This window comes from Acinetobacter sp. BD54 (genome assembly GCF_044778325.1).
Lineage (GTDB): Bacteria > Pseudomonadota > Gammaproteobacteria > Pseudomonadales > Moraxellaceae > Acinetobacter > Acinetobacter baumannii.
Map to the genome: position 1 here is coordinate 115,344 of NZ_JANJEP010000004.1, position 230,686 is coordinate 346,029.

Genomic DNA, 230,686 nt, shown 5'->3' on the forward strand with positions numbered 1-230,686 from the left:
GAACCAAAACCTGCTTTGTAGACATACAATTTATCTTCAAGAATATTGTATACACCAGCAAAGTCACGACCCATACCAAGTGGCCATGTAATTGGTACACAGCGAATGTTTAAGACATTTTCAATTTCATCTAACAACTCAAGTGGCTCACGAATTTCACGGTCCATTTTGTTGACGAATGAAATAATTGGTGTGTCACGCATACGACACACTTCCATCAATTTGATGGTACGTTCTTCGACACCTTTTGCACCGTCAATCACCATCAGTGCAGAATCAACAGCAGTAAGGGTACGATAAGTATCTTCCGAAAAGTCTTCGTGCCCCGGTGTATCGAGTAAGTTAATCGTGTGACCTTTATATGGGAACTGCATAACAGACGTGGTGATCGAAATACCACGTTCTTTTTCCATTTCCATCCAGTCAGATGTAGCTGCACGATCAGATTTACGGCTTTTTACCATCCCTGCAACCTGAATCGCTTTACCCCATAACAACAGTTTTTCTGTCATGGTGGTTTTACCGGCATCGGGGTGGGAAATAATAGCAAAGGTTCTACGAGCCTTTACCTCTCTAGCTAATTGATCTTTAAACATGAGAAAAATCTACAATATGTACACAGTTATGTACACATTTCTAAATATGTACTAAAACTGAAAAAGTGGGGATTCAAAATTGGCGTAATTGTAGCAGATTTGAATAGGATTTTACTGATTGCGGATATGTCTTGATTTATCCACAATTCAAATTATTGAATAGATTCACCAACACTCATTTCACAAAGTCTTGGTAATCTAACTCAAACAAATCAAGCATCTTTTTCTCGTGATCTAGGATTTGTTCTTTTTTCCAAACTTTTTCTTCTTCAAGCGTTTGAATCATCAAATACAATTTAAGGGTATCAATTTTACCCTTCCTTATCTCAGGCATAAAATAATCACGTTTAGCACTTGGCAAGCGATTCCCTATGCTTGAATTTTTACTTGAACTAATGAGACACAAGTTCCCAAAGCGATGTAAATTTTCATGATCTAATTTATCACGCTCTCCCTCTATCTGTTGTGCATAAAAATGCTCAACCGAACTCCGTTGCGTAAATTTAAAGTTTTTGATTACCTTATCATTGCTATTTTCTGCATCACAATAAATCAAGAAATCCAAATAGTTAAAGACAAAATTATTTTCAATATTGCCAAAGCTTAGTTTGGATTGATCAATTTTAAAATCATCAATTGTCTGATTGCCATAAATCAAATCAAAATAATCAATCTGTTTTTCATTTAGATACCGCTGAAAAATAAACTTTCTCGCTAAATGTTGTAATGCATTAAAATAGTCAGACTCAGATTTATCTGTATTTTGATAAAGCCAATACAGCACACCATTTAACCAATACTTATAAGACAAGGTAGGCGTGGAAACATGAAATGCTGTCATCAATAATAGAATTTTTTGGGTAATTTCAGAACTATCTCCATCCAATGTATTCACATACGAACTACTATCTTTATATCGTTTAAGCCGCTTTATACTCCAATCATCATGATCCGTAGAATAATCCCGCTTAACTATGTATTGATCAAATATAAATTTGCACTTCAGCAGGGTAAACATAAAACCTTTTACATTCTCAATAACCCTTTCATGCTCTTGGTTTCCCTGTCCTTTTAACAGAATATATTTTTCAAATTGATCAATCAGTTGCTTATCATCCAATGCCACTTTTTCATTACGGTTCGTTTGACTTAGCCAAATTTGTAAAACCTGTAACAAGAAATTCGGAAAATTGATAATACTGTTGAATCGTTCAGGCTTTTCTTCTTTTGTATCTTTATTTTTAATACGCTCAGGCACTCGTTTTAACATTTCAGAAATAGATTTAAAATTGCTTTTCGAACTTGTTTGTTCTTTTGATTCTACATTTCTGCTAAAAATTTCGAGCAAGCTAGAAGCATTTTCAGGAACAAAATCACCCCAATCCTTTCCAAAAATCACATCACGATATATTGTAGAAAAACCATATTGAACGTAACGCTCCATATTGGCAGTCGCGTTCCAAATACTCGTAAATAGTGTCATGCTTGATGTTTTATCTGCTTCATCTTTGATTTGATTCAATACGCTCATCAATCTCGCTTTTAAAATTTCATGCTTTTCTAATTGTTCACCACGGTTATTCATAACCTCAAAATAATGATTGAGATCAGTATCTTTCGGAACTAAAACTTGTGTGATGACTACATTTTCAAATAAATATTTGCAAAAAACACTCAAACCGCCTTGATTGATGATTTTTTCGATTGCTCGTTGTAGCAACACAAACCCCTGAACTAAATCGGCGTTATATTCGGATGATTTTAAATGTTGTAGATGATCGCCTCTAAGTAAAGCCTGAAACGTTAAAGAAGACTTTGGACGACTTTCAAAATCAAGATTGAATTGATTAAACCAAGACATATCAAGAACAACTTTTTCTTCTTTGGATAATCGTTTCAGGCAAATCGCTAACAAGGTTAAAGTGGTAAATCGTTGCTGACCATCGATAATTTCATAAGTGCCATCGCTACGCTCAAAAACAACCAATGTTCCAATATAATATTTTTTACTTCCTTGAGTCTGCCCTTGATTTAACTGTTCAGGTTGCTTTTGATAATCTTGAATATCTAAAATTAACTGATCAATTTCTTTCTCACCCCAAGCATAATTACGCTGATACATCGGGATAATATAAGTCTGTTTACTCTCGAACAGGGCCTGAACCTTAAGCGCTTGGATTGACTCATTTGTCATTCTGATCTTCCTGTTTGAGATAATTTAGTTCTTTAAATAAAGTGATCAAAGGCTCAACTTTAGTGCCTTCTTGTTTATCGACTATCGGAAGCGACCATCCCATTAACTCACTGGGTGATTGAGCATATTTCAGTAAACTGAATATGTTCTTTTCTAGGACATAATTATCTATCGTTGCCAATTGCACCGAATATTGACTAATACGACAGCGATATGCCCAAATAAAAATCTTTTCAATCGCTTCTGATAACCGATCAGTAGCAAATTTATCGATATAAAAAATCAATGCAGAATCAAACAAGGTTCGCACATAACGATCCCCATCCCTATTTCTTGCATCATATGAATTCAATATTTTGATAATTCTATTCGCTCGATCCTGTAGTGTCGCACCAAATATAGAAATCTTCTCAGACTGATCTTGATGATCCACCACTTTACTGATCTGTTTTTCATAGTGCTCAACCATTTCAAAAAATCGACGACCGTTTATGATCATTTGATCAAGCTGAAACGGAAAATTCATTTCTTGTCGATCTATTTGCCGTTGATACTGTGCGTTATAGTCATCAATAAAATAATGCGCTATGCGTAATGGTTCTAAATATGGATGATGGTCTGATTGCCCAAGATGAATACCTTTAAAAAGATGCACATGATCTTTATTGAAAAATCTTGCGGACTTTCCTCTTGACCAAAGACGGATACGGAATAGATAGTTCGAAAATAACTTTGCCAAATGAGCCGAGTCTAAACTTTCCCAATGAGCAACAGTTTGGGCTTTTAAATATTGCTCCTGTGCAGAAAATTCTCGTAGATGATAAGCTTTTAAAAGATCATGCGGTTCTAAATCACGACCACGTGCATTTTGTGAATCAAAAAACTGAAATGCCTCTGAAACATCATCTAAAATAAAAACCGCAACCTGACAATTATTTAATAAAAAATCAATATCTTGTTCCGAAAAGTTTACTGAAACGATCCGTTTAGCGGCATTAAAGTTCTGATAAATATTGTAATGGCTAATATCACTATTAAATTCTTGCACACCCATAAAGACATTAATTTGATTCGATATTTCATTCAAAGCTGTTTTCAGATCCTCTCGTTCTAAATCTAATTCTGGCTTCTGAATAATCGCCCAAACAAGCAGCATTAAAGTTAAAGTTCGTTGTTGTCCATCCACAATATTTATATTTTTAAGGCTCGTATTATTTTTATCGTGGTGTAATACGATAGTACCCAATCGATATGCAGATTTATCTTTATGTTCTTGTATATCATTGACGAGAGCATTTAAATTTTTTTCAGTCCACTTGTACGGACGTTGGTAATCAGGAATACTCAGTTGATCTAAACTTAATAGCAATTTTTTTACTGACCAAATCCCTGTCTTAAATTGATCAACTTGATGCTGAGTCATAAAAAATTATCCTAAAAATAAAATTTTTTTAACTGTTAAAATTGTTATTTCATACCTTGATGCAATTTATAGCCATACCCATAATCTAGAACAAAAGTTTTTGTAGCTTCACAAATACTTTCTTCAATTAACTGATTAAGTAGTTGTTCAGCCTGAGAATACCCAATTAAAAAATGGTGTTGTAAACTCGATACAGAAACGACACCCACTTCCTCTGTGAATAATTTGGCACGTTCAAAAATATCATCTGATTGCATAATTTCCCCATTCTCAATGAATTAAATTTTTGCTCGTACTAAGACCATGCTGACATTGTCATACGCCTGTTTTGAATCTAATGACGCTTTTATATTGAGTAACCATGTTCGAAGCTCCATATCTGCTTTTAAAGGAAGCCATTCCCCACACTCCATCACATCATGCACACCATCTGTACAAACCAATAAGGCATCATTCTCAGTCAAATATTCTTCTGTTGTTGTAAAATCCATCACTTCATGCAAAGGATCAGCACAAAAGTATTGTAATAATGCACCATAAATACTGGCATAGTTTTCCCCTTCTTTTATCTCGCCATTTCCTCTTAACTGTTCAAGATAATTATGATCTCTCGTCAGGCAGTGCCACTTTTGATCATGCTGGCTAAACAAATATACTCGACTATCCCCAATATGTTGAATTGTCACAAAACCTTGTTCGCCATTATTTTGAATGAGTGCAAGTGTTGAACTGGCTCCAAAACTATTTTTCTGAAGTGCTAATTGATCGACAAGATACTGCTGAATGGTAAATGCTTGACAAGTTTCTATCTTTTTATTTTGCATTAAAGCATTTAAAACTGTATAGGCTGCTTGCTCAGCTACTGGACTATTGCTAATCCCATCCGCTACAGCAACACACCACTGTTCTTTTTCAGAATGGCTATATAGTTTAGTGATGAGTCCATCATGTTGAATAACTTTATTTTCAATCAAAATGGCATCTTGTTGATACTTTGACCTCGCCTTCCATGTCAGACCTTGCATTTCAAAAGTACTCATCACATTGATCTCAAACTTAATAGTACTTTTTTTACCAAAACCCGATAACACAATCAAGAAAAATTTTGTATAAGTTACTGATTAATAATCAATTATTTAATTTAAAACTTACTTTACGCTTTTTAATTCTCATTCATGTTTAACTGTTTAAGTAAAAATGTAACTAAATATTTTTTCAAGCTAAATCATGATTTAAGACGATACCTTTGCTTAGGGCTTTTCGGCTTATCTGGAATAGTACGCTCAATCAAATCTGCTTCTATTGCTGGATTCAAATAATTCTTTTGGAATGTTGCCCGATGGTTTAAACCAACCAATTGCATCAACTCAGCCAAAGTGTAGTCTTCTAGCTTCATTGCTGAAATTAAACGCTGAACTTGATCGCTCACTTGTACGTAAGCTTGAGCGGTAACATGACCGCTATCTTGAGCGGTATCAGTTGAACTAAGAATTGCATCTAAAATCATCTGCAAAATAAATTCTATAAAAGGTGCTGAATCTGTTCGATCCGTACTTGCTTGTAATGCTTCATAATAGGCTTTTTGATTTTGATAGATCAAACTCTCAACAGGAATATTAGCAAAGATTGGATTCCATCTGCTTAATATTAAAGTTTGCCATAGCCTTCCCATGCGCCCATTGCCATCCGCAAATGGATGAATGAATTCAAACTCATAGTGAAATACTGAACTTTGGATAAGAGGATGCACTTCGCTATCATTTAACCAATCAAGTAAGTCAACCATCAGTCGATTAATTTGATTTGCAGGCGGAGCCATATGCACCACTCGATCACCTGACATTACACCGACACCACCATGACGATACTGACCAACTTCATCAATCAAGCCTGTCATTAAAATTTGATGAGCTTGTAGTAAGTCCGACTCTTGACTTGGTTGCCACTGCTGAAAGGCTTCATAGGCTTTAATCGCATTACGCACTTCCTGAACTTCTTTTGGAGGTGCAATTACGGTCTTACCATTTAGAATCGCCGTGATCTGTTTCGTACTTAAAGTGTTCCCTTCAATTGCAAGTGAACCTTGAATAGTACGTATACGATTGGCTTTTCGCAGTTTTAATCTATCCTGAATTTCCTCTAAAACAGTCAAACGCCCTATATTTTCACTGATCTGAGCAATCAGGTAAATGATTTTAGATGTGATGGTATAAGGCGGTTGGTATTTCATTTTTGGCTAACTCCACTAAATTGTGCATTAGAATAAGATGCACTACTTTCCCCCCAAGAAATCAACCGCCCCTCAAACTCTGGCACTAAAAACTCAATAAATTGATTTAAATCATGCTTGTATATCTTAGTGCTTTCAGGCTGTTGGGTATATTTTTTATAGCGTTCTTGCCATTTACCCGAACTATCTCTCTCATTCAATAAGTTAGGTTTTTCAGTTACTTTCAAAGTAAGCATAAAATGCTTTATGTAAGCTGGATGATGTTCCATCAAGTTATGAGCCACACTAATCATATCGTTAATATTATTACCTACAGCATAGCCAAATTTTGCACTTAAAATTGAGTTAACCACTGTTTTATAGGGCGCATGTAAAAGATATTTAGGAGTACTAATTCCCATTAGCTCAAGCTCTTTACGAATAGAAAACCACTCATAGTTGAATTGATTGTCGGTAAGGTAATGAGTTTTTATCCATAGTTTAGTAAACTCGACCAATAATTCAGATTTAGTTTTTGATGGAACTTTTGTATCAAGATCAACCCGTTCTAGTGATTCGATATATTTCTGAACTTTTAGTTTATCTTTTTGATTCTTACTCTCTTGTAAATAACTATGTCGTAAGCCTAATTTTTGCTTTAGCTTTTGATATTCAGCTTCATAATCAAAAAAGTATATTTGCTTTGTAGCTTCGTTCTGGACTAAGTTTTGGAATTCGACGAACTCAGTATTCCACTGATTAATGATTTGATTATTCTTTATTTCAGGCTTTAAATAATGACACTCTAAAGTAAAAACTTTTGTTTTAATTGATTGAGCGACTGTAGAATCATTCACTACAAAGGCATTTGCATTATTGTTGTAGTAAATATCTTGCATTGACTGCTTCTTCGCTTTTTCTGTTGGTTCAAAATGATTAAAAATCCACAGTAAGCAAGCATTGTTATCTTGATAAAAAATCTTACGATCAATAATCACATTCAAAAAAGTTGTAGAAAGTTGTCCTTCAAAAACAACTAATTGCTTTTTATATAATGAAGATACATCTGGTCTACGCCATTGCTTTAGGTCAATGCTTTTACGAACTTGTTCAATATGAATATCACTAAAAGATTCATCCACTTGCAGACTCTTATATATATTCTCTTTTAGCAATTTATGTTGTTGGGTTTCTTTCGCAATCTGATACTTTAAAGCAGTTTTTTCTTGCTCCGATAGCTGTTTAATATGCTTTACAGGACACTTGAAGTTTGGGTTATTTTCCAACTCAGGAATATGTCTGAAAAAGAATGTTGCCGAAGTGTTGATCTGCATGTGATCTGTACGTCTAGCGAGGGTTACAGGTGATTGACACCAAGCACATGTAAAATGAGGCTTGGTTTTATTCCTTTTATATTGCTCTCTTATTTTACTACGCCATTGTGTAAGTTCCATTTCAGATTGTTGAAAGAATACATCAACATCAATCCAAATATTTTGATCGGTATCAATGATATGAATTAACTTCATGTACTCTCCCAACTATTACTTAAATTAGCTTAACAAGCTCTCAATCAGATCGAAGCGCTTATCTTTAATCATAATAAATTTACATTGTCCTTCTGATAAATTAGCCCATAGCTCCCCAATTTGGCGATCATCCTTAGCAGCTTCCCACTTATCAGCCCCTTTATATTCAACCACTAAAATTTTTCCATTAGGTAGTTTACATATAAAATCTGGATAGAAGCGACCATTTCCCTTTTGCAAGTAAAAAGAACAGCCTTCTTTACGAACTAAGTTTCTCACCCAAAACTCAATATTTCCTTTAACTGCTTGCTGATCCAACCAACATGCACAAGCAAACTCTTCACCACTATCAAAAGCCCCAATACGGCCATAGTAATGTTTGTTAAATGCATAATATCCGTATTCACCATTATCATCGCGAGAAGGTGCATAAACATTTGGATGGAAATTAAACTGATATTCTTGTTCGTTTGAGACTGTTATTTGATGAAGCTCATCATTGCCAAATAAGAAATTTTGGTAAGCATCATTAACAGCTTCCTTTCGTAAAATATTAATTCTTTTTTCAATCAACTGACGAATTATATATTTCTGAGTATTTGTTCGAGCCAAATCAAAATCATCTTTACTTAACAAATCATTTAGCCACGCAAGAACAAAATTTCGTTTAGCCTCATGAGTTAACGATTCTTCTAAGATATTCTTACAGAACCAAGTTGCTAATTTGACTTCATCCCAATTTTCAGGTTTATACACCAAACCTAAATCTCTCTGAAGTTTTGGAAGAAAAGTAACTTTTACCTTACCTTTAGTCTCATCAATATCTAAAGTTCCAAAATCATTTGAAGCATAAGCTGAATTTAAAATTGAAATATCATCATGCAAAACTTTTGCATCTACTGTTGTTAAATTCCAAGGATATTCAAGAACTTCTGGATCATCAAATAATTGAAGCTCGCCCTGAACCGATAATGCTAATAGTGGGACTTTAAACTCTTTACCCAATTCCGCAGGTGTCTGAAAATATTCGATAGATTGACGGCTAACCTCGGCCCCTTTCTCAATCTGCTGCACTGACTCTAGTTGTGAAACAGTTTTCGTTAGTTCCACAGTCTCTTCTTTAGTCAACGGGGTAATAATCGTCAATTCATTGGTTTTATTATTCCATTCTACTTTCTTTTTTACCGTAGGTGTAACAGACTTTAAATCTGGCTTTTCAGGTAACGGAATTGTTATTGGTTTCACAATAATTTTAGAATTTCCAAAGTCCAAACGAGCTTGCTCACCCGTACCTGCTTTAACAAATTCAGCCGCTTCTTTAGTATCAAAACCAGCCCCTTCAACTAGGCTATCTCTCAAAGTTTCAGCTGTATCAGAAAAACTTTTTGATACAACATAAGCATAAGATTGATTTAACTGTTCACTCTGTCTATGTGATGCATTTGGCTGTCTAAGAATACGCCCTAATAATTGCTCAACTGCTGTACTTGATTGCACAGAAGCCATACTCACTAAAATATAAGCAAATGGGCAATCCCAACCCTCAGCTAAAGCTTTTTGAGTAATTACATACTTAATTTTACAAGCCTTATCTAAAATTCCTTTAGGATATTTTGCTGTAATTTCTTCAAGTTCTTTCTCATCTCCTGTGGCAAGAGCGATTTGCTCTCTTGGAATATTCTGATTATTTTCTAGTTCATTAAGTACAGCATAAATATCCAATGTTTCACGAACTTTACTTTTTGCTTCGGCTTGAATAAGTACTATCGGTCTCAGATATTCAAAACCTTGTCTCTGTTCTTCTAACGCTATATGTTCTAAAGACTCTCTTTTATGAATCGCATATGCTAAGCATTGTTGCCAATTTGATTCTGTTTCTAAAACAATCGGCAATTTAATCATTTGTTCTGCTTTTAATTCAGCAGCAGAGACGCTATGTAAAACATTGGTTGGAGTTCTCACTGTATCTGGTGTTGCTGTAAGCTCCATAATACCACTTGGCTTAAAACGAGCTAACATATCAAAAGCAAGTTCAGTACGACTATTATGTGCTTCATCTACAATAATAAAGGGCCGATGTAATCTAAGAACGTTAGCTAAAGAATTTGGAACTATTAGATCACTCCCTTCACCCTCTGTTAACAACTCTGACTTTTGTTCTGCTGTTAGATGCTCAAAATGATGCATTAGCGCACCATTGTTCTGGTAAACCTTTCTACTTTCTTCTTCTTCTACTTGAAAGGCTTGGCGTGTAGCAACAATAACAACTGTTGAAGTTAAAAGCGTTGAACGAGTAATGCTTTTTGCCTCTTCAATATCCATAACTGTAACTTCACCTACTTCACGTAAAGCTGCTGAATATGGATGTTGTTTATTTTTTAAAGCAGTAATAGTTTGTTCACGTATCGTCTTGCTTGGCACCAACCATAAAACGACACTTTGAGAAACTCTTAAAAAATGCTTATTAACTAATGTGACACTTTTGCTTGCCAACCATGTCTTCCCTCCACCTGTAGGTACACGTAAGCAAAAATACGGCATATCTAAGGCAAAACCATTCAAAGCATTATAAGTTTGCCCTTTTCCCCATAATCTTTCAGCAGTTGCATAAAATGCGGTCGAAGCATTCTCAAATTCATGACATGCTTGAAAATATGTTTGTACACTCTCTAATACTTGATCTTGATATTCTTTAGCAATATACGCAGTCATGGATTAAACCTCTAAAGCATAAGGTGTTTGTTTAAATACAATATTTTTGCGTTTAGCTTTAATACCTAAACGATTGGCAGCTGCATAAATCACTTTAGCCCCATCAAATTTTGGAAGAACATCAAATACCTGCTTAGTAAGGATATTTCCACCTTCATCTGTAATATCTTTTAAAATTCCATTATAAAGTAGATAAATGGCACGACCTTCAAATACCCCTAGTAAAGGAGAATCAGCTTTTCCCGTATAACCAGTTCCTGTTTCAGAAAACCATACAAATTCAGCTAATTGAGAGAACGAGACATCGGCACGTATATGGCCACTTGCATCAAACAAAGGTTCTTGTGAAAGCTTAAAAAATTGGAAATTACCGGGACTGTTCTAAATTTTGTGTAAGTACTTAATTTTCATTTATCCTTCAGAGGATAATTACAAAAGGTACTTCACATGGATGAAGCAACAATCAAAAGTATGGCTGCCGAATTGGCTAAAGGTCTAAAAACACCAGAAGACTTAAACCAAATGACAGCAGTCTTTAAAAAATTCATGATTGAAACTGCACTCAATACTGAACTTTCAGACCATCTCGGTTATGAAAAGCATCAGCCCAAGAAAGGCTCAAATAGCCGTAATGGGTTTAGTTCTAAAACCATTACAACTCAAGATGGACAACTGGCTTTAGATATTCCCCGTGATCGAGAAGGTTCATTTGAGCCACAAATTATAAAAAAGCACCAAACACGCATCACCAGTATGGATGACCAAATCCTCTCACTGTATGCAAAAGGAATGACTAATAGGGAAATTGTAGCCTTCTTCAAAGAAATGTACGATGCCGATGTGTCAGCATCTCTCATCAGCAAAGTTACCGATGCTGTGATTGAGCAAGTGACTGAGTGGCAAAATAGAGCCTTAGATAGCCTTTATCCTGTTGTCTATCTTGACTGTATTGTTGTCAAAGTCCGTCAGCACTCCAATGTGATTAACAAGTCCGTATACCTTGCTTTAGGCATCAATATGGATGGGCAAAAAGAATTACTGGGTATGTGGATTGCTCAGACAGAAGGTGCCAAATTCTGGCTGTCAGTCATGACAGAGCTAAAAAATCGAGGAGTACAGGACATTCTTGTTGCCTGTGTAGATGGATTAAAAGGCTTTCCTGACGCGATAGCCTCTGTTTACCCTCATACTGATATTCAACTGTGTATCGTGCATGTTGTACGCAATAGCCTGAGATTTGTAAGCTGGAAAGACTACAAAGCTGTTACGTCGGGTCTGAAAGCGATTTATCAGGCAAGTACAGAGGAAAATGCTTTAAAATCCCTAGACATCTTCTGTGATCAATGGAATCACCAGTATCCCAAAATTGGAGAATCCTGGCGGGCCAATTGGGAAAATATCCGAACGATCTTTAGCTATCCAGCCGAAATACGTCATGCAATTTATACAACAAATGCGATTGAGTCGTTGAATAGCGTAATACGCCATTCAACGAAGAAAAGGAAAATCTTTTCATCTGATGACTCAGTAAAGAAGGTCATTTACTTAGCAACATCAAATGCTGCGAAGAAATGGACGATGCCAATTCAAAATTGGCGTTTAGCAATGAATTGGTTTACGATTCAGTTCGATGATCGATTAAAAGATCATTTATAAAAAATGGAACTTACACAAAATAATTTACAGGCTCCAATGACTTCTTTAATCCTAATGATTTGGTTTATGTGAAATATCTAATCATCTGATAAATACGTTTTATTTCTCCAACAATTATCAAAACTAAATTTAGAAAATGGACTAATTCACAGCCCTTACACTCCCCTGCAACCCCTGCTGAATGTCCTGCACAAAAGCCTTCTCCTGATTAAATTTAGACTTCACCTTGGCTTTTGTGTCAGGCTGTACTTGCTCAGATTCAACAACATTATCCGTATAATACTCCTCTACTAAATCGAATCCTTCCTCAGAATTCACCTCAAATCGTGCAATGGCAAAGCATTGTCTCGCCATTTGATCTAATGCAATTTGATTAAAACCCATCGCTTTGCTTTGTTGATCAATCTCTTTAGCTGTCTGAATCGCTTGTTGCAGGCTGACTCCCTCCTTGAGTGTCAAATCTACGTAATACACAGGAGTTCGATAACTTTGCATGGTGGACTTACCTCTTAGGGTCAGTTGTAACGGTAGACATGACAGCAATCCATTCGATGCTGCATGGTAATAATTTAGCCGTGCTGCCAAGGTGCGGATACTGTTAAAACCTGTGGTTCTAAAAATGAATGTACCGAGTTCATCACTTTCATCCAAATTGACATGTAAACGTCCATAGGGCTTGCAGTTTCCTCCTTGTGCCAATGAGCATAAATCAGGGGATGGACAAGGATGTTGCTCTACGCCTTGATTAGTTAAACGTTGGCAAGTTTCACCATTACCGACACAGATAGGTCGCCCAGTCTGTCGGTCAAACAAAGTGTACTCAGCTCTAAGATTCAAATCAGGATCATTGAAGATCATCCGTACTGGAATGGTACGGAGTTTTTGATTCGGTGCTTTACTGCGTAATTGCTCATCAAGCGGATGCTTGATCCACCCCTCCTTGCTTTGAATCTGGCTGGTAATGGTAAATTGGTCGTCCTTTTCAGGCAGTCGCTTACCGTTCTTTTCAACGACTTTACCAATACTGATACGTCCAAGGATCGGTGGTGTGATCGCTAGACCTTTAATCATGATAATTTTCCTCTAAATAAAATTTTACTATTGACCCTTTGTTATGTAAGCAAATACAAAACCGTTTAAAGATCAGATGAAATGCAAAGACCGCCATTGTTGGCCTACCGCTCCTTCGGGAGTCGGTAGGTCGGGGGTGGTTTTTTGCGCTTTTTTGAAGACTGGAAATATTGATGTGATGGATTCAGTCATCGGTATAGATCTGAAAACGTCGTGTCCCTGCTTTGTTTTGCGGAAACTGCTCAAGCATTTCTGGGTGAAGTTTGAGTAAGGCTTTGCTGTCTAAACCGATTGAGTCTTTGGATTTCTTCCACGTCACTGAACCAGTGGCAAAGGTTGCTCGTTCAGCATCCTTCATCAACATCTGGATTTGATGCTTAGTTTCATCAAAGTTATTTTGATGCTGCTCAATGTGATGCTTTTCTTGAATCAGTTGAGCAAACAATTGATTGGCTTGTTCGTTATGACTCAAGTCTTCAACAGTCAACGGAATATGTTGTGGATAGAGCTGCTGTATGGCTTTGGCTGCGGACTCACTGGCATCTGCATCAGGTGGCATATCTTTTTCCACACAATCCCAGAAGTAACGTTCCGCATTGATGATATGTTTGATCACGGATTCGGAGCGCGTCACTTTGAAGATTTTGGTTTCATGACCACAAATCAGCACACAAACATGTGCTGCTCGTTTGCCTGTCACTGCCAATTGATGTTGTACCTGACACAAGACATATAAAGGCACACCCTCTCGCCAAAGTTTTGCGCCGTACTCTCCTGCTGTTTTGCATTCCAGAATTTGAACTTCATCACTACCCACAACGGAGTAATCCAGATTGGCAAGCATAAAATGCTTATCAGGATCTGGATGCTGAAGCACTGCATTGATTCTGCGTACCTTGTTATTGGTATGCATGCTGTAGTACTCAGCCACCAATGGTTCTAGCCGCTTACCCCAATAGAGTGGAGCGATACCTGAACTTTCATCTTCAATCGATTGTTTGACTCGCCCTGTCTTGATCATCCAAAGTTCGAGCATCGACATATAGGGATTCAATCCACAGGCTGCTGCACAATCACTACTGCCAATACCTTGGCGACGAACTTCAAGCCAGTCAGATTGAGTCATATTTTTAGTATTGACCAAGCGTTTTGCTGTAAACAGTTTTGGGGCATTAAAGGGTTTGCTGGCTTGTTGAATGGATGGGTTTAATATTGCTGTATTCATAGCTTGCTTCCTCATTTTATATGGATGGTGGCAAATAAAGGGCATAAAAAAACCACACCCGAAGATGTGGTTTAATTATTTTTAAAATGTAAATTTATCTTTAGAATCGAAAGGATAGGTCTAACTTTCTATTGCAAAAACTTAACCTTCTACGCTATGACACCATGCGTAAAGCCTGTTCTAGTCCACGCTGCTTGATCGCTGCTCCTGCACCAAACCAAGCTGAATCGAGTCGATGATCTGTACTCATGGCACGACGCTCGTGATCGATAAACTCCGTAATCGAACAGAGTAATCCGTAAGCGGTATCCTTAGACGATGAAAGTGTTGCACCACGCCCCTGACCATTAAACATCTCCATTGCTTTAGTCATCGCCTTGGCATTTGGCTCAGCTTTTTCCTTGGCATTTGCCTTTGCTGCCTGAGTTGCAACATCACGGTAGAACTGAATAATATTTTCTTCCTGATCTGCAATACTCATTGTGGTGTTATTAAATACCGCATCAAAATAGGCTGCGGCTTCAGACTGGGTGACTTTACGCTGACTGAGCTGCTTCATCTCATACATGTGTTCATCCCATGCACGAACTGAAATACCCAATTGCTGTTTGACCTTATCTGCATCAAACTTGGTGCTATGCGGAACTTTCACTACACCTGCGCTACTGTTCTGACCACGTAAAGCAATCGCCAAGGTGTTGTTGCAGACAACACGAATGGAAGTGAATTGTGCCGTAGTTGCCAAGGTGCCATCACAAGCGGTTGCAAGAAGAATGTAGCCATTACTGACATCCTTGCCTTTAAGTGCAGTAGATTGACCTGTACGTGCCAGCGCCCAGAACTTCTTACCACCTTTAAGCACGCCTGCGGTTTCCAATTCAAAGCCTGATTGTTCAGTTAGATCACGATAGAACTCTAAGATCTCACGAGGTTGGACTTCTTGAAAACGTTGACTGACCACTGACAAGGGTGCATGAGTATCAGAACGATACAGTACACGCTGGTCTGCATACGGCATGATGATGCTTTGTCCACGTTCATTCTGTGCCATATAACTGACATTAGATGACTCTATACGCCAGTCCATGCCTGCCTGCTGTGCCCAGACCTCAATCGGTTGGTTTTGACTTAGTTGATTTCCTAGTCCATGCCAAGGGGTTTCACCGACATAAGCCATTTGTTCAAGTTGATGTGCCATGGTTGTATTCCTTTTAATTTGAAATTTGATTCTGTGTTAATACCAACGATCTTTAGTGCAGAAGATGCGTTGGAAATTTTTGGTAGCAGTTATGACAGAAGCACAAACTTTGCTGTGGAGGTGTGCTTTGTTCTGTAAAAGAATTAAACAAACCACCAAGTACAGTTCCTGCAATTCCTCCAACGATGGGAGGTAAATTCAAAGACTTCGCAACGGTTGTGCCTAAGGCCCCTAAAGCTGCGGGTGATGCAAGATTTGATAATGTTGAATTTGCTTGTTGCGCATTCGCTTCAACAATCATGATATCGGTTGAATGACAAAAGGGACAATTCAAGCTCATGACTTGACTCCTAAATTTTGGGCATAAAAAAGCCTGCACGATGGCAGGCTTAATATTCATTTTTCATGTGTACTCTAAAGAGCTTCATGATTCTCATTAGGATGTTATATATCTGAAATAATTTAGAATAAGATAATTATCAGATAATTTTTATATGTCTAATTTATAATAAAAGACATTATCAGATAATTACTTCATCGCAATCAATTGGGAATTCTTAAGCTCATGACCAACATTCGTATTACTGACTTCTGTGATAAATATGGTTATACCCAAGCACAAATTACATACGCAAAGAAAACAGGGATGCTAATACCAATAAAAAGAGGAATTATTGATGAAGAGCTTTCTCTTCAGGCACTTAAAAATACTAAACCGATCAAAGCTCCAATAGAGTTAGGTCAGGATGCAATTATTTCTAATTTGCAAAATGAAATTAAAGCACTCAAGGAACAACTACAAAGCACACTAGACCTTAAAAATCATTATGAGGCTGAACTAAATAAACTGGGGATATTCCCAGCAAAGGTGGCTAAAGTTCCATTCCACCCTGAAGCCTCTATGAAAAAATTAAGTAATCATCCCGTTATGTCTCAAGAGTGGATGAAAGATCAAATGCAACAAATACCTGAATCTGAAAGAATATTTAAATCACGTAAGATACCGATTCCTCAAGAGGCATTTACTTCTAGCCTTCCAGATAAAAAATAATAGTTTTTGATTCAATCATAATGCCCAATACAATTGGGCATTTACCACAAATAGCATATCTACCTTTGATTTTACTTGTTTTTTTAATATTGCTTGATTGACTAACTTCAACCTTAATTTTATCATTCAACTGCTGACCTACATCGTCAGTCGGTTTTAGCAGACCGTTTAGCCATACACTAAAAAGTTTAACTTTTTGGTGGGAATCCCTGCGTGCCCCCTCTGCGGCGGAACGGGAGGGGGACACCTTCGGGTGTGCTGATCCATTGGCTATCAGTCTGCTAACCCTCTTTCGTTTCGCCACCATTATTTAGCAGTAATGCGGTGAAACTTCTTTCATAGCCAAAGGAGTCATACCCATGACTAAGCATTTTCTATCTTTATTGTTTTCCTTAAAACGATTTTCCATCCCCTTTTTGCCTTAGCAACACACATCAACTTTTGCTCATTCGACTGATCTAAATGCGATTTAGCTTTGGAAAGCTTTGTCTCGCCTGAGTTTCAGTACATCAGCAAAATTTATTACACACCAAATAACACAATAAAAATTAAGGGGAATGATGAAAATTCTTATTTCACTTGCATTCATCACACTTGCACTTATGGCATCAGGCTGTGCTAGTAAAACTGAACGTCAATTTATCAGTGGTTGTAAAACAGGCGGGATTGATGGCAGTACCTGCTCATGTATTTATGACAAACTCGAAAGTAAATATGGAGAGGATGGACTCAAAAACAATCTATACACCTTACAGCAATCTGAATCTTTCCAAATGGATATGGTCAATTCTTCCTATCAGTGCATGAAGGAATAGCCATGAGAACACTTGCAGGCATTATCTGCATTATTGCAGTGATTTGCTTTTTAGGATTGCCATTTATTGGCTTCATGATCCTAATGGGAATTTTTATAGCATTGGCAAAATTTGCCGCTGGGGGAAAGTAAATGAGTTCAAATATTAAATCATGGGTGATCAGTGGCTACTTAGTGATTGGTTTTTTCTTTGCCGTCTATCAACACTTTTGGGGACAGTATAACTATAAGCCATTTACCTACAATTTAGGACAAGGCTTAGTTTGGCCTGCGGTAATGTTTCCAACAGTAGGGAAAATCATCGGTGGTATTTTGATTCTATTATTCATTTGGTTCGTTGTTATTAGACCTAAGTTATAAAGGAGTGCATTCATGAAAAAAATACTTTCCATTGTAGCACTTTCAACTTTACTGATCGCATGTAGTCAAAACAATCAGCAAGCTCAACAAAGTGCTACAGATCAAGCTGAACGCAGCTCATCTAATACTGCTACACAGCAGGAGCAATCTAAATATGCACCATATAGCAAGGAAGAGGTTGAAGCCAAAGTACAAGCTTTAACTCAGATTGTAGAAAATGATACCGAATATCTCCCTGCTGCGGTCAAACAAGCTCAATCATTTCTTGAGAGTTGGGATAAATATCCTGAAGCACTCAAATCCATGATGGAGTCTGATCTTGATCCCAACAATCCTGAATATAGCAATAATATTCCGATGGAGATGGAGCAACCAGAGATATCTGTTCGTGCCCAAATTTCCAGTCGGGAATCTCAATCAGCGTTTAATGTGCCTGGTGCAATTGAATATATTTTGGAAATTCAGTCCACTTCTGAACAACCCTTCACTTTAGAGGGATTAAATATTAACCGTGGTCGCTGTGGTTTTTATACAGGAGATTTCTATAGCAAAATTCCTGTGCAAATGAACTATAGTTCTACGGTATCCTATTTACTGAAATGCCGTGGTGATCAGGTCATTGAAGCTGAAATGATTACAGATCAGGGCAATGTAAATTTATCATTTTAATCTCAAACCCGACCCTATAGAGAACACTGCTGATAGTTGTGTTCTCTATTGAAAATTCAATATTTATAAACCTCTTCGATTTTTTGAATCAACCACTCCTCTGCCAAAGCTACGCATATAGGCTGAATCTTTCACTCGGAGATGCTGCTGTTCTTTTTCGCCATTCACCAAATAAGGGACAATATAATTAAGAAAGTTATAGACTTCACTGGCATTGTTACGATGAATCATACCAATCCCTAAAGTCCCCATCGCTTCATAGATCGCCATATAGTCGGAATGGTTACAGTTAAAAATATAACCATATCCGTGTGTAATCTGCTTCCAGCACTCACCTATCCACTGCCCCATTTCAAAACCACATTGATGCATATTTCCATCGTACATAAGCAAAAGATGGCAATGGTAGCCCTTACTAACCCCATGCTCTAATGCCCATGCATAACCATATAACCCACTAAAACAAGTATCTTGATCGGCTATACGCCGTAGCAATGTTTCTAGCGCTTTATTGAACACTTGGATGTTGTATAAGGCTTGATATTCTTTCTTGATAGATAAATCCACTCGAACCACCAGTGTTCTCGCATAATGATGAATGAGTGTGGATGTATAATCAAAAAGGCTATGCTGATTCTCTAATTCACGTTGTTGAAAATCAATCAGTTGCTGTTTTACACAGCCTGATAATGATTGGATATAAGTCAGAATATGCCAGACTGTCATATCATCAAAACAGACTATACAATCATGGTCTGCCTGCGGCATTAGACGGAGTGTGTGATCAACGATGTTCACCACCTCAATGAATATCTGCACTGTATTGCAATAGAAAAAATTAGCGTTATAGATTGGCTTAAATGACTGAACTAATTTTTGTAGGTCTATCATCAGGTTTTGATGATATAAATCATAACTACCTAAGCAAACTTCTTGAATGAAATGGTCTACTGCTGCCAATACTTCTGCTTCATGGTAAAGCTGATCATATTGAATATTCTGGTACATTTAGGTTCTCACTGAAACATAAGGTTCATATGTAAGTGAGGAATATATTTTTTTACTGATCTTGATTCTAAAGCAGGATGTTGTGATCATCCTGCTTAGCTGAATATGCTCATAGACTTTGGAACATACTATAGGGTTAGTTCTGAATATTTTAATACTGTGTTATTGATACATAGTCTATAGCCCATTTGAGTATGGGCTATACTGTGCTAAGTGTCTCAATCAACTAGATAAGATATTGTTTATGTTTAATATATTATTTATATATTACTTATAGTTAATAATATATATTACCTGTTAAGCACTCTACACTGTAGTTTCGATAAGTTCGTTCATCTACATAACGCTAATCGCCAATCTATCGGATTTTGCTTAGGCTAAAGTTACACTAATTTTTATTTTTTGGCAGGCTTCCTCTGAACACCCTGTACATTCTTTTCCCCTCAAGACGTAACACTTGATCCACTTCAGACTGTTCCTCAGAAATCATCTTAATGGATTTCAGGTATAGCTGAAGCTCGAATGGGCAGTAAAAAAATTCAGATAGTACGATGTAAGCAACAGCATGTTCACAAATCAACCTTTTCATATTCTGATTATTCTTGCCGACTGCTAAAAAATGGGAGATAAGTTTTTTATGTGACCATGCAACAGGCAGCTCAACCGCTTCAAATCTTATCGCATCTGTGCCTGTAAATTGATATATTTCCTCCTCTCTAATTTTATTAAAATAGATGTTTTCCCAATAGTAACTGATATCTTCAATCCATTCTTCTGCTTCAATGCCAATATCAGGCACAATGAACATCATCCTGAAGCACAATTTATTGTTTTCTGCCAGATCCCAGAACCCCATATACCCTGAAATCTGAGCAAGTTGCCTGTAGCCCCTGATTGCGTTCATAAAGTCTTTTTTTAGATTGATGAGGGTATGATCGTATAATTTCTGTAGACCATGTATAAGAAATTCAAGGGTAAAAATAAAACTTTTGGCATTTAGACTCATTACATCATTAAAATAATGACAATATTCGTGAAATTTTTTGATAGCTTTATTTTCGTCATTTTTTCGCTTTATAAATTCCTCATGGTTTCTGAACTTTTCAAGAAATTCATCCATATAAGCAATATTTTCGACACTCATATCACTAAACACATCAGGGAAGAAATTCGCAGGCAAAACGTTAAATTGTGTAGGCTTGCTTCTTTCATTCAGAGTGGGACGTAATTGTTCATTCAACCTCACTAACTTCTCATTTTTAATATGTAAATCGAGAACCTCGTAATACAGCTCCACCCGTGATGTCGACTCAAATAAATTGACTTTATATTCCACATTATCAATATGCATCCTACGGGTATTCTTCAGACCAAGATCATTACTAAGAAATTTAAAAGGATAAAACTTATAAGCAGAAACCGGAAAATAGAACTTATTCCATGTGATTAAAAAATAATGTCCTTTCATCTTATCTAGTGATCTTATAAACAGTATCAATTCCAATAAAACTCCTAGATTCAACTCATCCCTGTGTTTCAGAAAACCGCTGCGATTCAGGTCGATGCCAAGGTTGTGAAAAATATTTTTAATTATTTTGTCACTGAAATAAACTAAAGACATTACCACACCTGCATTTCAACTATTTTTAGAGATCAAATTTGTAGATCATATTACCAAAATTATTAGCTTATTATCCAATCTTTGTAAGGTTTGTGATTCATATAATTCAGCCAAATTTTCATTATAGTTAAATTTCGGCTGAGGGCCACGGTTTCACCAAGGTGAACTTTAGCCCAGTGAAATTTGCCCTGTTCCAGCCGCCGGGCTGAGTAGATATCCAGATTTCATTAATACGGATCATGTTGCAAGCGCCTTGAGTAATTCTGCTAAAGCAGATATTTCTGATACTTGCTATTTCAAGCCAATTTCTGCTTTTGAGTGGGGTAAAGTAATTTGAACCGTTAATATGTCAGTAGGAGTAGGATCTAATGGTCCAGAACAGGATAAGGCAATAAATGCAGGTTTATTCGGTAGTGGGGGAACGATCATCCCCTGGCTTAGCATCAATTAAGCGAATCCATTTGGATACAAGATTTGTATTCAATCCATGTTGCAAAGCGACTGAAGCAATTGAAACGTCCGGCGCTTTACAAGCCTGAACGATCTGCTGTTTAAATTGAGCACTGTATGTTCTTCGTTTTTTCGTAAGAGATGCGATGGATGTCTGGTTATTTGTAGTCATAAATTTAAGTCCCCACTTGTTTCTAAGTGGGGACTAAATTAAGGCTTATAGGATGAATTCAGAAGGTGTGTTCAGCGGACGCTTACAAATAAACCAGGTTCACCTCATTTGAATGGCAAGGTAGAGCGTTCTCAAAAGACTGATAAATCTGAGTTCTACGCTACTGTCGATATTAATTCTGAAGATATCCAAGACAAGCTAGCCGAATGGCAGCATGACTATAACTGGATGAGACCACATTCAGCTTTGAAAGGTAAAACACCGATGGAAAGGTACTTTGAATTATGTGAAGAAACCCCTTTCTCTGATGAGGTCCAGAAGCAATACAACCCATCCAATGAACGGATTCAACACGCCAATTACAAGATGGATTTAGAGATCGCTAAATTGAAACGATCTCTATGAATCACACAAGCGTTGGGGAGACGTCCGCATCGTACATTTCCTTGAATGTGGCAACAATATCTCGTGTCGTCATGCCTTTGGTGTATAGGGATAGGATTTGGCTATCCATTTGTGTGATACGGGTTTTCATTTTTAATCAGCTGGGTCTTACCTTTTGCCTCTGTCGCAATACGATTTAGGGCAACACCTTGCTGAGTTAGATATTGAGATACTGCCTGCGCACGACGCAAGGACAATTTTAAATTATATTGTTCATTTGCCTGCTGATTGGTAAATCCATACAGTGTCAAGGTGTAAGCTGGATGTGCTGTTAGGAAGTTCACGATCTGATTGAGCACATTGATGGAATCTTGCGATAAAACTGCCTGATCCAAAGCAAAATGTACAACATCCGGCACAGGTTGATCAGCAACCTGGCTATTTTCAGAGATGACTGTTTTTTGTTGTGGCGACCAAATCGGCCATGTTCCGACCACACCATGACATCCCTGCTCACTGCCATTCAGTTCCTGTAAAGATGGATAACTAATTTTCGGAAGCTGTTGAGGAACATCTGCACTGCAACTAAACGCCCGACTATTTGCCTGATCAATTAAGCGCTGTGCTGATAAAAACAGCTCCCGTGAATGTCGCCAGCCCAACTCACAATGTTCAGCGGCTGCCCAGACCAGCATCACCTCTGCCTGTGCAATCTGAGACTGGGCACAGGAAAAACCTGCATGCTGTTTCAATAATTCAGTATTTGCCCATAAATCCCGACGCATTACACTTGAGGTAGACAGAATCGGTGTGGTTAAACTTAACTGCTTAGCCTGACCTTGCTCTAATGCCACTATAATCATTTCCGCCTGGGCAAGGGCCTCCTTTCGCGCAACCGTTGCACTTTTTTCACTTCCCTCATGGGCTGCATAAGTCAACCATGCGGCTGCTTTGACAGCATGATAACGTTCAATTCCCTGTTCATTCAAAAAAGGAACGAGACGTGTTTGCAAGGCAGCAACCTGTTGATCTTTTGAATTATAAATACCTGACTGGGCTGTAGTATCTGGAGAATCTTGCGCCATAACAGGTGCAGCCAAATGATCAGGATTTTTTGCCCAAACCATCACGCTCCAGCAAACCACAACAGTTGCAGCACCACGATAAAATTGACGCAAGGCAGGTGTGACATATTTCATCTTTATGGTTCTCTTGAAGCGTTCACGGTAGAATTGTTGCGAGAAAACAGGTTCTCATCAAACTTGAATCTAAAGCGTACATATGCGCCCTGAAGAGTTGTGTCACTATCCACCAGATCATCATCTTTATAGCCAGAGAAGTTATAACCACCTGATAACCAGAGGTTTGCAGCCAGCAAATAGCCCACTTCCCCCCCAACCAAAACACGGCGGCCCGAACTCATGTTCGACCATAACACGCCTGTATGAATACCCGCATCCCAACGTTCATTGATGTCATACATTGCCCGACCACTGAGCATATGTGTCATACCACTTGACTCCAAACCAGAGAACGTTGTGTCCACATTTTTAACTGCATATTGGCCTGAAAGGGTAATATCGCGACTTGGATGATAATTCAAGTGATTTGAAAAAATATAGACATGCTTTAAGTATGGATTATTTAAATCTGACTTGTTACTGTCATAGCGGTATTCCACCTTGGTCAGCGCATCAAAACGATTGTGCTCAGTGTCACGGTAGGCAGCCCCCACCTGGAAACGATCAACCAGGCGATCACCACTGTTTTCATTCTTACTATCAGTCAGGCTAACTACATTTTTCGCCAATAAAGTCACGTCATTGGAATATTTGTAGGCAATCCCCAGATTATTCAGGATGGTGTCAGACTGGTCAGCCCAACGTGCTTCAATTCTCGCAACAGCTTTCCAGTTTGGATTGGCCAGATATTCCACACCTAAAGATGCAGCAGTGTTATCGGAATTTTGGTTATCGGTATCTGCTTTTGACAATGACTTCACCTGTTCAAAACTGGTGGTTGCATAGAAGCCTTTTTCCAGTTCCCAACGGTTACGTAAACCGATTGCAGCTTCAGCTTCGCGCGCACTGATGCCATCGCGAACACGATATTCACTAAATGCCGTACCGTTATTGTTATATTTACTGTCCAGACCAAACACTGTGACATTACGACGCTGATTGTTATTTAGGTCATACAGTCCCTGAATACTGGACACCAACTCATGGCGACCATAGGCACGTAGTTTTGAATTAATCTGGTAATTCGCACCCAAGGCAAAATTACGACGCTCAGCTTCGGAAACATCCTGCTCATATTCAGCAAAAACATTTGAACCCTGCCAAGGAAGCTGTGTGGTGATTTTTGTACGTGCGGTTAAACCATGATACGGCGCTGTTTGTGAAGCCCCCAACAGTGCTGGATTCTCAGACTCATCATAATATTTCAGGCCCAGCTCAACTGCCACAATACGGCTGATCGCACGTTCAATACTGGCAGAAACACCCTGATTGACACCACTTTGCAAATCTTCAGTACGGATGGCCTCCAGTTTTGCCAAACCGATCTTACCCAGTTGCGCACGCCCTTTTATACCACTTTCCTTACGTCCAGCGGTGATTGGTGCCGCTGTATTATAAAATTCTCTATCAGCTTGGTTATGATAAACTTTCATTTCCAAGTCTTTATAAGAATAGTTTAATTCAACTCGTGCAGCATTACCCGATAATTTACCAGTTGCATCTGGTGTGGTGTTAATCTGTGTTAAAGAGTTTAAACCGTCATTGATATTTTCAGAACGGGCAAACTCAGCAATCAATTTACCCTTGTCGGCAAATTTCACCACGGTATTGACACTGGCCAACTGGTCCTGCGTTAGTGGATTATTACTCTTCACATAAGAACCACCTACTTTGGCTTTATCTGTGACTTTTACAGAACCAGACACACCACCAACCGTGTATTCATCCCCACCCTGCTCAGATTCCACTGTAATACGTAGATAGACTGGATTCAGGTCAGCATCGACACTTGGTACAGGATCTTTTAAGTAAATGCTGTTGCTAAAGGTATCCACTTCATAATCAGTAAAACGTGCCAAAGTACTACGCGAAATGATCAGGCCTGGATTATCGCGGTCACGGGTCACCACCTCAACTTTTTCACTGTTGGCAAGCACATCATCGGTATTGACATTACCCATGCTATACGGACCTGAAATCCCCATAGCACGCTGTTCATTGGTCACCTGTTGCGTATTGGTCTGCGCAGCAAAGGCCGTGACTTTATAGCGATCTGTTTCGACAGCCCCACGAACACCTGTTAATGAACGGCTATATTGACCTAAAGCCAGGCCCTCATCATTTTCAGTACGTGTGACATAATCACCATACATGGCATAAGAACGGCCTTTATCCACACGCACGTAGAGCTTACTGGTTGTTTGTGCATCAAAACCTTTCGCCGCCGAGTCACCATAAACTGGATAATATTCATCTGGACGAATATCACGGAACAAGCGCTGGTTTTTATCCTTGTCAGAATCATAGGCAAGGGTCAGTAAATATTCACCCTTGACTTTCCCTTTCAGGAACATGGCTGCACGCCCTGTGACATTGCTTTTGCCATTGTCCGATGATGAAATCTCTTGCAGTTCTTCCTCAAACCCATCCTGCGAACCGACATTGCTTAACTGTTTCGGGTCAAATTTCTTAAAGTTAATTGATCCTTCTACCAAACCAACTGCAATGATCGGACGTAAATCAGGTAAGAAACGTATTGGTGTACTGCTATGAAAAATACCACTTTCAACCGACAGCGTTCCTTCACCCGCCTCAATTGGCGCCTTTATTGGCACAACAAGTGTACCGCCCTCAACAAACACCTGAATACCAGGTTGTTTCGGGTCCAGGTCAGTCAACTCAATTTTACCAATCGAGCTGTCGAGCGTAACTGGAGTTCTGGTAGAAACCAATGTGCCATTACGGTCAACAATTTTCATGGTTACATTGAAATAATCACGACCGTTGGCTTGCGGTTGTACTTTGGCTGACTCAAGTAACAGCTTATCCATTTGGTCAGGCACAACCACATTAACCTGTTTGGTATCGCGAATATTGCCCATCATGTCGACTTGACGAACTTCTATACTGTTCTTACCCACAGCAAGATCGACACCGATAAAATCCAGACCTGCAACCTGCAAGTCAGGCAATATTGCACGTTTACCAATGCGTTTCTCAGAAACCTGTGTGCCATTTACCCACAGTTGTAGTTCTGTGCCAGCAGCACCCTTAACCTGAACCGCTGTTTGGGCATAACCAAGAAGTTGCCCATCTTTTAAGTTGATAATTTCGAGCTGATTATTGGCAGCATTTTCCAGCACTGTTTCCAGACTAAGCATTTTCGCCGCTTGCGTGGATTCGGCTGGCACACTCTCAGTTGCTGCCAATGTTTCAGTCAGTGGCAAGGCAACTGAAGAAGCAACGCCAGATTTTTCTGGTTCAAAAGTAACCTCTTTCAGTTCCTTAGCCTGTTCCTTGGAAAAATCAAGGTTACAATTGGCCCTGATTCCCTGTGCCGAGATACAACCACTTGCTGGCTGACCTTTAACATCGGTAATCTTGGAAAAAACTGGATCAATGGTAAGGTCTGAACGTAACACCTGTTCTAAATTGGTGTTGTCCTGTTCAATGCGTTTTTTACGTTCTGCGATTTGTTGCAATAAGGCTTGCGAACATTGTCCTGTACCATTGGCAATTGCAAAATCGGCACGATGTAGTTCACCACGTTTTAAATCCACAAAACGGCTATTTGGATCACCTGCCTGACGATTGCCAATTAACACCAACTCAGAATCAACTGGCAAACTGGTACGGTCAACCTTTAGAACGTGGGTTTTGGCACTGATCCCATAAAAATCATATTTACCTTCACTGTCAGTCACCACATAGCTACCATCTTCAAGGTAAATACGCACACCTGGCACACCGACTTCACCTGCATCCTGTACCCCATTACGGTTACAGTCAGTAAAAATCTTACCAACAATAAAGCCATCAGAGATCATTGCGCCAGGAGTTACTTCTACTTTTGCAGATGCTTCGTTTGATTCGATTCCCTGACCATCTTTTGCCCGAACACGGTTAATGCCATCACCATTCAAGGCATTTGGACCAATATAGACGCGATACTGAACCTTAACTTCCTTACTTGGAGTCAGTGTACCTAAACCAAGTTTCAAATAAGGACCTTTTCCACCTAATGGGTCAGCAACCTTGGTGCCATCGATACGCATAGAACCCTGAACATAGATAAAGCCTCTAGGCAAGGTATCAGTAATCGAAACATCTTTGGAATCCACCGTGCCACGATTGGCAACCGTCACGGTATATTCTTCAAACTCACCGATTTCCGAGTTTTTATTGGTCGCAACCTTTTGTACAAATAACGGCGAGGTTGGTACAGTCAAATCAGGATCAATTGGAATATCAATATTGAGTGCTGGATCACCATTATTTAAGGTGAATTTGCCAGCATAAGACCATTCCAGATCAACAGCCTTATCCGCAGGGAAACTTGGATAAACAGATTTATCACTGACAAAGCTATAACGTGTATTTCCAGGAATTGTGGTTGTATCCACAACAAAACTGTAGGTTCCTGCTTTAACAAGGGGATAAATAAATTTACCCTCGCTATTGGTGATCTGCTTGGCTGGAATTGTAACCAGCTCTCCAGTCTGCTCATCAAGTTTGTATGCAATATTGTCCGCAATTGGCTGACCATTCTGGTCTAATAAAGTGACCGTTGCTCCCGCCACAGGTAAACCTGTCTTGGCATCAAACACTGTGCCATATGGGTCAATAAGCACCTGAGTACTAATATTGGTAAATGTCTGGGTTGAATTACCCTGTGCATCCAGACAGTCCGTCAGGCTAACTTGTACTTGATCGCGTTTGACAGTTTGTAATAATGAATCATAAGCAATACCTTCATCTGCAAATGCGGTTGGTAGCGTGTAATGGAATACGCCTGTATTCGGCCCAGTTTCTACCCCAATGACTTCTTCAAGATCACCTGTCTTGGCTGATTTAATCTTAATTTTCACCTTGTCGGCAGTATAACGGTCTGCATTACAGCTGGCATTTTGCGCTTCAAGATAAAGTGGTTTATTCACACTGCCTGTAGTCAAGACATTTTGGAAATCACCAGATTTATTATTAATCACTGCAAGACCACCTACCACGGTGAAAGCAGGATTAGACAATACCTCTTTTTGGCTATTTGTGGTTGCATACGAAACTTTATAGGTATTTTTAACCGTTGTTTTGGCAATATTACGATTCATTGTAACCGTAAGATCGACTTGTTCAGTTGTATTAGCCTCAATTTGTGGAAAGCCAACCACCAATTGATCAACCTTGCTTAAATCACTTGGCAAGATCGTTGTATAGTTATTGCCTGTTTGCTTATACAAAACCTTGGCCTGCGTATTTTTTAACTGTGCAGACTTGAATATTGTGTTGGCAGGCAGATCATCAACTAAAAGCACCATTTTCTGTGCCTGACCATCGATCATCACATCCACTGGTCTTGCCGCTTTTTCCCCTTGATTGGTGATGGCCAAGGTATAGTTAAGATCATAGTTGGCATTCGCTGATGGCTCAAAAGTTTTCTGGACAACCTCTTTGGTTGCAACCAGTTGTGGTCCATAGCTGATGGCACTATCTATAGCCGTTGCTATTACACTATTATCCTCAACAAGTGTTGCTTTTAACGGTAAATTTAACTGCTGACTTTCAGTCAATGTGGCACTTGCTGTTGCAACTACCCACAAATGAACGCTCTGGCCTACCGCCAAGGCAACATTGGTTGTCAGTTGTTGATCATCGGTGTCGAATTGACCGTTTTTATTGGTATCTACATAAATTTTAACGTTGCTTAGTTCATTTATTGTTAACGCTTCTAGTTGTACATTGACAGGCGCATTACTATTGTTGACTAAGGTATTTGCCCAAATAACACGGGTACTTGGTTCAATTTCCTGAACTGGTGGAGTAGTTAAAGCAATTGCGTAAAGAGCAGAAACATTGATTTCTACGGTATTTGAAACTGATTGTTGGGATTTACCATCGGGTGCAACATAAGTTGCATAGGCGATATTTTGGATAGAGCTACCCACTTCAGGCATATTCGCTGCATAACCGTACTGCGCTGACAATATTGATACTGTCAACGTTGATAACATGAATGTCATGTTATGGAATGCGTTAGATTGCTTCTGTTGTAGCACAGCGCTTACCCTTCAACTAAATAGTCTAAAAAATTCAAAAATTTATTTGAGATGAACACCTGCCTAGGCAAATGTTCACATCTCTAATTATTTGTTTTCATTTCAAGTGAATGAATAAAGCTTATGGTGTAAGTGGATTCACTTTAATCACAAACTCTAATGTCGCACTTGCATTTGGTGCTAAAGGCGACTGTTCTGCTGAAACAGTACCTGTATAGCCATCAACATAGTTTCCTGTGTTCTGCAATGTTGCACTTGTTGCAAGTGGAGACACACCAGAGATTGCTTTCAAGGTAGTGTATGACGGCGTATTATCGCTAATCACGACATTGGTTACGGTTGCATTACCTTCGTTAGTCGCGACAATACGGTATTTCACACATTCGCCTGGTTTTGCACTAACAGTATTCTGTGTATAAGTTGCACCTGTACCCGTTGTACAATCAACCAGAGCCTGATCCTTAACCAGACGCACCTGACCTTCAGTCACTGTGGTTAAGTCAGTATTAGAAATACTTGCGTGTGTAATAGTACCTACAGTTGCTGGGTTAATGGTGAAGATAACTGAACTTGGTGTTCCAGGGGTTGCATTGCTTGGCGCTTGAACCTTGATGAGGAAATTCACAGAAGCATTACGTGCAATCGACCCTGTTAGCGCTGCTAAATCATTACCTGTAACCAAGGTATCGGCTGCATCAATGTTACCGTCGTTATTCACATCGATAAACAAGCTTGTTACCCATCCATTACCAGACTGATCGTTGGTCAAGGTAAATGGCAAGCTACCTGTTGTTGCACCTTCATCAATGTTACCTGTATTGGTTAAGGTATGTTTATAAACAACGGTACCACCTGGTGCAACCTGACCAATACGGTCATTTTGCAGGCTTAACTTACGATCTGCCTGAACTGTAACCTTGTCCACCATCACATCGCTTAAGCCTGTCGCTGGCGAAGAAACCTTGAAGTAAACTTGTTGGTCACCAGCTGGCGCATTGGCAGGAGGCGTTACCACAGCAACAAGTTTAATATTGCTGCCACCATTAATATTACCTGTATTGGTTAATGGTGCGCCTGTTGGGTTGCCACTACCATCAGCCACATAGAATTTGACATCCCAGCCTGCTGGTAATGCGTGTGCAGGATCAATACCTAGATTGAAGTTATCACCTGTTACACCAGAATTATCAATTTGAAGTGGGAAATTCACAGCCTGATTCGGTTTAGTGCTACGAACGTCAATATCTAAACCAGTATCTTTACCAGATGCGCCAGCCACTGAACCAGTAGTATTTGAAGCATCACCATTATGTAAGTCAACTGTTGCAGGCGTTACCTGACTAATTACCAAGTCCAATTTATCTGTCTTGGTTGCATCAGACTTAGGACTTGTGGTTAAAATGGCTTTAATAGCAGATGATGTTGAATAACTTGCAGGTAATGTTACTTTTGCAACAAGGTTATACGTACCACCACTTGGGATAGAGCCTGTTGAAATAAATGGTGTTACACCATCAGCTTGATATAAGGTAACAATACTGCCTGCTGGTAAACCACCTGCCCCATCCGTACCTTTATCAACACTTACTGTAAATTCTTCACTCACATTACCCGTGTTATGAATAACGATTGGTTCACCACCTTGACCAGTGGCGCTAAATTCAGCAACTTCACCTTGCTTGATTGAAGCAATGACAATTTGGTTATCTTTTGCGGTTGCAGAAGTTTTTTCCGCATCTGCGTAAGCATCATTTTGGTTATCATTGATTGTACCTTTTTTGATGCTTAAGATATTTACGTCATTCGGGTTAGACGGCGTATCCCCTTCTGGACCTGATGGACCATCTGGGTCAACATATGCAGTGTTCCTGATCACGCCTGCTGGTGTATTTTGATCTACGCGAACCTTAAAGGTTAATGTACCTGTAGTGTTCGGTGCTAGAGTTGGAATCGTTAAGGTTACAGTACCTTTACCTGATCCTGAAGTGGTTTCAACAAACTTATAACCATCAGCATCAACACCATCAGTTTGTGCCACGCCAGCAAGTTTTGCAGAATTAGCAACATAAGTTAAACCAGCAGGTAACAAGTCCGTAACTGTAACATCAGTTGCTGTTGTGTTACCTGTGTTTTGGTAAACCAACTTATATTCAACTTCACGAGCGGTTGGACTAGCTTGGGTCGCATCAATCGCCGTTACGCTGGCAGATTTAATCACACTAATCACTGCACCGTTGGTAATTTTAACGGTGTCTGTATTTGTTGCTGTGAGTGTATTGTCTAAAGTACTTTGTGCAGTGATGGTTAATTTACCCAAATCACCAGCAGAAAGTGCAGCACCACCTGCACCAGTTGTTGGAGTGGTTGCCTGAACAATTAAGTTCACCGACTCACCTGCTGCCAAGGTAACACTTGTTACAGGAGTCTGGCTATCAGGAACACCATCCTTATTGGCATCAAGATAAACTTTTAAATTACTGAAGTCATATTGGTCACCAGAGGTAACATCCGCCACATTTACCGTGAACGTATCACTACCGTTACCCGTGTTGGTTAAGGTGTGTGATAAAGAAACCTGGTTGTTGGCATTGGCATTTGCTGTTCGGTCAGCAATCAACGTGAAACTTGCAACTGGCAATACTGTGGTGGTCACAATATTTGAAGATACAGTTTTAGTGTTTCCTGTGCTATCAGTATAGCTTGCAGATGCAATGTTACTGATATTTGTACCAGCGGCTGGTGCAGCGGCATGTGCAGATGAAATGAAAGCTGCGCTACCTGCAACCAAAGCAATAGAAGCCGCTAGCTGTGTGAGTTGTAGACGGTTTGACATTATTTTACCCCTTATATGTAAAATGCCAATTAGTTAGTTTTTTCACTATTTACACGTGTTTGAGCAGAAACCGTCACAGACTTTCCAGCAGGAAGTTCCTCAATGGTCCAACGCAATGCACGATAATCTTTCAGTGGTACATTCACCATTTGATTACTCTCTTTGCGTTTTAAAGGCATTGGGGCAAAATGTGTACCATCAGTACTTGCTTCAGCATTTTCTGGCTGAGACTTTGCCAAAAATTGTGTTTCTACAGGTATCGGTAAAGTCGCAGCCAGATTCTTGATTTTCGCAGTGGTGTTATTGGTATAGGTTGCCCGATACTCAATCACATCATTGGGTTTTACCTTGGTCACCAGCTTTGAGGTTGGTTTCCCATCAGTGCCTGCACTGATCAGGAAAGTTTTGAGTTCTACTGAAACGGGCTCTTTTGTCGTTTTAGGCTCAGCGAATACACTTCCAGCCAAAACAAGAACCGCAGTACCAAGCAAACATTTCTTGTACATATTGTTCAAATACGACATTCAATTATTCCTCGTCTTTTTTTATTTTTGAACATTACATTTACCATCCAAAAAAAGTTAACCATTTTTTATGAAAATATATCAATAATCAACAAATTTATTTAATTTACTTCACACTTTTACAAAAAAAATTACATTACATCAAGCCAAAGCAACTTCCATACCATCTTTCCTCACCGAAGCCCTTTGCACGTTTTTCAACCTACCGATCTGTGATAGGTTCTGTTTACTGACTAACACAAAATCTTAAAGTTCCTGTGGCTGATGGTTTTAGCAAACCTGTTAAAGTCCATTCAAGAACTTCTCCAGAACGTGTTGCATTACAAGTATTTCCACTTGGTGTTAGGCCGCAACTTAGACTGCCAAAATTAGTACCAGTTGGTAAACTATCTTTTACTTTGACATTCTGTAGGTTCTTCACACTATTATTTTTATAGGTGATCTCATACTCCAGATTTTGCTGTTTTGTGGCTTCGTTATTCACTAAAAAGCCTAAAGAATCAGATGGAGTTGAAGAACAGCTGGTTACTGCACGTACTTTTTTTGTCAGTGTTAATCCTGCACTGCCAATAAGTGTCACATCCTGACGTTGTTGGGTTTTCTGGTCTGTGAGGTTTAATGCACTCACAGCATAGCTTGCCTGTAGCGTTCCAATATGCTGTGCACCAGCAAAAATATTGGTCGGTGCAAATACACGTTGTACAAGACAGATATCAGTGTTTGGTTGCAACAACACAGTACCTGAGGCTGTTGGATCAAACACTGTTTCACCTGTATCAACGGTACCGTTACAGTTGGTGTCTTGGTAAACCAATGCCTGCCAAGGTTGATCATTGTTTGAGTTTGATTGGGTTTGTTCCAACTTTGTTACCCAAACAGGGGCCTGGGTACTTAAACGGTGTGGATAATCAGTCACTTCACCTGCGGTAATGGTATGTTGTCCATCTTCTGTTAGAAGTACATTGAGTTTAACATCGGCAAAGTTATTGTTTGGATAGCTGGTCGCACTTGTGTTTGCTACCGTTATACTATCGGCACTGACAGAAATATATTCAGGTAAATTCTGCTGAACAATACAAAATGATGATGGTAATAAGCTTTGTTCAATTGAGAAAGCATAATCACCATTTGCACTTGTCACTGTTGAAGCTAATTGTGTAGTACTACAGTTATTCAAACGAATTGTACTATTTGCAATCCCAACTTCACCTGCATCTTGTATGCCATTATATGCTTTACTCACATCCAGCGTTGTTCCACTATTATCAACAAATACTCGTCCAGTAATATCAACGTAAATAAGCTTCGTATTTGTAAACGTACAAGTAATATCGGCGCCCTCTTTTATGCGAACAGCGGGAATCGTCACAATATTATTCACACGCGTCCAAAAAGTACCTGTATTTCCTGTTACACCGCTATTTGCATCTACACAGCTAACACCTGATAAGACATATCCAGCTAAAGCACTTTCTGTAAAAGAAACATCTGTATTTAATGTTTGCGCCCAAAGCTGTTGTGCAGAGGTTGCTGTGGTTCCTGCTGTCACCGTAGTTACAGAATCCGTGGTAACTGCTGTTGTACTATTTACAAGATTGCTAAGATTAATATAGTTAAATGTACCCGTCCCATTCACAGAGTTTTTAGCAATCTTAATTTTTGCACCATCTATAATATTGATACGTGCAGGAACACCTGTACTTGTTATTGAATCATAGTTAGCAGTAGAACAATTCCCACTGAGCGACAAACCAATTGAACCATAACCACCTGCTGACCATTCACTGTCTCCAGCATACACATTACGGTTAGCAATACGATAAACAATTCGGTGATAACCTGTAGAAAGAGTATTTGACGTTGTTACTGTTTGAAGACCACTACCACTATAAGTATTCATGGAACCAGCAACAACACCATCAACCATGATATAAGCTCCATCATCCACCCCCACACCTGCATTTCCTAAACAGACTGAAACGGTTGAAGGATTATCTACATAAATTCCTGTGGTAAATTCCCACGCTCGGCGGTTATCACCAAGATCACCATTATCTGTTGGCTTATTTAGTAAATTCAATGTAACAGAACGATCTGAATCTGTACTCATGTTCGCAATAATTCGCTGGATCATGGCTGAAGCTGAGGTACTTGATGCACCATACACAGAGTCCCGTACGCTATTTCCTCCTGAAATCAGATAAGCACCTGTAGGACTAGATTGTATTGTAGGCCAAGCACCTAATATCGAAGTACTATCATCTGAATAAGCTCCACTTTGCGTTGTACCACCTGTTCCCGTATAGCCTACCCAAAAGGCACCATTTGGACGATATTCATTTTGTGCATTTGTTCCCCAAACTTTATAGAGTGTTTCACTAACACCGCTACCTGGGTTAAATTCATCACTATAAGCTTTAACTGTTGCCTGTTGTGCAGTTCCTAGTACCGCATTACTCATCGTGGCGTAAGTAACCAATAATTGCTTCGTTGCACCATTTGCCATACTACTACCAAGGTCACAATTCCAGTTATTGCCACTTGGTACACAGGCTGAACCACCTATCACACTTACAGAACTGACGTTAACTCCTGTTTGTGGTGCTGCAACATAGGTTGCTTTTGGATTGGTAGCACTATCTGGCCCTTCATTTTTAATATTGATGGTTTGTGTACCAACTCGTCCTCGTACAATCGTGGGTAAATCAGGAGTAATTGTAAAACGAGCTTCTTTGATAACTGGGTCTGGTGTAATTGCTGTTGGGTTAACGATCACGGCATTAACAAAACTACTCACTGGCGTATATGATGAGGTTGACTCTATTGTTGCTGTATTGGTTAACGTACCTACTTCGGTTGCTGTACCCTGAATCGTGATTATACAGGTTGCTGTTGTTGCACCTGTAAACAGTCCCGAAACTTTCCAGCCTGCGGTATTATCGCCTGTTAATGTAGGAGTACAGGAAGTAGTAACAGGGCTTGAACCTCCTGTACCTTGTGTCGTAGCTGGTGTTCCGACAATAGAAACATTTTTTAAACTGACTGGGAGTGTGTCATTAAAAGGTAAATTTACAACTGTCCCACCCAATGTTGCACCTGATGGCGTATTATTGGTAATAGTTAATTGATATTGCATCAATGAATTAACAGGAACATTATCCAATTGTGTCCGTACGAATGTTCCTGTGTTGCCTACACGTTGAGCTTTAACTAGAGCGATGTCGCTATCAACGTCCATACTTGAGATACCAAAAAAGAATGAATCAGCGGCGCTATCTATCCAGGTACCTCTACCATCACCTCGTATATACATATCAAAAACTAAAGTTGTAATTCCTTTACCTTTAATATAAATACTACCGCTTGCTCCACCTTGATCACTTGTTGCACCCTTTCTAGATGCATTATTCGTAATATCATTACCAATCACTGATAATTCTTTACTACCAGCTAAGCGACTAAGCACTGGTAGTGAACTTAAATTACTACTAACCAATGTAAATTCTGCACTATAACCTAAACCGCCTACAACAGCCCCCCCCATCCCTGCTGCCTGCAATATAGGATTAGTTACAGGTCTATTAAAATTAACCTGAACCCTACCAACATAAACTCTGTTTGTAGTCGATACATTCAATGCTGCAAAACCTGTAGCCTTGATAAACATTGCTACGCCATAATTGGCAGTAGTATCAGATGAACTGCTGCCTGCTCTAATACCACCATTGGTACTATAACACCCAGAGCCATTTGTACATCCAGTTGGAGCGTTTTGTAATGAGGCAGCGAACATATTATCTTGCCCACTGCCAATCGATACTAAGGGTTGAATTACATTGGTTGCTTCTACTGTTGCAGCTGTGCCCGCACCACCTATCATTAAATTAGGTCTATTAGTAATAGATCCTTGATAAGACGCCGAATTAAAAGCGGAATTGGTTATCGTATATGTAGCAGTAGTAAGCGGCGCATAATCAACATAATTGTTATCACTTGGATTGTTGGCATTTAACTTAAATGTTGTTACAACTGGCCCTGCTGTTGGACCCTGCCCAGACCCTGAGCCTGAAAAAATCTCAATCGTTGGCGGTGCAGCCAATACATTTTGGCTACACATCAAACAACTTAAGATAAACAAAACCAAAGTATATATATAACTAACTTTATGATTCATCATGCTGTAATTAGAGGTATTCTTTTTCATTTTTTGCTTACTGACCCACATAGCGCACCCCGAAATTAAATTCATAACTTTGGTTTGCAGCCACACTATTTAATGTTCCTGAAACCGCGCCAGCATTACCAACTGTAGGAGCCGTCATACTACTACATGATGTGCAGATAGGCGATTGAGATAAAACTGTATAGGCAGGCGTCATGTCTCTAAAGGTAAATGCAGTACTCATAGCAGTAGCACTTGTATTGGTTAAAATCACCTTATACAAAACACATTGACCTTGGCCATTTGCTTGTTTACCGATATTGAGACTATTTGTTGTATAGGACTCATCAGCTGTGCCATTACAATCAAAATCACGTGCTTGCAACTTACTCAACTTCAATTGTCTCTGATTCACTGTAGTTACATCAGTAATTGATGCCAAAACTTGACCATTGGCATTATTCGTTAAATTAATCGTGGTGGTATTCGCTTGGGCAATATTATTTGCTACAAGATTTTTAACCTGAAGCAATAATTTGACTTGTGTATGTGCTGCTAATTTTCCACCTGGCAAGTCAGCTAAACTTCTCATCACCAAATCCCCAGCATCAAAAACACCATTTCCATTTACGTCATAGAAAAGAGTGCTGTTAAACTCAACCTGATCGTTATTCGAAAGAAAACTATAGTTACCTGTATAATCAACATCAGTATTATTGGTTAAAAGATGACTATAAATGACGGTGCCTAATGGCGAGACTTGTCCACGAAAATTTGGCGTGAATTCTACTTTAGCTACAGAATTGACACTTTGAATAGTAATCGCATCCATAATAATATCTTGGCTCGGATTACTACTATTATTACCACTTACAAAACTTGTAGAAAGAGCGCGGAAATAGATCGGTGTAGTTACACTACTGTTCAATTGATCCACTTCAACAACAGCACAGATTAACTGACTCTCACCATTATTCAGATAGATGGTTTTACCTGTTTCGCTACCCATGACATTACAGTTTGAACCATTTCCAGAAACATAAAAACGAACACGGTTCACGCCATTAGGCAAAGTTAAGCTTGTAAAATTACTCGTCGAGTTCGCACTAAGTAAATATTCAGTTCCAATACCAGTATGGCTCACTTTTAATGGAAATATTGCTTGCCCACTCGCAACAGGATTGGTACTTGTTGCGGCAATCACGGTTTTCCACGGATTACCAGCATTATTAACATTCCCATTACCCAAACCATTGTTTTCAGGACTATTCGTCAAATCAACTAAACGTGCTACCGTTGTGGCAAGTAAATTACCCTGATCTTTAATCAAACTCGTTTTGCTAATATCACCTAAAGACTGAGCTTGAGGTGAAACTTCGAATGTCGTATCAGTCGTTACAGCATAACTACTAGGTAAACGTACTTTAACAACGATTGGTAAATTTACGCCTGCGGATAATAAACCTGTATCAGGAATACCATCTCCATTGCTATCTAATAAAGGGGTTACGCCATCTGCACGATAAAATTCAATTTGGCTACCTGTCGGAAATGTACTGTTAGTTAAAGTGAGGTTAAAACGATCTGTGGTATTCCCTATATTCCAGACATAGTTGGTAAATTTAAGTTCACCACCCTGGGGAACCGCACTGGCCGTAATGGTATTGGTATTATCACTGACGTTGCTTGCACTACCATTCATTTTGACAGCATAGACTGGAGCAACATTTACAACTGCTGTATTACTTGTGTCTGTCGTTGGCCCTGTTACATTAATGACGTTCTCAATTTTCCCTGCAATGCTTTTATTAATTTTTACATTAAATTCGATATAGCCAATCGTATTCGCTGGAATATTGGTTAGGGTTGCGGTAACAACATTCGAGGTGACACTATAATTAATTCCTGTTGGATCGGCTGTTCCCCCCACTGCATCATATACAGTTACGCCATTCCATTTACCAGTATTTACTTCATAGGTTAAATTGCTTCCTAACGTGTCAGTCAAGGTTGCCGTTGGTACAATTGTGTTTGTTGGATTTTGATAATCCAGACGTATGGTGACCACATCACCATTTGCAGCAGTGATTTGAGAGAATTTTTTACGCACCACCAGAGTTGACTGGTCAGTTACAGTTGCCTTGTCAACATTGCTATTTGTTCCACTCGCGCCATTCGCAGATGTCACCATCAAAGTTAAATTTGCAACTTTTCCTGTGGTAATCGTATTCGGTATGCTTGCTGCAACAATTAGTCCAACTGACTGACCTGCACCCAATGTATAACCTGTAATCGCTGATCCATCGGGAATACCATCATTATTGGCATCCAGATAAACCATCAGGCTACTATTCACAAAATCAAAATCATCACCAGTGGGATTATTGCTTACAGTGAAAGTATATTGATCTGTCTCATTACTGGTGTTGGTTAAGATATGGTTAAAATAAACTGTCTGTCCCGCCACTACTGTTTTGTTATTGGCTGCCACCAAATTTAATGAGTACACAGGCAAAATCGTGGTTTGGACAAGATTTGAACGCGCCACCTGTACAACCGTTGAGCCCTCTTCGCTATATTCACCAACTGCCATGTTACTGATGATCGAGTTGGTTGCAGCCCAGGCCGATTGCTGGACCATCAACACGCACAGCAAGGTCAAGACCCAATTAAACAGTTTTGGGCGGTTATTATTTAGTGTATTGATCATCTTCATGCTCTAATATCCGCTCTGTTTTATGGGCTTACCCGAATGGAGAAATACATGGCAGCCTGCCCCTGCGGTGCAAGCGTACCCACATTTCCTGCAATTTGATCTGTATTTACAGTCACTGTCCCCTGCGTGATTGAAGGAGGTAAACCTGTACGTAAATTGCTATAAGCAGGCACAACGTCATTGATTACGACATTACTGGCAGAAGTTGCCCCTTCATTTTTAAGGGTTAAACGGTAAGTCACACACTGATTTGGTTTTACTTGAAGCGGCGTACTTCCATACACTGCATTTATTACAGTTACCGACGTTAAGGCACAATTTTCATCTTTAGTTTGTTCTTTTGTTAGGCGTAGTTGTGTTGGATCAACTGTAGTTAAATCAGTATTTTGTATATCAGCCAAGGCCAGCCCCTGAATGGTATTGTTTGCTTTCACCACAATATTCGCCACACTAGACATACCATTGGTTGCCGTTGTTGGTGCCTGGACTTTTAAGAGAAGTTGAATTGAAGCTTGCGGCGCTAAACCACCCGTAACCGTAGATAAGTCATTAATGAGTGGATCAGTTGCATCAATCACGCCATTATTATTGGCATCATGATACAAAGTATAAGTAAAGGTATCATTTGGGTTTTGCGGAATAACACTAAACGTGATCTGGCCTGCTGCATTCCCCTCAACCACAGTCCCTGTATTCTTTAAGGTATGTAAATAGACAACTGTCCCACCAATATTGACCCGACCCTGCCGATCATTTGCCAGTGTCATTTGTCTCTGGATAATATCAACTTGGTCCTTAATACTATCCGCCTGTGCATTCATTGGGGATTTTATCGCAAACCAAATAGGAAGATTAGCCAAGTCTGTATTAGTGGGAACAGTGACAACAGCACAATATTTTTTGGTTGCACCCGCTGCTACATTGCCAGTACTGCTGATTACATTTCCTAGGCTTTGGCAATCATCACTCGTATCATAGAATTTCACTATCCACTGGGCAGGCAAACTGGTACTGATATTATTGACATCAATTTCAGCAACCGAAGCATATAAATTATAGCTATTCGTTACCGTACTCTTATTCTCTACAACCAAAGGAAATACGGCTGTTCCACCCCTAACTGCTGATTTATTTACCCATGCCTGTCCACCAGGTGATGTAACAGCACCTATACCAGTTCCTGAACTATCATTATTGTACAAGTCACTAGAACCTGCGGTATTGGTATTGTTTAATCGATTACGAGTACTATTGGTAATTGCTGTATCTGTAACTGAAGTTGCCTTAACATCAAAATCTAGTATTTCATTAGTCGCTGTAACACAATTGGCAGGGAAATAAACACCAAGCACAATTTTTTTCGATGCGCCTGCTGCCATCGAACCTGTATCAATAATACCGTCAGCATTACTATCTGTCAGTAAAGTACGCCCATCGGACTGGTATAAGCGTGTGACTGCACAACTTGGGACATTTGCACTTTTTGTAATGTTTAAATTATAGCTGTCTGTCGCCTGTCCTGTATTCCAAACATAATTATCAAACTGGATTTCTTTGGCTGCACCAGTAAATGTGTTTGATTTGGTGAGCAAGTCATTCGTTCCTCCATCAGTATTTCCAACAGAAGAGTTATTCAGTATCACCCCTAAGGTTTGCTGAACTGTAAAAATAACGGTATTGGTTGATGTATCTTTTAACAAGGTAGTTGTATTATTTTTATACTGTTTATAGTTAGCAGTGTTATTGATTTTTTCCGCTGCATTCGGATTAACTTTTACCTTAAAACTAAATGTACCTTTGCTTAACGCAGTAATGCCTGTGAGTTTAAATTCCACCTCACCACCCGCATATTTATAGTTCATAACTGACTCAGCAGTACTGCCTGCTTCATTGTCATTATCTACATCTGTTAATGTACTTGCGCCATTATTCCAAATAGCTGTTCCAGCTTGGTAACTTACACTGCTCGGCAAAGTATCACGGACAAATAGTTGACCTAGTGCAGTCCCCGTATTGTTATAGGTAAATGTATAGGTAACTTCTGTGCCTGTTTTACCTGTACTGATATTTTGAGATTTTGTGACCTGAATAACCGCATCATCAACCACTTTTGCAACATCTGAGACAGTGTCAGACACATTACCTGAATCAAGTTGACTGGTTGAAGTTAAAGTAAAGTTTGCAACATGACCTGCGCTAATGCTGTTGACTGGAATACTTCCCACCACAACCACAGCCACAGACTCACCTGCTTCTAAATTCAGAATTGCATTATTGAGTAAATTATTATTGTCATCAGGCTCACCATTTTGATCCCGATCCGCATAAACTGCGATATTTTCTAGATCAAACTGGTCATTTGTAAGTTGATTCAGTGTAATTTTATAGCTATCAGCAATATTTCCCGTATTGGTGAGTACATGAGGAAAATTGAGTTTACTGCCAATAGTTCCGATATTCTGCTGATTGCTTTGCAGGCTCAATGAGTAAATAGGCTGAACTGTGAGGATAACGGGATTGGAGTTGATGACTTGCAAGTTGCCTTGCTCATCATAAAAGTCACCACTCGCTATGTTAGTAATGCTGCTTCCCGCCTTGGGTTGAGCAAAAACCACAGGGCTATAAGTAAAAATAAATAAACTAAGACAGCAGGCAAAAGAAACTCGTGAAATAACACTTCCCTTGAATCGACTTACCATATCCAATAACCCACTAAAATCATAAAAATAAATTCTTGTTGATGATTTTTCAACCAAAATACTACAGAAAGCCAACTTTTCATACAAAAATGTAGCAAGTCTATTGGTTTTTATCAAAAAAACCAACCAACACTCACTTAATTTTAAATCAGAGACCAAAAACACACTATTTATTATTAAATTTCGATTTTAAGTTAAAGTTTAGAAGAATCCTATCACAATAAAAGCAAATATTTTATCTCTTTCAACACAGAAAATGACCTAGACGAATACTGTCAGTTTGAAGCATAAAACAAACATTCACTGCATAAGAATGTCATATCAATCATTAGACCTCCTGCAAAAGTAAAAACTGCCTCAATATAGATTTCTATTTATGGGGTCTTATCTGGAAAAAAGGAAAGGTTTGATGGAAGATTGGGCTAGGTTTTGTTTGATCCTAGACAAAATAATGGACAGCACTTCCGTCTAAAGATAACCTAACTTTAATCTTTGGAGATTCAAGAAATGGCTAAACGTTTTAGTCCTGAATTTAAACAGCAAGCGATTGATTATGCACTTTCAAACTCACACGAGCCTATAGCTGCAATCGCCCAGAAATTAGGTGTGGGTTATTCAACTTTAGACAAATGGATTCGTGAAGCCAATCCAGTGGGTTCAAGCAAACGTCAACTTTCACCAGAACAACAGCGGATCTTGGAATTAGAGAAAGAAGTCAAACAGCTCAAGGAAGCCAATGACATCTTAAAAAAAGCGCATGTGTACTTTCTAACAGATCATGCCTAGAAAAGTACACGGTAATTCAAGATCTAGATATGAATGAAGTCACCGTATCTTCTGCCTGTAAATACCTAGGTGTCAGCACTTCAGGCTATTATGCCTGGCGAAAACGTCAAGCCAATCCAGCACAGAAATATAATGACTTAAAAGCCGTATATTGGCAGCATCATGCACGATTGGGGGCACCTTCATTAGTACATGACATGCATGATTTAGATTACAACATGAGCGAACGTACTATTGGAAGGATGCTAAAAAAGCTTGGTTTACGTAGCAGGATTGCACGTAAATACAAGCATACGACTGATTCAAACCATCGTTTGCCTACAGCACCCAACTTGTTGGATCGTCAATTTACGGTCAATGAACCCAATAAGATCTGGACAACGGATATTAGTGTGCCGCAGCAAGCGGCGTAAGAGATGAGGGTATGGCCCCTCGCTATCGGCTTGCAGGAGCAGGTAGCAAACCACCATAAGCGGCTTGGATCAAAAGTCCCGGTCGTGAGCGTTATGGAAAAGGCGTTGTAAAGGCGTCAGGTAAGAATTAGGAAGGCGAACAACAGTGAACTGCCGTTCAAGTGTCGAAAGTACTCAAATGACATCAAAACCGGGGATGGATGTTGCCCCGCGATTAGTTTGGCCGTTACCTGCTTACGGGCCATTCGGTGTCCGGCGTAGAGGCAGCGCGATCCTAATTCAGGCTCTTATGCTGAACTGTGGGAACCTTCGGTGGCGATGTCAAGCGAAAGGCACAAGCTCAAAAGGCAAGGCCGACAATAGCAATGCGCCACCAAGGGGCGGAGCAGCTCGTAGTAGTGTTGAAGTTACCGTAATAGTAATGGAGCGAAGGGGCTGCATTATCCCGGTCTGCGGTCTTGTCAACTGTACAAGCAGGAGGAACAAGGCTTTATGACCAAACCATTTAACATTCCTAAAGCGTTAATTTGGGAGGCATTCAAAAAAGTCAAAGAGAATGGTGGCGCCTCAGGCGTCGACCATGAATCTATTGAGCAATTCGAAAACCATTTAAAAGGTAACCTGTATAAGCTATGGAATCGACTTTGTTCAGGCAGTTATTTTCCACCGCCAATCAAGGGTGTGCCGATTCCAAAGAAATCAGGTGGCGTACGTATGTTGGGTATTCCGACAGTAGCGGATCGAGTAGCACAGACGGCTGTCAAACTCTTGTTGGAGCCACAGATTGATCCTCTATTTCATCCAAACTCTTATGGCTATCGTCCAGGGCGTTCTGCCCATGATGCGATAGCTATGGTGAGGCGACGAAGTTGGGAGTATGACTGGGTTGTGGAGTTTGATATCAAGGGTCTCTTTGATAACATCGATCATGATCACTGATGCGTGCACTCAAGAAACACTGCGAAATCCCATGGATTCTTCTATACGTAGAACGCTGGTTAAAAGCACCCATGCAAGACATAGATGGCCATCTTTTAGAAAGGAATCGTGGCACACCGCAAGGTGGTGTTGTAAGTCCTTTGTTGGCAAATTTATTTATGCATTATGCTTTTGATATGTGGATTACCAAGAATCTTACGAGTGTAAGATTCTGCCGCTATGCGGATGACGGAGTGATTCATTGCCGGAGTTTATCTCAAGCCAAACTTGTTTTACAAAAGATTGGTGCACGATTTCGTGAATGTGGGCTCGAATTGCATCCAGATAAGACAAAGATTGTTTATTGCCAAGATATTAATCGTCGCAAAGCATATCCCGATGTTCAATTTACTTTTCTCGGATACACGTTTAGGCCCCGTAAGGCTGTAGACAAATATCAAAGGGTTTATGTGAATTTTTCTCCGGCGGTCAGTCGTGATGCACTTAAGGCAATGCGGCAGACTATCCGGAGATGGCATCTACATTTGATGTGTGAGCGTGAATTAACTGATCTATCAGCAATATTTAATCCAATTCTTCTAGGCTGGCAACAATACTATGGTCGTTTCCATAGTTCAGCGATGTCAGTGATTTGGAGACACATGAATGCATATCTTATACGCTGGATGAGGCGTAAGTATAAAAATTTAGCCCGTCATAAAAGACGAGCTAAATATGCCTTAGGGCGGCTTGCACGTGATTTTCCAAATGCCTTTGTGCATTGGAAAATGGGATGTTTACCACCGGTTGGATAATGGGAGCCGGATGAATCGAGAGGTTCACGTCCGGTTCTGCGAGGGGCTAAGGGTGAAATTCCCTTGGTCTACTCACCCCTATATCCGTACTAAGCAAGGTTGGCTGTATTTGTGTGTGATGCTGGATCTATTCAGCCGTCGTATCGTCGGTTGGCAAATCAGCCATCGAATAGACCGTCAATTGGTGTGTGATGCGTTTCATTATGCAATGGCTCGTCAGGGGTATCCAATGGGTGTCATGGTGCATTCGGACCAAGGCTCACAGTACTGTAGTCGTGATTTTAGGACGCTATTATTGACGAATAACTGCGTTCAAAGTATGTCACGCAGGGGAAACTGTTGGGATAATGCAGTGACCGAAAGCTTCTTTCATACATTGAAAGGTCATGTGGTCCATGGCAGTGTGTTTGCCACTCGAAAAGAAGCGAATACTGTCTTGTTTGACTATATTGAGATTTATTACAATCGGGTCAGAAGGCATTCCGCAAACGGCTAGTTAAGCCCAGAAGCCTTTGAACAGAAATATTTTAAGAATTTAGAGGGATTTGTTGTCCACGATACTGTCTAGGATCAATTCAGCCAAATTTTCATTAGATATATTTTACAGGTACAGCTTAAAACAAACTTTTAGAACAAGATTTCTTTCAATATATCAGGCTGAGTTCGGAGCTCATGAATGATGGTTTCGGCAATGTATCCACCACTGTAAGGCATCTTATACCCAAACTTTTCCATCTCTTTAGAAGGATATTTTGCTTTCAGTATCTGATTAAGATTGTTAAGTTCGAGCTGTAATTTTTCTATTTTTTTCCCAATTGATGCTGGCTTTCTTCGCACGCCATCTGACTGAGCTTTAGCATACAACTGCTTACTCTCCTGCTCTAATTCACTGAGCATTTTTTGCTTAAGCACAAGTTCAGACTGAAGCCATTCAATATCGTAAACCTCAAAAGCTTTGACTAGATCATCAAGCACAAAATTAACTGCTTGATTCAAATTATCCCATTTGCCACGACGCACAATCTGCTCTCTTAAAGTGCGATATAAAATTTCCCGTCTTGGATATAAATGCTTGTCGTAACGAGCTTTGACTGCAATAATTGCCTTTGCACTTTTGGCAAGTGTACGGTTCTGAATAAACTCCACCCCACCAAGCATTTGCACATAAGCAATTAAAATATCTGAATATTGCCTTTGGAAAATTTTGGCAGGCAAGTTATTCACCTCAGGTCTTAATGTATTTATCTGCATTAAAAGCTGTGCAATCTGGAATGGCTTGAAAGAGATTGAAACCACATCCCCCATCATTTCTAAATGAAAAGCTGACTGCTCACTCAATTGAAAATCATTCTGCTGCATTCTTTTTATGATTTTTTCTTTTTGATCAATATATGATTGATTCTCCGTTTCTATTAATTCATTATTCAATTCACACTCATAGTAGTAACAAAAGTTTAACCATATATCCTGCTCAAGCTGCTCTAACCTTGATAATTTTTTATCAATCATAATTCATTAAAATACAGATAATTACATAGCATAATACTACTATATTTTTAAAAGCTAGTACCAATCTACTTTTACAATTTTTTAAATTTTATAGTTACCCCATCAATGAACTGATCTAATAGTTTTAACATTATAGGTTGATCTCCAGCCAATATTTAAGGTTAAAAAATTAGTTCTTTTATCTAATTGCGATAATCACAAAAGGATCAAAGATATGGGCTACTTAACATCTAAAGAAATTCGCCACAAACTCAAAAATTGCTCTGCATCGACTTTATGGCGTTACCAACAACCTAATCAAAAAATGTTCGAGCAACCAATGCCTCAACCTATTAAGAAATGCGCTGGCTCTACTAGCCTTTGGGATGAAGAAACGTTTAACGAATGGCTAATCAAATATTTCAATAACAACCAAATGAGTAATCTGTCTAGCTAGACAGATTACTTAATTTTTTCCACCATTTTTTATAAGCCTTCGACATCTCTTTTTGATAATCATAATAGTCATATGTCCCCTGTTCCCCAGGCATCACATGACCAACCATCAGTTCCGCAACATCCCTACTTGTAAACGCACTGAAATTTGTCCTTGCTGTACGCCGTAAATCATGCATAGACCAATGATCCATTTCAATTTTATAATTCTTCCTTGCAAATTGCATGAAGTTATAAGGGGTATCTGTTGGCCCACTACGCCCCATTGGCTCTTTGCCATTTTCATGTGGGAAAATGTATTCAGAATTACTCAAATCCATTGCAGACTGAAGCCACGGTTTGATCTCATCAATAATAGGTCGAACAATGTCCCCTTTACTTTCTCCTGTCTTATGATTTTCATACGGTACTGTCCATGTATTTTTACTAAAATCAAAATCTGATTTCCGTGCAAGCCTCAACTCACTATATCGATTACCATAAAACAAACATAACTTGAGAAATAAAACATTCCTTAATGATGTTCTAGACTCATCACAAATTTTAAAAATTAAAGACAACTCATCATCTTGTAATACTCGAACAGTTTTATTTTTCTTAATATTTAAGTCACGCTTTCCAGTGATATGTCTTATGGGATTTTGCTCAATTAATTTTCGATTAATCCCCCAATCCAAACACTGCTTTGTATTCGTAAGAATGCGATCAGTTATCGATGGCGACTGTTTAAATTGCTCTTCTAGTAAATCTAACCACATATGTAATGTGATTTGCTCAGCAGGTATGCTACCTAACTTTGGGAAAACATAAAGTTCAAATGATCTCAAATATTGATCTGCATTCTTTTTATTAGGAATACTATATTTCGCATGCCACTCACGAAATAGCGCTTCAAAAGTTATAGCCTCTGTGATCTTGTGAAGCTCTACTTTTTTATGAATACGCGGGTCATGTCCCTTTTCTAAAATTGCTTTCATTTTCTGCAATTCAATACGAGCTTCTTTAAGACTCATATTTGGATAGGTTCCCAAGTCTAAACGAGCTTGCTTATCGTTATATCGAAAACGCATCTGAAAAGTGAGTTTTCCTTTTTGAGAAACACGAACGCTCAATCCATCTTGATCAGACTCCGTATGTATAGCTGAACGTTCACGATCTAGATTCTTCTTAAGCCACGTATCTGTTAAAGGCATTTTACTCCACCTGTGTACATATTTTTTTCAAATAGAAAATTCTAGAAAATGTGTACACACATATGTACACAAACATACTGACTAGACTTGAAATCTATTGAATGGGGTTGAAAGATATACCAGATAAAGAATATCAATATTTTTATATTTTTACAGCACTTACAATGCTTTTATTATCATATTTGAAATAGGTTGAATGGGCTTGAATAGATATCAAACATTTGGGTGGGAAATAATAGCAAATGTGCGTCGTTGAGCGACCTGTGCCGCTAACTCATCTTTAAAACTCATGAAATACACCTACTGCGGAGATTGCAGTGCCAAAGATCTAAAGTCGATCAAAATAAAAATTGGCGTAATTGTAGCAGATTTATAGGTCCTGTTTAGAGATTGTTGAGTTGTCTATCCGTGTTTTCATATTTGGAATATTTTTAATTGAGCCATTAAAAAAGCCTGTTCAATATCAACAGGCTTTTTACGAATAAACTGAACAGCTTATGCTAATTTCTTTTCTTCAATAAATTGGACATCGGCAATTTGTGCATTCCAAAACTCAGTCCACAATGCACAATAATCAAGACATAGTTGAGTCAAGTTTTCATAATCATCTTTGGTAATGGCTTGAGCCAACGCAAACCAAAGGTCATCTTGATGGTCATCATCAGCAGCTTCAGCTGTTTCATCTGTTGAAACGCCATGTACATGGTAATAACCACCACCCTCAACATCGATATTTACAAACTTGGTTGCTTGTCGTAATGGCGGGCTAAAAAGAATGACTTCTTCTTCTGCCACCGCCAATAATGCCACCACATTAATATAACGATCGTAAGAAGCTTCTAAAAATGTTCTCACCTGATCTGCAATTTTTGAAGGTTTATAATTACGGCGGTCAGCCTCAGTCAAACCATAGTCATTTAGCAAATCTTCATATAATGGATAATGTGCATATTCAGGGTTGCCTAAATAATAATTATCTTTATCTAAACCCGGTCGAAAACCAAATTCATCTAATATATTTAAGCTCAACAACACCCGTGGAAACATTTTAGCGCCCGAGTGAAGCTTTGGCTCCAATTGTTTTGTCAGAAACTGCGCCTTTAATAAAGCATCGGTAAAAATCTGAACAATGGCATGACGATATTCTAAATGAATACGAGTCAGGGTTTGTTTATCAAGATAACCGTTATTTAATATTTCAATTGCAGGGTGTTTACTTACTGGCAATTGCGCAATTTTATTCCTTAATTGTTTGAGAAACTGTAAGTTTTCTTCCCATTGTGAAGCGGGAATACTATCTTTCATCCCCTGCAATGCTTTTTCTCTTGGATTATTAAAGTCTTCAAATTTTTTTGACATAATCATTCTCAATAAAAAGTTTTTCTTATAGTTAAGCTAAAGGCTATCCCTCTATTTCCATTACGTATTCGAACGTAAAAAGGATAAATTCCGTATACCCATACTTAACGAATTGATATTATGTTTATTATCTCAACAAATCAATGGATTAATTAATATTATTTAAAAAAGTAAACTATTGCCAATAAAATATTTATTTCTTTATTTATCAAGGCAAACCAAGCTATTGAATAAATATAATTTTTTAAATATCATTAAATAAGTTTTATTTAAGCTTTCATACTTTACAATAGCAAAGTTAATCAAAAAATATCTATGACGGGGCAACCAATGTCAAAAAGAGAAACGATTATAACAACAGCAATGACCCTTTTTAATCAGAAAAGTTATACCTCTATTGGGGTAGACAAAATTATTGCTGAATCTAAAGTTGCAAAAATGACTTTTTATAAGTACTTCTCTTCTAAAGAAGTTTTAATTGAAGAGTGTCTTCGCCGAAGAATTTTAGAAGTCCAAACTTCTTTATTAGATAAAGTTAATAGTGCAGATGACCCATTAAATAAACTGAAAAGTATTTTTAATTGGTATATCGACTGGATTAACACTGAAGATTTTAGTGGTTGTTTATTTAAAAAAGCAACAATAGAAGTCCTGCAGCTCTATCCTTCTATTAAAAAACAAGTAAATAAATACCGTGAATGGATTTACAGTTTAGTTTTATCTATATTTTTAGAGTTAGAAATTGAAGATCCAAAAGTATTAAGCAGTCTTTTTCTTAACATTATAGATGGGCTTATTATTGACGGGACTATTAACAAACCAGAAATTAACTCTGAAGAAACATGGTCTTATATAAATAAACTCATTGAACTTGAAACAAAACAAAAATATGAAGCCGCTTAAAAAAATTTAATTATTACGGCCCTTTACCATATTATAAGTTTTATTTTGAAGATGAGAGGATCTGTAATACATGCTCTATCAGGTGATCAGATCTGTTTTTTATCTGGTTCAATATAATGTTCAGGTTGATATGTTTTAAAAGCATAACCACCTGAACTTTATATAAATTTAGTTATCCCTAATATATTAATTAATAAACATATAGATTTTAATAAGTTAATCTTTAAGAAAAATACCCTTTAAAATATAAGCGAATAACAGTTCTCTCGTATCACCCCTAGTTTCATCTAGCAGCTGAATAATCGCACCATCTAACGTAAATAAAAACATATCACTATCGCTTTTCGTGGCATCTTTCTTCACGGTTAAAAGCAGTTTATAAACTTCAGTAGTTAACCAATGCCGATACTGTACAACCACTTGATAAGCTGCGGGGTAGAGTTTTTCAATTTCAAAAATAGCCCTAAATAGCAAGTGGTAATAACCATCCAGACTAGTATGTAAAAAGAAAATCTTCTTGAGTTTTTCACGCAAGATTAAATCTTTTTGTATGTAAATGATTGAGCACACTTGTTCTTTTAAGACGTCTTTTTGAAAGTGTATGCACATTTCAATAAGCCGTTCTTTAGAGTGGAAATAGTTATAAAACGAAGCTTTTGGCACCTCTGCTTCTCGCACAATGCGGTCTACTCCTACGTTATGAAAACCATGTTTATTAAAAAGATATCGAGACTTATGGAGTACGCTTAACGCGCGAAATGAGAGATCTGAATATGGCATATAGTTACCGTTATAAAATAATTTCTTGTTGTGTATAAAAGAGATAAAACGACTGAAACTTTTGCTCTAAGCAAAAAAAGCATGCAAAGGCCCCAAAGACTGCGCTAACGCACCTCAAGTTTTATTGTTGATATGATTTTTAGTCGTGAAGAACTGACGCCTGAAAACCTAAAGGTGATCAAACTGCATTAAAGACTAACTGGGAGGTGTAAAAATAGTATGCACAGCCAACTCCTTATTTTGGGAGTTCTGCCAAAGCATTAATAAAAGATTATGGTGGCAGAACGGAAGAGGGTTCGCAGACTAGTCACACAACTAGCACACCATAGGTGTCCCTCTCCCGTCCTACCGCTACGGGAGGGAACGAGAGTACACACAAAACTATTCCTCAGACGAAATAGCTCTGATGCGGTGTGAGACGGTCTGCGACAACCGACTGGCAATGTAGGCCAGCAGGCAAAGGATAATCTGAGAGTTTAGAAGTGTCAATGTGGAATTTATGACAAGTTTTAAAAATTCTTTTTATTTTTCATTAGATTAACTAAATTATTATTTTAAATATTATATTAAGTAGTATTTTATAAATTTAACCAAATATTTAGGTTAAACAAAATGAGCACCTTGCGACTGAATCAGTTGCCCTACATTTACAGGCATACCCAACAAATAACCTTGGAACTGCTGACAGCCCAAGCGCGTTAAAATCTCAACTTGTTGCTGTGTTTCCACCCCTTCGGCTGTTACGGTTAAACCTAACTTTTTCGCCAAATGAATAATACTTTCTAAAATAACTTCTTCTTTTGAGCCCGGTTTTAAATCGACAATAAATCCACGGTCAATTTTAAGTTCATCGACTGGTAAATCTTTTAAATATAAGAAGCTTGAGTGCCCTGTTCCAAAGTCATCAATTGCCACCCGAATACCCATATCGCGCAGTCGTTCACAAGCACGAATGCTTAAGTCGATATGCCGCATTGCGGTTGATTCAGTAATTTCAATAATGAGGTGATGCGGCTGAATTTGGTATTTTTTTAACAAACCTTCGAGAGTACTAAAGAGCTTTTTATTTTCGAACTGTAAGGCCGATAAATTAACTGCGATTGGATAAAACTGCGTATTGCTACGTTCCCATTCCTGAATTTGTTGGCAAGCTTGCTCAAGCGCCCAATATCCCATTGGAATAATTAAACCTGTCTTTTCCGCGCCACCAATAAACATATGCGGTGTCAGCATACCTAAAGATGGATGGTTCCAGCGAATGAGTGCCTCTACTCCACAAATCTCAAGATTGGTATTAAATTTTGGCTGATAGTAGAGAACAAATTGTTTTTCTTCGACTGCTTTGTATAAATCATTGATCAGTTTTGACTGACTTCTTGTTTCTTGTTGATGGGTAGAATAACTAAAGACGGTATAAGTATTGCGGCCCTGCTCTTTAGACATCAGCATGGCGGCATCGGCATTCATCAGCAGGTCTTGAACATTTTGCCCATGTTCAGGGAACAGTGCAATACCTAGACTTGCTGAAATATTAATTTCTTTACCGGAAATTTGGTAACTGTCTTGAATAAGATGTAATACTTTCTCAGCAAGTTGCATTGCCTCTTCAGTATCAGTGTTTTCAGCAATTAGTAAAAACTCATCCCCACCAATTCTAAGCAATTTACATTTTTCATTGAGTTGCCAATGTAAACGATTGGCCATTTGTATAAGCAGTTGATCACCAATGTGGTGTCCAAACGCGTCATTTACCGATTTAAAACGGTCTAAATCAATATAGAGAAAAGCTATTTTTTGGTCTTTATAACGGTGATCTGACAGGAGAACTTCGGCGTAATCCACTAAATAAAGTCGGTTTGGTAATTTAGTTAAGTTATCTTGAATAGAGAGGTTGGCTAATTCTTTATTGGCTTTACGCAGTTCTAGATTTCGCTGGTTCAGTCGTTGTTCCAGCACGGCAACAATAAAACTCGCGACCAGCACCAGACACGTCACCAAGATAATTGTAAATAGCAGCAAGTCATGTTCAGCCTGATATTGGCTTACAAACTTATCGGTAATATTTGTCGAAATAAGTGCCGTATAGTGCATCCCCATAATACTTAGGGTCATCATCACTGCAAAGGCTAATTTTAAACTTATACGGTGACGTTCACTTTCTTTTAATTTATAGGCCAGCAAGAAAGCTAGCCCCGACCCGCTCATGGCAATTAAGACAGAAAATAAAATAAGAAAAGAGGTATAGTCTTTCTTATAAATATCAATATTCCAGCCTAACATACTCACATAATAAGAAGCAGAAATCCCAATTCCCATAATGACTGAGCTTAAAATGAGTCTAAATATAGGAAGTGTAAAACGAGAAGTCAGCCAAATTGCGACACTTGAAAGTACAGCACTAATGCCAAAAGCCAGTGTAATTAAAGGAACGTTCGAAGAAGCTGCTTCAAATAAATGGTAAGCATGCATGCCGACAATATGGACAATACTAATCGCTGCTGCGAGTAATAATCCATTGAGTAATAGAATAAACGGCTCAATCTTTTTATAAGTTTGCTTAAATATTAACTGCTCCATGGAAATCACAATATAGCAAATAGCGCCAGCCGTAATAAAAGAGCCGACGATCAATGTGCTATCGTAATCAACATGACCCATATTGGACTTCCATGATTATTCAATACTTTTTTTTATTTTGTTCAACTCATTGCACAAAATACAATTAAACACGTTAAAGAAAAATTAGTAAATTCGACTTTTTTAGTCAGTTATAAACAATAACATTATCTAACATTTGGTCAAGTATTTTTTACTTTAGAAATCAATAAAGTAAACAAAAATTAAGCATCCAATTATATGAAAAATATAGGATTTCTTAAGTCTAGGTCAATTGACCTTAATGATGTTTTTTTAAACTTGTTTTAGGGGCTAATAAAATAAAAAACCCTGCATTTAGCAGGGTTCTTTTAAAAACAATAGAAAAGAGAATTAGTTTTTCTCTTTGTCTACGATCTTGTTCGCTTGAATCCAAGGCATCATCGCACGTAATTTAGCACCAGTTTGTTCAATACCGTGTGCAGCATTTTGACGACGACGAGCTGTCATAGATGGGTAGTTTAACGCACCTTCTTGGATGAACATCTTCGCGTATTCACCAGATTGAATACGTTTTAATGCATTACGCATTGCTTCACGAGACTGTTCATTGATTACTTCAGGACCAGTTACGTATTCACCGTACTCAGCATTGTTAGAAACTGAGTAGTTCATGTCAGCGATACCGCCTTCGAACATCAAGTCAACGATTAACTTAAGTTCGTGTAAGCATTCGAAGTAAGCCATTTCTGGTGCATAACCAGCTTCAACCAAAGTTTCGAAGCCCATTTTCACTAGTTCAACTGCACCACCACAAAGAACTGCTTGCTCACCGAATAAGTCAGTTTCAGTTTCTTCACGGAATGAAGTTTCGATAATACCTGTACGGCCACCACCTACGCCAGAAGCGTAAGAAAGCGCAACGTTACGTGCATTACCAGAAGCGTCTTGGTGAATTGCGATTAGGTCAGGAACACCTGAACCACGTTGGAATTCTGAACGTACAGTGTGACCAGGAGCTTTAGGCGCAACCATGATTACGTCTAAGTCTTTACGTGGAACAACTTGGTTATATAGAACAGAGAAACCATGAGCAAATGCTAAAGTCGCGCCTTCTTTGATGTTTGGCTCAATCACGTCACGGTAAAGTTGTGATTGGAATTCATCTGGAGTCAAAATCATTACGAGGTCAGCTTGCTTAACTGCTGCTGGGACTTCAGCAACTTTAAGACCAGCGTTTTCAGCTTTCTTCCAAGAAGCTGAACCAGCACGTAAACCTACAGTTACGTCTACACCTGAGTCTTTAAGGTTAAGTGCATGAGCATGACCTTGAGAACCGTAACCAATAATCGCAACTTTCTTGCTTTGGATGATTGATAAGTCACAGTCTTTATCGTAAAAAATTTGCATTTGTGTTCTCCGCTAAAATACTTTTTAAAAAATTAAATGGCTAAAACTTTTTCGCCACGGGCGATACCTGATACACCTGAACGAACGACTTCAAGAATGGTGTTTTCTGCAAGCGCATCGATAAAACCATCTAATTTTTCAGTTGTCCCTGCTATTTGAATGGTATAGGTCGTTGGTGTCACGTCTACAATTTGCGCACGGAAAATATCCGCAGTGCGTTTAATTTCAGCACGTGAAGCACCTAATGCTTTTACTTTGATTAGCATGAGTTCACGCTCAATGTGTGAACCTTCTGATAAATCAACTACTTTTACCACCTCAACAAGCTTGTTGAGCTGTTTCGTAATTTGTTCGATCTTATGGTCATCGCCATAAGTCGTTAACGTCAAACGCGATAATGTCGGATCTTCGGTTGGTGCAACATTAAGTGTTTCAATGTTGTAGTTACGTTGACTGAATAAGCCCACCAAACGAGAAAGCGCACCAGCTTCGTTTTCAACGAGTACAGAAATAATGTGTCTCATTAAATGCGCTCCCCTTTAGAAATCCACATATCACGCATAGATTGACCTGCAACCTGCATTGGATAAACGTGTTCGCTACGGTCAACCATAACGTTGATAAATACGCATTTATCATTGATTGCCATTGCTTCTGCAAGCTTAGATTCAAGTTCATCGGCATGATTAATTTGAATGCCTACATGACCATAAGCTTCCATTAACTTGGCAAAGTCAGGTAATGACTCAACATAAGAACTTGAATGACGACCTTCATAGTTCATATCTTGCCATTGTTTCACCATACCTAATGCACGGTTGTTCAAGCACAAGATTTTTACGTTCAAGCCATATTGTTTACAGGTTGAAAGTTCCTGAATACACATCTGAATTGAAGCTTCACCCGTAATACAAACAACTTGTTGGTCTGGGAAAGCAAGCTTCGCAGCCATTGCATAAGGTAAACCAACACCCATGGTGCCAAGACCACCTGAGTTGATCCATTGGCGAGGACGTTTGTACTTATAATAAAGTGCACCAAACATCTGATGTTGACCTACGTCAGAAGTAATAATGGCATCGCCATTGGTCACTTTATATAAAGTTTCAACAACCTGCTGTGGCTTCATAGTGCCATCAGATGGATTTTCATATTTCAAACCATGAACTTTGCGCCATTCATTGATTTGAGACCACCAAGCCGCAATTGCTTCAGGATTTGGTTTAGACACATTTAATTGTTTTAACTGTGCCAACATTTCTTGAAGAACAGGCTCTACTGCACCAACGATCGGAATATGCGCCATAATCGTTTTTGAAATGGTTGCAGGGTCGATATCAACATGAATCACTTTTGAGTTCGGGCAGAATTTGGCTGGGTTATTTGTTACGCGGTCATCAAAACGCGCACCAATCGCCAAAATTACGTCTGCATGGTGCATTGCCATATTGGCTTCATATGTACCGTGCATACCTAACATGCCAATAAACTGTGGGTCATCGCCCGGGAATCCGCCTAACCCCATAAGTGTGTTAGTTACCGGATAACCAAGTAAATGTGCAAGTTCGGTTAATAACGCAGAAGCATTCCCTTGTACAACACCACCGCCTGTATAAATAACAGGACGTTTTGCAGTAAGTAACTCATCAATTGCTTTACGAATTTGACCAGAGTGGCCGCGTGAAGGTGGTTGATATGAACGCATCTTCACTTTTTCAGGGTATTCGTATGCAAACTTTTCTGCAGGGTTAGTCGCATCTTTAGGAATATCGACTACAACTGGACCAGGGCGCCCACTTGATGCGATATAGAATGCTTTTTTAATAATTGCAGGGATTTCACTTGCGTGGCGGACCTGAAAGCTGTGTTTCACGATAGGACGTGAAATACCAACCATGTCAGTTTCCTGGAAAGCGTCCTCACCAATCAGATGTGATGCAACCTGGCCAGACAAAACCACCATTGGGATTGAGTCCATATAAGCTGTTGCAATTGGAGTTACTGTATTGGTTGCGCCTGGACCAGAAGTGACTAGTACTACGCCTGTCTTACCTGTAGCACGCGAGTAGGCATCTGCCATATGACCAGCAGCTTGCTCATGGCGCACGAGGTAATGATTGATTTTGTCTTGTTGAAATAGCGCATCATAAATATGTAATACTGCGCCGCCTGGATAACCAAAAACATGTTCAACGCCTTCGTCCGCAAGAGCGCGAACGAGCATTTCACCACCAGATAAAAGTTCCAACGTGATTCACCCTAAAATCTTATATCACTATTTTATGGAAGGCATAAATAGTGTTTCATTCATTGAATTGTCTGCACTGTTATAGCACACATATTGTCTAGTTTTCGTTGCAATAGAAAAATTTCTGTTTTTCAGCCGTATAAGCTGTTTTAACATTAATAAAGCATGTCTGGATATACATACTTTAGTAAAATCAATCTCTCGGCTAGAGAGAATGTCTATTACAAAACATGACAGTTATTCGAAGGGTGATCGAGTAAATGCATATAAAACTAGAGAAAGCATTTTTGTTGTTTCTATATACAAAGTCAAGAATAAAGAAAAGGTTTTTCCATAAAAAAATTTAGCTGCTGCTTTTTTAATCTAATATTGAATCGTGAATTTACTCTTCTTAGCTCATTATTTATTAAAAATTCATTATTTTTATATAAAACGATCCATTCCAAATTGCTTATTTATAAAGTTTATTTAAATATAATCAGTTTACATTGGGGAAGAACTAATATGAATTTATCTTATTTAAAAACAAGCCTGTATACAGCCGTTACAACAGCAATTTTACTTTGCTCAAGTCAAAGTCAGGCACAGCAATATTATAAATGGATGGATCAAAGTGGCTCGACACATTACACCACGACGCCACCACCTAAAGGAGCAAAACATTTGAACAAAGTTTCGACTTACGGCAGTCAACCATTGTTGAAAAATCCAACATCAAACTTAGAACAACCATCTCAGGATAAAGATAAAGTCGTGCAAGAAGTAACTAACGTAGCAGTGGAAAAAGGTGCACCTGCTGTCCCGGTCCCACCTGCCCCTTCTGTATCGGCACCAAGATAATTAAAATGAGAGTGGTGAATATTTTTACCACTCTTCGATTATTTAAAATAAACAAGAATAGATTGGGAAATTTTATAGCGCAGATTAAAAGATAAAATCCTGCTCTAAAAACTGACATTTTCCTCTATTTTGCGCTATGCTGTGCAGCAATCTTTCATTTCAATTTTCGTTGTATAGCTTACGTCTATGACTATTTCTCACATTGACCCAGAATATCAAGCAAACACGATTGAACCATCAGTCCAACAAGATTGGGAAAATCGTAAAGTCTTTAAAGTTGCCGACACTGTCGAAGGTAAACATCGCTACATCCTGTCAATGTTCCCTTACCCAAGTGGCAAACTGCACATGGGTCATGTGCGTAACTATACCATTGGCGATGTAATTAGCCGTTTTTACCGTTTAAAAGGCGAAACCGTATTACAACCTATGGGTTGGGATGCATTTGGTTTACCAGCGGAAAATGCTGCAATTGCCCATAAAGTTGCTCCGGCAAAATGGACATTTGAAAACATCGCTTACATGCGTGACCAATTAAAAAAATTAGGTCTATCTATAGATTGGGATCGTGAATTTGCAACGTGTACACCAGAGTACTATCACTGGGAACAATGGTTGTTCGTTCAGCTTTATAAAAAAGGTTTAATCTACCGTAAACTTTCAACAGTAAACTGGGACCCGGTTGACCAAACAGTTTTGGCAAACGAACAAGTTGAAAATGGTCGTGGTTGGCGTTCAGGTGCATTGGTTGAAAAACGCGATATTCCAATGTACTACTTCCGTATTACGGACTATGCACAAGAATTATTAGACGACCTAGACACTCTACAAGACGGCTGGCCTCAACAAGTGTTGACCATGCAGCGTAACTGGATTGGTCGCTCTACTGGTATGGAAATTACCTTCCCATCTGCCAATACTGAAATTTATGCTGATGGCTTAACTGTTTATACAACACGTGCCGACACACTTATGGGTGTGACATACGTTGCCGTTGCAGCAGAACACCCTCTTGCGCTTAAAGCTGCTGAAAATAACCCTGAATTGGCTGCATTTATTGAAGAATGCCGCATGGGTTCAGTTGCAGAAGCTGACTTGGCTACAGCCGAGAAGAAAGGTATGGCAACAGGTTTGTTCGTAAAACACCCTGTAACTGGCGAAGAGCTTCCTGTCTGGATTGCGAACTACGTATTAATGTCTTACGGTTCTGGCGCAGTGATGGCTGTACCAGCACATGATGAACGTGACTTTGAATTTGCAAACAAGTTCAACTTGCCAATTAAGCAAGTGATTGATGCCAAAGGTGCTGACGATGCAGATTATTCTGCTACCGAGTGGCAAGAATGGTACGGTTCTAAAGAAGGTAAACTTGTTAACTCTGGCGAGTTTGACGGTCTAGAATTCCAAGCTGCATTCGATGCATTCCTTGCAAAATTAGAACCACAAGGTTTAGCAAATTCTAAAGTTCAATTCCGTTTACGTGACTGGGGTGTTTCTCGTCAACGTTACTGGGGTTGCCCAATTCCAATGATTAACTGTGATACTTGTGGTCAAGTCACAGTTCCTGAAGATCAACTTCCGGTTGTATTACCAACTGATGTTGTTCCAGATGGTTCAGGTAACCCATTAAATAAGATGCCTGAATTCTATGAAACGAAATGTCCTTGCTGTGGTGGCGATGCACGCCGTGAAACAGATACATTGGACACATTCGTAGAATCATCTTGGTACTACGCACGCTATGCATCTCCAGACTTTACTGGTGGTATGGTAAAACCTGAAGCAGCTAAAAACTGGCTTCCTGTAAACCAGTATATTGGTGGTGTTGAACACGCGATTCTTCACTTACTTTATGCACGTTTCTTCCACAAATTAATGCGTGATGAAGGTGTCGTACAAGGTAATGAGCCATTTACCAACTTGTTAACTCAAGGCATGGTGCTTGCAGATACTTTCTATCGTGAAGCAGAAAATGGTAAGAAAACTTGGTTCAACCCTGCTGACATCGAATTAGAACGTGATGAGAAAGGCCGCATCATTTCTGCAAAATATTCAGGTGATGGTCAAGAAGTGATTATCGGCGGACAAGAAAAAATGTCCAAGTCGAAAAATAACGGTATTGACCCACAAGCCATTATTGATCAATACGGCGCAGATACAGCTCGTGTATTTATGATGTTTGCTGCACCACCAGATCAATCTTTAGAATGGTCTGATGCAGGTGTTGAAGGTGCAAACCGTTTCTTGAAACGTGTATGGCGTCTAGCAGCAAGCTTCCTTGAAAAAGGAAACTCTGCAACAGCAATCGATAAAGCAAACTTGTCTAAAGATGCTCAAGATTTACGTCGTAAGACACACGAAACCATTCAAAAAGTAAGTGATGATATTGAGCGTCGTCATGCGTTCAATACTGCAATTGCTGCATTGATGGAATTGTTAAACGCAAGCAATAAGTTTGAAGCAAAAGATGACAATGACGTTGCTGTAGAACGTGAAGCAATCACCACATTGTTAACTTTACTTGCTCCATTTGCTCCGCATTTAAGCCAGACTTTATTGGCTCAGTTTGGTACGGACTTAACAGAAGCAACTTTCCCTGAAGTTGATGCTTCTGCATTAACCCGCAATACTCAAACGATTGTTGTACAAGTAAATGGTAAACTTCGCGGTAAACTTGAAGTTTCTGTTGATATTTCTAAAGATGAGTTATTAGCTCAAGCGAAAGCATTACCAGAAGTTCAGCAGTTCTTAACAGGACCAACCAAAAAAGAGATTGTGGTTCCAAACAAATTGGTTAACCTCGTGGTTTAATTACAGGTATTAATGAGAGGATCAAGCATGCACTTAGCCCAACGTTTAGCCGCTGTTGTTTTAACCTTAGGCCTTAGTGCAGGCTTAGTCGGGTGTGGTTTCCATTTAAAAGGAACCAACCCGACTGCGACTCCACTTGTTTATAAAAAATTAAGCCTTGAGTTACCGGCAAAAACCGATGACCTTGAAACACAATTAAAAGTGTATTTAACGGCAAATGGTGTTCAGCTCAGCAATGACAATGACGCCTATGTTCTTCGTGTTTTAGAATACACGCCTCGTCGTCAGCTTCTAAATGGTAAACTTACAGAAGTGTTATTACGCTTGACTGTAACTTTCCAAATCGAAGACCGTCAAGGTAATAAAATTACAGAGCCGCGTACTTTAACCGCAGCTCGTAGTTATCAATATGACTTGGCAACGGTCAACACTGAGAACCAGCAAGAGAGTTACTTGCAACGTATTGTAATTGATGACCTTGCACAGCAAATTACTCGTCAAATTTCAGCCAATCGCTTACCAAAAGCTCAACCATAGACGTATCTTTTCTTAAGTAATGAAACTTGACTATTTACAAGCCCTCAAACGCATTCCGGAAGCTCGGGGTGCGTGGATCCTGCATGGACAGGAACCTTTATTAGAACAAAATTTACTCGACACTTTTCGCAAAAGCTGGCAGCAACAAGACATTGAAAGACAGCGCTATGATATTAGTAGTGTAAGTGACTGGAAAAATGTCTTTAATGCACTGAACAGCCTATCTTTATTTTCTCAGCAACTTGCGATTGAAGTTCACGGCAATATCAAGCCCGATGCCAATGGTTTAAAACAACTAAAAAGTTATATCCAACATAATGAAACTAACCTGCTGTTAATTGTTTTACCCAAACAAGACAGTAGCAGCTTAAAATCTGCTTTTTTCCAAGTTGTTGAAGCGAACGGTGTGGTTGTTGCCCTTACTGCTAACTATCCGCAAGACCGCCAACGAATATTAGCCGCTGAGGCTGAGAAGTTAGAAATTCAACTCGACAATGATGCTTGGCAGTGGCTCATGCAGCATCATGAGCATAACCTGCTCGCTGCTAAAAATAGCTTGATGCGGGTAAGAGATACTTTTCCAGACCAGAAACTAATTCAAATTGAACAGTTATATGCGTGTCTACAAGATCAGTCTCGTTACACCACTTACGATTTAAGCGATGCGTTATTAGAAGGTAATCTTGCTCAGTCCATTAAGATCTTTCAATATTTAATCGGTTCCGGTGAACCGGAAAGCTTGATCTTATGGACATTAAGTAAAGAAATGCGTTTATTAATGCAGTTGTTTGAACAACCACATAATGCATTACAACTGGGTATATGGAAAACAAAAGTTAGCTTATATCAACAAGCATTAAGAAGACTCAATCCACAGCAATTTTTGGGATGGTCTGCTCTACTTTTACAAATTGATGCCGCAATCAAAGGCATGTCAAATGAGAATGCCCAACATTTAATGCAACAAGCCATTGCCGAGCTGTGTGGAAAAACATTATTTATACATTAGGGCAGCCAAATCATTTGCCTGCTTTATTGAAATATCATAAAAATTCACGTTTTATCCTCATTTGACTCTTATACTAAGTTAAATTTTAGACTTTTCGACCTCTCGCCATGCCAAAAATAAAGCCAATTAAACTCGTAATTATTGTCGTCTGTATCGCCATTATTGCTGTCTTAGCTTGGAAATTCTTAAAGCCTAAACAACAGCAACCTCAATATATTACAGCAGAGGTAACTCGCGGAGATATTGAGAATAATGTGCTTGCAACCGGTACACTTGATGCAACCAAGCTCATTAGTGTGGGTGCTCAGGTATCTGGTCAGGTTAAAAAGATGTATGTGCAGCTTGGTGATCAAGTAAAACAAGGTCAACTTATTGCACAAATTGACTCGACCACCCAAGAAAACAGTTTAAAAACATCTGATGCTAATATTAAAAATTTAGAGGCACAGCGTCTTCAGCAAATCGCTTCTTTAAACGAGAAACAACTCGAATATCGTCGTCAACAACAAATGTATGCTCAAGATGCAACACCTCGTGCAGATTTAGAGTCGGCTGAAGCTGCTTATAAAACAGCTCAGGCACAAGTTAAAGCATTAGATGCACAAATTGAGTCTGCAAAAATAACGCGTTCAACAGCACAAACCAATATTGGCTATACACGTATTGTTGCACCAACTGATGGTACGGTTGTTGCGATTGTGACTGAAGAAGGTCAAACGGTAAACGCAAACCAAAGCGCTCCTACTATCGTCAAAATTGCAAAACTTCAAAATATGACGATTAAAGCACAGGTGAGTGAAGCCGATATTATGAAAGTGGAAAAAGGTCAGCAGGTCTATTTCACGACCTTAGGTGATGAAACCAAGCGCTATGCAACCTTACGTCAAATTGAACCTGCTCCAGATTCAATCTCTAGTGAATCAAACAGCACCACAAGTTCAACAACAAGCTCAGCTGTTTACTACAACGCTTTATTTGATGTTCCAAATACGGACGGCAAATTGCGTATTGATATGACTGCACAAGTTTATATCGTATTAAATTCAGCAAAAAATGCCTTATTGGTTCCATCTTCTGCGTTAAGTAGCAAACAATTTTCTGGCCAAAGAAAACAACAAGGTCAATCAGCAGATAAAGCAAGTTCTACTCCAAGTGCAGAACGCAAGCATCAAGGTAACGGCGCCCGTTTAGAACGCTTAAATTTAACTCCTGAACAAAAACAGCTTATTGAACAAGGCAAAGCAACTCTGAGTGTAGTTCGCGTTTTACAAGCAGATGGTACGACTAAACCAACACAAATTTTGGTAGGTATTAATAACCGTGTAAATGCACAAGTACTTGCCGGATTAAAACAAGGTGACCAAGTTGTGATTGCTGATAGTTCAGAAAACTCTGCAGCTTCTGCAAACAGTGGTAATAACCGTCGCCGTAGTGGTCCAATGGGAATGTAAGCATGACAAAACAAGCTTTGCTTGAAGTCAGCAATCTGGTCCGGGAATTCCCTGCTGGCGAAAGCACGATTCAAATTTTAAAAGGCATTGACCTGACCATTTATGAAGGTGAACTGGTTGCCATTGTCGGTCAGTCCGGCTCTGGGAAATCAACACTCATGAATATTTTGGGCTGTCTGGACCGCCCAACAAGTGGTAGTTATAAGGTTAATGGTCAAGAAACCGGTAAGCTAGAGCCCGACCAGTTAGCGCAGTTACGCCGTGAATATTTTGGCTTTATTTTCCAGCGCTATCATTTACTGGGTGACTTATCAGCTGAAGGTAACGTTGAGGTTCCAGCTGTTTATGCTGGTGTTACTCCAGCAGACCGTAAACAGCGAGCTACTGCCCTGCTCACGGAGTTAGGTTTAGGTACTAAAACGCAAAACCGACCAAGTCAGCTTTCAGGTGGTCAACAGCAACGTGTGTCGATTGCACGTGCCTTAATGAATGGCGGCGATGTGATCTTGGCCGACGAACCAACAGGGGCACTCGATTCACATAGCGGCGTTGAAGTGATGCGAATTTTGCGTGAACTCAACGCGGCTGGCCATACGATTATTTTGGTAACGCACGATATGCAAGTTGCAAAGAATGCAACGCGTATTATCGAAATTAGTGATGGGGAAATTATTAGTGACCGCCCTAATGTTCCAGACCAGTCTTTAGAAGAAGTTAAATCTGATCCAGATGCAGCACCTGCTTTACAAAATAAGCAGAAAAAAGGCAAAAGTATTTCGGCTTGGCGTTCAACCCTAGATCGCTTATCCGAAGCCTTTCAAATGGCTTTACTGTCCATGAATGCCCACCGCATGCGTACTTTCTTAACCATGTTGGGGATCATTATTGGTATTGCTTCGGTCGTAACGGTAGTTGCGCTAGGTAATGGCTCTCAACAACAGATTTTGAGTAACATTAGCAGTTTAGGCACCAACACAATTACGGTATTCCAAGGTCGTGGTTTTGGTGATAACTCCAAGACAGCCAATTTTAAAACGCTGGTTCCTGCCGATGCCGATGCATTAATGACACAGCCTTATGTCAGTGCAGTCAGCCCGATGGTCAGTACATCCAAGACCATGCGTTATCAACAAAATGAAGCAAACGCGACTATTAACGGCGTAAGTAACGATTATTTTGATGTAAAAGGTCTAGTTTTTAAAGACGGCCAAACCTTTGATCAACGAAGTGTCCGCGACCGTTCACAAGATGTAGTCATTGATACCAATACGCAAAAACAATTCTTTAGCGATGGTACTAACCCAATCGGGCAAGTCGTGTTACTGGGTAGCGTACCAGCTCGTATTATCGGCATTGTAGAACCTCAGACCAGTGGAATGGGTTCGGATGACACGCTGAATGTATATATGCCTTATACCACGGTCATGAGCCGTATGTTAGGGCAAGCGCATGTCCGTAATATTGTCGTACGTATTAATGATAAATACTCGACCAGTGCTGCTGAAAACGCCATTGTTAACTTATTAACCCAACGCCACGGTGCCCAAGATATTTTCACCATGAACAGTGACAGTATCCGACAAACCATTGAGAAAACCACAAGTACTATGACCCTCTTAGTATCAGCAATTGCTGTAATTTCTCTGGTAGTTGGTGGTATCGGGGTAATGAATATTATGCTGGTTTCGGTGACTGAACGTACGCAAGAAATTGGTGTACGTATGGCTGTGGGTGCTCGACAAAGTGATATTTTGCAGCAGTTCCTGATTGAAGCAATTTTAGTATGTTTGATTGGTGGTGTACTTGGCGTACTGCTATCACTTGGCTTAGGACAACTGATTAATAAGTTTGCCGGTGGCAACTTTGCTGTCGCCTATTCAACCACATCAATTGTTGCTGCGTTTGTGTGTTCAACATTGATTGGTGTCGTATTCGGCTTCTTACCTGCCAAGAATGCAGCAAAACTTGACCCTGTTGCAGCACTATCACGAGAATAAGGAAAATTGCATGTCTTTTTCTATGACTAAACTTAGCGCAGCACTTCTCCTCACTAGTTCTCTTGTGGGATGTGCCGCTGTAGTAAAAACACCTTACCAAGCACCAGCTGTACAAGTTCCGGGCAGTTTTCAGTACGATAAGGCTAAAGCTAAAACAGCATCGGTTGAGCAATATTCTGACCGTTGGTGGACATTGTTTGGAGATACACAGCTCAACCAACTCGTAACTAATGTTTTAGAGCGCAATAGTGATTTGGCTGTTGCGGGAATCACACTCCAGCAAGCACGCTTGCAAGCTGATTTAACCGCGAATAAACAAGGCTTACGGACCAGCTCTAGTGTTTCTACAGGGCATTCTTTCGACTTAAATTCGGGAGATGACAGTGCGAAAGGTTTATCAATGAGTGCTGGGGTGAGCTATGAACTTGATTTGTTTGGCAAGCTTGCTCGTCAAACTGAAGCAAGTAAATGGGAAGCCTTAGCAACCGAACAAGATCTTCAAGCTACTGGTCAAAGTTTGATTGCCACTACTGCGAAACTCTACTGGCAACTCGGCTATTTAAATGAACGTTATGCAACTGCGCAGCAAAGCTTAGCCACTTCACAAAAGCTTTATCAATTGGTTCAAACTCAGTATAAAGCAGGTGCAGTTTCAGGATTAGACCTTACGCAAGCCGAGCAGTCTGTTCAAAGCCAAAAAGCAAGTTTAAGCCAGATTGAGCAACAGCTTGTTGAAACGCGTACAGCCATTGCTGTGTTATTGCATCAGCCAGTACAGCAACTCAATATTCAAGAGCCACAGCGTTTACCACGTACAGCGCTACCTGCTATTGGTGCGGGTTTACCAGCGGATATTTTGTCACGTCGCCCAGACTTGCAAGCAGCTGAGCTTCGTTTAAGAAAGGCATTGGCAACTAAAGATGCGACTAAAGCAAGCTACTATCCGTCAATTAGCTTAACCAGTAGTTTAGGTTCAAGCAGCACATCGTTAACGGAGTTATTACGTAACCCTGCCCTTACGCTTGGAGCGAGTTTAAGCTTACCGTTTTTGCAATATAACGATATGAAAAAAGATATCGCGATTAGCAACCTAGATTATGAAAAAGCGATTATTCAATATCGCCAAACGCTTTATCAGGCTTTTGCTGATGTAGAAAACGCGTTATCAAGCCGCACAGAACTCGACAAACAAGTAGCGTTACAAGAGCGTAATGTCGAACTTGCAGAAAAAACTGAACGTTTAACTGAAGTCCGCTACCGTTATGGCGCTGTTGCGTTAAAAACACTTCTTGATGCACAGCAAACTACACGTACTGCGCGCTTGAGTCTTGTTGAAACCAAACAAAGCCAATACAACGCTTATGTCACCCTTATGCAGGCATTAGGTGGTTCACCTGTAAAAGAACTGCCGCAATAACTTGCGCCCAGTAAAAAGCCGTAGTCCTTCAACTACGGCTTTTTTTATGTCTGAATAAATCTTAAGACTTATTCATCATCCATCATAGATTGGCTCATACCTACAGTATTGAAACCAGCATCTACATATAAGATTTCACCAGTAATACCTGAAGCCCAAGGTGAGCATAGGAATAACGCTGCATTACCCACTTCTTCAATGGTTACGTTACGTTTTAATGGCGCAACTTTTTCGTTAGCATCTAGCATTTTACGGAAAGATTTAATACCAGAAGCAGCTAAAGTACGAATTGGACCCGCAGAAATTGCGTTTACACGGATACCGTCAATACCCAAACTTGATGCCAAGTAACGAACGCCAGCTTCTAAAGATGCTTTTGCCATACCCATTACGTTGTAGTTAGGCATAACGCGCTCAGAACCTTGGTAAGTCAAAGTTAATAAACAACCTTGGCGAGCTTGCAATAAAGGTTTTGCAGCACGTGCCATTGCAACAAAGCTGTATGCGCTAATGTCATGAGCAATTTTAAAACCGTCACGGTCAGTCACGTCAGTGAAGTCACCATCAAGCGTGTGCGCAGGTGCAAAGCCGATTGAGTGCACAACACCGTCTACGCCGTCCCAATGTTTTGCAAGTTCCGCAAATGCATTATCAATTTCAGCATCAACGGCAACATCACATGGAAACACAAGCTTAGAACCGAATTGCTCAGCAAACTCATCTACACGTTTTTTTAATTTTTCGTTTGGATAAGTAAATGCAAGCTCAGCACCTTCACGGTGTAATGCTTGTGCAATACCATAAGCAATTGATAATTTACTAGCAACGCCTGCAATCAAAAAGCGTTTACCTGCTAAAAGTCCTTGTGTCATGCCGATCTCACTCAAAACAATTTTCAGCATAATGCCAATATTCAACGTTTTTCGAAATTGCATAATGCATCTTTTTTCAAAAATCGCACGAAAAAAAATCGCTCCGATTTAGGAGCAACTTTTTACCAACTCATTTTTAGTCGTCAGACAATAAGCCAAGCAAACGTAAGAACGAGATATACATCCATACTAAAGTTGCAAGTAAGGCAATACCACACAACCATTCCATGAATTTTGGTGCACGATATGCTGCATTAGTTTCGATCAAATCAAAATCTAAAATTAGGTTCAGTGAAGCAATCACTGCAACAAAAGCAGCAAAACCAATACCTAACCAGTTGCTTTCAAAAATATAAGGAATGCTTGAGCCAAACGCTAAACGCATCACCATCTGCACGATAAATACAATAAAGATCGCCAAAGATGCAGAGATCACAACTGATTTGAACTTTTCAGTTGCGCGTATGATTTGAAACTTATATAGACCAAACATCACCAAAGTCGTGACGAAAGTTGCCAATAACGCTTGAAGAGGAACGCCCGGATATTTCAACTGGAAAGTAAAAGAAATACCACCTAAGAAAGCCCCTTCAAATAAAGCATAAGGAATTGCTAAAGTTGGTGCAGTCGTTGGTTTAAAAGTCGTAATTAAAGCTAAAACCAAGCCGCCAATTGCACCCACAATTGAAGCCGCATAAGCAATACCAACATTTGCAGTAAAGGCTGCATAGAAAAATAAAGCGACACCCACTGCAGCAGCAATGATGGTCAACATAACAGATTTTTGAATCGCACCTTGCACGGTCATCGGTTGACTATAGTCACTGACCGTTTCAACGCGTGTCAGTATCGGGTTATTACTTTGCATAAATGCTCTCTTTTTATAATAAATAAACTTAAAACATCATTTTAAGCAAAATGAATATGAAAGCCAAATTCCCACTTGGCATTATTGTAACAATGTCCTTTAAACAATAAAAAAGGGAGCTTTCGCCCCCTTTTCTTCTTACTTGAATAACCTAATCAATCTTTACCGTCAGTATTCATAATAAAGAAGTATTCGCGGTAATACTTAAGCTCAGAAATGGAATCACGAATGTCATCCATAGCTAAATGTGATGCATTTTTTTTCAGACCACTCATAATTTCAGGACGCCAGCGTTTTGAGAGTTCTTTTACTGTAGATACGTCAAGATTACGATAGTGGAAATACTGCTCTAGTTCAGGCATAAGACGATGTAAGAAACGGCGATCCTGACAAATCGAGTTACCACACATTGGTGAAACTTTTGGATTTACCCATTTTTTTAGGAATTCTAAAGTCTGTAACTCAGCATCACGAGCGGTCAATTTACTACGACGAACTCGTTCAATTAAACCTGACTGGCCGTGCTGACGCGTATTCCACTCATCCATTGCATTTAAAATACGATCAGGTTGATGAATAGCCAAAACCGGACCTTCGGCAAGTACATTTAAATGATCATCTGTAATAATTGTTGCAATTTCAATAATCTGGTCGTTGTCGGTATCTAAACCTGTCATTTCCAGATCAATCCAAATTAATCGTGTATTTAAAGTACTGCTCATGAATGTACGTTCTAAAGTGCCGTAAAAACATCAATAGTAGCAAATTTCTTGCTTCTGCGCTGTAATTCCATACCAGCTTCGTGCTATTTTTGCGGTCTTCAAACAATGGTTTTTTTGGGATATGAATGGCTCTAATTCGTAAGCGTCGTTTAACTGAGCAACAGCAACGTCGTATTGAAAAACAGCATAAAACTCGCCAAGAAGAAGTCGATACTTCACAAGATCTAGATGGGCTGGTTGTACAGCACTATGGACGTCAACTTGAAGTACAGGCACTTTCTGTACCCGCTCATCACCCAGAAAAACCGCAAGTCGCTGAAGGCGAACCAGAACCGTTTTGGAAACCGATTGAATTAAATAGCGTTTGGCGCTGTCACACCCGTACAAACCTTGAATTACTGGTCACTGGTGACCGAGTGAAGTGGCAAGCTGACCCTAATACAGGTTTAGGGATTATTACCGCAATTCATCCACGTACATCTTTACTTACACGCCCGGATCGCTATCACAAAGTAAAACCTGTAGCTGCGAATATCAGCTTAATCGTTATTGTTTTTGCCCCACTGCCAGAACCAGCACCTACTTTGATTGATCGCTACTTAGTGGCATGTGCAGATGCGAATATTCCGGCTCTTTTAGTGCTTAATAAATCAGATTTACTCACTGAAAATGATCCGATTCTCGACATGCTCAAAGAGTATGAAAATTTAGGCTATGAAGTCATGATTTGTCATTCTAAAGGTGACATCTCAACATTGTCCCAGCGTCTTGATGGCGAGACAGTAGCTTTTGTAGGTCAGTCAGGGGTTGGGAAAAGCTCACTTATTAATGTGCTCATTCCAGATGCTGAACAAAAAACCAATATCATTTCTGAAAACTCAGCACTTGGACAGCACACCACGACTTCTACTCGTTTAATCAACTTTGGTAAAAATGGCGCCTTAATTGATTCACCGGGAATTCGCGAGTTTGGACTTTGGCATCTCGATTTAGATAAAATTCGTATGGGCTTCCCTGAAATCGAAGCACATTTAGGTTCGTGTCAGTTCCGTAATTGCACTCATACTCATGAAAAGAACTGTGGCTTAAAACAGGCTGTTGAAGCAGGTGAAATTTTACCACGCCGCCTAGACAGCTTTTTACGTTTAATCGATGAGATTCAAGAAGCGCAGCAAAAAAACTAATTTTCTACCCCATTTGCCCTTGAAGTGGTGATTTTGATCACCATCTATATACGCTATACTCTAGGTCAATTTTGTTTTTAATTTTTTTAGGTGACTTGTGGAACGCTGGTTAGAGTTTATGGGGAATCACCCCATTTTGTTTGGTACACTCGGAGTCTTGATCGTATTGTTCTTCATTTTTGAAGGTCAACGTAACGGTCGTAAAATTTCTCCACAGTCGCTTGGTATTTTAGTGAAAGCGAAAAATGCCCTTTTGATTGACTTACGCGATAGCAAAGACTTCCGCGAAGGTCACATTAGTGGTAGCCGCAATATTCCTTATAGCCAAATTGCAAGTCATGCTGATGAATTAAAAGCAAGTGACCGTCCATTGGTATTTATTTGCAACCTAGGGCAAGTTGCTGGCAGCGCTTTACAGAAAGTCGCTCACCATGACAGCTATCGCCTTGATGGTGGTATCAGTAACTGGAAAGCTCAAGGCTTACCTCTCGTTAAAAGCAAACCAAAAGCTTAAGGAGAATTGTTATGGCAGCAAATGTCATTGTTTACTCAACTTCTGTATGCCCGTACTGCGTTCGCGCTAAACAATTACTTGAGCGTAAAGGTGTTGCTTACAAAGAAGTAAATCTTTCTGTTGAAGCGCCAGAAGTACGTGCTGAATTAATGCAACGTACAAATCATCGCACTGTTCCACAAATTTTTATTAATGATCAGTTTATCGGTGGTTTTGACCAACTTTATGCTTTAGAGCGTGAAGGTAAACTCGACGAATTATTGGCTTAACATCGCATCCATATTAAGGAAAAAACAATGAGCGAAGAACAACAAGTTCAACCACAATTAGCTTTAGAGCGTATTTATACAAAAGATATTTCTTTTGAGGTTCCAGGGGCACAAGTTTTCACTAAACAATGGCAACCTGAACTTAACATCAATCTTTCTTCAGCTGCTGAAAAGATTGACCCAACTCACTTTGAAGTATCTTTAAAAGTTGTGGTTCAAGCCAATAACGACAATGAAACAGCGTTCATCGTAGATGTAACTCAATCTGGTATTTTCTTAATCGATAATATCGAAGAAGACCGTTTACCTTACATTTTGGGTGCATACTGCCCGAACATTTTGTTCCCGTTCTTACGTGAAGCGGTAAACGATCTAGTAACAAAAGGTAGCTTCCCACAGTTACTTCTTACTCCAATTAACTTTGATGCAGAGTTCGAAGCAAACATGCAACGTGCTCAAGCTGCTGCTGTTGAAGGTCAAGCTTAATTTTATAGCTTACCCTCAACTCAAAAAACCGCGTAATTCGCGGTTTTTTTATGAGAGTAATTTAGATTTAACGGTCAAGTGAATGAATCTGAATAGAAGGAAACTGGAATCCACGGCATGATTGTTCTGAACGCCATGCGACTGTTAAGATCATATTACCTAACACAAAGTTTTGGTAGGCAAATGTCCCAATAAGCTCATGCGAACATAATCCGCCCTGATTTGTAGGATGTGCTTGGGTGTTTAAGGTATTTAAATCTAAACGTATACCAAGACCCGATGCTTTTAAAACAGCTTCTTTAGTCGTCCAGACTTTAAACCAATATTCTCTATCTTGTTCTAGACTTTGCCACGTTGCATATTCATCAGGATGAAAAGCATGTTGTGCCAGACTATCCAGACGTACTTTACGATCAAGCTCTTCAACATCTATACCAATATCTTTAATTCGCTCACTCAGCGCTAAAGCATAATATTGTTGGCTATGGGAATGATTAAAATGCAGGGCATGGTCCAGTAAGTAAGGTTTGCCATACTCATGTTTTGCAAATACTAAATCAGTTGGTGCTATCTCTAGCTTTTGAGCAATCAGTTTATTTTTAATATGTTGTATTTGCTGTTTTTTATACTCATTAAATGTATGAAAGTCGGGAAAGTCGTGTTGTTTTCGATTTAAAAAATCATTGAGTTTTCCTATATAAATGTCCACATGTTTACTATTCATTTTATTAATCCGAACCATCCATAATTCACTGCTAGCATTAAAACCTTACTGATACCTGATTAGACAATACAATAAAAAGCCCAAAGAAGACTTTGGGCTTTTTCAATTAAAAACAGATTAACGTTTAAATTTCTTTTCTGCTTTTTTGAATTTCTGAATATAACGACGACGACGTGCAGCTGTACGCTCATCGACCTGACTCTTACGGCCTTCAAACGGGTTTTCAGAAGTCTTAAATTCAATTTTAACTGGTGTACCTTCAAGCTTATAAACCTTACGGAACACATTCTCTAAATAACGGCGGTAATCTGCAGGAGTCTTATCCACCTTGTTACCGTGAATCACAATAGTCGGTGGATTTTGCCCACCCATGTGCGCATAACGCATTTTAATACGACGACCTTGAACTGTCGGCGGCTGATGCTGATCAGTTGCATCATTCAAAATCTGCGTCAATTTCGCAGGAGATACCTTTAAGTTTGCAGACTCATAAGCACGGTGAATTGATGGATATAACTCACCCACCCCAGTACCATGTAGAGCAGAAATAAGGTGAATTCGAGCCCAAGGAATAAAGTCAAAACGGCGCTCAACATCAAGCTTACACTGCTTGCGGTCGTATTCACTCATGTTGTCCCATTTATTGATCGCAATGACCATGGCACGCCCAGCTTCCAGCGCATAGCCAATTAAATGTAAGTCTTGCTCAACAATACCTTCACGGGCGTCAACTACAACCACCACCACATGTGCATCTTTCATCGCTTGTAAAGTCTTCACAATTGAGAATTTCTCAATCATTTCATCAACTTTACCTTTACGGCGTACACCTGCTGTATCAATTAAAGTGTATTTACGACCTTCACGCTCGAACGGAATATAAATAGAGTCACGAGTTGTACCCGGTTGGTCAAACGCTACCACACGGTCTTCACCAAGTAAGCGATTTACTAACGTTGATTTACCTACGTTCGGACGACCAATAATTGCTAGACGCAATCCGGTATCTTTGTCATGCTCTTCAGGATTTTCATCTTCCGGAATATCTTGAAGTACATCCTCAAGCATTTGTTGTACGCCACGGCCATGGCTCGCTGCAACTTGTAATGGTTCACCCATACCAAGCTTGTAGAACTCAACCAAAGCAGCTTCAGCATGAACACCATCAACCTTATTGGCAACAAGATAAATTTTCTTGCCTAAAGTACGTAATTCACGGGCAATTTGCTCATCGGAAGCTAACAATCCGGCACGCGCATCAACTACAAAAATAATAATATCTGCTTCATTGATGGCTGTTTTCGACTGCTCGGCCATGTAGTTATCGATACCGCCTTCACTTTCACCAATACCGCCAGTATCAACAACAATGAAAGACTTATTTTGATAAGTCGCATCACCATATTTACGGTCACGAGTCAAACCCGCGAAGTCGGCTACAAGTGCATCACGACTCTTGGTAATCTGGTTAAATAACGTTGATTTTCCGACATTCGGACGACCAATGAGCGCAATAACGGGTTTCATACAATAACCTTAATTCAAGACCAGCCATATCTCATGGCATGAGCATTAGAAACAGTACAGGAGATATATTTTAAGGTCAGATATGACCATAATAAAAGACGGGGCTTTGAACTGATTTAATTCAAACACCCCGATATTTTTAACAGCGTAATTTGTTAAGCGGCTATTTTAGCACAAGCGAACAAAATTAACGATTCTGCCAAATACTTAAATCGCCTTTTCGGGTCGAAACATAGAGCTGATTCTCAATCACACGTAATGTATTGACCTCACCACTTGTTTTAGAACGACCAATCAACTTACCTGTTGTCGGGTCGATTAGGTGTAAAACACCATCCAAATCACCAACAATAAGGTCCGATCCCAAGACGACAGGATTACTTAAATGACGGTTTAAGAGACTATCATTTTGCCAAAGCTGTTCGCCTGTTGTTAAGTCATAAGCAGTAAGCTTGCCGTCAGTTGACGAAACAAACACTTTATTATCATAAACTTCTGGACGCTTGGTGCTACTTGAATCTTCACTCCAAACCACACGTTGAGAAGCAAGATCAGTAACAGTTACTTGGCCTTGGAAACTAGTTGTTACCATGAGTTGACCCGCAACAACCGGATCACCATCAATGTCAATTAAACGCTGAATATCAGAACGCCCTTCACTTACTGCAACACGGCGTTGGAAGCGCGGAATACCACTAATCGTATCAATTGCATAAACATATGCATTTGCAGAAGCAATTAAAACAGTGCGAGGGTCAAGACTCACTGGCGATGGTTGACCACGTAAACTGAACTGAACATTTGGCAATTTATATGCCCAAACTTGTTGTCCAGATGATACATCATGTGCAAATACAGTACCGTCATTTGCAATTGTAATCACGCGGCCAGACTGAATTAAAGAAGGACTTAATAAAGCACCAGATAATTGTGCAGTCCATTTTTGTTCACCGGTTGCCTGATCTAAAGCAAATAACTGACCTTTACTGTTACCAACAACAACAATACCTTCAGCTGCTTCAACACCAGAGCTTAAGCCCAATTTACTAACTTTTTTCTCCCAAAGACGTTGTTTACCACGATATGCAGCAACTTCACCCTTAGGATCAAGGGTAAAAACGACACCTTCGCTAGCGTCAAGTTGTAAACGTAATGGATCTGCCTTATTCGTAGAAGAAACACTGCGTGAAAACACGGGCACCAAACTCTTATTTGACTCAGTCAATTTCGGTAGTGGATTTGGTTTTGCTTCTTTTACTTTGTTGCTAGAACATCCGACCAATACAGCCGATGCGATTGCAATTGCCAAAGGCAGTTTGAATTTCTGATTCATTAAGACTCTTCCACCTGTGTTTCCAAAATTGGGCGCTCAATCTGTGGATCTTCAACTAAAACGCCAACACTTTCGAGTTTAATTTGTAAAATTTGTCGCTCTTGTTTACGTTCCAGTAACGAATCCCATGCAGCTTGATATGCTTTTTTAGCAGAATCAATATCTTTCTTAGCAACAAAGATATCACCGCGTAACTCTTCTACTGTTGCTTTAAATGCCGGATCGACATCACCAGACAAGGTTTTTAGAGCTTCATCATATTTGTTTTGCGCCAATTGTGCATCTGCTAAACGCAATTTTACAACCTGAATCAGTCCTTCATCTTTTACTTTTGAATTCTCAACTTTTTTCAAAGCTTTTTCAGCAGCAGCATAATCTTGTTTTTCATATGCAAGTTTTGCCAATACAAATTGAGTTTGTATCGCCTGAACTGAATCAATATCGTCTTTTACAATCTTATCTGCCGAAGCTGTTATTGAAGCTAAAGCATTTGGATTATCGGCTGTTGCATTTGCTTCATCCATTAACTGCTGTACTTTTGCAGTTTCTGTCTGACTCGTTGCAAGGTTTCTTTTTTGCCAATATTCCCACCCGAAAAAGGCAATCAATGCAATGAGAATCCCGCTAATCATGGCAGAACCATATTTTTTGGCGAACGACTTTAAGCTGTCGAATTGTTCTTCATCACTTAAGCTCATGTGATTGTCCTTTTCCAGATGTTTCAGTTTATTTTGTAAATTTTTCAATTAAGAATGGTACGAGTTCAGCCAACGCAACTTGTGATTGCTCAGCTGTTGCCAACTCTTTTACAGCAAGCTGCTGTGCTTCCCACTCACGTTCACCCAAAATTATGGCGTAAACAGCCCCAGCCTGATCAGCTTTTTTCATCTGACTCTTCATGCTGCCTTGTGAACCCGTTTTAATGCGGATGTTACTATTCGCAGCTTCTAACTGGTCACGTAATTGTTCTGCTAGAACTAAAGCTTTAGATTGATAAGCAGGCTCCGCAACCAAGAACGCTTCACAGTCACGTACAATTTCAGCCTGTTCGACTTGCTCAAGTAGAAGCAATAAACGCTCCATCCCCATTGCAAAACCGACCGCTGGAACAGACTGATCAGCCTTACCTTTTAACTGGCCAACCAAACCATCATAGCGTCCACCTGCACATACTGTACCTTGCGACCCTAATGCTGTTGTTGTCCATTCAAAAACAGTTTTATTGTAATAATCTAGACCACGTACCAATTTTTGGTTAATTACAAATTTAATGCCTGCGGCAGTCAAATAATCTTGTAATTGCTGGAAGTGGCTTAAACTGTCTTCTTTTAAGAAGTCATGTAATTTCGGCGCATTTTCCAGAATTTTCTGAGTCGACTCAATTTTAGAATCTAAAATACGTAATGGGTTTGTTGTTAAACGGCGCTGTGAATCTTCATCCAAAGCATCTTTATGTTCATTTAAGAACGCAACCAAAGCATTACGATATTCCGTACGCTCATCTGTTTCACCCAAAGTATTCAACTCAAGTTGAACCATGTGATCAACACCCATACGCTTCCACAAACGCGCAGTCAACATAATCAATTCAGCGTCGATATCAGGAGTCGCTACACCAAAAGTTTCCACACCAAACTGGTGGAACTGGCGGTAACGGCCTTTTTGTGGTTTTTCATAACGGAACATAGGTCCCATATACCACACACGTGGCGTAGCACCACGCAACAAGTTATGTTCAACCAACGCACGAACACAACCCGCTGTTCCTTCCGGACGTAAAGTCAGTGATTCAGGTGGGTTTCCTTTATCGAAGAATGTGTACATTTCTTTTTCTACGATATCGGTTGCATCACCAATAGCACGTTTAAACAGTCCCGTTTGTTCAACGATCGGCAAACGAATTTGTTGGTAACCATAAGCATCCATTAAAGATGCTAAATGCTGCTCGAGACGTCTCCACGCTGCTGTTTGCGTTGGTAAAACGTCGTTAAAACCTTTGATTGCGACAATTGAACTCATGATGAACTACGAATAATTTCTTTAGATTTAGCTTCTTCAAGCTCTTGGACACGTTGACGAACCATAGTTTCGATTTCATCAACCAATTGATTGGTATCAATTAAATGGCTTTTCTCACCATTACGATAAACCAATGAACGAGGTGCAGCCCCCACAACCCCGATATCTGCTTCTTTTGCTTCACCTGGGCCATTTACCTTACAGCCAATAACCGAAACGTCCATTGGTGTACGGATATCTTCTAAACGCTCTTCTAAAGCCTGCATCACCTGAATCACGTTAAATTCTTGTCGAGAACAACTTGGACAAGCAATAAAGTTGATACCGTTAGAACGTAGACCAAGCGATTTTAAGATATCAAAACCGATCTTGATTTCATCTTCAGGTTCAGCAGCAAGCGAAATACGCATCGTATCGCCAATGCCTTCCATTAATAACCCACCAAGAGCAATCGCTGATTTCACAGTACCTGTACGGTAAATACCAGCTTCAGTCACTCCAAGGTGTAATGGATTATCAATTTGTTGAGAGAGTAAACGATAAGCATCCATAGTTAAAAATACATTCGATGCTTTTACGCTGACTTTAAACTCATGGAAGTCAAGACGGTCTAAAATATCAATATGACGTAAAGCTGACTCAAGAAGTGCCTGCCCTGTAGGCTCGCCATATTTTTTCTGTAAATCTTTTTCTAGAGAACCCGCATTCACGCCAATACGCATAGAAATACCGTGATGACGTGCCGCAGCCACAACTTCACGAACTTTCTGGTCTGAACCGATATTGCCCGGGTTAATACGCAAGCAGTCCGCACCATAATCTGCAACTGCCAAAGCAATTCTATGGTCAAAATGGATATCAGCTACTAATGGAACTGAAACACGCTTACGGATTGCACCAAAGGCTTCAGCAGCTTCCATAGAAGGCACTGAAACACGCATAATATCTGCACCTGCATCAACACAACGCTCAATCTGAGCCACAGTTGCGTCAACATCGCAAGTTTCGGTATTTGTCATACTTTGCACACTAATAGGTGCATCGCCACCGACATAGACCGAACCAACACGGATTTTACGTGTTGGTCGACGTTTAATTGGGTTCTCTATCATTGTATCGCTCAACTCATGGTATTAGCGGGATAAACGGAATTCAGCTTTACCGTTTACCGTATATGGAGACAATGAAATCTGTTCTTGGTTTAGACTTAATGACACAGCCGTTGCATCATCAAGACGAATCTGGAATGGAGACTCACCATTTAAGGTTAAAGTCGATGCCTGACGACCCGTCGCTAAAACCTTCCCTGTTGCATCTACAATATGAACAGAAGTTGGACGGTTAAAGTTTAACACCAATTGGTCACCCACTGTTGCAGAGGTGTTCCCTTTCATAGGTAAAACTTCAACATTAGACTGATTTGCTTTTGGCAGCTCAGCATCTTCTTTGTTTGAGGTCCATTTTTGGACACCCATCACAATTAATGACACAACAGCAATAATCAAAATTGCAAGCAGTGCGCGCTTTAACCATTTTTTGTTACGATCACTATTAGAACCCGGTAATTTACCCATGATTTTAATTGGTGAGTTGTTTAAAGCATGATTTGGCAAAAGCCCAGTATCGTTTGCATAAATCTCATCAAAACGCTGGATAATTGCAGTTGCATCAGTATTTAAATACTTCGCATAAGAACGATAATAGCCTTTGATAAAAGTCGCTTCTGGCAAAGATTTATAGTCGTCTTGCTCTAACGCATTGAGCGTTTTCAGCGGCATATTTAAATCTGAAGATACTTGCTCTAATTCTTTTTTCTGAGAAACACGAATTTGACGTAAATACTCACCAGGACGTTGAATATTTCCTAAAGCAGAAGTCGGTAAGCTTGAGCCAGTTGGCTGCTGTGAATTAGGATTTATTTCCATACGGCCTCAGTACTATACTGTAATTGCAAATAACGTTGATATTCTGGACTTTCCGGGAATAAAGCACGTAACTGGTTTACTAAAACTTGCATTCCCATTTTATCCGCATTGGCTCGAGCCACTCTTAAACCAATCCAAAGTGCGCGTGCACCCTGATTTTTCTGCCCCACTGTACGAACATATTGTTCATACATTTGTGTAGCAGCCGGAATCTGCTGCTGCAAATAAAAAATTTCTGCTAACTCTAACATTGAAATATAAGAGTCGCGGTTAGCAAGAAGTGCTTGTTTGAATGTTTTTTCAGCACTCGCAATATCGCCTAGTTTTAAATAAATTCGCCCCAGATTTTCTAAAGCCTGGTAACGTTGATCATAGCCTAATGTTGCACCAGCAATACGAAATTGCTCAATAGCATCATTATAACGCTCCATTTGGTACAAATACGTACCATAATTATTACGTGCCTGAGCATTGTCTGGTTCAGACGAAATTGCACGCTTAAAGTAATGTTCTGCTTTTTCTAAATTGGATTTACTGCCTTCTTGTTGCAATAAAATACCCATCATCATATTTGCCGTTGCATCACGACTATCGACACTTAACGCTTGGTCAAGAGAACGCTTTGCAGAATCCAAGTCACCAGAACGAATGTATTCGGCAGCAAGCTGCGTACGCACTTTTACTGCTTTTTCCGGGTCCTTTTTAACCGTTTGCGAAGTCTGACAACCACTTGCCAAAAGTGCAACAGCAACCCCCATACATAACATGATCTTCAACTTCGGAGTACTCAAAGTCTGCCCTCAATATTATCCTTGTGTACGTAAAATCTCTTGTCGTTGAGCCACTTTCTTTTGCCACTGCTCAGCACGACGCGTACGGTCAGCAACTTGGCCGACCAATTGTCCACATGCGGCATCAATATCATCGCCACGTGTTTGACGAATCGTACACACAAATCCTGCATCAGACAAAGTTTTTTGGAAAGAGATGATACGATTTCGACTTGAGCGTCCATATGGCGCATGAGGGAACGGATTAAATGGAATCAAGTTAATTTTACTTGGTAAGTTTTTAAGTAATTTAAGCAACTGCTGTGCATGTTCAGGTTGGTCGTTCACACCTTCTAACATGACATATTCAATGGTCACATGTTTACGCGCACTTTCATTACCATCTTTAGCAATATAACGCTGACATGCCGCAATCAACTGAGCCAATGGATATTTTTTATTAATAGGCACAAGTTCATTACGCAATTCATCATTTGGCGCATGTAGGGAAATTGCTAAAGCAACATCAATATCTTTTGCAAGTTGATCAATTTTTGGCACAACACCTGACGTTGACAAAGTCACACGACGTTTTGACATACCATAAGCAAAGTCATCGAGCATAATGTGCATTGAGCTTAATACGGCATCGTAGTTGAGCAATGGCTCACCCATACCCATCATCACGACATTGGTCACTGAACGCTCGCGCTCAGCAACAGGCACTTCTTCCATATAGGAATAGTTTGCCATCCAAAGTTGCCCAATAATTTCATCCGGCGTTAAATCGCGCTGAAAACCTTGCTTACCTGTTGAACAAAATGAGCAGTCCAATGCACAGCCCACTTGTGAAGAAATACACAAAGTTTTGCGTGAACCTGTTTTATCTTCGGCAGGAATTAATACAGTTTCTACTAAAGAGCCAGAACCTTCACCTACGCGAAACACCCATTTACGTGTTCCGTCTTTTGAATAATGACGGTGTACCACTTCAGGAGCTTTAATTTCACAAATTTGTTCAAGCTTTGCACGCAATTTGCCTGAAATATTAGTCATTTCAGCAAAATCAGTAACAAAGTATTGATGAATCCATTTCATAACCTGACCGGCACGAAACTTTTTCTCACCAATATCTTCAAAGAATTTTTCTAATTCAGCACGTGACATGCCGAGTAAATTCACTTTTTCGGCAGCAGGCGATGCTGGCGTGGACGAAGATTGCTGCTGTCCATCAAGATTTTCAGATGAAACGACCACTGCAGAACTCATGTGTATTTACCTAAACCATGTCAAAAAAAGAATATATTGTTCAAGAATCAAACAATATGCTCTTGAGAGAATAAAAAAACCAGATAAGTAGTATACCACTTATCTGGTTTGAATGCTTTCGATTAACGAGTGCGTGGGCAGATCTCGTTGTCAGCAAAGAAGTAAGCAATTTCACGCTCTGCAGAAGCAACTGAGTCAGAACCGTGAGCAGCATTTTCATCGATGCTTACAGCGAAATCAGCACGGATAGTACCAGGAGCCGCTTCTTTAGGGTTTGTAGCACCTAAGATTTCACGGTGAGCAAGAACTGCGTTTTCACCTTCAAGAACAGATACAACAACTGGACCAGAAGTCATGAATGCAACTAAGTCACCAAAGAAACCGCGTTCTTTGTGCTCTGCATAGAAACCTTCAGCATCAGCTTGAGAAAGGTGTTTCATTTTAGTCGCAACAATTTTTAAACCCGCTTTTTCGAAACGAGCAAAAATTTCACCGATGTGGTTTTTAGACACAGCATCTGGCTTTACGATAGACAAAGTACGTTCAATTGCCATGAGTGGCTCCTTTATTTTAAGATTTAAACTTTAAAAAATTTGCCGCATTATACCGATGTCATAGGCAATAATCAGCTTTGAATGTGTAAAAGTTGCGATTTTTTCTACTGTTTTTAGCGAACTTCATCCAACCAAGCCATCTGGATGGCTTCTAGCAATCCTTCGGTTGATTTATTTGGGTCATCACTAAAGTCTGGTAACGCACAAACCCATGCATGTAAATCGGTAAAACGAATCCATTGCGGATCAACTTCTGGATGTGCTTCTGACAATTCAATGGCAATATCAATCGTATCTGTCCAACGTAAGCCCATAGCGGCTCCTATCTGTTTAATCTGCTAAATCAAGAACTGTGTACTTTAGCAAATCCACAAACCTAATCGATAGCTTAAGCTGATAAAAATTACTGTTCGTTATAAAGCAATGCCCAATAATGGCGCGACAAAAATAATCAGACTTGCTACTGCTGCACCAATAAGTGCGCCCACAATCACATCACTCGGATAGTGAAGTCCAAGTACCATACGAGACAATGCCACAAGCACCATGAACGGCAACATCGCTGCAAGCAACACAGGTTGGATATACCCCAACACAATTGTCACCATGACAGCATGTAACGTATGACCTGATGGAAAACTAAAGTGATCGAGTGGTCTTTCACCGAGAACAATCACCTGATGTACTTGGTAAGGACGTGGACGCGTGGTTTTATGTTTTAAGAATTTATAAATTGCTGTTCCAACCGAACCACCAAGTAGCAAATAGATAATTTGCAAGCTATAGGTAATGCCCTGCATTCCCCATACAATTGCCAACATAAGGTACCAAAAAGGTCCGTCACCAGCACGGCTAATAATTTTAAAGAATAATGCCACACGCTGTGAATGAGAGAAATTATTGAGATATAAGCAGCCTCGTAAATCGAGATCGAGTATTTTTATTTTTGCATTCTTAAATTTCATGGTTGTTCTCCTATTTTAGGATACTTAGGTGAAGTCCGCCGAGGGTTCCTTCACTACCTGATAAAATGCCTGTTCTAATTGCTGTACCGGAAGTTGCCAACCGCTTTGCTGTACTTTATGACAGGCTTGTATGCCCATTTCTCTAAGTTGTTGTATTGAAGGAAGCTGATAAATTTGTTGTATAAAATGGTTCTTATGCCCAAGTGGGCTTAACCAACCGTTTACGCCATGTATTAAATACTGGTGTGCACATGCATAATCATACGCGATAACTGGCAAACCGCTCGCCATTGCTTCCAAAACTACGTTACCAAACGTTTCAACTTGGCTTGCAAATACAAAGACATCGGCACTTGCATATGCGACTGCCAAATCGTGCCCGCGCAAACTACCCGTAAAAATAACATTTTTCGCTTCAGGTAGCGCTTTTAATCGAGCAAGATCCGGGCCATCTCCCACCACAACCAGTTTAGTTTTCTGTTGCTGAATGTTTTGCATAGCTGCATAACTCTCAACGATCAGCTGGACTTCTTTTTCCGGTGATAAACGACCTACATACAACATGACACGTGTATCGGAATCAACGCCCCATTGCTGGCGTAAGCTTTCTGAGCGATGTTTTGGTGAAAAACGAGTAGTATCCACTCCTCGCCCAACAACAACTAGAGGACATGTAATGCCAAAACCGCGTAAAGCCTCTTCCGTGTCCTTGCTCGGAACACAGGTCACCTGAGTATTGTTATGGAACCAGCAAAGGTATTTTTGAATCGGCTTCACCAAAAAGGCCAAATCGAAGAACCTGCTAAAATCTTGAAACGGCGAATGAAAACCGCTAGAGACCGGAATATCTTTGGCTTTTGCGGCTTGCATGGCTGTTAAACCTAACGGTCCTTCAGTCACAATATGTACGACATCTGGCACAAATTTTTCAAAAGCTTTTGAAACTTTTAAATATTGGGGCCAGCCAAATTGCAAAGTTGGATATTTTGGAATCGCTTGTGACATGACCAGACATTCTTGTTCTGGCAAAAAATCATGACATTTGGCTTTTTGCTCAGGTCGAACAAGTAGAATTTTATGCCCTTGTTTCTGTAAACCTTGGCATAACTGCAACAAAGAGAGTGCTACACCATTAATTTCAGGCGGCCATGTTTCTGTCACAATCGCAATTTTTAAACGAGGACGAACCAACTCGTGAAGTTGGTGCAATTCCTGAGTATTAGACAAATGCTGTTTTTGTTTAAAATAGAATTGGAAGCTTTCAGGAAGTTGCTGTTGTTTTAATAGTGCTGTCGCGTATGAGCCTTGCATAGCGCCATCCATCAGTATATTTATTTTCATGCTTAAAGATTAAGCAGCTTTCTTGACACTTTGATGATAAATGCATGACAGTTTACTGACATAAAAATTAAAAAAGCACGCTGAGAGCAGCGTGCTTTTGCATAAAACAGACAAGAGAACTTAACGGTTCTGCAATTTCGCATAATCCATCAATACATTCGCAGCTTCATTTACGAACGTTTCTTCTTCTGGCAACGCAGGACGTTGATTAGCTTTCATTTTGGCACGAGATTCAGCTAGAGCATCTAGAGAAGCCTGATAGCTTTCCCAGTTAGGGAAAGGTTTTTGACCTGTTGCTATACGACGTTCATTTTCAGCATCTAAAGTTTGCTTTTCTAAACTCAAAAGCTCTGCACGGCGCTTATCAATATCAAGCACAACTTGTTTCTGGTCACTCGTAACCTTCGCAATTGCTGTACGTTTATTTAAATACTTAAACTGTGGATCAACAGCAACACGTTGTTCCGAAAGTTGAGACAGCTTCGCTACATATGGCTGCACTGAACCTTCACGCTTAAATGGTGCAGTCGGAATCGTATCCCACTTCAACGCATTTTTCGATTTACGCTCACCAAACTCTTCGTTATAGATATCAACAAGCTTAATATCTGGCACTACACCTTTGTTTTGCGTACTACCACCCGTTACACGGTAGAATTTACGCTGAGTTAAGGTTGCTTGACCATATGCCAAAGTATCGAGTTGGACCTGAGCTGTACCTTTACCTGTGGTTGTACTACCAATGATAATGCCACGCTCATAATCTTGAATTGCAGCAGAGTAAATTTCACTTGCAGATGCTGAGGCTAAGTTCACCAATACAGCGAGTGGACCTGTATAGATTTGCTGACCACCATCGTTGTCTTCAAATACACTTACGTTGCCATTACCATCACGAATTTGCACAACTGGACCTGACTTAATCACTTGTCCAAGCATACGTGCAACTTCTTCTAATGAACCACCTGGGTCATTACGCAAGTCAATAATAATACCTTCAACTTTCTTGGCTTTTAATGCCTCAAAAGCATTTGCCGTATCTTCAGAAACTGAGCGATATTGCTGACCAGCACGACGTGAACGATAGTCAAAATAGAACGACGGAATTTCAATCACACCTAATAGATGCTTTTTACCATCACGTGTCACTTCAACTGTACGTGAACGAACACCGGCATCTTCTTCTTGAATAACATCACGTACCAAAGTCACATTGCGTGCTTGACTCATTGATGCACCAGCACCAAGAAGCTTCAACGTTACTTTTGTACCGCGCTTACCACGAATCAACCCAACAATTTCCGAACTCGACCAGCCGACCACATCGATCATTTTGCCGCCCTCTTGAGCGACACCAACGATTCGGTCTCCTGATTTCACTTGACCAGACTTACTTGCAGGACCACCTTCTACAATAGTTTCAATCTTGGTGTAATCTTCATTACCACGTTCTGGGCGAATCGATACCCCAATACCTTCAAGTTGTAAGGTTGTTTGGCGGTTCAGCTCTATCGCATCAATTGGCGGATAATAGTTACTGTGCGGATCATAAGTTGCCAACATTGCATTTAATGTTTTATCCAACACATCGTCGCTTTTCACACGACTAATTCTTTCAAGCTGACGCGTATAACGCTTAGTCAAAGTCTGAGCTGGCGTTAAATCTTCTGGGCCTGTTAAATCTTGACCATCAGCAAGTGAAGGGTTCTCTTTTAACGCCTTTTGTTTTGCCTGCTCTTCTTCACGGCTAATTGTTAAATTAATTAACTGAGAAACCAGCATTTTACGCCAGTGATTTTGCTGTTCAGCTGACGTTTTAAAATACGGTGCTTTTTCGCGATCTACTTCAATAAAAGTATTTGGCTGTTTTAAGTTTTGTGGTTTCTTCAACTCAGCAAGCATGAACTCATAAAACTGTTTTAAGCGCTCACGATATTGCTGGTGAATAGCAAATGGCCCAGTTAAATTCCCCGCTTTTAATGAAGCACCAAAATTTGAACCATAGAGCTTTTTATAGTTTTGAACTTCAGCGTCTAAAAATAATGAGTGGTCCGGATCAAGACTGTCTAAGTACATATCAAGAATACGGTTAGATGTGTTCGCATCCAGACGCATATTTAAATAATGTTGGCGGTCTACTAAAGTTGCCAGTTGACGAGCCACCAAGGCTTGCTCTTGCGTTGGCTGGATCGATTGAGAAACAGCAGCAGTATTGGTTGCTGCTCTTGCTTCGTTCATCGTATGAGAGAAGAATAAACCGCCAGTCGCGATTGCTACTGCACAAGCTATAGTTTGAAGTTTCATAAATTCTTAATACTTCCTTGGGTGTTCGTATCTTACACGCTCTGTTATCGATATGAACTAAGCAGATTCAACATCTTAACCAACTAAATTGTTTATACCGTGTAGTTTTATCATATTCTGTACTGACAAAATGTAGCAAATCATTGCAAAATTCGCTTATTGTTTTTCAATCAAAATTCAAATGGAACCAATATGATTGGCGCGTTGATGCTGGACATAGCCGGCACAGAACTTACTCAAGAAGATATTGAACTATTACAAGCTCCGCAAGTCGGTGGCATGATTTTATTTGCACGAAATATTGAATCACCACAACAAGTCCGTGCTTTAACCGACCATATGCGCCAAGTTCGCCCAGATATTTTGATTGCTGTCGACCAAGAAGGTGGTCGCGTTCAACGTCTAAAATCTGGCTTTACATTATTGCCAGCCATGGGCCGTTTTGGCGAGCTCTATATAACTCAACCTCAAAAAGCACTTGAATTAGCTGAACAGTGCGGCTGGTTAATGGCGACTGAAGTGCTTGCAGTCGGTATCGATTTTAGTTTTGCACCGGTTCTAGACCTCAATGCGATTAGTGATGTGATTGGTGACCGTGGCTTCTCTAAAAATATCGAAGATATCGCTCCACTTGCTGGTGCATTTATGCGCGGTATGAAAAAAGCCGGCATGGCAAATACCGGTAAGCACTTCCCTGGTCACGGTTCGGTAAAAGCCGATTCACATGTCGCAGCTGCAATCGATAGCCGTAGCTATGACGAAATTTATAATCATGACATGCAAAGCTTTATTAAGCTTATGCCTGAGCTAGATGCGCTCATGCCGGCACATGTGATTTACGATCAGGTTGATCCAAATCCGGCTGGTTTCTCATCTTTCTGGATTCAAGAAGTCCTTCGTAATCGCTTGAAGTTTAATGGCGTACTTTTCTCCGATGACTTAAGCATGCAAGCTGCTTGTGTGGCTGGTGGTGCAGATGCGCGTATTCAAGCGGCTCTGGCAGCAGGCTGTGATATGGGGTTAGTGTGTAATGACCGTAGTGCAGCATGTACAGCACTTGAAGGTATTGCAAACTTAGAACTACCAAACCAAGAGCGTTTAGAACGTATGCGTGGTCGAATTCCACAAATCCAAGTTGGTGAAACTTTATCGCTTGGAAATGAATGGCAAGCTGTCAAAACAGCCATTGAAGAATTTAAAAACTCATTCTAAATTCTAGTGCAAGACCATATTTGACTGATAATTAAAAAATTGTCAGTCAAACCACACAAAAACAATAAATCGAGTTCAGGACGAATGACACAACACCTTTCAAAACACCGCCACATTTCTTTTACAGCCCACTATACAGGCTATATCTGGTATCAAATGGGGATCTCACATGAAGCACTTGCCACCAGTAAAGGCAAATCACTGGCATATTTAGTTCACCCATTAGAGTCTTGGGCAGAGAAATATGTGGGCGGCAGCATGCGCACGACGCTTAAACAGCGCCATACCATGCTTGATCATGATTTAGAGAAGTTAATTCAAGAAAACCCTGATTTACAGGTGCTTGAAATTGCTTGTGGTTTATCACCACGTGGTTGGTGGTTTAGGCAGCATTATCCTTCCATTAGCTATCGAGAGCTTGATTTACCTGATATGGCTCAAACAAAACAAAATGCACTACAACAAATTGAAAAAAATGCACCTGAAGTTTTATCAGTCGATTTATTTACCGAAGCCTTTGCTCAAGCATTTGAAGTTTTTGACTCTAACCGCCCACTGGTTGTAATCAGTGAAGGTTTAATTAACTATTTTGATAAAGACTTATTAAAGCAACTGTTCCAATCCATTGCCCACTATGGCGCTTCCTCTAAAAAGCTTCATTATTTAACTGACCTGTATCCTGAACCCGTTAAAAACAAACTTGCTAGTATTATCTGGAACAGCAGTAAATTACTTAAACTTATGTCTCGAAGCTCATTTAGTTTTCATTTTAAGACTCCACTAGAAGTGAAAGACTTTTTTAAAGATGCAGGCTTTAGTCAAGTTAACGTTGAACAACCGCAAATATTCTTTGGACAAGTTTCTAAAGACAGCGATGAAGAGCATTTAGGCGACTTAGTCTGGACTATCCATGCTCAATTAAAATAAAAAATGGAAGCCTCGTGAGTTTTGAGGCTTCCAAATCATAAAAGAATTAAACGTTAAGCTGCTTGTTTCTGGCGAGCAATGAAGCGGCTTAAACGGTCAGCAAGCTCAAAGCTACCATGTTTAAATAAGGCACGGACTCCTTGTTCAGTAGCTTCAAAAATTAAACACTCAATCGAGAAAGCACCCTCTTCATCTTCTAAATGTAAAGCCAAATCACGTGGGTGTTCATTTACAAACTCAAGCTGTGCTACATCATCTAACTTCAAATACATCCCAAAGAAAGTCACGTCAACAATCGTCACTGGCACCTCTGTTTCACATTCACGGTGGCTCAGTTTCGTTTTAGGCTGGAGAACTGGTATACGCTCTTCACCTCGGCGTTCCATGTTTTGTATTTGCTCACGCGTCATTGGAATAATGCCATCCAGATTTTGGATAGATTCACCCTTCAAAAATGAAGTGAACAAACTCATAGTTTCTTTACGGCGCTGGAGCTGCGGCACATGGTCGGCGTTAGCAATCAGAGCAAATTCCATATCCGGACATTGCAAAGCAAAATTGGCATTTTCATGAGGTAAAGTAAAACTATCGTACTGCCCTGCTGCGATCAGTGTCTTACATTCTGGAATAGGTACATCTGTTAAACGCAAAAGGCGATTACAGTTAATTTCATAACGCTCTCGTTCAGTACCCGTAAATTCTGCCATTTGCCTAAAAAATAATTTTTTAGCTGTAGGCGACATACGCGTTTTATCTAATTTGGCATGATTCACCAAATATAAAATTACCGCTTGCCCAAACTCTTCCATACGATTTTCTTGCATGAGTTTGAGCGACTCTTCCAGAATCATCCGCCAGCTTTTACGGGTCTTTTGCATAACACCCATTAAAATCATACGGTCCATCAAATCTGGACGATGATAAGCAAAACAAGAAGCAACAACTGAACCCAACGACATTCCCATTACAGAAACTTTTTGAATTCCGACGATATCTAGCCAACGTCCTAACATTTCCGACAAATCGGGAAGCTCTAATGTTCCAGCAGAAATTCCGGTATTTCGATTGGTAATTTGTTGATTTGCGCCCATAGATGGCAAGTCGATTAAAATCACTGGGCCACTTTCAAATAGTTGTTCAACACAATATTTATACGAGTTAAAATTTTGAAAAGCACCGCCAACAATCACAATCGGTGTTTTGTGAATCGTTTGTGGGTCTGCAATCGCCATGTATTCAATTTTCCAACCGTCAATCCATGTGGTACGAGCTGGCTGTTTAAAACTATCTCTATGGTAGATATCGAAAAACCCAAAACCGGCATAAGCTTGGTTTATCTCCGAATCCATTTGAATAATGGAATTCATATCCTTGCTTCCTCCTTGCTGTAATTTTTTTATGCTGCAAGAGTTCCTTCTTGAACACGTAATCTTTTATGCACAAATCTTTAAAATTTGTATTTGTTTGTATTGCACAATAACATTCTAAACAATTGTCTGAAATATACGCAATCGCTGAATTGACCGCTCATCCTGTTTAAGCCGCGAATAGTTTGCAAAATATTTAAATGTTTTTTTATAGCGGTCACATTTTTGAAAAAAAGCCATTCATTGTTCCGCATTTGACTGCTACTATCGTAGTCATTGGTAAATGATTAAAAAATGCTATGCAAGATTCAATTGAACAATATATGCAAAAAGTTGGGCAACAAGCACGTGATGCTTCACGCGTCTTAACAAGTGCTTCTACCTCACTTAAAAATCATGCACTCTCTGCTATTTATACTGCATTGGAAAACAACCAAGCAGCTATCTTGGCGGCGAATCAAATCGACATGGAAAAAGGCCGTAGCAACCAGCTCGACAGCGCCTTACTTGATCGTCTTGAGCTTACGCCCGCACGTTTTAAAGGGATGTTGCAAGGTTTAAAAGATGTGATCGCGCTTGTCGATCCAATTGGGGAAATTACGGATCTTGCATATCGCCCCACAGGCATTCAAATTGGGAAAATGCGTGTACCTCTAGGTGTCGTTGGTATGATTTACGAATCACGTCCAAATGTCACACTTGAAGCTGCATCCTTAGCAATTAAATCGGGCAATGCCATTATTTTACGTGGTGGCTCAGAAGCACTTGAGTCAAATAAAGCAATCGCAGAAGCAGTGAAGCATGGCTTAAAAGTTGCTGGTTTACCTGAGCACTCAGTACAAGTGATTGAAACTTCTGACCGCGCAGCGGTTGGTCATCTCATTACTATGGCTGAGTATGTAGATGTTATTGTTCCACGTGGTGGTAAAAGCTTAATTGAGCGTGTAACCAACGAAGCTCGCATTCCTGTGATTAAGCATCTTGATGGTAACTGTCATGTGTTTGTAGAAGCACAAGCTGACTTACAAAAAGCGTTACCAATTACCTTGAATGCTAAAACACATCGTTACGGCGTTTGTAATGCAATGGAAACTCTGCTCGTTGATGAAAAAATTGCAGAAGTTTTCTTACCACACATTGCTGAGCTTTATGCTGAAAAACAAGTTGAGTTACGTGGTTGCCCAGAAACACGTCGTATTTTGGGTACTACTGTAAAACCTGCGACAGAAGAAGATTGGTATACCGAATATTTAGGGCCAATTCTTGCAGTTAAAGTGGTTAGCGGTATTGATGAAGCAATTGACCATATCAACAAATATGGTTCGCATCATACCGATGCAATTGTGACAGAGAACTATACTTTGGCACGTCAGTTCTTGGCTCGTGTAGATTCAAGCTCTGTCGTAGTTAATGCATCAACTCGTTTTGCCGATGGCTTTGAATATGGTTTAGGTGCTGAAATTGGTATCTCAACAGATAAAATTCATGCACGCGGCCCTGTTGGCTTAGAAGGTTTAACTTCTCAAAAATGGATTGTGTTAGGTGACGGTCAAATTCGTCAATAAGCCTCCTACTTACTCCTACTTAAATAAAAACGCCTGATCCATATCAGGCGTTTTTATTTTGTTATTTCCCATAAAAAAGCCAGCCCGAAGGCTGGTTTTTTAACCATAGATCAATTAGAAAATAAAGTCGGTATTCACAAATTTAGAATAGTGCTCAGACACCATAGAAGCCAGCATACCTTTACTGTCATCCGTCTGTTTAGCCGCAATCATAGAGCGGATCGAGAATGCACGAAGCGCATCATGCACAGAAAGTGTACCTTCTGCAGAATCTTTACGACCACCAAATGGGAATACATCAGGACCACGTTGACACTGACAGTTGATATTTACACGACAAACTTGATGTACGAGTGTGTCTACTAAATGGCCAATTTGCGCTGGGTCACTACCAAAAATACTCACCTGCTGACCATGATCAGAAGTAGTGACATAATCCAATACAGTTTCAATATCATCATAAACAGCAACTGGTACCACTGGACCAAACTGTTCTTCGCGATACAGTCTCATCCCCTCAGTCACTGGATAAACTACGGCCGGATAGAACATGGTTTTGCAAAATTCACCACCTTCCGGATTAACCACTTTTGCTCCTTTTGCCACTGCATCTTCAATCACTTCAGTCATGTAGGCTGTACGATGCATACCTGGTAGCGGCGTAATAGATACACCTTTTTCCCACGGCATACCTACTTTCAACTTAGCCAGCTCAGTCGTTAAACGGTTAACAAACTCATCGGCTATCGAACGGTGCACCATCAGCATTTTTAAAGCTGTACAACGCTGACCATTGAATGACAATGCACCCAACAGACACTCTTTCACTGTCAGGTCCAAATCAGCATCTGGCAAAATGATAGCTGCATTCTTAGCATCCAACCCCAAAATCGCACGCAGACGGTGAGATTTAGGATGTTGTTTTTTCAAGTGATCAGCTACTTTACTAGAACCAATCAGTGCCAGTACATTAATTTGCCCAGATGCCAGCAAATGCGGCACCACTAGAGAACCTGGTGCATAAATGGTATTGATCACCCCTTTTGGAAATGAATCACGAAATGCCTCTAACAATGGTTCAAATAGTAAAGTTCCAAATTGAGGCGGTTTAAAAATAATGGTATTACCCATCAGCATAGCTGGGATCAGGGTCGCGAAGGTTTCGTTTAGCGGGTAGTTGTATGGTCCCATACACAACACAACACCTAATGGAGTACGACGAATTTGACCAATGGTGCCTTCAGCAATTACAAAGCGGGAGTTGGCATTATCCAGATCTTTCAGGGCATCAATGGTTTGACGCATGTAGGTAATAGTACGATCAAACTCTTTCTCTGAATCAGCCAAGCTCTTGCCAATTTCCCACATGATCAGCTTAATAATCAGATCTCGTTGCTCTACCATGCGCTGAATGAAATTTTGCATACATGCAATACGCTCACTAACCTTCATCATTGGCCATTCGCCACGACCATTGTTATAAGCTCGTACCGCTGCTTCTAATGCTTCATCGCTTTCTTTCTCACCCATGACTGGATAACTACCAAGTTCAACTTGCTCTAGGCTACCGTCAGGCTGCTGAATCCAGATTGGAGATAATGTTTTCTTGGTTGCACCAGCCCATAACTTCAACTCACCATCCACGAGTGAAACACGCTGATGAATTTGAGATGGCAAACGTACACTTTCAGGAATACCGTCCACTACTGGGAATTTATGCTGCAAATTATTTAACTGATTCATTCTTCTTAATACCTTATTATTTGTATGTCTTTATATATCCCCGAACCGTACACTGTAATCAGTTCTTCTTCGGATCAATACCACTATTATTATCAGTACTCACCTTGCTTGAACCGTAGGCCACAAGGTGAATTCTTAAAGCATGGATAGTTTCGATATTTTCTAGATGAATTTACCCCCGACACACACTATCAGTTACCTCTAGCTTCTGGATAACTTGTTCAATGATCTGTTCTGGTGTGAGAGCAATATCAATAGCAATTGCTTCATTCACATCAGGTTCCTCTAATGTATCTAGTTGGGTTTGTAACAATGCCGGATCAAAAAAATGACCAGATCTTTCTGCAAGTCTTTGCTGTAATAGTTCATAAGAACCTTTTAGATATACAAACTTAACATTTTGGTCCTGCCCTCTTAAAATATCGCGATACATCCGCTTTAAAGATGAGCATGTAAACACAGCCGTTTCACCATCTCTTTGTTTTGCTTCAATTGCCTGACGAATAGCTTGCAACCACGGCAAGCGGTCTTCATCGGTTAAAGGGATACCTTGGCTCATCTTACTTTTATTTGCAGCTGAATGAAGCGTATCGCCATCAAGAAACTCACAAGCCAAACGCTCTGATAACAACTCACCAATAAGGGTTTTCCCTGTGCCACAAACACCCATTGCTATCACTATCATGGATTACCTACCTCTAATTACAAAACAGCACTAAGCAACAATGTGAAAGACAAACCAAGTACCGAAATAATTGTTTCCAGTACAGACCAAGTCTTCAGTGTCTGCCCAACTGTCATTCCAAAATATTCTTTGATTAGCCAGAAACCAGCATCGTTTACATGCGAGAAAATTAATGATCCAGAACCTGTTGCTAATACTAAAAGTTCAGGTCTAACGACTACACCTGCTGCTGCCGCAATAGGTGCAACAATGCTACAAGCCGTGGCCATCGCAACAGTAGCCGAACCTGTTGCCAGACGTATGAGAGCAGCAACAAGCCATCCTAATAACAATGGTGAAAGGTTTGCTTTTAAAGCAGTAGAGACGATTTCATTAGAAATTCCACTGTCTCTTAAAATACCGCCGAAACCGCCACCAGCACCAACAATCAGCAAAATACCCGCAATTGAAGCTAGGCATCCACCACAGAATTTTTCAATTTGTTCACGGTTAAAACCCTGCATGGTGCCAAAAGTAATAAAGCTGACCAAAACAGCAATAAGCAATGCAATATCAGAAGTACCAATAAAGCGTAATAACTCATTTGGGAATGTTTTTGGTGCAAAGAAAACATCTGCCCAACTACCAACTAGCATCAATGCAACCGGTAGCATGATCGTAAATAAGGTAATCCCAAAGCTCGGCAATTCACGTGTATTGTTAGCATCTGCTTCAACAAACTGCTTTGCTAAAGGATTATTTTCAGGCAATTTGACATATTTGTTGATCCATAATGCATATAATGGACCTGCAACAACCGCCGTCGGGACGCCAACCAATAAACTGTACATAATGGTTTTACCGATGTCGGCATGGTAAGCCTGTACCGCAAGCAAGGCGGCTGGATGCGGTGGAATCAACCCATGTACGACCGATAAACCCGCAACCATAGGTAAACCAACAATTAATAATGATTTACCTGTACGTTTGGCAATATTGAATGCAATTGGAATAAGAAGTACAAAACCAACTTCAAAAAATACCGGAAGCCCTACAATTAACGCAATGAACATCATCGCCCAGTGAATATGTTTTTCACCAAACCATTTAATTAAAGTAATTGCTATTCGTTCTGCACCGCCTGACTCGGCCATCATCTTGCCAAGCATGGTTCCTAACGCAATCACAATCGCAAGGTGACCTAGTGTTTTACCGGTACCTGCTTCATATGATTTAACAATCCCGTCCATTGGCATGCCAACTGCAAGAGCTAAACCTAGAGAAACAATAATAAGAACTAAAAAGGGGTAAATTCTAAACTTCGCGATCATGACAATCAAAGCAACGATCGCAATTAAAGTATAGACAAGCAACATGCCACCCTGAACCGTCTCCATGTGACACTTTCTCCTTGGAATAATGTTATCTAGGCACTGCCTAAATAAAGGTCTTCAACCAGAGATATACTCATTGTTGAAGCACTCATTTTTTATATTTAGTATGACTGGCAACCGCCAGTCACAGCATCACAAAAAATCTAAAGCACCTAAAAGACACTTTAGATTTTTAAACCACAATTACTTTCGTAAAACTCACAACTGACTTGCAATTTGGGCTAAACGGGTAATTTCAGCCCAATCTTGTGCAGCGACAACAGGTTTAGGCGTTAACCATGACCCACCTACACACACCACATTAGGTTGCTTTAAGAAATCTGGAGCTGTCTCTGCTGTAATTCCACCTGTTGGGCAGAAACGTAAGTTTGGAAATGGACCATAAAATGCTTTTAGCATCTCAACCCCACCTGCCTGTTGAGCAGGGAAAAACTTCACAATGTCGTAGCCCAACTCAATCGCTTGAATGAGATCACTCGGTGTCATTACGCCTGGTAAAAGAGGTAAACCTGCATCTTGTGCAGCCAAATGCAAGTCTTTGGTCAAACCAGGTGATACCCCAAATTTAGCACCAGCTTTTTTAGCTTGTGCACAATGCTCAGGCTTGGTAATTGTTCCCACACCCACCACAATGTCATCTGCTAACTGAGATGCACGTTCAATGGCAGCAAGCCCAGCAGCTGTACGTAAAGTAATTTCCAGTACCTTTACACCACCAGCATGCAACGCACGTGAGACATGTTCACCTTGTTCGGCAGAGTCAAAAGCCAACACCGGAATTACTGGACCTAATTTGACAACATCTTCAATCTTGCTCATTACTTTGTAATTCCTTTGTCTTAAATCTGCCCTTGTGGCTCTTCGCCAACAAGTGCACCAAACACAGATGCGCCATGTTCAGCAGGCGCTGCTGCCGCACGGAACACACCAAATAATTCACGGCCAAAACCAACTTCGTTTTCTGCCTGATGTTCTGGTTGAGCAACAGGACGTGACTGCCAAGTCTGCTCATCTAACTCAATATCGAGTACACCAGCTTCAGCATCAATAATTAACATATCCCCGGTTTGAACTTTGCCAATCGGACCGTTCAATAACGCTTCTGGAGACAAATGAATGACTGCCGGCACTTTGCCTGAAGCACCAGACATACGGCCATCGGTTACTAATGCAACATGGAAGCCTTGATCTTGTAAAACACCCAACACAGGAGTCAAGCGGTGCAACTCAGGCATACCATTAGCACGCGCACCTTGGAAACGAACAACCGCAATAAAGTCTCGGTGTAATTCACCACGATCAAACGCTGCCTGTACCGCTTCTTGCGAGTCAAAAACAATTGCCGGTGCTTTCACTTTACGGTGCTCTGGTGCAACCGCAGAAATCTTGATAACACCACGGCCAAGGCGACCTTGCATTAAGCGCAAGCCGCCATCTGGCTGAAACGGCGCATCAATGCTACGGAGTACTTTGTCATCAAGGCTTTGAACTACCCCGTCAACCCAAGTAAGCTTACCGTCAATCAATTTCGGTTCTTTGGTGTAATGCTGTAAACCTTTACCAGCGACGGTCGTCACATCGTTATGTAACAAACCAGCCTCAAGTAAGTTACGAATAAGGAATGCTACCCCACCCGCAGCTTGGAAATGGTTTACATCGGCCTTGCCATTTGGATAGATTTTTGCGAGCAATGGAACAACAGCAGACAACTCATCAAAGTCATCCCAGTCAATTAAGATGCCAGCCGCACGTGCAATCGCAATAAGATGCAACGTATGGTTGGTTGAACCGCCTGTAGCCAGTAAAGCCACAATACCATTAATAATGGCTTTTTCATCAATAACATAGCCAATCGGCGTGTAGTTGCCTCGCTCGGCAGTTAAGTCAAGTACACGTTTAGCAGCTTCGGCAGTGAGCGCATCACGTAATGGCGTATGAGGATGAACAAATGCCGCACTTGGCAAATGTAAGCCCATCACTTCCATCAACATTTGGTTACTGTTCGCAGTACCATAGAATGTACATGTTCCTTGACCATGATAGGCAGCCGATTCAGCTTCAAGTAGGGCATCGCGTCCTACTTGACCTGTCGCGAATTGCTGGCGGATTTTAGCTTTATCATCATTCGACAAACCGCTACTCATTGGCCCCGCAGGTACAAAAATGGTGGGTAGATAACCAAACTGCAAAGCACCAATCAGCAAGCCCGGAACAATCTTATCGCATACCCCGAGACACAATGCGGCATCGAACATGTTATGGGAAAGTGCAATCGCAGTCCCCATCGCAATGGTTTCACGTGAAAATAGTGATAATTCCATACCGGCATTACCTTGAGTAATACCATCACACATTGCCGGTACACCGCCCGCAAACTGTGCAACACCACCATTTTCACGTGCAGCTGTTTTTATAATGTCAGGGAATGTTTTATATGGGGCATGTGCTGAAAGCATTTCATTATATGAAGACACAATGCCAATATTTGGTTCACGGCCAACTTTAATAATTAATTTTTCATTATCTTCCATGCCAGCAAAACCATGAGCCAGGTTGGCACATGAGAGTGCACCACGAGCTGGGAATTTGCCTTGGGCATGTTCAATACGTTGTAAATATGCAGAACGAGTTTTTTGGCTACGCGCAATTACACGTTCAGTAACTTTTGCCAATACTGGATTCGGCAAGTCCATGCTGGACGCTCCTGTACAACCGGATAAGCCGGAACATAAAAATAGACCAAATGATATATTTCATCATCATTTGATAAGGGGGAGGAACAATATTATTAAGGCAAAAAGCGACATGCAAGCCCTAGTCAACTTTACGGTAATACTCGAGCATCGGTATTAAATACAAATTATGTTTAAGTTTTAAACGAGAAGCTGGTTTTATTTTTGACTATATTTATTGGTATATCTGCCTCTATTAACTATGAGAAAATTCTCATAATATCAAAGCAATAAAATATTCTTATAAATGTATTAATACCGACTTTTTTATACTAAGTTTTATATTAAAAATGTTTATGATTTATTCATTTTAACCTATATATAAACGATTAAAATTTAATTTCATTTACGTATATTATTTGTAATACTCCCCTCTAGTTTGATTAAAATAACAGCACTTCTTTTTTCTTAAAAAATTTATACCAAATATTTGAAAAATACATTAAATAGAAATCTACCTTTCATAAATATATACAAAAAACTGTTTAATTCTTCTACAAAAAAACAATAAATACAGTGCTTAAGCTTTATACTGAGCGAATATTAGTTATAAAAAATTTAATGGTCGATAGTGCTTAAGTCTAATGGGCTAAAGTCTATCTTGGACAGAAAAACAACACATGTTAAAACATCACAACCTGCTCTTAATGCATCACACAATTAATGCCTTTTGATCAGGAAGTTAGGAAAACTATTTTTATATCAGGACTTGGGTATTTCAACGTGGCTACATCAGTATTAGTTATTAATTGCGGTTCTTCATCTATTAAATACGCACTGGTTTCAGAGCGTCGTGAAGATCGTATTTACGGTTTAGCAGAAAACTTAGGGGCAGCTGATGCTCGTATTAAAGGGATTACCGTCGGTGGAGAACCGCTAGAGCTTTCAATTCCTTATGCTGACCACGCCAAAGCTTTAGAAACTTTACTTGCACGTCTTGCAAACTATAAACCTCAAGCAATCGGTCACCGTGTCGTACATGGTGGAAGCCTTACCAAAGCTGAACTACTCACCCCTGAAATTGTAGAACGTATTCGTGCAGCCACTCCGCTTGCACCGCTTCATAATCCTGCTCACTTAATCGGGATTGAAGCAACGATGCGTCTCTTCCCTGAATTACCTCAAGTTGCCGTATTTGACACCGCATTTCATCAAACTATGCCTGCGCATGCATACCGTTATGCAATCCCTAAGTTTTTATATACAGAACATAATGTTCGTCGCTATGGTTTCCACGGTACAAGCCATGCTTATGTGTCTGACCGCGGCAGTGAACTGGCAGGAAAATTCCAAAAAGGCGGTTGGTTAACAGCACACTTGGGCAATGGTAGCTCGACTTGTGCAGTGTGGAATGGACAAAGTGTTGATACTTCTATGGGCCTTACTCCACTTGAAGGTGTTGTAATGGGAACACGTAGTGGTGATGTCGATCCAAGCTTACACAGCTTCCTTGCTAAAAATCTTGGCTGGGACTTAGCAAAAATCGATAAAGTTTTAAATAACGAAAGTGGATTACTTGGCTTATCACAACTCTCTAACGATATGCGTACAGTGATTGAAGCTGCTGAAAATGGCAATGAAGATGCTTGCCTTGCGATTGAAGTATTTAGCTATCGCCTTGCAAAATCACTTGCTGCCCTAAGTTGTGGTTTACCAAGTATTGATGGCTTGATCTTTACAGGCGGTATTGGTGAGAACTCAGCTTATATACGTGAAAAAACTCTAGCTTATTTACCTCATTTCGGTTTACAGCTCGATAAAGACCAAAACAACAATTTAAAACGTGGTACAGAAGGCCGTATTGATAGCGGCACAGGTCCACAAATCTGGGTGATTCCAACCGATGAAGAAGGCCGTATTGCCAAAGAAACTCGTCAGGTTGTAGAGGTTTCACAAAATACATCTCCTGAAGTTAGCCTTGCTTAATTACAGTAGTCAAAAAACGCTATTCATTTATTTATAGGTTTATATGAATACAATTTTATTAATTCCTACAGGTGAAGGGGTTGGTTTAACCTCTGCCTGCTTAGGTATGATTTATGCACTTGATTGTAATGGGATTAAAGCAGGCTTTTTAAAACCGTTCTCTCAGGTAGATCAAGAAAATTTAGACCGAACTACCTCTTTATTTGGTCATTTATTTCAAAGCAAAACTGTTCAATCCATTTCTCATGAAAAGCTAACCCAACGCATTGCGGCTGGTGAAGTCGATGAGTTACTTGAAGAAGCAGTAAGTCTTCATCGCAGTATCGCAGCAGATAATAATGTGATTATTGTTGAAGGCTTATTACCCAATGGGCAAGACCATTTTGCCAGTGAACTTAATGCAAGCCTTGCACAAGCGCTTGATGCTGAAGTGGTTTTAGTCAGTACAGCAGATATTCAAAACCCACGTAAAACAGCAGAGAAAGTTGAAGCTCACTTACGGCAGTTTGGCGGTGCAACCTCTAACCGAACAGCGGGCGTACTCTTTATGCGTACACGCGGGTTGTCTGAAGAAACAGCTCAAATACCTGTCGCATTTGACCCGTCGTTACGTCCAACCGAAGACATCGCAAAATTTACGGCAGAATTGCAAAAATATAACCGCTACTTTGGATCAAGCGATTTACCAATTATTGGTCTAGTTCCGTTTAGTAATACCTTAAGTGTACCTAGAACATTAGACATCGCGAGCGTGATTGATGGCCAATGGGTAAATCAAGGCGAAGCAAAAACACGTCGTATTTTGCACTCAAGTTTAATTGCTTCAAGCATTGAATATGAACTGAATAAATTCATTGCTGGCGAACTGATTATTAGCGCTTCTGAACGTACCGATGTATTACTGGCAAGTAGTCTCGCCACCAGTAATGGCATTCCACTGGCAGGCTTGGTGTTGACTGAGCGTGAAGCTCCTGCTCCCAAGCTTTTAGAGTTTTGCCAAAGTGCTATCAAACAAGGGTTGCCAATTTTACACACCCATTTAAATACACTAGAAACTGCGCAGCGCCTATCCGATTTTGGTAATGAAATTCCAACCGATGACACTGAACGTGCCGAGCAAGTGACCCGATTTGTTTCCAGTCACATAGATGTCGAATGGCTTAAACAGCATAGTAATAACGGTGCTACACCACGCCTTTCCCCTTCTGCATTCCGTCATGAACTGGTACAAAAATCGATTGCAGCTAAAAAACGGATTGTCCTTCCAGAAGGTGATGAGCCACGCACTATTGAAGCTGCCGCTATATGTCAGGCTCGTGGTATTGCGCATTGTATTTTGTTAGCAAAACCAGAAGCTGTACATGACGTAGCAAAAGCACGTGGTATCGAGTTACCAGCCGGGTTAGAAATTATTGATCCAGATCAGATCCGTGACCAATATATTGCACCAATGGTCGAACTCCGCAAAGGCAAACTCAACGACTTACAAGCTAAAGAGCAATTACAAGATACTGTAGTTCTCGGCACCATGATGCTGGCTTTAGATCATGTGGATGGATTAGTTTCAGGGGCAGTTCATACAACCGCCAATACAGTGCGTCCAGCGTTCCAGCTGATTAAAACTGCACCAGCATACTCACTGGTTTCATCCATTTTCTTTATGCTTTTACCAGATGAAGTCTATGTCTACGGTGACTGTGCAATTAACCCAGACCCTACAGCCGAACAGCTTGCCGAAATTGCGATTCAGTCTGCTGACTCTGCAAAAGCGTTTGGAATTGACCCACGTATTGCCATGATCAGCTACTCAACTGGTACATCTGGAACGGGTGCTGATGTTGAAAAAGTGCAACAAGCAACTCAAATTGCACAGCAACGCCGGCCTGATTTACTGATTGACGGTCCACTACAATACGATGCGGCTTCAGTTGAAAGTGTAGGACGCCAAAAGGCGCCAGACTCACGCGTTGCTGGCCGTGCCAATGTATTTATTTTCCCCGACTTAAATACGGGTAACACGACTTACAAAGCAGTACAACGTGCAGCAAATGTAGTTAGCGTTGGCCCAATGCTGCAAGGCCTAAATAAGCCAGTCAATGACTTGTCTCGTGGTGCTTTAGTAGATGACATCGTCTTTACTATCGCATTAACAGCCATTCAGGCCGAGCAGCAAGCTGCTGCCAAATAATTAATATCATTTAATCTTTTCTACCTCTCGCCATTTGATATCCGCTCAAATGGCTTTTTTTATTTTTTAAGAAATAAGCCTGATTCTAGGTTGTTCTTAATTTTAAATAACTTAGCCTTTGTGTTATTCGACTTTCGGTCAAAAGATCAACCAATCCCCCACAAGATTGTCTTTTTGTCATATAATTTAGCCCGCTAGCTAACAGCCCGCTCAAGAGATTTTTTGGTATGACAACGATTATCAAACAAGATGACTTGATTACATCAATCAAGGACGCCCTACAGTTTATTTCGTACTATCACCCGCAAGACTTTATCCAAGCGATGAGCCGTGCTTATGATCGCGAAGAAAACAAAGCTGCAAAGGATGCAATTGCACAGATTTTAATTAACTCTCGCATGTGTGCGGAAGGTCATCGTCCAATTTGCCAAGATACTGGTATTGTTAACGTTTTCCTTGAAGTGGGCTTAGATGTTAAATTTGATTTAACAATGAGCTTAGACGATGCAGTAAATGAAGGTGTTCGCCAAGGTTACCTTGAAAACAGCAACGTTCTTCGCGCATCTGTTCTTGCTGACCCTGCATTTGGTCGTAAAAATACAAAAGACAACACCCCTGCCGTTATTCACTACAAACTCGTACCAGGTAACAAAGTAGATATTACAGTTGCTGCTAAAGGTGGCGGTTCAGAAAACAAATCTAAACTTGCGATGCTTAACCCATCTGACTCGATTGTTGACTGGGTTCTTAAAACTGTTCCAACTATGGGTGCAGGTTGGTGTCCTCCTGGTATGCTCGGTATCGGTATTGGTGGTACTGCTGAAAAAGCCATGATGCTTGCGAAAGAAGCACTCATGGAAGAAATCAACATGGACGAATTACTTCGCCGTGGACCAGAGAACAAAATCGAAGAACTTCGTATCGAAATCTTTGAAAAAGTAAACGCTCTTGGTATTGGTGCACAAGGTCTTGGCGGTTTAACGACTGTTCTTGACATTAAAATCAAAGACTACCCATGTCACGCTGCTGGCAAACCAGTAGGTATGATTCCTAACTGTGCTGCGACTCGTCACGCTCACTTCCAGCTTGATGGTTCAGGTGTAGCTCACATTCAAGCACCAAAACTTGAAGACTACCCATCTGTAACTTGGGATGCTTCACAATCTAAACGTGTAAACCTTGATACCATTACTCAAGAAGAAATGGACTCTTGGAAACCGGGTGACACATTACTTCTTAGCGGTACAATGTACACAGGTCGTGATGCTGCACATAAACGTATGGTTGAAATGATCGATAACGGTGAAGAGTTACCGGTTGATCTTAAAGGTAAGTTTATTTACTACGTTGGTCCTGTTGATCCGGTACGTGATGAAGTGGTTGGTCCTGCTGGTCCTACAACGGCTACACGTATGGACAAATTCACACGTAAAGTACTCGAGCATACTGGTCTATTCGGTATGATTGGTAAAGCTGATCGTGGTCCTACAGCAATTGAAGCAATCAAGGACAACAAAGCAACTTACCTCATGGCAGTGGGCGGTGCAGCTTACCTCGTATCTAAAGCTGTTCGCGAAGCTGAAGTGGTTGCATTTGCAGACTTGGGTATGGAAGCAATCTACAAATTTGTAGTGGAAGATATGCCTGTATCTGTTGCAGTTGATGTAAACGGTACTTCAATTCACGCAGTAGCTCCAAAAATCTGGCAAGCGAAAATTGGTAAAATTCCAGTAATCGATGCCGCAGCTGGCTAATCAAGAAAAGCACCGGATTCGGTGCTTTTTTTATGCCTTTTAATATTTTTTTGAAATTGAAAAGAATTGTAACAATTGGTTCGCCAATCTGTGCTATTAATGAATATACCCACCCGCCCTACACTGCATATAGGTCATTTCATGACTATTCGCCCTATTCTTAAAAATCTTTCAATCAGTCTCTGTCTAAGCTGTATTACCACGAGCTTATTTGCTTCTCCTGCCAAGTTAAGTTCAGTAAAAGAACTCATGCAAATGAGCCAAATTGATTATCTATTGAAAGAATCAATCAATGAGTTAACGCCTTACTATGATCAACAAGCTGAACAGATCATTAGCAATATTACGGGCATCAAAACTTTAGGCCCGAAAGAAAAAGAGGCAGCGAAAAAGTTAGGCTTACTTTTAAAAGATTCGAGTAACCAGCTGATTAGTAGCCCTAAAACGACTCAAGCCTTACAAGATATTTATTTAAAAACGTATACCGAAGAAGAAATCCAAGCAAATTTAAAGTTTTTAAAAACCCCAGAAGGCCAATCAATTACCCGTAAAAACGTACAGATTATGGGACAAATTTCAGAATATATGATGGAATTGGGACAGCAAACTTTTAATGACCCTAAAGCACGAGATCATATGCAAGAAGAAATGCTAAAAATTATTGCACCATTAATGAAAGATAAAGAAAAGTCTTAACTTTTCTTTATCGACCTCAAATTGTTACCAAGTTAAAGGGTTCCACAATTTAAATGGTTTTATCAGATGTACATCTGACTTTTCATTATATTTAGCAGGTTTTAATTCTTGGGGTTTATGACGTATTTTTCCTGAAGTATCTTCAGCAACAAAATTATAGCTAGAAGATTTAAGCTCGGTAAATGCAATTTCTCTACGACCAATATTATCTTGCATTAACATAAATGGACCCGTGCGCTCACTACGGTCCATTTTATTTTCTTCATCATACTTCAAATAATAAGATGCGCCTGCATCTACCGTAATATCGATATATTTAGGTTCTTGAAAATGAATCCCCAACAAAGGGCGGCTCGCTGAAATACGGTAAGTTCCTGCTGGCAGTTCAATCCAGTAATAATGGTTATGCAATAAACTTGGAATTCGTTTGCCATTTACAAATAAATTGATAGCTGCAATTTCCTGACGATTCCATTTCGTGTCTGGACGGTAAAGATAGACAACTGCTGCCTGCTCATTTTGGGGTTTAACTGGCGCAAATGTCTGACCTAACTTTTGATTTACCCATCCCCCTACAGTGAAGCCGCCTAAACGATATTGATCCAATAAACCGGGTTCTTTATCAACATCAACTTTAGGTAAAGTGGCAGTCAGCTCACCTGAATTCTTTTCTAAATGTGATGAACTTTGGCAACCTGCAAGTAATGCGGCACAACTTAAAGCAATAATTAAATAACGCATGACATCCCTCAAAGCGTTTTCTTCTGATTTTTCTATATCGCAAAACTATGCGTATTTTGTTTTTTTAGATTAACACCACCTACATGAATTGAAAACAAAAAAAGCATGAATCACCGAGGCAATTCATGCTTTTTAGATGAATGAAATCTAAGCAGACTTCGAATCAATTACTTTTAAATCTGCCTTAGCAACACTTTCATGTGTTACTGCTTCTTTAGGCTGACGTTCAGACTTATAAACAGGTTCAGCTTCACCATTAATGACTGCTTCATTAATGAAAACTGTTCCTACATCTGTACGGCTTGGCAAGTCATACATCGTTTCAAGTAGAACATTTTCCAAAATCGAACGTAGGCCACGAGCTCCGGTATTACGCTCAAGCGCTCGCTTAGCCACTGCACGTAAAGCTGAATCTTCAAATACGAGGTCAACATTTTCCATATTGAACAGGTATTGATACTGACGAGTTAATGCATTTTTCGGTTCAGTTAGAATTTGCATTAACGCTTCTTCATCAAGCTCTTCAAGCGTTGCAATCACTGGTAAACGGCCAATGAATTCTGGAATTAAACCAAATTTAACTAAATCAGTTGGCTCAACTTGACGGAATAATTCAGCAAGTTTTTTGGTTTCATCTTTGTTTTTAACATCAGCCGTAAAGCCAATTCCACCTTTCTCTTGACGCTGTTGTACAATTTTTTCCAGTCCAGCAAATGCACCACCACAAATAAATAGGATATTTGAGGTATCAATTTGAATGAACTCTTGCTGCGGATGCTTACGTCCACCTTGTGGTGGAATTGAGGCTACAGTACCTTCAATCATCTTAAGCAAAGCTTGTTGTACACCTTCACCAGACACATCACGAGTAATCGACGGATTTTCAGATTTACGTGTAATCTTGTCGATTTCATCAATGTAGATAATGCCCTTTTGAGCTTTTTCTACATCGTAATCTGCTTTTTGCAAAAGCTTTTGTACGATATTTTCAACGTCTTCGCCAACATAACCCGCTTCAGTCAAAGTAGTCGCATCTGCCATTGCAAACGGCACATCTAACAAACGAGCCAATGTTTGAGCAAGTAATGTTTTACCTGAACCGGTAGGCCCAATCAGTAGAATGTTACTTTTAGCAATTTCCACATCTTTAGACACATGGCCAGATTGCCCAACTTTCAAACGCTTATAATGGTTATAAACGGCAACAGATAATGTCTTTTTGGCAAGATCCTGACCAATTACATATTGATCAAGCGCAGCACGTATTTCATGTGGTTTTGGCAATGCCTTGCTCGCCCAGTCACCTGCTTCAACCTGTTGGCTGGTTTGTACAAGGTCTAAGCAGACATCTACACACTCATTACAAATATATGCGTCCTCGCCCGCAATCAGTTTCCCGACTTCAGACTGCGTTTTACCGCAAAATGAACAATGTTTTTGTCCTTGAGGATGTTCGGACATATTCTCTCCACAAATAGAATCTTAAATATGAGGGCAAGCGATAGGGTTAAATGACTATATGGAGGCGTTTTCCAACAACTCAAGCCACTTAATATTTTCCCTTATGGACGCTTACTTAATACCTGATCGACCAAGCCATATTCTTTTGCTGCTTGTGCAGTCATAAAGTTATCACGATCGGTATCACGAGCAATCGTGTCATAGTCTTGACCACTGTGTTCTGCCATCAAACGGTTCAAGCGCTCTTTAATAAATAGAATTTCACGAGCATGAATTTCAATATCTGATGCTTGACCACGGAATCCACCTAATGGTTGGTGAATCATTACACGTGCATTTTCAAGGCAATAGCGTTTACCTTTAGCACCAGCATTTAATAAGAATGCGCCCATAGATGCAGCCTGCCCCATACAGTATGTCACTACATCAGGTTTAATAAATTGCATCGTGTCATAAATCGCCATACCAGCAGTGACCGAACCACCTGGCGAGTTAATATAAAGATGGATATCTTTATCTGGGTTTTCAGCTTCCAAGAACAACATTTGGGCAACAATCAAATTTGCCATGTTGTCTTCAACTTCACCAGTTAGAAAAATGACGCGCTCACGTAAAAGTCGTGAATAAATATCAAAAGAACGTTCGCCGCGAGAAGATTGTTCAACCACAACAGGAACTAAAGCATTTTCAATTGTTGGAACATACATACGTTATTTATTCCTAAATTTTTGTGACTTAACCTATGGCAACAATATGCGGGATAATTTCTCAAATTGCAAAAGGTTCGCACTGAAATATTATATTATTTATACCTAAGTACTTAAGACGTACTCAAATTAACCATATACCTAAAAATGAAAAAGGCGCCTAAAGCGCCTTTTCCTGACTTCTCAAAAGATTAGCCCATACGGCGAGCTTGTTGTTCTTTCAATAAATCTTCGTAAGATACTGCTTTGTCAGTCACTTTAGCAGAAGCTAAGATGTGATCAACAACTTGATCTTCTAACACAACAGCTTCAATTTGAGCGCGTTGTTGAGCATCATTTTTGAAGTATTCAATCACTTCAGTTGGATCTTCATAAGAAGAAGCCATGTCGTCGATGTAAGCATCAACACGTGCTTGGTCAACTTCAAGTTTAGCATCAGCTAATACTTTGCTTACCAATACGCCAAGCTTAACAGAACGTTCTGCTTGTTCTTTGAACAATTCGTCAGGAAGCATGCTCTTGTCAAAAGATTGCGCGCCTGCACCACCAAATTGTTGAGTGAACTGTTGAACCATTTGTTGACGTTGACGGTCAATTTCTTGAGCAACCATTGCAGCTGGAACTTCAATTTCGTTAGCAGCAACAAGAGCATCAAATGCAGCTTGTTTAACTTGGTTACGTAAACCATTGCGAACTTCACGTTCCATGTTTTTACGAACGTCAGCTTTTAATTTTTCAATGCCTTCTTCTTCAGAAACACCGAAGATTTTTAAGAATTCAGCATCAATCTCTGGAAGTTTAGGCTTTTCAACTTGCTTCACAGTGATTTTGAACTGAGCTGCTTTACCCGCTAAGTTTTCAGCTTGGTAATCTTCAGGGAAAGTTACATCAATAACTTTCTCTTCACCAGCTTTCATGCCAATGATGCCGTCTTCGAAGCCAGGAATCATACGGCCTGAACCTAACACAAGTTTAAAGTCTTCAGCAGAACCGCCTTCGAACTTCTCACCGTCGATAGAACCTTCGAAGTCAAAAGTCACTTGCATGTCTTTTTTCGCCATACCCTTGGTTACAGCCCAAGTTTGACGTTGCTTTTGCAAGTTTTCGATCATGGTGTCAACGTCAGCGTCTTTAATTTCAGCTGTTTTACGTTCAACTTCCAAACCGTCAAATGCTTTTACTTCAACTTCAGGATAAACTTCTACAGTTGCTTCAAAAACTAAAGCATCTTCTTTGTGTTCAACTTTCTCAATGTTCGGCATACCTACCGCATTGATTTTTTCTTGTTGAATTGCTTCAAATACGCTGTCACGAATGATGTCATTCACAACTTCTTGATAAATACTTGCACCGTATTCGCGGCGAACAACGTTTGCAGGTACTTTGCCCGGACGGAAGCCGTTGATCTTCACAGTTTTGGCAGTGCGCTTCAAACGAGCTTCAAATTGCTCGTTAATACGGCTCGTCGGTACAGAAACATTTAAACGACGGGCAACGCCCGAAACCGCTTCAGTCGTTACTTGCATGGCTTCCTCGATAAAAATTAGTTAGTAGGAACAGTTTTTAAAAAAGTGCTGTATTATATGACAACTTTCAAGATATACAAAATTAACCGATCAGATCATAAAATTGAAGGACGTATTTTTAGGAAATTTCACAGTAATTTTATGATTTTTTAATTTTTTTTAATGCAACGTTAAGCAAAAGTAATTTTTTAACTATTCTTTACAAATCTAAAATTACAATTAATTTTAATAAAGTTATCGATTTTCCAAACAGTTAAGTTTAATCAAATAATTAGGACCATTTTGCAACTAAAAGTGATTAAAACTTTCACATTTCCTTCACAATTCTATCGGCAAATCCAATTAACACAAACTGTACATATAAATAAGAATTATTATTATTCGCATAACGTTTATATTTAAGTCCTGAAAGTCATGTCATTGATTAGAACACGTAAAAAAATTGTTTCCTCTGCAATCGCTTCATCGCTCTCGATGATTGCAACAACTGCGATGGCGCAAGAAGCAGTTTCGCAATTACCAACTATCCATACTAAAGCGACTCAAGAAGAATCTTTAAAGGTTGATCAATCAGCAAACTCTAAATTCGTTGCTCCCCTTCTAGATACTCCTAAATCAGTGTCAGTTATCTCAAAACAACTTATAGAAGATACAAAAGTAACAACTTTAGCAGATGCATTGCGTACTGTTCCTGGCATTACTTTAGGTGCAGGTGAAGGAGGTAATCCGAATGGTGACCGACCTTTCATCCGTGGTTATAGTTCGGAAAGCTCTATGTATATTGATGGTATCCGCAACTCTACCTCACAAAACCGTGAAATGTTTGCGGTCGAGCAAGTAGAGGTAACCAAAGGTTCTGCATCAGCAATGGGTGGTGCAGGTTCAGTTGGTGGCAGCATCAATATGATTTCCAAGGTAGCTAAAAAGGGTGATTTTCTAGAAGGCTCAGTAGCCGCTGGTACTGATAACTACCAACGTATCACTTTAGATGGTAATAAAGATTTTGGAAATGGCATTGCAGCACGTGTAGCTGTTTTGGGACATCAAAATGAAAAGGCTGGCCAAAGTAATGGGGCTGAATATAAACGTGTTGGTATTGCACCAAGTATTACTTTTGGCTTAGATACACCGACACGTGCAACTTTGAGCTACTATTATTTACAAACTGATGATAAACCTGATTCAGGTATTCCTTATTGGGATTCATCTCTTGGAAAAGCTCAAGGTAAACCGGCTGAAGTCAAACAAGGTACATATTACGGCTGGAAAGATCGAGATTTTCAAAAGCAAGAAAATCACATCGGTACAATTAAATTAGAACACGACCTTACCGACAATATAACTATTACTAATACGGCCATGTATGCCAAATCAAAAAATAATTATGTCTGGACAAACCCAGATGACTCAAAAGGTAATGTTGGCAAAGGTCTTGTTTGGCATCGTTTGAACTCAGCTATTACAGATAGTGAAACATTTACTGATCAATTAGCACTTACAGGTAAATTTGATACTGGCTTCTTAAAGCACAGATTTAATGTAGGAGCAGAGTACAGCAAACAAAAGACTGATAAAGGCGGCTATAACATTATTGATGCCAAAGGTAATGTTTCTAGTACTGGCTTCTATAGCGATTGTTCAGACTTATCAACAAATTGGTGTACCTCGCTCAATGGTCCAACTCAAAAGCCATTTGTTGACCGTTTACAAGCACGCCCAGACTTTGATGCAACTGTAGAAAGTACTTCTGTCTACTTACTCGACAATATTGAGATCACACCAAAATGGTTATTAGATCTTGGCCTGCGTTGGGATAAGTTTGAAGCTGAACAAAACTTCTTAGCTACTTCTAGTGCAGCGGCCTATACAGCAAAAAATGATTCAGATTTCGTGACCTATCAAGCGGGCATTACATTTAAACCAACAGAGAATGGCTCAATCTATACAAGCTACGCAACCTCAGCTAGTCCAGTCGGCTTAAATGCAGGTTGGGGGGATAATAGCGAAACAATTAATGCCAATAATCAAATGATTGATCCCGAAGAGGCGCAAACATTTGAAATCGGTACGAAATGGGATTTCCTAGATAACCACCTAAATTTAACAGCTGCTATTTTCCGTACTGAAAAACAAAATACACGTGTACAAATCGACCCAACTACTTATGCAAATGTAGGTGAAAGTAAAGTTGATGGTTTTGAATTAGGCTTAAATGGTGAAATTACTGATAAATGGAACATTTCAGCTGGCTATACTTATTTAGACAGTGAACTAACCAAAAATGGTAAATCTTGCCGTAGCGGAAAATGTACTGACCAATCTATTTATAATGGCAACCAAATGCCAAACGTACCTAAGCAAGCTGCTACGTTATGGACTACCTATAAAGTACTTCCACAATTGACGGTAGGGGCTGGCGCTGTTTACTCTGACAAAGTATATGGTGATGTAGCAAATACTAAATGGGTTCCATCTTACGTACGTTACGATGCGATGGCACGTTACAACGTAAATAAAAATGTTGATCTTCAATTAAATATCAACAACCTATCTGATAAGCGCTATTTCACTAAAGCTTACGCTTCTCACTATGCAACAGAAGCAGAAGGCCGTAGTGCAGTTCTAGCAGTTAACTTTAAATACTAAGTTAACCTAGAATCCCATAATATTTTTATGGTTTATAATATAAAATAGCCTCTCTTGTTAGAGGCTATTTTAATTTTCTACTATTATTACTCGCAGGTATCACCGTGATCCATCATATTCCCAATGTCTTGAGTAAAGAGCAGGTCCAATATTTTCGTAATGAAATGGATAAAATTGAATGGGTCAATGGCAAAGTAACCGCTGGTACACTCTCTGCAACTGTAAAACGCAATCAGCAGCTACCTGAAGATCACCCTCTTACTCACCATCTCAGCAATATTATTCTTGAGGCACTAGGCACACACCCTTTATTTTTATCTGCTGCAATTCCACTTGATATCATCCCTCCTCTTTTTAATCGTTATGAGAATCAGGAGTCTTTTGGTTTCCATGTAGATAATTCTATCCGACGCATACGTGGTACAAACGAACGGCTTAGAACTGATTTGTCATGCACTTTATTTTTAAGCGAACCTGAAGAATATGAAGGTGGTGATCTGGTCGTAGAAGACACTTATGGTTATCACGAAGTGAAACTCCCTGCAGGAGATATGATTTTATATCCATCCACCAGCTTACATGAAGTGACTGCAATTACTTCTGGCTGCCGTATTGCTTCTTTTTTCTGGGTGCAAAGTATGGTTCGTGATGACGCCGAGCGACATATGCTTTTTAACTTAGATCAAACGGTACAAAACCTAAGAATGCAACTGGGTGATAATCATAGTGAAGTAATTAAACTGACTAACCTTTACCATAATCTCATGCGTAAATGGGCTGAACTGTAACTCTATTTATTTTTGCCTTATTTGGACTAATTAATTATTTTTCTCTCAATAAGGCAAAACAATGAAAATTATTTTCGACAAAACATTAAACAGCGCAAAATTAGAAAATTATTTTCTGAACACTAAAATTAAAATGGATATAAGACTTTTGCACAACGTGTAATCATCGTTTAGATGTGGTATATCTAAACAATAAGCATATTTGCAAACCACCAAACTTACTATTTCATGGTCTATAGATGAAAACGAATTACTTGTTTGCCCAGCCTACTCAAGCAAGACATCATCTCGAACTCCTGATGCTGCGCCTCGCGCGCGTATAAATTTTTGTCTGTATTTTAGAGCAGACCTTTTCAAATTCCCTTTAATTTTTCTGTATTAGATACCATATATAACTGTAGACGTTGCCTTTCACACGATACTTGACGCAACCGTGCTACGAGATAAGGAGTTTTCTCATGATGTTGGCTGACCCTAGCAAAAAATACCGCCGTATGTACCAGCGAGTCGATTTACCAGACCGCCAATGGCCAAATAATGAAATTACAAAAGCGCCAATCTGGATGAGCACGGATTTACGTGATGGTAACCAAGCAATTTTTGAACCGATGAACATGGAACAAAAGTTCAAAATGTTCAAAATGCTTGTAAAAATCGGTTTTAAACATATTGAAATCGGCTTCCCTTCTGCGTCTCAAATTGACTTCGATTTTACTCGTATGTTGATCGAAGAAAATCATATTCCTGATGATGTATACATTGAAGTATTGGTTCAGGCACGTGACCATTTAATTGAGCGTACTTTCGAAGCTTTAGTAGGTGCTAAGCGCGCAATTGTGCATATTTATAACTCTAACTCTCCAACCTTCCGTCAAAAAGTGTTGAATGTAGATGTAAATGGTGCAAAACAGTTGGCGGTGAATGCAGCTCAGAAAGTGAAAGAATATGCTGCGCAATATCCTGAAACTGACTGGATTTTCCAGTATAGTCCAGAATGTTTCTCTGCAACTGAATTAGAAGTAGCAAAAGAAGTCTGTGATGCGGTTACAGAAATTTGGGATGCACGCCCAGATCATAAAGTTATTTTGAACTTACCTGCGACTGTCGAAGTTTCAACACCAAATGTTTATGCAGACCAAATCGAATGGATGCATCGTAATTTGGCACGTCGTGATGGCGTGATTATTTCTGTTCACTGTCACAATGACCGTGGCTGTGGTATTGCTGCATCAGAACTTGCCATTATGGCAGGTGCCGACCGTGTTGAAGGGTGCGTATTTGGTAACGGCGAACGTACCGGTAACGTTGACGTTGCTGCAATTGCATTGAACATGTACACCCAAGGTGTAGCACCAGAATTAGATTTCTCTAATATTAATGAAGTCATTGCAACGGTTGAAGAATGTACTGGTTTACCTGTACATCCTCGTCATCCATATGCAGGTGACTTGGTATTTACTGCATTCTCTGGTTCTCATCAGGACGCAATCAAAAAAGGCTTTGAATACCAGAAAAACGAAGAAATCTGGGATATGCCTTACTTACCAATCGACCCGAAAGATTTGGGCCGCGACTATGATGCTGTCATTCGTGTGAATAGTCAGTCTGGTAAAGGCGGTATCGCTTACTTATTAGAATCAAACTATAACGTTGTATTGCCTCGTCGCTTACAAATCGAATTTAGTCAGGTTGTTCAACAATATACTGATGAGAATGGTACAGAGATTAGTGCTAAACAAATCTGGACTTTATTTAAAGACACGTATGTTGAAGTGAAAAACCATCATTACACGGTCAAAAACTATAAGTTATCTGACATTAATGGTACTCAAATTATTGAACTTGAGATTGATGTTGAAGGTGAAACTCAACAATTACGTGGCGAAGGTAATGGTCCTATCTCTGCATTCTTAAATGCACTTCAATTACCAATTGATGTATTGAACTACGAAGAACGCAGTATTAGTTCAGGTGCAAATGCCAAAGCATTAACCTTAATTGAACTTCAAGTGAAAGGTACAGGCAGAGGCTCATTTGGTGCAGGTGTTCACGACAACACAGTCACTTCATCTATTGAAGCTATTATTGCATGTACCAACCGTTTGATTGATCAAGGTGTTTTAAGTACAGATCAGGTTGTTGCCGCCGCTGTTTAATTAAAAAAAGACTTTGGAAAGGATACCTAGCTTGGTATCCTTTCTTTTTATTCCTGAAAGATTTAAAAGGCGAAATGTTCCCGTGTCTTTTCCAGCTGACTCAGTGGGGTTAGTCACTCCGCAAAAGTTCCAATTTGAAGAACCCTTACATCTTGAATGTGGCCGTGTTTTACCGCGCTTTGAGTTAATGGTTGAAACTTACGGCACTTTAAATGCAGATAAATCAAATGCGATTTTAATCTGCCATGCCCTTTCCGGACATCATCATGCAGCAGGTTATCACCATGAAGATGATAAAAAAGCTGGATGGTGGGATAGCTGTATTGGCCCGGGCAAGGCAATCGACACAAATAAATTTTTTGTAGTTGCGCTTAATAATATTGGCGGATGTAGTGGATCAACTGGTCCAACTTCACCAAATCCTGAAAATGACAATCGTCCCTATGGTCCAGATTTCCCGTTAGTAACGGTCCGTGACTGGGTCAAAACTCAAGCCATGCTTTCTGACCGCTTAGGAATAAGTGTCTGGTATGCGGTGGTCGGTGGTTCTTTGGGTGGCATGCAGGCATTACAATGGTCGGTAGACTACCCTGACCGTTTACAAAAATGTGTCGTTATTGCCAGTGCGCCAAAGCTTTCAGCACAAAATATTGCGTTTAACGAAGTGGCACGTCAATCAATCCTGTCCGACCCGGACTTCCATCATGGCCGTTATTTGGAAAATGATAGCTATCCGAAGCGTGGTCTAATTTTGGCTCGTATGGTCGGCCATATTACCTATCTTTCTGAAGAAGCCATGAAACAAAAATTTGGTCGTGATTTAAAATCCGGCAAGTTTATGTACGGTTTTGATGTCGAGTTTCAGGTCGAAAGTTATCTCCGTTATCAAGGTGAACAGTTCAGTCGTAACTTTGATGCCAATACTTATCTCATTATGACCAAAGCTTTGGATTATTTTGATCCATCGCGTGAGTATGGCCACTCGCTTACAGAAGCGATGAGTAAAACCAAATGCCAGTTCCTGATTGTCTCGTTCACCACTGACTGGCGTTTTGCACCAAGCCGCTCACAAGAAATTGTAGATGCACTCATTACCAATCATAAACCGGTAAGTTATCTTGATATTGATGCTGAACAAGGTCATGACTCGTTCTTATTCCCGATTCCACTGTATGTCAAAACACTGCGCGCTTTCTTAGGCGGTGAAGAACATTTAAAATCGACATCACTGGAGGCAAGCTAATGCGTATTGATCAACAACTGGCAGAAAAGTGGATTAAACCCGGCTCTAGCGTACTCGATTTAGGGTGTGGTGACGGTGAATTACTCGCTCATATGAGCCAAAAGCATCAAATTCGTGCTTATGGTTTAGAAATTGATCAAGAAAAGATTGCAATTGCCGTCAGTCGCGGGTTAAATATTATTCAACAAGATTTGAATCTCGGTTTAAGCCGTTTTGCCGACCAGTCTTTTGACTATGTGGTTATGGCACAGGCTTTGCAAGCCGTAGATGCACCCGATGTTTTATTAAGAGACATGGTGCGTGTGGGTAAACAGGCCATTATCACTTTTCCAAACTTTGCACACTGGAAGACTCGCTCTTTTCTAGCATTAAAAGGGATGATGCCTGTATCGGATGCTCTACCATATATGTGGTATAACACCCCCAACATTCATTTATGTACGTTTAAAGATTTCGAAGCACTATGTGCGGAAAATCAAATACAAATTATTAATCGACTCGCCGTCAATGGAAACCAGCAGGGAAGCCTGTTAAGCAAACATGTTCCGAATTTGTTTGGTGAAGTCGCTATTTATCGAGTGAGTGCACTATGAAAAAGACATTATTTAGCACACTAATTGCAGGACTGCTAAGTATGCAGGCTCATGCAGATTATATCGCCCAGCCACAATCGGTTGCGAGCCAAGCTGCGCGCTTCTCCACAATGGGGATTCATGACCTTCAAAAAGCGGCTCAAGCTGGTCAAGCTGGAGCACAGTTTTATCTTGGTACACGTTATCAATACGGCAAAGATGTAGCAAAAGACGATAAACAAGCATTTGCATGGTTTAAAGCTGCTGCTGATCAAGGTCTTTCACCTGCGCAATTAAATGTTGGCCGTATGTATGCTGATGGTATTGGCGTTAAGAAAGACGAAGCTATGGCTCGTAAATATTTCGAAAAAGCGGCAAGTAACGGCGATAACCGTGCAAGCTACAACCTTGCGATGATGGAAGAGCAAAAGAAAAACTACGTAGGTGCTTACCAGTGGTATGAACTTTCAACTCGTGATGGCATGCTCGACAATAAAGTGATTAGCTTATCTGAAGGTAAAAAGACGGCTCTTGCTGCAAACTTAACTCAAGAGCAAATCCGTATGGCACGTGACCGCGCGGATAAATGGATTCAAGCACAATAATAATCCAGCTTATACTTACTCGACTAAAACCACCTTATATCACCTATAAGGTGGTTTTAGTTTTTTAAGCTTCTAATTTTATATTCCATTTGTTTTGCTCTATATCCCCTTTCAAAAAACACGTAACATAGCTCACGTTCAATATTGGTTATAAAGTTTGGTTATCTTATGTCTACCCCACATTGGTTTGATCAGGGCTCTTTAGTCCTTGCAAGTAACAACAAAGGTAAAGTCGCAGAGTTTGAAAAACTTTTTGAACAGCTCAAGTTGCCTGTAGAAATTATTCCTCAGGGTCACCTAAATATTCCCGACGCCATTGAAGACGGCTTAAGCTTTATTGAAAATGCCATTATTAAAGCGCGTCATGCCTCTAAAATTTCAGGGAAACCTGCTATGGCTGATGACTCCGGTATTTGTGTTCCGGTTTTAGGGGGTGCACCTGGTATTTATTCAGCACGTTATGCTGGAGAACATGGTGACGATGCAGCGAATAATGCCAAATTATTAAATGACCTTTTGCCATTTCGTAAAAATGGTGAAGCGATTGAAGGTATGTTTGTGTGCGTACTTGCTTTAGTGACTCATGCGGAAGATCCATTGCCACAAATTTTCCAAGGCATCTGGCATGGTGAAATTTTAGAAGCGCCACGTGGTGAAAATGGTTTTGGTTATGACCCACTGTTCTGGTTGCCTGAGCTACAAGTTTCTAGCGCTGAGTTGTCTAAAGAAGAAAAAAATAAGATTAGTCATCGTGGACAAGCGATGCAGTTATTTAGAGAGAGCCTGCAGAAGTAGGCTGATCACACGGCCAAACTATACAGCGTTAAAACAGATTAAACTTTGTATAGGCGAACCTTACTTTTCAAAGATGAAAAGTAAGCAAAAATCTTTTGTTAGACTGATGGCACTTCCCTGTGCCACAGTCTAACTGGCGGCATCCATGCCGCCTTCGCACAAGTAAATGTGGGGAAGAAAATTTAAAATTAATTATAATGCTACATGTAAAAACATCGCATAAATCGCAATACACACACAACTCACAATCGTTCCTGAAGCGATATAAGCAGCAGATCTACCCGTCCCTTGATAATGAGTTTCTAGAGCTACAATATTGGCTGCTGGCGGCAGACAGAACATTAAAAACATTACTCCAATTTGCTGACTTATATTTGGAATCGGTAAAAATCTATAACTTAATCCACAAAGTACAAATCCACAGGCCACTTTAAATGCTTGAGCTTTTGTACTGTAAATTAAATCTTTTGTATAAACTCTGGTACGGCGCAGCCACATTCCAAGCACACACATACCTGCAAAAGTCATTGCAAATTTAGCAACCTCATAAACCCAATGTATAGCAGGGCTTTCGATATGTTGGGCCCCTAAAAGTCTGAGCACAACAGCACAGAATATCGATATACAAGGCGGAGAAGTTAAAACCTTTTTTAATATATTGAGCTTACTTTGCGGTGCCGTAGTAACGGCAGTCACAGCCCAAGCATTGCCAAAAAGCGACATTCCAATATATAAAGCAACAATTGGAGCAGTTGCTTCAGGGCCGAATAAAGCCATAGCAAAAGGAAAACCAAGCCATCCCATGTTGGTATAACTTACGCAAAGCGCCAATAAGCGGTCTTTAAATAAAGCCAAATAAGCAAAGAAAATAATGAATGCCGAACCAAAACTAAAAAGCATTAAGCTCAAGCTTCCCGATTGATAAAAGACCATGTTGTAAATAATCACAATCGGAATCAGGAGTCGTGCAAGCCAAGCTGAGAGAATAGGTTTTATGGTTTCTGAAATGGAGGTCTGAGCAAGTAGAAGTCCTGTGATAAATGCCAATATAGGCAGTAATAATGCCACGCTCTCTCCTCTCGCTCGTCAAAATCAGCTTGTTATGCTACACCTTTTGATTTTGAAATGTATGATCTATTTCAAGTAAATTCGTCTAAGAACGAAGCTCAATAAAATTTAAAAATCCTCCCAAAAAAATATCTTTAAAAATCTAGTCGTAAGTGTCTACTTATAAATATTGTCTTAAAAATGAAATATAAGTGTCACATTCCTGTCATGGCAACCTGTTGATATAAAGCGAACTAAAAAGAGGTATAAAATCATGGCTGGTTTATCTATTTGGCATGTCGTTATTTTCGCAATTGTCGTTATTTTATTGTTCGGTACATCTAAGCTAAAAAATATCGGTAAAGATGTAGGCGGTGCAGTAAGAGATTTTAAAAAGTCAGTTCGTGAAGAAGACGAAGCTGCATCTTTAAATAGCCCTCGTACAATTGATGCACAAGTTAAAACATCTGAAAGCACATCAGTGAAAAGCTAAAGGTTTGACCCATGCTTGATGTAGGAATGACAGAGTTACTCTGTTTTGCAATTATTGCAATTTTAGTTTTAGGTCCAGAGAAGCTTCCGGAAGCTGCACGCTTTGCAGGTCGCTGGTATGTTCGACTAAAACGCTATATTACGAATCTGCAAAACGAGATTGATCAGGAGCTACGTCTGTCTGAGTTCCGCAAAGAAATGCAAGAGGAACTTAACCGCATTGAAGCATTGGAACGTAAAGTACAACAACAGCTTGAAGAAATACAAAAACAGCACGTTTCAGAATCTTTAGAAGCAACTGAAACAGCTAAAACAACACAAAAGCCTATTCGGAAATGTACTCCTATATCGGGCCATTACAAAGTGCCGTATCTGACTAAAGTTACGCCTTTGGCTCCTCAAACTGATATTTCAGAAACATCTCCTGTTGAATTGAAGATTGCCGTATGAACCAACTGCCTTCAACCGCTGTAAATAGTCAAGAAAACCTAGACCAAATGCCAATCATGAATCATTTGGTGGTTTTAAGACGTCATTTATTTAGGATTGTAGGGGTAACATTATTCTTATTTTTTTGTTTACTACCCTTTCGAAATCATACTTATCAATTATTATCTGAGCCTCTAAGGTTACAACTTCCTGCCTCATCTTCCATGATTGCAACGGATGTTACAGCAACCTTTATGGCGCCATTTAAACTTAATTTATTTGTTGCGCTCATGCTGGCAATGCCATTTATTCTTTATGAAATATGGTCTTTTGTTCGTCCAGCGCTTTATCAAAAAGAGCGTCATTTAGCGCTGCCGTTACTGATTGGTAGTATTATTTTATTTTATGCAGGTGTCGCTTTTGCTTATTACATTACCCTGCCTGCCATATTACATTTCTTTATTAGCGTTTCACCTGAAACAGTAGCACCAATGACCGACATTAATAGTTATTTAAGCTTCTGCTTAAAGCTATTTTTGGTGTTTGGTGTCACTTTTGAAATTCCTATCGCGACCTTGCTACTCATTTTGATGGGTGTGGTAAATACGCAAAGCCTTGCTGAAAAAAGACGTTTTATTATTGTAGGATGCTTCTTTGTAGCGATGTTTATTACCCCACCCGATGCGATTTCGATGGTGATGCTAGCAATTCCAATGTGGCTACTTTTCGAAATAGGCTTACTCTTCGGCAAAATTCTTGAGAAAAGAAAAACTCATTCTGCTGAATAAAAATAATATAAAAAATCCTGAACTTCTAAGTTCAGGCTTTTTTTATATAGAACGCTTTTTAATCTACAAAGCAATAAACTGTCTTCAAAGTGACTTAAAAATGTAAGAAAAGTGTCATTTTCAATCCATAGAATCGACTCAACAAATATACACACAAAAGTTACGGATTTATTATGACCACTGCTTCTAACCACCCAACACGTCGCGATATTTTAAAATGGTTTACGGGGATCCCTTTTCTTCCATTAGGTGCGATGGCTACGGCAGCAACGTTAGCAGGTTGTAACGATAGCGATAACGACTCATCTATTGTCACTCCGTCAAAGCCAATTAACTTTAAGAATGCAACGTTCACTTCAATGCCAGCTCCTTCAACGGTAGCAGATATTGCCACAACAGCATGTGCATCAAAACTTGCTATTTCATGGGAAGACGGCAGCAAAACAGAATACCAACTCGCTTACAAACCATTCTTCTTAACAGGTACAGAAGTGCCTGATGGTAAAGGAGGAAAAGTCATCGCGGGTGGTTATTACGATATTAATAATAAGCCAATTATTGATAAATCAGTTGCAGGTAAAGAACGTCAATTCTTCTCTGACTGCCCAGATGGTAGTTCTCTCATTAGTTTCAAACAAGCAACAGGCAAAGATTTCACAGATGCTGACAAGAAAGCATTGGGTGTAACCGGTAACCCAGTGTTCCATGTGGTTCAATTTGAATATCTATCAAAAGACCAAAATGGTGGTGATACTTACGGTAAATTATCATCTCCGATTGCTGTCTTAACTTTAGATCAAGATCCAAAGACAGGTCACTTAACTTTAATTAAATACCATAACGTTGATACTTCAAGTGCACATGGACTATGGATTACTTGTGGTGCAAGTTTATCTCCATGGGGAACTCATCTTTCTAGTGAAGAATACGAACCAGATGCTTTTGACCAAAAGTTAGGTCAATCACTTTCAACACTTAAAGCCTTCAGTAAAAATATATATGGCGATGAAAACATTGCCAATCCATATAACTATGGCCACTTGCCAGAAATTACCGTAAATGCAGATGGTACTGGTCGCGTTACAAAGCACTATTGTTTAGGCCGTATTTCACACGAACTTGTACAGGTTTTCCCTGATAACCGCACTGTGTTAATGGGTGATGACTATACCAACGGCGGACTATTTATGTTCGTTGCAGATAAGGAGAAAGATTTATCTGCAGGTACACTCTACGTTGCAAAATATACAACAGTACTTAGTGATACAACGACTGGTCAGATTTCTTGGATCAGACTTGGTCATGCAACAAGTGCCGAGATTGAAAACCTCATCAAGAGCGGCATTAAAGGAACTGATATTTTTGAGTCAGTTCTACAAATTGCTAAATATCCAAGCGATGCAACAACAGCAGAGAAAGAGGCTATTGATGCAGGCGACAAAGGTACTCCTGAACAACAAGCTTTAGCCAAAGCTGCAAAAGAGCGTTTAAAACTACAACAAACTGCCCAAAAAGCAGAATTAGAAGCTCAAGGTTTTAAATTTACTTATTTAAGTAAAACTGGCGTATATCTCAAGCTTAAAGATAATAGCGACAGAACTAAACTTGCAGCGGCTTTCCTTGAAACACACCGTTATGCTGCTTACATGGGTGCTTCAATGGCATTGACCAAAAATGAAGGCACAACAGTAAATATTGCAGATAAAAAAGCTTATTCGGCTTTAGCTAATATTGTCGATTCAATGGTTGAAGGTGGTAGCGGTTATCTTGCTGAGCACAACGTTAAATTCCCGAAAATCACTGCTGGTGGTATTTTGGAGCACACATTAACTGGTGGCCAGAAAGACAGCTCAAATGTTGCAATCAATAGTGAGTGGGTACCTAGCCAATCTAACCTTCTCATTAAAGGTAAAGATATTAGCTTTGACAGCTTAGGGAACACCGCTGACCCAGAGCAAATTGCTAGCCCTGATAACTTGAAGTTCTCAGAAAAACTTCGCACTTTATTTATCGGCGAAGACTCTGGTAACCACTTAAATAACTTCTTATGGGCTTATAACGTTGATACCAAACAGCTCATCCGTATTTTATCTACACCGGCAGGTGCTGAATCGACGGGTCTACATGCAGTCGACGAGGTAAATGGTTGGACTTACATCATGAGTAACTTCCAGCATCCTGGAGACGAATGGAACCGTTTCTATAAAGAAAAAGATGGTGTTCGTACTGGTATTAGCGCAGATTTACTTGCTCAAATTGATACTGCAATTAATACAAATTACAGTAATAAATTTGCAGCAGCAGTTGGCTATATCACTGCCGACCCAATTGCACCATCTGTTGTGAAGAAATAATTTCTTTAAATACTATAAAAGAGGCCTGCTTTATGCAGGTTTCTTTTATTTTTAAAGTCTCATTAAAAAAATAAAATTCCTTCAACCTTTTACTAAACGGTCAAATATTTCATTAACTTATCATCAAAACGTCAAAGCCTCGTCACATTCACAAACTAAGCTCATGAAGACTTTTAGAACAATCTCTTTATTTACTTAGGAATTTCCCATGACAGAGCTGACGCCATATCATGAAGACCAAGAATTGGATAATAATACTTCTGACAATATCCACTTTCGTGACATTTTAGAACAACACATCAGTCGTCGTAGTTTAATCACCAAAGCAGCAAGCGGTGCAGTAGCACTGACTTTAGCTTCTACTTTAACAGGCTGTAATGATAACGATGATGACTCTGGCTCTAATAATGGTGGAACCACACCTGTAGACCCAAATAAAAAACCGGAAAAACTCACATTTACGCCCGTAGCTAAAAATTTAAATGATATTGTGACTGTACCGGAAGGTTATGAAGCCAATGTTATCTACGCTTTAGGTGACTCAATCAATCCAAGAGTTGGAGATTGGGACGACAATAATATTCCATCTGGCCCAAGCTTCCAGTTTCGCTCTGGCGACTGCCATGACGGCATGCATTATTTTGGCTTAAACACATCAACAAACCGCTTTGACGAGACTGTGTCAGCACAAGGTTTGTTGGTGATGAATCACGAATATATTAATCAGACCTTTCTTCATCCCAAAGGTCCTACAAAAGTGGATGGACGCCGCCCTGAAGATGAAGTCATTCGTGAAACCAATGCACATGGGGTTTCTGTAATTCATATTAAAAAAGATCCAACCACTCAAAAAGTAGAGATTGTTAAAAACTCTATTTTTAATCGTCGTATTACAGCTTCTACAGTTATGGAGTTTGCAGGTGCTGCAGCAGGTTCAAGCCTGCTTGCAACTCGCTTCTCACCTGCTGGACGTCAAACACGTGGCACTCATAATAACTGCGGTAACGGTTATACACCTTGGGGCACTTATTTAACCACTGAAGAAAACTTTATTGGTTATTTCCAACGTTCGGGTAGCGATGAATATGCACGTACAGATGCAGAAAAAATTGCATTAAAACGTTATGGTTTAGGCGTTAAAAAAGATGAACCTTATCTGTATGAGAAAGATGAAAAAGGTGCACCTAAAAAAGATAAAGATGGCAAGATCATTTACTTAAAAGATAAAAATGGTGAGTTAATCCCTAACGTTGATGAACAAGGGCGACAAATTTATTTAGGCACAAGTTCGCGTTACGGCTGGGAAACAGCAATTGGTCAAGTAGAGTCACAAGACTTGTATGATCGCTGGAATGCCGATGTAAAAGCAGCTCAAGCTACCCAAGATTACAGAAATGGGCCAAATACATTTGGCTGGATGGTTGAGATTGATCCATTTGATGGACGCCAAAATCCGGTTAAACGTACTTCATTAGGCCGTTTCGCACATGAAGACAGTGCTTGCCGTGCCGTAGTAGGTCAACCATTAGCATTTTATATGGGTGATGACTCTCGTGGTGAATACATCTATAAATTCGTTTCAACCGCTGTGTGGGACACCAAAGATATAAACGGTGGTTATACAGCTGGCGACAAATACATGAATGCAGGCAAATTGTATGTTGCTAAGTTTAATAACGATGGCTCAGGTCAATGGATTGAACTTGCTTATGGCAAAAATGGCTTAAATGAAAGCAACACCACCTACCCGTTTAAGTCACAGGCAGATGTTGTTACATTTGCACGCTTAGCAGCGGATTCTGTAGGTGCAACAAAAATGGACCGCCCAGAATGGTGTACGGTCAATCCATTAAATGGTGAAATTTATGTCACACTCACCAATAACTCAAATCGTGGTAAAGACTATGCAACTGATGCAGCTAACCCACGCAACTATACAGACCTATATGCAGGCACAAAAGAACAAAAAGGAAACGTAAACGGTCATATTATCCGTTTTAAAGAAACTGATGATAAAACGACTGCTGAAACCTTCAAATGGGATATCTATTTATTTGGCGCAGAAGCAGCAATGGCTTCAAACATCAACTTATCTGGCTTAACAGATAACAATGATTTTTCATCTCCGGATGGTATGTGGTTTGACCCACGCGGTGTTCTCTGGATTGAAACCGATGACGGCGCTTACACTGATGTTACTAACTGTATGATGCTTGCAGCTCTGCCGGGTCAAATCGGTGATGGTGGTACAGCAACAACTTCAAATGGTCAGCAGACCATAACAGGTGCCAAAGTTACAGACGCAACATTACGTCGTTTCTTAGTCGGACCAAAGCAATGTGAAATTACTGGTATTGCCATGACTCCTGACTACAAAGCAATTTTCATTAATGTTCAGCACCCTGGTGAAGATTCACCAAGTTACGCGAAACCAGAAAGTAACTGGCCTGCCACACAAAAAGACCCAAGCAATAAAACTGCGCGCCCACGCTCAGCAACTGTTGTGATTACCCGTAAAGATGGCGGCGTTATTGCCGGTTAATTGATTTACCCAAAAAAATGCCGATCACTTGATCGGCATTTTTCTAACGGTTTAAAAGCACCTGTTGCTGCACAATTTGACCACTATGTTCACCTTGCTGGGTCTTTTCCAACCATATCCATTCATTATTGGTCATTCTTAAAAAATTCGAACACCGTGTTCCATATACGGGGCTTTGAATAAAAGTCGATGATAATAATTCTTCCATTTCTGGCTGAATGCCCGTGTTTGGCAACAATGCTGTGGTGACCTTACGCTCATCTTCTAAAATATCCCACGCTGCATGCTGCAAGCTTAACTCTTCCGTTTTGTGCTGATGCATAGGCAGGAACTCTTGCGTAAAACGTGTACGTAAATGTCTGGTTTTTTCCCAGTGATCGGACATTAAACCATTCGAAACCACATATACGCCGTTGGCTAATACTTGAGGAGCCTCACCGCGGTTACTCATATAGACCGCCTGATCAGCAGTTCCCATAAACAGGTTAAAACCAGCAAAGTTCTGTTGCTGTTGTTCTAATTGCTGAGCAAAGCGAATCGGTAACAAATCAGACTCTAAAAAAGCCTGAACCAAATGACCACGAGAGGTCTCATATTGTTTTTTATCACGTCCATCACGGAAATTGGTTAACACAGCCCATCGGCCCTGCGGCGTAACACCCATCCAAGTACCACCCGACTGTAAGTCTTGCCCTGCAATGATTGGCGTATGTTCCCATTGATGCAACAATGCGGTTGGTCGATGATAAAATTCATCACGATTTGAAATCAGACACAAGGGCATATCATCCAGAACATGCCATGCTAAAGCCACAATACACATTGATTCTTGTTCCCTATGTTTACACATTGAATGTACAACATTTTTCACATCATTCCGCTACAATCTGTCAAAACGTAAGATCAAGGAGCAGCAATGCTGACCTATCCTAATATCGATCCGGTCGCAATACATCTAGGACCTCTTCAAGTCCATTGGTATGGACTCATGTATTTATTGGCATTTTTATGTGCTTGGGGGCTTGCTTCCTACCGTGCCAAACAGCGTGATGGCTGGACATCGGACATGGTTTCCGATCTGGTGTTTTACGGTGCCTTAGGTGTTGTACTCGGCGGACGTATCGGCTATGTGCTTTTCTATGAGTTTGATAAATTCCTTGAAAACCCAATCTGGTTATTCCAAGTCTGGACAGGTGGTATGAGCTTCCACGGCGGCTTCTTAGGCGTCATGATCGCAATGCTATTCTGGTGTAAAAAATATCAAAAAACATGGTTCCAGACACTCGACTTTATTGCCCCATGTGTACCGACAGGCTTAATGTTCGGACGTATTGGTAACTTTATTGGCGGAGAGTTATATGGCCGTGCGGTCACAGATCCGAATTATCCATTCGGAATGATTTTCCCAACCGATCCATTACATCTGGTTCGTCACCCATCACAAATCTATCAAGCGCTTTGCGAAGGGCTATTACTCTTTATTATTTTGTGGTGGTTTAGCTCAAAACCACGCCCACGTATGGCTGTATCTGCCCTATTTTTAATGGGTTATGGTGTTGCACGCTTTGTGATGGAATTCTTCCGTCAGCCGGATGCCGACCAAGGTTTCATCTTGTTTGGCTGGATGACGAAAGGACAAATCCTCACCGTTCCAATGCTACTGATAGGCCTTTGGATGATGTGGTATGCCTACCAAAAGAAAATTTATGACTGGGGCCCTCAAAAGAACAGTTAACATCTAAATCAGAGGAGTTTCGGCTCCTCTTTTTTATGCTACAGTTTTTATCTCCCAAGAAAGAAGATTCGCCATGCTGGAATTTTGGTTTAATACGCAAGTCCCGACTTTTAAAAAATTAATCATTTTAATTATTACCCTCTTAATCTGTATTGGGTTATATCAATATCAACCATTGCCATTAGATACCATTTTAATGTTTACAGGTACTGGGGTTATTTTTTTAATCTGCCGTTACTTTAAATTGCATTTTGCTCAAAGTAACCCGACTGGTTTACTTTACCGCCTATTTACGTGGGTTCCTATCGCTCTTTTATTTGCACTTATCTTTGTAAAAACTATGCCTAACTTGCTGATCTGGGGCGTTCAAGGAATCGCATTTATGGCGCTTGCTGCTTTTATTTTTTCACCTCAATCGTTATTTAACAAATAGGCTCATTTTTATGTTGGCTTATTGGTATAACGCACCGCGTCACATCAAACTCATCTTCATTATTGTCGTTTGTGCTGCAATTTATGCAGCCAATCAAGTCCAGCCTTTATCGCCGACTTACACTGTTCTTAGTCTCGTGTTAGGGTCCGGGCTTCATTTCGGGCAATATTTACAAACAAAAATTTCAGAGCACAGTTCACATAAACTTAAGCTCCAGTTTCTGCTTAGAATTTACCCTCTCATTATTGTTGCTATTATAATGTGGTTACTGCCCCCTCAACACAATTGGATCGCAACACTACAAGCTTTAGGCTTTGTACTGGTTGGATTTTTTCTTGTTTCGATTTATCAAAATCGTGCAAAGCGATTTTAATTACAAAGCAAGGCTCGCTTTCCTAACAGTCCTGAATCCATGCTATTATCTTCCACGGTTTATTAATCCATGAACCGTCTCCCCTTTATTTTATGGAAATTAATCCGAACTCGAGAGTGTTATGCGTGCATATTTAGACCTTCTACAACATATCCTTGATAATGGCGGTGACAAAGGCGACCGTACAGGCACAGGAACCCGTTCTGTATTTGGTCATCAAATGCGTTTTGATCTCTCTAAGGGTTTTCCTTTACTCACCACAAAAAAAGTTCACTTTCGTTCTATCGTGATTGAGTTACTTTGGTTCTTAAAAGGCGATACTAACGTTAAGTACTTACAAGACAATAAAGTCACCATTTGGGATGAATGGGCAACAGCAGAACAAACTGCCCGTTTCGGCCGCCCAGAACATGAGCTTGGCCCAGTTTATGGCCATCAATGGCGTAATTTCGGCGCAACTAAAAATGCCGATGGTACTTATAACCAAGATGGTTTTGACCAAATTAAATGGTTAATTAATGAAATTAAAACCAACCCAAATTCACGCCGTTTAATTGTCTCTGGCTGGAACCCAAATGAGGCCGGACAAGTTGCTTTACCGCCTTGCCATACGCTCTTCCAATTCTTCGTACAAGACAACAAGTTGTCATGCCAGCTTTATCAACGTAGTGCTGACGTATTCTTAGGCGTGCCATTTAATATTGCCAGCTATGCCCTACTCACCCATATGATTGCTCAAGTGTGTGGCTTAGGTGTTGGTGATTTTGTTTGGACAGGTGGCGATACGCATCTTTATGCCAACCATTTTGAGCAAGCAAAACTACAATTGACGCGTGAGCCATTACCACTTTGCCAATTAAAACTTAATCCGGATGTTAAAGATATTTTCGACTTCAAATTTGAAGATATCGAGATTGTAGGTTACGAGTCACATCCGGCAATTAAAGCACCAGTTGCAGTATAACGACGGCTTAAATTTCATTAGATTACGGTTTAGAGAATAAGATTATGGCATGGCAAAATGTAGAAGTTGTCCACGTTGTCGCAATGGACAAAAATCACTGTATTGGTAAAGGCAATGCGTTGCCATGGCATATCTCTGCCGACTTAAAACACTTTAAAGAAATCACACAAGGTGGTGTGGTGATCATGGGCCGCAAAACGCTTGAGTCTATGGGCCGTGCTCTACCGAACCGTGTGAACTGGGTAATTACCCGTGACATTAACTGGCATTTTGACGGCGTAAAAATTGCGTATTCAATTGAAGATGCTTTAAATGCTGCTTTAGAAGATGCCAAAAACACCGAAAAGCAAGCTTTATTCATTATTGGTGGTGGTGAAATCTTTAAGCAAACCTTGTCAATTGCAGACCGTCTTGAGCTCACTCATGTTGACTTAGATGTACAAGGTGATGCACATTATCCAACAATACCGAGTGAATTTCACAAAACTGCAAGCGAACAGCAAGTAGATGAAAAATCAGGAACTTCATTCGAATTTGCCACTTATAAAAAATAATTTTCTGGTCGCCTATGCACAATATCGGAACACGTGAATTTATTATCGCCCTCCTCTTCGGCGCTTTACATAGTTTATTCACGTTGTTTATTGTGCTTTCCAGCATTTGGGTATGCTTAGCCCTATGGGTCCAACAACCTTTTGGCTGGTTAGGCAGCCGTATTATTATTGGCATATGGATTGCCTTTGCTTTAAGTATGGCGGGTTTATATTTTAATGGGCATATCATTAGCCGTCGTACAGACGTTTTAATCTACCTGTTAGCTTTTGCCTGCTCTTTGGTTTGGTACTTTTCGATTACTGCACGTCAAGACCGTGACTGGAACCCTGAAGTTGCCAATATGCTAAGTTACGAAAAACACGGCGATGTTATTACTTTGCATAATGTCCGTAACTTCAACTGGCATCCTGATGGAACCTATGATGTTCGCTGGGAAACCCGTACTTTTGACCTGAACCAGTTAAATGGCATAAATATTATTACTTCTTACTGGATGGGGCCACAAATTGCCCATACGCTAGTCAGTTTCGAATTTAAAAATCAACAACCTTTAGTTTTTTCGATCGAAATTCGAAAAGAAAAGACTGAAGAGTTTTCAGCAATTGGCGGCTTCTTTAGAAAATATGAACTGAGCTTAATTGCATCTGATGAAAAAGATATTCTCTACACGCGTAGCAATATCCGTAAAGAGCAAGTTTATAATTTCCCAGTCAATATGCCTCGCTCTGAGCAAAAAGCGCTATTTTTAGAATATCTTAAAAAAGCAGATGAACTACGTACAGAACCAAAGTGGTACAATACGCTCACAAGTAATTGTACAACTTTAATTTTTGATATGGTTCAAGCCATTAACCCATATCAGCTTCCTAAAGATTATCGGTTAATTGCCTCTGGTTACTTACCTAATTATTTATATGATCTTAAAGCACTCGATCAAAATATTAGCTTGAAACAGTGGTACCAAATTGCACACATTAACCCACGTACTGAACATTTTGAACAATTTGCAGACCAAAGCAGTGAGCATTTTTCTCAAATCGTTCGACAGGGTCTACCTAAAGTAAAATGAAATAAGTAATGCACTTTTCTTTACTTTTTTATACACGCTTTACTTTGTAATCTAACTAGATAAACCCTATTGTAATAGGCAGGAAATAGAGGAAAAAACAATGCAACAGGCATTATTTGGCGGCGGCTGTTTTTGGTGCGTCGAAGCTGTATTTTTACAAATACGTGGTGTAGAAAAAGTAACAAGTGGTTATGCTGGTGGGCATACAACTCACCCAACTTATGAGCAAGTATGTCAAGGTGACACTCAGCATGCTGAAGTGGTCCTTATCGACTTTGATGAACAACAAGTTACATATTCTCAGTTACTTGATGTGTTCTTTGCAACGCATGATCCAACGACTTTAAACCGCCAAGGTAATGATATTGGTACTCAATATCGCTCTGTTATTTACTATTTTAATGAAGAGCAAAAGCAGGCAGCGGAACACACCATTCAGACATTAAAAAATGATGATCTTGATATTGTGACTGAATTATCTCCTGCTCCTACGTTCTATCCAGCAGAAGACTATCATCAAAATTACTATGAAAAGAACCCTTCACAAGGTTACTGCAACTTTGCAATTCCACCTAAACTGTTAAAGTTACATAGTAAATTCCAACATCTCATGAAAAATTAATAAATGAGAAAATAAAAAAGCAACCGAATTGGTTGCTTTTTTATTACGTGAAACTAGATTTTAGTTTTCACTTACAAAGGCAATATCGCTCAGTCCGGCTTCACTGGCGCGAGACATTACCTGAGCAACAGTATCGTACTTCGACTCTTTATCAGCGCGAAGTTGAACTGTCGGTTTAACCGCACCTTGACCTGCTTCTTGGAAACGTTTTTGAAGCTCATCAAGGCTAATTACTTGAGTATCCCAAGCCACTTCACCATTTGCATTGATACTAATCGTAATTGCTTTTGGTGGTGGATCAATAATTTCAGCAGTTGTTTTAGGAAGCGTTAATGGAATCGATGGGTTGGCAACTGTTGCTGTGACCAAAAAGATGATCATTAACACCAACATAATGTCGATTAGCGGAATGAGATTCATCTCATTCATGCCACTATCGTGGTCTTCACCCAATTGAAAAGCCATTAAGCTTGACCTCCAACATAACTTTGCTGTGCAGTTTTAACATCAGACTTTACAGTTGAGTCTTGCTGCAACATAGTGTCGATTAACAAACTGTGTGCTTGATCTTGTAAATCATGAGCAAGGCCACGATTCGCACGTACACAGATGTTATAAGCCAATACCGCTGGAATCGCAACTGCAAGGCCAAGACCAGTCATAATAAGTGCTTCACCTACTGGTGTAGCCACTTGAGCTAAACCTGCCTGTCCGCTCTTACCAACAGCAACTAACGCGTGGAAAATACCCCATACTGTACCAAACAAACCAACGAATGGTGCAATTGAAGCAATTGTTCCTAAAACTGAAATACCTTTATCAGCATTGGCTTTCTCAGCAGAAATCTGACGCAATAATGCTTGCTCTGCAACTGCTTTACGTTGTTCAAAACTCAAAGGTTGTAACTTTGCTTTGAGCGAAGTAATAGCCTGAGAGAGTTGAGCATAAGCTTGTTGTTTTAGTTGGCGAGTCCCCATCAAACGTAAGATGAAAACTGTCCAGGTAGCAATCGACATTGCCAATAAGATGAAATACAGGGTTTTACTCACTGCATCTGCATGTTGCCAATAGATTGAAAAGTTCATATTCGAACTCCTGATTAAGGTTAGCCGTTGGGACTCAAATTCGTTTAAGGGGTTAAGTCAAACGGTTGCTCTGCTTTAATTGGATAAGCAACACCGTTTTCCATATAAGGTTTAAATTTTGCACTACGTACAGCACGGACTACTTTGTCATCTAGACTTGGAATACCGCTGCTACGGGTTACGCGCACGTTAGTAATCTTGCCTTTCTCATCGGCTTCAATAAGTACAACAACCGAGCGTGCTTCGCCCTGTAAATCTTTTGGTGAAACAGTCAAACGTGGTGAGCGGCTCCACTGTACACCCGAACCGCCAATTGAAACGCGTTTTGGCGATGGATCTGGAGCAGGTTGAGCTTTAGGTGCTTCTTGAACCACTGGCTTTGGCTTTTCAACGACTTTTTCAGTCACAGTAGTCGTTGGCGTTACTATTTTCGGTTCAACTTTAGGTTCTGTTTTTACTGTTTCTTTAGGTGTTTCAGCCTTTTTGACCTGCTGAATTTTTTCCACTTTCTTAGGTGGAGTTACAGGTTTCTCGACAACTTTAACCTCTTTCACTTCTTTTTTAGGTTCCGGCTTTTTAGGCGGTTCTTTTGGTTTTGGTGGTAAAGGTTTTGGTTGCTCTTGAATTTTTACAAAGCGGACTTGTAAAGGTTTCTTTTCAATTGGCTTTAGTTCAGCAGGCTTAATGTGGCTGACTGCCCATAAGACCCCGATATGACCAATTGCAACCGCAATTAGTGCCGTGATGACTTTCTTTTTCATCGGATTGGGAGAGTTTAAGGCTGCGGAAGATTGACTCATAAGAATCTAATTACCTAATGGATGATGATTTCGGTTTTCAATTTATAGAAACGATTTCAAACATCGGATAGAACAATAAAGTGCCACAATAATAAATGAGAAGTGTTTTCATTTGCAACTACTTTTTTATGAAAACATTCCTCATTATCGCGAGGTCTAACTTGATAAAGTGATATCACCTTAGTTTTCTCATGCTTAGACAACGCACTAAAATTTGTAAGTTCCCTATTTTCACTTATCAGATCGCGCTCAGCTTAAAAAATAATTAAGTAGCTAGATATTAAAAGTAATCTATAGAGCAACAGACTCTAGTTATGTTATAACATTTTAAATTTATTTTAGCCATAAAAAAAGCACGCTCAAAAGCATGCTTTTAAAGGAATATAAGTTGTTAGAAAACAACAGTCTTATTGCCATCTACAATAATTCGGTCTTCTAAATGCCATTTAACAGCACGAGCTAATACATTACGTTCAACATCTTCGCCAAGCTCACGCAACTGCTCAACATTATAATCATGGCTCACACGTTCAACGTCTTGCTCAATAATTGGGCCTTGGTCTAGGTCAGCAGTCACATAGTGAGCTGTTGCACCAATCAACTTTACACCTTTTTCATATGCTTGCTTGTATGGGTTTGCGCCCACAAAAGCAGGTAAGAATGAGTGGTGAATATTGATAATTTTCATTTCCCATTTAGAAACGAAATCTTCGCTTAAAATCTGCATGTAACGCGCAAGAACTAACAAGTCATTGCCTTGCATCATTTCATGAATTTGAGCATAAGCTTCTGCTTTATTGTCTTTGGTTACTTTAATGACTGTAAATGGAATACCAAAGTTTTCAACTGCTTCACGTAAATCTTCGTGGTTAGAAATTACGTGGGTAATTTCACACGGTAAAGAACCACGTGCATGACGCCACAATAGCTCAAGCAAAGCATGGTCAACTTTAGAAACTAAAATACCAACCTTTTTAATATCATTAACAAAAGCAAGACGCCATTGCATGCCATAACGTTCCGCTACATTTGCTGCGAAAGTCTGAATTAAAGCATCTTTACGAGACTGTAAATGATCAAGTTCAAATTCAACACGCATGAAATAACGTCCGCCTTGAGCTTCCGTCGCATACTGATCAAGCGCGGTAATGTTTGCACCCTGATGGTACAAAAAGCTCGATACAGCCTGTACGATCCCAGGCTTGTCTTCACAAGTAATCAGTAAACGGGCTGTATTGGCAGTGGTCATATTCATTTGGTTAATATCACTTAATTGAGACAAAATTTTGATAAGCCGAGTATTCTAGCGCTCTAAATAAACAAGCACAACTATTCATCTTTTAGGGACGATAAGCTGGCAAAAAGATCAGAAGGTCCAAGCGACTCCAATAATTGCTCATAAGTCGCACGGCTTTCCCCCATTAAATAAGGGCCTTCTAAAAAAACCATTTGACGTAAAGCTTGCCAAACCCATTTTTCTTCAAGGTGGTTATTGTCACTAATGTGTCCGGACATATATAGAAAGTTGGTCCAGTTGGTTAAGACAATCCAGAGGTTAATAATGAGCGCTTCAATTTCCGATGGCGTCATTTTCATAAGCCCGGCATCAACAAAGGCCTGATAAATTCTTTGCCCTTGCTGCATGACCTGCCCTGCAAAGCGGGGATAGATCTTTTTAAAGTCTTCGTTACTTTCAACTAAATGATAAACATCACGGTGAATAAAACGATAGTTCCATAGCTGACCACTGAGTACCTGAAAATAATTAATTTTGTCATTGGTCGTTAATGGTCTGTCCTCAGGTAAAGAGAGCATTTCTAAAGTCTCGACCTGATATTGGTGCATTAATTCCTTAATGATTTCATGCTTGTTTCGAAAGTGATAATACAAGTTTCCAGGACTAATCCCCAACTCTGCAGCAATATGATTGGTAGTGACAGACCGTTCGCCACGCTCATTAAAAAGCTGCAAACTGATTTGTAAAATCCGGTCTTTTGTCTTCAGAGCTTTAGGTAGAGACATTTTAATAACCTTCGTTAATTCATATGGTTAAGACTTGCACACAGAAACCAACTTGACTCTTTAGAGTATTTACTCTAAAAAATAAGTATATCAGTATATTTGGTAAGTACCGATGAACAGTCAAACAAAAACAAATCCAGAGACTCAGGTTCCTTATGATGTTAAGCATTTACATGATTTGCTTGAGCAGCAAAAGATTGCCTACTTACGTCATCCGGTACCCACTGCTAAAGAGCGTATTGATCGTTTAGCTCGTCTTAAAAGAGTCTTGGTAAAATATCAAGATCAGATTGCCGAAGCAATTAACCTTGATTATGGCAATCGTGCCATTATGGAAACCAAAATTGGTGAGTTACTTACCTGTCTTGAACAAATCAAGTATTACAGTAAGAACCTAACCGGATGGATGAAACCATCAAAACGCCATATCAGTGTATTACATCAGCCTGCAAAAGGTTGGGTACAATATCAACCAATGGGTGTTATTGGCATTATTACACCTTGGAACTATCCATTACTACTTTCCGTTGGCCCACTCATCTGTGCTTTGGCGGCTGGTAACCATGCCATGATCAAAATTTCGAGTGCTTCTCCAAATTTTGGACAGGTTCTTGAAAATGCACTTTCTGAAGCTTTTCCACAAGAATTGGTTGCTGTGGTTAATGGCGGCGGTGTGATCTCTGATGCGTTTAGTCACCTGCCTTTTGACAAAATGATTTTCACAGGCTCGACTTCTGTCGGTAAAACAGTCATGGCGGCTGCAGCTCAAAACCTTGTGCCAGTCATTCTTGAGTTGGGGGGTAAATCCCCTGCGCTTGTACATGCTTCCGTAGACATGAAAGATGTCGCACAGCGTATTGCTGTGGGTAAATTATGGAATGCAGGCCAAACTTGCGTTGCGCCTGACCATATTTTCTTGCCGCGTGGTAAAACTGCCGAGTTCATTGAAAACTTTAAATTGATTGTGGCTGGAATGTATCCTCATTTCCGTAACAATCAAGACTACACATCTATTATTAATGATAAGCAGTACAACCGTATTCAGGGCTATCTAGAAAATGCCCGTGATCAGGGTGCTCGTATTATTGAAATTAATCCTCAAAATGAAATTTTAGATGATGTCCGCAAAATTGCACCGACTCTGGTTACTGGTGTAACAACTGCAATGGATATTATGCAAAATGAAATTTTTGGTCCTGTTCTACCAATTTTAGAATATGACCAAATAGAAGAAGTCATCGAATTTATTAATAGTCGACCACGTCCTTTGGCAATGTATTATTTTGACTATGATCAGGCACGCGCCGATTATATCTCTCAGCATACTCATTCAGGGCATTTCGGAATTAACATGGTGATTACCCATGTAGCACAAGATGATTTACCTTTTGGCGGTATTGGTGCGTCAGGTATGGGTAAATATCACGGACCGGAGGGCTTTTTTGGGCTTTCACATGAACGTTCGGTCATGTCAAATCCAAAACTTTATAGCTTGAAATATATTCTTCCGCCGTTCAATAAACCGATTCATCGCTTCATTTCGAAAACCTTGTTGCGTTAACTGATCAAGGCATGATCTGTTATACTAGATCATGCCTCGTTTTTACCAATTTCGCTTGTCTTTTAATCGTATTTTTGGTATAAAACGCCCCTTGAATGAATTCATCCGTTTACATTTAGTATGACTGGCCACAGATTTGCTGTTGGCTAAATCAATGGAGTTACACCATGTCTAAGGTTTGCCAAGTTACCGGCAAGCGTCCAGTCGTTGGTAACAACGTCTCACACGCCAACAACAAAACCAAGCGCCGGTTCGAGCCGAACCTGCACCACCACCGTTTCTGGTTAGAAAGCGAAAAACGTTTTGTACGTCTTCGTTTAACCACTAAAGGTATGCGTATTATTGACAAATTGGGTATCGAAAAGGTTGTTGCAGACCTTCGTGCTCAAGGTCAAAAGATCTAAGGAGTCTGAGCAATGCGTGATAAGATTCGCCTCGTTTCTTCAGCTGGTACAGGTTACTTCTATACCACGACTAAAAACAAACGTACTATGCCGGAAAAAATGGAAATCAAAAAATTTGATCCAAAAATCCGTCAACACGTGATTTTCAAAGAAGCTAAAATCAAATAATTTTAGCCTCGAAAAAAACGACTTCTTTATGAAGTCGTTTTTTTTTGCATTTTTTTTATACCTGCCTTTTTGTTAAACTTTCCACATATTCCGCCTTGGCATTTTTTATGCTTGTCTTTAGCCTAACTCACGTAAAAGGAGTTTTTAGTGCCGCATGACGTAGATTTAATTATTTTACTTGCTGTTGGTTTCGGCGTTGCCCTGTTTTTTGGCTATATTGCCGCCCGACTACGACTTCCCCCTCTTATTGGCTATCTCATTGCCGGAATTATTATTAGTCCTAATACTCCTGGTGTTGAAGCAGATATTCATCTTGCAAACCAACTTGCTGAACTCGGTGTAATGTTCCTCATGTTTGGCGTTGGTATACATTTTTCCTTAAATGATCTTTTACTTGTCCGCCGCATTGCCTTGCCAGGTGCAATCTTACAAATTGCTGTTGCAACTTTACTGGGTATTGGCGTTTCAATGTTATGGGGCTGGAGCTTTGGCTCCGCACTCGTTTTTGGCTTAAGCCTGTCATGTGCGAGTACAGTTGTATTATTAAAAGCTTTAGGAGACCGTGGTCTTCTAGATTCTGTAAATGGCAAAATTGCTGTGGGCTGGTTGTTAGTTGAAGATTTAGTCATGGTACTTGTTTTAGTACTTCTTCCAGCTACAGCTGTTTTACTTGGCGGAAAAGCTCCAGCAGGCGCAGAAGGTAACATTTGGCTAACTCTTGGAATCACCCTATTAAAGGTTATTGGTTTTATTGCCTTTATGCTGATTGTCGGTAAGCGCGTTGTGCCTATTATTATGCAGTTTGTTGCTCGCTTAGGTTCAAGAGAGCTATTTACACTTACTGTAGTCGCTGCTGCTGTATCGATTGCCTATGGTTCTTATGCCATCTTTGGAGTTTCAATGGCATTAGGGGCATTCTTTGCCGGAATGGTCGTTAAAGAGTCAGATTTTAGTCATCGAGCAGAAGAAGAAACGCTACCACTACGTGAAATTTTCTCGATTTTATTTTTCGTTTCAGTAGGAATGTTGTTTGATCCACATATCCTTATTGAACGTCCACTACATATCTTGGCTGTTATCGCGATTATTATGGTGGGTAAAACTCTTGCTGCAATGGCTTTAGTTTTATTCTTCCGCTATCCAATCAATACGGCTTTAACAGTCGGGGCCAGCCTTGCTCAAATTGGTGAGTTTTCATTTATTTTGGCTACCCTTGGTGTCTCTTTAGGTCTATTAACTTTAGAAGCTCAAAACCTGATTTTAGCAGGCGCATTATTCTCAATTACACTGAACTCTTTCATCTTCTCGGCAATTGAGCCTGTACAACGTTGGATTCGTGAACGCTCTCATTTAGCACGACTTCTTGAACGTAGTGGCGACCCATTAGCCATGCTGCCAGATGAAGTCGATCAATCTTATCTACGCGATCAAGTGGTGATTGTAGGGTATGGTGGCGTTGGACGACGTATTACTGAAAATTTAATTAATCAAAATATTAAAGTCGTAATTGCAGAAGAGAATCGTGAAATCGTAGAAAAACTACGTCAGGCAAACATTGCGGCTGTAAGTGGTGTAGCAACCGAACCTGGCGTTTTAATTCAAGCGCATATCATGCACGCACGACTCTTGGTAATTTCACCTATGGATATTTTAGATATTCATCGGATTGTAGATATTGCGAAGCAATTGAATCCTCAAATTCAGGTTTTAATTTGTGCAGAAAGTAAAGAAGAAGCCGCAGTGATTAGAGACGAACACATTGGTGAAGTATTCTATGCGAAAGAAGAAATGGCTAAGAATATGAGCCATCATATTTTAAATCAAATCGAACTTGCGCATCAGTCTACACATCATTAATGCATACAAAAAAAGCGTACTCAAGAGTACGCTTTTTTTAACTTAAGAATTTAGGCTGCTCATCCACAACTTCAGCCTGCCATTCATTGACCTGCTTTTCTAACAGCCCAAACAAAGCAGCTTGAATCATATGTTGTGCAACTATAGGCGTCTGTTCACCTAATATTGCCTTTAGTTCATCACTAAACTGAATTTTAACCAAGGGCTCTTTTTCAGAACCAGCATTACGCAAGGCGAGCTCACCACCTTCTAGTTGGACTAATTCCAACACTGCTTCTTGATTTCCAAATAACTCTTTCAATTGCTGTATAGACATATACTTCCTCCATGTTTCAACATGGTGGCAAAGCACCCTTGCACTTTGCATCTCTCGTCTTATTTATATAGGCGCACTGGGATTAAATTTCAAGCGCTCAGATAGTTTAATTTTAGAACTCGACCATTTCGTTACGAAAACCATCAATTAAATGACTTAACTCTCTATGCCATTCACGCAAAATTTTCACATCAGGTAACCATGATTGTGGTCCCTGAGTCACTTTAATGATCAAATTAGAAGAAGTTTCTTCTTCCGGTGTCGGTTCAGTTGGTTCCGGTGCATATTGGCACATACGGTAAGCACGTTTTAATTCTGCAACGAAGCCATCTTTTGCCAATTGCTGCAAAACAGAAACTTCCGGAGAAACTTGTCCTTTTGCCGCCATATGCTCTTCAATAGATTTTAATGTCGGTTGCAAGTCATTTAAACGGTAATAACGTACCAATTCTTGCAAAAATGCCAACATCGCACCATGTAAATGAAATACAGCTGCTTCACGATACGCTTGTACCTGCTGTACATGATCAGTTTGCTCTGCTTGTTGACACGCTAAGCGTGCAAAATAGAGTTTTTGATTGGTACGATCGGCATGATAACGAGCAACACGTGACATAACTAAACTTTCCTGTTCTAAAATTGCCATCTATATGGCTATTCTTAGCTTAACGACTCCATTGATAAAATCAACGTTATTTATGGTAAATCCAGAGAGACTTGATAAATTTTACGTTTAGCCGGAACTTTCAACTGTCGCTTCATAGGACGCACATTACTTAGAACCCAAGCAAAATATCCTTCACTCCAACCAGAGGCACAGGCAAGTTCAATCTCATCGTTTCGCCAAACATGAATAGAATCAACATCAACCAAAGCGACCGCGACTCCCTCTTCTTCATCACCATCATTTATTAAAAAATTTTGGTTCTCAACAATGAATAGATCTTTAAGAGGCAGCTGTGCAGGGACCCATGAACGAACTTCAAGTGTTTTTATTCCCTGAGCTATACGGGTTCCATTTGGAGCAACCACAGAAAGAGCTAAAAATTGTTGCATAAAAGCCTTACTCTTCAGCTGCCTTAACCCGAATACCGTAACCTTTTACTTTAAGTGTATTTAGACCTTTGATTGCTTTAATGGCTTCACGCGGATTCGGCATTTCGACAAAGCCAAAGCCCTTTGATTTACCCGTATCTTTATCGGTTACAACGACACAAGACTCAACTTTACCATAAGCTTTAAACAGCTCTAAAACTTCAGCTTCAGTCACTGAACGATCTAAATTACGAACTAATATTTTCATTTTCCAACCTTCATTGACCATCAAAAGAAAGGCCAATATACATTTGAGTATTCACAGTGTCTTATACAGTAATTTAGTCAAGATCGATACCAAAACCTAAGTTTACTGTTCGTGAAGTATTCCATTGTTTTTTGGCAAATGGCTGTGGCACCTGACGATGAATTTTGGCCTGAACCAAATGGGCAGGTAAATCATTTAGAAAATAGCTTTCGATTTTGCGGCCTTGTTCGTCATACGTGTCTTGTGACCATGTATTGAGATTTTGCTTCGTCAAAATCAATTCATTTTCCGCACGTGTTAATGCAACATACAATACTCTGCGCTCTTCTTCGACTTCATCAAAATCGCCCTGTGCACGCGCATAGGGATATTGGTTTGGTGAGACATGTGGCACATAACACACTTTCTGTTCTGCACCTTTAGCGGAGTGAATTGTAATTAAGGTCACTAAATCATCATCACCCGCTTTTTCAATTTCAGAAATTGAAATTGGTTCAAGCACATATTCTTCAAGAAACTCACCAAGAGATGCATGTTTACGCGCAAGTTGTTTAACTAGGTCGAAATCCCTAGCACGACGTGACCAGTCTTTAGTTTTATAGTTTTGCTCTAACTGTTCACTTAATGCATCAAGTGCTAGACCAATACTTGCCTCAACATGCTGCTGTAGCACATCAAGCTGTTTCAAAATCAAAATGGCCTGTAAAGGAACTTTTCCATGACGCTCCAAACGCTGACAACGCTCTTCGACCTCACTAATGCTCATTAACTCTTGCGCTAACTTGCTGGCACCCACATCTCCAATACCATCCCATAAGGTTAAAAAGCGCATCCAAGCCAAGTCATCCTGTGGGTTACTCACAATACGTAATAAACTGAGCACATCCTTTACATGCGCTGATTCAAGTAACTTTACGCCACCAATAAAACGATACGGAATTTCAGCGGCAATAAATGCTCCTTCCAAATAGCGTGCGCTGTAACCAGAGCGGACTAACACCATATGGTCGTACCAATTTGCGCCCTGTTGGTGTCGCTCTATTAAGTCTTGTGCAATCCAGTTGGCTTCTTCAAATTCATTACCAAACAAATGGAGTTGTGGCTTTTGTCCTTTGCCACGATGAGCCTGTAACTGTTTTTGATAATCGATTGGACTGTGGGCGAGTAACCAATTTGATAAATCTAATATTTCTTGAGTCGAGCGATAATTCAGATCTAAGGTATGAATCACTGCATCTGGAATACGTTCTTTAAAAGAATGAATGTTTTCGAAATCAGCACCACGGAAACCGTAAATTGACTGGGCGTCATCTCCCACACAAAATAATTTCACCTTACCAATCAGTGGCTGCAAAAGTGCCCACTGTAAAGGGTTGGTATCTTGCATCTCATCAACCAACAAAGCTTGGCAGAAACCAGCAACCCAGTTCGTCAATGCTTCGGAGTTTTGTAAATGAACAGCGACGATCGACAAAATGTCATCATAGTCTAAAAAATTACGCTCTCTTTTACGCTGTTCATAGGTTTTCATTAACTCAGCAATTTGTGATTTATATTCATATGCTTCAGGTAATTGCTTGAGTAACGCTTCAGAAAGCTTAGATTGCGTATTTCGGGCATAAGAATATAAATCACACAGCTCTGCCGCTTTAGGCAAAACATTATCTTTGTCTTTGCCTCTCAATAAGCGAAACATGAGTAACTGATCATCACGATCAATAATACTAAATTGGGTTAAACCAAACGCTTGCGGATTACGACGTAATAAATACATGCAAAAGGTGTGAAAAGTGGATGCACGAAGACCTTTGGCTTGTGCCCCAACATGCTGTTCAACCCTTGCAACAATTTCACTCGCAGCTCGGCGGGTGAACGTTAAAATCTGAATTTGATTTGCAGGCAAACCTTGATCAATTAAATAAGCTGCGCGAGCAACAATAGTTTTCGTCTTGCCACAACCCGCTCCAGCCAAAACCAGACAGTTTTGAGCCGTAGTCGTTGCTGCTTTTTTTTGCTGAGCATTTAATTCATTAATTAACTTTGCAAGACTCATAACACATATCGCTAAAACACCAAGGCTTAGTTTAACAGACCCATGCCATGAGATGGACCTTCGCTCACTAAAAACAAAAAAGAGCACCCTAAGTGCTCTTTTGTTCGTTATTTATTTTAAGAAACTGTTTTTGAGCTAGAAGGTAAATGCTTAATCGCAGAAGCGAGTCCTAAAAAGTTAATGCCCTGAAATAAAATATCTACTGCCAAAAACATTCCTAACACCCAAAACGGAGAATCTTTAGAAACTAAAATTAAAATACCTGTAGCGAGGGTTAATAATCCTGAAAATAAGGTCCAGCCCCACCCTGCAATTGGTCTTAGTAAAAATGCATTTATAGTGCGGATTACACCAGCAATAATCAGAGCAATTGATAATAAGCTTGTTAAAACAACAGCCGTAGTAACAGGCGTAGAAAATGCATAATAGCCCGCCATTAAATACAGCACTCCAAAAAGTGCCCACAGCCATCGGCTACCGCCTTTAAATACACTTAAGGCAGCAATTAAATGCAATACACCGCCCACCATCATTAAAATACCAAACAGAAAAACAACCGAAAATGTGGCAAATGGCAGTGAGCTAAATAACACCAAACCGAAAATAATGAGCACAAAGCCTAATATTAGATACCATTTACGATCAGCATGTAGCTGATTACGAACCAAATCATTACCTACAGTTTTCATAACGGCGTCTCTTATTATCAGGTATTAGGAAGTTTATATAATGTCATTATAGTGATGTACTTCACATTTATTGTCTGTATAAGATGTGCATCGTTTATTAACAATTGATGTGGATAAAACAGTATTTATCCACAATTTTATTTCAGCCACCCCACTTCTTGAGCTGTTGGTAAACCTATGACGGTTTCTTGTAAATCACTTGGCATTTTGCTGGTCTGCTCAGATAATGGTGTTCGACCACCCATGATTTCTGCTCGCTTTTGTGGATAAAGGGGTACTTTTTCAGGTTGTGCATATCCTAATGGATATATGGGCTGACCTGTTTTTAAATCATATTTATCTTTTGCCCCAAAGCCATGCAATAGCTCATGAACGATTACAACCTGATTTTGTGATGCTTGCCCACGTGTAGCAAACAAATTAACACTACCAATACGGCCCTTTTCTAAAGCAGTCGAATGCACCAAAACTTTTTGATAATTGGGATCGTAATAATTTAAATAAAGTTTGAGCGATGCTCCATTATCTTCAGGCTGTTGTTGTCGCCATGCATAAAAACGAAACTTTAAACTCCACCAAACCACATGAAAAACACCGGCATTTTGTGGCACCTCAGGTGGACGCTGCTGTAACTGTTGCCCCAAACGTATTTCAAAGTTTGCTGATTGCCCCCGATAATGTTGCGACCATTCACTTAAATAGCTTTTAAGCGTCTGGAAATCAGTGTTTTGTAACTGATGAATATAAGCTTGTGTGGTTTGTAAGCCATCTGCATTTATTGGGTGCAATACCACCACAATAGGCTGATTCCAGTCTTGGTTTTGGTCACGCCACGCTTGAACTGCAACGATTAATAAAACAATTAATAGACATAAAATCCGAATGTTTTTCCACATTCTTTTTCCCCATAAAAATTAATATTTTCTTTTATTGTTGTAGATGAAAAAAATGCTAGCTGAGCTAGCATTTTTTATCTGTCTTATTTAGCCTTCAATCCATTTACCGTCTTGATAAATTAGGCTCCATTTAGTTTGTTTACCTTCTGGTGTTTCAGAACCCACATATTGTGATTGGTTCTTACGGCTAAACTTCACAATGGTTGGATTACCTTCAGGGTCTACATCTGGAGCTTGTAAAATAAACTGGTATTTTGGATCAAGTTGATCAGCTACGCTACGAAGCTCAGCAACTTTTGGTGCACGTGTTTCACGAATTTTCGGAAACTTACTTGCAGCCAAGAACAGACCAGCCGCGCCATCACGTAACACAAAATAATCATCATGCTTGGTTGAACGCAAATGTTCCATCTTGATTGGTTCTACACGTGGTGGTGCAGGTTGACCATTTTTCAAGACTTTACGAGTATTGTCACAGCTTGTACAAGCGAAATACGGACCAAAACGGCCAGTTTTAAGCTGCATTTCACCATCACATTTATCACATGGAATGGTTGGGCCATCATAACCTTTGATCTTGAACTCGCCTTCTTCAAGCTCATAGCCATCGCAATCCGGGTTGTTACCACAAACATGTAACTTACGGCCACCATCAATGACGTAGCTGTCCATTGCTGTACCACATTTCGGACAACGATGTTTTGACATCAAGTCTGCTGTTTCAGCACTATCGTCATCAGATAACGCTGCTAAAGACTCAACTGGCGTTAAGTTCAAGGTCCCTTTACAGCGTTCTTTAGGTGGCAAGTTATAGCCAGAACACCCTAAGAATACGCCTGTAGTGCCCGTACGAATCTGCATTGGACGTGAACATTCAGGGCAATGTACTGCTGGTACTTCAACTGGCTGATTACGACGCATTCCCTGCTCACCTTGAGCATTGGTCAAACGCTTTTTAAAATCACCATAGAATGTGTCTAACAATTCTTTCCAGTTACGCTCACCTGTTGCAACTTTATCGAGCTGACCTTCTAAATCTGCGGTAAATGCATAATTCATTAGGTTATTAAAACTTTCATCAAGACGATCTGTTACGATCTCACCCATTTTCTCGGCAAAGAGACGGCGATTTTCTAACTTAACGTAACCACGTTCTTGAATCGTAGAAATAATGGCAGCATAAGTCGACGGACGACCAATACCACGTTTTTCAAGTTCTTTTACTAAAGATGCTTCAGTAAAACGAGCTGGTGGTTTGGTAAAATGCTGACTTGGATCTAGCTTTTCTAGCTTTAAAATTTCACCCACTTTAATTGCAGGTAAAATGATATCGTCATCAGATTTGTTGGCGCCACGAACTTTAGTAAAGCCATCAAATACAAGCGTACGGCCTTTTGCCTTTAACTCCACATTGCCAGCTTCAACTGTTAAAGTTGAAGATAAATATTCTGCCGGAGTCATTTGGCAAGCTACGAACTGACGCCAAATTAAATCATACAAACGCTGAGCATCGCGCTCTACACCAGCAAGTTGATCACCAGTCAGCGCAACATTTGATGGACGAATAGCTTCGTGGGCTTCTTGAGCACCTGCTTTATTACCATAGCGATTTGGCTTAGCTGGTAAATATTTTTCGCCATATTGGCTTTCAATATGTGCACGCACCATACTTACAGCATCATCACTCAAAAACGTTGAGTCAGTACGCATATAAGTAATGAAACCAGCTTCATACAAGCGCTGCGCCAACATCATGGTTTTCTTTACAGAGAAACCTAAACGTGTACTTGCAGCTTGTTGCAAAGTCGAAGTGATGTATGGGGCGCTTGGATTCACCTTAGTTGGTTTATCTTCACGCTGGGCAACTTTATATTCAGCACCTTTTAATACATCTAACAGGGCATCTGTTTCAGCTTTATTTTTTAATTTAAGCGTTTTACCCGCCTGTTTAACAGCCTCAAGACGAATGTCATCTTTTTTAGCTTTAGTGTCTGCAAAGACTTGCCAATATTCTTCTGGAATAAAAGCACGAATTTCACGTTCACGTTCAACAACAAGCTTTACCGCTACAGACTGTACACGACCTGCCGATAAACCACGGGCAATCTTTTCCCATAATAATGGCGAAACCATGAAGCCTACTACACGGTCCAAGAAACGACGTGCTTGTTGTGCATTAACACGGTTTAAGTCGAGACGTGTTGGCTGTTTAAATGCTTCTTGAATGGCATTTTTAGTAATTTCGTTAAATACCACACGATGATAACGGCTATCGTCACCACCAATCACTTCGCGTAAGTGCCAAGCGATTGCTTCCCCTTCTCTATCCAAGTCCGTTGCGAGATAGATTGCATCTGCATCTTTAGCAAGTTTCTTGAGTTCAGCAACAACATTTTCTTTGCCAGGCAGAACTTCGTAATGCGCTTGCCATCCATGTTCCGGATCGACGCCCATACGATTGATTAAAGCCTGATTCGCTTTTTGTTCTTTTTCAGCCTCAGTGAGTTTGGTCCGGGCAGCCGGCTTTTTCTCTGTTGCTTTACTGCCACCTGTTGGCAAATCACGTACGTGACCTACAGAAGACTTAACAATGTACTGCGAACCTAAATATTTGTTGATGGTTTTCGCTTTGGCAGGCGACTCCACAATCACTAAGGCACGTTTATGTGCAGCAGAGGCAGAAGATGCTGTGCTTTGAGATGCAGAGCGCGAGGTATTCGCCATATAAAATGTTATTCCTATACCAATAAATTTAAAAATCAGGCTTCAGCCAAGGCCAACAGATAAGCCTTCATCTCATCTAATTGCGTAGCTTTCAGGTCCGATTCCTCATCCCAATAAAGGCCTACACAGTTTGCCTGCATATCAATAGCATAAATCCCTTTTAATGCAATGGGAGAATCATTAAATTTCTCATCGCCTTGCACAACTTTTAATTTTCCGTCTATAACGCGAGCACGCATGAGCGGTAAACGAGCATCGGGGATCAATACACTATAGTAAGCAACCATGCTGGCACGCTTTTCAGTTGCCATCGGGACATGTGTCCATTCAGGTGCAGCAATTACGCGTGGATGTAGCCCCATTTTGCGGGCTTTGTCTCGCATAATTCCCAGCGCCTTTTCACGTGGACTCACTCTTAAACCAAAAATGGAGCCTAGCACGAAAAGAACAATGATAACGGTAACCCAAATTCCGATATTGTCCATAGCAAAACCTATTAATCTCTTTTATTAGAGTTGCATAAGCTGACCAGAAAACGCAAGTTACATCATAAAAATAATGTCCAATTAACCGACAAGGCTAAAAACTACAACATTTCCTCATAGATATTTTTAACAATCTAGGCAGAATATTTAGGCGCTCTTTTCAGTTTCAAGAGTAGTTAACTTACCAAACTGATCCAGATGCGCATCTCCCCACGTTTTTAAAGCAAGAAGTATCTGCTCAAGCCCGCGCCCTAAATCAGTTAGACAATATTCCACTTTAGGAGGCACTTGAGGATAAACCTCACGATGAATAATGCCATCTTGTTCTAATTCCCGAAGCTGATTGGTCAGCATTCTTTGTGTAATGCTTGGAACTCGTTTACGAATTTCATTAAATCGTAAAGTTCCTTCATTTAATAAATGCCAAAGAATGACACATTTCCATTTGCCATCAATCAAACTGATCGCTGCCTCAACTGAACAACCTGGTGAGCAGTCAAAACTTGAATGTCGAGCTTTTGCCATTTTACAGTATCCTTTTTGACACTATGAGCGTTATTTGTCTGTAGTCACTATTTTTAAGCTTACGTTATGATCAAACTCTCAACAAGAGGAATGATGATTATGAAAGCTGTGGCATATCAAAAAGCGGGGCCTATTACATCCCCAGAGGCACTCGTAGATATTGAACTCGATACTCCAGTAGCTAAAGGACATGATTTACTTGTTCGTGTTCAAGCTGTATCAGTAAATCCGGTCGATACCAAAATACGTAAAAATGTAAGTGCTGAACAATCTGGTTGGAAAGTTCTTGGATGGGATGCTGTAGGCACGGTAGAAGCGATTGGCGATAAAGTTACTCAATTTAAAATTGGTGATGTGGTTTGGTATGCAGGTGCTTTAAATCGCCAAGGCAGTAATAGTGAATTGCAATTAGTTGATGAACGTATTGTCGGTCATAAACCAAAAACTTTAGAAGCGACTGAAGCTGCGGCTCTTCCTTTAACAGCAATCACAGCTTGGGAAATGTTATTTGATCGTCTACAAGTTCCAAAGACTGCGCCTACTAATACGACTATTTTAGTGATTGGTGGAGCTGGTGGGGTAGGTTCAATTACCATTCAGCTTCTTAAGCAATTAACTAACCTCACGATTATTGCTACAGCTTCACGTCCCGAAACAAAAGAATGGGTAGAACAACTAGGTGCTGACTATGTATTAAACCACCGTCAGCCTTTAGCTGCACAAATTAAACAATTAGGTTTAAGTGCACCTTTATATGTATTCTCAACCACTGAAACAGATCAACATTTATCAGATATTGTAGAGTTAATTGCTCCACAAGGTCATTTTGGACTTATTGATGACCCTGATCAGTTAGATATTAAACCGTTTAAATCTAAGTCTGTCTCAGTCCACTGGGAGTTTATGTTTACGCGCTCAATGTTCCAAACGGAAGATATGGAAAAACAAAGTGCGCTACTAAATGAAGTCAGTAAACTGGTGGATGAAGGTAAAATCAAAACAACTGTGACTCAGGTTTTAAGCCCAATTAATGCTGAAAACTTAACACGGGTTCATAAGCAAATTGAAAGTGGTTCAACCAAAGGGAAAATCGTTTTACACGGATTTTAAGTTGCACTTTTGAAAATAAATGGCAAGCGTAACGCTTGCCATTTTAATTAGTAATGCGGTGGTTTATTCGTTAATGGATCAAAAGGTGCAACACCTTCTGATAAATCTGCAGATTCCACACGTTGATAAAGTAATTGCATTTGTTTTTTTAAATCAGCTATTTCTAAAGTTTGAATCGCGAGTTGCTGATTTAATTCCTCAACTAAATCATCTAAAAATGCAATTCGCACTTGCAAATCTTCAATGGGTGCGGAAAATGACGCTTGATCATCATGATATGGTGGTTTAGTCATTTAAGTCCTCATTTGAGATTTTGGAAAACATTATGGCCTATATTACTTTAAGGGATGTCCAACTTGCTTTTGGCGGACCTGCCCTGCTCGATGGCGCGAACTTCAACCTAGAACGTGGCGAACGAGTCTGTTTAATTGGTCGTAATGGTGAAGGTAAGTCTACTTTACTTAAACTCATTGAGGGAAGCCTACTACCAGATTCTGGTGAAGTTTCTGTCCAAAATGGTTTAACTGTTTCTATGTTAGCCCAAGATGTTCCAATGTCATCGGGCAAAGTTGCAGATATTGTAGCAGAAGGTGCAGGAGAAGCTGCTGCCGTACTTAAAGCCTATCATGAAGCAAGTGATGCCTGTGTACTTGGTGACATGGAAGCTTGCGATCGTATGGGATCTTTACAGCATAAACTTGACCAACTTGATGGATGGGCATTAGAAAATAAGGTCAACACGATTTTAGGTAAAATGGAGTTAGATCCGAATGCAGATCTAGCCGACCTATCGGGTGGCCGTAAACGTCGTGTTTTACTTGCCCGCGCCCTACTTACCCAACCAGATGTGTTATTACTCGATGAGCCAACTAACCACTTAGATGTTGAAAGTATTGAGTGGCTTGAGAAATTCCTGCTTGATCAAAATAATTTAACCTTACTCTTTATTTCACATGACCGTTCTTTTGTAGACCGCCTTGCAACTCGTATTGTGGAATTGGACCGCGGCATATTACGCAGCTATGAAGGAAACTATTCTCGTTACCTTGACCTAAAAGCTCAGCAACTTGAAGCTGAAGAAAAACAAAATGCCTTGTTTGAAAAGAAACTTGCCGAAGAAGAAGCATGGATTCGTCAAGGTATTAAAGCACGTCGTACACGTAACGAAGGTCGTGTCCGTGCCCTTAAAGCATTACGAGAAGAGTCAAAAGCTCGCCGTTTCCAACAAGGCAAAGTCAATATGGGCGTTCAAGAAGCACAGCGCTCAGGCAAACTTGTATTTGATATTGAACATTTAAGCGTAAGCTACGATGGACAAACTCTCATTAGAGATTTCTCTGCCATTGTTATGCGCGGTGACCGCATTGGTTTAGTCGGTGATAACGGCGTAGGAAAGACTACTTTAATTAAAGCGATCTTAGGCGAAGTTCAGCACGAAGGTGTTGTCAAAACAGGAACTCAGCTTGAAATTGCTTACTTCGACCAATTACGTAATCAGCTTGACCTTGAAAAGTCGGTTTCTGAAAACGTTTCTGAAGGTTCAGATTTCGTTGATGTAAATGGTCAACGTCGCCATATTCTCAGTTACTTACAAGACTTCCTATTCTCTCCGGAACGAGCTCGTACACCGGTAAAAGCACTTTCTGGTGGTGAGCGTAATCGTGTCCTGTTAGCAAAACTATTGCTCAAGCCATCGAACCTGATTGTAATGGATGAGCCAACGAATGACTTAGATATGGTCACACTTGAGCTACTTGAGGAGATGTTGTCTGAATATAAAGGTACTTTGCTTCTAATTAGCCATGACCGTGCTTTTATGGACAACGTTGTAACATCAACTTGGGTATTTGATGGCAAAGGCGGTATTGCAGAATATATCGGTGGTTATCAGGACTATTTAATTCAGCGTCCAAATGAGAGAGTCGTTGACCAAAAAGGCGATGTAAAAAAAGCTCAGGCTAAAGCAGAAGCTGAAAAAAATGCAGCTCAAACGAACGTAAAAAAGGTCAAATTAAGCTACAAAGATCAACGTGAACTTGAGCAATTACCAGCTGAAATTGAAAAGTTAGAAAATGAGCAAGCTGAACTTTCTGACAAACTTGCTGACGGCTCATGGTTCGTAACGGATGCCGATGCGGCAACCAAAGCAAGCCAGCGTCTAGCAGAAATTGAAGAGTTACTCCTTGAAAAGTTAGAGCGTTGGGATGAACTTGAGCAAATGAGTAAAGGGAATTAATTAATTTTTTTACCTGCTGATTAATTTAAAAAGCCTCCTAGATTAGGGGGCTTTTTTAAATATAATTTAAGATATTTTTTCAAATAAGATTTATAAAAATAATTATGTTATACCTATCAGTATAATAATATTTAAGGATATTTCCATGCTAGATCTCTCTCAAATTTTGGCATTTGGATTAATTTGTCTGGCAATGGTACTCACCCCTGGCCCAAACATGATTTATCTTATCTCTCGTTCCATTAGTCAGGGCAAAATCGCAGGATTTATTTCTCTCGGTGGCGTTGCCGTTGGTTTTGTATTTTACATGCTTTGCGCATCTTTCGGGATTACAGCACTTGTTGTTGCAGTACCTTATGCATATGACACTATTCGTATTGCCGGTGCGATGTACTTACTTTGGTTAGCATGGAAAGCTTTACGCCCCAATGCCGCACCTATTTTTAATGTTAAAGATTTAGCGGTTGACTCACCATTAAAGTTATTTTTAATGGGCTTTTTGACTAATTTACTTAATCCTAAAATTGCGATTATGTATTTATCTTTATTACCTCAGTTTATTCACCCACAACAAGGCAGTATTTTAGCGCAGTCTATCCAACTCGGGACTATACAAATTTTTGTAAGCGTTTCAGTAAATGCGCTGATTGTATTTTCTGCTGGTAGCATTGCTCTTTTTCTACAGAAAAAACCACTTTGGGCAAGCATTCAACGCTGGGTCATGGGTACAGTATTAGCTGGCCTTGCGGTTCGTATTCTTCTAGAACACCGCCGATAACCCGCTTTATTTTTCTTTATCGCGCCTAAACCTTCAATTTACTCCTGTGTATTACGACGATAAATTCAGTTCGTGATACACTTTTGGCAGTTTTAACTTTTTAAATTCTTTATATCGTTATGAGCCAAAAGCAGCCTTATACGCCCGGTGAGTTTCAATGGTCCTTTTTGTTGCCTAAATATTGGGGTGTGTGGATTGCGATTACTTTCCTGATGCTTTTGGCTATTTTACCGTGGGCAATTCAATGGCGCTTAGCTCATGGATTGGCAAACCTTGCTTGGAAATATTTAAAGTCTCGTCGTAAAACCACAATTCGTAATTTAGAAGTTTGTTTCCCTGAATGGTCACCTGAAAAAGTACAGCAACAAGCAAAACAAGTTTTTGTAGATATGATGCTTGGTATTTTTGAGACCTTAAACGCATGGTATAAACCTTACTGGTTTAAAAACCGCGTCACTATTGAAGGCTTAGAACACATTACCAATGCACAAGCTCAAGGCAAAGGTGTTTTATTGCTTGGTACACATAGTACTTTACTCGATGCAGGTGGTTATGTATGCGCCCAATATTTCGAGCCGGATGTTGTGTATCGCCCTCAAAACAACCCCCTCCTCGATATGCTAATTTATCGTTGCCGCGGCACAATTTATAAAGCACAAATTGATCATGATGACATGCGTGGTTTGATTCGTCATCTTAAAGAGGGTGATGCAATTTGGTATAGTCCCGATCAAGACTTTGGGCTTAAACAAGGTGTTATGGCACCATTTTTTGGAGTCCCAGCTGCCACTGTAACCGCTCACCGTCGTTTATTAAAAATCTCGAAAGCGGTTGCTGTGCCTTTATATTTTTATCGTCATGGCGATGTACAAGACCCTAAATATCATATCTTGATTGAACCAGCGGTTGACAATATGCCAAGTGAAGATGAAGTCGATGATGCAACGCGTGTGAATAAGATTATTGAGAACCAACTTCGTATCGCACCAACTCAATATATGTGGTTTCACCGTCGTTTTAAAACACGTCCTGAAGGATATGAAGAGATTTATTAAGATAAGGCTGTAATAATTTTAGATTAGTAATAGGCACAGCTTCGATTTAAAGTGATATTCAAATACTTTCGGATAGGCAGACCTTACTTTTTAGGGATGAAAAGTAAGCAAAAATCCTTTGTTCCGGTGATGTTACATCCTTGTAACACAACGCAACAGCGACATCCATGTCGCTATCACGATAGTAAACTCCGGATAATGATTTAGTTTGAGATGATGTATCTATGGATGATTCATCTTTTATGAACGTATAAGGCAAAAAACAATGAAAGTGATGCAACTTCTCCCAGAACTCAATAGCGGTGGCGTAGAACGCGGCACACTGGAAATTGCACGTGCACTGGTTGCACAAGGCCATCAATCTTTGGTTGTTTCAAATGGCGGCCGACTAGTGTCTCAACTTGAAGCTGAAGGTTCTACTCATTTAACGCTGCCTATCCATAAAAAATCATTGTCAAGCTTGTGGCAAATCCGTCCATTACGTCAGCTGATTGAAGAGCACCAACCAGACATTGTACATGTGCGCTCTCGCGTACCTGCGTGGCTAACCCACTTCGCTTTAAGAAAAATACCAGCGAATAAACGCCCTCACCTCATTAGCACGGTACATGGTTTCTATTCAGTTAATCGTTATAGTGCGATCATGACTCAGGCAGAAAAAGTGATCGCTGTTTCTGATAGCGTAGTTAAATACATCACAGACCATTATAAAAACTGTCCACCACAAGATATTGTCCGTATTTATCGAGGCATTGACCCTGCTGCTTTTCCGCATAACTACCAACCTTCAGCACAGTGGTTTAACCAAGTCTTTAACGACTTTCCCGAACTCGAAAATAAATTTTTACTTTGCCTACCTGGCCGTATCACGCGTTTAAAAGGACATGAAAGTTTAATTGAACTGATGCAGCAACTTCATTCGCAATATCCTCAACTGCATGCTGTTGTTGTGGGTGGGGCTGATGTAAAAAAACAAGCCTATTTAAGTGAGTTGCAAAACACCATTCAAAGCAAAGGACTTGCAGATAAAATTACCTTTGTAGGACATCGCTCAGATATACGCGAATGGCTCGCTTTTAGCGATATAGTGCTCTCTCTATCCAATCAAGCAGAAACATTCGGTAGAACAGCATTAGAAGCGCTGTCAGTCGGTACGCCAGTGATTGGTTGGAACCGTGGAGGTGTTGCCGAGATTTTATCTCATGTGTACCCGCAGGGTCTTGTTGAAGCAGAAAATGAAAAAGCTTTATTAGAAAGAGTAAAGCATCATATTGAACAAACTCAAACAGTCGCTCCTGTGACAATGTTTAGTTTAAAAGATATGTGTGACCAAACTCTTGAGTTATATCAAAGTGTATTGAAATAACCCAATAAAAAACCCGCGATGTTCGCGGGTTTTTTTCGACTAAAAAACTTCTCTCTTACTTAAGAGATGCTTCATAAGCAGCAGCTTTTTCATAGTCGTACTGTTTTTCCCACTTACTGATTACAAGTACAGCAAGCGCGTTACCTACAACGTTCAACGCAGTACGAGCCATATCCATGATACGGTCAACACCAGCAATAAATGCTAAGCCTTCTACAGGAATACCAACACTGCCTAATGTCGCCAATAACACAACAAATGATACCCCAGGAACACCTGCAATACCTTTAGAAGTAATCATTAACGTTACAACTAAAATCACTTGTTGGCTGATTGACATTTCAATGCCGTAAAGCTGTGCAATAAAGATTGCTGCGATACTTTGGTAAAGCGTAGAACCGTCAAGGTTAAATGAATAACCAGTTGGAATTACAAAACTAGAAATCGCTTTTGGCGCACCATAAGCTTCCATTTTTTGCATAATACGCGGTAAAACTGTTTCCGAACTTGCAGTCGAATACGCCAAAATTAATTCATCTTTCAGTATCTTAAACAATGTAAAGATATTGATGCTGAACATTTTTGCAGTAATACCTAAAACCACTAAAGCAAAGAATAAGATTGCACCATAAACCAATACAACCAATTTACCCAATGGAATAAGCGAAGCAAAACCGAAGTTTGCAACAGTTACAGCGATTAAGCCAAATACACCCACTGGCGCATATTTCATGATGATGTGTGTTACACGGAACATTGTTTCCGATACAGCATGAAATACATTTAATAATGGGTCTTTTGTTGTTGCTGGTAATGAAGATAAACCAATACCAAATAGCACAGCAAAGAAAATCACTGGCAACATTTCGCCATGCGCCATTGAACTAATAATGTTCGTTGGGATAAGCGATAATATCGTCTGGATAATACCATGAGACTGTGACTGTACTTCTTCAGTTGTATGCTTATATTGAGAAATATCAGTTTGTACCAGTTGAGACATATCAATGCCTGAACCTGGATGGAAGATATTCGCTGCAAACAAGCCAACCAAAATAGCAATAGTAGTAATAATTTCGAAATAGAGAATGGTTTTAAAACCAAGACGCCCTAGACTTTTTGTACTGCCAACACCAGCAATACCTAAAATCAATGTAGAGAAAACGATTGGGATTACAATCATTTTAATCAGGCTAATAAAGATCTTACCTAATGGAGTAAGAACGTTATTTACAATACTATCTTTGATTTCAGGCTGGTTATGTAAAACAGCCCCGACAACTATCCCTAGGATTAAAGCAATTAAAATTTGCCATGCAAGGCTAAATTTAAAATTCTTCATAAGACAATCCTTATGCACCGCAAAGTATCAAATATGAGAGGGAGAAGACCACTACTTTAGAGTGAAACCTCAATATGTACACGAATTTCCAAACAGAAATTTAAATGCACAAGCAAATCACAACCCGCCGATCCGGCGAAGTAAACAACAATGCCTGTTGACGATCCAACATGTCAACGATCGGCACATTCTATTGAGATTTGCCAATTAAACAAGTCCAATTTATATCTAAATAGGTCAAAGCCTAGATTTATCCATCAATAATCTATAAAAACAAAAACTTAACAAAAAAGTTTTTTGTATCTATTTTCATTAAAAATTGCTCAGATATATAAAAAAATTTATGGACGATGACTTATAATTAAGTAGATTTTAAAATTAAGAATACCTTAAAAATATTGGTTTTATTTACAACGAATTAAATGGTATATCTATAAAATATCAACCCGAGTTCTGCGTCCTGCAAAACTCGGGTAAATGAGGTTGTGCTTTCAGGGTATATAATTCTTTTTATCGCTTCCGTTCTAACATCTTATCCGTGATGTCGTTCCATATCAGCTTAGTGCATCCTTACTTGGGATTATCCATTCCCGCTTCCGTGTGCCGATGAATGTAGAATACGGGTTTTAACTCTGCCTGCCTATTGGACCTAGACTCAAATCTTTGTACGTTATTGCTTACAACTCACTTTATATATTTTTCTCTTTATAAGGCTGTGCAATTTCATCAGTCACGATTTTTTCTTCTTTTTCAGCTTTAGCAATACCTTCTTGTATCGCGGCTTGAGCTTCTTCTTCATCGGCTTGAGTTTGTTCTAGTTCCTCGTGAATTTCTTCAAATATTCGACCTGTTTGTAAAACGACATAGACAGGAAAATGGTCTGATCCAATATGAGATAAACGCTGCATTTTTACTAAACCGAAGTCTGTACTATGAAAGATATGGTCAAGTGACCAGCGCAATAAAGGATAGTCCGCATGAAAAGTATTAATAAAATGCCGCCCCACTCGTGGATCGAGTAGCCCACTAATACGTTGAAATAAACGGGTTGTTCGTGACCACGCTACGTCGTTTAAATCCCCCATCACAATACAACTTTCATCAAGATCTTTAATTTGATCTCCGACAATTAAAAGCTCAGCGTCACGCAGTGTTGAATCTTTTGCTTCAGTTGGGCTAGGTGGCTTAGGATGTAAACAGTAGAGCTGAACAGGCATGCCAGATCGCAAAATTACCGTGGTATGAATAGAAGGTATTTCATTACTTAAAATGAATTTAACCTCAGTATTTTTAAGCGGTAACCGGCTATATAAATGCATTCCGTATAAATTATCTAAAGGTACGGGCACACGGTATGGATAATCTTTCTCAATCTCTTTTAAAGCATTTTCCCAAGTTGTATCGCTCTCTAAAGTAAGCAATAAATCAGGTTTTAACGTCCGTACATGCTCAAGTAATAAATGATATTTATCATTCGGGGTGAGCACATTAGAAACTATCAGTGAAATCTGTTTTGTAGGATCTAGCTGATGCTGTTTGACCTTTTTAACCTGTTTTTTCCAAAACAGCGTATACGGTAAAACCATTTTAAGTTGGTAGGCAATCGCTGCGATGAGTACCGCAAGCAAAAGCTCACGCCATACGTTCCATTCGGTCGACCAAAACAACATACCAATTAAAGCAATTAAGCCAATAAACAGAATTTGTAATCTTGGAAAATCTGCACCTCGAAACCACCACTCATCACGAGGAATAAGTGACCAGAAGCTTAACCAAATCACCACTACTGCCAGTACTTCGATATAAATCATTGAAATTACTCTTTTAAGATGATTTGTTTTTTAATGTTTTTGTCATCTTTATCAATTTTGTATGTAACATAAACAAGATATTCTACTCAATAAAATTGCTGTTTTGATTCTGTAACGCTTGCAGTTGTGAGCACTTTTGATACACTCAACTCCCCCTTTAACAATTTTAACGCACCGAGGCAAAATGACATGAAAGTAGGTCTGGTCGGTTGGCGCGGGATGGTCGGTTCCGTCCTTATGCAACGTATGGTTGAAGAGAATGATTTTGCTCATATTGAGCCATTCTACTTCTCTACCAGTAATGCAGGTGGTGAAGCTCCTTCATTTGGTGGTAAGACTGCCCCAGCACTTATGGAAGCTACAGACATTACCAGTCTGAAGCAAATGGATGTCATTATTACCTGTCAAGGTGGTGACTACACATCTGAAGTTTTCCCAAAGTTAAAAGCAACTGGTTGGGATGGCTACTGGATTGATGCGGCATCTACTTTACGTATGACTGATGATGCAATCATCGTTCTTGATCCGGTTAACCTTAATGTAATTAAAGACGGCTTAGCGAAAGGTACTAAAACTTTCGTTGGTGGTAACTGTACAGTATCACTCATGTTGATGGGTGTTGGCGCACTTTTCCAAAATAATTTGGTTGAGTGGATGACTGCAATGACTTATCAAGCGGCATCAGGCGCTGGCGCACAAAACATGCGTGAGTTGTTAACAGGTATGGGTTATTTATATAACAATACCAAGACTTTGTTAGATGATCCTAAATCTGCAATTCTTGATATTGACCGTCAAGTTGCCGAGTTACAACGCGGTGAGGGTTTCCCTTCTGCGAACTTTGGTGTGCCACTTGCTGGTTCATTAATTCCTTACATTGATAAACAGCTTGAAAGCGGTCAATCAAAAGAAGAGTGGAAAGGACAAGTTGAGACCAACAAGATCTTAGGTAACTCTCAAATCGTTCCTATCGATGGTCACTGTGTTCGTATCGGTGCAATGCGTTGCCACTCTCAAGCATTAACCATCAAATTGAAAAAAGATGTTCCGCTTGATGAGATCGAAGATATGATTCGTAACTCAAACCAGTGGGCTAAAGTTGTACCAAATACACGTGAAGCATCAATGACTGATCTTACACCTGTTGCTGTAACTGGTACCCTAACTGTACCTGTAGGTCGTTTACGTAAACTCAATATGGGTAAAGAGTACCTCGGCGCATTCACAGTAGGCGATCAGTTACTTTGGGGTGCTGCTGAGCCTCTACGTCGTATGTTACGTATTTTAGTAGAATACAAAAGCTCATAATTTGATCTGAATTATTCAGTCAAAATAAAAAGCCGATCACATTTGATCGGCTTTTTCGTAACTGGTTTGTAAAAAATTAACAATTTATTTACATTCCATTATTGTATAATTTTGAACGACTTTACGACTGATCAGGTCATGGATTGAGATGACTGCATATAACAAATTAAAAATTGCCATTTTCACCATTATGTCTTCGCCTTCTCTTTATGCGATTACATTAGATCCTATTCAAATTCAATCTGCACCTGGGGAATTACTTTATGCAGAAATGAATTTTCAGCAAGCAGATCCTAATACCCCATTGCAAGTCAGTTTGGCCACTCAAGATGATCTCAATGGTTTGGGAGTAACTCATCAACCTCCGGGTAACCTAAACTTTTATACACGCCAAAATGGTCAGGGTTCTGGCGTTATTGTGATTACCTCATCGCGTCCTATTATCGATCCTGAACTGAATATTGTCGTAAAAGTCAGTGAAGGTAACGCAACCCGTCTTCAACATATTAAAACCGTTTTAAAACCATCGCCTATAAAAAAAGCCGCCATTAACGAAAGTCCACTTTCACCGCAATTTATCGTAAATGAAAAAGATATCGCATTAAATTTACCTGAAAGTACTCAGTACACACCTACTGAAACTACATCAACCGTGGCAGAAACCACAGGTAATGAACATAATCTAAATATTAGCACTGGTACTGCTCCAGCTTTGAATAGTTCTAGCCCTGCTCCTGTGGCTCCTTTTACCGAAAAACCTTCGACACAAATACCTCAGCCAACTATAGCTACAATGAATACCGAATCATCGGCTGTAGAGAAACAACCCTCGACTTCACTCAAATCAAGTGGTGGCAATCAAACAACTACCGTCAAAAAAGCAGCGCAATCTAAAACTGCTCAACAAAAAAATGTATTAAGTAAAAATGCGTCGAAAAAGCAAAAAATTAGCACTTATAAAGGCCCGGCACCTACAGGTAAATATATCGTACAACGTAACGAGTCTTTATGGAGTATTGCCAATCGTATTGCAGCACAAACTAAACAACCTGTAGCTAAAGTCATGAGAGATATCCAAGCTCAAAATCGACATGCTTTTATTCAAGGCGATGTAAACCGTTTACGTCAGGGAAGTTCGCTAAACTTAACAACAAATACAACTAAAGCTTCCCATTTAAAACCTAAATCGAGTGAAACTCACTTGGCAAAACCCTCTTCTGGCAGAGCTAAATATCGTTTACAACAAGCTGAAATGAGCATTGTGGCAGAGAACAGCCCAAATTCTGCTCATGGAAGTGCAAAAAAGAGCACACAACAAAGTCAAAACAATACTGAGTTAGCAGTAAAAGTTATGACAACTCGTAAAAAAACCGTTACATTACAAAGGAATGTAACCAAACTAAATCAAACTTTAAGTTTAAAAGACCAACGTATTCAACTCTTGAATGCGCGTTTGGCAGAGTTACAACAGCAATTACAGGCACAGCAACAAACTCACAAGCAAAAACATTAAGTTAAAACCAGAGTTAGCACGCTTTATATTGCAAATATTTATTTTTTAAGGGGAAAGTAATGTTATATGTGATTCCGTTTATCATATTACTCGTGGTCGCCGTTATTTTAAAAAAACGCGAGAATAGTCAAAAACAAGAGGCCACTTCCCCAAAAAATATAAATAGAAAATCCGGCAAAAAAGCGAGTGCTAAATCAAGCAAAAGTTCGCGTGAAAAAACCAAAGCCAAGGTCATTGAGGAAAATACTCCTGCTATCCCTCAAAGTAATCCTGTACCGGAAGCTTTACGACACAATATTCAACAGCTCATTCAAGAAAAACAGTTTTCAGCAGCTGAAGCTCAAGTCAATCAGGCGCTAAAAAAAGATAATACTCAACATGAACTGTATTTATTACTTCTTGAAATTCATATTGCTCAGAAAGATGAATTTGCAATTCAACAGTTGATTAGCCATATTCGTAGCTTAGGTTTAAATGAAATAGCAGCTCAAGCAGAAACTCGACAAAAAGAATATGAATCATCCAGACAACCTGATGCTATTGATTTCCCTCAAGCTCAAACATATGAAGAACCGAAAAACACAGATACAACGGCTCAGTTCGATGAATTAACAACAAGTTCTTCCGAGGCTTCTTTTGATGACCTACAGAAAGACTATACCCCTGTAAAACAAGAACCTGCTGTTGAAATTGAACCTTTAGAGTTTAACTTTTCATTCGAACAGAATTCGGCTACGGAAAATACCAACCAACCGGCACAACAACCTGAGTTATCATCCACTCAAGAAACAAATGAGCTGGCCGATTTAGAGTTTTCTTTTGACTTGGCCCCTCTGCATGAAACTGAGGAAAAATCTCAAGCAGTAGAGGTAAAGGCAGACCAAGAAAATAGCATCAATGCATTAGATTTTAACCTTGACTTAAATCCTTCAAGTTCAGAGACGAAATCTGTTCAACAAGCTCCATCATTAGATGAAATTAAGCTCATAGAACAAACCCCATTAGAAGCGACTTCTATCGCACCTCTTGAGTTTTCGTTAGATGAGCCTGCCTTAGTTCCAGCACCAGAGCTTGAAACTCAAAACCATATAGATGTAGTAAATGAAGCAGCTACTCAAACCCAAATAGAGGATCCGCTTTTAGAAGCTTTTCCAGAATTAAAACAAATAAATGAAAATGAACTCGATTTAAAATTGGCTGAACAATACATTAAGTTTGGAGCGAACCAAGCAGCGCGTAATTTACTACAGATTGATGAGCAAAAATTCAACACAGAACAACAACAACATGCGAAAAACCTACTTAATCGCATAGCTTCTTAGAACTGTTCGATTTACCATAAGCAGTCAGAGATGACTGCTTTTTTATGCCTGCAAAAAGATGAAAAAAATAGCTTTATTTTATATGGGTGGTACTTTTGGTTGCATTGGTGAACCATTAGCTCCTATGCCTTATGACCAATTTCTACCTCAACTTGAGAAAGTGATTCCCCCACACTTAACAGTTGATTGCTTTGCTGCGCCCAATATTGTCGATAGCAGTGCATGTACAGCACCTGACTGGTTACGCCTAATTCAACGCATACAACAACTACAACTAGAAGGCTATCAGCATTTTGTTGTCATTCATGGTACAGATACGCTCAGTTATGCAGCTGCGACTTTAGCTCGCTTTTTAGGGCAAAGCTGTCATATTGTGATTACTGGTAGCCAATACCCGTTACTCAATATTCAAGGTGATAACACCCGTGAATTTACTGATGCAATCGAAAACTTATATCTTGCATTAGAGCAGGTCATTGCACTTCCGGTTGGTGCTTATCTCGCATTCCACCATCAAGTATTTCACGCACAAACTGCATTAAAAACGCATACCACTGAACTTGATGCATTTTCAGGGTTAAGTAGTAACGTTGAGTTTACGCCTCAGCAAAATGAATTAATCGTACAAGATGCTCAAATTGAAAAAGCTGCTTCCTTTCAGATTTTAAACTGGATGATGCAACCGATTGCAACACAGCATTTAGTACAACAATTACGTCACTTACTTCCTGCCCCACCACACTTTTTAGTGTTGCAAGGTTTCGGTACAGGTAATATCGCCGTAAACGATGAATTCTTAGCAACATTAGATGAACTCTATGCTCGTGGATGTGTACCAATTTTGGCGACACAAGTCACTTTTGGGGGTATTGACCAACGTTATGCAATTAGTGCTTGGGCCAAAACTGCAAAAATTGTCATTAATGATGCCCATAGCCATGCAGATCTCTATGCAAAAGCACTTCAAATCTATTTAAAATACCCAACCCCAGAACAATGGTTGAACCATTGGAATGAAAATCTGCATTAAATAGAGGTGAAGCCATGCAACGTTATGCGGTCGGTATTGAATTTAGTGGTATTCAATATCGAGGTTGGCAAACACAACAGCCAGGCGTTGCCAGCGTTCAGGAAACTATAGAGCGTGTACTCAGCAAAATCGCTGATGAACCAATCACACTTCACGGTGCTGGTCGAACAGATGCAGGAGTACATGCAACAAATATGGTGGCTCATTTTGACACTAATGCGATTCGTCCAGAGCGTGGATGGATCATGGGAGCAAATAGCCAACTTCCTAAGGATATTTCAATTCAGTGGATTAAACAGATGGATGAAGAGTTCCATGCACGTTTTAAAGCCACTGCTCGTCGCTACCGCTATGTTGTATATAACGCTCCACATCGCCCTGCACTTTTACATAAACAAGTCACGCATATTTATCAAAAATTAGACGTGCAAAAAATGATTAAAGCTGCCAGCAAATTTGAAGGTACGCATAACTTTGAAACCTTCCGTGCAGCAGCCTGCCAGTCAAATCAACCTGTACGACATGTAAAGCATTGCCGTTTGTTTCAACATGGACGTTATTTAGTTTTAGATATTCAAGCTGATGGCTTTTTACATCATATGGTTCGAAACATTATGGGTTGCTTACTTGAAATTGGGCAAGGCATGTATGAAATCGACCATATTGATACAATGTTCGCAGCCGAAGATCGAAAGGCAGCAGGAATTACCGCCCCACCTGATGGTCTCTATTTTATTCAATGTTATTATCCCGAGCAGTTTGACTTACCACAACCACCGCTCGGGCCACATTGGTTAAACCTACCTGAGTAGGCTTAACCAATTTTTGGTTCTAACGATGTTGCTTACGCTTACGGTACTCAACCGGTGTTTCGTTAGTCCAGCGCTTAAACGCGCGATAGAATGTACTCGGTTCAGAAAAACCTGTTAAATACACAATACGCTCAACACTCTCATTAGTGTTAGCTAAAAGTTTTTTAGCTAAACGACAACGGTAGTCAGAAAGTATTTGCTGGAAGCTGGTATTTGCTTCACTTAACTGCGTCCGTAAACGACGCGGCGTAATATTTAATTGTGCCGCTACGGTTTCTAGCGTCGTTTCTCCACTTTCAAGTGTCGAACCAATCGCACGACGAACCTCACCCACTAAATCATAACGGGCAAGTTCTTGTAACTTTTCAATCGCCAATTGTTCATGCAATTGAAGTAATTCAGGCTCTGCCTGCCAAAGCTGAAAATCTAAAATGGCAGGGTCAAAATATAGCCGTGTTTCTTTCTGCCCTAAGCTTACCGGACAGCCATAGACACGGAAGTATTCATCTTCAGAAGCACCTTCACTGAAATTAAAATCAATGAAGATCGGATGAAACTGGCCTTCGGTAATAAATTTGAAGAATCTGAGCACACCTGAAATCGCACATTCTGAAAAATGACGATTAACAAGGTTGTCTGCCCCTACCTGCTCACCATTGGTCAAATAGCAGCGTCCATCTTCAACCACCAGTTTTGCATCAAATGCATCACTAATGAGTCGCTGGTAAGCCAAAGCTCGCTTAAGCCCTTCACCAAAAGTTTCACTACTAATAAATAAATGTTCAATCACCTGACCACGGTACAAAGGTAAATGCTCACCTAAATGCAAACCGATGTCTGGATCTTTACTGACTTCCTGAGCAGCAGTCCAAAAGGCATACTGCGCACTTAAAGGAGTACGTGCGTTTGTATCGACCTGATTTAAAGCGACTCCCGCTTTAGTTAATATTTCTTCTGTTGGCAATCCTGCACGACGAATTGCTTGATAGCCAAAACGTAATACAACTGATGCATCTGTTAGCTGACCCACGCAGTGCCCTTCCATGTAGATACTTCATTGATACTTAGGAGCTGTTGACTCTTTATGCATGAACAGTCCCTAATAACTATGATTTTAGATTAGCGTTGATTGACCAAACTGACAACAGAATTAGAGTTCTTTTGTGAAAAAAATTACATCTTTTTTATTAGTCATACTTTAACCAGATGCTTTCACAAGAAGATGTCTATCTTGTTTTTTTTAAATAAATTGACTATAATTTGCGCCTTTCCAATTTGATCATCAGGTAGGCTATGGCCAATAAAGAGGAACTCATTGAGTTCGAAGGCGTTGTCACCGAAACGCTTCCTAATACGATGTTCCGTGTACGTCTTGAAAACGGTCACGAAGTTATTGCACACATTTCTGGTAAAATGCGTAAACACTATATTCGTATTCTTACTGGCGACAGTGTGAAAGTCGAAATGACTCCATATGACTTAACCAAAGGTCGTATTACGTACCGTGCTCGCTAATTAGTGAATGCAAAAAAGCCACTTCATCATGTGGCTTTTTTATTGCGTTTTTTATTCACTTAATCGACTGGTTTTACATCCCACCGTTTGGCATTCACGCAATCTTTCTTGCAGCCAATGGTTTCTTTCTTGCGTTGTCTGTAAACGACACTGCACGTCTACGCTATTTCTATTAGAATCTGTACATTCAGCATCACGTTGGCGTATCCAAGCAAGCTGCGACTTCTTAAGCGTATTTCTTTGTGCTGTATTTAATTTCGCTCTTAATGCCTGATAATTCTTATTCAGGTCTGCATCAGCACTCGCATAGATTTTATTGGTACAGTAAATATCATCATAAGTATTACGAGCACTATCACAGTTATCAGCATAGACCGTGGTTATTCCGAAACACAAAAAGGCAAAAACTATTTTTTTCATACTCTTCTTCCTTAAGTTTTGGGCAATTATTATTAGTCTGTAAATATAAGAGTAAGTCTAAAGGCAAACTCACCTTCTATTTATCATAATCTTGCTTTTTTACTTTACAAGTTAGCAAATCCAACCTATTGTTCTTTAATGATAAATATAATTCTATATAGAGAAAAAATGAATATATCTACCTTATGTCAAATGAGTTTGCTTTCATTCATGCTATTTAATATTAATGGCTGTGCTAGTCATCCACGCCAATCTGTAGATTTGCAAGAATATTTAAAAAATTTTATAGGCAAATCATCTACAACGATTCAGCAAGATCTCAACTTACGAAGTCTTGGCTTTCAAGTCGCCCGCACACCACAAAAAACTTCTGATCAACTTATTTATACGATTTTACGGCCCTTAAGCATCCCAATTCCGATGGTAAGTAATGTAGATATGAGAGGTGGTTCTGTTCCCATACAATCAGGAAATTTGAGCGGCAACTCTTATGATATTAACTTTAATTGCAAGGTTATTTTTAAACTCAAAAATGACATTGCCGAATCTATTCAATACGAAGGTAAAGCTTGCTAAACACAACCATAAAAAAACGCAGCTTTAAGCTGCGTTTTTTAGCAAACTAGCGATTAAGCAAGAGCAGCAACAACTGCTTCACCCATCTCGGCTGTACCTACTTTAGTCATGCCTTCAGACATAATATCGGCTGTACGTAAACCTTGATCAAGTACTTGCCCTACTGCATCTTCAATTGCTTTAGCAGCAGCTTCTTCACGGAAGGTATAACGAAGCATCATCGCAACTGAAAGAATGGTTGCCAACGGGTTTGCAACGTTTTGCCCTGCAATATCAGGCGCTGAACCATGACAAGGTTCATACATGCCTTTGCCATTTTCATCTAAAGAAGCCGATGGCAACATACCAATTGAGCCGGTAAGCATTGCTGCTTCATCAGACAAAATATCGCCAAACAAGTTACCTGTCACGATTACATCAAACTGTTTAGGCGCACGTACAAGCTGCATGGCAGCATTGTCCACATACATATGTGAAAGCTGAATATTTGGATAGTTGGCTTGCTGTAAATCCGTGACCGTTTGCTTCCAAAGCTCTGTTACTTCTAAAACATTGGCCTTATCTACAGAACACACTTTACCGCCACGCAATCCTGCAAGTTCAAAAGCAACTTTTGCAATACGCTTAATTTCGCTTTCAGAATAAACGTCAGTGTTATAGCCCTGTTTTTCACCATTTTCGAGTTCACGAATACCACGTGGTTGACCAAAATAGATACCACCAGTCAATTCACGAACGATCAAAATATCTAAACCAGCAACTATCTCAGGTTTTAAGCTAGAAGCATCGGCTAATTGTGGATATAAGATTGCTGGGCGCAAATTAGCAAATAAGTTAAGTTCACTACGAATTTTTAAAAGACCGCGTTCAGGACGGATAGAACGTTCAATAATGTCCCACTTTGGTCCGCCAACAGCACCTAATAAAATGGCATCAGCTTTTTTTGCTTGCTCGCTAGTTACGGCTGGATACGGCTCTCCATGAGCATCAATCGCTGCACCACCTAACAAGCCATGTTCCCAAGTCAACGACAAATTAAATTTTTCATTTACTTTATTTAATACTTTTTCTGCTGCCCCAACAATTTCAGGACCAATCCCATCGCCAGCCAAAATTAAAATCTGTTTAGACATGAAGTTTTCCATTTTCAAAGACAAGACAGCGTTACGACTGCCGTGGTGTTAGTTTTTTCTGTTCGAGAAATTCACCTAGTCCTGTGGTGACATCAAATGGTCGACAAAAACGGCGAATTACCCGCCCATCCTGCTCTAAGTCAACACATAATGGATCTGGTACAGAAACATTCAGCAAACTACCCGAACGGTTAGATTTGTCTCGGTACATTTTAAACATATAGCGATGGTTAGCTTTGAATTGGTGAATAACATGAATCGTTTCAGCCCGATCTGGAGAAATCGGATAGTAACGAATCACCACTTCATATTGTTTGGCAGGCACAGATAGATACAAACTATTGCTTTGACTTAACACCGAACCATTTAATCTCACAATTCCTTGATGAATTGCCTGATTACTAATACGACGTGTCTGTGCATCAACAACAGTAATATCATTTAGCCGTTCAAATTCGCAACTTTTTGCGCCCGAACAATATATTGCTGCATTCTGCCCCAAATTTTCTTGTTCAGCCTGCTTAATACGAACAGTATCCACTACATTGTAAGTGCTCTGACAAGCACTTAGTGTTATCGCGCACAGGCTCAACAAAAAGCTATGAGTAACGTTCCTCTTCATTGTTCAAGCCCAATCCTCATCTAGTGCATAATTTTAAGCTGTTGTTATGCTTTAGCATGTTAGCAAGAGTTTGAACACGACGCCATGACTATGTTTAAAATGTACCGAAAGGTTAATTTATCTCTTGGAATACCCAAGGACGAACCTGTTTGGTTTTTTCTTCATAAGCGCGAATTGCGTCCGCATTTTGAAGAGTTAAACCAATATCATCCAAGCCATTTAACAAGCAATGCTTACGAAATGGATCTACCTCGAATTTAAACGCTTCACCTGTTGGCGTACGTACTTCTTGAGCTGCTAAATCAATTGTTAATTGATATCCGTCATTGACAGCGCATTCTTTAAATAACTGATCAACAATGTCTTCAGGCAAAATGACTGGCAACATTCCGTTTTTAAAACAGTTATTAAAGAAAATATCAGCAAAGCTTGGTGCAATAACGGTACGGAAACCATATTCGTTTAATGCCCAAGGCGCATGCTCACGGCTTGAACCACAACCAAAGTTAGTACGAGCAATTAAAACGGTTGCTCCTTGATAACGAGGCTGATTTAAAACAAAGTCCGGATTTTTTGGACGTACCGAGTTATCTTGCCCTGGATAGCCTTCATCTAAATAACGAAGTTCGTCAAATAAGTTGTCGCCAAAACCTGTACGTTTAATCGACTTTAAAAACTGTTTTGGAATAATTAAATCTGTATCAACATTGGCACGATCTAATGGTGCAACGATACCTTGTTCAACTGTGTAAGCTTTCATGGTTTGCTCCAGACCGAATTAAAATGAACGAACGTCAACAAAATGACCTGCTATCGCAGCCGCCGCTGCCATTGCCGGACTGACCAAGTGAGTACGACCACCATTACCCTGACGACCTTCAAAGTTACGGTTCGAGGTTGATGCACAATGCTCACCCGGTTGTAACTTGTCTGCATTCATTGCCAAGCACATTGAGCAACCCGGTTCACGCCATTCAAAGCCAGCTTCCAAGAAGATTTTATCCAAACCTTCTTTTTCAGCTTGTTGTTTGACTAAACCAGAACCCGGAACAATCATGGCTTGCTTAATGCTAGGTGCCACTTTACGGCCTTTAACTACTTCAGCAGCAGCACGGATGTCTTCAATACGAGAGTTCGTACAAGAACCGATAAAGACACGATCAAGTTGAATATCAGCTAATGCCTGACCTGCATTTAAGCCCATATATTGATATGCACGTGTCCAGTCATTGCGTTGTACGTCATCTTTCGCTTGTTCTAAAGTTGGTACAGCTTTCGATACCGGAATCACCATCTCAGGTGAAGTTCCCCAAGACACTTGTGGTTCAATCTCTGCACCATTTAACTCAACTACAGCATCAAAAACAGCATCAACATCTGAATGTAAAGTGTTCCAGTAAGCAACGGCTTGTTCCCACTGCTCACCTTTTGGTGCGTAGCTACGGCCTTTTACGTATTCAATAGTCTTATCATCAACTGCGACCATACCCACACGAGCACCCGCTTCAATCGCCATGTTACATACCGTCATACGTCCTTCAATCGACATATCACGGAAAACTTGGCCACCGAACTCAATTGCATAACCCGTACCGCCTGCAGTACCGATTTTACCGATAATGGCCAACACGACATCTTTTGGTGTTACGCCCTTACCTAAAACGCCATTAACACGAACCAACATATTTTTTGATTTTTTCTGAATCAAACATTGTGTCGCTAAAACGTGTTCAACTTCAGATGTCCCAATACCATGCGCCAAACAACCAAAGGCACCGTGAGTCGCTGTATGCGAGTCACCGCATACCACCGTCATACCCGGTAATGTTAAGCCTTGTTCAGGTCCAACAACATGCACAATACCTTGGCGAATATCATTAATACCGAATTCAACGATATTAAATGCCTTACAGTTATCATCTAAGGTCTGAACCTGAATACGAGATGTATCATCTTCAATACCAGCGATGCCCTGATCACGTTCTTTTTTAGAGGTTGGAACGTTGTGGTCTGGGGTAGCTACATTTGCACTTAAACGCCATGGTTGACGACCAGCAAGTTGCAAACCTTCAAATGCTTGTGGACTTGTTACTTCATGCAATAAATGACGGTCGATATAAAGTAAGCACGAACCATCATCACGCTGAGTAACTACGTGGTCATCCCACAATTTGTCATATAAAGTTTTGCCTGCCATGTCGTCTTGCTCCATTGGACTGGGTAATTCTAATCTTTCTTCGATTATAGCCAGAGTTTTACATAAATCTAATTTATCATTTTTATAAATTAGAAAACTTTTAGGAATCATTCCTGAATGTTTTAATATCGGTCAAAATATATAAATCGGATTTGCTAATGATTATCATTTGCATAATCCATTTTTAATCCTATACTCTCATCTCTATACTAAAAATATCAAATACAGGTAGAGAGAATGGTTATGGCTAATATTCAAAAATTCGTTGTTAATAATCAACGTACATTAAAGAAAACCTTAAGTTACTACATAATGCATATTACGGTAGCCATGTTAGTTGCCTACTTTGTAACGGGTAATATTTGGATGGCTTTAACATTAAGTATGTTAGAACCAACAGTACAAGCTTTTGCATTTTTCTTTCATGAAAAAGTATGGGCAGCAAAAGACCGCCGTATATCAGCTTTAAGCGAAAACGGGACGACTGCTTAGATTAAGATTAATACGCTAAATCACAACTTTATAGAACGTTGAGCTGCAAGCATGATACGATTTTGGCTTGGCAACTTTAGCCTCTCTCGATTTTTCTATTCCAAGTAGAGTTGTATTATGAATCTTGCAGCCTTTGAAGCTTTTGTAAAAGTTATGGAAACAGGTTCGATCTCTGTGGCTGCGGATCAACTATTTATTACTCAACCTGCTGTCACCAAACGTATTCATAGCCTAGAAGAGTACTTTGGCGTAAAGCTATTTGAGTCGGCAGGCCGTGGGGTTCAAGCAACTCATGCTGCGCATTCATTATTACCAAAAGTTAAAAGCTGGTTAAATGAACTTCGAGATATTCACCACACGCTAAGTCATGAACAAACCCAAATACAAGGTCGTTTAAAAATCGGGACGAGTCATCACATCGGTTTGCATCACTTGCCTGCTCCGCTTAAACACTTTGTTCAGCAGTTTCCTCAAGTCACGCTAGATGTACATTTTGTTGATTCCGAACAAGCACACGAACAGGTACTTGCTGGCGATTTAGAGTTAGCTTTTTTAACACTCCCGCCCTCAGGTGATGAGCGTCTTAACTATATTACGATCTGGAATGATCCTTTAGTTTTTGTAGCTGCTCCATTTCATCCATTGGCTCAAAAAAAGAATTTAACCTTACAAGATTTAATTGAATATCCAAGTTTGCTACCTGCCGCACAGACTTATACAGCTCAAATCACTTTAGCTGAGTTTGAAAAACAAGGCCTTAAACCGAAAATTACCATGAGCAATAACCCACTAGAGTCAATTCGTATGTTGGTTTCTATTGGTTTAGGTTGGTCAGTTTTACCAAAAACTCTGCTGAATCAAGATATGCAGCAGCTTGATTTAAATGTCGAGATGAACCGTCAGCTAGGTATGGTATGGCATCCTGCACGTACTCAATCTAGAGCCATGCAAGAGTTGATTAAAATGATGCAAGAATAACAGTATTAATGGCTATATTTTTTAACAAGGATATAAATCAAAGCCGCGAAAGGTAGTAGTAAAAATAGAACGCCCCAACTGAAACATATAGCAGCGAAAATAATTCCGCCAAGTGCACTCATAAACAGTAAAGCAATGATATAAATAAGTAACTCACCAAAAATAGCGGTAATGAGCTGATCTATAAATTCTTGAAAGAAACCATTGCTACCTTTACTTTTAGTGCGCTTATTTTTAGTCATGCTATTTTAATTAATAAAGTTATATATTGATTAGAAATAATACTATAAATATATACCCTTTACTCTACTATCATTATACTTTTCACTTAAGATTCATGAGCGTGAAGAATCAATATTCAAAGATAATTAAAATCGGTTTATATATATTTATAACTTTAGCTATCTTAGTTCTAGTTACATTTATTTGGTTTAAACCGATACGTGTTATTTTCGCCCATCACCTTTCATTGTTACATTGTGATGGTCAAGTCTGTGTAGATGATCCAAAGACACAGCCTCTTGCAAAGACACTTTATAATCAGGCATTAAAAGAGACCCAAAATAAAGTAGGTGCTTTTCATCAACAACCCACTATGGTTTTTTGCTCAACTCCACAATGTGCAAATACCTTTGGTATGGAAAAAGCAGCCGCTAAAGCGGTTGGTAATTTGGGGTTATTGGTTGCACCGCGAGGCTGGAAAGATTTCTATATCACTCATGAGCTTATTCATCATCGACAAGCAGAAGAATGGGGAAATATAGCAATGCTAACTAAACCTAAATGGCTGGTAGAAGGCATAGCTTATAGCTTAAGTGATGACCCACGACCTACTTTATCGGTTCCTTTTCAACAATGGCGAGCTCAATTCAAGCTTTGGCATCAACAAAATCCTGATTCAAATATTTGGCATGCCACAGAGAAAGTTAAATAATTTATTAGAGAGCTTCCGGAATATTACATTTTTCTAGGAAGCTCTTGCTTTAAATTAAATCGACCAGTCCTGAATTTCCCAGTTGTGTTCTTGAGCCAGTTTCTCAAGACGATCATCAGGGTTGACTGCAATCGCATGCGTTGCATATTCAAGTAAAAAACGGTCATTAATTGAATCTGAATAAGCCCAAGACTCAGAAACGCTACGACCGTCCAGCCATGCCTCAAGACGTGCAAGTTTGCCCTTTTGATAACACGCTAAACCCGCCACTTTACCTGTATATTTACCATCAGCAACCTCGGCGTTAGTTGCTAAGATTTCAGTAATTCCAAATTCACGGAAAATCGGCGCAGTAATAAAATCACTTGTTGCTGTAATACCTACAATGGTATGGCCTAAATCTTGATGTTTTTTGATTGCATCAAAACCTTTTGGTCGCATTTGAGGACGAATCACTTTTTCCATAAACAACTGATGAAGCTCAGTTAAGTAGTTATTGTCATGCTTTGTTAGAAAGCCGAAAACAAACTCATTATAAGCATATGGATCTAGTTGCCCTGCTTTGTAGTCTTCATAAAATTTATCATTCATCTGACGATGATGAACCGGATCAACCAAACCTTCATTGACTAAAAATTCACCCCACGAGTGGTCTGAATCGGTATTTAACAAGGTATGGTCTAAATCAAACAACGCCAGTTTCATGAAAATTCTCGTTTAAACTGAAATTTAAGAAAAAAAATGTAAATCTATCTCCGCTAGTCGATAGAAATTCGTTAAGATCGTAACAATTTAAACATTTTACTTTGATCTTTTCGAGCTGGACATAAAAAAGTGTTTGTCCCCGTGATCGAAGTCAACGATATAGACAATATTTAGGTAGCCAAATGATCGACTCAGAAGGTTTCCGACCCAATGTCGGGATCATTTTGGCAAACGATGATGGACAGGTTTTATGGGCAAAGCGCATTGGTCACAATGCTTGGCAATTTCCACAAGGAGGCATCCAGTTTGGAGAAACCCCTGAACAGGCACTTTTTCGAGAACTGAGAGAAGAAATCGGCTTATTGCCCGAGCATGTCCAGATTATTGCGCAAACCAAAGGATGGCTGCGTTATCGTTTGCCACATCGGTATATTCGGTCAGACTCTGACCCCGTATGTATCGGACAGAAACAGAAATGGTTTTTACTGAAGTTAACTGCGCCTGCAAAAAACATTCAGTTAAACCTTGCCGACCCGCCTGAATTCGATGAATGGCAGTGGGTTAGCTATTGGTATCCTCTTGGTCAAGTGGTGAACTTCAAACGTGATGTTTACCGTAAAGCCATGGTGGAGTTGTGTACACAGTTGCCAGTGCAACAATTACCCTAAAAATCATTTATCTAGCAAATGATTTTTATTAAAAGTGCTGTTATAAATACATTCATAGTCTAAAAAAATACTGGAGTATACATCCATGTCAAACATGCAACTCGACACTCTAAGACGCATTGTCCAAGAGATTAATGCGTCCGTGAGTTTGCATGAATCGTTAGACATTATGGTCAATCAGGTTGCTGAGGCCATGAAAGTGGATGTTTGCTCTATTTATTTACTCGATGAACGCAATCAACGTTATGTATTGATGGCCTCAAAAGGCTTAAATCCAGAATCTGTTGGGCATGTTTCATTGCAGTTAGGTGAAGGCTTGGTGGGTCTGGTTGGGCAACGTGAAGAAATTGTTAACCTTGACAATGCGCCAAAGCACGAACGCTTTTTGTATTTACCTGAAACGGGCGAAGAAATTTATAACTCATTCCTTGGCGTACCCGTCATGTATCGCCGTAAGGTAATGGGTGTTTTAGTTGTCCAAAATCGACTTCCTCAAGATTTTAGTGAAGCAGCCGAATCATTTTTAGTCACCTTATGTGCGCAGCTCTCAGGTGTTATTGCACATGCGCATGCGGTTGGAAATATTGATGTATTTCGTAAGCCAAGCAATGGGCCTGCCTATAAGACCTTTCAAGGCGTTTCCGGTGCAGGTGGGGTGGCTTTAGGTCGCGCTATTATTTTATATCCGCCTGCCGACTTAGGTTCAGTACCTGACCGCGAAGCAGAAGATATCAGCGATGAACTCCGCATTTTAGATCAAGCTATTTCATCGGTACGTTCAGAGATTCGTTCTTTAGACGAAAAAATGCATGACTCGCTCATGGCAGAAGAACGGGCTTTGTTTAGCGTATTCTTAAGAATGTTAGATGAAAATGCCTTACCTGCAGAAATTAAAGAACTGATCCGTGATGGGCATTGGGCACAAGGTGCGGTGCGCCGTGTAATTGAAAAACACACTGCCCTATTTGCACAAATGGAGGACGATTATCTTCGTGAACGCGTTTCTGACCTTAAAGACTTAGGGCGACGTATTCTAGCGTGCTTACAAGAAGAAGATTCGAGCCACCGTGAACTTAGCCCAGACAGTATTTTAATTGGTGAAGAAATTAGTACCGCTGCGCTAGTAGAATTGCCAGTAGATAATATCGCAGCGATTGTGACGTCAGAAGGCGCAGCTAATTCGCATATGGTGATTGTTGCCCGTGCATTAGGTATTCCAACGGTTGTCGGCGTAACCGAACTACCTGTAAATACGCTTGATGATGCAGAAATGATTGTGGATGCCTATCAGGGCCGTGTTTTTGTAAACCCTCCACGTCGTTTACGTCAACGTTATAAAGAAATTCAAAAAGAAGACGAGCAAATCGCAAAAGATCTCAAACAATATGAGACCAAAGAAGCGATTACACCAGACGGTGTCTCTGTTCAACTGTTTGTGAACACAGGCCTTATGATTGATGTAGTCCGCGGTGTACAACGTGGCGCTCAAGGTGTGGGTTTGTACCGTAGTGAAATTCCATTCATGTTACGGGAACGTTTCCCGGGTGAAGAAGAACAACGTGCCATCTATCGCCAACAGTTAAGCCACTTTGCCAATAAGCCAGTGGTCATGCGTACCCTAGATATTGGTGCCGATAAAGACTTACCTTACTTCAGTATTGAAGAAGAGAACTCGGCATTAGGGTGGCGCGGTATTCGTTTCACGCTCGACCATCCGGAGATTTTCTCAGCACAAATCCGGGCAATGCTTAAAGCCAGTATTGGTTTAAATAATTTGCATATCCTATTGCCAATGGTAACGACAGTAAGTGAAGTCGAAGAAGTACTTTATTTACTTGAGCGTGACTGGATTGCAGTACAAGAAGAAGAACAAGTTAAAATTACTAAACCAAAAATCGGGATTATGGTTGAGGTACCGAGTGTACTGCTACAAATTGATGAGTTCGCAGAACTTGTCGATTTCTTCTCGGTTGGTTCAAATGACTTAACTCAATACTTACTTGCTGTGGACCGTAATAATCCGCATGTCGCAAACGTCTATTCACACTTCCATCCGTCTATTTTGCGGGCTTTAACTCGACTCGTGAAGGAATGCCATAAATACCAAAAACCGGTAAGTATTTGTGGTGAGATGGCGGGTGATCCGTTATCGGCAATCTTACTGATGGCCATGGGCTTTAACACCCTTTCGATGAGTTCAAGTAACATCTTGCGTGTCCGAAAAGCAATTTGCCATGTCCCAATGTCAGATGCCCAAAAGCTGCTTGATGATGTCATGAAAATGAATAATCCGCTTATTGTAAAAAGCTGGCTTGAGTACTACTTTAAAACTCACGGTCTAGCCGATATGGTTAAATCTAACCGCCTTGTAAGCGTATAAATACTTAAAAAGGAGAGTCAAAAAGCTCTCCTTTTTCAATTCATCTATTTTTAAATTTTCTCTTTATTTTTAAGCTGCCACTTAGCGCACTCCTGATCTTTAATTTCCCCAAAAATCGGTTTTACCAATTAATATGGACAATTTAATCCATTTGAAAAATAAACAATCAGATTCTAGTATATTTAAAGAACGAAATTGAAAGATATTGCGATGTTTCAATGATTAAGGAGCTCATGCTATGCGTCATTATTTGCAAAATTTGAACCATTTTCCCTCTTGTTTTTTAGCCTTCATGCAGTAAATTGAAGGAATAATAAACAAAGGAAACTCATGTATTGTTGAATAAAACTGATGAGCTGACATAACAGTGAAAAATTTTTAAAACGGTTTCTCTCACCATTTGTTCTCTCATTTCTTTATTCGATACGCATCATTTTTTTAACCCAGAAGTCCAGGAAAATGAGCCTTCAGTTTTATTAAGAGCTCAATAAATATTACCCAGAGAGAATATAATCATGTCAAACGAATCAAAATGTCCTTTTTCAGGTCATAACTCAAAACCGCAAGTAACAGTCGGTGGTGGCACGGCTAATTTACACTGGTGGCCAAATCAATTACGTGTTGACTTACTCAATCAACATTCAGAACGCTCTAATCCACTCGGTAAAGATTTTAATTACCGTCAAGAATTTAAAAAACTCGACTACTACGCACTTAAAGCCGATATCAAAAATGTATTAACCGATTCCCAAGACTGGTGGCCAGCCGACTGGGGAAATTATACGGGCTTATTTATCCGTTTAGCGTGGCATGCTGCCGGTACATATCGTATGGGTGATGGCCGTGGTGGTGCCGGTCGTGGTCAACAACGTTTTGCTCCATTAAATAGTTGGCCTGACAATGCAAGTTTAGATAAAGCACGCCGTTTACTATGGCCAGTTAAACAAAAATACGGTCAAAAAATATCTTGGGCCGACTTATTTATTCTTGCCGGGAACATCGCACTTGAGTCTTCTGGTTTCCGTACCTTTGGTTTTGGTGCTGGTCGTGAAGATGTTTGGGAACCAGACAATGATGTAAACTGGGGTGATGAAAAAGAATGGTTAGCTCATCGCAACTCTGAAGCATTGGCGGGCAGTAATCTTGCTGCAACCGAAATGGGTCTAATTTATGTGAACCCTGAAGGACCACAAGCGAGTGGTGACCCACGATCAGCAGCACCGTTTATTCGTGCCACTTTCGGCAACATGGCAATGGATGATGAAGAAATTGTTGCCTTGATTGCAGGCGGTCATACTTTAGGTAAAACTCACGGCGCTGCCCCTGCTGACCATGTCCAAGCAGACCCGGAAGGTGCACCAATTGAACAAATGGGCTTTGGTTGGGCAAACAGCTATGGTACAGGTGTCGGTAAAGATGCGATCACTTCAGGTTTAGAAGTTATTTGGTCACAAACGCCAACACAATGGAGCAATTACTTCTTTGAAAACCTTTTCAAATACGAATGGGTACAAGAACGTTCACCTGCTGGCGCAATTCAATGGGTAGCAGCAGATGCTGAAGCCATTATTCCAGATCCTTTCGACCCATCAATTAAACGTAAGCCAACGATGCTTACTACAGATTTGACCCTACGTTTTGACCCTGAGTTCGAAAAGATCTCTCGTCGTTTCCTTAACGATCCACAAGCCTTTGCCAATGCTTTTGCTCGTGCTTGGTTTAAATTAACTCACCGTGATATGGGACCAAAAGCACGTTATTTAGGTCCAGAAGTTCCTGCTGAAGATTTAATTTGGCAAGATCCATTACCTGCTGCTAGCGCTACACCATCTTCTGCAAGCATTGCTGATGCAAAAGCAAAAATCGTTGCTCTAGGGTTATCTGCTGGTGAGTTGGTTTCCCTTGCATGGGCATCTGCATCAACATTCCGTGGTGGAGATAAACGTGGTGGTGCAAACGGTGCACGTATTGCTTTATCACCACAACGTGAGTGGGTAGTAAACAAAAAAGCTGTTGAGACTTTAACTAAAATTGAAGAGCTCAAGGCATCAACCCAATTGTCATTGGCGGATTTAATCGTGTTAGCTGGTAACGTTGGTGTAGAACAAGCTGCTCAAGCAGCAGGTTTCAATATTACCGTTCCGTTTGCCCCTGGTCGTGTTGACGCATTACAAAGTCAAACCGATGTTGAATCATTCCAATTACTGCTCGGTCTTGCTGACGGTTTCAGAAATTGGAAAAAACAGGGAGTCAACACACCAGCTGAAGTCTTATTAATTGATAAAGCACAACAACTGACTTTGACTGCACCAGAGTTAACTGCATTGATTGGTGGTTTACGTGTACTGGGCACTAACTGGGATGGTTCTCAACATGGTGTCTTCACTCAGCAAGTTGGTGTACTCAGCACAGACTTCTTCACAAACTTACTCGACATGTCGAATGTATGGGCACCTGTTGATTCCACAAGTGAAGTATTTGAAGGTAAAGACCGTAAATCAGGCACAGTGAAATTTACCGCAACACGTAATGATTTAGTCTTCGGTTCAAACTCAATCTTACGTGCATTAGCAGAGGTTTATGCTCAGGCAGATGGTAAAGAAAAATTTGTTCAAGACTTTGTTGCTGCATGGACTAAAGTCATGAATCTTGACCGTTTTGACTTAGCTTAATTTAAGCCAAAATAATAAAAAGCCAGTTCAAATTGAACTGGCTTTTTTAATACAAAACAATGAATTTTAGACAGTCAATTTATGCCCTTCTCGAATGCAATAAAAAGGATTAGCAAGCTTTGATGAAGCTTTAATGGCTTGAGCTAACGCATGTTCAGGATCTTCACGCCCCTCATCCGTTAACTGAAAAGTTCGATAGTGAATTGCCACAGACCGATGTGCTTGTAAATCTAAATGCGCATGAACTGCATCTTGCGGATTCATATGAACATAGCTCATTAATTTACGAGGTTCATAAGCTCCGATTGGAAGTAAGGCCACACGCGGCGCGCCATAGCGCGTATGAATTTGTTTGAAGTGGCCCGCATAACCGGTATCACCCGCAAAAAAACAATGTCCTGTTTTCGCCAAAACCGAAAAGCCGCCCCAAAGTGCCTTATTTTGGTCACGTAAACCCCGCCCCGAGCCATGCTGAGCAGGTGTATAAACAATTCTTAATTCGTGATAAGGAATTTCCTGCCACCAATCCATTTCAATTACATGGAACTCTTTAGGTAAGTAAAATCCGTTGCCAAGCCCTGTATAAATCGGCATAGCAAACTTCTTATGAAGCCACTCAAGCGTTGCTAAATCCATGTGGTCATAATGGTTATGGCTCAACAATACCCCATGAATGGTAGGTAACTGCTCTAAAGCAAAACCCGCTGGGCATACACGGCGTGGACCACGGCCATGTAAAGGACTTGCGTAGTCACACCATACCGGATCGGTAATAAAGTTATAAGGTCCAATTTGAATGAGTACCGTAGCATGCCCTACAAACCAAACTTGCCAATCATCTAAATCCGCATGAGGACGGTTTTGTGGTAAAGCAATTGGTGTATTAACACGTACATCATATTCATTCTGAATATCAACATTCCAAGTATAAGACTCACGAGTGACTAACCAACGCAATAACTCTTTCGATCCTCGTGCAGGCGATCTAGGCTGCTGATTATAAAAACGGGTATCATTTTCATGGCCCAGTTCAGGATGACAAAAAGGAGGTTTTATCCATGTATGCGTCCAACAGGACTGAGTCGGCAATTGATAAGTTAATGTCGGCTTGTCTTTCATGGGCTTATTCTATGGTTGTAGCATCAGGAGGATGAATCATTCAGTTTTCTATCTTAGCGATTTAAATAAATTAAGCTATGACACTTACACTTATTTATCATATAAATATCCCTTTTATTTTTGTCACAGCCGACATAGATCAATCTAAAGTGCCACAAAAAAATGTTTAGATGTGTTGAGTTTGTGATTCGTTAATTACTATTCTTATTAAAAGCTACTGTATAACATAACAATAGAATATAATAAGCAAAGACTTACAACAGAGATGAGCTAATTTCTTTGTGGTTAATCTCTTATTTTTAAAACTGCTCAATTTTATCAATTTTGCTTCATATATAAACTATTAAACCAAGCAGCACATGCACTGAAAAAACTAAAAAATATAGTAAGATGAACCGAAACATTTATTAACAAAATACTCCTTACGCTTTTTTTGTTAGAAATTAAGATTCTCAATTCTTAAATTAACAATACTTTTTTTCATAATATGAGAAAACTTTAAGTGAATTTCTGAAAAGTAATTTAAATTTCTTTTCTAAATTTAAAATCACTTTGGTTATGAATATGAATTAATATATTTTACAAATTAATAATTAAATAAAATTTCATATTAATTTCATAATGATTTATAAATTTTCATTTATTTTATAAATACCTAAAGCACCTTCACGCTATATAGTTTTATGCTTTATACTTTGCTTAAATCATAGTAAGACATTTTTTGGATTAGTCTTATGGAATTACGCCATCTTCGATATTTCATTACAGTTGCTGAAGAATTAAATTTTAGTAAGGCCGCTCTCAAACTCTATACTGCTCAACCCTCCCTTAGCCAACAAATTAAAGATTTAGAAGAAGATGTCGGGGTACGACTTTTAAACCGCACAAAACGTAAAGTTGAGTTAACAGAAGAAGGTGAAGTATTTTTAGAGCATGCCCGTTTAACGCTTGCTCAAGCTGATAAAGCAGTAGCGATGGCCCGCCAAGTCTCAAAGGCTAAACAACAATTATTACGTATCGGTTTCGTCCCCATCGCAGAAATGAAAATTTTTCCATACGTACTTCCAAATCTGCGCTTACAACACCCTGACCTCACCATTGAATTATCAAGTTTAAATAACGCTGAGCAACTCAAAGCCTTAAAAAGAGGTGAACTCGACATCACGTTTACCCGTGATAATACTGAAAATGATGAAATCCAAAGCCAATTTGTCTTAACAGAACCTTTAATTTTTTTATTACCAAGAAACCATCCACTTGCGAAATATGACCGTATTCCGGTCAAAGCTTTGCATGGTATTGATTTTATTATTCCGGCAGCTGAACAATCTAATACACTACACAATACAATTTTAGAGTTTACTAAAACTCATGGTATTGACCTCAATATTGTACAAAAGGCCGATAGCATTTTACTTAATATAAACTCTATTGGTTCAGGCCTAGGTTGTACTATTTTACCTGCCTATGTCGCGCCTTTAGGGGTTTCTAACACTGTAGTTCGCCCTCTAGATGTCGAATTACCTTCTTTAGATTTATTTGTTAGTTATCGTAAAAATACAGAGTCAGTCGGTGTAAAAAGATTTATTGATCAACTCAACAAAGTATTTCATCTTGATAAAAATCTAGATTAAGCACTTTAGGTATATTTACGCTTATTATTAAATAATAAATGAGTTAGAAAATTTAAATGCATGTATAAAAAATGAAATTAAAATTTATTTAATATCTTTTATCGATTAATTAATTTGAGATAATTTTTATTATATTTTAGATTGTCACACTTAATAAAAACAAAAATGACGATCTAAAGTATAAAGGTTATATAAAACTTAATGTTAAATTAACCAAATAGTAAAAAATATATTTAAGATAACAGCAAGGAGAGTTAACAAGATGGTTGGACTATTTCAGCATTTAGGACGTAGTGTACAAAACCGCCCTCACTTCTTTATTGCTTTAATTTTTGGAGTGGTTGTTGCAAGTTTATTGGCATGGCTCACTTCATGGAAATGGTCTACCATTTTATTAGCAAGCTGGAATGGCTCAATCAGTTTATATTTACTCCATGTCTGGAAACTGATGAGAAGTGCCGACCATTCACAAATGCAACAGCAAGCCAAAAAACAGGACGAAAGTAAATGGGTCATTATGCTCATTGTTTTATTGGCCATCACAATGAGTCTAGTTGCGATTTTGGTACAACTTTCCCAGCTCCCTTCTGGGCATTATGAAAAGTTAGGACATGTAGCGTTAGCTTTACTCACCATTATTTCAGCATGGCTTTTCATGCATACTGTTTTCGCTTTGCATTATGCCCATGACTTTTATATGGCTCTATCCAGAAATGAAGAGAACGGTGGGTTAGACTTCCCGGGTACCGAACATCCGACCTACCCTGACTTCTTATATTTTAGCTATATCATTGGCACCTCAGCACAAACCGCCGATGTTTCAATTACCAACAAACATATGCGTCTTTTAAACTTATTTCATGCTGTATTATCTTTTGGCTTCAACACGACCATTTTAGCGATTTGTATTAACGTTGCTGCTGGCTTTCTTACTAACTAGACCCTTTATTAAAAAACAAAAAAGCCCCATTTAGGGGGGCTTTTAAGAATAACTATACTTACAACAGTTGGCCCATACTGCTTTGTTTTAGGCCTTCGCGCTGTTTGATCGTTTCAACATAACGTGTAATGGCTGGGTGCGATTCAATCGTTTTCATTTTTAATTGCCATAATAGCATGGCTCCAACACTTACATCTGCGGCGGTAAATTGTTCACCACATACATACGGATTTGCTTCACTCAGTCCTTGAACTAAAGCTTGATAAGCATCGTTATAATCACCATAACCCACAAACATTTTTTGCTCTGGTGAGATCTCTATTCCTAAAGCTTTATCGACACCAGCAGCTTCCCAAGGACCTGCCATCATAAAGAGCCAACGATAGTACAAACCACGTTTCGGATCATCTAAAGCAGGTGCCAAACCTTTGTCACTAAATTTGTCTGCCAGATATGCACAAATTGCACCTAATTCATAAATAACGACATCGCCATCTACCAATACAGGCACTTTCCCAAACGGATTAAGCTTTAAATATTCGGGTGATTTCATCTCGGTTCGGTATGCTACTTCAATACGTTCACATTCCACGCCAAGCTCAACCAAAAGCCAGTCTATAACGACACCACGCGATTCATTGTTAGTATAAAGTTTAAGACTCATTCTTATTGCTCCTTGTTTATCGTGATTCCTAGTCTACAAATACCTTTTGTCAGTTTTTGTCAGTAGTCCTTTGCATTTCTTGTTTCCACCATCTTTGAAACAGATGTTTTTTAAATTCAGGATATATTTCCTCACTCATTTGCAAGTTATGAATACGATCTATCCGAAAATGGCGAAAGGCCTTCCGTAATTCACACCAAGCAGCAAGTACAACTTTGTCATGTAAATACCCTAAAGCAAAAGGCCAAAGAGAACGTTGACTCATACGCTTGTGTTCATCGCAATAATCGACTTTGATCTTTACTTGTTTACGGATCGCTAAACGTACTTGTTCTACTAAAGCTTCATCAACCGGGTGCCAGTAATGTGTAACACCTAGCGTCATGTCATCGATCAAATATTTCCGGTGCTCTGGTAAAACCGCATAAAGTTTAGAATAGATTGAAACGGCTGCCGATTTCATTGCCTGATCTGGAACGTCTTTCAACCACTCTAAAGCTAAAAATAGAGCCTCGGCTTCATTCTCATTAAAAGTAACCGGTGGTAATAAAATGTCTTCTTTAAGCTGAAACCCCAAACCTGCCGATGCATCTATTCTCACACCTTGAGCACGTAAACTATCAATATCACGGTAAATGCTGCGAATACTAATTCCCAAGCGTTCAGCCAAGACTTGAGCAGTAACGGGATAACGAGATTCACGGAGTTGCTGTAAAAGATTTAATAGACGAATAGAGCGGCTCATTTTTTCTCTTCTTATTGTTCTTTAGTTTTAAAAATAAGGAGGAATAAATTCCTCCTTCTTACATCATTTTAAATTACGCTACGTCTACAGTAGATAACTTTGCATACTCTCTTAAAAAGTTGTGCAGCTCAGGTACATCTTTAGCAATGGTTAAAGGCTGGAACTGTTGTAGAACTTCGACCGAGTGCACTCCATAGCCCACCCCAATACGAGGCATACCTAAACGCTGAGCCATTTCAAGGTCATAACTACTATCACCAATCATAACTGCCTGTTCAACACTTACTCCAGTTACAGTCAAGATTTCTTGTAACATGAGTGGGTCTGGTTTTGAACGGGTTTCATTGGCTGCTCGAGTAACATCAAACAGATGAGTACTCTGTGTTTTTGCAATCACACGGTCTAATCCACGACGGTTTTTACCCGTCGCAACTGCAAGTTTTAAACCTTGAGCTTTTAAGTCATGAAGTAGTTCAGAAATACCTTCAAACCATGCATCATTTGTCGAGTTGGCAATATAGTGATCGCCATATGCTTTTAAAATCGAATCATGCAAATCAGGTACTTCTGGAAATAAGGTCTGCATCACTTCCGGCAAACCTAAACCGATAATACTCTTTGCGGCTTCATCAGTCAGAGTTAACTTATGCTCTTCTGCCGCCTGCTGTAAACTTGCAACAATCTGACCAACAGAATTATATAAAGTACCATCCCAGTCAAAAATCACTAATTCGGTTTTCAGACTCATTTTGCTACTCTCAAAGCCTCTAATAACTGGGTCATGTCTTCTGGCAACGGTGCTTCAATCGTTGGGTAACCCGGAATATCCAAACGCATGGCATGTAAACACAAACGGCGTGCTTCAGGCCCCGTATATGCAGTGTTGTGCCCATATTTATCATCGCCAACCAACGGATGTCCAATACTTAAACCATGTACACGAATTTGATGGGTACGCCCTGATAAAGGAGATGCATGAACTAAAGTGGCATTTTTAAAGCGCTCTGCAACTACCCATTCGGTTTTACTTGGCTTACCTTCTTTAGATACACGTACACGACGTTCGCCATTGGCTAACTCATAACGAAATAAAGGAGCATCAATGAGCTGTTTATCAAGACTCACCTGACCTTTTACAATCGCTGCATAGGTCTTACGAATTTTGTGTTCACGCAACATATCTTGTAGCAGTTTTAAAGTGCTACGCTTCTTACTAATCATAACTAGGCCAGAAGTATCGCGGTCAATACGGTGAATCAGTTCTAAATATTTTTTACCTGTTGCCGCGCGTAGTGCCTCAATCAAACCATAAGCCACGCCACTACCGCCATGTACAGCAATACCCGATGGTTTATTTACAACTAATAGTCCTTCATCTTCATAGACCACACGGCTTAATAAACCTTGAGCCACACTGTCGCTTACAGGAACAGCAGTTTCATCTTTTTGTTCATAGCGAATAGGCGCAACACGAATCTGGTCTCCAATTGCAAGTTTGGTCTCGGCTTTAATACGTTTTTTATTCACGCGAACCTGACCTTCACGAATCAAACGATAAATTCGACTCTTTGGCACACCCTTTAAACGTGAAAACAGGAAATTATCGATTCGTTGTCCTGCTTGATGCTCATCCACCTCAAACCAAGTGACACTTTGCCATTGCTGTGTAGAATTCATACTAATATTTAAACCTGAAATTTTACGAAATTTGATTAATAAATGACCGATTAGCTTAGTTTTTTCACAAGAAATCTAAGCTTAGCCCATAGGCAGATGCTGCAAGGTTTGATATAGTCAGCGCACGGATACCACCGTAAGTGAACATCTAAAGGGAAATTTCCCTGATTGAAACCTCAATCAAAATGATGCTTTCATCACCAGCTCGGACAGGTCCTAAAGAATTATGCCGACGCCGAAGGCTTATTATATCGGCAAAATGACAAACTGTTGCGTTTAATTCAGTTTGTTCAAAAAAATATGTTACCAACTCTAGTTGGTTATGGAACGTAAACTGATACACATCAGACAAATCGCTCCTTAATGTTGCCTTCAGGCTAAAGCGTTGATGCATTGGAACTGCCGAAAGCACCGATACGATGAGCATTCCGTATCAAACTTCCAATAAAGAAGTCACTTCGCGCCCAATGACAGTGAAAGTCATTAACCAATGCACCGCTCACCCGCCAGTGAAGCAAAAAGGAATTCCGATTTAAAGGTTGAAGCAGTATTGCCTACATCACAGACGAGAATCGAAGCTAAGGCTAAATGTAGCCGGTAACAGATGACTCAGACCACAAGTATTTTGAGATCTGGGAAATGATCCGTCATGTTCGATGTTCGTTCAGAACCTTTAAGTTTGTTTGGTTTGTTTGTGTGAGTCACTATTAGGTGTCACACCCATGAAACGTATGTTGATTAATGCAACTCATGCCGAAGAAGTTCGCGTTGCACTTATCACTGGTAATCGTCTTTACGATTTTGATTTAGAGAATCGTACCCGAGAACAGAAAAAATCCAATATCTATAAAGGCCATGTCACCCGCGTAGAACCATCTTTAGAAGCTGTTTTTGTTGAATATGGCGCAGGTCGTCAAGGCTTCTTGTCTATGCGTGAAATTGCGAACAGCTATTTTCAGGCAGACCCACGTCAAACTTCAAACATTCGTGAACTTATTACTGAAGGCACAGAGCTTTTAGTTCAGGTTGAAAAGGAAGAACGTGGTAATAAGGGTGCAGCACTTTCTACGTTTATTTCCCTTGCAGGCCGTTATTTAGTTCTTATGCCAAATAACCCGAAAGGTGGTGGTATTAGCCGTCAAATTTCAGGTTCAGTACGTGAAGAATTAAAAGAAATTTTAGCTTCTTTAAATGTACCTCGTGGTATGAGCGTGATTGTTCGTACTGCCGGTATTGGGCGTACTCAAGAAGAATTACAGCTCGATTTACAACACTTACTTGACCTTTGGGCACAAATCCAAGGTACAGCGAGCTCAGGCCCTTCTCCGATGCTTGTTCATCAAGAAGCGGGTGTAGTAACACGTGCAATTCGTGATTACTTACGTGATGACGTTGCTGAAATCTTAATTGATAGCGAACAAGCTTATAACGAAGCATATAACTTTGTTAAAGCAGTGATGCCTCGTCAATTAGACAAATTAAAAACTTATACTTTAAACGAGCCATTGTTTGCTCATTTTGGTATTGAAAGCCAAATTCAAACTGCTTATGAACGTGAAGTAAAACTTCCTTCGGGCGGTTCAATCGTCATTGACCAGACTGAAGCTTTAGTTTCAATCGATATTAACTCTGCGAAATCAACTCGTGGACATGATGTTGAAGAAACTGCACTGAATACTAACCTTGAAGCAGCAGAAGAAATTGCTCGCCAGCTTCGTTTACGTGACATTGGCGGTTTAGTTGTTATCGACTTCATCGATATGACTAAAGAGCGCAACCAACGCATGGTTGAAGCAAAACTTCGTGAAGCAACACAAAGCGATCGTGCCCGTATCCAGTTCGGTCAATTGTCTCGTTTTGGCTTAATGGAAATGAGCCGTCAACGCTTACGCCCATCGCTTGAAGAAGCAACAGGTTATGTATGCCCTCGCTGTCATGGTACAGGCATGGTTCGTGATTTACGTTCGCTTTCTCTTTCAATTATGCGTAAAGTTGAAGAGATTGCACTTCGTGAACGTCATGGTGAAGTTCAGGTTGAAGTTCCAGTTGAAATTGCAGCCTTCTTGCTTAATGAAAAACGCCATAGTCTGGTGTATTTAGAGCAAACTTCTGGTGTACGTGTGACTGTATTACCACACCCGCACTTAGAAACTCCACATTACGAAATTGCATATAACCCAGATGGCTTTGCTCCATCTAGCTATGAACGTACAGAAGCAACCCGTTCTAGCGAGAAAGAGTTAGGTTATGAGTCTTCTGAATGGCATTTAGAAGAAGCAGATCATGGCCATGCTCATGTAACTGCTACAGCTTCAACTCATGCTGCGGCTCAGAAAAAAGCAAATCATGCAACTCAACCTGTAGCACAACCTTCTGCTCAAAAAGCAGCAAGCCCATGTGCATGGTTAGAAAACCTGTTTGTTCAAAAACAAGCGCAAACAGTTGATCAATCTCGTTCAGCACAAAATGCTGCTGCTGCGATTGAGCAAATGGTGAATACAGGCGCAGTAAGCCGCGGACAGTTCGGTCAAGTAGCCGTACCTGCTGTTGCAGAAGTTGCGCCAGTTCAATCAAATAACGCTTATATTTCACAGTCACCTGTGAAACAAGACGTTCGTGAACATGTTGAAAAAGATGATAAATCTCAGCAACAACGTCAGAACAACAAAAAGCGTAAACATAAAGAGCAACGTGAACAACATCACCAATCACATGAACAGCAACATCAAGTTCATGAAGAAGTAGTTCAATTGTCACGCCAAGAACAACGTGAGTTAAAACGTCAGCAAAAACGTCAACAGCAGCAAGATCAGCAACATCAAAATAATGATGTACAACACACTGAAAATGCTGTGCCACGTCGTGACCGTAATAATCAACAACGTCCAAACCGTCCAAATCGCCACCGCGATCCAAGTGTATTAAATGAAAATCAAAATACACCGGTTGTTGTTGATGAAAAACAAATTAAGGTTGATGTGATTGATGCACCTAAGCATGATGTCATGAACACTGCTTTAATCATCAATGTTGATCAAGGTCAAAGTGAGATTGTTGCACTTACACCTGAGCGTCGTCACGTTGAGCGAGTTGAAACGACTTCTACTGAAGTTGCTCAAGAGCCAACTCCAGCTCCTGTTGTAGCCGAGAAAGCTGCTGTAGTTGAAACCAAAGAAGAAGCTCAGCCAAGCCAAGAAGCTGCTCAGCCACAAATCAAACGTGCTAGCAATGACCCTCGTATGCGTCGTCGTCAGCAACGTGAGGCTAAACACGCTAAGGCAGCTACCCCATCTATTGCGCCATCGCAAATTCCAACTTTGGCACAACACACAATCGGTAGTTTAATCCGTCATGTGTATGGTGAAGATTGCACCGTATTGATTGAACAATTTGGTCTAGTCCCAACGTTTAATCGTGCTTTGCAGAAATTTGCAGAACAGTACGCAAGTACGTTAGTAGTTGAAGTTACTGCTGAAACGGAAGAGAAAAAGCCGGTAACTCGTGATGCAGAACTTCCAAGCCACAAACCGGCTGAAGAAGCAGAACCTGCACCAGTACTTCCGCTTACTCCGCCGCAAGCACCAGCTCCACGTGTTGCAAATGACCCGCGTGAGCGTCGTCGTTTAGCAAAACTTGCTGCGGAACAAGCATTTGAGCAAGTGAAACAACAACATTCTGCTCAAGAAGAAGTTGCTACTCCTGCTCCTGTAGCAGAAGAAACCGTTGCTGCTCCAACTGCTGAAACACAAGCAACAGTTGAACCAGCACAACAACCGCTTGAACTTAATCAGTCAACTGAAGTCGTACAACCTGAGGCTGCTCCTGCAGAGGAAAAAGCTACAGAAGAAACAGTAGCTGAAGCTCCTGCAGCGAAGGAACCTGCGCCATCAAAAGCAGCAAGCAAAGCAAAAGCAGCGGCTGAAGAAACAGTAGCTCCGACTGAAGCAACAACTGATGCCGAATCAGAAGACGTTAAGGCAGATAAGGACAAACCGAGCCGCCCTCGTCGCCCTCGTGGCCGTCCGCCAAAAAAAGCTAATCCTGTAGCTGAGTAAGCCATTTGCTCAATTGCAGCTAATTTAAACAAACCTAGTCATTTCGATGACTAGGTTTTTTTTGTTATTTTTAGCCAATTAGGTTGATTGCACTAGAAGAAAAGTTTTAAAAGCATGGTGAACCATGAAAACTATTGGACTTTTTGCCCACACAACCTTTTTTGGATTGATCGAAAAATAAATAGGATTGATATGAGCCAGACAACACAGACCGATATCATTACGCTTGGTGATGTTGCCACAAGACTTCCTAGCTTCATTCCCAAAGTACCCCATATCCTAAATGGTCTTAAACAGGCTTATTTAAGAACTTCAAATACTCCAACAGGTTTGGGTATTGCTTTTGAAAAAGCTGTTAAAAGAAATCCGAAAGGCACGGCATTATTATTTGAAGATCAAAGTTATTCTTATGAAGCTTTAAATGAATGGGCAAACCAGATTTCCCATTACTATCTTTCTCTCGGAGCGCGTAAAGGGGACGTCATTGCTGTAATGATTGAAAACCGCTCTGAGCTGATTGCAACAATTGTTGGTTTAGCCAAAATTGGTGTGACAATTGCACTTGTAAATACATCTCAAGTCGGTAAGGTTCTCGCTCATAGCATCAATCTTGTAAAACCTATTGCCGTTATTGCTGGTGAGGAAGTCCGAGCTGCTATTGATGAAATTCGTCAAGACTTAAATGTACCTAAAGACCGCTTTCACTGGTTCGCAGATCAGGCAACACGTCAAAAATCGGGTACAGCGCCTGAAGGCTATGTCAATCTTGCGGACCAAATTGATCAATTTCCAAAATTCAATCCGTCTACTACCCGCTCTGTCACTGGTAACGATGGTCTGTTCTATATCTACACATCAGGTACAACAGGTTTACCAAAGGCGGTTATTTTCAAGCACAGTCGCTGGACATTAGCGTATGGCACCTATGGTCATATCTTAAACTTAGGACCAGATGACGTCATGTACGTGACCTTACCGCTTTACCATGCAACAGGCGTGGTGGTTTGCTGGTGTGGCGTTATCGCAGGCAGTGCAACACTTGCGATTCGACGTAAATATTCGACTAGCGCATTCTGGAAAGATGTTCAAAAATTTAATGCATCTGCCATTGGGTATGTTGGTGAACTTTGCCGCTACTTGATGGATGCTCCTGTTACCGAGCTTGACCGCAACCATCGTGTAACCAAAATGATTGGTAATGGTATGCGCCCAAATATCTGGGACAAGTTCAAACAACGCTTTGGTGTTAAAGAAGTACTTGAGCTTTATGCATCGAGTGAAGGCAATGTTGGATTTAGTAATATTTTCAACTTTGACAATACGGTTGGCTTCTCTCCTACTCCATATGCCATTATCCAGTTCGATAAAGAGAAAAACGAACCAATACGCGATAAAAATGGCTGGTGCCAGAAAGTAAAAGCAGGTGAAGTTGGCCTACTCATCGGGAAAATTACTAACCGCTCTCCATTTGATGGCTACACCGACCCTGAAAAGAACAAGTCTGTGATCTGGAAAGATGTCTTCAAGAAAGGCGATTCTTATTTCAACACAGGTGATTTGGTCCGTGACATCGGCTTCCGTCATGCACAGTTCGTTGACCGTCTAGGTGATACTTTCCGATGGAAAGGTGAAAACGTATCAACGACTGAAGTTGAAAACATGGTATGCGAATACGACAAAATTGCCGAAGCTGTCGTTTATGGGGTAGAAATTCCAAATACCAATGGCCGTGCCGGTATGGCAGCGATCACTCTCGCAGATGGTGAAGAGCTAAATGATGCTGATTTAACCGAAATGGTGACCATATTTAAGAAATGTTTACCTACCTATGCAGTACCTGTATTTTTACGTGTACAAAAAAAGGTCGAAACAACAGGCACATTTAAATATCAGAAGAATAAATTGAAGGAAGAAGCCTTTAATCCAAGCAAAACTTCTGAACGTTTACTCGCTTTATTACCTGGTGCAAGCAGTTATTGTGATATCACAGCTGAAATTTTTGACAATATTCAGGCGTATAAATACCGTTTTTAGTTTATTTTTTAGCTAAACAAGAGGAAATCGTGCTTTTTATAAGCAATCATGCAAATGTTTTTAAATTTCCTCTTGTGTTAGTTGAATAACTTGCTAAAATACGCGACATCAAAACGATACAGTGTTTAGAAGTGTTACTTCTCTCTGAGTCAGTTCGAGTTTGATTGCTAAAGAAAATTATAGATTTTCTCCTGCATTCAAGTAAAACAAGGTTTTACTTAATTCTCGCTCAGGGTCGTTAGCTCAGTTGGTAGAGCAGCGGACTTTTAATCCGTTGGTCCCGCGTTCGAGTCGCGGACGACCCACCACTTATTAGTTTTGAACCTATTTGGGTCGTTAGCTCAGTTGGTAGAGCAGCGGACTTTTAATCCGTTGGTCCCGCGTTCGAGTCGCGGACGACCCACCAAATTCTAAAAAGCCTCTCAGTTCGAGAGGCTTTTTTTATTGTTATCCTATTTTCTTTTTATGACTAAAAGATGACGATACATTTGCGATTTAAAACTTCCCCCACCCAATTCATAAAAACTTCTAGTCGCTTTGGAATATAACTCCTGTTGGGATACAAAATATTAAGTGGAAGCGATGGTGCACTGTAAGCACTCAGCACCTCAACTAAAATCCCCTGTTCAATTTTATCCTGAACATCATAATAAGGAAGTTGAATAATTCCCAAACCTGCACAAGCAGCGGCGATATAGGCCTCGGTATTGTTCACGCTTAAAGCACTATCCATCATCACAGTTCCACCTTGATATATAAATTCTCCCTGCTTTTCTCCTACAGCTCCTGCGTAATTAATTAATTTATGCTGTTCAAGATCATTTAACTGCTCAGGAATACCATAATCTTGTAAATATTGCGGGCTGGCACAATTCACCATCACCAAATGGCCAATAAATCTTGCAATTAAACTACTGTTATCTAGCTCTCCTACCCGAACAACACAGTCAATTCCCTTTTCAATTAAGTCAGTCAGGTCATCAGAACTATTGAGCTGCAAATGAATATCCGGATAACGATGATAAAAATCAGGCAGCTCAGGAATAATCACTTGATGCACAATTCGGCTAGGCATCGAAATTTTTAATGTGCCCCGGTAATGCTGTTTTTGTGTCTGGATCAACTGTTCTAATTGTTCATAATCAAACAACAGGTTTTGGCATTCTGGCAATATTCGTTGGCCATCTTGAGTAAGACTGACTTTACGGGTAGTCCGATGAAATAAGCGTACTCCATAGTGAGTTTCTAACTGTTGAATGGCACTCGTCACTGTCGAGCGAGGTAGATCAAGCTGATTTGCTACCTCACTAAAGCTTTGTCGTTTAGCGACTTCTGTAAAAATATAAAATTGCTGCAACCGATCCATTTTAATTGTTCGTATTTTCTGAATAGTTAAACCAAACTAGCATAATTGATCACAAATTACTGCCAATCTAGACTTAAAAACACTAAAACAATTCATCATAGGAATAATCATCATGACAACTCATAGCCTCAAAGATAAAGTTGTATTGATTACTGGCGGTGCTAAAAACCTAGGCGGACTCATTAGTCGTAAATTTGCAGAACAGGGTGCAAAACTCGCAATTCATTATAATAGTTCGGAAACTCAGGCAGATGCAGAGCAGACCTTAGCAGATGTTAAAGCATTGGGTGCAGATGCAATTCTAATTCAGGCAGATCTAACTCATATTGAGAATATTGAAAAACTGTTTATAGATACGAAACAACATTTTGGTGGTATCGATATTGCGATTAATACCGTCGGAAAAGTCCTTAAAAAACCGTATTTAGAAACCACCGAACAAGAGTTTGATAGCATGAGTGATATCAACTCAAAAATTGCCTATTTCTTTATTCAATCGGCGGGTCGACATTTAAATAACGGCGGAAAAATCTGTTCAATCGTAACTTCTCTTCTGGCTGCTTACACAGGGTTCTATTCAACCTATGAAGGTTTAAAAGCACCTGTTGAGCATTACACCCGCGCTGCATCGAAAGAATTTGGAGATCGCCAAATTTCTGTGACTGCTGTTGCACCGGGACCAATGGACACACCATTCTTTTATGGTCAAGAGTCTGCCGAAGCAGTCGCTTACCATAAATCAGCTTCAGCTTTAGGTGGACTTACTAAAATTGAAGATATTGAACCTCTAGTTCGCTTCTTAGTCACCGACGGCTGGTGGATTACAGGTCAGACGATTTTCGCAAATGGTGGTTATACCACCCGCTAAAATTAAAAAAGCCGCATCTCATCGTGCGGCTTTTTCTTAATATTGATTTAATTATAAGAACTCTTCGAGTACCGAGTTTAAGAAAATATGCCCCTGCTCTGTACAGGCCAATCGATCGCTATCCTCTATCAATAACTTTCTCGAACGCAATGAAGTAAGTACATCATTTAAATCATCTAAACTTAAGCCTGTGCGCTGTTCATATAACTCAGCTTTTACCCCATCATTTAAACGTAAAGCGTTCATCATAAACTCAAAAGGTAGTTCATCTGCTTCAATCTTTTTCATTTGCAAATGTTCGGCTGGAACCTTAGCCAAATAGTCTTTCGGTAAACGAGTCTTTTGAAAACGATATACACCATCTGGTCGGGTTACTTTGCCATGTGCTCCTGCACCAATCGCAAGATAATCACCAAATTGCCAATAATTTAAATTATGAGCTGAAGGCTGCTCTTTACGCCAAGCTGACACTTCATAATTGATAAAGCCATTTGCTTTTAGATAGGCTTCACCTTGCTCTTGAATATCTGCTAACACCTCATCTTGAGGTAAAACAGGTTGTGTTCGGAAAAATACAGTATTTGGTTCAATGGTCAGTTGATACCAGCTGATATGTGTTGCACCCTGCTCTACAGCCGTCTTTAAATCATAAAGTGCTTGCTCTAGCGTTTGTTCAGGCAAGCCATGCATCAAATCGACATTAACTCGCTTAAAGCCTGCTTGTCGTGCCTGCTCAATTGCATCCATAGCATTGTTAGCTGAATGAATACGCCCAAGCTTTTGCAGGTGATCGGTATTAAAAGTCTGTACACCAATCGACAAACGATTAATACCCGCCTCTAAATAGCCTGCAAACGGGTCATGTTCTAGTGTTCCCGGATTAGCTTCTAAAGTAATTTCACAGTCATCTTCAAAGTTAAGCAGCGATTTAAGCTGTTCAAATAGCCATGCATAACCTTTAGCAGAAATGAGTGAAGGTGTTCCACCACCAATAAATACACTGTGAATTGAACGTCCTTGTGCCATCTCGACTTGAGTTTCAAAGTCGGCCACCAATGCTTTTAAATAAGTTTGCTCGAGTTCTGCCGAAAGCGCACCATCAGGCACCGCATGTGAGTTAAAGTCGCAATAGGGACATTTACGCACGCACCAAGGCATGTGGATATATAAAGATAAAGGAACAGAAGCAGGATTTAATACGGCCAAGGAACAGGGTCCAATTTACACAATATTTCTATTTTAACATGACTGCATCAATGGGCTTATGAAAACATACCTTAATTGCTTTAGACTGTTTTTAAACATACTTAAATATTGATAAAAATGATGAAATTCTCTAGTCAACTTTTCCTGATCTTACCCTTAGCTATGGGAATCGGTGTTGCCATGGCTTTTCAGACTGCAATTAATGCTCAGCTTCGTGAGCAATTACACTCACCATTGCAAGCAGCATTGTTATCATTTTTCATAGGTACTATCGTCTTAGCCATTATGGTGTTCTTCCAAAGTGCCGAGAAACCGAGTTTAAGTGAAATATCCAATATTCCATGGCTTCTCTGGACCGGAGGATTTCTTGGGGTTTATGCAATTAGCATGAGCATTTATACTGCACCTAAGCTTGGTTTTTTAACCTTTACAGGGTTAGTCGTTTTTGGGCAATTGGTCATTTCTATGTTACTTGACCATTTTGGCTGGTTAGGTACCGAAAAGACCCCTGTTACATGGCAACGGTTTCTAGGTGGAGTGGTCATCTTTGTTGGTGTATTACTTACCTTGCAACGCTAGTTTCATTTTTATATTTATAAAGAGTACCTTTTGTGTCGAATGTCACGTCGTTTCGGTCTGAATTAAAACAACTCTTCCATTTAATGTTACCTATTTTAATTACGCAGTTTGCTCAAGCAGGGTTCGGGTTAATTGATACCATTATGGCTGGGCATTTATCTGCCGCAGACTTAGCCGCTATTGCGGTAGGTGTAGGCTTATGGATTCCAGTCATGCTCTTGTTCAGTGGCATCATGATTGCAACCACACCATTAGTTGCCGAAGCAAAAGGCGCTAGAAATACAGAGCAAATTCCAGTGATTGTCCGCCAATCATTATGGGTTGCAGTAATTCTAGGGGTATTGGCAATGCTCATTTTGCAGCTTATGCCATTTTTCTTACATGTGTTTGGCGTACCAGAAAGTTTACAACCTAAAGCCAGTTTATTCTTACATGCAATTGGTTTGGGTATGCCCGCTGTAACCATGTATGCAGCGCTCCGAGGCTATTCCGAAGCATTAGGCCATCCCCGCCCTGTCACGGTCATTAGCTTACTAGCCTTAGTGGTTTTAATCCCGCTTAACATGATTTTTATGTATGGCTTAGGACCAATACCTGCTTTGGGTAGCGCAGGCTGTGGTTTTGCAACATCCATTTTACAGTGGCTGATGCTCATTACGTTAGCAGGCTATATTTATAAGGCTTCGGCTTATCGAAACACATCTATTTTTAGCAGATTCGATAAAATTAATCTGACTTGGGTTAAAAGAATTTTACAGCTTGGTCTGCCAATTGGTTTAGCTGTGTTTTTTGAAGTGAGTATTTTTAGTACAGGGGCATTGGTCCTTAGCCCTCTAGGGGAAGTCTTTATTGCCGCACACCAAGTAGCAATTTCAGTCACTTCGGTACTGTTTATGATTCCACTTTCTCTTGCCATTGCTTTAACCATTCGCGTGGGAACATATTATGGTGAAAAGAACTGGGCTTCCATGTACCAAGTACAAAAAATTGGTCTAAGCACAGCAGTATTTTTTGCTCTATTGACCATGTCTTTTATTGCTCTAGGCCGTGAACAAATTGTCTCGGTTTATACTCAAGATATAAATGTTGTGCCGGTTGCCATGTATTTGCTCTGGTTTGCAATGGCATATCAATTAATGGATGCTCTACAAGTCAGCGCTGCCGGCTGTTTAAGAGGTATGCAAGATACTCAGGCACCGATGTGGATCACCTTAATGGCGTATTGGGTAATTGCTTTTCCAATCGGTCTTTATTTAGCGCGTTATACCGATTGGGGCGTAGCTGGTGTGTGGTTAGGTTTAATTATTGGTTTAAGTATTGCCTGTGTTTTATTGCTCTCACGACTCTATTTGAATACCAAACGTTTAAGTCAAACCTAATAAAAAAGCCGATGAAACATCGGCTTTTTTTATTTTATGCAGTCTTTGCCCGTGGGCTTGCTCCAATTTGCCAGACAAATGGTAAATCCGTACGGTTTACTTCCCAATCTCCAATCACCTTTTCTTTATAAATAAGCGGATTATGTGAAGACACAGTCCGAGCATTACGCCAGAAACGGTCAAGTTGTTTCACTTGGCTACTCGCCGATGCGCCTAAAGCATTAAATAACTGGCTTGTTAAATCGAGTACTAGATTAGAAATCACCACCTGCCCTTGTGCCGACTCAAGCTCGGCATCTACATTGAATTGATGCTCTTTCACTTCGGATTCGGCAAAATGACTTTCATAGGCTTTTTGCAGTGCCTCAGCGGTTTTTAAGGTAATTGCTTCACTTGCATACGCTTGAGCTGAGGCTTTGCCAACCACTTGTAAAACTTGTGGGTCGTGACGAACCAAGTCCCCATTACCATGACTAAAAATACGTTTACGTTCACGAATTTCCTGACTAAACGTCTCAACCGCGGCACGCGCAATACCTGTTAAAGTTGCAAGATGCACCACCTGATAAAAAGCAGTCTGATATTTAAAACGTTGGTCAAATGGAATAAGGTGTGAAGCTGGCAAATGAACCTGATGTACTTTTAAAGTACCACTGCCCGTTGTCTTTTGACCAAAACCATCCCAGTCATCAATCACGCTCACCCCTGTTTCATGGCGGTAAATAGCAGCAATCACATGACGGTCATTTACTTCATCGTAAGCAAATAAATCAATCCAGTCTGCAAAAATACTTCCTGTTGAATAGTACTTTTCACCATTTACCACCAAGTTACCCGAAGCGTCTTTGGTGACACGTGTAACGACATCACCAATCTGTACGTTTCCAACTTCTGTCCACGCATTCCCGACTAAATCACCTTGTACAAAGCGCTGAAACCAGACTTCCTGAGAATGCTCTTTATGAGCAACCAAGCGGTCTTCAACAAATGCAAAATGACCTCGTAAAGCTTGCACAATATTGGAGTCAGCTTCTGCTAACTCTGCCAAAAGCTGGAACAGTTGAGGTAATGAAACCCCATCTCCACCATATTTACGGGGTATTCGTACAGCGCCCAACTTGGCTTCTTTTAACCACTGAATCGGTTCAAAAGGCAAGATTCGCTCTTTTTCCCGTTGAATTGCACCTTGTGCAATTTTTTCAAAAATGGGACGGAATCTGTTTGCAACCTTTTCGTAATCAGCACCGACCGACAGTTCTTCTAATTCAATTTGAGCTGTTGTCATCGTTATTCTCCTAATTTTGTTTTTTCTTCAATTTAGCTCCATGCATGACGAGGTGGCTGAACCCCATTGAGATAATAGTTACCAACAATGTGATATTTCCAACGCACAGGGTCATGCAAAGTGTGGGTACGGGCATTGCGCCAGTGACGGTCAAGGTTGAGTTCAGATAAAGTAGAACGCGTACCCGACAACTCAAAAAGTTTATTGGCTGCCAAAATAGCAATTTCTGTGGTGAGTACTTTTGCCTCGGCAACCAATAAGGTGGCTTGGTTTACATGTTCTTCGGTGGTGTTGGCAATAGCCTGATCAATTGCATCTCCAGCCAAATCCAATACCGCTTCTGCTGCACGCAGTTTGATTTTTAGGTCACCAATATTTGCAATGGTGTAAGGGTCATCACTGGCTTTTTCCAGACCTGAATCAATCCATGCACGGCTATGATTTTTGACATATTGAATCGTTTCTTCAATTGCACCACGTGCAATACCGGCATCGACCGCAGCCTGAATAAACTGAGAAATAGCACCTGCTGGTGTTGGGCGCTCAAATGCTTGGTAAATCGGGACTAAATATTCTTCACGTACTGGAACCTGATTCAGCTCTACCGTACCGCTAGCCGTGGTACGTTGTCCAAAACCAGACCAGTCATTAATAATATTGACCCCAGATGTTTCACGTGGCACAAGTGCAGCATAAGGTTGCCCTAGTTCATTTACAGCAACAATTGGAATCCAATGTGCGAGCAAGGCACCCGTTGCAAAGAATTTCTTGCCGTTAATTTCATAACCATGCTCGGTCTTTCGTAATGTGGTAGTGAGGTCTGCTACTGTCTTACTGTGTTTTTCGGAAAATGCATTGCCAAAACGAATTCCTCTTAACACCAAGTTAAAGAAGAACTGTTGCTGTTCAGGTTTCGCATCTAGTCTTAAATGTTCAATAAAAGCCAAGTGGTTTTGAGGCAACTGAGCAAGAGAAGGGTCAGCACTCGCAATTGTTTTGATCACTTCCGCTAAAGTTCGATACTTGACTTGCGCCCCACCAAATTGCTTAGGTACTGTAATGGCCCACAGGCCACTTTGTGAGAACTGTTGAATTTCATTTAAGGGTAAACGGCGCTCTCTATCTCGATCTGATGCTTCTTGGGCAAACTCTTGAGCAAGTTGCTTGGCAACCACTATTGCCTCTTCATCAGAACGAATAATATGTGCGTCTTTTGACTGCTCGAATACAGATAAAGGAACCGCTTGAGAGCGCCCATAGGACGAATTTAGACTGGTCATAACTTTTATTGTCTCTATTTCTTATTTAACATGCCCTTCACCTTAGCACTAAAAAAACAGCGACTTTATAGATATTAAAGCTTTGTTTATGAAATGAATTTTCAATAGCTTTTCATATTTTTTACTATAAAAATAACATTTTGTTTTTCGAAAATTTTCTTACAGGAGATAAACAATTTCTTATAGGCTTTTTAAGTTTTGTCACCTATGATCAAACCTAGGCAATATTATGTTGTAGTCAATGAGGTATCGAAGATATGGCAAAGAATGCAAGTTCACCTGGCAAACGATTTATGAAACTTGCAGGAATGACCGCGAGCATTGCAACAAAAACCGTTTCTAACTCGATTCGAAACCTGACTGCGGATGAAGAACAAAAACTGGCTGCAAAAACAAAATTATTTCAAGATATCGGGCTTCAAATTGCAGACACCTTGGGAGAAATGAAAGGTGCAGTCATGAAGGTCGGGCAAATTGCATCGCAATATAAAGATATCTTCCCGCCCGAAGTCGCCAAAGCGATATCAAAACTACAACGCCAAGCTCCAGCTATGCCTTTTGCAGCGATTCAGCAACAAGTTGAACGTGAGCTTGGCAAGCCGTTGAATGTTGCCTTTAAATCTTTTGAACAAGAACCTTTTGCTGCTGCATCGATTGGGCAAGTTCACAAAGCTGTTCTGCCAAGTGGCGAACAAGTTGTGGTTAAAGTTCAATATCCCGGTGTTGATGAAGCCTGTGAAAGTGACTTAAAACAAGTACGTTTAGCCCTTCGCTTAATGGGTGTACTTAAGATTGATAAAAAGCTACAAGATCAGCTTTTTGCAGAGATTCAAGATAGTCTATCAGCAGAGCTTAACTATGAAATCGAAGCTCAAAATCTTGAAGTCTTTAAAACTTTTCATAGTAAATTAGACGACAAAATTATTATCCCGACTGTTTATAAAGATTACTCTTCAAGACGTATTTTAACCTTAAGCCTTGAACAAGGTGACAGCATTGAAACTGCTAGTTCTTGGCCTATCGAAATTCGAAACACAATTGGCCGTCGTCTAATCCGCGCTTTAGGTCAAGAAATGTTCTTTTTAAAACGTTTCCACTGTGACCCTCACCCAGGTAACTTTGCCTTCCGCCAAGATGGTAGTGTGATTATTTATGACTATGGCAGTGTTAAAACACTTTCCAATGAAATTGTGTATAGTTTCAAACGACTGGTGAATGCAGCTCGCCATGAAGATATCGACTTAATTGAAACAGAATTACTCGAACTACATTCACTAGCAGAAAAAGGTAAATTCCCGAGCGAGCTTTATAAGCTCTGGATTGAAGTGTTATTGCGTCCGCTTACCACAACCTATGATTTTGCAGAGAACTCATCACATCATGATGGCATGCTACTCGTGAAGAAATCTTTAAAATATTGGGATGTCTTTAAGCCTTCACCAGATACATTAATGGTCAATAGAACCATTTCAGGGCACTACTGGAACCTCATTCACTTAAAAGTACATGACAATCTAAACGATCTATTTGAAGAGCTTGTACCACCTTCTAACTAACTTAATTTACTTATCAATGTAGCCTTTTTAGGGTTACATTGACTTATTTAATGTTATGTTATAACGTTTCTTTAATCAAAAATAATTTAGGACAATTTCTCATGCGTAAAGATATTCATCCTGCTTACCAACAAGTGTTATTTCATGACACCAATGCAGACGTGTACTTCTTAATTGGTAGTACCATTCAGACTAAACAAACCAAAGAATATCAAGGACAAGTCTATCCTTATGTGACTCTTGATATTTCAAGTGCATCACACCCGTTCTACACAGGTGAAGTACGTCAAGCAAGTAATGAAGGGCGTGTTGCAAGCTTTAACAAACGCTTCGCTCGCTTTAATCGTAAGAGTTAATCTTACGTTAAGTTTTAACCAATACACTTAAACCATTGGAAGCCTAAGACTCATCTCCTCCACTTAGGCTTCTTTTTTTATGTGCATTTTTTAATGATTTTCTAAGGTGTGTATAAAGTTAAACTTATCCACAATTTTCACAAGAACGCTTCTGATTTTTCTCAACAACCCATCATTTTTTATAGCTCTCAAGCTTTCAAAACATGTATTCAATGCTATGCTTAAGCCCCATTTGATAGGAAGTTTAAGATTATGGCACAAGAGTTACTTGCCCAATTACAAGCAGGCACAGCAAAATTTTCAGATGTTTTAGCTTATATTGAAGCACGCTACCAACATACTCCAACAGCTTTTCAAAATGGCGCACAGCATAACGCTGCAACTGAAAATCAAGGCAGTGCGAAAGTTTTCTCTTTTGCCAAGTTACAAGGTTTAGACCAAGCACAAACTTTAAGTTTATTTGCAGAGCACTACGCATCTGTATTGGCTACCCCAGAGGGAACTGACCACCAAAATATTCGTCAGTTTAAGCAAAATGGTTGGGATGGTGTGAAGTTTGAAGGTCAGGCTTTAACTGAAAAGTAATTAAGAATTTGTGAATACACGAGGGAGTCTTACCGTTTATTCTCAAATGAAAGTAGCTAATTCTGTTACTTTGGTTTTGCCCAAAGTAACCAAAGGCATTTGTCATCAACAGAACCTGTTCCCTGTTTACACTTATCAACTATCTTGCAAAAACAAGATATAGCTGATTTCAGTCAGGCTGTTGATGACTTTAACGCGTATCAAATCCCAAAAATAAATCAGAAGTTTTTAATTCGTCATTTACTATCGTGACAAGCGGCATGGATGCCGCTGTTTTGCTATGCTACATAGATGTAGCATCAGCGAAACAGAAGATTTTTGCTTACTTTTGATCTTTCAAAAGTAAGGTATGCCTATACAAATGCTCTTTGAGAATATCGTAAAACGGAGGCGGTGCCGTATATCTCGCTCCTTAAACATCCCAATAATCAGTTGCCCGCTACCCAATAATAAGTCGCCAGCCCCAAACACGTAAAAATTAAAGACCCAATTAAATGAATAGAAATGGCCAACATTGCCATTCCCCACTTACCACTTTGCAATAAGGTGACGATCTCAATTGAGAAAGTTGAGAATGTAGTTAAAGCACCACAAAAACCGGTAATCACAAAAAGCTTATAGTTCGGACTCAAATCACTATGAGCAAAATAAGCCATCGCAAAACCAATAATAAAGCCACCGACCAAATTAACAGTAACAGTACCCAACGGAATTTGCGGATAAATCGGGTTGAGTTTTAAACCTAAAAGCCAACGCAACCACGCCCCGAGCACTGAACCTAAGGCAATTGAAAGTAAAGGATAATACATAGGACCATCCCTTTAGTGAGATGCTAAAAGAGCAAACAAAAATGATGGGAAACGTGACATGGCGCACTCCAAAAATAAGCAGAGTACGCAATAACCTACGTACCCAGCGCTATAAATACATGAGGGTAACGTAGGCATCATTAGCCAATACGGCGGTTTTTCAAGGGAGGAATGCCATCTCCCTGTTTTAAGTATATTAAATCATCTAAAATTTGATTAAAACATACTTTTTAAATCATGGACGTTCATCATATTGTGGTAAATCGTCATGAATGCATTCCCACTCTGCCTTTGAAGCAGCAAAAATATGCATAGTCGGTTTTTGGTCTAATGGTGTATCTAGTGTCCCAATTCTTAAACGATACAGTTCAGGCTGAGCATCACGCGAGCTAATAAGCGGTGAACCACATTCGCTACAAAACCAACGGTACACACCATTCACAGCAAATTTTTTGATAAGGTCTTCACCTTGCGTAATTTTAAAATCTGCACTATTGATAGGAGCATTCGTTGCAAATGCTGTTCCATTGGATTTTCGGCAGCGTTGACAATGGCATTGGATAATATCTCCGATATCGCCTTTAATTTCATAGCGAATACCCTGACATAAACAACTTCCCTGATAGACTGGCGATGCTTGAGACATACGATTCCGGCTCCTATTATTATTGATCGCTCAAAAATAACACTTTTCACATATCAAACATAGCACCGAATTCGTTGTTATTTCTCTAAGAATGAATGCACACCTTCACCAGCTGCTCGTCCCGTAGCAAAACATGCTGTCAGCAAATATCCCCCTGTAGGAGCATCCCAATCCAGCATTTCGCCACAGCAAAAAACACCTGAAGTTTGTTTCAACTCTAAACTTTCAGTTAATGCATCTTGCTTAACACCACCAGCACAGCTAATCGCTTCTTCAATAGGCCTAAAGCCATCTAACTTAATTTGAAGTGCTTTCATTTTTTGCGCCATCGTCTCTGGTTGACTCCATAGTGCTTTATCAACCACTTCTCTAATTAAGTTAATTTTAGCTGTATCTAAGCCTGCTTTACGCCAGATATTGGTGAGAGATTGTTTTTTGCTAGCCTGTAACTTTTTAACTAACTGTGTAAGCTCTACATCAGGCAATAAATCTAAAAATAGATTTAAGCTTTTTCCTTGTTTTTGTTGTTCTCGTAAGGCGCGTCCGAGTTTATAAATGACCCCACTTTCTAAACCGTAGTGAGTAATCACAATATCACCATGAGTAACTTGGCTGGGTTCAACCCACGCATTGATACGCTTTAAAGGCTCACCAAAACAGCTTTCCATAAAAGCTGACCAAGTATGCAATACCCCTGCATTACTTGCTTGAAAAGGTTCAATACTAGATTGATCCATCCATTGTTGCCAAGCACCATTACTGCCCAATTGAGACCAAGATACAGCCCCACAAGCCAACACAACCGCATCGTATTGTTGGGTAAAGGTTTCAGTATTCTGTTTATTTTGGTTTTCAAAAGTCACTGTTGTACCATGCAAATTAATACAACGATGACGATAAAAGAATTTAACCTGCTGTTCTGCTAAACGTTTTAACCAAGCGCGAAGTAAAGGAGCAGCTTTCATTTCAACAGGAAAAATACGACCGGAACTACCCACATACGAGTCTATTCCCAATCCTTTCATCCAGTTCTGAATCCAGACTGCATCCCATTTTTCAACCCACGGTTTGAGCCATTCTGCATGGTCATAACGTTCAATGAACTGGGGTAATGGTTCAGCATGCGAGATATTTAGCCCTGTTTTACCAGCCATCAGAAACTTACGCGCAGCCGAAGGTTTTTGCTCAAACACATCAATTTCATAAGCATACTGGCTCAGCACCTCCGCGGCCATTAAACCAGCCGGACCCGCACCAATAATGGCAATCCGCTTATTCGACATGTGTTTGCCCTTGTAGCGGTGCAAACTCATCAAAACGAGTTTTATAACCTTCAGGCTTGGTCATAATGAGCTGCTGACAAAGCTCGCCACGCTCTAAATATTTAATTTCAAAATGAGTACGTGCAGAAGTTTGCGCAATTTTTTCTTTTTGGTAAGGCAGCTTCCACACGTTTAATAACTGTTGTTCAGCTTCTTCAATATATTCAGGAATATTACTTGCCAATGTAATCGTTCCACCTGTTTTCAGGCGTGATAACAGGAACTCAAAAAATGGCATGTTCAACCAGCGTTGTGCCGGATTATGAGGTTCTGGGTTCGGATAGAGGATAAAGAAATGTTCTACTTGAGCAGGATATAGAGCATGTACAACCCAAGGTAAAGCATCTGCATGCACAGGGATTAAATTATCTCTTGGCTCCAAACCATGCTGCTTTTGCATGGCCAAGAATTTTTCTCTAGTTCGTTCAATTGCATATAACGTGTGCTGAGGATTTTGCCCACTAAATAGCAAAGCATGTTTACCTTTGCCTGCTCCAATTTCTACACAAATCGGAGTATTTTCAATTGGGGTAAAATCGCGAGGCGCTTGCATACGTTGTGCTTGAAATTGACGAATCTGCATAATCACATCAAACTAAATAAAAATCGGCACAAGTCTAACAAGTCACCTGACTTTTGCCTAATCTATTTCTCTTCACTTTGAGGTTACTGCTTTATGCCACGTACATTTCCCTGCCCACGCTGTGGTGAACCAAGTGTTTGGGAAGGTAATGAATTTCGCCCGTTTTGTTCTGAACGTTGCAAACTTATTGATTTAGGCGCTTGGGCAAACGATGAATATAGACTGCCTACCCAAGATGCTCCTCAGCAAGACAAGGGTAGTCAGCATGAAGATGATTATGAGGATTAACCCGCTTTACCTGCGACAAACGGGTTAAATTGTTTTTCATAGCCAATGGTACTCATTGGCCCATGTCCAGAAATAAACTGGGTTTCATCTGGTAAGCTAAAACACTCACGCTGAATTGATTCAATCAGTTGCTCATGATTACCACGTGGAAAATCTGTTCTTCCAATTGAGCCTTTAAACAGGACATCGCCAGTCCAGAGTAAACCATGATTCTTGTTATAGAACATGACGTGACCTGGTGTATGTCCTGGTGCAAAACGCACTTCAAACTCATCTTCACCCAGTTTTAGCACTTCACCGCCTTCAAGCCATTGATCGACTTTTACAGGCTGTGGGATTGGAAAACCATAACGTGCCGAAACTTCCTGAATCATATCTAGCCAGAACTGATCTTCTTTATGCGGACCAACAACAGGAACACTCCACTCTTTTGCGAGTTCACCTACAGCCCCTGCGTGATCTAAATGCCCATGAGTAAGCCATAACGCTTTTACTTTTAAACCTAAGGCTTCTACTTCTTTTTTCAAAACAGCAGCATCGCCGCCTGCATCAATCAAAACTGCTTCTTTTGTTTCACTGTCCCAAACTAAAGAACAATTTTGAGCAAAAGCAGTAACTGGAACAATTTTGACTTGCAGCATAAGAACCTCTGGCTAAAACGCAATTAACGGTGGGCTAAGGTATGGGTAAGGGCATCAAGATTAGCCTGAACTAAACCTGCAAGCAAATCAATATGCGCTTGATCACTGTTTAAAGCAGGGATATAAGCATAGCTTCCGCCACCAGCTTGCTGAAATAACTCAGCATTTTGAATAGCGAGCTCTTCAAGCGTTTCTAAACAGTCAGCAGAAAAAGCTGGGCTTAAGACCTGAACAGACTTAACGCCCTGCTTCGCCCAATCTTGTAAAAGTTGATCAGTATAAGGTTTCACCCATTCTTGTTTGCCAAAACGTGATTGGAAACTAATTGCCCATTCATCATCTTTTAAATGCAAAGCTTCAGCGACTAACTTTGCGGTAATACGACAACGGTCTGCATAAGGGTCACCTTTATCTGCATAAGGCTGTGGAATACCATGAAATGACATCAACAGCTTTTCAGGTTTGCCGTGTTGCTCTTGGTAAGCTAGAACACTTTCTGCCAACGCCTGAATAAACATTGGATGTTGATAATAATCTTTAATAATGGTCAGACCCGGCAAATTTCGCTGAGTAGGAATCCACTTAGCAAATGCGTCATATAACGGTGCTGTAGAAGTGGCTGAATATTGAGGAAATAAAGGCAATAAAATGACATGCTCTTGCGGATTAGTCGCCAGTTTTTCTAAAACTGCATCAATACCCGGATTACCATAAGTCATAGCGGGCAACACAGTTAAATCAAACTGTTTATTTTCACGCTCTAAATAAGCCTGCACACGTTGAGTTTGCTCAAATACAATTTCACGCATTGGTGAATCGGTAGACCATACCGAAGCATAGGCATGCGCTACTCTTTTTGGGCGAAAAGGTAAAATAAACAGATTTAAAATAATCCACCAAATGAATTTTGGTATTTCAATTACACGTGGATCAGATAAAAACTGCTTTAAAAAACGGCGCACCGCTGGGACAGTTGCCTCATCCGGTGTGCCTAAATTCGCTAAAATGACAGTAACTTTCGGTTTTTGTTCAAACGACATGTGTAAATGCCTTTCAATTCATCTTATGACACTAATGTAACAGCTTTCATGGTCATATCTAAATTGAATCGCTCTAAGCTTTTAATCGAGTACTCCGATGATTCCATTTATAACTGAGCAAGAGCTTTTGGGCTTTGGTCGTTACTTTCCATAAACTATGTTGTTGATCAATCTTGGTTGGAACAATCCATCCTTGTGATTGCATTTGCTTTTTAATACGAAACAGGGCTTTATGATTAATTTGTGCACCTGCCACTGCATGTGCTCTAGGCAACTCTTGGCGAGCGTCTTCTAACCCGTCCTGATTTAAATACTCATTGAGGCAAGTCCCAAAGTTCTCTTCTGGCATTGCTGTCTCAAAATGTTTAGCCAAAATACTTAACAGTTGAGACCAAGTCATTTGTCTCTGACGCTTAAGCTCTTTAAAGTTACCATCTTGAAAAGCCTGAATTTGATATTCAAAAGCAAAAACATCTTGCGGTGCCACTTCATTTGCTTGAATTGATGACTCTGATAACTGTTGTTCTAATTGTAAAACTTTACTTTTTAATCGGTTAATTTCATCTTCCAAATGATGCGCTTGGCGTGCAGGCACCCAACCTTGCCCCATATATTGTTCAACCATTAAAGGCATATTTAAACGGACAGCAAGTTCTAAATCACGTGGGCTTTTAAAATAAAAAATATGATTCGCTTCATGTAATAACTTTTTTCGAAATGCCAGAAATTTCTCTTTAAGCTGCGGATGGGTCTCTTGTAAATGCATATCACGACTTTCAGGTTGTTCATGCATAAAGACGACAATGGGCTTCGCGCGACTTAACGCATATTCGTACTCTAAAGAAAAATAACTCGCCCCTGAAATTGATTGCTCCCCATACTGACTACCCAGCAGCAAAACAACATAATCCGACTCATCAATTTGCCGACGGGCAAGCGTTGTTGTTAGAGGATTTCTATATTCTAACCCCCAAGCAAAAAATCCCATATTGACTAAAGTTTGGGAAAGAACCATACGCTCAGATTGCATCTCGCGACCTGAGGTTGAAATAAAAATCTGATAGCGTGTATCGAGCATAGCAATACCCTTATCGCCCCATAATCTTGATATGGCCTGAATCAGCCAAGATTATGAACCGCCCCAAATAAGAAAAATAAATATAAAAAAACGCTTTCTTCTGAATGCCTACAATAGAGCTCAACTCAGATTGTGCAGCGTCCATGTCAATTCTTGTGGAATCATATTTTGTAAAACAGGTTGTAATGCATCTGCATTATTACCACTTACATAACATTCAATACGTGCAACATTCTGACGCATTTGGTCACATAATAACTCATTTTTTATTAAAATACGGGCTGTTTGTCGGGCAACTGCCAATCCCGAATCAACCAGTGTGAATTGGTTATCAAAAAGATGATGAATGGCTTCATTTAAAAAAGGATAGTGCGTACAACCAAGTACCAAATAGTCCGCGCCTTGCTCAACTGCAGGTTGTAAAACTTCTCTTAATGCATTTAAACAAGCAGGGCTCATTTGCTGCCCTGCTTCTACACAAGGGACAAGCTCTAAACTCGTTAGAGTCATCACTTTAACACCCGCCGGAACAGCAAACTTTTCGACAACATCCTTAATGAGTTGTCCACGAAAAGTAGCTGGTGTCGCCAATACTGCAACCACTTTAGAACGAGTTTGTAATACTGCAGGTTTTAGTGCCGGTACCAAGCCAACAATCGGGAAGTGTTCGCCATAATGTTCTCGTAAATGATCAAGGCTAAATGCGGAAGCCGTATTACAAGCTACGACTGCAATTTTACAACCCTGACGATATAACCAGTCGACGGCACGAGCCGTTAGCTCCCTGATTTCTTCATCAGAGCGAGGACCATACGGAACATAGGCTGTATCTGCATAATACACAATACGTTCGTTTGGCAAATATTTGGCAATTTCTGCTGCAACCGACATACCTCCAATACCTGAATCAAAAATACCAATTGGGGCATCTGCTAATGCTTTAGGCATAGGTTCTAATTCAGTAAATAAAGGCTGTATGGCTGTCATGGCGTACTAGAGAGTGTCGGAAAATTTCACTCTATAAAGCTTAAACCTCAAGTGCCTAATTGCAAGTGCAAATTACCACTTTTTAACTGCAAAATGGTTTCGCCTTTATCATTTTCGACCAGTGTTCCGTAGTTCACGAGATGATAGAAAGCCTGACGTTGAATAAGCGCATTAATACCAAATCGAACATGTACATAAGGACGTAACTCCCCTGCATATTCCCGCATAAAAATCGGGTGTTCTGCATCAACTAAAATCACATCCTGATTGGTCGTCGTCAGTTGTAGAAACTCATCACCTGAAATTTCAATCTGATCTACCTGATTGACTAATAAAGGTTCATCTTCAACTTCGATTTCAATTTGTTCTACAGGGGTTTTCAGGTAGAATTTACCCTCTTCTTTCCATAGGACTTTGGTAAACAAATCCAATAGGGCTTGGCGCTTGATTAATTGACCTTCGTGCCACCATTCTCCATTGGCTTTCACCGTTAAATCCATTTTACCGCAATGCTTTGGATGCCATTGCTCTAAAGGTGGGATTGACCTTTTGTGACTTTGCTGTACACCTTTTAAGTATTGTGCAATGTTCATTAAGTTTTTATCATCAGATAACGGTATTTTTCCCATATCCGATGGGGAATTATTTTGATTTACCATAGTTTATGCCTTGCTGACGAAAAAATATGACGACTCAGCCAATTGGCTAGATCATGGTTTAAAACTATACTAGCCCAAACGATAAAAGGCACAATAGCATATTTGCGCCTATGGATTAAAACACTCACGGCAGCACCGGATGATCTGACATTACGGTTGCCACCTTTAAGTATTGAGGAGTCCTACATGGAACACATCGAACGTGAATCGATGGAGTTTGACGTTGTCATCGTAGGTGCAGGACCTGCAGGTCTATCTGCTGCGATTAAGATCCGTCAATTAGCGATTGAAAATAACTTACCCGATCTTTCAGTTTGTGTAGTTGAAAAAGGCTCTGAAGTAGGTGCGCATATCTTATCTGGTGCTGTACTTGAACCGCGTGCTATTAATGAACTTTTCCCGAACTGGAAAGAAGAAGGTGCGCCTCTTAACGTACCTGTAACTGAAGACAAGACATTCTTCTTGCTTTCAGAAACTACCTCTAAAGAAGCACCTCACTGGATGGTTCCTAAAACCATGCACAATGATGGGAACTATGTTATCTCGCTAGGTAACGTTGTTCGCTGGTTAGGTCAAAAAGCTGAAGAATTAGAAGTTTCTATCTTCCCTGGCTTTGCTGCATCTGAAGTGCTTTACCATGAAGACGGTACTGTAAAAGGTATTCAAACTGGTGACATGGGTATTGGTAAAGATGGTGAGCCTACACATAACTTTACTCCGGGTTATGAACTTCACGCTAAATACACTCTCTTTGCTGAAGGCTGCCGTGGCCACTTAGGTAAACGCCTAATTGCAAAATATAATCTTGATAAAGATGCAGATCCTCAACATTACGGGATCGGGATTAAAGAACTTTGGGAAATCGACCCAGCAAAACATAAACCGGGTCTAGTGATGCACGGTGCTGGTTGGCCATTGTCTGAAACTGGTTCTTCTGGTGGTTGGTGGTTATACCACGCTGAAAACAACCAATTGACTTTGGGTATGATTGTGGACTTGTCTTATGAAAATCCACACATGTACCCATTTATGGAAATGCAGCGCTGGAAAACTCACCCACTCATCAAACAGTATTTAGAAGGTGGTAAACGTATTTCTTACGGCGCACGTGCTGTAGTGAAAGGCGGTTTCAACTCTTTACCTAAATTGACTTTCCCGGGTGGTTGCTTAATTGGTGATGATGCAGGTTTCTTAAACTTTGCGAAAATCAAAGGCTCACACACTGCCATGAAATCAGGCATGTTATGTGGTGAAGCTGTATTTGAAGCAATTGCTGCCGGAGTTGAAAAAGGTGGTGATCTTGCGGTTGCTCGTGTAACCGAAGGCGAAGATTTATTCGTTAAAGAATTAACTTCTTACACAGACAAATTTAACAACAGCTGGTTAAAAGAAGAGCTTTATAACGCTCGTAACTTTGGCCCTGCAATGCATAAATTTGGGCAATGGATTGGTGGTGCATTTAACTTTATTGACCAAAACGTCTTTAAAGTACCATTCACTTTACATGACTTGAAACAAGACTTCGCTGTATTGAAAACTGTTGATGCAACGAGCTTCAAGCCAACCTATCCAAAACCAGATGGCAAACTGACATTTGACCGTTTATCTTCTGTGTTTATCTCAAACACTGTACACGAAGAAAACCAGCCAGCTCACTTGAAGCTTACTGACCCTTCAATTCCAGTGAATGTGAACTTACCGAAATGGGATGAGCCTGCTCAGCGCTATTGCCCTGCTGGTGTTTACGAAATCATGGAAAATGATGACGGCTCTAAACGCTTCCAGATTAACGCAGCGAACTGTGTTCACTGTAAGACCTGTGATATTAAAGACCCATCTCAAAATATTACTTGGGTAACACCTGAGGGCGGCGGTGGTCCGAATTACCCTAACATGTAATTCCTTGCGCCGCTTTAGCTGCGGCTCATATCCTAAGATGTAACAAAAAGCCCCGATTATTCGGGGCTTTTTTATTGGAATCCGCTTATTCAAAAGGAGGTATTTTTGCTACGTTTAAATTAAGATTCCTTTTGTAGAAAATAAATGTGCCTAATAAAAATAAGCCGAGAAAACCAAAGTTTCGCGCTAAATCGAAGTACCAAACTGATTTACCAAATAATAAATCGAGAATTAGTAAAAACCCCATAAACCTTGTGTGTAAGATCAAACTCATTTTAACTTTAGGTTCAGGAGCAAAATGTGTATTGCTATAACCTAATATAACTGAACCAAGAGTAATCAAAATAAATAGAATTAAGATAGTAATATTCTCGGATAACCAAGAAACTTCAATACGTAACAAACCTGCAATACAGAAAAACCAAAGACATATAATTAAACTCTGTTTTACAAAATAATCATTCACTTTATAAAGGCATCTAAATATTTAGTTTTTAGAATTATATAACGATTCTTATTTGAAAAATATTATCATTTTAAATTAAAAATTAATTTCTAATAGAGCTTCTAATATGTGTGGGTAGAAGCTCTATTCTATTTTTTGTTGTTCTATCCTTTTTGTACCAGATAACGGTATTCTTTATGGTTCTGCTCATCTAGAACTTCTTCTTTTAATAGGAGTTCGTGTCCCAAATGCATACAAAACTTAGGGATATCCCAAGAAGTCGAAGGGTCAGTCGCCAACACTTCAACAACATCTCCTGATTTTGCTTTGCGAATCGCCTGATGCAGCATCATGACAGGTTCCGGACAACGTAAACCACGCGTATTAAGTTGTACAGTAGGTGAAATAGGTTGTTCTGACATAACAAACTCGAACAAATAGAATTTTCACATTTTAGCATAAACCCATCACTGTCTTATGAACTGTAACTGGCGTTTACATAACAATATGTGTTTTGTCTTTTACTTTGTTTTATAGATGCATAAGGGCTTTTTCTTCGGTATGATCAGTGTATTCATTTGATACATTGAGTCTTTAGGAAAGATCATGCAAGAGGAACCGAGTCCGTCGTGGGGTATGCGAGGCTTACGAAAGTGGTTAGGTACAGCGCCAGAAACCCGAGATGAATTATTAAAACTAGTCCAAAATTCACGTCGTTTTTTAGAACCTGATACTGTTGCCATGCTTGAAGGTGTTCTTGACCTTCCTGCTACAAAAATTCGTGAAGTCATGACGCCACGAACAGCAATGATCAGTATGCAAGAAGATGATCAGTTACTTGATATTCTTCACGTATTGGTTGAGTCTGCTCACTCACGTTTTCCAGTTTTCTCAGCTGACCAACCTGATAATGTTGTTGGTATTTTACTGGCAAAAGATTTACTACCATTTTTGACTGAACCAAATACTAAATTAGATATTGGCTCGCTCATGCGTCAGCCATTATTTGTGCCTGAAAGTGCACGTTCAGATCAAGTTCTTCGTATGCTTAAGCACACCCAGACCCATATCGCGATTGTGATTGATGAATATGGATCAACAGCGGGACTGGTTACGCTTGAAGATATTCTTGAAGAGATCGTTGGTGAAATTGAAGACGAACATGATACTGCGGATGAAGATGCACAGTATATTGTTCCAGATAACGACCATACAATAGCGAATGCATGGATGGTGCAGGCACTTACACCAATTGAACACTTCAACACTGTTTTAGATGCTGATTTTTCTGACGATGAAGTAGAAACTGTCGGCGGTTTATTGCTTCAAGAAATTGGTCTAGTTAGTGATTTACAAGGTCAGACTGTTGAGCTTGGAAATTGGTTATTTACGATTGTTGAAGCAGATGCCCGCACTATTCATCTGATTCGAGCTGTACGTCAATGAGAGCATACTTTGAAAAGCTGTTAGATTCTTCGCAACAACAAAAACAGCTTCCTTTAATTTTTCCATTGCTCATTGCTTTATTTTCAGGTGCCGTGTTCAGTTTTGCACTGGCACCTTATTATTGGTGGTGGCTGGCAATTTTGTCTCCTGCCCTACTCTATGCGACATTGCATAACCGCTCAGCCAAACAAGCATTTGCAATTGGCTGGAGTTATGGTTTTGGTTTATGGTTTGTTGGGGCTTTCTGGCTCTATACGTCGATCCATGTATATGGCGATACCAATGCTTTTCTAAGCGTATGTATGATTGCGGTTATGGCCCTTGTAATGGGCTTATTTACAGCATTTCAGACATGGATTTATCGACGCTTCTTTCCTGAAACACCGCTGACTTTCGCCCCTCTCTGGATTATTTTTGAGTGGGCTAAAACTTGGGTATTTACCGGTTTCCCTTGGCTATTTGTAGGTTACGCTTTTACTGAACGTTTACTCGATGGTTATGCGCCGCTATTTGGTATTTATGCAATTTCCTTTGTAGTCATTGTATTAGCATGTGCTTTAGTTGAAGTTCTACGTAAGCGTATTTTCTGGGTTATCCCTGCTGCCCTGTTAGTTTTAGGTGCATGGGGAGCATCATATATTCAGTTTGTACAACCTAAAGCGGCTAAACCGCTTAGCGTTTCGCTCATTCAAGGTAACATTCCACAAGATTTAAAATGGCTAACCGAATATCAAGTTAGAACATTAGAAATTTATGCTGGTTTGACTCAATCTGAATGGGGCCGTGACCTCATTGTATGGCCTGAGTCTTCAATTCCACTCTTCCAAACCGACATTGAACCGTTTTTGGATGCAATGGATGCACAAGCTAAAAAGAACCATACCGCTTGGGTAACTGGCATACCTTATTGGGATGTAGCGAAATCGCATCAAGTCGGAAGTCCACTGTATTACAACAGTATTATGGCCTCTGGCAGCGATTCAAGCGGCCTTTATAAAAAGCAGCGTCTCGTACCTTTTGGTGAATATATTCCGCTGTCAGGTTTGCTTTCTTGGGTTTTACCAGCCATGCAAAATGATATTAGCATGAGCGGTTTTACACGTGGTGAGAGTGATCAGAAACCACTTTTAATTAAAGGGCACGCGCTTGCGGCTGCAATTTGTTATGAAGTGGCTTACCCGAATCTGACACGTCGTAATGCAGAAGATAGCGACTTTTTGGTAACTGTATCTAACGATGCTTGGTTTACCGGAACAGCTGGCCCATGGCAACATTTACAAATGGTGCAGATGCGTGCGAAAGAAAATGGTCGCTGGTTTATTCGTGCAACTAACACAGGTGTAACAGCGTTTATTGATCAAAATGGTCATATCACCGAACAAGCACCGATTGATAAAGAGTTTGTCTTGAGAGGCGATTTACCAGCCATGCAAGGTCAAACTCTCTATAACCGTCTAGGTGATTATCCAATTTTAGGATTTGCAGTATTACTGCTGGTTTTAGGCTGGATCTATCGTCCACGTAAAGTAGATGTGTCTTACAAATCACGTCGCTAAATTATAATAACTTTGTACCCAGAGGCACTTCAAACTCTGGGATACAAAGTGCTACGTCCCCATCTGCATTATGAAACCCCGTCACCAAACATTCCGATTGGATAGGACCAATTTGTTTCTTAGGGAAATTCACTACCGCAACAACTAATTTACCAATCAAATCCTGCGGTTGATAAAGTTTAGTAATCTGTGCACTCGATTTACGTACACTCAATTCTTCACCAAAATCTACATGCAAAATATAGGCAGGTTTTCGCGCCTTTTCAAAAACCTCAGCTTGAATAATTTTACCAACGCGCAGTTCTACTTTTAAAAAGTCATTCCACTCGATTTGTTCCATTTCATATTTCTCATCTTCTTAAATTGCTGATTTGAAGCATATAATATGTACAAATGAAGAAACACCCTGTTTTAAGTCCAGTTAAAAAATAAAACGTAGACGTTGAGTCTACGTTTTATTTAAAAATTCGGTTTTAAAATAAGATTAAAAAGCAATCGATAATTGCAAAGATAAATAAGCAACTAAACTCGATAAAAAAACCATCGGCACATAACGATAAGCTTTAAAAAGCAATTGTTCGTATTTAGAAGCCATCTGTTTAGTTTGCCATACACTCGTTTTTAATGCGGTAAAGAAGCTCACCATTAACCAAGCGCTTACAATACTTAAGGCAAAGAAACCAATCATGATTTGGCTACTTCCCTCAGTACTCAACCATAGCTTTAATGAAACTTCAGCAATGGGTAATAATGCTAAAATCAATAGGACAGATTTAAGCATCGCCCAATGAAACTGATTCAGCTCATCAAGTACGAGAAATGCTTTCATTTAATCTCTCCCATTCATTGAATAAAGTGCTTTTTATTTATTATGCAAAGCTTTTATTTAAATATATAGCTTATTTTCTCTTATATTTTAACTTTCTTGTAACTATTAAATATGGGAATAATTCTTATTTTAAATCTCAAATCTAGATATTAACTTTTTTACTTTATTTTCAATGCATTATTATATTTTTATGATTAAGAAAGATTATCAATTCGGATTATTGTTTTATCTTATTAACCGAATCGATAATCTCTCTTACATTTTAATTAAGGCTGATAATAAATATCGGCATCGTTACCTTCACCACCTTCTTTACCATCTGCGCCAAATGAATATAGATCAAAAGGATGGCCGTCTTTTCCAGGTACGACATATTGGATATCATTTTTCCAGCTGTCTTTAGGATAACCACCTTTCACATAACCACCCGGCATCCAGTTTTTTGCTGTAGCAGGTTGATTAATAAGCGCATCTAAACCACCTTCTTGCATGGTTGGGAAATGCCCATTATCGAGCTTGTATTGATCTAAGGCACCCGCAACCCCTTTCAAGGTAATTTGAGTCGTATCAATTTTAGCTTTTTCACTACGGCCCATGACGTTCGGTACGATTAAAGCAGCCAACACGCCTAAGATTACAATCACGACCATAACTTCAATAAGCGTAAAGCCTGAGGCACGTTTCATTCGAGCACGGGTCGAACGTGTCACAAGTCCGAAAGCACTTGAAGAGCAAACATCTGATACAGAGCTATGCTCGGAATGGCACGTTGGTTCAAACTGATTTGAAACCACAGATTCACTATGTTGTTTCATCGCTGTTTCGCTTTGAATATTTTTTACTTTCATCATTATCTCTAATATCAAAGTTATTAAATCATATTGTTCATATTTACGATTGGCAGCATAACCGCAATTACAATAACCAGTACGATGCTTGCCATTAAAACTAGCATTAGCGGTTCAAGTAATGCTAATAAGGTTGAAATAAATGTCGTCACCTCGCGGTCTTGCATGGTCGACGCACGTTCAAGCATACGGTCAAGCTCACCTGATGCCTCACCACTTCGAATCATTTGTACCATCATTGGGGGGAAATAACCACTGCGCTCCAGTTGCGTACCGAGGTTTCCGCCTTCGGTAACACGTTCAGCCGCTTGGGAAATTGAATCACGGATGACCCAGTTATTGGTCACAGCAGCACCAATTTTTAAGGCATCTACCAATGGCACGCCTGAACGAGTCAAAATAGATAAAGTACTGGCAAAGCGCGCAGCATTAATACCACGGGATAGTTTACCGAATAATGGCAATTTGAGTGTTAATCGATCAAAAGCATAATGTCCCGCAGTAGTTTTTAAAAAACGGACAAAAGCTACCACCCCTACAATTGCAAAAAGAATAATAAATACCCATGCATGACGGATAAAATCACTCGCTTTCATTAAAGCAACTGTAATCCATGGTAAGGCATCTTTGCTTTGATCGAAGGTTTTTACAATCTCTGGGACCACATAAGTCATTAATCCCATCACAATACCGAAAGACATCAGCATTAAAATGATTGGGTAAATCATGGCACCTTGAACTTTCTTTTGCATGGCAAAACGGTTCTCGGTGTAGTCTGATAGCTGATCTAAAATGAGATCTAAGTGTCCTGAACGCTCACCTGCGGCAACAGTAGCAATATAAAGGTCAGGAAAACGCCCGGACTGTTGCATCCCTTGTGCAAGTGAATGTCCTTCCAATACTTTTGAACGAACTGAGAGTAAAAGATTTTGCACATGTGCTTTTTCACTTTGTCTGCTCACGGCGCGGAGAGCTTCTTCTAAAGGAATTGCAGCAGCAACCAAAACCGAAAGCTGTCTGGTCATGAGCGCCAAATCGTAAGCACTAAACTTTTTTTGGAATAATCCGTGGCTTTGATGCTTATCTTTTTGTTCAACCGGGTCAACGCTAATCGGAGTCCATGCTTTATCGCGTAATTGTTGGCGAATCTGACGTGCCGAGTCTCCTTCAAGCACCCCCTTTTGCTGCTTCCCTGAAGCATCAATAGCAGTAAATTGATATGCAGGCATGGTAATGTTCTAATTTTCCAAAAATAATAGTCGCTGCTGTTGCATCTATGCTACGCAATCATTCATATTCATTCTATAGCCTGTGTAGAATACCCAAGTCCTCTTCACGACGCTATGCCGTTTTTTAAAATTGACGAAATGAGCCTCTATGACCATAACGCCAAAGCCTGATTCAGTTGTTTATCGTGTGCGTGTTGCCGTACCTGTGCATCTGTACGACACTTTTGACTATACACTCACCAAAGCACAATATGAACGGGCTCAAGTAGGTTCACGCGTCGCAATTTCATTTGGACGGCAAAACCTGATTGGTATCATTACTGAAAAAGTTGACCCACAAGAAACATTTACAGGTAACTTTCAGCTTAAGGCCATTTCTGAACTTTTAGATGATGAGCCTATTTTAGATGAACAAGTTTTAAATTTATTGACATGGTCAGCACAATATTACCAATTTCCGATTGGCGAGGTGATGCAGACTGCTTTACCTGCGTTATTGCGTCAGGGCAAACCCATGGATGTTTTATTTCATCTATGGAAAATCATTCCATGTGACAATGCCGAAGCTTTATTAAAACGCTCAATCAAACAGCAAGATGCTTATCAAATTTTAAAATTACATCCTGCCGGAACCACTGAAAATATTCTCAATTTAAGTGGTGTAGAAACTGCAACACTTAAAGCACTACAAAAGAAAGGTCTCGTAGACTGTACGCTTGAGCCTCATGACTTTAGTCCATCCCCTGTGCAATTGGCGCAAATGCCACTCACGCTCAATGAAGACCAAAAGAAGGCCACTCAGCACGTCCTTAATGCACAGCATCAATATCAAGCGTTTTTGTTGGATGGTTTAACCGGAAGTGGTAAAACTGAAGTTTATTTGCACATCATGCATGAAGTGCTAAAGCAAGGTAAGCAAGTACTGGTATTAGTTCCTGAAATTGGTTTAACCCCTCAAACTATTTCGCGCTTTAAGTCTCGTTTTAACTGCGACATTGCTTTATTACATTCGGGGTTAAATGACTCTAAACGCCTACAAGCCTGGCAACAAGCACAGACTGGAAAGGCCTCTATTATTTTAGGAACACGTTCAGCTATTTATACCCCGCTGCCACGTTTGGGTATGATCATTTTAGATGAAGAACACGACCTGTCTTATAAACAACAAGAAGGTTTCCGTTACCATGCGCGTGATGTCGCGCTTTATCGAGGACATTTACAAGGCTGTCCTGTTCTTTTAGGTTCGGCAACTCCAAGCATTGACAGTTATCACTTAGTCGAAACTGGCAAGTTAACTGCACTTCAGCTGAACCAGCGTGCAGGCCATGCGCTTTTACCAAAAATGCATTTGATTGATCTTAAAATTGTCAAAAAACAGCATGGTATTAGTCAGCCTTTAATCGAACAGATTAAAAATACCCTAGCAAGAAAAGAACAGGTTTTAATTTTCTTAAACCGACGTGGTTATGCACCTGTTCTGGTCTGTGAAAGTTGTGGTTGGCAAGCGAATTGTCCTCATTGTGATGCGCATTTTACGTTGCACACTCAGCCTTATTCTTACTTACATTGCCACCACTGTGGCACAGTTCATCGCTTGCCAGACCACTGCCCTGAGTGTCAGCAAAAAAGCCTCAAAACTTTAGGTGCTGGCACAGCCAAGGTTGAAGAGCATTTACAAGAATTATTCCCAGATCATGATGTGATTCGGGTCGATCGTGACAGCACCAGCCGAGTCGGTAGCTGGCAAAAAATTTATGATCGCATTCAACAAAATAAACCTTCGATTTTGCTCGGTACGCAAATGTTGGCAAAAGGTCACCATTTTCCGCATGTGACCTTGGTTGCTATTTTAGACATCGATGCAGGTTTATTGAGTGTCGATATTCGAGCGCCAGAGCGTACTGCTCAATTGATTGTACAAGTGGCTGGTCGTGCAGGTCGTGGAGAACATAAGGGGCATGTTTATTTACAGACTTTAAGGCCAGATCACCCTTTATTGACCACACTTATTGAAAAAGATTATCGGGCAGTCGCGAAACAAACATTGGCTGAGCGTAAAGTTGCATTACTGCCGCCTTATCTCTATGCCGTACTTATACGCGCTGAATCGAAAGATCGCGACTATACCTTGCATTTTTTAAATGAAGCTGCCGAGCAACTTCGCCAAATAGCAGGTGGTATTGTTGATATCTGGGGACCAATTCCAGCGCCAATGGAACGTAAAGCGGGACGTTACCGCGCACATATGGTGATTTTGTCTGCTGACCGCGCTCGTCTGCATTTTTACTTAAGACAATGGTGGGCTCAATTGGTCCATGCGCCTAGACAGCATCAACTCAGACTCTCAATTGATGTTGACCCGCAAGAATTTAGTTAGATGATTTGAATATCATGGTGTGAAGAACACTTTTTCCCTTTACACTTAAAAAAGATCAATACATTCGGGGCAATGAATGTCATTCCTACTGCAAGCAACTATTTTTCTTGGAGCATCTCTGATTTTAGTCCCTTTGGGCAAACGCCTAGGGATTGCAACAGTTTTAGGTTATTTATTTACGGGCATACTTCTTGGCCCGAGTGTGTTAAATATTGCCCATGACCCTGAGGCCATTATGGAGTTGGCTGAATTTGGGGTCATTTTACTTATGTTCCTGATTGGTCTAGAGCTCCGCCCACAACGTTTGTGGGAAATGCGTGACTCTATATTTGTGATGGGAAGTTTACAAGTCGTGATTACGGGCATAATTCTTATGCTCACCGTATTGCTGCTATTTCAACAACACCTTGCTGCCAGCTTTGTGATTGGTTTTGCGCTTGCGCTGTCTTCTACGGCCTTTGTATTACAGCTTCTGACTGAGAAACAACAGCTCAATACCACCTACGGTCAGCAATCGTTTTCAATTTTGCTTTTTCAAGACATTGCAGCAATTCCATTACTTGCGGTAATTCCTCTTCTGGCAGGAACCGAATCTACCCATCATGGTATTGCTTATTTTGCAGCCATCATCGCGACTTTTACCGGCTTGTTCCTATTTAGCCGTTATGTCATGCGCCCATTTTTCCGTTTTGTCGCCAAGAGTGGTGCGACTGAACTGATTACGGCTGTAGGGTTATTTATTATTCTTGCCGTTGTGTTACTGATGGACACTTTAGGCATTAGCACAACATTAGGTGCTTTTCTTACCGGGGTTCTTTTAGCCGACTCAGAATTCCGTCATGAGCTTGAAGCGAGTATTGCACCGTTTAAAGGGCTCTTACTTGGCTTATTCTTTATGACCGTAGGTATGACGACACAATTGTCGTTACTGATTGAAATGCCGTGGCTCATTATTGGTGGAGCAATCGGCCTACTCGTCATCAAAACCCTCGTTTTAACTGCCATTGCCCGCTATAAAAAGTACAGTTGGAACAATAGCTTGTTACTCGGGACTTGCTTGGCTCAAGGCGGTGAATTCGCTTTTGTAATTTTGAGCCTAGCAAAAAGTGAAAAGATTTTAACGGATGCCTTATTAGAGCCTGTCACGTTGATTGTGACCTTATCAATGGTCCTTACCCCAGTGATTTACTGGATCATGGCCTGTAAGATCATTCCCCTTTTTCATAAAGAATTGCCACCTGAATATGATGAGATTCCTCAGCAAGATAACCCAATTATCATTGCCGGTTTTGGGCGCTTTGGACAAATTATTGCGCGTATTGCCCGCTTACAGCATTTAGGCTTTACTGCCATCGATAACAATCTTCATCAAGTGGACTTTGTTCGACGTTACGGCGGTAAGCTCTATTATGGTGATGTCACCCAGCCTGACTTACTTCGCTCAGCAGGGATTGAAAAAGCGAAAGTATTTATTTTAGCAATTGATGATGTCGAAGACTCTATGAATGTCGCACGTCATCTTAGATTGAACTATCCAAACCTAAAATTACTGGCTCGTGCCCGTGACCGCCACCATGTGCACCTATTAAGAGACTTAGGTGTTGAACATATTTGGCGTGAAACCTATTTATCATCATTAGGTATGGCTTATCGTGCTTTACGCGAACTCGGTATTTCCGATGAACAAGCTTATAACAATATCGAAATCTTTCGGGATTATGATGAGAAATTACTCGTACAGCAGCAAAGCATTTATACCGATGAACAAAAGGTTTTTGAAACCCATCGTAATGCTCTGGCAGAACTTGAACACCTATTTGAAAGCGATGCACAACAAGCCACATCGAAGCACGACGTTAACTTAAAGCGTCATTTACAACCAAATCGTATCGACATTACACGAGATCACGAAGAATAACTTGAGATTTCGCAAAATGGCTATATTAAGGACTTATTCACATTGCCTAAATGATTGCGACAATCGGTACAAGAGTTGCCGTTGTCCTGCTTGCAGCTTCGCTGCATTCCCTAAGCCTGATTAAACCGAAATTGTTATAATCTGCTTAGGGCCCTGGAGAATATTATGTCTGATTTACGCCAACGCTTTTATATAGAGGACTTTCCTGTTCGCGGTGAAGTGGTTCATCTAGAAGAAGCATTAAAAACTATTTTAGCTCAACGCGACTACATGCCTGCGGTTCAAATTCTATTAGGCGAGATGTTGAGCGCTACAGCATTACTTGCGAGTACTTTAAAAATCAAAGGTCGTATCAGCTTGCAAATCCAGGCTAACGGCTCTTTCAAATGGGCTATGGCAGAATGTAACCATTTAGGCGAAGTTCGTGCTTTAGCAGACTACGAAACAGATCCACGTTTTGGTGAAGCAACAGATAGCAGCACTGTTTTAGCTGCTTTGGTTAACCCTGTTTTATTTATTAACATTGAACCTGAGCATGGTGAGCGTTATCAAGGGATTGTACCTCTTGATCAAGCAAATTTAGCTGGCTGTTTAATGCAGTACTATGACTTGTCTGCACAAATTCCAACTCGAATTGTACTGGCAAGCACCGCACAGCGCTCAGGTGGTTTGCTCATTCAGTTATTACCTCGTCATGATGAGGAAGAGCAAAAACTGGTTGATGAAGATTTATGGCCACGTTTAACCATGCTAACTGAAACGCTTAAGTCAGAAGAACTAACAGAGCTTTCAGCAAATGAGATCTTGTATCGTCTTTATAACGAAGAAGAAGTACGTTTACCAGAAGTTGAACACTTAAAATTTGGTTGTACTTGTTCTAAAGAACGCTGTGCCAAAGCCCTCATTCAAATTGGTGTTGATGCTGTTCATGAAACATTGGAAGCACAAAACCCGATTCAAATGGATTGCCAGTTCTGTAACACCCGTTATGAGTTCACTGCTGAAGAGGCACTGGGTCTGTTTGGTGAACATTTGAGTTAATCACCTACTTCATAAAAAGGCGGGTAATCCGCCTTTTTATTTATCTATAATTTTTTTGATGATAATTTTCAGCATGTTATTTTAAATCAGTTAATATGAGCTTACTTGATAACCCAATAAATAAGATGCTTATATCTCATGAATTATTTTGATTATTTTCTCTTTATTTTTAGTGTCATTATTATGATTGCGACCCCTGGCCCTGTCATGATTTTAGTGGCAAGTGCCGGACTTAAAGGTGGTTATAAAAAAGCACTAGAAACCATTTTTGGTACAAACCTTGCCTCTCTCGTTTTAATTTTTATTTCAGTACTCGTACTTAAAGGCGTATTGGGTATTAATGAAAACTATTTAAATATTATTCGTATTTTAGGCTGCCTATATATTGGTTATTTGGGTTTTAGTATTCTCAAAGAAGTCATTCAAGCCCCTCATCCTGAAGCAATTCAAACCGTTTCTGCTCAAAATGGCGGTTTTAAAAAAGGCTTTTTAGTGGGTATTTCAAACCCTAAAGATATTATTTTCTTTTCAGCTTTCTTTCCGCAATTTGTTTCTATTTCACCTCATCTAGATTTAAGTTTAACTATTCTTACGCTGACATGGATAGTTTTAGACTTTTTAACGCTATCTTTAGTCTATATATTTTTCCGCCGCCTCTCGAACAGCCATTTATACCCGAAGATCCTCGGTTTATGTGGTCTATTACTGTTAGTTATTGCCGTTTACGGTTTATATCAGACATTCATTTAAACAATGAGAGGCATAGCTCTCACCGTTCTATATCTCTTTTATTTTGCTCGCCCGATTTCGTACGAGAACAACTCTTATACAATCTAGCTCATTGAAAGCTTTAAAAATCGTTTCATAATGAAATAAACAACACCATCGTGATAAAACATTATGGCCAAAAATTATTATGAAGAATTAGGGGTTAAACGAGAAGCCTCAGCTGATGAAATTAAAAAAGCGTATCGGAAATTAGCTCGTAAATATCATCCCGACATCAGCAAAGAAAAAGATGCAGAAGAAAAGATGCAGGCAATTAATGTTGCCTACGACACCCTAAGCAACCCTGAGAAAAAAGCTGAATACGACCAAATGTTAGACCACCCACAAGGTTTTAATGGTTTTGGTCAAGGGGCAGCTCAAGGTGGTTTCGATGGTGCCAGATTTTATCGTCAAGGTTTTACGGGTGGTGAGCAAGCAGACTTTAGTGGCTTTGAAGACTTATTTGGACGCTTTGGTGCAGGCTTTGGCGGTGGACAACAGCAATATCAAAGACAACAACGTAGTTATCGAGGTGAAGACCAGCATGCCAGCATAGAGGTCGATCTTGATATTGCTTACCATGGATCAACACAACACATCACCCTGCAAATTCCAACCATCAATGCTTATGGTGAGCCAGAGGTACAACGAAAAACCTTACAGGTAAAAATACCTAAAGGCATGAAAGAAGGACAGCAAATTCGCCTAAGTGGACAAGGACAAAGTGGTATTAATGGTGGTGCCAACGGCGATCTTTATATCGAGATTCAATATAAAGATACAGATCGTGTGCATGTCGAAGGCAGTGATGTATATTTGACTGTAGATGTAGCGCCATGGGAAGCCGCATTAGGGCAAGGCATTGAAGTAAAAACACCTGCAGGACCTTTACACGTCAATTTACCTAAAAATGCAAAACAAGGACAACAGCTACGTTTAAAAGACAAAGGGATACCAAATAAAACGCCAGGCCATCTTTATTTAATTTTAAATATTGTATTCCCACCGGCGCATTCTGAAAAAGAAAAAGAAGCCTATCAGCAATTGGCAGAAGCCTTTGCTTCATTCGAACCTCGTTCATCTCATTAGGGAGCAAGATCATGACAACCATCCATTATCGAGAAATTGTATGTGACGGCCACACCTTTAGTGCTGAAGTCGTTGATGAACAATGTACATTTGACTTGCAACAGTTTGCTCAAGCCTGTGGTCAAAGCCCAGACTGGATTCTCCAGCTCATTGAGTACGATATTTTAGCGATTGATACACCACCTGAAAAACATCAATTTATGGGTGAAGATGTTATTCGCGCTCGTAAAGCATATCGTTTGCAACGTGACTTTGACGCAAGCCTTGCAGCTGTTGCGGTGATGTTAGATTTGATTGATGAAGTGCAACAACTTAGAAAACAGTTGAAGCATTTTCATTGAGGAATAGCATTAATACAGCATAAAACCCTAGTTGAAATCTGATAGTCGGGAAAGCCATCTGCAACCTGCGTGGTATCAATCAGATAATGGTTTTGTAATACTGTTATTTAAAAATAGGTATTGAACAGGTTTTGCAGATGGTAATGGTTTTGCCTACTTTTGCCGAAACAAAAGTAGGTCGAACCGAAGGTTAATGACTATATTAAATAACAAGTCAGCAAGACCCCGTCGTGCAGAAATAAAAATTTACTTCAACCGAGTAATCTTTTCCACTTCCTTTAAAGTCTGCTTAATCGGTTCATATTCCAAAAACCAAAACAAATTCATACGATCTTGGCGGTGCTGCTGCGCCAGTAAATCAATCACACTTTTTTCACCACGCCCCACCAAATGCTGCCGATAAAAATAGTAGAGCAATAAAATGGTACTTAGCAGCATAACCCCGAGCATAATCCAAAAACCTACTGGTGATTTAAGCCCCGGAATAAACTCAAAGTTCATTCCATAAATACCCGTTAAAAGCGTAAGCGGCGCAAACACAGCAGTAATAATGGCAAGAATACGCATGTTCTCATTGGTTTGGTTAGCAATTGCCGAGAAATGCAAATCTATTGCCGATTGAATCGCACTACGTAAACGTAAAGTATGTTTTTGAATACGTTCGACATGACTCATTAAATCGTTTAAACGCACTAATAAAAGGTCTTGAGAACTATGCGTCTTCTCTCCAATAACATGATGATAGTTTTCTACAATTTCATCACGAAACTCTTGTAAGGTTTCAATTTGTTCTTCGCATAGATTTTCGACTTGCTGAAAGGCCATATTTTCATGAAACAGTTGATGCCACTGTTTAAACCGCCGATTCCCTTGTAATAGCTGTTGTTGCCAATGCTCGACCCTTCTGGTCAAAGGTGAACGAATATCAAGATAACCATCCACCATACTATTGAGCAGACGTAAACACAGATCTACAGGTGAATTAGGCAGCTTACGGGTTTTATTTTGCTCTTCGAGAGTTTTACATAAAATATTTTCAAGACGCTGAATATAGTTTTCAATCGACTTGTTGCCCTGCTCACGTACGCTAATAAGTACTTTAGGCGTAAAAATAAAACTGATCGGTGTGGTGGCTAAACCAAATACACTCTCATGTGATTCGCCATTTTTAATTTCATCATCCGGCGTTACGAGTTTTCTAAAAATAAGCAGGTCGTATTCTTCAAGCGTATCAAAAGCACAAGGATGTTCGATATTCGCAATATCTCGCATATGAAACTCATTAATGGATACATCTGCAAGTTGCTGAATTTTTTGTTGCCATTCTTCATTCTGGCTCACAACATCCGATCTCACACTATCAATCCAGAAAAACTCCAGAATATGTTCAGTGTGCTTTTCACGGCTTATAAAAACATAGCCGTCGCTTTGATGACGATAAAAATAATAAACCTGCATACCATGTCGATCTATTGGTGTATTACTTGCATCATGCCATAAAAAAAGCCCGCATCAAGCGGACTTTTTTAGTGAGTTAAGCAATTATGCTTGCTCAATATCTTTCATAGTCAACTTGATACGACCACGGTTATCAACGTCTTGAACCTGTACTTTTACTTCCTGACCTTCTTTAAGAACATCAGTTACGTTCGCAATACGCTCATTAGAGATTTGCGAAATATGAAGAAGACCATCAGTACCCGGCATGATGTTTACAAACGCACCGAATTCTACAATACGAATTACTTTACCGTCGTAGATCTTACCTGGTTCAACTTCAGCAGTAATTGCTTGAATTTTCGCAATTGCAGCTTTAGCAGCAGCTTTAGTTTCACCAAATACGCGAACTGTACCGTTATCTTCAATATCAATAGCAGCTTTAGTTTCTTCAGTGATTTGACGGATTGTTGCACCACCTTTACCAATAACATCACGGATTTTATCCGGATTAATTGTAATCACTTCGAATGTTGGAGCATGCATTGAAATTTCAGGACGAGCACGTGAAATTACTTTGTTCATTTCATTAAGGATATGCATACGACCAGCAAATGCTTGGTTTAATGCAACTTCCATAATTTCTTCAGTAATACCTTCAATCTTGATGTCCATTTGAAGTGCAGTAATACCGTTTGCAGAACCTGCTACTTTAAAGTCCATGTCACCAAGGTGGTCTTCGTCACCTAAAATGTCAGAAAGTACTGCGAAACGCTCGCCTTCCTTCACTAAGCCCATTGCGATACCAGCAACTGGTGCTTTAAGCGGAACACCTGCATCCATAAGTGATAATGACGCACCACATACAGAAGCCATTGAAGATGAACCGTTAGATTCAGTAATGTCAGATACAATACGAATAACGTACGGGAAGCGGTCAGCTGCAGGAAGAACTGCTTGAACACCACGACGCGCTAAACGACCATGACCAATTTCACGACGCTTAGGACCAGATTCACGGCCTGTTTCACCTACTGAGTAAGCAGGGAAGTTGTAGTGCAACATGAAGTTGTCAGTTTTAGTACCAGCAAGGGTATCAACCATTAATGCATCACGAGTATTACCCAAAGTCGTTGTTACTAACGCCTGAGTTTCACCACGTGTAAATAATGCAGAACCGTGTGCACGCTCAAGTACGCCCACTTGTACATCTAACGCACGAACAGTTTTGGTGTCACGGCCATCAATACGTGGTTTACCAGATAAAATGTTGTCACGTACAGTACGGTATTTAAGATCTTCAAATAAGTAGTCTACTTCGTCAGCAATACCGTCTACATCTTCTTCAGGAACGAATTGAGCAACAGCTTCAGCATGAAGTGCATCTAATGCTGCATAACGATCTTGTTTTACTGCAATGGTATAAGCTTCTGAAATTTTTGCTTCAAATGCTTCTTTTAATTTTGCACGTAATTCTTCGTTGTGTGCAGGAGCAACCCAGTCAGATGGTTTCGCACCAGCAGCAGCTGCAAATTCATTGATCGCTTGAATTGCAATTTGCATTTCGTCATGACCAAAAAGAACCGCACCTAACATTTGGTCTTCTGAAAGTTCTTTCGCTTCAGATTCAACCATCAATACAGCAGACTCTGTACCAGCAACCACAAGGTCAAGGTCAGACTGAGCCATTTGCTCAAAATTCGGGTTTAAAACATATTCGCCGTTGATTAAACCAACACGTGCTGCACCGATTGGGCCACGGAATG

General features: G+C 39.9%; 201 protein-coding genes, 2 tRNA genes, 7 pseudogenes and 1 riboswitch (2 of these 211 only partly in view). Of the genes and pseudogenes, 94 read left to right on the forward strand and 116 right to left on the reverse strand.

All coding sequences use genetic code 11. From position 1 onward, the window contains the following. The 9 genes from NQ782_RS07935 to NQ782_RS07975 all read right to left on the reverse strand — a co-directional run. A protein-coding gene (locus NQ782_RS07935) for a peptide chain release factor 3 (protein WP_005129683.1) crosses the window boundary here: on the reverse strand, window positions 1-596 show its 5' end (the start). It extends 994 nt beyond the left edge of the window; the window shows 596 of its 1,590 coding nt (coding positions 1-596); its start codon is at window positions 594-596; the stop codon falls past the left edge of the window. Between the two features lie 175 nt (window positions 597-771). Then, window positions 772-2,790 carry a DUF262 domain-containing protein gene (locus NQ782_RS07940; protein ID WP_016654391.1) on the reverse strand — a complete coding sequence of 673 codons (2,019 nt, stop codon included), beginning with the start codon at window positions 2,788-2,790 and terminating at the stop codon, window positions 772-774. Then, window positions 2,780-4,213 (reverse strand): DUF262 domain-containing protein, encoded by a 1,434-nt coding sequence (locus NQ782_RS07945; protein WP_016654392.1) that lies wholly within the window; start codon window positions 4,211-4,213, stop codon window positions 2,780-2,782. Before NQ782_RS07945 ends, NQ782_RS07940 begins: the two co-directional genes overlap by 11 nt. Before the next feature lie 44 nt (window positions 4,214-4,257). Continuing rightward, window positions 4,258-4,470 (reverse strand): DNA translocase FtsK, encoded by a 213-nt coding sequence (locus tag NQ782_RS07950; protein ID WP_016654393.1) that lies wholly within the window; start codon window positions 4,468-4,470, stop codon window positions 4,258-4,260. A gap of 21 nt (window positions 4,471-4,491) precedes the next feature. Further along, entirely contained in the window at window positions 4,492-5,253 is a 762-nt protein-coding gene (locus tag NQ782_RS07955) for a PP2C family serine/threonine-protein phosphatase (protein WP_000102846.1), read from the reverse strand. Between the two features lie 185 nt (window positions 5,254-5,438). Next, window positions 5,439-6,443, reverse strand: coding sequence for a Fic family protein (locus NQ782_RS07960; protein ID WP_000877142.1), 1,005 nt, complete (start codon window positions 6,441-6,443; stop codon window positions 5,439-5,441). Next, on the reverse strand, window positions 6,440-7,951 hold the full coding sequence (locus NQ782_RS07965; protein WP_004738127.1) for a DUF6035 family protein: 1,512 nt from the start codon (window positions 7,949-7,951) through the stop codon (window positions 6,440-6,442). The genes NQ782_RS07960 and NQ782_RS07965 overlap by 4 nt, the downstream gene beginning before the upstream one ends. A gap of 24 nt (window positions 7,952-7,975) precedes the next feature. After that, on the reverse strand, window positions 7,976-10,663 hold the full coding sequence (locus NQ782_RS07970; protein ID WP_267581184.1) for a DEAD/DEAH box helicase family protein: 2,688 nt from the start codon (window positions 10,661-10,663) through the stop codon (window positions 7,976-7,978). 3 nt (window positions 10,664-10,666) lie between these two features. Continuing rightward, on the reverse strand, window positions 10,667-10,999 hold the full coding sequence (locus tag NQ782_RS07975) for a hypothetical protein (protein ID WP_209796438.1): 333 nt from the start codon (window positions 10,997-10,999) through the stop codon (window positions 10,667-10,669). A gap of 111 nt (window positions 11,000-11,110) precedes the next feature. Here NQ782_RS07975 and NQ782_RS07980 point away from each other — a divergent pair, with 111 nt between their 5' ends. Continuing rightward, a complete protein-coding gene (locus tag NQ782_RS07980) occupies window positions 11,111-12,319 on the forward strand; it encodes an IS256-like element ISAba26 family transposase (RefSeq protein ID WP_000343018.1) in 1,209 nt (402 codons plus the stop codon). A gap of 141 nt (window positions 12,320-12,460) precedes the next feature. Here the strand turns inward: NQ782_RS07980 and NQ782_RS07985 are convergent, their stop codons facing one another. The 4 genes from NQ782_RS07985 to NQ782_RS08000 form a co-directional block, all read right to left on the reverse strand. Next, on the reverse strand, window positions 12,461-13,390 hold the full coding sequence (locus tag NQ782_RS07985) for a hypothetical protein (RefSeq protein ID WP_016654403.1): 930 nt from the start codon (window positions 13,388-13,390) through the stop codon (window positions 12,461-12,463). Between the two features lie 184 nt (window positions 13,391-13,574). Beyond that, window positions 13,575-14,615 (reverse strand): YqaJ viral recombinase family protein, encoded by a 1,041-nt coding sequence (locus NQ782_RS07990; protein ID WP_016654404.1) that lies wholly within the window; start codon window positions 14,613-14,615, stop codon window positions 13,575-13,577. A 154-nt stretch (window positions 14,616-14,769) separates the two neighbouring features. Next, complete coding sequence (locus NQ782_RS07995; protein WP_016654405.1) at window positions 14,770-15,813, reverse strand: DUF932 domain-containing protein; 1,044 nt, start codon at window positions 15,811-15,813, stop codon at window positions 14,770-14,772. Between the two features lie 52 nt (window positions 15,814-15,865). Next, a complete protein-coding gene (locus tag NQ782_RS08000) occupies window positions 15,866-16,153 on the reverse strand; it encodes a hypothetical protein (RefSeq protein ID WP_016654406.1) in 288 nt (95 codons plus the stop codon). 225 nt (window positions 16,154-16,378) lie between these two features. Here NQ782_RS08000 and NQ782_RS08005 point away from each other — a divergent pair, with 225 nt between their 5' ends. Beyond that, window positions 16,379-16,864: a hypothetical protein gene (locus NQ782_RS08005; protein WP_016654407.1), complete on the forward strand. Its 486-nt coding sequence runs from the start codon at window positions 16,379-16,381 to the stop codon at window positions 16,862-16,864. Here NQ782_RS08005 and NQ782_RS08010 read toward each other — a convergent pair. Then, window positions 16,842-17,111 (reverse strand): hypothetical protein, encoded by a 270-nt coding sequence (locus tag NQ782_RS08010; RefSeq protein WP_153565638.1) that lies wholly within the window; start codon window positions 17,109-17,111, stop codon window positions 16,842-16,844. The two genes, NQ782_RS08005 and NQ782_RS08010, sit on opposite strands and share 23 nt — an antisense overlap. A gap of 313 nt (window positions 17,112-17,424) precedes the next feature. On the opposite strand from NQ782_RS08010, the gene NQ782_RS08015 reads away from it, so the two are divergent. The 4 genes from NQ782_RS08015 to NQ782_RS08030 are packed head-to-tail and all read left to right on the forward strand — an operon-like array spanning window position 17,425 to window position 18,707. Next, window positions 17,425-17,679 carry a hypothetical protein gene (locus tag NQ782_RS08015; protein ID WP_016654408.1) on the forward strand — a complete coding sequence of 85 codons (255 nt, stop codon included), beginning with the start codon at window positions 17,425-17,427 and terminating at the stop codon, window positions 17,677-17,679. Between the two features lie 2 nt (window positions 17,680-17,681). Then, window positions 17,682-17,810, forward strand: a complete 129-nt coding sequence (locus NQ782_RS08020) for a hypothetical protein (RefSeq protein ID WP_004992797.1) — start codon at window positions 17,682-17,684, stop codon at window positions 17,808-17,810. After that, window positions 17,811-18,038 (forward strand): hypothetical protein, encoded by a 228-nt coding sequence (locus NQ782_RS08025; protein WP_004992796.1) that lies wholly within the window; start codon window positions 17,811-17,813, stop codon window positions 18,036-18,038. A 12-nt stretch (window positions 18,039-18,050) separates the two neighbouring features. After that, window positions 18,051-18,707 (forward strand): hypothetical protein, encoded by a 657-nt coding sequence (locus NQ782_RS08030; protein ID WP_004992794.1) that lies wholly within the window; start codon window positions 18,051-18,053, stop codon window positions 18,705-18,707. A 63-nt stretch (window positions 18,708-18,770) separates the two neighbouring features. Here NQ782_RS08030 and NQ782_RS08035 read toward each other — a convergent pair whose 3' ends face one another. From NQ782_RS08035 to NQ782_RS08045, 3 genes and pseudogenes are all read right to left on the reverse strand, one after another. Further along, complete coding sequence (locus NQ782_RS08035; RefSeq protein ID WP_004992793.1) at window positions 18,771-19,715, reverse strand: inovirus-type Gp2 protein; 945 nt, start codon at window positions 19,713-19,715, stop codon at window positions 18,771-18,773. 388 nt (window positions 19,716-20,103) lie between these two features. Continuing rightward, window positions 20,104-21,336, reverse strand: a complete 1,233-nt coding sequence (locus NQ782_RS08040) for a hypothetical protein (RefSeq protein WP_004992792.1) — start codon at window positions 21,334-21,336, stop codon at window positions 20,104-20,106. A gap of 291 nt (window positions 21,337-21,627) precedes the next feature. Then, a pseudogene (locus tag NQ782_RS08045) lies at window positions 21,628-21,958 on the reverse strand (transposase). 87 nt (window positions 21,959-22,045) lie between these two features. On the opposite strand from NQ782_RS08045, the pseudogene NQ782_RS08050 reads away from it, so the two are divergent. Then, window positions 22,046-22,363: pseudogene (locus NQ782_RS08050) on the forward strand (integrase core domain-containing protein); the annotation flags it as partial. Window positions 22,364-22,367: 4 nt separating this feature from the next. On the opposite strand, the pseudogene NQ782_RS08055 reads toward NQ782_RS08050, so the two are convergent. From NQ782_RS08055 to NQ782_RS08090, 8 genes and pseudogenes are all read right to left on the reverse strand, one after another. Beyond that, window positions 22,368-22,496, reverse strand: a pseudogene (locus NQ782_RS08055) (transposase); the annotation flags it as partial. Beyond that, window positions 22,465-23,541: an OmpA family protein gene (locus NQ782_RS08060; protein ID WP_017403325.1), complete on the reverse strand. Its 1,077-nt coding sequence runs from the start codon at window positions 23,539-23,541 to the stop codon at window positions 22,465-22,467. The pseudogene NQ782_RS08055 and the gene NQ782_RS08060, both read right to left, overlap by 32 nt. A gap of 2 nt (window positions 23,542-23,543) precedes the next feature. After that, the gene (locus tag NQ782_RS08065) at window positions 23,544-29,636 is read right to left on the reverse strand and encodes an SdrD B-like domain-containing protein (RefSeq protein WP_267581185.1); all 6,093 of its coding nucleotides are present in this window, start codon (window positions 29,634-29,636) and stop codon (window positions 23,544-23,546) included. A 121-nt stretch (window positions 29,637-29,757) separates the two neighbouring features. Continuing rightward, window positions 29,758-32,469 (reverse strand): DUF11 domain-containing protein, encoded by a 2,712-nt coding sequence (locus NQ782_RS08070; protein ID WP_032036538.1) that lies wholly within the window; start codon window positions 32,467-32,469, stop codon window positions 29,758-29,760. Window positions 32,470-32,498: 29 nt separating this feature from the next. Continuing rightward, window positions 32,499-32,993: a hypothetical protein gene (locus NQ782_RS08075; RefSeq protein ID WP_114258854.1), complete on the reverse strand. Its 495-nt coding sequence runs from the start codon at window positions 32,991-32,993 to the stop codon at window positions 32,499-32,501. 226 nt (window positions 32,994-33,219) lie between these two features. After that, a complete protein-coding gene (locus tag NQ782_RS08080; RefSeq protein WP_267581186.1) occupies window positions 33,220-37,218 on the reverse strand; it encodes an SdrD B-like domain-containing protein in 3,999 nt (1,332 codons plus the stop codon). Continuing rightward, entirely contained in the window at window positions 37,205-39,871 is a 2,667-nt protein-coding gene (locus tag NQ782_RS08085; RefSeq protein WP_267581187.1) for an isopeptide-forming domain-containing fimbrial protein, read from the reverse strand. The genes NQ782_RS08080 and NQ782_RS08085 overlap by 14 nt, the downstream gene beginning before the upstream one ends. Before the next feature lie 20 nt (window positions 39,872-39,891). Next, window positions 39,892-42,570, reverse strand: a complete 2,679-nt coding sequence (locus NQ782_RS08090; RefSeq protein WP_267581188.1) for a hypothetical protein — start codon at window positions 42,568-42,570, stop codon at window positions 39,892-39,894. A gap of 507 nt (window positions 42,571-43,077) precedes the next feature. On the opposite strand from NQ782_RS08090, the pseudogene NQ782_RS08095 reads away from it, so the two are divergent. The 4 genes and pseudogenes from NQ782_RS08095 to NQ782_RS08110 all read left to right on the forward strand — a co-directional run. After that, window positions 43,078-43,748, forward strand: a pseudogene (locus tag NQ782_RS08095) (IS3 family transposase); the annotation flags it as partial. Between the two features lie 513 nt (window positions 43,749-44,261). Continuing rightward, the gene (locus tag NQ782_RS08100) at window positions 44,262-44,708 is read left to right on the forward strand and encodes a reverse transcriptase domain-containing protein (RefSeq protein ID WP_254946359.1); all 447 of its coding nucleotides are present in this window, start codon (window positions 44,262-44,264) and stop codon (window positions 44,706-44,708) included. Beyond that, complete coding sequence (locus NQ782_RS08105; protein ID WP_254946360.1) at window positions 44,708-45,502, forward strand: reverse transcriptase domain-containing protein; 795 nt, start codon at window positions 44,708-44,710, stop codon at window positions 45,500-45,502. Before NQ782_RS08100 ends, NQ782_RS08105 begins: the two co-directional genes overlap by 1 nt. Window positions 45,503-45,566: 64 nt before the next feature. Next, window positions 45,567-46,070 (forward strand): annotated as a pseudogene (locus tag NQ782_RS08110) (IS3 family transposase); the annotation flags it as partial. Window positions 46,071-46,129: 59 nt separating this feature from the next. On the opposite strand, the gene NQ782_RS08115 reads toward NQ782_RS08110, so the two are convergent. Next, the gene (locus NQ782_RS08115) at window positions 46,130-47,011 is read right to left on the reverse strand and encodes a hypothetical protein (RefSeq protein ID WP_039250473.1); all 882 of its coding nucleotides are present in this window, start codon (window positions 47,009-47,011) and stop codon (window positions 46,130-46,132) included. A gap of 214 nt (window positions 47,012-47,225) precedes the next feature. On the opposite strand from NQ782_RS08115, the gene NQ782_RS08120 reads away from it, so the two are divergent. Beyond that, window positions 47,226-47,447 carry a hypothetical protein gene (locus tag NQ782_RS08120; protein ID WP_000541018.1) on the forward strand — a complete coding sequence of 74 codons (222 nt, stop codon included), beginning with the start codon at window positions 47,226-47,228 and terminating at the stop codon, window positions 47,445-47,447. Here the strand turns inward: NQ782_RS08120 and NQ782_RS08125 are convergent. The 3 genes and pseudogenes from NQ782_RS08125 to NQ782_RS08135 form a co-directional block, all read right to left on the reverse strand. Next, entirely contained in the window at window positions 47,440-48,639 is a 1,200-nt protein-coding gene (locus tag NQ782_RS08125; protein ID WP_004890115.1) for an integrase arm-type DNA-binding domain-containing protein, read from the reverse strand. The genes NQ782_RS08120 and NQ782_RS08125 overlap by 8 nt on opposite strands. Window positions 48,640-48,858: 219 nt before the next feature. After that, window positions 48,859-48,930: pseudogene (locus tag NQ782_RS08130) on the reverse strand (hypothetical protein); the annotation flags it as partial. A gap of 204 nt (window positions 48,931-49,134) precedes the next feature. Beyond that, complete coding sequence (locus tag NQ782_RS08135; RefSeq protein WP_025467124.1) at window positions 49,135-49,998, reverse strand: iron-containing redox enzyme family protein; 864 nt, start codon at window positions 49,996-49,998, stop codon at window positions 49,135-49,137. 330 nt (window positions 49,999-50,328) lie between these two features. On the opposite strand from NQ782_RS08135, the gene NQ782_RS08140 reads away from it, so the two are divergent. Next, window positions 50,329-50,901, forward strand: a complete 573-nt coding sequence (locus tag NQ782_RS08140; RefSeq protein ID WP_000043984.1) for a TetR/AcrR family transcriptional regulator — start codon at window positions 50,329-50,331, stop codon at window positions 50,899-50,901. A 216-nt stretch (window positions 50,902-51,117) separates the two neighbouring features. Here NQ782_RS08140 and NQ782_RS08145 read toward each other — a convergent pair whose 3' ends face one another. From NQ782_RS08145 to NQ782_RS08165, 5 genes are all read right to left on the reverse strand, one after another. Further along, the gene (locus NQ782_RS08145; RefSeq protein ID WP_005124769.1) at window positions 51,118-51,681 is read right to left on the reverse strand and encodes a TetR/AcrR family transcriptional regulator; all 564 of its coding nucleotides are present in this window, start codon (window positions 51,679-51,681) and stop codon (window positions 51,118-51,120) included. A gap of 603 nt (window positions 51,682-52,284) precedes the next feature. Next, window positions 52,285-54,339, reverse strand: a complete 2,055-nt coding sequence (locus tag NQ782_RS08150) for a GGDEF domain-containing phosphodiesterase (RefSeq protein WP_000510221.1) — start codon at window positions 54,337-54,339, stop codon at window positions 52,285-52,287. A gap of 330 nt (window positions 54,340-54,669) precedes the next feature. Next, a complete protein-coding gene (gene ilvC / locus NQ782_RS08155; RefSeq protein WP_001165443.1) occupies window positions 54,670-55,686 on the reverse strand; it encodes a ketol-acid reductoisomerase in 1,017 nt (338 codons plus the stop codon). 32 nt (window positions 55,687-55,718) lie between these two features. Continuing rightward, a complete protein-coding gene (gene ilvN, locus NQ782_RS08160) occupies window positions 55,719-56,210 on the reverse strand; it encodes an acetolactate synthase small subunit (RefSeq protein WP_001215920.1) in 492 nt (163 codons plus the stop codon). Then, complete coding sequence (locus NQ782_RS08165; RefSeq protein WP_000422094.1) at window positions 56,210-57,934, reverse strand: acetolactate synthase 3 large subunit; 1,725 nt, start codon at window positions 57,932-57,934, stop codon at window positions 56,210-56,212. Before NQ782_RS08165 ends, ilvN begins: the two co-directional genes overlap by 1 nt. A gap of 504 nt (window positions 57,935-58,438) precedes the next feature. Here NQ782_RS08165 and NQ782_RS08170 point away from each other — a divergent pair. From NQ782_RS08170 to NQ782_RS08200, 7 genes are all read left to right on the forward strand, one after another. Then, the gene (locus tag NQ782_RS08170; RefSeq protein WP_057094198.1) at window positions 58,439-58,774 is read left to right on the forward strand and encodes a DUF4124 domain-containing protein; all 336 of its coding nucleotides are present in this window, start codon (window positions 58,439-58,441) and stop codon (window positions 58,772-58,774) included. Between the two features lie 186 nt (window positions 58,775-58,960). Further along, entirely contained in the window at window positions 58,961-61,585 is a 2,625-nt protein-coding gene (leuS, locus tag NQ782_RS08175; protein WP_057094179.1) for a leucine--tRNA ligase, read from the forward strand. A gap of 27 nt (window positions 61,586-61,612) precedes the next feature. After that, window positions 61,613-62,122, forward strand: coding sequence for an LPS assembly lipoprotein LptE (gene lptE / locus NQ782_RS08180; RefSeq protein ID WP_000549819.1), 510 nt, complete (start codon window positions 61,613-61,615; stop codon window positions 62,120-62,122). A 19-nt stretch (window positions 62,123-62,141) separates the two neighbouring features. Continuing rightward, window positions 62,142-63,131 carry a DNA polymerase III subunit delta gene (gene holA, locus NQ782_RS08185; RefSeq protein WP_000762831.1) on the forward strand — a complete coding sequence of 330 codons (990 nt, stop codon included), beginning with the start codon at window positions 62,142-62,144 and terminating at the stop codon, window positions 63,129-63,131. A gap of 107 nt (window positions 63,132-63,238) precedes the next feature. Then, a complete protein-coding gene (locus tag NQ782_RS08190; RefSeq protein ID WP_024433165.1) occupies window positions 63,239-64,582 on the forward strand; it encodes a MacA family efflux pump subunit in 1,344 nt (447 codons plus the stop codon). 2 nt (window positions 64,583-64,584) lie between these two features. Next, on the forward strand, window positions 64,585-66,579 hold the full coding sequence (locus NQ782_RS08195; protein WP_000165905.1) for a MacB family efflux pump subunit: 1,995 nt from the start codon (window positions 64,585-64,587) through the stop codon (window positions 66,577-66,579). 22 nt (window positions 66,580-66,601) lie between these two features. Then, window positions 66,602-67,996: an efflux transporter outer membrane subunit gene (locus tag NQ782_RS08200; protein ID WP_171058547.1), complete on the forward strand. Its 1,395-nt coding sequence runs from the start codon at window positions 66,602-66,604 to the stop codon at window positions 67,994-67,996. A gap of 68 nt (window positions 67,997-68,064) precedes the next feature. Here the strand turns inward: NQ782_RS08200 and NQ782_RS08205 are convergent, their stop codons facing one another. The 3 genes from NQ782_RS08205 to orn form a co-directional block, all read right to left on the reverse strand. Next, window positions 68,065-68,868 (reverse strand): enoyl-ACP reductase, encoded by an 804-nt coding sequence (locus NQ782_RS08205; protein WP_057094199.1) that lies wholly within the window; start codon window positions 68,866-68,868, stop codon window positions 68,065-68,067. Between the two features lie 136 nt (window positions 68,869-69,004). After that, a complete protein-coding gene (locus NQ782_RS08210; RefSeq protein ID WP_001191562.1) occupies window positions 69,005-69,736 on the reverse strand; it encodes a Bax inhibitor-1/YccA family protein in 732 nt (243 codons plus the stop codon). A 155-nt stretch (window positions 69,737-69,891) separates the two neighbouring features. Next, complete coding sequence (gene orn, locus NQ782_RS08215; protein ID WP_000099436.1) at window positions 69,892-70,458, reverse strand: oligoribonuclease; 567 nt, start codon at window positions 70,456-70,458, stop codon at window positions 69,892-69,894. Between the two features lie 125 nt (window positions 70,459-70,583). Between orn and rsgA the strand changes: the two genes are divergently transcribed. From rsgA to secB, 4 genes are all read left to right on the forward strand, one after another. Beyond that, the gene (gene rsgA, locus NQ782_RS08220; protein ID WP_057094181.1) at window positions 70,584-71,642 is read left to right on the forward strand and encodes a small ribosomal subunit biogenesis GTPase RsgA; all 1,059 of its coding nucleotides are present in this window, start codon (window positions 70,584-70,586) and stop codon (window positions 71,640-71,642) included. 97 nt (window positions 71,643-71,739) lie between these two features. Next, window positions 71,740-72,156, forward strand: a complete 417-nt coding sequence (locus NQ782_RS08225) for a rhodanese-like domain-containing protein (protein WP_000443006.1) — start codon at window positions 71,740-71,742, stop codon at window positions 72,154-72,156. A gap of 11 nt (window positions 72,157-72,167) precedes the next feature. Further along, window positions 72,168-72,425 carry a glutaredoxin 3 gene (gene grxC / locus NQ782_RS08230; RefSeq protein WP_000729828.1) on the forward strand — a complete coding sequence of 86 codons (258 nt, stop codon included), beginning with the start codon at window positions 72,168-72,170 and terminating at the stop codon, window positions 72,423-72,425. 27 nt (window positions 72,426-72,452) lie between these two features. Next, window positions 72,453-72,911, forward strand: coding sequence for a protein-export chaperone SecB (secB, locus tag NQ782_RS08235; protein ID WP_001288260.1), 459 nt, complete (start codon window positions 72,453-72,455; stop codon window positions 72,909-72,911). Between the two features lie 67 nt (window positions 72,912-72,978). Here the strand turns inward: secB and NQ782_RS08240 are convergent, their stop codons facing one another. The 14 genes from NQ782_RS08240 to NQ782_RS08305 all read right to left on the reverse strand — a co-directional run bounded on the left by NQ782_RS08240 (window position 72,979) and on the right by NQ782_RS08305 (window position 87,642). Beyond that, entirely contained in the window at window positions 72,979-73,635 is a 657-nt protein-coding gene (locus NQ782_RS08240; RefSeq protein WP_057094183.1) for a 4'-phosphopantetheinyl transferase superfamily protein, read from the reverse strand. Window positions 73,636-73,752: 117 nt separating this feature from the next. Then, window positions 73,753-75,162: a ribosome biogenesis GTPase Der gene (gene der / locus NQ782_RS08245; RefSeq protein ID WP_000805592.1), complete on the reverse strand. Its 1,410-nt coding sequence runs from the start codon at window positions 75,160-75,162 to the stop codon at window positions 73,753-73,755. A gap of 187 nt (window positions 75,163-75,349) precedes the next feature. After that, window positions 75,350-76,495 (reverse strand): outer membrane protein assembly factor BamB, encoded by a 1,146-nt coding sequence (gene bamB / locus NQ782_RS08250; RefSeq protein WP_002132729.1) that lies wholly within the window; start codon window positions 76,493-76,495, stop codon window positions 75,350-75,352. Further along, the gene (locus tag NQ782_RS08255; RefSeq protein WP_000058788.1) at window positions 76,495-77,193 is read right to left on the reverse strand and encodes a tetratricopeptide repeat protein; all 699 of its coding nucleotides are present in this window, start codon (window positions 77,191-77,193) and stop codon (window positions 76,495-76,497) included. Before NQ782_RS08255 ends, bamB begins: the two co-directional genes overlap by 1 nt. 28 nt (window positions 77,194-77,221) lie before the next feature. After that, on the reverse strand, window positions 77,222-78,514 hold the full coding sequence (gene hisS / locus NQ782_RS08260) for a histidine--tRNA ligase (protein WP_000095254.1): 1,293 nt from the start codon (window positions 78,512-78,514) through the stop codon (window positions 77,222-77,224). After that, window positions 78,511-79,626 (reverse strand): flavodoxin-dependent (E)-4-hydroxy-3-methylbut-2-enyl-diphosphate synthase, encoded by a 1,116-nt coding sequence (gene ispG, locus NQ782_RS08265; RefSeq protein WP_000572095.1) that lies wholly within the window; start codon window positions 79,624-79,626, stop codon window positions 78,511-78,513. Before ispG ends, hisS begins: the two co-directional genes overlap by 4 nt. Before the next feature lie 21 nt (window positions 79,627-79,647). Beyond that, window positions 79,648-80,439: a RodZ domain-containing protein gene (locus NQ782_RS08270; RefSeq protein WP_000405163.1), complete on the reverse strand. Its 792-nt coding sequence runs from the start codon at window positions 80,437-80,439 to the stop codon at window positions 79,648-79,650. Next, window positions 80,430-81,230 carry a type IV pilus biogenesis/stability protein PilW gene (gene pilW / locus NQ782_RS08275; RefSeq protein WP_001984465.1) on the reverse strand — a complete coding sequence of 267 codons (801 nt, stop codon included), beginning with the start codon at window positions 81,228-81,230 and terminating at the stop codon, window positions 80,430-80,432. The genes NQ782_RS08270 and pilW overlap by 10 nt, the downstream gene beginning before the upstream one ends. 15 nt (window positions 81,231-81,245) lie before the next feature. Continuing rightward, a complete protein-coding gene (rlmN, locus tag NQ782_RS08280; RefSeq protein WP_000093084.1) occupies window positions 81,246-82,478 on the reverse strand; it encodes a 23S rRNA (adenine(2503)-C(2))-methyltransferase RlmN in 1,233 nt (410 codons plus the stop codon). 122 nt (window positions 82,479-82,600) lie between these two features. Continuing rightward, window positions 82,601-83,032, reverse strand: coding sequence for a nucleoside-diphosphate kinase (gene ndk / locus NQ782_RS08285; RefSeq protein ID WP_000963851.1), 432 nt, complete (start codon window positions 83,030-83,032; stop codon window positions 82,601-82,603). A gap of 113 nt (window positions 83,033-83,145) precedes the next feature. Continuing rightward, complete coding sequence (iscX, locus tag NQ782_RS08290) at window positions 83,146-83,346, reverse strand: Fe-S cluster assembly protein IscX (RefSeq protein ID WP_000524329.1); 201 nt, start codon at window positions 83,344-83,346, stop codon at window positions 83,146-83,148. A 99-nt stretch (window positions 83,347-83,445) separates the two neighbouring features. After that, complete coding sequence (locus NQ782_RS08295; RefSeq protein ID WP_000669565.1) at window positions 83,446-83,997, reverse strand: phosphatase PAP2 family protein; 552 nt, start codon at window positions 83,995-83,997, stop codon at window positions 83,446-83,448. Between the two features lie 24 nt (window positions 83,998-84,021). After that, complete coding sequence (locus NQ782_RS08300; protein ID WP_001991191.1) at window positions 84,022-85,320, reverse strand: glycosyltransferase family 1 protein; 1,299 nt, start codon at window positions 85,318-85,320, stop codon at window positions 84,022-84,024. A gap of 138 nt (window positions 85,321-85,458) precedes the next feature. Next, window positions 85,459-87,642: a carboxy terminal-processing peptidase gene (locus NQ782_RS08305; RefSeq protein ID WP_000776302.1), complete on the reverse strand. Its 2,184-nt coding sequence runs from the start codon at window positions 87,640-87,642 to the stop codon at window positions 85,459-85,461. Window positions 87,643-87,834: 192 nt separating this feature from the next. On the opposite strand from NQ782_RS08305, the gene nagZ reads away from it, so the two are divergent. Together nagZ and NQ782_RS08315 are read left to right on the forward strand one after the other, a co-directional pair. Beyond that, on the forward strand, window positions 87,835-88,854 hold the full coding sequence (nagZ, locus tag NQ782_RS08310; protein WP_057094187.1) for a beta-N-acetylhexosaminidase: 1,020 nt from the start codon (window positions 87,835-87,837) through the stop codon (window positions 88,852-88,854). A gap of 84 nt (window positions 88,855-88,938) precedes the next feature. Further along, entirely contained in the window at window positions 88,939-89,781 is an 843-nt protein-coding gene (locus tag NQ782_RS08315; protein WP_057094189.1) for a class I SAM-dependent methyltransferase, read from the forward strand. 53 nt (window positions 89,782-89,834) lie between these two features. Here NQ782_RS08315 and NQ782_RS08320 read toward each other — a convergent pair whose 3' ends face one another. Beyond that, complete coding sequence (locus NQ782_RS08320) at window positions 89,835-91,148, reverse strand: alpha/beta fold hydrolase (protein ID WP_057094191.1); 1,314 nt, start codon at window positions 91,146-91,148, stop codon at window positions 89,835-89,837. 299 nt (window positions 91,149-91,447) lie between these two features. Between NQ782_RS08320 and NQ782_RS08325 the strand changes: the two genes are divergently transcribed. Then, window positions 91,448-92,713, forward strand: a complete 1,266-nt coding sequence (locus NQ782_RS08325) for a glutamate-5-semialdehyde dehydrogenase (protein ID WP_001154159.1) — start codon at window positions 91,448-91,450, stop codon at window positions 92,711-92,713. 114 nt (window positions 92,714-92,827) lie between these two features. Here NQ782_RS08325 and NQ782_RS08330 read toward each other — a convergent pair whose 3' ends face one another. The 5 genes from NQ782_RS08330 to edd all read right to left on the reverse strand — a co-directional run bounded on the left by NQ782_RS08330 (window position 92,828) and on the right by edd (window position 99,207). Next, complete coding sequence (locus tag NQ782_RS08330) at window positions 92,828-94,456, reverse strand: NADP-dependent glyceraldehyde-3-phosphate dehydrogenase (RefSeq protein ID WP_001072699.1); 1,629 nt, start codon at window positions 94,454-94,456, stop codon at window positions 92,828-92,830. 172 nt (window positions 94,457-94,628) lie between these two features. Then, the gene (locus NQ782_RS08335) at window positions 94,629-95,141 is read right to left on the reverse strand and encodes a gluconokinase (RefSeq protein ID WP_057094193.1); all 513 of its coding nucleotides are present in this window, start codon (window positions 95,139-95,141) and stop codon (window positions 94,629-94,631) included. Between the two features lie 17 nt (window positions 95,142-95,158). Further along, window positions 95,159-96,517, reverse strand: a complete 1,359-nt coding sequence (locus NQ782_RS08340) for a gluconate:H+ symporter (protein ID WP_000450961.1) — start codon at window positions 96,515-96,517, stop codon at window positions 95,159-95,161. A gap of 195 nt (window positions 96,518-96,712) precedes the next feature. Then, window positions 96,713-97,333, reverse strand: a complete 621-nt coding sequence (gene eda / locus NQ782_RS08345) for a bifunctional 4-hydroxy-2-oxoglutarate aldolase/2-dehydro-3-deoxy-phosphogluconate aldolase (RefSeq protein WP_000034283.1) — start codon at window positions 97,331-97,333, stop codon at window positions 96,713-96,715. Window positions 97,334-97,353: 20 nt separating this feature from the next. Then, window positions 97,354-99,207 (reverse strand): phosphogluconate dehydratase, encoded by a 1,854-nt coding sequence (gene edd / locus NQ782_RS08350; RefSeq protein ID WP_057094196.1) that lies wholly within the window; start codon window positions 99,205-99,207, stop codon window positions 97,354-97,356. A gap of 762 nt (window positions 99,208-99,969) precedes the next feature. Between edd and NQ782_RS08355 the strand changes: the two genes are divergently transcribed. The 4 genes from NQ782_RS08355 (at window position 99,970) to NQ782_RS08370 (ending at window position 105,810) form a co-directional block, all read left to right on the forward strand. Further along, entirely contained in the window at window positions 99,970-101,172 is a 1,203-nt protein-coding gene (locus NQ782_RS08355; protein WP_000236000.1) for an acetate/propionate family kinase, read from the forward strand. Window positions 101,173-101,215: 43 nt separating this feature from the next. Next, window positions 101,216-103,360: a phosphate acetyltransferase gene (pta, locus tag NQ782_RS08360; RefSeq protein WP_001092293.1), complete on the forward strand. Its 2,145-nt coding sequence runs from the start codon at window positions 101,216-101,218 to the stop codon at window positions 103,358-103,360. Window positions 103,361-103,587: 227 nt separating this feature from the next. Continuing rightward, window positions 103,588-105,114, forward strand: coding sequence for a fumarate hydratase (locus NQ782_RS08365; protein WP_000207467.1), 1,527 nt, complete (start codon window positions 103,588-103,590; stop codon window positions 105,112-105,114). A 141-nt stretch (window positions 105,115-105,255) separates the two neighbouring features. After that, window positions 105,256-105,810: a DUF2059 domain-containing protein gene (locus tag NQ782_RS08370; RefSeq protein ID WP_000155519.1), complete on the forward strand. Its 555-nt coding sequence runs from the start codon at window positions 105,256-105,258 to the stop codon at window positions 105,808-105,810. A 24-nt stretch (window positions 105,811-105,834) separates the two neighbouring features. On the opposite strand, the gene NQ782_RS08375 is transcribed toward NQ782_RS08370, so the two are convergent. The 4 genes from NQ782_RS08375 to tig all read right to left on the reverse strand — a co-directional run bounded on the left by NQ782_RS08375 (window position 105,835) and on the right by tig (window position 110,245). After that, window positions 105,835-106,551 (reverse strand): DUF2846 domain-containing protein, encoded by a 717-nt coding sequence (locus tag NQ782_RS08375; RefSeq protein WP_057093470.1) that lies wholly within the window; start codon window positions 106,549-106,551, stop codon window positions 105,835-105,837. Between the two features lie 147 nt (window positions 106,552-106,698). After that, a complete protein-coding gene (clpX, locus tag NQ782_RS08380) occupies window positions 106,699-108,012 on the reverse strand; it encodes an ATP-dependent Clp protease ATP-binding subunit ClpX (protein WP_001289250.1) in 1,314 nt (437 codons plus the stop codon). 101 nt (window positions 108,013-108,113) lie between these two features. Then, window positions 108,114-108,719 carry an ATP-dependent Clp endopeptidase proteolytic subunit ClpP gene (gene clpP / locus NQ782_RS08385; protein ID WP_000289452.1) on the reverse strand — a complete coding sequence of 202 codons (606 nt, stop codon included), beginning with the start codon at window positions 108,717-108,719 and terminating at the stop codon, window positions 108,114-108,116. A gap of 191 nt (window positions 108,720-108,910) precedes the next feature. Next, window positions 108,911-110,245 (reverse strand): trigger factor, encoded by a 1,335-nt coding sequence (gene tig, locus NQ782_RS08390; RefSeq protein ID WP_001198432.1) that lies wholly within the window; start codon window positions 110,243-110,245, stop codon window positions 108,911-108,913. Window positions 110,246-110,659: 414 nt separating this feature from the next. Here tig and NQ782_RS08395 point away from each other — a divergent pair, with 414 nt between their 5' ends. The 7 genes from NQ782_RS08395 (at window position 110,660) to rdgB (ending at window position 119,050) form a co-directional block, all read left to right on the forward strand. Beyond that, entirely contained in the window at window positions 110,660-112,891 is a 2,232-nt protein-coding gene (locus tag NQ782_RS08395; RefSeq protein ID WP_057094068.1) for a TonB-dependent siderophore receptor, read from the forward strand. 104 nt (window positions 112,892-112,995) lie between these two features. Continuing rightward, window positions 112,996-113,679, forward strand: a complete 684-nt coding sequence (locus NQ782_RS08400) for a Fe2+-dependent dioxygenase (protein ID WP_001984475.1) — start codon at window positions 112,996-112,998, stop codon at window positions 113,677-113,679. Window positions 113,680-114,137: 458 nt separating this feature from the next. Next, window positions 114,138-115,835, forward strand: coding sequence for a 2-isopropylmalate synthase (gene leuA / locus NQ782_RS08405; RefSeq protein WP_021511344.1), 1,698 nt, complete (start codon window positions 114,138-114,140; stop codon window positions 115,833-115,835). Window positions 115,836-115,917: 82 nt separating this feature from the next. Then, window positions 115,918-117,078 (forward strand): homoserine O-acetyltransferase, encoded by a 1,161-nt coding sequence (locus tag NQ782_RS08410; RefSeq protein WP_000009640.1) that lies wholly within the window; start codon window positions 115,918-115,920, stop codon window positions 117,076-117,078. Continuing rightward, complete coding sequence (gene metW / locus NQ782_RS08415; protein WP_001217230.1) at window positions 117,078-117,671, forward strand: methionine biosynthesis protein MetW; 594 nt, start codon at window positions 117,078-117,080, stop codon at window positions 117,669-117,671. The genes NQ782_RS08410 and metW overlap by 1 nt, the downstream gene beginning before the upstream one ends. Next, window positions 117,668-118,255 carry a tetratricopeptide repeat protein gene (locus NQ782_RS08420; protein ID WP_000751692.1) on the forward strand — a complete coding sequence of 196 codons (588 nt, stop codon included), beginning with the start codon at window positions 117,668-117,670 and terminating at the stop codon, window positions 118,253-118,255. The genes metW and NQ782_RS08420 overlap by 4 nt, the downstream gene beginning before the upstream one ends. 168 nt (window positions 118,256-118,423) lie before the next feature. Continuing rightward, window positions 118,424-119,050, forward strand: coding sequence for an RdgB/HAM1 family non-canonical purine NTP pyrophosphatase (gene rdgB, locus NQ782_RS08425; protein ID WP_000106708.1), 627 nt, complete (start codon window positions 118,424-118,426; stop codon window positions 119,048-119,050). Window positions 119,051-119,242: 192 nt separating this feature from the next. Here the strand turns inward: rdgB and NQ782_RS08430 are convergent, their stop codons facing one another. After that, window positions 119,243-120,118, reverse strand: a complete 876-nt coding sequence (locus NQ782_RS08430) for an AEC family transporter (protein WP_057093206.1) — start codon at window positions 120,116-120,118, stop codon at window positions 119,243-119,245. Window positions 120,119-120,371: 253 nt separating this feature from the next. On the opposite strand from NQ782_RS08430, the gene NQ782_RS08435 reads away from it, so the two are divergent. The 5 genes from NQ782_RS08435 to NQ782_RS08455 all read left to right on the forward strand — a co-directional run bounded on the left by NQ782_RS08435 (window position 120,372) and on the right by NQ782_RS08455 (window position 126,702). Beyond that, window positions 120,372-120,590 carry a Sec-independent protein translocase subunit TatA gene (locus NQ782_RS08435; protein WP_000908081.1) on the forward strand — a complete coding sequence of 73 codons (219 nt, stop codon included), beginning with the start codon at window positions 120,372-120,374 and terminating at the stop codon, window positions 120,588-120,590. Window positions 120,591-120,601: 11 nt separating this feature from the next. Continuing rightward, the gene (gene tatB / locus NQ782_RS08440) at window positions 120,602-121,039 is read left to right on the forward strand and encodes a Sec-independent protein translocase protein TatB (protein WP_057093207.1); all 438 of its coding nucleotides are present in this window, start codon (window positions 120,602-120,604) and stop codon (window positions 121,037-121,039) included. After that, a complete protein-coding gene (gene tatC / locus NQ782_RS08445; RefSeq protein ID WP_001072724.1) occupies window positions 121,036-121,806 on the forward strand; it encodes a twin-arginine translocase subunit TatC in 771 nt (256 codons plus the stop codon). Before tatB ends, tatC begins: the two co-directional genes overlap by 4 nt. 173 nt (window positions 121,807-121,979) lie before the next feature. After that, window positions 121,980-124,160, forward strand: a complete 2,181-nt coding sequence (locus NQ782_RS08450) for a PhoX family phosphatase (RefSeq protein WP_000205462.1) — start codon at window positions 121,980-121,982, stop codon at window positions 124,158-124,160. Between the two features lie 208 nt (window positions 124,161-124,368). Next, entirely contained in the window at window positions 124,369-126,702 is a 2,334-nt protein-coding gene (locus tag NQ782_RS08455) for a PhoX family phosphatase (protein ID WP_000137986.1), read from the forward strand. Between the two features lie 43 nt (window positions 126,703-126,745). Here the strand turns inward: NQ782_RS08455 and NQ782_RS08460 are convergent, their stop codons facing one another. Next, window positions 126,746-127,525 (reverse strand): NRDE family protein, encoded by a 780-nt coding sequence (locus NQ782_RS08460; protein ID WP_000335019.1) that lies wholly within the window; start codon window positions 127,523-127,525, stop codon window positions 126,746-126,748. A gap of 93 nt (window positions 127,526-127,618) precedes the next feature. On the opposite strand from NQ782_RS08460, the gene lgt reads away from it, so the two are divergent. The 7 genes from lgt to msrA all read left to right on the forward strand — a co-directional run bounded on the left by lgt (window position 127,619) and on the right by msrA (window position 132,453). After that, a complete protein-coding gene (gene lgt / locus NQ782_RS08465) occupies window positions 127,619-128,437 on the forward strand; it encodes a prolipoprotein diacylglyceryl transferase (protein WP_000959084.1) in 819 nt (272 codons plus the stop codon). A 73-nt stretch (window positions 128,438-128,510) separates the two neighbouring features. Beyond that, window positions 128,511-128,870: a hypothetical protein gene (locus tag NQ782_RS08470; protein ID WP_000889270.1), complete on the forward strand. Its 360-nt coding sequence runs from the start codon at window positions 128,511-128,513 to the stop codon at window positions 128,868-128,870. Between the two features lie 10 nt (window positions 128,871-128,880). Then, window positions 128,881-129,243 carry a hypothetical protein gene (locus NQ782_RS08475; RefSeq protein ID WP_000881949.1) on the forward strand — a complete coding sequence of 121 codons (363 nt, stop codon included), beginning with the start codon at window positions 128,881-128,883 and terminating at the stop codon, window positions 129,241-129,243. 121 nt (window positions 129,244-129,364) lie between these two features. Next, window positions 129,365-130,207 carry a thymidylate synthase gene (gene thyA / locus NQ782_RS08480; protein WP_001203168.1) on the forward strand — a complete coding sequence of 281 codons (843 nt, stop codon included), beginning with the start codon at window positions 129,365-129,367 and terminating at the stop codon, window positions 130,205-130,207. Window positions 130,208-130,251: 44 nt separating this feature from the next. Further along, window positions 130,252-130,761, forward strand: a complete 510-nt coding sequence (locus NQ782_RS08485) for a dihydrofolate reductase (RefSeq protein WP_000312548.1) — start codon at window positions 130,252-130,254, stop codon at window positions 130,759-130,761. Window positions 130,762-130,775: 14 nt separating this feature from the next. Next, entirely contained in the window at window positions 130,776-131,831 is a 1,056-nt protein-coding gene (locus NQ782_RS08490; protein ID WP_000551509.1) for a DUF4105 domain-containing protein, read from the forward strand. A 100-nt stretch (window positions 131,832-131,931) separates the two neighbouring features. After that, entirely contained in the window at window positions 131,932-132,453 is a 522-nt protein-coding gene (gene msrA / locus NQ782_RS08495) for a peptide-methionine (S)-S-oxide reductase MsrA (protein WP_001183416.1), read from the forward strand. Window positions 132,454-132,513: 60 nt separating this feature from the next. Here msrA and NQ782_RS08500 read toward each other — a convergent pair whose 3' ends face one another. The 5 genes from NQ782_RS08500 to NQ782_RS08520 form a co-directional block, all read right to left on the reverse strand. Continuing rightward, a complete protein-coding gene (locus tag NQ782_RS08500; RefSeq protein WP_000885431.1) occupies window positions 132,514-132,918 on the reverse strand; it encodes a biopolymer transporter ExbD in 405 nt (134 codons plus the stop codon). Continuing rightward, a complete protein-coding gene (locus NQ782_RS08505) occupies window positions 132,918-133,538 on the reverse strand; it encodes a MotA/TolQ/ExbB proton channel family protein (RefSeq protein WP_001011664.1) in 621 nt (206 codons plus the stop codon). The genes NQ782_RS08500 and NQ782_RS08505 overlap by 1 nt, the downstream gene beginning before the upstream one ends. A gap of 44 nt (window positions 133,539-133,582) precedes the next feature. Further along, on the reverse strand, window positions 133,583-134,338 hold the full coding sequence (locus tag NQ782_RS08510) for an energy transducer TonB (protein WP_000083586.1): 756 nt from the start codon (window positions 134,336-134,338) through the stop codon (window positions 133,583-133,585). A gap of 391 nt (window positions 134,339-134,729) precedes the next feature. Beyond that, window positions 134,730-135,593 carry a formyltetrahydrofolate deformylase gene (gene purU, locus NQ782_RS08515; RefSeq protein ID WP_001057506.1) on the reverse strand — a complete coding sequence of 288 codons (864 nt, stop codon included), beginning with the start codon at window positions 135,591-135,593 and terminating at the stop codon, window positions 134,730-134,732. A gap of 74 nt (window positions 135,594-135,667) precedes the next feature. Next, entirely contained in the window at window positions 135,668-136,360 is a 693-nt protein-coding gene (locus NQ782_RS08520) for a TetR/AcrR family transcriptional regulator (RefSeq protein WP_000056618.1), read from the reverse strand. 112 nt (window positions 136,361-136,472) lie between these two features. On the opposite strand from NQ782_RS08520, the gene NQ782_RS08525 reads away from it, so the two are divergent. The 4 genes from NQ782_RS08525 (at window position 136,473) to NQ782_RS08540 (ending at window position 140,350) form a co-directional block, all read left to right on the forward strand. Further along, window positions 136,473-137,921, forward strand: coding sequence for a coniferyl aldehyde dehydrogenase (locus NQ782_RS08525; RefSeq protein ID WP_001088254.1), 1,449 nt, complete (start codon window positions 136,473-136,475; stop codon window positions 137,919-137,921). A gap of 167 nt (window positions 137,922-138,088) precedes the next feature. Continuing rightward, window positions 138,089-138,325 carry a 50S ribosomal protein L28 gene (rpmB, locus tag NQ782_RS08530; RefSeq protein ID WP_000048256.1) on the forward strand — a complete coding sequence of 79 codons (237 nt, stop codon included), beginning with the start codon at window positions 138,089-138,091 and terminating at the stop codon, window positions 138,323-138,325. A 12-nt stretch (window positions 138,326-138,337) separates the two neighbouring features. Continuing rightward, window positions 138,338-138,493, forward strand: coding sequence for a 50S ribosomal protein L33 (rpmG, locus tag NQ782_RS08535; RefSeq protein ID WP_001205031.1), 156 nt, complete (start codon window positions 138,338-138,340; stop codon window positions 138,491-138,493). Between the two features lie 147 nt (window positions 138,494-138,640). After that, window positions 138,641-140,350 carry a cation:proton antiporter gene (locus tag NQ782_RS08540; protein ID WP_057093208.1) on the forward strand — a complete coding sequence of 570 codons (1,710 nt, stop codon included), beginning with the start codon at window positions 138,641-138,643 and terminating at the stop codon, window positions 140,348-140,350. A 37-nt stretch (window positions 140,351-140,387) separates the two neighbouring features. Here NQ782_RS08540 and NQ782_RS08545 read toward each other — a convergent pair whose 3' ends face one another. From NQ782_RS08545 to NQ782_RS08590, 10 genes are all read right to left on the reverse strand, one after another. Beyond that, window positions 140,388-140,666, reverse strand: a complete 279-nt coding sequence (locus tag NQ782_RS08545) for a hypothetical protein (RefSeq protein ID WP_000027403.1) — start codon at window positions 140,664-140,666, stop codon at window positions 140,388-140,390. Between the two features lie 112 nt (window positions 140,667-140,778). Further along, complete coding sequence (locus NQ782_RS08550) at window positions 140,779-141,282, reverse strand: DUF6586 family protein (protein WP_002027464.1); 504 nt, start codon at window positions 141,280-141,282, stop codon at window positions 140,779-140,781. A gap of 80 nt (window positions 141,283-141,362) precedes the next feature. Next, a complete protein-coding gene (locus tag NQ782_RS08555; RefSeq protein WP_001183874.1) occupies window positions 141,363-141,722 on the reverse strand; it encodes an ASCH domain-containing protein in 360 nt (119 codons plus the stop codon). Window positions 141,723-141,729: 7 nt separating this feature from the next. Further along, window positions 141,730-141,969 carry an RNA-binding protein gene (locus tag NQ782_RS08560; protein ID WP_000699342.1) on the reverse strand — a complete coding sequence of 80 codons (240 nt, stop codon included), beginning with the start codon at window positions 141,967-141,969 and terminating at the stop codon, window positions 141,730-141,732. A 73-nt stretch (window positions 141,970-142,042) separates the two neighbouring features. Beyond that, a complete protein-coding gene (locus NQ782_RS08565) occupies window positions 142,043-144,022 on the reverse strand; it encodes an ATP-dependent helicase (protein WP_000050365.1) in 1,980 nt (659 codons plus the stop codon). 116 nt (window positions 144,023-144,138) lie between these two features. After that, window positions 144,139-144,711 carry an HdeD family acid-resistance protein gene (locus NQ782_RS08570; RefSeq protein ID WP_000859452.1) on the reverse strand — a complete coding sequence of 191 codons (573 nt, stop codon included), beginning with the start codon at window positions 144,709-144,711 and terminating at the stop codon, window positions 144,139-144,141. 137 nt (window positions 144,712-144,848) lie between these two features. Then, window positions 144,849-145,607 carry a hypothetical protein gene (locus NQ782_RS08575; protein ID WP_057093209.1) on the reverse strand — a complete coding sequence of 253 codons (759 nt, stop codon included), beginning with the start codon at window positions 145,605-145,607 and terminating at the stop codon, window positions 144,849-144,851. An 87-nt stretch (window positions 145,608-145,694) separates the two neighbouring features. Continuing rightward, the gene (topA, locus tag NQ782_RS08580; protein ID WP_000024260.1) at window positions 145,695-148,331 is read right to left on the reverse strand and encodes a type I DNA topoisomerase; all 2,637 of its coding nucleotides are present in this window, start codon (window positions 148,329-148,331) and stop codon (window positions 145,695-145,697) included. 35 nt (window positions 148,332-148,366) lie between these two features. Beyond that, on the reverse strand, window positions 148,367-148,816 hold the full coding sequence (locus tag NQ782_RS08585; protein ID WP_000368721.1) for a hypothetical protein: 450 nt from the start codon (window positions 148,814-148,816) through the stop codon (window positions 148,367-148,369). Window positions 148,817-148,963: 147 nt separating this feature from the next. Further along, a complete protein-coding gene (locus NQ782_RS08590) occupies window positions 148,964-149,341 on the reverse strand; it encodes a helix-turn-helix domain-containing protein (RefSeq protein WP_001029768.1) in 378 nt (125 codons plus the stop codon). Window positions 149,342-149,440: 99 nt separating this feature from the next. On the opposite strand from NQ782_RS08590, the gene NQ782_RS08595 reads away from it, so the two are divergent. Further along, a complete protein-coding gene (locus NQ782_RS08595; protein WP_010590408.1) occupies window positions 149,441-150,451 on the forward strand; it encodes a zinc-binding alcohol dehydrogenase family protein in 1,011 nt (336 codons plus the stop codon). Window positions 150,452-150,498: 47 nt separating this feature from the next. Here the strand turns inward: NQ782_RS08595 and NQ782_RS08600 are convergent, their stop codons facing one another. Then, the gene (locus NQ782_RS08600; protein ID WP_000165735.1) at window positions 150,499-150,744 is read right to left on the reverse strand and encodes a SlyX family protein; all 246 of its coding nucleotides are present in this window, start codon (window positions 150,742-150,744) and stop codon (window positions 150,499-150,501) included. 32 nt (window positions 150,745-150,776) lie between these two features. Between NQ782_RS08600 and NQ782_RS08605 the strand changes: the two genes are divergently transcribed. The 4 genes from NQ782_RS08605 (at window position 150,777) to NQ782_RS08620 (ending at window position 155,886) form a co-directional block, all read left to right on the forward strand. Next, a complete protein-coding gene (locus NQ782_RS08605) occupies window positions 150,777-152,687 on the forward strand; it encodes an ATP-binding cassette domain-containing protein (protein ID WP_000323468.1) in 1,911 nt (636 codons plus the stop codon). A 145-nt stretch (window positions 152,688-152,832) separates the two neighbouring features. After that, entirely contained in the window at window positions 152,833-153,465 is a 633-nt protein-coding gene (locus NQ782_RS08610; RefSeq protein WP_000886301.1) for a LysE family translocator, read from the forward strand. A 119-nt stretch (window positions 153,466-153,584) separates the two neighbouring features. Beyond that, a complete protein-coding gene (gene lpxL / locus NQ782_RS08615) occupies window positions 153,585-154,520 on the forward strand; it encodes an LpxL/LpxP family Kdo(2)-lipid IV(A) lauroyl/palmitoleoyl acyltransferase (protein WP_000078872.1) in 936 nt (311 codons plus the stop codon). Window positions 154,521-154,785: 265 nt separating this feature from the next. Beyond that, window positions 154,786-155,886: a glycosyltransferase family 4 protein gene (locus NQ782_RS08620; protein ID WP_057093273.1), complete on the forward strand. Its 1,101-nt coding sequence runs from the start codon at window positions 154,786-154,788 to the stop codon at window positions 155,884-155,886. 55 nt (window positions 155,887-155,941) lie between these two features. Here the strand turns inward: NQ782_RS08620 and gltP are convergent, their stop codons facing one another. Both gltP and NQ782_RS08630 read right to left on the reverse strand, forming a co-directional pair. Next, window positions 155,942-157,228, reverse strand: a complete 1,287-nt coding sequence (gene gltP / locus NQ782_RS08625; RefSeq protein WP_000787677.1) for a glutamate/aspartate:proton symporter GltP — start codon at window positions 157,226-157,228, stop codon at window positions 155,942-155,944. A 689-nt stretch (window positions 157,229-157,917) separates the two neighbouring features. Beyond that, window positions 157,918-159,039 (reverse strand): endonuclease/exonuclease/phosphatase family protein, encoded by a 1,122-nt coding sequence (locus NQ782_RS08630; protein ID WP_057094117.1) that lies wholly within the window; start codon window positions 159,037-159,039, stop codon window positions 157,918-157,920. 189 nt (window positions 159,040-159,228) lie between these two features. On the opposite strand from NQ782_RS08630, the gene asd reads away from it, so the two are divergent. From asd to truA, 5 genes are all read left to right on the forward strand, one after another. Further along, a complete protein-coding gene (gene asd, locus NQ782_RS08635) occupies window positions 159,229-160,347 on the forward strand; it encodes an aspartate-semialdehyde dehydrogenase (protein ID WP_000862762.1) in 1,119 nt (372 codons plus the stop codon). A gap of 148 nt (window positions 160,348-160,495) precedes the next feature. Beyond that, entirely contained in the window at window positions 160,496-161,860 is a 1,365-nt protein-coding gene (locus NQ782_RS08640; protein ID WP_057094120.1) for a FimV family protein, read from the forward strand. A gap of 59 nt (window positions 161,861-161,919) precedes the next feature. Then, window positions 161,920-163,182: a hypothetical protein gene (locus tag NQ782_RS08645; RefSeq protein WP_057094122.1), complete on the forward strand. Its 1,263-nt coding sequence runs from the start codon at window positions 161,920-161,922 to the stop codon at window positions 163,180-163,182. A 58-nt stretch (window positions 163,183-163,240) separates the two neighbouring features. Continuing rightward, the gene (locus tag NQ782_RS08650) at window positions 163,241-164,212 is read left to right on the forward strand and encodes an asparaginase (RefSeq protein WP_000717075.1); all 972 of its coding nucleotides are present in this window, start codon (window positions 163,241-163,243) and stop codon (window positions 164,210-164,212) included. A gap of 14 nt (window positions 164,213-164,226) precedes the next feature. After that, window positions 164,227-165,024: a tRNA pseudouridine(38-40) synthase TruA gene (gene truA, locus NQ782_RS08655; RefSeq protein WP_032033519.1), complete on the forward strand. Its 798-nt coding sequence runs from the start codon at window positions 164,227-164,229 to the stop codon at window positions 165,022-165,024. A 19-nt stretch (window positions 165,025-165,043) separates the two neighbouring features. On the opposite strand, the gene NQ782_RS08660 is transcribed toward truA, so the two are convergent. Next, on the reverse strand, window positions 165,044-166,054 hold the full coding sequence (locus NQ782_RS08660; protein WP_002009591.1) for an AraC family transcriptional regulator: 1,011 nt from the start codon (window positions 166,052-166,054) through the stop codon (window positions 165,044-165,046). A gap of 263 nt (window positions 166,055-166,317) precedes the next feature. Here NQ782_RS08660 and infA point away from each other — a divergent pair, with 263 nt between their 5' ends. Continuing rightward, entirely contained in the window at window positions 166,318-166,539 is a 222-nt protein-coding gene (infA, locus tag NQ782_RS08665) for a translation initiation factor IF-1 (RefSeq protein ID WP_001284370.1), read from the forward strand. A 51-nt stretch (window positions 166,540-166,590) separates the two neighbouring features. Here infA and NQ782_RS08670 read toward each other — a convergent pair whose 3' ends face one another. Further along, entirely contained in the window at window positions 166,591-166,959 is a 369-nt protein-coding gene (locus tag NQ782_RS08670) for a lysozyme inhibitor LprI family protein (protein WP_000724608.1), read from the reverse strand. Between the two features lie 168 nt (window positions 166,960-167,127). Between NQ782_RS08670 and NQ782_RS08675 the strand changes: the two genes are divergently transcribed. Beyond that, window positions 167,128-167,535 carry a hypothetical protein gene (locus NQ782_RS08675; protein WP_002030185.1) on the forward strand — a complete coding sequence of 136 codons (408 nt, stop codon included), beginning with the start codon at window positions 167,128-167,130 and terminating at the stop codon, window positions 167,533-167,535. A 53-nt stretch (window positions 167,536-167,588) separates the two neighbouring features. Here the strand turns inward: NQ782_RS08675 and leuB are convergent, their stop codons facing one another. The 4 genes from leuB to leuC form a co-directional block, all read right to left on the reverse strand. After that, the gene (gene leuB, locus NQ782_RS08680; RefSeq protein WP_057094124.1) at window positions 167,589-168,668 is read right to left on the reverse strand and encodes a 3-isopropylmalate dehydrogenase; all 1,080 of its coding nucleotides are present in this window, start codon (window positions 168,666-168,668) and stop codon (window positions 167,589-167,591) included. Between the two features lie 31 nt (window positions 168,669-168,699). Further along, on the reverse strand, window positions 168,700-169,290 hold the full coding sequence (locus NQ782_RS08685) for a hypothetical protein (protein WP_001984507.1): 591 nt from the start codon (window positions 169,288-169,290) through the stop codon (window positions 168,700-168,702). 112 nt (window positions 169,291-169,402) lie between these two features. Continuing rightward, a complete protein-coding gene (gene leuD / locus NQ782_RS08690; RefSeq protein WP_032051085.1) occupies window positions 169,403-170,050 on the reverse strand; it encodes a 3-isopropylmalate dehydratase small subunit in 648 nt (215 codons plus the stop codon). A gap of 18 nt (window positions 170,051-170,068) precedes the next feature. Next, window positions 170,069-171,487: a 3-isopropylmalate dehydratase large subunit gene (gene leuC / locus NQ782_RS08695; protein WP_057094126.1), complete on the reverse strand. Its 1,419-nt coding sequence runs from the start codon at window positions 171,485-171,487 to the stop codon at window positions 170,069-170,071. A 237-nt stretch (window positions 171,488-171,724) separates the two neighbouring features. On the opposite strand from leuC, the gene NQ782_RS08700 reads away from it, so the two are divergent. Beyond that, window positions 171,725-171,979: a DUF2061 domain-containing protein gene (locus tag NQ782_RS08700; RefSeq protein ID WP_171251931.1), complete on the forward strand. Its 255-nt coding sequence runs from the start codon at window positions 171,725-171,727 to the stop codon at window positions 171,977-171,979. 117 nt (window positions 171,980-172,096) lie between these two features. Further along, entirely contained in the window at window positions 172,097-172,957 is an 861-nt protein-coding gene (locus NQ782_RS08705) for a LysR family transcriptional regulator (RefSeq protein WP_001046500.1), read from the forward strand. Window positions 172,958-172,962: 5 nt separating this feature from the next. Here the strand turns inward: NQ782_RS08705 and NQ782_RS08710 are convergent, their stop codons facing one another. After that, entirely contained in the window at window positions 172,963-173,199 is a 237-nt protein-coding gene (locus NQ782_RS08710) for a hypothetical protein (protein ID WP_000164722.1), read from the reverse strand. Window positions 173,200-173,294: 95 nt separating this feature from the next. Here NQ782_RS08710 and NQ782_RS08715 point away from each other — a divergent pair, with 95 nt between their 5' ends. Then, window positions 173,295-173,891 carry a hypothetical protein gene (locus NQ782_RS08715; protein WP_057093326.1) on the forward strand — a complete coding sequence of 199 codons (597 nt, stop codon included), beginning with the start codon at window positions 173,295-173,297 and terminating at the stop codon, window positions 173,889-173,891. Window positions 173,892-173,945: 54 nt separating this feature from the next. On the opposite strand, the gene NQ782_RS08720 is transcribed toward NQ782_RS08715, so the two are convergent. Next, the gene (locus NQ782_RS08720; protein WP_000761586.1) at window positions 173,946-174,596 is read right to left on the reverse strand and encodes an HAD family phosphatase; all 651 of its coding nucleotides are present in this window, start codon (window positions 174,594-174,596) and stop codon (window positions 173,946-173,948) included. 182 nt (window positions 174,597-174,778) lie between these two features. Here NQ782_RS08720 and NQ782_RS08725 point away from each other — a divergent pair, with 182 nt between their 5' ends. The 3 genes from NQ782_RS08725 to katG all read left to right on the forward strand — a co-directional run bounded on the left by NQ782_RS08725 (window position 174,779) and on the right by katG (window position 180,316). Continuing rightward, on the forward strand, window positions 174,779-175,264 hold the full coding sequence (locus NQ782_RS08725; RefSeq protein ID WP_000567254.1) for an RNA pyrophosphohydrolase: 486 nt from the start codon (window positions 174,779-174,781) through the stop codon (window positions 175,262-175,264). Between the two features lie 85 nt (window positions 175,265-175,349). Then, window positions 175,350-177,644, forward strand: coding sequence for a phosphoenolpyruvate--protein phosphotransferase (ptsP, locus tag NQ782_RS08730; protein WP_000069121.1), 2,295 nt, complete (start codon window positions 175,350-175,352; stop codon window positions 177,642-177,644). A 515-nt stretch (window positions 177,645-178,159) separates the two neighbouring features. Continuing rightward, a complete protein-coding gene (gene katG / locus NQ782_RS08735; RefSeq protein WP_057093327.1) occupies window positions 178,160-180,316 on the forward strand; it encodes a catalase/peroxidase HPI in 2,157 nt (718 codons plus the stop codon). 66 nt (window positions 180,317-180,382) lie between these two features. On the opposite strand, the gene NQ782_RS08740 is transcribed toward katG, so the two are convergent. Then, window positions 180,383-181,435, reverse strand: coding sequence for an MBL fold metallo-hydrolase (locus tag NQ782_RS08740; RefSeq protein WP_000653392.1), 1,053 nt, complete (start codon window positions 181,433-181,435; stop codon window positions 180,383-180,385). A gap of 734 nt (window positions 181,436-182,169) precedes the next feature. Here NQ782_RS08740 and hcaR point away from each other — a divergent pair. Then, a complete protein-coding gene (hcaR, locus tag NQ782_RS08745; RefSeq protein WP_000423241.1) occupies window positions 182,170-183,069 on the forward strand; it encodes a DNA-binding transcriptional regulator HcaR in 900 nt (299 codons plus the stop codon). A 262-nt stretch (window positions 183,070-183,331) separates the two neighbouring features. After that, window positions 183,332-184,009 (forward strand): DUF1345 domain-containing protein, encoded by a 678-nt coding sequence (locus NQ782_RS08750; protein ID WP_000232918.1) that lies wholly within the window; start codon window positions 183,332-183,334, stop codon window positions 184,007-184,009. 58 nt (window positions 184,010-184,067) lie between these two features. Here NQ782_RS08750 and NQ782_RS08755 read toward each other — a convergent pair whose 3' ends face one another. The 4 genes from NQ782_RS08755 to NQ782_RS08770 all read right to left on the reverse strand — a co-directional run bounded on the left by NQ782_RS08755 (window position 184,068) and on the right by NQ782_RS08770 (window position 187,095). Further along, a complete protein-coding gene (locus tag NQ782_RS08755) occupies window positions 184,068-184,673 on the reverse strand; it encodes a glutathione S-transferase family protein (protein ID WP_000053846.1) in 606 nt (201 codons plus the stop codon). A gap of 49 nt (window positions 184,674-184,722) precedes the next feature. Continuing rightward, window positions 184,723-185,418 carry a YafY family protein gene (locus NQ782_RS08760; RefSeq protein WP_000091418.1) on the reverse strand — a complete coding sequence of 232 codons (696 nt, stop codon included), beginning with the start codon at window positions 185,416-185,418 and terminating at the stop codon, window positions 184,723-184,725. Window positions 185,419-185,491: 73 nt separating this feature from the next. After that, window positions 185,492-186,166, reverse strand: a complete 675-nt coding sequence (locus NQ782_RS08765; RefSeq protein WP_057093842.1) for an HAD-IA family hydrolase — start codon at window positions 186,164-186,166, stop codon at window positions 185,492-185,494. After that, the gene (locus NQ782_RS08770; protein ID WP_001089412.1) at window positions 186,163-187,095 is read right to left on the reverse strand and encodes an RluA family pseudouridine synthase; all 933 of its coding nucleotides are present in this window, start codon (window positions 187,093-187,095) and stop codon (window positions 186,163-186,165) included. The genes NQ782_RS08765 and NQ782_RS08770 overlap by 4 nt, the downstream gene beginning before the upstream one ends. A 722-nt stretch (window positions 187,096-187,817) precedes the next feature. Between NQ782_RS08770 and NQ782_RS08775 the strand changes: the two genes are divergently transcribed. The 4 genes from NQ782_RS08775 (at window position 187,818) to NQ782_RS08790 (ending at window position 193,590) form a co-directional block, all read left to right on the forward strand. Further along, window positions 187,818-191,150 carry an Rne/Rng family ribonuclease gene (locus tag NQ782_RS08775; RefSeq protein WP_000827319.1) on the forward strand — a complete coding sequence of 1,111 codons (3,333 nt, stop codon included), beginning with the start codon at window positions 187,818-187,820 and terminating at the stop codon, window positions 191,148-191,150. A 192-nt stretch (window positions 191,151-191,342) separates the two neighbouring features. Further along, entirely contained in the window at window positions 191,343-193,184 is a 1,842-nt protein-coding gene (locus tag NQ782_RS08780; RefSeq protein WP_057093844.1) for a long-chain-acyl-CoA synthetase, read from the forward strand. A gap of 232 nt (window positions 193,185-193,416) precedes the next feature. Next, window positions 193,417-193,492, forward strand: a tRNA-Lys gene (locus NQ782_RS08785). A 22-nt stretch (window positions 193,493-193,514) separates the two neighbouring features. Next, window positions 193,515-193,590: transfer RNA gene (locus tag NQ782_RS08790), tRNA-Lys, on the forward strand. Between the two features lie 63 nt (window positions 193,591-193,653). On the opposite strand, the gene NQ782_RS08795 is transcribed toward NQ782_RS08790, so the two are convergent. Continuing rightward, window positions 193,654-194,550: a LysR family transcriptional regulator gene (locus NQ782_RS08795; protein ID WP_000375490.1), complete on the reverse strand. Its 897-nt coding sequence runs from the start codon at window positions 194,548-194,550 to the stop codon at window positions 193,654-193,656. A gap of 112 nt (window positions 194,551-194,662) precedes the next feature. Here NQ782_RS08795 and NQ782_RS08800 point away from each other — a divergent pair, with 112 nt between their 5' ends. After that, the gene (locus NQ782_RS08800) at window positions 194,663-195,418 is read left to right on the forward strand and encodes an SDR family oxidoreductase (protein ID WP_057093847.1); all 756 of its coding nucleotides are present in this window, start codon (window positions 194,663-194,665) and stop codon (window positions 195,416-195,418) included. A gap of 51 nt (window positions 195,419-195,469) precedes the next feature. Here the strand turns inward: NQ782_RS08800 and hemW are convergent, their stop codons facing one another. Next, window positions 195,470-196,624 carry a radical SAM family heme chaperone HemW gene (gene hemW, locus NQ782_RS08805; RefSeq protein WP_057093849.1) on the reverse strand — a complete coding sequence of 385 codons (1,155 nt, stop codon included), beginning with the start codon at window positions 196,622-196,624 and terminating at the stop codon, window positions 195,470-195,472. Window positions 196,625-196,741: 117 nt separating this feature from the next. Here hemW and NQ782_RS08810 point away from each other — a divergent pair, with 117 nt between their 5' ends. Together NQ782_RS08810 and abeM are read left to right on the forward strand one after the other, a co-directional pair. Then, complete coding sequence (locus NQ782_RS08810; protein ID WP_001984522.1) at window positions 196,742-197,203, forward strand: DMT family transporter; 462 nt, start codon at window positions 196,742-196,744, stop codon at window positions 197,201-197,203. 32 nt (window positions 197,204-197,235) lie between these two features. Next, window positions 197,236-198,582, forward strand: a complete 1,347-nt coding sequence (abeM, locus tag NQ782_RS08815; protein WP_000073360.1) for a multidrug efflux MATE transporter AbeM — start codon at window positions 197,236-197,238, stop codon at window positions 198,580-198,582. 34 nt (window positions 198,583-198,616) lie between these two features. Here the strand turns inward: abeM and NQ782_RS08820 are convergent, their stop codons facing one another. Beyond that, window positions 198,617-199,867 carry an acyl-CoA dehydrogenase family protein gene (locus NQ782_RS08820; RefSeq protein ID WP_000205418.1) on the reverse strand — a complete coding sequence of 417 codons (1,251 nt, stop codon included), beginning with the start codon at window positions 199,865-199,867 and terminating at the stop codon, window positions 198,617-198,619. Between the two features lie 32 nt (window positions 199,868-199,899). Continuing rightward, a complete protein-coding gene (locus NQ782_RS08825) occupies window positions 199,900-201,147 on the reverse strand; it encodes an SfnB family sulfur acquisition oxidoreductase (RefSeq protein ID WP_057093850.1) in 1,248 nt (415 codons plus the stop codon). 257 nt (window positions 201,148-201,404) lie between these two features. Here NQ782_RS08825 and NQ782_RS08830 point away from each other — a divergent pair, with 257 nt between their 5' ends. The 3 genes from NQ782_RS08830 (at window position 201,405) to NQ782_RS08840 (ending at window position 203,644) form a co-directional block, all read left to right on the forward strand. Beyond that, the gene (locus NQ782_RS08830; protein ID WP_001096921.1) at window positions 201,405-202,703 is read left to right on the forward strand and encodes an AarF/ABC1/UbiB kinase family protein; all 1,299 of its coding nucleotides are present in this window, start codon (window positions 201,405-201,407) and stop codon (window positions 202,701-202,703) included. A gap of 101 nt (window positions 202,704-202,804) precedes the next feature. After that, window positions 202,805-203,059 carry a type B 50S ribosomal protein L31 gene (locus tag NQ782_RS08835; RefSeq protein WP_001224256.1) on the forward strand — a complete coding sequence of 85 codons (255 nt, stop codon included), beginning with the start codon at window positions 202,805-202,807 and terminating at the stop codon, window positions 203,057-203,059. Window positions 203,060-203,311: 252 nt separating this feature from the next. Beyond that, window positions 203,312-203,644, forward strand: coding sequence for a HopJ type III effector protein (locus NQ782_RS08840; RefSeq protein WP_057093853.1), 333 nt, complete (start codon window positions 203,312-203,314; stop codon window positions 203,642-203,644). Between the two features lie 135 nt (window positions 203,645-203,779). Here the strand turns inward: NQ782_RS08840 and NQ782_RS08845 are convergent. The 5 genes and pseudogenes from NQ782_RS08845 to NQ782_RS08865 form a co-directional block, all read right to left on the reverse strand. After that, window positions 203,780-203,906, reverse strand: a pseudogene (locus NQ782_RS08845) (hypothetical protein). A gap of 166 nt (window positions 203,907-204,072) precedes the next feature. Next, window positions 204,073-204,453 (reverse strand): fluoride efflux transporter CrcB, encoded by a 381-nt coding sequence (crcB, locus tag NQ782_RS08850; protein ID WP_000291739.1) that lies wholly within the window; start codon window positions 204,451-204,453, stop codon window positions 204,073-204,075. Window positions 204,454-204,577: 124 nt separating this feature from the next. Beyond that, window positions 204,578-204,644, reverse strand: a riboswitch (Fluoride riboswitch). Window positions 204,645-204,688: 44 nt separating this feature from the next. Beyond that, complete coding sequence (locus tag NQ782_RS08855) at window positions 204,689-205,099, reverse strand: GFA family protein (protein ID WP_000075982.1); 411 nt, start codon at window positions 205,097-205,099, stop codon at window positions 204,689-204,691. A gap of 77 nt (window positions 205,100-205,176) precedes the next feature. Then, on the reverse strand, window positions 205,177-206,382 hold the full coding sequence (locus NQ782_RS08860) for a TIGR03862 family flavoprotein (RefSeq protein ID WP_057093855.1): 1,206 nt from the start codon (window positions 206,380-206,382) through the stop codon (window positions 205,177-205,179). Continuing rightward, window positions 206,372-207,010 (reverse strand): SAM-dependent methyltransferase, encoded by a 639-nt coding sequence (locus NQ782_RS08865; protein ID WP_162520259.1) that lies wholly within the window; start codon window positions 207,008-207,010, stop codon window positions 206,372-206,374. Before NQ782_RS08865 ends, NQ782_RS08860 begins: the two co-directional genes overlap by 11 nt. Before the next feature lie 87 nt (window positions 207,011-207,097). Here NQ782_RS08865 and NQ782_RS08870 point away from each other — a divergent pair, with 87 nt between their 5' ends. Continuing rightward, window positions 207,098-207,292 (forward strand): DNA gyrase inhibitor YacG, encoded by a 195-nt coding sequence (locus NQ782_RS08870; RefSeq protein ID WP_001138289.1) that lies wholly within the window; start codon window positions 207,098-207,100, stop codon window positions 207,290-207,292. Here NQ782_RS08870 and NQ782_RS08875 read toward each other — a convergent pair. The 5 genes from NQ782_RS08875 to NQ782_RS08895 all read right to left on the reverse strand — a co-directional run bounded on the left by NQ782_RS08875 (window position 207,289) and on the right by NQ782_RS08895 (window position 211,697). Continuing rightward, window positions 207,289-207,933: an MBL fold metallo-hydrolase gene (locus NQ782_RS08875; protein ID WP_000942275.1), complete on the reverse strand. Its 645-nt coding sequence runs from the start codon at window positions 207,931-207,933 to the stop codon at window positions 207,289-207,291. The genes NQ782_RS08870 and NQ782_RS08875 overlap by 4 nt on opposite strands. A 23-nt stretch (window positions 207,934-207,956) precedes the next feature. Next, window positions 207,957-208,973: a ferrochelatase gene (gene hemH, locus NQ782_RS08880; RefSeq protein ID WP_057093857.1), complete on the reverse strand. Its 1,017-nt coding sequence runs from the start codon at window positions 208,971-208,973 to the stop codon at window positions 207,957-207,959. A 73-nt stretch (window positions 208,974-209,046) separates the two neighbouring features. Continuing rightward, window positions 209,047-210,051: a DUF4062 domain-containing protein gene (locus tag NQ782_RS08885; RefSeq protein WP_057093859.1), complete on the reverse strand. Its 1,005-nt coding sequence runs from the start codon at window positions 210,049-210,051 to the stop codon at window positions 209,047-209,049. A 120-nt stretch (window positions 210,052-210,171) separates the two neighbouring features. Beyond that, on the reverse strand, window positions 210,172-211,038 hold the full coding sequence (gene murI, locus NQ782_RS08890) for a glutamate racemase (protein WP_005129809.1): 867 nt from the start codon (window positions 211,036-211,038) through the stop codon (window positions 210,172-210,174). Between the two features lie 47 nt (window positions 211,039-211,085). Next, on the reverse strand, window positions 211,086-211,697 hold the full coding sequence (locus NQ782_RS08895) for a DUF1285 domain-containing protein (protein WP_000248028.1): 612 nt from the start codon (window positions 211,695-211,697) through the stop codon (window positions 211,086-211,088). 186 nt (window positions 211,698-211,883) lie between these two features. Between NQ782_RS08895 and NQ782_RS08900 the strand changes: the two genes are divergently transcribed. After that, window positions 211,884-213,596, forward strand: a complete 1,713-nt coding sequence (locus NQ782_RS08900) for an electron transfer flavoprotein-ubiquinone oxidoreductase (protein WP_057093861.1) — start codon at window positions 211,884-211,886, stop codon at window positions 213,594-213,596. An 85-nt stretch (window positions 213,597-213,681) separates the two neighbouring features. On the opposite strand, the gene NQ782_RS08905 is transcribed toward NQ782_RS08900, so the two are convergent. Further along, window positions 213,682-214,062 (reverse strand): hypothetical protein, encoded by a 381-nt coding sequence (locus NQ782_RS08905; RefSeq protein WP_001000883.1) that lies wholly within the window; start codon window positions 214,060-214,062, stop codon window positions 213,682-213,684. Between the two features lie 143 nt (window positions 214,063-214,205). Further along, window positions 214,206-214,463 (reverse strand): sulfurtransferase TusA, encoded by a 258-nt coding sequence (gene tusA / locus NQ782_RS08910; RefSeq protein WP_000003406.1) that lies wholly within the window; start codon window positions 214,461-214,463, stop codon window positions 214,206-214,208. A 184-nt stretch (window positions 214,464-214,647) separates the two neighbouring features. Here tusA and NQ782_RS08915 point away from each other — a divergent pair, with 184 nt between their 5' ends. Both NQ782_RS08915 and lnt read left to right on the forward strand, forming a co-directional pair. Beyond that, window positions 214,648-215,487 (forward strand): HlyC/CorC family transporter, encoded by an 840-nt coding sequence (locus tag NQ782_RS08915; protein ID WP_001154809.1) that lies wholly within the window; start codon window positions 214,648-214,650, stop codon window positions 215,485-215,487. Beyond that, window positions 215,484-217,043: an apolipoprotein N-acyltransferase gene (lnt, locus tag NQ782_RS08920; protein ID WP_001203090.1), complete on the forward strand. Its 1,560-nt coding sequence runs from the start codon at window positions 215,484-215,486 to the stop codon at window positions 217,041-217,043. The genes NQ782_RS08915 and lnt overlap by 4 nt, the downstream gene beginning before the upstream one ends. Window position 217,044: 1 nt before the next feature. Here the strand turns inward: lnt and NQ782_RS08925 are convergent, their stop codons facing one another. The 4 genes from NQ782_RS08925 to gspF all read right to left on the reverse strand — a co-directional run bounded on the left by NQ782_RS08925 (window position 217,045) and on the right by gspF (window position 219,949). After that, window positions 217,045-217,383 (reverse strand): tRNA-binding protein, encoded by a 339-nt coding sequence (locus NQ782_RS08925; protein ID WP_032018776.1) that lies wholly within the window; start codon window positions 217,381-217,383, stop codon window positions 217,045-217,047. 144 nt (window positions 217,384-217,527) lie between these two features. Further along, the gene (locus tag NQ782_RS08930) at window positions 217,528-217,872 is read right to left on the reverse strand and encodes a hypothetical protein (RefSeq protein WP_000643174.1); all 345 of its coding nucleotides are present in this window, start codon (window positions 217,870-217,872) and stop codon (window positions 217,528-217,530) included. A 266-nt stretch (window positions 217,873-218,138) separates the two neighbouring features. Beyond that, on the reverse strand, window positions 218,139-218,720 hold the full coding sequence (gene gspG / locus NQ782_RS08935; RefSeq protein ID WP_031994182.1) for a type II secretion system major pseudopilin GspG: 582 nt from the start codon (window positions 218,718-218,720) through the stop codon (window positions 218,139-218,141). A 23-nt stretch (window positions 218,721-218,743) separates the two neighbouring features. Then, window positions 218,744-219,949, reverse strand: a complete 1,206-nt coding sequence (gene gspF, locus NQ782_RS08940) for a type II secretion system inner membrane protein GspF (RefSeq protein WP_001112089.1) — start codon at window positions 219,947-219,949, stop codon at window positions 218,744-218,746. 148 nt (window positions 219,950-220,097) lie between these two features. On the opposite strand from gspF, the gene NQ782_RS08945 reads away from it, so the two are divergent. The 6 genes from NQ782_RS08945 (at window position 220,098) to NQ782_RS08970 (ending at window position 227,483) form a co-directional block, all read left to right on the forward strand. Further along, window positions 220,098-222,326, forward strand: coding sequence for a primosomal protein N' (locus NQ782_RS08945; RefSeq protein WP_057093321.1), 2,229 nt, complete (start codon window positions 220,098-220,100; stop codon window positions 222,324-222,326). Window positions 222,327-222,402: 76 nt separating this feature from the next. Further along, window positions 222,403-224,244 carry a monovalent cation:proton antiporter-2 (CPA2) family protein gene (locus NQ782_RS08950; RefSeq protein ID WP_057093319.1) on the forward strand — a complete coding sequence of 614 codons (1,842 nt, stop codon included), beginning with the start codon at window positions 222,403-222,405 and terminating at the stop codon, window positions 224,242-224,244. Window positions 224,245-224,409: 165 nt separating this feature from the next. Then, the gene (locus NQ782_RS08955; RefSeq protein ID WP_001281765.1) at window positions 224,410-225,285 is read left to right on the forward strand and encodes an Hsp33 family molecular chaperone HslO; all 876 of its coding nucleotides are present in this window, start codon (window positions 224,410-224,412) and stop codon (window positions 225,283-225,285) included. A gap of 138 nt (window positions 225,286-225,423) precedes the next feature. Next, window positions 225,424-226,035, forward strand: a complete 612-nt coding sequence (locus NQ782_RS08960; protein ID WP_001105722.1) for a LysE family translocator — start codon at window positions 225,424-225,426, stop codon at window positions 226,033-226,035. 150 nt (window positions 226,036-226,185) lie between these two features. Beyond that, window positions 226,186-227,142, forward strand: coding sequence for a DnaJ C-terminal domain-containing protein (locus NQ782_RS08965; RefSeq protein WP_001107916.1), 957 nt, complete (start codon window positions 226,186-226,188; stop codon window positions 227,140-227,142). An 11-nt stretch (window positions 227,143-227,153) separates the two neighbouring features. Continuing rightward, on the forward strand, window positions 227,154-227,483 hold the full coding sequence (locus NQ782_RS08970; RefSeq protein ID WP_000207459.1) for a chaperone modulator CbpM: 330 nt from the start codon (window positions 227,154-227,156) through the stop codon (window positions 227,481-227,483). Window positions 227,484-227,729: 246 nt separating this feature from the next. Here the strand turns inward: NQ782_RS08970 and NQ782_RS08975 are convergent, their stop codons facing one another. Beyond that, the gene (locus NQ782_RS08975; protein ID WP_001198552.1) at window positions 227,730-228,941 is read right to left on the reverse strand and encodes a magnesium transporter CorA family protein; all 1,212 of its coding nucleotides are present in this window, start codon (window positions 228,939-228,941) and stop codon (window positions 227,730-227,732) included. A gap of 84 nt (window positions 228,942-229,025) precedes the next feature. Continuing rightward, window positions 229,026-230,686: the 3' portion of a polyribonucleotide nucleotidyltransferase gene (gene pnp / locus NQ782_RS08980; RefSeq protein ID WP_001985790.1), read on the reverse strand. 427 nt of this gene lie beyond the right edge of the window; only the last 1,661 of its 2,088 coding nucleotides appear in the window; its start codon lies beyond the right edge, outside the window — the gene reads right to left on this strand; its stop codon occupies window positions 229,026-229,028.

What these genes read in the sequence shown, in the direction of transcription:
- NQ782_RS07940 (WP_016654391.1), bottom strand. Translation starts at nt 2,790, where the DNA reads ATGACAAATGAGTCAATCCAAGCGCTTAAGGTTCAGGCCCTGTTCGAG.
- NQ782_RS07945 (WP_016654392.1), bottom strand. Translation starts at nt 4,213, where the DNA reads ATGACTCAGCATCAAGTTGATCAATTTAAGACAGGGATTTGGTCAGTA.
- NQ782_RS07950 (WP_016654393.1), bottom strand. Translation starts at nt 4,470, where the DNA reads ATGCAATCAGATGATATTTTTGAACGTGCCAAATTATTCACAGAGGAA.
- NQ782_RS07955 (WP_000102846.1), bottom strand. Translation starts at nt 5,253, where the DNA reads ATGAGTACTTTTGAAATGCAAGGTCTGACATGGAAGGCGAGGTCAAAG.
- NQ782_RS07960 (WP_000877142.1), bottom strand. Translation starts at nt 6,443, where the DNA reads ATGAAATACCAACCGCCTTATACCATCACATCTAAAATCATTTACCTG.
- NQ782_RS07965 (WP_004738127.1), bottom strand. Translation starts at nt 7,951, where the DNA reads ATGAAGTTAATTCATATCATTGATACCGATCAAAATATTTGGATTGAT.
- NQ782_RS07970 (WP_267581184.1), bottom strand. Translation starts at nt 10,663, where the DNA reads ATGACTGCGTATATTGCTAAAGAATATCAAGATCAAGTATTAGAGAGT.
- NQ782_RS07980 (WP_000343018.1), top strand. Translation starts at nt 11,111, where the DNA reads ATGGATGAAGCAACAATCAAAAGTATGGCTGCCGAATTGGCTAAAGGT.
- NQ782_RS07985 (WP_016654403.1), bottom strand. Translation starts at nt 13,390, where the DNA reads ATGATTAAAGGTCTAGCGATCACACCACCGATCCTTGGACGTATCAGT.
- NQ782_RS07990 (WP_016654404.1), bottom strand. Translation starts at nt 14,615, where the DNA reads ATGAATACAGCAATATTAAACCCATCCATTCAACAAGCCAGCAAACCC.
- NQ782_RS07995 (WP_016654405.1), bottom strand. Translation starts at nt 15,813, where the DNA reads ATGGCACATCAACTTGAACAAATGGCTTATGTCGGTGAAACCCCTTGG.
- NQ782_RS08000 (WP_016654406.1), bottom strand. Translation starts at nt 16,153, where the DNA reads ATGAGCTTGAATTGTCCCTTTTGTCATTCAACCGATATCATGATTGTT.
- NQ782_RS08005 (WP_016654407.1), top strand. Translation starts at nt 16,379, where the DNA reads ATGACCAACATTCGTATTACTGACTTCTGTGATAAATATGGTTATACC.
- NQ782_RS08015 (WP_016654408.1), top strand. Translation starts at nt 17,425, where the DNA reads ATGAAAATTCTTATTTCACTTGCATTCATCACACTTGCACTTATGGCA.
- NQ782_RS08020 (WP_004992797.1), top strand. Translation starts at nt 17,682, where the DNA reads ATGAGAACACTTGCAGGCATTATCTGCATTATTGCAGTGATTTGCTTT.
- NQ782_RS08025 (WP_004992796.1), top strand. Translation starts at nt 17,811, where the DNA reads ATGAGTTCAAATATTAAATCATGGGTGATCAGTGGCTACTTAGTGATT.
- NQ782_RS08030 (WP_004992794.1), top strand. Translation starts at nt 18,051, where the DNA reads ATGAAAAAAATACTTTCCATTGTAGCACTTTCAACTTTACTGATCGCA.
- NQ782_RS08035 (WP_004992793.1), bottom strand. Translation starts at nt 19,715, where the DNA reads ATGTACCAGAATATTCAATATGATCAGCTTTACCATGAAGCAGAAGTA.
- NQ782_RS08040 (WP_004992792.1), bottom strand. Translation starts at nt 21,336, where the DNA reads ATGTCTTTAGTTTATTTCAGTGACAAAATAATTAAAAATATTTTTCAC.
- NQ782_RS08060 (WP_017403325.1), bottom strand. Translation starts at nt 23,541, where the DNA reads ATGAAATATGTCACACCTGCCTTGCGTCAATTTTATCGTGGTGCTGCA.
- NQ782_RS08070 (WP_032036538.1), bottom strand. Translation starts at nt 32,469, where the DNA reads ATGTCAAACCGTCTACAACTCACACAGCTAGCGGCTTCTATTGCTTTG.
- NQ782_RS08075 (WP_114258854.1), bottom strand. Translation starts at nt 32,993, where the DNA reads ATGTCGTATTTGAACAATATGTACAAGAAATGTTTGCTTGGTACTGCG.
- NQ782_RS08080 (WP_267581186.1), bottom strand. Translation starts at nt 37,218, where the DNA reads ATGTGGGTCAGTAAGCAAAAAATGAAAAAGAATACCTCTAATTACAGC.
- NQ782_RS08085 (WP_267581187.1), bottom strand. Translation starts at nt 39,871, where the DNA reads ATGAAGATGATCAATACACTAAATAATAACCGCCCAAAACTGTTTAAT.
- NQ782_RS08090 (WP_267581188.1), bottom strand. Translation starts at nt 42,570, where the DNA reads ATGGTAAGTCGATTCAAGGGAAGTGTTATTTCACGAGTTTCTTTTGCC.
- NQ782_RS08100 (WP_254946359.1), top strand. Translation starts at nt 44,262, where the DNA reads ATGACCAAACCATTTAACATTCCTAAAGCGTTAATTTGGGAGGCATTC.
- NQ782_RS08105 (WP_254946360.1), top strand. Translation starts at nt 44,708, where the DNA reads ATGCGTGCACTCAAGAAACACTGCGAAATCCCATGGATTCTTCTATAC.
- NQ782_RS08115 (WP_039250473.1), bottom strand. Translation starts at nt 47,011, where the DNA reads ATGATTGATAAAAAATTATCAAGGTTAGAGCAGCTTGAGCAGGATATA.
- NQ782_RS08120 (WP_000541018.1), top strand. Translation starts at nt 47,226, where the DNA reads ATGGGCTACTTAACATCTAAAGAAATTCGCCACAAACTCAAAAATTGC.
- NQ782_RS08125 (WP_004890115.1), bottom strand. Translation starts at nt 48,639, where the DNA reads ATGCCTTTAACAGATACGTGGCTTAAGAAGAATCTAGATCGTGAACGT.
- NQ782_RS08135 (WP_025467124.1), bottom strand. Translation starts at nt 49,998, where the DNA reads ATGTCAAAAAAATTTGAAGACTTTAATAATCCAAGAGAAAAAGCATTG.
- NQ782_RS08140 (WP_000043984.1), top strand. Translation starts at nt 50,329, where the DNA reads ATGTCAAAAAGAGAAACGATTATAACAACAGCAATGACCCTTTTTAAT.
- NQ782_RS08145 (WP_005124769.1), bottom strand. Translation starts at nt 51,681, where the DNA reads ATGCCATATTCAGATCTCTCATTTCGCGCGTTAAGCGTACTCCATAAG.
- NQ782_RS08150 (WP_000510221.1), bottom strand. Translation starts at nt 54,339, where the DNA reads ATGGGTCATGTTGATTACGATAGCACATTGATCGTCGGCTCTTTTATT.
- ilvC (WP_001165443.1), bottom strand. Translation starts at nt 55,686, where the DNA reads ATGCAAATTTTTTACGATAAAGACTGTGACTTATCAATCATCCAAAGC.
- ilvN (WP_001215920.1), bottom strand. Translation starts at nt 56,210, where the DNA reads ATGAGACACATTATTTCTGTACTCGTTGAAAACGAAGCTGGTGCGCTT.
- NQ782_RS08170 (WP_057094198.1), top strand. Translation starts at nt 58,439, where the DNA reads ATGAATTTATCTTATTTAAAAACAAGCCTGTATACAGCCGTTACAACA.
- leuS (WP_057094179.1), top strand. Translation starts at nt 58,961, where the DNA reads ATGACTATTTCTCACATTGACCCAGAATATCAAGCAAACACGATTGAA.
- lptE (WP_000549819.1), top strand. Translation starts at nt 61,613, where the DNA reads ATGCACTTAGCCCAACGTTTAGCCGCTGTTGTTTTAACCTTAGGCCTT.
- holA (WP_000762831.1), top strand. Translation starts at nt 62,142, where the DNA reads ATGAAACTTGACTATTTACAAGCCCTCAAACGCATTCCGGAAGCTCGG.
- NQ782_RS08190 (WP_024433165.1), top strand. Translation starts at nt 63,239, where the DNA reads ATGCCAAAAATAAAGCCAATTAAACTCGTAATTATTGTCGTCTGTATC.
- NQ782_RS08195 (WP_000165905.1), top strand. Translation starts at nt 64,585, where the DNA reads ATGACAAAACAAGCTTTGCTTGAAGTCAGCAATCTGGTCCGGGAATTC.
- NQ782_RS08200 (WP_171058547.1), top strand. Translation starts at nt 66,602, where the DNA reads ATGACTAAACTTAGCGCAGCACTTCTCCTCACTAGTTCTCTTGTGGGA.
- NQ782_RS08205 (WP_057094199.1), bottom strand. Translation starts at nt 68,868, where the DNA reads ATGACACAAGGACTTTTAGCAGGTAAACGCTTTTTGATTGCAGGCGTT.
- NQ782_RS08210 (WP_001191562.1), bottom strand. Translation starts at nt 69,736, where the DNA reads ATGCAAAGTAATAACCCGATACTGACACGCGTTGAAACGGTCAGTGAC.
- orn (WP_000099436.1), bottom strand. Translation starts at nt 70,458, where the DNA reads ATGAGCAGTACTTTAAATACACGATTAATTTGGATTGATCTGGAAATG.
- rsgA (WP_057094181.1), top strand. Translation starts at nt 70,584, where the DNA reads ATGGCTCTAATTCGTAAGCGTCGTTTAACTGAGCAACAGCAACGTCGT.
- grxC (WP_000729828.1), top strand. Translation starts at nt 72,168, where the DNA reads ATGGCAGCAAATGTCATTGTTTACTCAACTTCTGTATGCCCGTACTGC.
- secB (WP_001288260.1), top strand. Translation starts at nt 72,453, where the DNA reads ATGAGCGAAGAACAACAAGTTCAACCACAATTAGCTTTAGAGCGTATT.
- NQ782_RS08240 (WP_057094183.1), bottom strand. Translation starts at nt 73,635, where the DNA reads ATGAATAGTAAACATGTGGACATTTATATAGGAAAACTCAATGATTTT.
- der (WP_000805592.1), bottom strand. Translation starts at nt 75,162, where the DNA reads ATGAAACCCGTTATTGCGCTCATTGGTCGTCCGAATGTCGGAAAATCA.
- bamB (WP_002132729.1), bottom strand. Translation starts at nt 76,495, where the DNA reads ATGAATCAGAAATTCAAACTGCCTTTGGCAATTGCAATCGCATCGGCT.
- NQ782_RS08255 (WP_000058788.1), bottom strand. Translation starts at nt 77,193, where the DNA reads ATGAGCTTAAGTGATGAAGAACAATTCGACAGCTTAAAGTCGTTCGCC.
- hisS (WP_000095254.1), bottom strand. Translation starts at nt 78,514, where the DNA reads ATGAGTTCAATTGTCGCAATCAAAGGTTTTAACGACGTTTTACCAACG.
- ispG (WP_000572095.1), bottom strand. Translation starts at nt 79,626, where the DNA reads ATGATAGAGAACCCAATTAAACGTCGACCAACACGTAAAATCCGTGTT.
- NQ782_RS08270 (WP_000405163.1), bottom strand. Translation starts at nt 80,439, where the DNA reads ATGGAAATAAATCCTAATTCACAGCAGCCAACTGGCTCAAGCTTACCG.
- rlmN (WP_000093084.1), bottom strand. Translation starts at nt 82,478, where the DNA reads ATGAGTTCTGCAGTGGTCGTTTCATCTGAAAATCTTGATGGACAGCAG.
- ndk (WP_000963851.1), bottom strand. Translation starts at nt 83,032, where the DNA reads ATGGCAATTGAACGTACTTTGTCTATCGTAAAGCCAGATGCTGTGTCT.
- iscX (WP_000524329.1), bottom strand. Translation starts at nt 83,346, where the DNA reads ATGGGCTTACGTTGGACAGATACGATTGATATTGCCATTGAATTGTCA.
- NQ782_RS08295 (WP_000669565.1), bottom strand. Translation starts at nt 83,997, where the DNA reads ATGAAATTTAAGAATGCAAAAATAAAAATACTCGATCTCGATTTACGA.
- NQ782_RS08300 (WP_001991191.1), bottom strand. Translation starts at nt 85,320, where the DNA reads ATGGATGGCGCTATGCAAGGCTCATACGCGACAGCACTATTAAAACAA.
- NQ782_RS08305 (WP_000776302.1), bottom strand. Translation starts at nt 87,642, where the DNA reads ATGAAACTTCAAACTATAGCTTGTGCAGTAGCAATCGCGACTGGCGGT.
- nagZ (WP_057094187.1), top strand. Translation starts at nt 87,835, where the DNA reads ATGATTGGCGCGTTGATGCTGGACATAGCCGGCACAGAACTTACTCAA.
- NQ782_RS08315 (WP_057094189.1), top strand. Translation starts at nt 88,939, where the DNA reads ATGACACAACACCTTTCAAAACACCGCCACATTTCTTTTACAGCCCAC.
- NQ782_RS08320 (WP_057094191.1), bottom strand. Translation starts at nt 91,148, where the DNA reads ATGAATTCCATTATTCAAATGGATTCGGAGATAAACCAAGCTTATGCC.
- NQ782_RS08325 (WP_001154159.1), top strand. Translation starts at nt 91,448, where the DNA reads ATGCAAGATTCAATTGAACAATATATGCAAAAAGTTGGGCAACAAGCA.
- NQ782_RS08330 (WP_001072699.1), bottom strand. Translation starts at nt 94,456, where the DNA reads ATGAATCAGTTAAATAATTTGCAGCATAAATTCCCAGTAGTGGACGGT.
- NQ782_RS08335 (WP_057094193.1), bottom strand. Translation starts at nt 95,141, where the DNA reads ATGATAGTGATAGCAATGGGTGTTTGTGGCACAGGGAAAACCCTTATT.
- NQ782_RS08340 (WP_000450961.1), bottom strand. Translation starts at nt 96,517, where the DNA reads ATGGAGACGGTTCAGGGTGGCATGTTGCTTGTCTATACTTTAATTGCG.
- eda (WP_000034283.1), bottom strand. Translation starts at nt 97,333, where the DNA reads ATGAGCAAGATTGAAGATGTTGTCAAATTAGGTCCAGTAATTCCGGTG.
- edd (WP_057094196.1), bottom strand. Translation starts at nt 99,207, where the DNA reads ATGGACTTGCCGAATCCAGTATTGGCAAAAGTTACTGAACGTGTAATT.
- pta (WP_001092293.1), top strand. Translation starts at nt 101,216, where the DNA reads ATGAATACAATTTTATTAATTCCTACAGGTGAAGGGGTTGGTTTAACC.
- NQ782_RS08365 (WP_000207467.1), top strand. Translation starts at nt 103,588, where the DNA reads ATGACAACGATTATCAAACAAGATGACTTGATTACATCAATCAAGGAC.
- NQ782_RS08370 (WP_000155519.1), top strand. Translation starts at nt 105,256, where the DNA reads ATGACTATTCGCCCTATTCTTAAAAATCTTTCAATCAGTCTCTGTCTA.
- NQ782_RS08375 (WP_057093470.1), bottom strand. Translation starts at nt 106,551, where the DNA reads ATGCGTTATTTAATTATTGCTTTAAGTTGTGCCGCATTACTTGCAGGT.
- clpX (WP_001289250.1), bottom strand. Translation starts at nt 108,012, where the DNA reads ATGTCCGAACATCCTCAAGGACAAAAACATTGTTCATTTTGCGGTAAA.
- clpP (WP_000289452.1), bottom strand. Translation starts at nt 108,719, where the DNA reads ATGTATGTTCCAACAATTGAAAATGCTTTAGTTCCTGTTGTGGTTGAA.
- tig (WP_001198432.1), bottom strand. Translation starts at nt 110,245, where the DNA reads ATGCAAGTAACGACTGAAGCGGTTTCGGGCGTTGCCCGTCGTTTAAAT.
- NQ782_RS08395 (WP_057094068.1), top strand. Translation starts at nt 110,660, where the DNA reads ATGTCATTGATTAGAACACGTAAAAAAATTGTTTCCTCTGCAATCGCT.
- leuA (WP_021511344.1), top strand. Translation starts at nt 114,138, where the DNA reads ATGATGTTGGCTGACCCTAGCAAAAAATACCGCCGTATGTACCAGCGA.
- metW (WP_001217230.1), top strand. Translation starts at nt 117,078, where the DNA reads ATGCGTATTGATCAACAACTGGCAGAAAAGTGGATTAAACCCGGCTCT.
- NQ782_RS08420 (WP_000751692.1), top strand. Translation starts at nt 117,668, where the DNA reads ATGAAAAAGACATTATTTAGCACACTAATTGCAGGACTGCTAAGTATG.
- rdgB (WP_000106708.1), top strand. Translation starts at nt 118,424, where the DNA reads ATGTCTACCCCACATTGGTTTGATCAGGGCTCTTTAGTCCTTGCAAGT.
- NQ782_RS08435 (WP_000908081.1), top strand. Translation starts at nt 120,372, where the DNA reads ATGGCTGGTTTATCTATTTGGCATGTCGTTATTTTCGCAATTGTCGTT.
- tatB (WP_057093207.1), top strand. Translation starts at nt 120,602, where the DNA reads ATGCTTGATGTAGGAATGACAGAGTTACTCTGTTTTGCAATTATTGCA.
- tatC (WP_001072724.1), top strand. Translation starts at nt 121,036, where the DNA reads ATGAACCAACTGCCTTCAACCGCTGTAAATAGTCAAGAAAACCTAGAC.
- NQ782_RS08450 (WP_000205462.1), top strand. Translation starts at nt 121,980, where the DNA reads ATGACCACTGCTTCTAACCACCCAACACGTCGCGATATTTTAAAATGG.
- NQ782_RS08455 (WP_000137986.1), top strand. Translation starts at nt 124,369, where the DNA reads ATGACAGAGCTGACGCCATATCATGAAGACCAAGAATTGGATAATAAT.
- NQ782_RS08460 (WP_000335019.1), bottom strand. Translation starts at nt 127,525, where the DNA reads ATGTGTATTGTGGCTTTAGCATGGCATGTTCTGGATGATATGCCCTTG.
- lgt (WP_000959084.1), top strand. Translation starts at nt 127,619, where the DNA reads ATGCTGACCTATCCTAATATCGATCCGGTCGCAATACATCTAGGACCT.
- NQ782_RS08470 (WP_000889270.1), top strand. Translation starts at nt 128,511, where the DNA reads ATGCTGGAATTTTGGTTTAATACGCAAGTCCCGACTTTTAAAAAATTA.
- NQ782_RS08475 (WP_000881949.1), top strand. Translation starts at nt 128,881, where the DNA reads ATGTTGGCTTATTGGTATAACGCACCGCGTCACATCAAACTCATCTTC.
- thyA (WP_001203168.1), top strand. Translation starts at nt 129,365, where the DNA reads ATGCGTGCATATTTAGACCTTCTACAACATATCCTTGATAATGGCGGT.
- NQ782_RS08485 (WP_000312548.1), top strand. Translation starts at nt 130,252, where the DNA reads ATGGCATGGCAAAATGTAGAAGTTGTCCACGTTGTCGCAATGGACAAA.
- NQ782_RS08490 (WP_000551509.1), top strand. Translation starts at nt 130,776, where the DNA reads ATGCACAATATCGGAACACGTGAATTTATTATCGCCCTCCTCTTCGGC.
- msrA (WP_001183416.1), top strand. Translation starts at nt 131,932, where the DNA reads ATGCAACAGGCATTATTTGGCGGCGGCTGTTTTTGGTGCGTCGAAGCT.
- NQ782_RS08500 (WP_000885431.1), bottom strand. Translation starts at nt 132,918, where the DNA reads ATGGCTTTTCAATTGGGTGAAGACCACGATAGTGGCATGAATGAGATG.
- NQ782_RS08505 (WP_001011664.1), bottom strand. Translation starts at nt 133,538, where the DNA reads ATGAACTTTTCAATCTATTGGCAACATGCAGATGCAGTGAGTAAAACC.
- NQ782_RS08510 (WP_000083586.1), bottom strand. Translation starts at nt 134,338, where the DNA reads ATGAGTCAATCTTCCGCAGCCTTAAACTCTCCCAATCCGATGAAAAAG.
- purU (WP_001057506.1), bottom strand. Translation starts at nt 135,593, where the DNA reads ATGAATATGACCACTGCCAATACAGCCCGTTTACTGATTACTTGTGAA.
- NQ782_RS08520 (WP_000056618.1), bottom strand. Translation starts at nt 136,360, where the DNA reads ATGTCTCTACCTAAAGCTCTGAAGACAAAAGACCGGATTTTACAAATC.
- NQ782_RS08525 (WP_001088254.1), top strand. Translation starts at nt 136,473, where the DNA reads ATGAACAGTCAAACAAAAACAAATCCAGAGACTCAGGTTCCTTATGAT.
- rpmB (WP_000048256.1), top strand. Translation starts at nt 138,089, where the DNA reads ATGTCTAAGGTTTGCCAAGTTACCGGCAAGCGTCCAGTCGTTGGTAAC.
- rpmG (WP_001205031.1), top strand. Translation starts at nt 138,338, where the DNA reads ATGCGTGATAAGATTCGCCTCGTTTCTTCAGCTGGTACAGGTTACTTC.
- NQ782_RS08545 (WP_000027403.1), bottom strand. Translation starts at nt 140,666, where the DNA reads ATGTCTATACAGCAATTGAAAGAGTTATTTGGAAATCAAGAAGCAGTG.
- NQ782_RS08550 (WP_002027464.1), bottom strand. Translation starts at nt 141,282, where the DNA reads ATGTCACGTGTTGCTCGTTATCATGCCGATCGTACCAATCAAAAACTC.
- NQ782_RS08555 (WP_001183874.1), bottom strand. Translation starts at nt 141,722, where the DNA reads ATGCAACAATTTTTAGCTCTTTCTGTGGTTGCTCCAAATGGAACCCGT.
- NQ782_RS08560 (WP_000699342.1), bottom strand. Translation starts at nt 141,969, where the DNA reads ATGAAAATATTAGTTCGTAATTTAGATCGTTCAGTGACTGAAGCTGAA.
- NQ782_RS08565 (WP_000050365.1), bottom strand. Translation starts at nt 144,022, where the DNA reads ATGAGTCTTGCAAAGTTAATTAATGAATTAAATGCTCAGCAAAAAAAA.
- NQ782_RS08570 (WP_000859452.1), bottom strand. Translation starts at nt 144,711, where the DNA reads ATGAAAACTGTAGGTAATGATTTGGTTCGTAATCAGCTACATGCTGAT.
- NQ782_RS08575 (WP_057093209.1), bottom strand. Translation starts at nt 145,607, where the DNA reads ATGTGGAAAAACATTCGGATTTTATGTCTATTAATTGTTTTATTAATC.
- topA (WP_000024260.1), bottom strand. Translation starts at nt 148,331, where the DNA reads ATGGCGAATACCTCGCGCTCTGCATCTCAAAGCACAGCATCTTCTGCC.
- NQ782_RS08585 (WP_000368721.1), bottom strand. Translation starts at nt 148,816, where the DNA reads ATGGACAATATCGGAATTTGGGTTACCGTTATCATTGTTCTTTTCGTG.
- NQ782_RS08590 (WP_001029768.1), bottom strand. Translation starts at nt 149,341, where the DNA reads ATGGCAAAAGCTCGACATTCAAGTTTTGACTGCTCACCAGGTTGTTCA.
- NQ782_RS08595 (WP_010590408.1), top strand. Translation starts at nt 149,441, where the DNA reads ATGAAAGCTGTGGCATATCAAAAAGCGGGGCCTATTACATCCCCAGAG.
- NQ782_RS08600 (WP_000165735.1), bottom strand. Translation starts at nt 150,744, where the DNA reads ATGACTAAACCACCATATCATGATGATCAAGCGTCATTTTCCGCACCC.
- NQ782_RS08605 (WP_000323468.1), top strand. Translation starts at nt 150,777, where the DNA reads ATGGCCTATATTACTTTAAGGGATGTCCAACTTGCTTTTGGCGGACCT.
- NQ782_RS08610 (WP_000886301.1), top strand. Translation starts at nt 152,833, where the DNA reads ATGCTAGATCTCTCTCAAATTTTGGCATTTGGATTAATTTGTCTGGCA.
- lpxL (WP_000078872.1), top strand. Translation starts at nt 153,585, where the DNA reads ATGAGCCAAAAGCAGCCTTATACGCCCGGTGAGTTTCAATGGTCCTTT.
- NQ782_RS08620 (WP_057093273.1), top strand. Translation starts at nt 154,786, where the DNA reads ATGAAAGTGATGCAACTTCTCCCAGAACTCAATAGCGGTGGCGTAGAA.
- gltP (WP_000787677.1), bottom strand. Translation starts at nt 157,228, where the DNA reads ATGAAGAATTTTAAATTTAGCCTTGCATGGCAAATTTTAATTGCTTTA.
- NQ782_RS08630 (WP_057094117.1), bottom strand. Translation starts at nt 159,039, where the DNA reads ATGATTTATATCGAAGTACTGGCAGTAGTGGTGATTTGGTTAAGCTTC.
- asd (WP_000862762.1), top strand. Translation starts at nt 159,229, where the DNA reads ATGAAAGTAGGTCTGGTCGGTTGGCGCGGGATGGTCGGTTCCGTCCTT.
- NQ782_RS08640 (WP_057094120.1), top strand. Translation starts at nt 160,496, where the DNA reads ATGACTGCATATAACAAATTAAAAATTGCCATTTTCACCATTATGTCT.
- NQ782_RS08645 (WP_057094122.1), top strand. Translation starts at nt 161,920, where the DNA reads ATGTTATATGTGATTCCGTTTATCATATTACTCGTGGTCGCCGTTATT.
- NQ782_RS08650 (WP_000717075.1), top strand. Translation starts at nt 163,241, where the DNA reads ATGAAAAAAATAGCTTTATTTTATATGGGTGGTACTTTTGGTTGCATT.
- truA (WP_032033519.1), top strand. Translation starts at nt 164,227, where the DNA reads ATGCAACGTTATGCGGTCGGTATTGAATTTAGTGGTATTCAATATCGA.
- infA (WP_001284370.1), top strand. Translation starts at nt 166,318, where the DNA reads ATGGCCAATAAAGAGGAACTCATTGAGTTCGAAGGCGTTGTCACCGAA.
- NQ782_RS08670 (WP_000724608.1), bottom strand. Translation starts at nt 166,959, where the DNA reads ATGAAAAAAATAGTTTTTGCCTTTTTGTGTTTCGGAATAACCACGGTC.
- NQ782_RS08675 (WP_002030185.1), top strand. Translation starts at nt 167,128, where the DNA reads ATGAATATATCTACCTTATGTCAAATGAGTTTGCTTTCATTCATGCTA.
- leuB (WP_057094124.1), bottom strand. Translation starts at nt 168,668, where the DNA reads ATGTCTAAACAGATTTTAATTTTGGCTGGCGATGGGATTGGTCCTGAA.
- NQ782_RS08685 (WP_001984507.1), bottom strand. Translation starts at nt 169,290, where the DNA reads ATGAAGAGGAACGTTACTCATAGCTTTTTGTTGAGCCTGTGCGCGATA.
- leuD (WP_032051085.1), bottom strand. Translation starts at nt 170,050, where the DNA reads ATGAAAGCTTACACAGTTGAACAAGGTATCGTTGCACCATTAGATCGT.
- leuC (WP_057094126.1), bottom strand. Translation starts at nt 171,487, where the DNA reads ATGGCAGGCAAAACTTTATATGACAAATTGTGGGATGACCACGTAGTT.
- NQ782_RS08700 (WP_171251931.1), top strand. Translation starts at nt 171,725, where the DNA reads ATGGTTATGGCTAATATTCAAAAATTCGTTGTTAATAATCAACGTACA.
- NQ782_RS08705 (WP_001046500.1), top strand. Translation starts at nt 172,097, where the DNA reads ATGAATCTTGCAGCCTTTGAAGCTTTTGTAAAAGTTATGGAAACAGGT.
- NQ782_RS08710 (WP_000164722.1), bottom strand. Translation starts at nt 173,199, where the DNA reads ATGACTAAAAATAAGCGCACTAAAAGTAAAGGTAGCAATGGTTTCTTT.
- NQ782_RS08715 (WP_057093326.1), top strand. Translation starts at nt 173,295, where the DNA reads ATGAGCGTGAAGAATCAATATTCAAAGATAATTAAAATCGGTTTATAT.
- NQ782_RS08720 (WP_000761586.1), bottom strand. Translation starts at nt 174,596, where the DNA reads ATGAAACTGGCGTTGTTTGATTTAGACCATACCTTGTTAAATACCGAT.
- NQ782_RS08725 (WP_000567254.1), top strand. Translation starts at nt 174,779, where the DNA reads ATGATCGACTCAGAAGGTTTCCGACCCAATGTCGGGATCATTTTGGCA.
- ptsP (WP_000069121.1), top strand. Translation starts at nt 175,350, where the DNA reads ATGTCAAACATGCAACTCGACACTCTAAGACGCATTGTCCAAGAGATT.
- katG (WP_057093327.1), top strand. Translation starts at nt 178,160, where the DNA reads ATGTCAAACGAATCAAAATGTCCTTTTTCAGGTCATAACTCAAAACCG.
- NQ782_RS08740 (WP_000653392.1), bottom strand. Translation starts at nt 181,435, where the DNA reads ATGAAAGACAAGCCGACATTAACTTATCAATTGCCGACTCAGTCCTGT.
- hcaR (WP_000423241.1), top strand. Translation starts at nt 182,170, where the DNA reads ATGGAATTACGCCATCTTCGATATTTCATTACAGTTGCTGAAGAATTA.
- NQ782_RS08750 (WP_000232918.1), top strand. Translation starts at nt 183,332, where the DNA reads ATGGTTGGACTATTTCAGCATTTAGGACGTAGTGTACAAAACCGCCCT.
- NQ782_RS08755 (WP_000053846.1), bottom strand. Translation starts at nt 184,673, where the DNA reads ATGAGTCTTAAACTTTATACTAACAATGAATCGCGTGGTGTCGTTATA.
- NQ782_RS08760 (WP_000091418.1), bottom strand. Translation starts at nt 185,418, where the DNA reads ATGAGCCGCTCTATTCGTCTATTAAATCTTTTACAGCAACTCCGTGAA.
- NQ782_RS08765 (WP_057093842.1), bottom strand. Translation starts at nt 186,166, where the DNA reads ATGAGTCTGAAAACCGAATTAGTGATTTTTGACTGGGATGGTACTTTA.
- NQ782_RS08770 (WP_001089412.1), bottom strand. Translation starts at nt 187,095, where the DNA reads ATGAATTCTACACAGCAATGGCAAAGTGTCACTTGGTTTGAGGTGGAT.
- NQ782_RS08775 (WP_000827319.1), top strand. Translation starts at nt 187,818, where the DNA reads ATGAAACGTATGTTGATTAATGCAACTCATGCCGAAGAAGTTCGCGTT.
- NQ782_RS08780 (WP_057093844.1), top strand. Translation starts at nt 191,343, where the DNA reads ATGAGCCAGACAACACAGACCGATATCATTACGCTTGGTGATGTTGCC.
- NQ782_RS08795 (WP_000375490.1), bottom strand. Translation starts at nt 194,550, where the DNA reads ATGGATCGGTTGCAGCAATTTTATATTTTTACAGAAGTCGCTAAACGA.
- NQ782_RS08800 (WP_057093847.1), top strand. Translation starts at nt 194,663, where the DNA reads ATGACAACTCATAGCCTCAAAGATAAAGTTGTATTGATTACTGGCGGT.
- NQ782_RS08810 (WP_001984522.1), top strand. Translation starts at nt 196,742, where the DNA reads ATGATGAAATTCTCTAGTCAACTTTTCCTGATCTTACCCTTAGCTATG.
- NQ782_RS08820 (WP_000205418.1), bottom strand. Translation starts at nt 199,867, where the DNA reads ATGACAACAGCTCAAATTGAATTAGAAGAACTGTCGGTCGGTGCTGAT.
- NQ782_RS08825 (WP_057093850.1), bottom strand. Translation starts at nt 201,147, where the DNA reads ATGACCAGTCTAAATTCGTCCTATGGGCGCTCTCAAGCGGTTCCTTTA.
- NQ782_RS08830 (WP_001096921.1), top strand. Translation starts at nt 201,405, where the DNA reads ATGGCAAAGAATGCAAGTTCACCTGGCAAACGATTTATGAAACTTGCA.
- NQ782_RS08835 (WP_001224256.1), top strand. Translation starts at nt 202,805, where the DNA reads ATGCGTAAAGATATTCATCCTGCTTACCAACAAGTGTTATTTCATGAC.
- NQ782_RS08840 (WP_057093853.1), top strand. Translation starts at nt 203,312, where the DNA reads ATGGCACAAGAGTTACTTGCCCAATTACAAGCAGGCACAGCAAAATTT.
- crcB (WP_000291739.1), bottom strand. Translation starts at nt 204,453, where the DNA reads ATGTATTATCCTTTACTTTCAATTGCCTTAGGTTCAGTGCTCGGGGCG.
- NQ782_RS08855 (WP_000075982.1), bottom strand. Translation starts at nt 205,099, where the DNA reads ATGTCTCAAGCATCGCCAGTCTATCAGGGAAGTTGTTTATGTCAGGGT.
- NQ782_RS08860 (WP_057093855.1), bottom strand. Translation starts at nt 206,382, where the DNA reads ATGTCGAATAAGCGGATTGCCATTATTGGTGCGGGTCCGGCTGGTTTA.
- NQ782_RS08870 (WP_001138289.1), top strand. Translation starts at nt 207,098, where the DNA reads ATGCCACGTACATTTCCCTGCCCACGCTGTGGTGAACCAAGTGTTTGG.
- NQ782_RS08875 (WP_000942275.1), bottom strand. Translation starts at nt 207,933, where the DNA reads ATGCTGCAAGTCAAAATTGTTCCAGTTACTGCTTTTGCTCAAAATTGT.
- hemH (WP_057093857.1), bottom strand. Translation starts at nt 208,973, where the DNA reads ATGTCGTTTGAACAAAAACCGAAAGTTACTGTCATTTTAGCGAATTTA.
- NQ782_RS08885 (WP_057093859.1), bottom strand. Translation starts at nt 210,051, where the DNA reads ATGCTCGATACACGCTATCAGATTTTTATTTCAACCTCAGGTCGCGAG.
- murI (WP_005129809.1), bottom strand. Translation starts at nt 211,038, where the DNA reads ATGACAGCCATACAGCCTTTATTTACTGAATTAGAACCTATGCCTAAA.
- NQ782_RS08895 (WP_000248028.1), bottom strand. Translation starts at nt 211,697, where the DNA reads ATGGTAAATCAAAATAATTCCCCATCGGATATGGGAAAAATACCGTTA.
- NQ782_RS08900 (WP_057093861.1), top strand. Translation starts at nt 211,884, where the DNA reads ATGGAACACATCGAACGTGAATCGATGGAGTTTGACGTTGTCATCGTA.
- tusA (WP_000003406.1), bottom strand. Translation starts at nt 214,463, where the DNA reads ATGTCAGAACAACCTATTTCACCTACTGTACAACTTAATACGCGTGGT.
- NQ782_RS08915 (WP_001154809.1), top strand. Translation starts at nt 214,648, where the DNA reads ATGCAAGAGGAACCGAGTCCGTCGTGGGGTATGCGAGGCTTACGAAAG.
- lnt (WP_001203090.1), top strand. Translation starts at nt 215,484, where the DNA reads ATGAGAGCATACTTTGAAAAGCTGTTAGATTCTTCGCAACAACAAAAA.
- NQ782_RS08925 (WP_032018776.1), bottom strand. Translation starts at nt 217,383, where the DNA reads ATGGAACAAATCGAGTGGAATGACTTTTTAAAAGTAGAACTGCGCGTT.
- NQ782_RS08930 (WP_000643174.1), bottom strand. Translation starts at nt 217,872, where the DNA reads ATGAAAGCATTTCTCGTACTTGATGAGCTGAATCAGTTTCATTGGGCG.
- gspG (WP_031994182.1), bottom strand. Translation starts at nt 218,720, where the DNA reads ATGAAAGTAAAAAATATTCAAAGCGAAACAGCGATGAAACAACATAGT.
- gspF (WP_001112089.1), bottom strand. Translation starts at nt 219,949, where the DNA reads ATGCCTGCATATCAATTTACTGCTATTGATGCTTCAGGGAAGCAGCAA.
- NQ782_RS08945 (WP_057093321.1), top strand. Translation starts at nt 220,098, where the DNA reads ATGACCATAACGCCAAAGCCTGATTCAGTTGTTTATCGTGTGCGTGTT.
- NQ782_RS08950 (WP_057093319.1), top strand. Translation starts at nt 222,403, where the DNA reads ATGTCATTCCTACTGCAAGCAACTATTTTTCTTGGAGCATCTCTGATT.
- NQ782_RS08955 (WP_001281765.1), top strand. Translation starts at nt 224,410, where the DNA reads ATGTCTGATTTACGCCAACGCTTTTATATAGAGGACTTTCCTGTTCGC.
- NQ782_RS08960 (WP_001105722.1), top strand. Translation starts at nt 225,424, where the DNA reads ATGAATTATTTTGATTATTTTCTCTTTATTTTTAGTGTCATTATTATG.
- NQ782_RS08965 (WP_001107916.1), top strand. Translation starts at nt 226,186, where the DNA reads ATGGCCAAAAATTATTATGAAGAATTAGGGGTTAAACGAGAAGCCTCA.
- NQ782_RS08970 (WP_000207459.1), top strand. Translation starts at nt 227,154, where the DNA reads ATGACAACCATCCATTATCGAGAAATTGTATGTGACGGCCACACCTTT.
- NQ782_RS08975 (WP_001198552.1), bottom strand. Translation starts at nt 228,941, where the DNA reads ATGCAGGTTTATTATTTTTATCGTCATCAAAGCGACGGCTATGTTTTT.